The sequence below is a fragment of the Paenibacillus sp. FSL H8-0175 genome (assembly GCF_045040615.1).
Classification (GTDB): Bacteria; Bacillota; Bacilli; order Paenibacillales; family Paenibacillaceae; genus Paenibacillus_AQ; species Paenibacillus_AQ odorifer.
This window is the reverse complement of sequence record NZ_CP150299.1, coordinates 346,030-576,715: the sequence shown is the minus strand read 5'-3', so window position 1 is coordinate 576,715 and position 230,686 is coordinate 346,030. Positions and strand designations below refer to the sequence as shown.

194 protein-coding genes, 1 tRNA gene and 3 riboswitches (2 of these 198 running past the window's edge) are annotated in these 230,686 nt (G+C 45.6%); of the genes, 61 read left to right on the top strand and 134 right to left on the bottom strand.

Features of this window, described 5'->3' with window-relative positions:
* A protein-coding gene (locus MHH46_RS02540) for an ASCH domain-containing protein (protein WP_076179467.1) crosses the window boundary here: on the bottom strand, positions 1-389 show its 5' portion. The gene continues 25 nt to the left of window position 1, outside the view; only the first 389 of its 414 coding nucleotides appear in the window; it begins with the start codon at positions 387-389; its stop codon lies off the left edge, out of view.
* Positions 390-740: 351 nt separating this feature from the next.
* Between MHH46_RS02540 and MHH46_RS02535 the strand changes: the two genes are divergently transcribed.
* From MHH46_RS02535 to MHH46_RS02525, 3 genes are all read left to right on the top strand, one after another.
* The gene (locus tag MHH46_RS02535) at positions 741-1,085 is read left to right on the top strand and encodes a DUF3221 domain-containing protein (protein ID WP_076142087.1); all 345 of its coding nucleotides are present in this window, start codon (positions 741-743) and stop codon (positions 1,083-1,085) included.
* A gap of 879 nt (positions 1,086-1,964) precedes the next feature.
* Positions 1,965-2,294: a hypothetical protein gene (locus MHH46_RS02530; protein WP_076124526.1), complete on the top strand. Its 330-nt coding sequence runs from the start codon at positions 1,965-1,967 to the stop codon at positions 2,292-2,294.
* A 225-nt stretch (positions 2,295-2,519) separates the two neighbouring features.
* Positions 2,520-2,735, top strand: coding sequence for a hypothetical protein (locus MHH46_RS02525; protein ID WP_076124528.1), 216 nt, complete (start codon positions 2,520-2,522; stop codon positions 2,733-2,735).
* A 275-nt stretch (positions 2,736-3,010) separates the two neighbouring features.
* Here the strand turns inward: MHH46_RS02525 and MHH46_RS02520 are convergent, their stop codons facing one another.
* From MHH46_RS02520 to MHH46_RS02505, 4 genes are all read right to left on the bottom strand, one after another.
* Positions 3,011-3,814 (bottom strand): undecaprenyl-diphosphate phosphatase, encoded by an 804-nt coding sequence (locus MHH46_RS02520; protein WP_076192788.1) that lies wholly within the window; start codon positions 3,812-3,814, stop codon positions 3,011-3,013.
* A gap of 816 nt (positions 3,815-4,630) precedes the next feature.
* Complete coding sequence (locus MHH46_RS02515) at positions 4,631-4,798, bottom strand: hypothetical protein (RefSeq protein ID WP_175618960.1); 168 nt, start codon at positions 4,796-4,798, stop codon at positions 4,631-4,633.
* A 233-nt stretch (positions 4,799-5,031) separates the two neighbouring features.
* Positions 5,032-5,103: transfer RNA gene (locus MHH46_RS02510), tRNA-Thr, on the bottom strand.
* Positions 5,104-5,196: 93 nt separating this feature from the next.
* Positions 5,197-5,505: an MTH1187 family thiamine-binding protein gene (locus MHH46_RS02505; protein WP_036682575.1), complete on the bottom strand. Its 309-nt coding sequence runs from the start codon at positions 5,503-5,505 to the stop codon at positions 5,197-5,199.
* Between the two features lie 378 nt (positions 5,506-5,883).
* Positions 5,884-6,119, top strand: a riboswitch (cobalamin riboswitch).
* Between the two features lie 241 nt (positions 6,120-6,360).
* On the opposite strand from MHH46_RS02505, the gene MHH46_RS02500 reads away from it, so the two are divergent.
* The 4 genes from MHH46_RS02500 to MHH46_RS02485 all read left to right on the top strand — a co-directional run bounded on the left by MHH46_RS02500 (position 6,361) and on the right by MHH46_RS02485 (position 12,563).
* Positions 6,361-8,346, top strand: a complete 1,986-nt coding sequence (locus MHH46_RS02500; protein ID WP_076192782.1) for an anaerobic ribonucleoside triphosphate reductase — start codon at positions 6,361-6,363, stop codon at positions 8,344-8,346.
* Positions 8,343-8,858, top strand: a complete 516-nt coding sequence (nrdG, locus tag MHH46_RS02495) for an anaerobic ribonucleoside-triphosphate reductase activating protein (protein WP_076124537.1) — start codon at positions 8,343-8,345, stop codon at positions 8,856-8,858. Before MHH46_RS02500 ends, nrdG begins: the two co-directional genes overlap by 4 nt.
* 55 nt (positions 8,859-8,913) lie before the next feature.
* Positions 8,914-11,247, top strand: coding sequence for a ribonucleoside-diphosphate reductase subunit alpha (locus MHH46_RS02490; protein ID WP_076142084.1), 2,334 nt, complete (start codon positions 8,914-8,916; stop codon positions 11,245-11,247).
* A 284-nt stretch (positions 11,248-11,531) separates the two neighbouring features.
* A complete protein-coding gene (locus tag MHH46_RS02485) occupies positions 11,532-12,563 on the top strand; it encodes a ribonucleotide-diphosphate reductase subunit beta (RefSeq protein WP_036682584.1) in 1,032 nt (343 codons plus the stop codon).
* A 180-nt stretch (positions 12,564-12,743) separates the two neighbouring features.
* Here MHH46_RS02485 and ssuE read toward each other — a convergent pair whose 3' ends face one another.
* The gene (gene ssuE, locus MHH46_RS02480; RefSeq protein ID WP_076192779.1) at positions 12,744-13,292 is read right to left on the bottom strand and encodes an NADPH-dependent FMN reductase; all 549 of its coding nucleotides are present in this window, start codon (positions 13,290-13,292) and stop codon (positions 12,744-12,746) included.
* 401 nt (positions 13,293-13,693) lie between these two features.
* Between ssuE and serS the strand changes: the two genes are divergently transcribed.
* Entirely contained in the window at positions 13,694-14,983 is a 1,290-nt protein-coding gene (gene serS / locus MHH46_RS02475; protein WP_076192777.1) for a serine--tRNA ligase, read from the top strand.
* Between the two features lie 415 nt (positions 14,984-15,398).
* Positions 15,399-21,695, top strand: a complete 6,297-nt coding sequence (locus tag MHH46_RS02470) for a 5'-nucleotidase C-terminal domain-containing protein (RefSeq protein ID WP_076192774.1) — start codon at positions 15,399-15,401, stop codon at positions 21,693-21,695.
* A 106-nt stretch (positions 21,696-21,801) separates the two neighbouring features.
* On the opposite strand, the gene MHH46_RS02465 is transcribed toward MHH46_RS02470, so the two are convergent.
* The 11 genes from MHH46_RS02465 to MHH46_RS02415 form a co-directional block, all read right to left on the bottom strand.
* Entirely contained in the window at positions 21,802-22,440 is a 639-nt protein-coding gene (locus tag MHH46_RS02465) for a histidine phosphatase family protein (RefSeq protein ID WP_076124544.1), read from the bottom strand.
* A gap of 38 nt (positions 22,441-22,478) precedes the next feature.
* Positions 22,479-23,282, bottom strand: coding sequence for an aminoglycoside N(3)-acetyltransferase (locus MHH46_RS02460; RefSeq protein WP_036682594.1), 804 nt, complete (start codon positions 23,280-23,282; stop codon positions 22,479-22,481).
* Between the two features lie 64 nt (positions 23,283-23,346).
* Positions 23,347-24,915: a response regulator gene (locus tag MHH46_RS02455; RefSeq protein ID WP_076192772.1), complete on the bottom strand. Its 1,569-nt coding sequence runs from the start codon at positions 24,913-24,915 to the stop codon at positions 23,347-23,349.
* Positions 24,912-26,696, bottom strand: coding sequence for a sensor histidine kinase (locus tag MHH46_RS02450; RefSeq protein WP_405132557.1), 1,785 nt, complete (start codon positions 26,694-26,696; stop codon positions 24,912-24,914). Before MHH46_RS02450 ends, MHH46_RS02455 begins: the two co-directional genes overlap by 4 nt.
* Positions 26,697-26,940: 244 nt before the next feature.
* Entirely contained in the window at positions 26,941-28,635 is a 1,695-nt protein-coding gene (locus MHH46_RS02445; RefSeq protein ID WP_036682600.1) for an extracellular solute-binding protein, read from the bottom strand.
* 92 nt (positions 28,636-28,727) lie between these two features.
* Positions 28,728-29,618 carry a carbohydrate ABC transporter permease gene (locus MHH46_RS02440; protein ID WP_036682603.1) on the bottom strand — a complete coding sequence of 297 codons (891 nt, stop codon included), beginning with the start codon at positions 29,616-29,618 and terminating at the stop codon, positions 28,728-28,730.
* Between the two features lie 17 nt (positions 29,619-29,635).
* Positions 29,636-30,625 (bottom strand): ABC transporter permease subunit, encoded by a 990-nt coding sequence (locus MHH46_RS02435; RefSeq protein ID WP_081387865.1) that lies wholly within the window; start codon positions 30,623-30,625, stop codon positions 29,636-29,638.
* 173 nt (positions 30,626-30,798) lie between these two features.
* On the bottom strand, positions 30,799-34,026 hold the full coding sequence (locus MHH46_RS02430; RefSeq protein WP_076192770.1) for a cellobiose phosphorylase: 3,228 nt from the start codon (positions 34,024-34,026) through the stop codon (positions 30,799-30,801).
* A 28-nt stretch (positions 34,027-34,054) separates the two neighbouring features.
* Positions 34,055-35,392 carry a glycoside hydrolase family 30 beta sandwich domain-containing protein gene (locus tag MHH46_RS02425; protein WP_076124549.1) on the bottom strand — a complete coding sequence of 446 codons (1,338 nt, stop codon included), beginning with the start codon at positions 35,390-35,392 and terminating at the stop codon, positions 34,055-34,057.
* Between the two features lie 395 nt (positions 35,393-35,787).
* The gene (locus tag MHH46_RS02420) at positions 35,788-36,807 is read right to left on the bottom strand and encodes a LacI family DNA-binding transcriptional regulator (protein WP_076124550.1); all 1,020 of its coding nucleotides are present in this window, start codon (positions 36,805-36,807) and stop codon (positions 35,788-35,790) included.
* 52 nt (positions 36,808-36,859) lie between these two features.
* A complete protein-coding gene (locus MHH46_RS02415; protein ID WP_249267764.1) occupies positions 36,860-37,249 on the bottom strand; it encodes a hypothetical protein in 390 nt (129 codons plus the stop codon).
* 366 nt (positions 37,250-37,615) lie between these two features.
* Between MHH46_RS02415 and MHH46_RS02410 the strand changes: the two genes are divergently transcribed.
* The gene (locus tag MHH46_RS02410; protein ID WP_076124553.1) at positions 37,616-38,332 is read left to right on the top strand and encodes an HNH endonuclease; all 717 of its coding nucleotides are present in this window, start codon (positions 37,616-37,618) and stop codon (positions 38,330-38,332) included.
* A 73-nt stretch (positions 38,333-38,405) separates the two neighbouring features.
* On the opposite strand, the gene MHH46_RS02405 is transcribed toward MHH46_RS02410, so the two are convergent.
* Complete coding sequence (locus tag MHH46_RS02405) at positions 38,406-38,603, bottom strand: YwbE family protein (protein WP_036682616.1); 198 nt, start codon at positions 38,601-38,603, stop codon at positions 38,406-38,408.
* Between the two features lie 62 nt (positions 38,604-38,665).
* On the opposite strand from MHH46_RS02405, the gene MHH46_RS02400 reads away from it, so the two are divergent.
* Positions 38,666-38,968, top strand: coding sequence for a hypothetical protein (locus MHH46_RS02400; protein WP_076124555.1), 303 nt, complete (start codon positions 38,666-38,668; stop codon positions 38,966-38,968).
* A 2-nt stretch (positions 38,969-38,970) separates the two neighbouring features.
* Here MHH46_RS02400 and sdaAA read toward each other — a convergent pair whose 3' ends face one another.
* The 4 genes from sdaAA to MHH46_RS02380 form a co-directional block, all read right to left on the bottom strand.
* A complete protein-coding gene (gene sdaAA / locus MHH46_RS02395) occupies positions 38,971-39,849 on the bottom strand; it encodes an L-serine ammonia-lyase, iron-sulfur-dependent, subunit alpha (protein ID WP_076124557.1) in 879 nt (292 codons plus the stop codon).
* Positions 39,846-40,556 carry an L-serine ammonia-lyase, iron-sulfur-dependent subunit beta gene (sdaAB, locus tag MHH46_RS02390; protein ID WP_076142076.1) on the bottom strand — a complete coding sequence of 237 codons (711 nt, stop codon included), beginning with the start codon at positions 40,554-40,556 and terminating at the stop codon, positions 39,846-39,848. The genes sdaAA and sdaAB overlap by 4 nt, the downstream gene beginning before the upstream one ends.
* Positions 40,557-40,711: 155 nt before the next feature.
* Positions 40,712-41,131, bottom strand: coding sequence for a GNAT family N-acetyltransferase (locus MHH46_RS02385; protein WP_076142075.1), 420 nt, complete (start codon positions 41,129-41,131; stop codon positions 40,712-40,714).
* Positions 41,132-41,133: 2 nt separating this feature from the next.
* Positions 41,134-41,709: a DUF4269 domain-containing protein gene (locus MHH46_RS02380; RefSeq protein ID WP_076192767.1), complete on the bottom strand. Its 576-nt coding sequence runs from the start codon at positions 41,707-41,709 to the stop codon at positions 41,134-41,136.
* Positions 41,710-41,832: 123 nt separating this feature from the next.
* Between MHH46_RS02380 and MHH46_RS02375 the strand changes: the two genes are divergently transcribed.
* Positions 41,833-42,732 carry an SDR family oxidoreductase gene (locus MHH46_RS02375; protein ID WP_076192764.1) on the top strand — a complete coding sequence of 300 codons (900 nt, stop codon included), beginning with the start codon at positions 41,833-41,835 and terminating at the stop codon, positions 42,730-42,732.
* Between the two features lie 31 nt (positions 42,733-42,763).
* The gene (locus tag MHH46_RS02370; protein ID WP_076142073.1) at positions 42,764-43,219 is read left to right on the top strand and encodes a hypothetical protein; all 456 of its coding nucleotides are present in this window, start codon (positions 42,764-42,766) and stop codon (positions 43,217-43,219) included.
* A gap of 16 nt (positions 43,220-43,235) precedes the next feature.
* On the opposite strand, the gene MHH46_RS02365 is transcribed toward MHH46_RS02370, so the two are convergent.
* From MHH46_RS02365 to MHH46_RS02355, 3 genes are all read right to left on the bottom strand, one after another.
* Positions 43,236-44,885 carry a bifunctional ADP-dependent NAD(P)H-hydrate dehydratase/NAD(P)H-hydrate epimerase gene (locus MHH46_RS02365; protein ID WP_076192762.1) on the bottom strand — a complete coding sequence of 550 codons (1,650 nt, stop codon included), beginning with the start codon at positions 44,883-44,885 and terminating at the stop codon, positions 43,236-43,238.
* 90 nt (positions 44,886-44,975) lie between these two features.
* On the bottom strand, positions 44,976-45,608 hold the full coding sequence (locus tag MHH46_RS02360; protein WP_076192760.1) for an NAD(P)-dependent oxidoreductase: 633 nt from the start codon (positions 45,606-45,608) through the stop codon (positions 44,976-44,978).
* Positions 45,609-45,839: 231 nt separating this feature from the next.
* Positions 45,840-46,253: a GNAT family N-acetyltransferase gene (locus MHH46_RS02355; RefSeq protein WP_081387864.1), complete on the bottom strand. Its 414-nt coding sequence runs from the start codon at positions 46,251-46,253 to the stop codon at positions 45,840-45,842.
* A 179-nt stretch (positions 46,254-46,432) separates the two neighbouring features.
* Between MHH46_RS02355 and MHH46_RS02350 the strand changes: the two genes are divergently transcribed.
* A complete protein-coding gene (locus MHH46_RS02350; RefSeq protein ID WP_076134873.1) occupies positions 46,433-46,741 on the top strand; it encodes a hypothetical protein in 309 nt (102 codons plus the stop codon).
* A gap of 870 nt (positions 46,742-47,611) precedes the next feature.
* Here MHH46_RS02350 and MHH46_RS02345 read toward each other — a convergent pair.
* The 4 genes from MHH46_RS02345 to MHH46_RS02330 form a co-directional block, all read right to left on the bottom strand.
* Positions 47,612-47,836: a YezD family protein gene (locus tag MHH46_RS02345; protein ID WP_076101319.1), complete on the bottom strand. Its 225-nt coding sequence runs from the start codon at positions 47,834-47,836 to the stop codon at positions 47,612-47,614.
* Between the two features lie 117 nt (positions 47,837-47,953).
* The gene (cysW, locus tag MHH46_RS02340; protein WP_076101318.1) at positions 47,954-48,817 is read right to left on the bottom strand and encodes a sulfate ABC transporter permease subunit CysW; all 864 of its coding nucleotides are present in this window, start codon (positions 48,815-48,817) and stop codon (positions 47,954-47,956) included.
* A gap of 127 nt (positions 48,818-48,944) precedes the next feature.
* Positions 48,945-49,793, bottom strand: coding sequence for a sulfate ABC transporter permease subunit CysT (gene cysT, locus MHH46_RS02335; RefSeq protein WP_076124574.1), 849 nt, complete (start codon positions 49,791-49,793; stop codon positions 48,945-48,947).
* 93 nt (positions 49,794-49,886) lie between these two features.
* Positions 49,887-51,014, bottom strand: a complete 1,128-nt coding sequence (locus tag MHH46_RS02330; RefSeq protein WP_076192756.1) for a sulfate ABC transporter substrate-binding protein — start codon at positions 51,012-51,014, stop codon at positions 49,887-49,889.
* A 387-nt stretch (positions 51,015-51,401) separates the two neighbouring features.
* Between MHH46_RS02330 and MHH46_RS02325 the strand changes: the two genes are divergently transcribed.
* The gene (locus MHH46_RS02325) at positions 51,402-53,669 is read left to right on the top strand and encodes a chlorophyllase/cutinase-like alpha/beta fold protein (protein ID WP_076192754.1); all 2,268 of its coding nucleotides are present in this window, start codon (positions 51,402-51,404) and stop codon (positions 53,667-53,669) included.
* A 129-nt stretch (positions 53,670-53,798) separates the two neighbouring features.
* Here MHH46_RS02325 and MHH46_RS02320 read toward each other — a convergent pair whose 3' ends face one another.
* On the bottom strand, positions 53,799-54,848 hold the full coding sequence (locus MHH46_RS02320; protein ID WP_076124578.1) for a lactonase family protein: 1,050 nt from the start codon (positions 54,846-54,848) through the stop codon (positions 53,799-53,801).
* Positions 54,849-55,098: 250 nt separating this feature from the next.
* On the opposite strand from MHH46_RS02320, the gene MHH46_RS02315 reads away from it, so the two are divergent.
* The 3 genes from MHH46_RS02315 to MHH46_RS02305 all read left to right on the top strand — a co-directional run bounded on the left by MHH46_RS02315 (position 55,099) and on the right by MHH46_RS02305 (position 57,430).
* Positions 55,099-55,359 (top strand): GlsB/YeaQ/YmgE family stress response membrane protein, encoded by a 261-nt coding sequence (locus MHH46_RS02315; protein WP_036682650.1) that lies wholly within the window; start codon positions 55,099-55,101, stop codon positions 55,357-55,359.
* Positions 55,360-55,566: 207 nt separating this feature from the next.
* Complete coding sequence (locus MHH46_RS02310; protein WP_076185218.1) at positions 55,567-56,067, top strand: CcdC family protein; 501 nt, start codon at positions 55,567-55,569, stop codon at positions 56,065-56,067.
* Between the two features lie 400 nt (positions 56,068-56,467).
* Positions 56,468-57,430: an L-lactate dehydrogenase gene (locus MHH46_RS02305; protein ID WP_076124580.1), complete on the top strand. Its 963-nt coding sequence runs from the start codon at positions 56,468-56,470 to the stop codon at positions 57,428-57,430.
* Positions 57,431-57,530: 100 nt separating this feature from the next.
* On the opposite strand, the gene MHH46_RS02300 is transcribed toward MHH46_RS02305, so the two are convergent.
* Complete coding sequence (locus MHH46_RS02300) at positions 57,531-59,573, bottom strand: methyl-accepting chemotaxis protein (RefSeq protein WP_254848740.1); 2,043 nt, start codon at positions 59,571-59,573, stop codon at positions 57,531-57,533.
* Positions 59,574-59,753: 180 nt separating this feature from the next.
* Positions 59,754-61,997, bottom strand: coding sequence for a heavy metal translocating P-type ATPase (locus tag MHH46_RS02295; RefSeq protein ID WP_076192751.1), 2,244 nt, complete (start codon positions 61,995-61,997; stop codon positions 59,754-59,756).
* Between the two features lie 264 nt (positions 61,998-62,261).
* Here MHH46_RS02295 and MHH46_RS02290 point away from each other — a divergent pair, with 264 nt between their 5' ends.
* A complete protein-coding gene (locus MHH46_RS02290; protein WP_076124584.1) occupies positions 62,262-63,023 on the top strand; it encodes a CPBP family intramembrane glutamic endopeptidase in 762 nt (253 codons plus the stop codon).
* A gap of 473 nt (positions 63,024-63,496) precedes the next feature.
* Here MHH46_RS02290 and MHH46_RS02285 read toward each other — a convergent pair whose 3' ends face one another.
* From MHH46_RS02285 to MHH46_RS02255, 7 genes are all read right to left on the bottom strand, one after another.
* Positions 63,497-63,862 carry a metalloregulator ArsR/SmtB family transcription factor gene (locus tag MHH46_RS02285; RefSeq protein ID WP_036682656.1) on the bottom strand — a complete coding sequence of 122 codons (366 nt, stop codon included), beginning with the start codon at positions 63,860-63,862 and terminating at the stop codon, positions 63,497-63,499.
* A 100-nt stretch (positions 63,863-63,962) separates the two neighbouring features.
* On the bottom strand, positions 63,963-64,697 hold the full coding sequence (locus MHH46_RS02280; protein ID WP_076124586.1) for an ABC transporter permease: 735 nt from the start codon (positions 64,695-64,697) through the stop codon (positions 63,963-63,965).
* A gap of 1 nt (position 64,698) precedes the next feature.
* Positions 64,699-65,415 carry an ABC transporter permease gene (locus MHH46_RS02275; protein WP_076124588.1) on the bottom strand — a complete coding sequence of 239 codons (717 nt, stop codon included), beginning with the start codon at positions 65,413-65,415 and terminating at the stop codon, positions 64,699-64,701.
* Positions 65,412-66,323: an ABC transporter ATP-binding protein gene (locus MHH46_RS02270; RefSeq protein ID WP_038568451.1), complete on the bottom strand. Its 912-nt coding sequence runs from the start codon at positions 66,321-66,323 to the stop codon at positions 65,412-65,414. The genes MHH46_RS02275 and MHH46_RS02270 overlap by 4 nt, the downstream gene beginning before the upstream one ends.
* Positions 66,324-66,393: 70 nt before the next feature.
* Positions 66,394-67,821 (bottom strand): HAMP domain-containing sensor histidine kinase, encoded by a 1,428-nt coding sequence (locus tag MHH46_RS02265; protein WP_076124590.1) that lies wholly within the window; start codon positions 67,819-67,821, stop codon positions 66,394-66,396.
* Entirely contained in the window at positions 67,818-68,492 is a 675-nt protein-coding gene (locus tag MHH46_RS02260; RefSeq protein WP_038568445.1) for a response regulator transcription factor, read from the bottom strand. The genes MHH46_RS02265 and MHH46_RS02260 overlap by 4 nt, the downstream gene beginning before the upstream one ends.
* Positions 68,493-68,611: 119 nt before the next feature.
* Positions 68,612-69,031 (bottom strand): pyridoxamine 5'-phosphate oxidase family protein, encoded by a 420-nt coding sequence (locus tag MHH46_RS02255; RefSeq protein ID WP_036682665.1) that lies wholly within the window; start codon positions 69,029-69,031, stop codon positions 68,612-68,614.
* A gap of 160 nt (positions 69,032-69,191) precedes the next feature.
* Here MHH46_RS02255 and MHH46_RS02250 point away from each other — a divergent pair, with 160 nt between their 5' ends.
* From MHH46_RS02250 to MHH46_RS02220, 7 genes are all read left to right on the top strand, one after another.
* Positions 69,192-70,412: an MFS transporter gene (locus MHH46_RS02250; protein WP_076192749.1), complete on the top strand. Its 1,221-nt coding sequence runs from the start codon at positions 69,192-69,194 to the stop codon at positions 70,410-70,412.
* Between the two features lie 72 nt (positions 70,413-70,484).
* Positions 70,485-71,936: a hypothetical protein gene (locus tag MHH46_RS02245; protein WP_076124594.1), complete on the top strand. Its 1,452-nt coding sequence runs from the start codon at positions 70,485-70,487 to the stop codon at positions 71,934-71,936.
* Between the two features lie 158 nt (positions 71,937-72,094).
* Positions 72,095-72,205: riboswitch (TPP riboswitch) on the top strand.
* 161 nt (positions 72,206-72,366) lie between these two features.
* Positions 72,367-73,416: an ABC transporter substrate-binding protein gene (locus tag MHH46_RS02240; protein WP_076124596.1), complete on the top strand. Its 1,050-nt coding sequence runs from the start codon at positions 72,367-72,369 to the stop codon at positions 73,414-73,416.
* Between the two features lie 78 nt (positions 73,417-73,494).
* Positions 73,495-73,788, top strand: coding sequence for an MTH1187 family thiamine-binding protein (locus MHH46_RS02235; protein WP_036682688.1), 294 nt, complete (start codon positions 73,495-73,497; stop codon positions 73,786-73,788).
* Positions 73,785-74,546: an ABC transporter permease gene (locus MHH46_RS02230; RefSeq protein ID WP_076192747.1), complete on the top strand. Its 762-nt coding sequence runs from the start codon at positions 73,785-73,787 to the stop codon at positions 74,544-74,546. The genes MHH46_RS02235 and MHH46_RS02230 overlap by 4 nt, the downstream gene beginning before the upstream one ends.
* Before the next feature lie 34 nt (positions 74,547-74,580).
* Positions 74,581-75,414, top strand: a complete 834-nt coding sequence (locus tag MHH46_RS02225; RefSeq protein ID WP_051491256.1) for an ABC transporter ATP-binding protein — start codon at positions 74,581-74,583, stop codon at positions 75,412-75,414.
* Between the two features lie 230 nt (positions 75,415-75,644).
* Positions 75,645-76,136, top strand: coding sequence for a hypothetical protein (locus tag MHH46_RS02220; RefSeq protein WP_076192745.1), 492 nt, complete (start codon positions 75,645-75,647; stop codon positions 76,134-76,136).
* Between the two features lie 606 nt (positions 76,137-76,742).
* Here the strand turns inward: MHH46_RS02220 and MHH46_RS02215 are convergent.
* Both MHH46_RS02215 and MHH46_RS02210 read right to left on the bottom strand, forming a co-directional pair.
* Positions 76,743-77,492 (bottom strand): WecB/TagA/CpsF family glycosyltransferase, encoded by a 750-nt coding sequence (locus MHH46_RS02215; RefSeq protein ID WP_076192743.1) that lies wholly within the window; start codon positions 77,490-77,492, stop codon positions 76,743-76,745.
* A gap of 213 nt (positions 77,493-77,705) precedes the next feature.
* Positions 77,706-78,587 carry a nucleotidyltransferase domain-containing protein gene (locus tag MHH46_RS02210; RefSeq protein WP_076192741.1) on the bottom strand — a complete coding sequence of 294 codons (882 nt, stop codon included), beginning with the start codon at positions 78,585-78,587 and terminating at the stop codon, positions 77,706-77,708.
* Positions 78,588-78,773: 186 nt separating this feature from the next.
* On the opposite strand from MHH46_RS02210, the gene MHH46_RS02205 reads away from it, so the two are divergent.
* Positions 78,774-79,820 (top strand): YncE family protein, encoded by a 1,047-nt coding sequence (locus tag MHH46_RS02205; protein ID WP_076192739.1) that lies wholly within the window; start codon positions 78,774-78,776, stop codon positions 79,818-79,820.
* Positions 79,821-79,866: 46 nt separating this feature from the next.
* On the opposite strand, the gene MHH46_RS02200 is transcribed toward MHH46_RS02205, so the two are convergent.
* Entirely contained in the window at positions 79,867-81,390 is a 1,524-nt protein-coding gene (locus MHH46_RS02200; protein WP_076185676.1) for a DHA2 family efflux MFS transporter permease subunit, read from the bottom strand.
* 205 nt (positions 81,391-81,595) lie between these two features.
* Here MHH46_RS02200 and MHH46_RS02195 point away from each other — a divergent pair, with 205 nt between their 5' ends.
* The 5 genes from MHH46_RS02195 to MHH46_RS02175 all read left to right on the top strand — a co-directional run bounded on the left by MHH46_RS02195 (position 81,596) and on the right by MHH46_RS02175 (position 87,058).
* Entirely contained in the window at positions 81,596-82,486 is an 891-nt protein-coding gene (locus MHH46_RS02195; protein ID WP_256717207.1) for a TetR/AcrR family transcriptional regulator, read from the top strand.
* A gap of 77 nt (positions 82,487-82,563) precedes the next feature.
* Entirely contained in the window at positions 82,564-83,253 is a 690-nt protein-coding gene (locus MHH46_RS02190) for a response regulator transcription factor (RefSeq protein WP_076192737.1), read from the top strand.
* On the top strand, positions 83,250-84,254 hold the full coding sequence (locus MHH46_RS02185) for a sensor histidine kinase (RefSeq protein ID WP_076192734.1): 1,005 nt from the start codon (positions 83,250-83,252) through the stop codon (positions 84,252-84,254). The genes MHH46_RS02190 and MHH46_RS02185 overlap by 4 nt, the downstream gene beginning before the upstream one ends.
* A gap of 106 nt (positions 84,255-84,360) precedes the next feature.
* Positions 84,361-85,122 (top strand): ABC transporter ATP-binding protein, encoded by a 762-nt coding sequence (locus tag MHH46_RS02180; RefSeq protein WP_076192732.1) that lies wholly within the window; start codon positions 84,361-84,363, stop codon positions 85,120-85,122.
* Positions 85,112-87,058 (top strand): FtsX-like permease family protein, encoded by a 1,947-nt coding sequence (locus MHH46_RS02175; protein ID WP_076192730.1) that lies wholly within the window; start codon positions 85,112-85,114, stop codon positions 87,056-87,058. The genes MHH46_RS02180 and MHH46_RS02175 overlap by 11 nt, the downstream gene beginning before the upstream one ends.
* Before the next feature lie 214 nt (positions 87,059-87,272).
* On the opposite strand, the gene MHH46_RS02170 is transcribed toward MHH46_RS02175, so the two are convergent.
* Entirely contained in the window at positions 87,273-87,944 is a 672-nt protein-coding gene (locus MHH46_RS02170) for an O-methyltransferase (RefSeq protein WP_076192727.1), read from the bottom strand.
* Between the two features lie 339 nt (positions 87,945-88,283).
* Here MHH46_RS02170 and MHH46_RS02165 point away from each other — a divergent pair, with 339 nt between their 5' ends.
* A complete protein-coding gene (locus MHH46_RS02165) occupies positions 88,284-89,180 on the top strand; it encodes a LysR family transcriptional regulator (RefSeq protein WP_076185668.1) in 897 nt (298 codons plus the stop codon).
* A gap of 66 nt (positions 89,181-89,246) precedes the next feature.
* Here MHH46_RS02165 and MHH46_RS02160 read toward each other — a convergent pair whose 3' ends face one another.
* The 3 genes from MHH46_RS02160 to MHH46_RS02150 form a co-directional block, all read right to left on the bottom strand.
* Positions 89,247-89,729: an NUDIX hydrolase gene (locus MHH46_RS02160; protein ID WP_076101239.1), complete on the bottom strand. Its 483-nt coding sequence runs from the start codon at positions 89,727-89,729 to the stop codon at positions 89,247-89,249.
* A 35-nt stretch (positions 89,730-89,764) separates the two neighbouring features.
* The gene (locus tag MHH46_RS02155; RefSeq protein ID WP_076192725.1) at positions 89,765-91,480 is read right to left on the bottom strand and encodes an ABC transporter ATP-binding protein; all 1,716 of its coding nucleotides are present in this window, start codon (positions 91,478-91,480) and stop codon (positions 89,765-89,767) included.
* Positions 91,481-91,786: 306 nt separating this feature from the next.
* On the bottom strand, positions 91,787-94,039 hold the full coding sequence (locus MHH46_RS02150) for a glycoside hydrolase family 127 protein (protein WP_076192723.1): 2,253 nt from the start codon (positions 94,037-94,039) through the stop codon (positions 91,787-91,789).
* A gap of 145 nt (positions 94,040-94,184) precedes the next feature.
* On the opposite strand from MHH46_RS02150, the gene MHH46_RS02145 reads away from it, so the two are divergent.
* The gene (locus MHH46_RS02145; protein WP_076124617.1) at positions 94,185-95,078 is read left to right on the top strand and encodes an AraC family transcriptional regulator; all 894 of its coding nucleotides are present in this window, start codon (positions 94,185-94,187) and stop codon (positions 95,076-95,078) included.
* A 47-nt stretch (positions 95,079-95,125) separates the two neighbouring features.
* On the opposite strand, the gene MHH46_RS02140 is transcribed toward MHH46_RS02145, so the two are convergent.
* From MHH46_RS02140 to MHH46_RS02120, 5 genes are all read right to left on the bottom strand, one after another.
* Positions 95,126-96,103, bottom strand: a complete 978-nt coding sequence (locus tag MHH46_RS02140; RefSeq protein WP_076192721.1) for a phosphotransferase — start codon at positions 96,101-96,103, stop codon at positions 95,126-95,128.
* A 219-nt stretch (positions 96,104-96,322) separates the two neighbouring features.
* On the bottom strand, positions 96,323-98,596 hold the full coding sequence (locus MHH46_RS02135; RefSeq protein ID WP_256717206.1) for an ABC transporter permease: 2,274 nt from the start codon (positions 98,594-98,596) through the stop codon (positions 96,323-96,325).
* 265 nt (positions 98,597-98,861) lie between these two features.
* Positions 98,862-100,436 (bottom strand): sigma-70 family RNA polymerase sigma factor, encoded by a 1,575-nt coding sequence (locus MHH46_RS02130; RefSeq protein ID WP_076192795.1) that lies wholly within the window; start codon positions 100,434-100,436, stop codon positions 98,862-98,864.
* 84 nt (positions 100,437-100,520) lie between these two features.
* Positions 100,521-100,850 (bottom strand): carboxymuconolactone decarboxylase family protein, encoded by a 330-nt coding sequence (locus tag MHH46_RS02125; RefSeq protein ID WP_076124622.1) that lies wholly within the window; start codon positions 100,848-100,850, stop codon positions 100,521-100,523.
* 1 nt (position 100,851) lies between these two features.
* Complete coding sequence (locus MHH46_RS02120; RefSeq protein WP_076192719.1) at positions 100,852-101,256, bottom strand: tautomerase family protein; 405 nt, start codon at positions 101,254-101,256, stop codon at positions 100,852-100,854.
* A 110-nt stretch (positions 101,257-101,366) separates the two neighbouring features.
* On the opposite strand from MHH46_RS02120, the gene MHH46_RS02115 reads away from it, so the two are divergent.
* The gene (locus tag MHH46_RS02115) at positions 101,367-102,272 is read left to right on the top strand and encodes a LysR family transcriptional regulator (protein WP_076185655.1); all 906 of its coding nucleotides are present in this window, start codon (positions 101,367-101,369) and stop codon (positions 102,270-102,272) included.
* 61 nt (positions 102,273-102,333) lie between these two features.
* A complete protein-coding gene (gene infC, locus MHH46_RS02110) occupies positions 102,334-102,852 on the top strand; it encodes a translation initiation factor IF-3 (RefSeq protein WP_076185653.1) in 519 nt (172 codons plus the stop codon).
* 524 nt (positions 102,853-103,376) lie between these two features.
* On the opposite strand, the gene MHH46_RS02105 is transcribed toward infC, so the two are convergent.
* The 9 genes from MHH46_RS02105 to MHH46_RS02065 all read right to left on the bottom strand — a co-directional run bounded on the left by MHH46_RS02105 (position 103,377) and on the right by MHH46_RS02065 (position 111,657).
* Positions 103,377-104,078, bottom strand: a complete 702-nt coding sequence (locus tag MHH46_RS02105) for a histidine phosphatase family protein (RefSeq protein ID WP_076192717.1) — start codon at positions 104,076-104,078, stop codon at positions 103,377-103,379.
* An 18-nt stretch (positions 104,079-104,096) separates the two neighbouring features.
* Complete coding sequence (locus tag MHH46_RS02100; RefSeq protein ID WP_036682756.1) at positions 104,097-104,699, bottom strand: response regulator transcription factor; 603 nt, start codon at positions 104,697-104,699, stop codon at positions 104,097-104,099.
* On the bottom strand, positions 104,696-105,850 hold the full coding sequence (locus MHH46_RS02095) for a sensor histidine kinase (protein ID WP_076192714.1): 1,155 nt from the start codon (positions 105,848-105,850) through the stop codon (positions 104,696-104,698). The genes MHH46_RS02100 and MHH46_RS02095 overlap by 4 nt, the downstream gene beginning before the upstream one ends.
* Positions 105,851-105,854: 4 nt before the next feature.
* Complete coding sequence (locus MHH46_RS02090) at positions 105,855-106,589, bottom strand: ABC transporter permease (protein ID WP_036682760.1); 735 nt, start codon at positions 106,587-106,589, stop codon at positions 105,855-105,857.
* 2 nt (positions 106,590-106,591) lie between these two features.
* Positions 106,592-107,500: an ABC transporter ATP-binding protein gene (locus MHH46_RS02085; protein ID WP_076124631.1), complete on the bottom strand. Its 909-nt coding sequence runs from the start codon at positions 107,498-107,500 to the stop codon at positions 106,592-106,594.
* 195 nt (positions 107,501-107,695) lie between these two features.
* Positions 107,696-108,448, bottom strand: a complete 753-nt coding sequence (nfsA, locus tag MHH46_RS02080) for an oxygen-insensitive NADPH nitroreductase (protein WP_076101226.1) — start codon at positions 108,446-108,448, stop codon at positions 107,696-107,698.
* A 31-nt stretch (positions 108,449-108,479) separates the two neighbouring features.
* A complete protein-coding gene (locus MHH46_RS02075; protein WP_076192712.1) occupies positions 108,480-110,942 on the bottom strand; it encodes a heavy metal translocating P-type ATPase in 2,463 nt (820 codons plus the stop codon).
* 113 nt (positions 110,943-111,055) lie between these two features.
* Positions 111,056-111,256 (bottom strand): copper ion binding protein, encoded by a 201-nt coding sequence (locus MHH46_RS02070; RefSeq protein ID WP_076124634.1) that lies wholly within the window; start codon positions 111,254-111,256, stop codon positions 111,056-111,058.
* A 53-nt stretch (positions 111,257-111,309) separates the two neighbouring features.
* Positions 111,310-111,657, bottom strand: a complete 348-nt coding sequence (locus MHH46_RS02065) for a metal-sensitive transcriptional regulator (RefSeq protein ID WP_076124636.1) — start codon at positions 111,655-111,657, stop codon at positions 111,310-111,312.
* A gap of 272 nt (positions 111,658-111,929) precedes the next feature.
* On the opposite strand from MHH46_RS02065, the gene MHH46_RS02060 reads away from it, so the two are divergent.
* The 8 genes from MHH46_RS02060 to MHH46_RS02025 all read left to right on the top strand — a co-directional run bounded on the left by MHH46_RS02060 (position 111,930) and on the right by MHH46_RS02025 (position 118,703).
* Positions 111,930-113,450: an MDR family MFS transporter gene (locus MHH46_RS02060; RefSeq protein WP_036682771.1), complete on the top strand. Its 1,521-nt coding sequence runs from the start codon at positions 111,930-111,932 to the stop codon at positions 113,448-113,450.
* Between the two features lie 5 nt (positions 113,451-113,455).
* A complete protein-coding gene (locus tag MHH46_RS02055) occupies positions 113,456-114,022 on the top strand; it encodes a PadR family transcriptional regulator (protein WP_076124638.1) in 567 nt (188 codons plus the stop codon).
* Positions 114,023-114,112: 90 nt separating this feature from the next.
* The gene (locus MHH46_RS02050) at positions 114,113-114,328 is read left to right on the top strand and encodes a hypothetical protein (protein ID WP_076124640.1); all 216 of its coding nucleotides are present in this window, start codon (positions 114,113-114,115) and stop codon (positions 114,326-114,328) included.
* Positions 114,329-114,380: 52 nt separating this feature from the next.
* Entirely contained in the window at positions 114,381-115,358 is a 978-nt protein-coding gene (locus MHH46_RS02045; protein WP_076124641.1) for an aldo/keto reductase family oxidoreductase, read from the top strand.
* A gap of 379 nt (positions 115,359-115,737) precedes the next feature.
* Positions 115,738-116,913 carry a hypothetical protein gene (locus tag MHH46_RS02040; protein WP_076192710.1) on the top strand — a complete coding sequence of 392 codons (1,176 nt, stop codon included), beginning with the start codon at positions 115,738-115,740 and terminating at the stop codon, positions 116,911-116,913.
* A gap of 1 nt (position 116,914) precedes the next feature.
* On the top strand, positions 116,915-117,505 hold the full coding sequence (gene sipW, locus MHH46_RS02035; protein ID WP_076124645.1) for a signal peptidase I SipW: 591 nt from the start codon (positions 116,915-116,917) through the stop codon (positions 117,503-117,505).
* Between the two features lie 90 nt (positions 117,506-117,595).
* On the top strand, positions 117,596-118,204 hold the full coding sequence (locus MHH46_RS02030; RefSeq protein ID WP_036682781.1) for a TasA family protein: 609 nt from the start codon (positions 117,596-117,598) through the stop codon (positions 118,202-118,204).
* A 169-nt stretch (positions 118,205-118,373) separates the two neighbouring features.
* Positions 118,374-118,703, top strand: coding sequence for a helix-turn-helix domain-containing protein (locus MHH46_RS02025; protein ID WP_036682795.1), 330 nt, complete (start codon positions 118,374-118,376; stop codon positions 118,701-118,703).
* A gap of 107 nt (positions 118,704-118,810) precedes the next feature.
* Here MHH46_RS02025 and MHH46_RS02020 read toward each other — a convergent pair whose 3' ends face one another.
* Complete coding sequence (locus MHH46_RS02020) at positions 118,811-118,966, bottom strand: anti-repressor SinI family protein (RefSeq protein ID WP_232061118.1); 156 nt, start codon at positions 118,964-118,966, stop codon at positions 118,811-118,813.
* A 27-nt stretch (positions 118,967-118,993) separates the two neighbouring features.
* Positions 118,994-119,078, bottom strand: a riboswitch (cyclic di-GMP riboswitch).
* Positions 119,079-119,548: 470 nt separating this feature from the next.
* Here MHH46_RS02020 and MHH46_RS02015 point away from each other — a divergent pair.
* Both MHH46_RS02015 and odhB read left to right on the top strand, forming a co-directional pair.
* A complete protein-coding gene (locus tag MHH46_RS02015; RefSeq protein ID WP_076185640.1) occupies positions 119,549-122,416 on the top strand; it encodes a 2-oxoglutarate dehydrogenase E1 component in 2,868 nt (955 codons plus the stop codon).
* Between the two features lie 52 nt (positions 122,417-122,468).
* Positions 122,469-123,755: a 2-oxoglutarate dehydrogenase complex dihydrolipoyllysine-residue succinyltransferase gene (odhB, locus tag MHH46_RS02010; protein WP_076192707.1), complete on the top strand. Its 1,287-nt coding sequence runs from the start codon at positions 122,469-122,471 to the stop codon at positions 123,753-123,755.
* Positions 123,756-124,220: 465 nt separating this feature from the next.
* Here the strand turns inward: odhB and MHH46_RS02005 are convergent, their stop codons facing one another.
* From MHH46_RS02005 to MHH46_RS01925, 17 genes are all read right to left on the bottom strand, one after another.
* Positions 124,221-125,183, bottom strand: a complete 963-nt coding sequence (locus MHH46_RS02005; protein ID WP_076192705.1) for a hypothetical protein — start codon at positions 125,181-125,183, stop codon at positions 124,221-124,223.
* Complete coding sequence (locus MHH46_RS02000) at positions 125,144-125,752, bottom strand: RNA polymerase sigma factor (protein ID WP_076192703.1); 609 nt, start codon at positions 125,750-125,752, stop codon at positions 125,144-125,146. Before MHH46_RS02000 ends, MHH46_RS02005 begins: the two co-directional genes overlap by 40 nt.
* Positions 125,753-126,078: 326 nt before the next feature.
* Complete coding sequence (locus MHH46_RS01995) at positions 126,079-127,827, bottom strand: hypothetical protein (protein ID WP_076192700.1); 1,749 nt, start codon at positions 127,825-127,827, stop codon at positions 126,079-126,081.
* 28 nt (positions 127,828-127,855) lie between these two features.
* On the bottom strand, positions 127,856-128,542 hold the full coding sequence (locus MHH46_RS01990; protein WP_076192698.1) for a hypothetical protein: 687 nt from the start codon (positions 128,540-128,542) through the stop codon (positions 127,856-127,858).
* A complete protein-coding gene (locus tag MHH46_RS01985; RefSeq protein ID WP_076124657.1) occupies positions 128,542-129,492 on the bottom strand; it encodes a sugar phosphate isomerase/epimerase in 951 nt (316 codons plus the stop codon). Before MHH46_RS01985 ends, MHH46_RS01990 begins: the two co-directional genes overlap by 1 nt.
* Positions 129,493-129,526: 34 nt before the next feature.
* Entirely contained in the window at positions 129,527-130,399 is an 873-nt protein-coding gene (locus MHH46_RS01980; RefSeq protein ID WP_038568356.1) for a carbohydrate ABC transporter permease, read from the bottom strand.
* A gap of 25 nt (positions 130,400-130,424) precedes the next feature.
* Complete coding sequence (locus MHH46_RS01975) at positions 130,425-131,327, bottom strand: sugar ABC transporter permease (RefSeq protein ID WP_038568353.1); 903 nt, start codon at positions 131,325-131,327, stop codon at positions 130,425-130,427.
* A gap of 74 nt (positions 131,328-131,401) precedes the next feature.
* On the bottom strand, positions 131,402-133,012 hold the full coding sequence (locus MHH46_RS01970; RefSeq protein ID WP_076124659.1) for an extracellular solute-binding protein: 1,611 nt from the start codon (positions 133,010-133,012) through the stop codon (positions 131,402-131,404).
* A 376-nt stretch (positions 133,013-133,388) separates the two neighbouring features.
* On the bottom strand, positions 133,389-135,638 hold the full coding sequence (locus MHH46_RS01965; RefSeq protein WP_076192696.1) for a helix-turn-helix domain-containing protein: 2,250 nt from the start codon (positions 135,636-135,638) through the stop codon (positions 133,389-133,391).
* Positions 135,639-135,919: 281 nt separating this feature from the next.
* Positions 135,920-136,816, bottom strand: a complete 897-nt coding sequence (iolE, locus tag MHH46_RS01960; RefSeq protein ID WP_076192694.1) for a myo-inosose-2 dehydratase — start codon at positions 136,814-136,816, stop codon at positions 135,920-135,922.
* A 39-nt stretch (positions 136,817-136,855) separates the two neighbouring features.
* Positions 136,856-138,820: a 3D-(3,5/4)-trihydroxycyclohexane-1,2-dione acylhydrolase (decyclizing) gene (gene iolD, locus MHH46_RS01955; protein WP_076124664.1), complete on the bottom strand. Its 1,965-nt coding sequence runs from the start codon at positions 138,818-138,820 to the stop codon at positions 136,856-136,858.
* Between the two features lie 26 nt (positions 138,821-138,846).
* Entirely contained in the window at positions 138,847-140,307 is a 1,461-nt protein-coding gene (locus MHH46_RS01950; protein WP_076124665.1) for a CoA-acylating methylmalonate-semialdehyde dehydrogenase, read from the bottom strand.
* A 120-nt stretch (positions 140,308-140,427) separates the two neighbouring features.
* Positions 140,428-141,438, bottom strand: coding sequence for a 5-dehydro-2-deoxygluconokinase (gene iolC / locus MHH46_RS01945; protein ID WP_076124667.1), 1,011 nt, complete (start codon positions 141,436-141,438; stop codon positions 140,428-140,430).
* A gap of 263 nt (positions 141,439-141,701) precedes the next feature.
* Entirely contained in the window at positions 141,702-142,712 is a 1,011-nt protein-coding gene (locus MHH46_RS01940) for a LacI family DNA-binding transcriptional regulator (protein WP_076124669.1), read from the bottom strand.
* Between the two features lie 181 nt (positions 142,713-142,893).
* Positions 142,894-143,724, bottom strand: coding sequence for a 5-deoxy-glucuronate isomerase (gene iolB, locus MHH46_RS01935; protein WP_076124671.1), 831 nt, complete (start codon positions 143,722-143,724; stop codon positions 142,894-142,896).
* Between the two features lie 42 nt (positions 143,725-143,766).
* Positions 143,767-144,813, bottom strand: coding sequence for an inositol 2-dehydrogenase (gene iolG, locus MHH46_RS01930; RefSeq protein WP_076185618.1), 1,047 nt, complete (start codon positions 144,811-144,813; stop codon positions 143,767-143,769).
* Positions 144,814-144,940: 127 nt separating this feature from the next.
* Positions 144,941-146,056 carry a glycoside hydrolase family 105 protein gene (locus tag MHH46_RS01925; RefSeq protein ID WP_076124674.1) on the bottom strand — a complete coding sequence of 372 codons (1,116 nt, stop codon included), beginning with the start codon at positions 146,054-146,056 and terminating at the stop codon, positions 144,941-144,943.
* A 190-nt stretch (positions 146,057-146,246) separates the two neighbouring features.
* On the opposite strand from MHH46_RS01925, the gene MHH46_RS01920 reads away from it, so the two are divergent.
* Complete coding sequence (locus tag MHH46_RS01920; protein ID WP_076124676.1) at positions 146,247-147,158, top strand: AraC family transcriptional regulator; 912 nt, start codon at positions 146,247-146,249, stop codon at positions 147,156-147,158.
* Between the two features lie 639 nt (positions 147,159-147,797).
* Here the strand turns inward: MHH46_RS01920 and MHH46_RS01915 are convergent.
* The 3 genes from MHH46_RS01915 to MHH46_RS01905 form a co-directional block, all read right to left on the bottom strand.
* Positions 147,798-149,042 carry an OFA family MFS transporter gene (locus MHH46_RS01915; protein WP_076124755.1) on the bottom strand — a complete coding sequence of 415 codons (1,245 nt, stop codon included), beginning with the start codon at positions 149,040-149,042 and terminating at the stop codon, positions 147,798-147,800.
* Between the two features lie 138 nt (positions 149,043-149,180).
* Positions 149,181-149,909, bottom strand: a complete 729-nt coding sequence (locus tag MHH46_RS01910) for a LytTR family DNA-binding domain-containing protein (RefSeq protein WP_076101193.1) — start codon at positions 149,907-149,909, stop codon at positions 149,181-149,183.
* Positions 149,906-151,510: a sensor histidine kinase gene (locus MHH46_RS01905; RefSeq protein WP_280513476.1), complete on the bottom strand. Its 1,605-nt coding sequence runs from the start codon at positions 151,508-151,510 to the stop codon at positions 149,906-149,908. The genes MHH46_RS01910 and MHH46_RS01905 overlap by 4 nt, the downstream gene beginning before the upstream one ends.
* A 261-nt stretch (positions 151,511-151,771) precedes the next feature.
* Here MHH46_RS01905 and MHH46_RS01900 point away from each other — a divergent pair, with 261 nt between their 5' ends.
* Positions 151,772-152,287, top strand: coding sequence for a nucleotidyltransferase family protein (locus tag MHH46_RS01900; RefSeq protein WP_076192790.1), 516 nt, complete (start codon positions 151,772-151,774; stop codon positions 152,285-152,287).
* 75 nt (positions 152,288-152,362) lie between these two features.
* Here MHH46_RS01900 and MHH46_RS01895 read toward each other — a convergent pair whose 3' ends face one another.
* Positions 152,363-153,877: a methyl-accepting chemotaxis protein gene (locus MHH46_RS01895; protein WP_076192691.1), complete on the bottom strand. Its 1,515-nt coding sequence runs from the start codon at positions 153,875-153,877 to the stop codon at positions 152,363-152,365.
* A gap of 234 nt (positions 153,878-154,111) precedes the next feature.
* Between MHH46_RS01895 and MHH46_RS01890 the strand changes: the two genes are divergently transcribed.
* Entirely contained in the window at positions 154,112-155,206 is a 1,095-nt protein-coding gene (locus tag MHH46_RS01890) for a GGDEF domain-containing protein (RefSeq protein WP_076124680.1), read from the top strand.
* A gap of 119 nt (positions 155,207-155,325) precedes the next feature.
* Here MHH46_RS01890 and MHH46_RS01885 read toward each other — a convergent pair whose 3' ends face one another.
* Positions 155,326-158,448: an EAL domain-containing protein gene (locus tag MHH46_RS01885; RefSeq protein WP_076192688.1), complete on the bottom strand. Its 3,123-nt coding sequence runs from the start codon at positions 158,446-158,448 to the stop codon at positions 155,326-155,328.
* A 305-nt stretch (positions 158,449-158,753) separates the two neighbouring features.
* On the opposite strand from MHH46_RS01885, the gene MHH46_RS01880 reads away from it, so the two are divergent.
* Both MHH46_RS01880 and MHH46_RS01875 read left to right on the top strand, forming a co-directional pair.
* Entirely contained in the window at positions 158,754-158,897 is a 144-nt protein-coding gene (locus MHH46_RS01880) for a hypothetical protein (RefSeq protein WP_167348483.1), read from the top strand.
* A gap of 178 nt (positions 158,898-159,075) precedes the next feature.
* Positions 159,076-161,358 carry a TPM domain-containing protein gene (locus MHH46_RS01875; protein ID WP_076192685.1) on the top strand — a complete coding sequence of 761 codons (2,283 nt, stop codon included), beginning with the start codon at positions 159,076-159,078 and terminating at the stop codon, positions 161,356-161,358.
* A 90-nt stretch (positions 161,359-161,448) separates the two neighbouring features.
* Here MHH46_RS01875 and MHH46_RS01870 read toward each other — a convergent pair whose 3' ends face one another.
* From MHH46_RS01870 to MHH46_RS01775, 20 genes are all read right to left on the bottom strand, one after another.
* Complete coding sequence (locus tag MHH46_RS01870) at positions 161,449-163,065, bottom strand: ATP-binding protein (protein WP_076192682.1); 1,617 nt, start codon at positions 163,063-163,065, stop codon at positions 161,449-161,451.
* Between the two features lie 192 nt (positions 163,066-163,257).
* Positions 163,258-164,046 (bottom strand): formate/nitrite transporter family protein, encoded by a 789-nt coding sequence (locus MHH46_RS01865; RefSeq protein WP_076124688.1) that lies wholly within the window; start codon positions 164,044-164,046, stop codon positions 163,258-163,260.
* Between the two features lie 459 nt (positions 164,047-164,505).
* A complete protein-coding gene (locus MHH46_RS01860; protein WP_036687432.1) occupies positions 164,506-165,606 on the bottom strand; it encodes a toxic anion resistance protein in 1,101 nt (366 codons plus the stop codon).
* 11 nt (positions 165,607-165,617) lie between these two features.
* Entirely contained in the window at positions 165,618-166,325 is a 708-nt protein-coding gene (locus tag MHH46_RS01855; RefSeq protein WP_076124759.1) for a hypothetical protein, read from the bottom strand.
* A gap of 34 nt (positions 166,326-166,359) precedes the next feature.
* Positions 166,360-167,415 carry an ATP-grasp domain-containing protein gene (locus tag MHH46_RS01850; RefSeq protein WP_076124690.1) on the bottom strand — a complete coding sequence of 352 codons (1,056 nt, stop codon included), beginning with the start codon at positions 167,413-167,415 and terminating at the stop codon, positions 166,360-166,362.
* A complete protein-coding gene (locus MHH46_RS01845) occupies positions 167,412-168,245 on the bottom strand; it encodes an HAD family hydrolase (RefSeq protein WP_036687429.1) in 834 nt (277 codons plus the stop codon). Before MHH46_RS01845 ends, MHH46_RS01850 begins: the two co-directional genes overlap by 4 nt.
* On the bottom strand, positions 168,242-169,393 hold the full coding sequence (locus MHH46_RS01840; RefSeq protein ID WP_076124692.1) for a cysteine protease StiP family protein: 1,152 nt from the start codon (positions 169,391-169,393) through the stop codon (positions 168,242-168,244). The genes MHH46_RS01845 and MHH46_RS01840 overlap by 4 nt, the downstream gene beginning before the upstream one ends.
* Entirely contained in the window at positions 169,374-170,816 is a 1,443-nt protein-coding gene (locus tag MHH46_RS01835; RefSeq protein ID WP_081387862.1) for a phosphoribosyltransferase family protein, read from the bottom strand. The genes MHH46_RS01840 and MHH46_RS01835 overlap by 20 nt, the downstream gene beginning before the upstream one ends.
* Positions 170,761-171,969 carry an HpcH/HpaI aldolase/citrate lyase family protein gene (locus tag MHH46_RS01830; protein WP_232061116.1) on the bottom strand — a complete coding sequence of 403 codons (1,209 nt, stop codon included), beginning with the start codon at positions 171,967-171,969 and terminating at the stop codon, positions 170,761-170,763. Before MHH46_RS01830 ends, MHH46_RS01835 begins: the two co-directional genes overlap by 56 nt.
* Positions 171,970-172,194: 225 nt before the next feature.
* A complete protein-coding gene (locus MHH46_RS01825; RefSeq protein WP_036687425.1) occupies positions 172,195-172,935 on the bottom strand; it encodes a TerC family protein in 741 nt (246 codons plus the stop codon).
* 27 nt (positions 172,936-172,962) lie between these two features.
* Positions 172,963-174,243 carry a TerD family protein gene (locus tag MHH46_RS01820; RefSeq protein WP_076124694.1) on the bottom strand — a complete coding sequence of 427 codons (1,281 nt, stop codon included), beginning with the start codon at positions 174,241-174,243 and terminating at the stop codon, positions 172,963-172,965.
* A gap of 133 nt (positions 174,244-174,376) precedes the next feature.
* Positions 174,377-174,958, bottom strand: coding sequence for a TerD family protein (locus MHH46_RS01815; protein ID WP_036687422.1), 582 nt, complete (start codon positions 174,956-174,958; stop codon positions 174,377-174,379).
* A 57-nt stretch (positions 174,959-175,015) separates the two neighbouring features.
* Positions 175,016-175,591 carry a TerD family protein gene (locus tag MHH46_RS01810; RefSeq protein WP_036687420.1) on the bottom strand — a complete coding sequence of 192 codons (576 nt, stop codon included), beginning with the start codon at positions 175,589-175,591 and terminating at the stop codon, positions 175,016-175,018.
* 29 nt (positions 175,592-175,620) lie between these two features.
* Positions 175,621-176,217: a TerD family protein gene (locus MHH46_RS01805; RefSeq protein ID WP_076124695.1), complete on the bottom strand. Its 597-nt coding sequence runs from the start codon at positions 176,215-176,217 to the stop codon at positions 175,621-175,623.
* 124 nt (positions 176,218-176,341) lie between these two features.
* Positions 176,342-176,788, bottom strand: coding sequence for a tellurite resistance TerB family protein (locus MHH46_RS01800; RefSeq protein ID WP_076124697.1), 447 nt, complete (start codon positions 176,786-176,788; stop codon positions 176,342-176,344).
* Between the two features lie 155 nt (positions 176,789-176,943).
* A complete protein-coding gene (locus MHH46_RS01795) occupies positions 176,944-177,666 on the bottom strand; it encodes an amino acid ABC transporter ATP-binding protein (RefSeq protein WP_076124765.1) in 723 nt (240 codons plus the stop codon).
* 10 nt (positions 177,667-177,676) lie between these two features.
* Positions 177,677-178,327 (bottom strand): amino acid ABC transporter permease, encoded by a 651-nt coding sequence (locus MHH46_RS01790; protein ID WP_076124698.1) that lies wholly within the window; start codon positions 178,325-178,327, stop codon positions 177,677-177,679.
* A gap of 93 nt (positions 178,328-178,420) precedes the next feature.
* Positions 178,421-179,236 carry a transporter substrate-binding domain-containing protein gene (locus MHH46_RS01785; protein ID WP_076124700.1) on the bottom strand — a complete coding sequence of 272 codons (816 nt, stop codon included), beginning with the start codon at positions 179,234-179,236 and terminating at the stop codon, positions 178,421-178,423.
* 229 nt (positions 179,237-179,465) lie between these two features.
* Positions 179,466-180,341 (bottom strand): N-carbamoylputrescine amidase, encoded by an 876-nt coding sequence (gene aguB, locus MHH46_RS01780; RefSeq protein WP_076124702.1) that lies wholly within the window; start codon positions 180,339-180,341, stop codon positions 179,466-179,468.
* A 55-nt stretch (positions 180,342-180,396) separates the two neighbouring features.
* Complete coding sequence (locus MHH46_RS01775; RefSeq protein ID WP_076124703.1) at positions 180,397-181,425, bottom strand: agmatine/peptidylarginine deiminase; 1,029 nt, start codon at positions 181,423-181,425, stop codon at positions 180,397-180,399.
* 300 nt (positions 181,426-181,725) lie between these two features.
* On the opposite strand from MHH46_RS01775, the gene MHH46_RS01770 reads away from it, so the two are divergent.
* Positions 181,726-182,157 (top strand): Lrp/AsnC family transcriptional regulator, encoded by a 432-nt coding sequence (locus tag MHH46_RS01770; protein WP_076124705.1) that lies wholly within the window; start codon positions 181,726-181,728, stop codon positions 182,155-182,157.
* 19 nt (positions 182,158-182,176) lie between these two features.
* Positions 182,177-182,815 carry a LysE family translocator gene (locus tag MHH46_RS01765; RefSeq protein WP_076124706.1) on the top strand — a complete coding sequence of 213 codons (639 nt, stop codon included), beginning with the start codon at positions 182,177-182,179 and terminating at the stop codon, positions 182,813-182,815.
* A gap of 13 nt (positions 182,816-182,828) precedes the next feature.
* Here the strand turns inward: MHH46_RS01765 and yfcE are convergent, their stop codons facing one another.
* From yfcE to MHH46_RS01740, 5 genes are all read right to left on the bottom strand, one after another.
* Positions 182,829-183,377, bottom strand: a complete 549-nt coding sequence (gene yfcE, locus MHH46_RS01760) for a phosphodiesterase (protein ID WP_076124708.1) — start codon at positions 183,375-183,377, stop codon at positions 182,829-182,831.
* Between the two features lie 125 nt (positions 183,378-183,502).
* Positions 183,503-184,987 (bottom strand): glutamate synthase subunit beta, encoded by a 1,485-nt coding sequence (locus MHH46_RS01755; RefSeq protein WP_076124710.1) that lies wholly within the window; start codon positions 184,985-184,987, stop codon positions 183,503-183,505.
* Positions 184,988-185,238: 251 nt separating this feature from the next.
* Positions 185,239-187,194: a type I pullulanase gene (gene pulA / locus MHH46_RS01750; RefSeq protein ID WP_076124712.1), complete on the bottom strand. Its 1,956-nt coding sequence runs from the start codon at positions 187,192-187,194 to the stop codon at positions 185,239-185,241.
* A 107-nt stretch (positions 187,195-187,301) separates the two neighbouring features.
* A complete protein-coding gene (locus MHH46_RS01745) occupies positions 187,302-187,925 on the bottom strand; it encodes a C39 family peptidase (protein WP_076124714.1) in 624 nt (207 codons plus the stop codon).
* Entirely contained in the window at positions 187,922-190,426 is a 2,505-nt protein-coding gene (locus tag MHH46_RS01740; protein WP_076124716.1) for a PAS domain-containing hybrid sensor histidine kinase/response regulator, read from the bottom strand. Before MHH46_RS01740 ends, MHH46_RS01745 begins: the two co-directional genes overlap by 4 nt.
* 280 nt (positions 190,427-190,706) lie before the next feature.
* Here MHH46_RS01740 and MHH46_RS01735 point away from each other — a divergent pair, with 280 nt between their 5' ends.
* Positions 190,707-191,522: a hypothetical protein gene (locus MHH46_RS01735; RefSeq protein ID WP_076124719.1), complete on the top strand. Its 816-nt coding sequence runs from the start codon at positions 190,707-190,709 to the stop codon at positions 191,520-191,522.
* Here MHH46_RS01735 and MHH46_RS01730 read toward each other — a convergent pair.
* A complete protein-coding gene (locus tag MHH46_RS01730; protein ID WP_232061115.1) occupies positions 191,515-192,291 on the bottom strand; it encodes a YheC/YheD family protein in 777 nt (258 codons plus the stop codon). The genes MHH46_RS01735 and MHH46_RS01730 overlap by 8 nt on opposite strands.
* A 181-nt stretch (positions 192,292-192,472) precedes the next feature.
* Between MHH46_RS01730 and MHH46_RS01725 the strand changes: the two genes are divergently transcribed.
* Complete coding sequence (locus MHH46_RS01725) at positions 192,473-193,612, top strand: glycosyltransferase family 4 protein (RefSeq protein WP_076192679.1); 1,140 nt, start codon at positions 192,473-192,475, stop codon at positions 193,610-193,612.
* 440 nt (positions 193,613-194,052) lie between these two features.
* Here the strand turns inward: MHH46_RS01725 and MHH46_RS01720 are convergent, their stop codons facing one another.
* On the bottom strand, positions 194,053-195,294 hold the full coding sequence (locus MHH46_RS01720) for a DUF445 domain-containing protein (protein ID WP_076124723.1): 1,242 nt from the start codon (positions 195,292-195,294) through the stop codon (positions 194,053-194,055).
* 305 nt (positions 195,295-195,599) lie between these two features.
* On the opposite strand from MHH46_RS01720, the gene MHH46_RS01715 reads away from it, so the two are divergent.
* Positions 195,600-196,472 carry a Cof-type HAD-IIB family hydrolase gene (locus MHH46_RS01715; protein ID WP_076124725.1) on the top strand — a complete coding sequence of 291 codons (873 nt, stop codon included), beginning with the start codon at positions 195,600-195,602 and terminating at the stop codon, positions 196,470-196,472.
* Positions 196,473-196,940: 468 nt separating this feature from the next.
* Here MHH46_RS01715 and MHH46_RS01710 read toward each other — a convergent pair whose 3' ends face one another.
* The 4 genes from MHH46_RS01710 to MHH46_RS01695 form a co-directional block, all read right to left on the bottom strand.
* Entirely contained in the window at positions 196,941-198,320 is a 1,380-nt protein-coding gene (locus MHH46_RS01710) for a sugar phosphate nucleotidyltransferase (protein WP_076124727.1), read from the bottom strand.
* A gap of 2 nt (positions 198,321-198,322) precedes the next feature.
* Complete coding sequence (locus MHH46_RS01705) at positions 198,323-199,159, bottom strand: DUF6492 family protein (protein ID WP_076124729.1); 837 nt, start codon at positions 199,157-199,159, stop codon at positions 198,323-198,325.
* A 131-nt stretch (positions 199,160-199,290) separates the two neighbouring features.
* Positions 199,291-199,737 carry a hypothetical protein gene (locus MHH46_RS01700; RefSeq protein ID WP_405132556.1) on the bottom strand — a complete coding sequence of 149 codons (447 nt, stop codon included), beginning with the start codon at positions 199,735-199,737 and terminating at the stop codon, positions 199,291-199,293.
* A gap of 322 nt (positions 199,738-200,059) precedes the next feature.
* Positions 200,060-200,191, bottom strand: a complete 132-nt coding sequence (locus MHH46_RS01695; protein WP_405132555.1) for a hypothetical protein — start codon at positions 200,189-200,191, stop codon at positions 200,060-200,062.
* Positions 200,192-200,515: 324 nt separating this feature from the next.
* Between MHH46_RS01695 and MHH46_RS01690 the strand changes: the two genes are divergently transcribed.
* Entirely contained in the window at positions 200,516-202,813 is a 2,298-nt protein-coding gene (locus tag MHH46_RS01690; RefSeq protein ID WP_076127058.1) for a UvrD-helicase domain-containing protein, read from the top strand.
* 64 nt (positions 202,814-202,877) lie between these two features.
* On the opposite strand, the gene MHH46_RS01685 is transcribed toward MHH46_RS01690, so the two are convergent.
* The 3 genes from MHH46_RS01685 to MHH46_RS01675 all read right to left on the bottom strand — a co-directional run bounded on the left by MHH46_RS01685 (position 202,878) and on the right by MHH46_RS01675 (position 204,756).
* A complete protein-coding gene (locus MHH46_RS01685) occupies positions 202,878-203,462 on the bottom strand; it encodes a 50S ribosomal protein L25 (RefSeq protein WP_076101172.1) in 585 nt (194 codons plus the stop codon).
* Between the two features lie 87 nt (positions 203,463-203,549).
* Positions 203,550-204,497, bottom strand: coding sequence for a DUF1861 family protein (locus tag MHH46_RS01680; RefSeq protein ID WP_139330081.1), 948 nt, complete (start codon positions 204,495-204,497; stop codon positions 203,550-203,552).
* Positions 204,460-204,756 carry a helix-turn-helix transcriptional regulator gene (locus MHH46_RS01675; protein WP_076127054.1) on the bottom strand — a complete coding sequence of 99 codons (297 nt, stop codon included), beginning with the start codon at positions 204,754-204,756 and terminating at the stop codon, positions 204,460-204,462. Before MHH46_RS01675 ends, MHH46_RS01680 begins: the two co-directional genes overlap by 38 nt.
* A gap of 216 nt (positions 204,757-204,972) precedes the next feature.
* On the opposite strand from MHH46_RS01675, the gene MHH46_RS01670 reads away from it, so the two are divergent.
* The 3 genes from MHH46_RS01670 to MHH46_RS01660 are packed head-to-tail and all read left to right on the top strand — an operon-like array spanning position 204,973 to position 208,332.
* Positions 204,973-206,154 carry a glycosyltransferase family 4 protein gene (locus MHH46_RS01670; RefSeq protein ID WP_076127051.1) on the top strand — a complete coding sequence of 394 codons (1,182 nt, stop codon included), beginning with the start codon at positions 204,973-204,975 and terminating at the stop codon, positions 206,152-206,154.
* Entirely contained in the window at positions 206,154-207,260 is a 1,107-nt protein-coding gene (locus MHH46_RS01665; protein WP_076127049.1) for a glycosyltransferase, read from the top strand. Before MHH46_RS01670 ends, MHH46_RS01665 begins: the two co-directional genes overlap by 1 nt.
* Positions 207,253-208,332 (top strand): mannose-1-phosphate guanylyltransferase, encoded by a 1,080-nt coding sequence (locus MHH46_RS01660; RefSeq protein ID WP_076127047.1) that lies wholly within the window; start codon positions 207,253-207,255, stop codon positions 208,330-208,332. Before MHH46_RS01665 ends, MHH46_RS01660 begins: the two co-directional genes overlap by 8 nt.
* A 103-nt stretch (positions 208,333-208,435) precedes the next feature.
* Here MHH46_RS01660 and MHH46_RS01655 read toward each other — a convergent pair whose 3' ends face one another.
* The 7 genes from MHH46_RS01655 to MHH46_RS01625 form a co-directional block, all read right to left on the bottom strand.
* On the bottom strand, positions 208,436-208,672 hold the full coding sequence (locus tag MHH46_RS01655) for a DUF6953 family protein (RefSeq protein ID WP_036687339.1): 237 nt from the start codon (positions 208,670-208,672) through the stop codon (positions 208,436-208,438).
* A 110-nt stretch (positions 208,673-208,782) separates the two neighbouring features.
* Entirely contained in the window at positions 208,783-209,100 is a 318-nt protein-coding gene (locus MHH46_RS01650; protein WP_036687337.1) for a hypothetical protein, read from the bottom strand.
* 57 nt (positions 209,101-209,157) lie between these two features.
* A complete protein-coding gene (locus tag MHH46_RS01645) occupies positions 209,158-210,033 on the bottom strand; it encodes an alkaline phosphatase family protein (protein ID WP_081387133.1) in 876 nt (291 codons plus the stop codon).
* 4 nt (positions 210,034-210,037) lie between these two features.
* Complete coding sequence (locus MHH46_RS01640) at positions 210,038-211,081, bottom strand: ABC transporter ATP-binding protein (protein WP_076127045.1); 1,044 nt, start codon at positions 211,079-211,081, stop codon at positions 210,038-210,040.
* Entirely contained in the window at positions 211,078-211,881 is an 804-nt protein-coding gene (locus tag MHH46_RS01635) for an ABC transporter permease (RefSeq protein ID WP_076127043.1), read from the bottom strand. Before MHH46_RS01635 ends, MHH46_RS01640 begins: the two co-directional genes overlap by 4 nt.
* Entirely contained in the window at positions 211,878-212,798 is a 921-nt protein-coding gene (locus tag MHH46_RS01630; RefSeq protein WP_076127041.1) for an ABC transporter permease subunit, read from the bottom strand. The genes MHH46_RS01635 and MHH46_RS01630 overlap by 4 nt, the downstream gene beginning before the upstream one ends.
* A 91-nt stretch (positions 212,799-212,889) precedes the next feature.
* Positions 212,890-214,002, bottom strand: a complete 1,113-nt coding sequence (locus tag MHH46_RS01625) for an ABC transporter substrate-binding protein (protein WP_076127039.1) — start codon at positions 214,000-214,002, stop codon at positions 212,890-212,892.
* 279 nt (positions 214,003-214,281) lie between these two features.
* Between MHH46_RS01625 and MHH46_RS01620 the strand changes: the two genes are divergently transcribed.
* On the top strand, positions 214,282-215,049 hold the full coding sequence (locus tag MHH46_RS01620) for a hypothetical protein (protein ID WP_076127037.1): 768 nt from the start codon (positions 214,282-214,284) through the stop codon (positions 215,047-215,049).
* A gap of 45 nt (positions 215,050-215,094) precedes the next feature.
* Here MHH46_RS01620 and MHH46_RS01615 read toward each other — a convergent pair whose 3' ends face one another.
* From MHH46_RS01615 to MHH46_RS01570, 10 genes are all read right to left on the bottom strand, one after another.
* Positions 215,095-215,874, bottom strand: a complete 780-nt coding sequence (locus MHH46_RS01615; RefSeq protein WP_076127036.1) for an ABC transporter permease — start codon at positions 215,872-215,874, stop codon at positions 215,095-215,097.
* Between the two features lie 15 nt (positions 215,875-215,889).
* Positions 215,890-216,666, bottom strand: a complete 777-nt coding sequence (locus MHH46_RS01610) for an ABC transporter ATP-binding protein (protein ID WP_076186160.1) — start codon at positions 216,664-216,666, stop codon at positions 215,890-215,892.
* A gap of 12 nt (positions 216,667-216,678) precedes the next feature.
* Positions 216,679-217,719, bottom strand: coding sequence for an ABC transporter substrate-binding protein (locus MHH46_RS01605; RefSeq protein ID WP_076192516.1), 1,041 nt, complete (start codon positions 217,717-217,719; stop codon positions 216,679-216,681).
* A 22-nt stretch (positions 217,720-217,741) separates the two neighbouring features.
* Entirely contained in the window at positions 217,742-219,196 is a 1,455-nt protein-coding gene (locus MHH46_RS01600; protein ID WP_076192518.1) for an aryl-sulfate sulfotransferase, read from the bottom strand.
* 25 nt (positions 219,197-219,221) lie between these two features.
* On the bottom strand, positions 219,222-219,761 hold the full coding sequence (locus tag MHH46_RS01595) for a MarR family winged helix-turn-helix transcriptional regulator (protein WP_036687318.1): 540 nt from the start codon (positions 219,759-219,761) through the stop codon (positions 219,222-219,224).
* Positions 219,762-220,006: 245 nt separating this feature from the next.
* A complete protein-coding gene (locus MHH46_RS01590) occupies positions 220,007-221,476 on the bottom strand; it encodes a stalk domain-containing protein (protein WP_076127026.1) in 1,470 nt (489 codons plus the stop codon).
* Positions 221,477-221,511: 35 nt separating this feature from the next.
* Positions 221,512-223,224 (bottom strand): FecR domain-containing protein, encoded by a 1,713-nt coding sequence (locus tag MHH46_RS01585; RefSeq protein ID WP_405132554.1) that lies wholly within the window; start codon positions 223,222-223,224, stop codon positions 221,512-221,514.
* Positions 223,221-224,975, bottom strand: coding sequence for a CHASE2 domain-containing protein (locus MHH46_RS01580; protein WP_256715791.1), 1,755 nt, complete (start codon positions 224,973-224,975; stop codon positions 223,221-223,223). Before MHH46_RS01580 ends, MHH46_RS01585 begins: the two co-directional genes overlap by 4 nt.
* A gap of 54 nt (positions 224,976-225,029) precedes the next feature.
* Positions 225,030-225,167 (bottom strand): hypothetical protein, encoded by a 138-nt coding sequence (locus MHH46_RS01575; RefSeq protein WP_179089418.1) that lies wholly within the window; start codon positions 225,165-225,167, stop codon positions 225,030-225,032.
* A gap of 215 nt (positions 225,168-225,382) precedes the next feature.
* Positions 225,383-230,686: the 3' portion of an S-layer homology domain-containing protein gene (locus MHH46_RS01570; RefSeq protein WP_179086296.1), read on the bottom strand. The gene runs 594 nt beyond the window's last position; the window shows 5,304 of its 5,898 coding nt (coding positions 595-5,898); its start codon lies beyond the right edge, outside the window; the stop codon is at positions 225,383-225,385.

Here is a 230,686-nt window from a genome sequence, read left to right as displayed (position 1 = left end):
AAGCTTAGCCGACCTTTAGCTGGAATTGGATGGCTTAATGGATGAACCCCTTCAAGCTTCCAGGCAAACCGTCCTTCACTATAGTCGCCAAAATCATATTCGTTCCCATTGATCCATTCCCTTAAATCCACCTCTGGAGTAACCACATAACATCCCGCGAGCTGACCTGTAGCAATAATAGCTCCTGTCGGCAAATTATTCGCTGTATAGCCATGTTTCGCCAATACTGATTTGTACGGTTCCTGTTCACAAATCTTTTTGTCAATCCTCATTCCGGCATGGATGCCTAACTCGCCGCGGTAGGCTGTTCTCCATGAACGAGTTTCAAACTCTTTTTCACCAAGAGCAATTAAGGTCGCCCAAGGCTGCCGTATTGTTATACACCGCATGATATTTATCCCCTTTGTTTATGTTGGACGTTTGTCACGGATGCCACGGATCTCGATCTCGCGTTGTGTAATCTTGCTCACCTTGACCTGATAAATAATCCCAACCGTTTGGTCGATACTCATTTCCATCATTGATCGCCTCTAAAATAAGAACATTTATTTTTATTATATACAAACAAAAGTTCTTATGAAAATATCAATACTACAGGCATTCACCTGTAACTCCCCAGAATCAATAAAGGTCGTCATAATGGAAAGGCTGCTGTTTATTCTTATATTGGTAATGTACTAAATGCTATGCCTGTGCAACCGATTTTAAACTAATGTCGTAACCACTGGAGGGGAAGGTCCATGATTCAAAAACCACGTACTACTATTAAATGGACTCTTATTTTTGTTTTTTTATTATTCGTCACCGCCTGTAGTAAGAATAATGAAGTTTTGAAAGGAATTGTACACACAATAGATGTAGAAAATAAAAGAATTTTAGTAATTTCTGAATTAAAAGAAGAAGACTTGAACAAGGAATACAAGGAAATTCTCGAATCTAATGAGTACTCTCAAGCCATTTGGGTAAATAAAGTTGCACCTTCTAAATATAAAAAAGGCGATGAGATTAAAGTGTTTTTTGAAGTAAGTGATGATTCATTCCCTGCACAAGTTACCGCCAAAAAGATCACCAAAATCAAGAATTGAGCAAAAAGAATAGAATCTACTATAAAGAAGCGGCGTCTCCAAAGGGACGGCGCTTCTTTGTGTAGATTTAAGGAGAAATCAGAGTATATAATATGGAACATTATATACTCTCAACATCTCTGTTACGGGAATTCCTGAAGCAGAAATACCCTTCCGAACATATACTATGAATAATCTCTTCCGGACGAAACATTTACATAATCTGAATATAATAATTCTGGAACATTCTGTAAACAAAAAAAAGCTCACCTACCGAAGCCAGTGGGCATAATCCCAAGCATTTGGGAATTTACTCTTTGTTGGAATTACTGAAACCTTACCATGTAACAACTATAGGAGCTTATAAAGTCCCTACAGTTGTTGGCAATGTACCTAATAACACGAAGGATCTACTTGAAGATACAGGATCAGCACAAACCCGCGAGACATGCATCGGCGGGTTTCGTATTTTTAAAATTCATCACAATTAATTAGTCCTAGGTCATCTACACCAATAAAACTCTCTTATTATAATATTCGACGTTTATTTATAAAAACTTACAAAACATCTCATTTTTCAAATCGATCTTATAGCTCATATACATCATTAACCATTAAATTTACTATTATCCATGTAAGTAAACACTTCATATGTGAGGATTATCAAAGTATGAAAAAACTAATCGTAGTTTTATCAATCGCTTTATTGACTACCGCAATTGCTCCTTTCGCATCAGCAAATCAATCAAATTCAAGTGTACTATCTCCACAACAAGTAAGCCTTCAACAAGATGCAACAGACAACTATACTCATAATGGTTTCCCAATTAATTCTCCCTGTTCAAAAAGCATCTCAATCTGGTGAAATACTAATAACATTCAGTAGATTGGAGGTTTACCATGACAGAAATTGATGAGAGAAAATGGGGGCAGCAGGATCCTATCAAAGAACCACAAGATCGTTATGAACAGTTTTTAAAAGTTGTATCACTAACCTTTGTGAGTGTCACATTCACTATTATTTTCACTGAGATAAAAATGGGCAACTTTCCCCTTAAGCTCATTTTCTTTGTTATTGGACAATTCCTCATTTATGGATATGTGATGAAGAATCTGTCCAAGACCTCAGAAAAATTCAAAAATTCCTGCAAGAAATTAAAAATAAAGCTACCCATTCTCTACATTTTATATTTCTTGTTTCTCTTCTATATTGGGCAACCATATTTATAAAATTACTCTGTGCAAAAAAGTGACCCCACCAACTTCCGGCAGGGTCTAGATCTATATTATAAGGGGGTTATGTAATTACTATAATCCTCTTAGCTTAAATAAGTATGAAGCCCGTCTAAAGATTTGCTGAATTTTTATTATTTTTATCGAAACCGATCAAACAAGGTAACGTATCAATCTTAATTTCCAAATTACTATATATACAAAATGAAGGTGTGTATAAAGATGAAAATATTCAGTCTATTGCTTGTAGCATTGTCTTCCATTGGAGTAGTTGCCACATTCGGATTTTCAACATTCAGCTTAATCACAGGAATTATAGGAGGGCTTATTGCAGCATTTGCAATTTCAGGCTACTTGCAGTCTGTCAGACGTGATTACCCAAATGAGAGCTATGAGAACAAACATGTTAAGTATCAGTCGAACTATAATACTTGGTAAGCAAAATCCCCACCTTAAACTGGTGGGGATTTTCATATTCCCAAACACTTGTATAATCACTTTGTGATATTAATGGTAGAAGAAACAAACGAGGGATAATGGCTAGCTGTAGAAGTGCTTACACCGAAAATTCATTCCTTAGTTCATAGACTACTTGAGCTTTGTCTTGTTTGGTGATTTCCCCTTGTTTTAACCTCTAGTTAAATCTGTGCAGGATATGATGTATAGCCTTTTTAAAAGCTTCTTTCCCATGATGTTCATATTGACTAATCCAATTACTGTATGACAATTAAATAGAAGAGAGCTGCTAAAACAAACCGGTATAGAGCAAACCACTCCAATCGAAGTCTCTTAATCAGTTTGATGAACGTCACTACTGCAATCATTGCCACAAGAAAGGATGTCGCAAAGCCAATTAACATTAGAAGCAAATCGTCAGAACTCAGCAAATCACGACTATCGTACAAATCCAACAAGCTTGCACCAAACATAACAGGCACAGAAATAAGGAATGTAAAATCTGCAGCGGCTTTTTGGCTAGTGCCAAGCAACAGGCCACCTGAAATCGTCGAACCTGATCTCGAAAATCCCGGCCATAACGCCAAGCATTGAAACAGACCAATTCCGAAAGCCTGTTTATAATTAATCCCATCGATAGTATCAGCGGTTTCAGTCCGCCTATTCCGCGCTGCAATGATCATCAACACGCCACCAACAACTAGACCTATCAAAACAGGGGTTGGGCCAAATAATTGGCTTTTTATTGTGTCCTTGAAGAGAAGATATAGGGTTAATGCTGGTAACATAGCCAAAATCATATGAATGACATTTAATCCTTTGCTTTTGGAAAAATCCATTCTAATCATATTAACCCCAATCTCCAAATACCTTCTCCAATAAAGAATTAAAACTGCCATCACTGCACCCAACTGAATAACAATTTTAAAAGTTATTGCAGCATCTCCCTCAAAGCTAAGCAAATCGCCTGCTAGAATAAGATGTCCAGTAGATGATACTGGTAAAAATTCAGTTAAGCCCTCTATTATGCCAAGTATTATTGCTTTAATTACATCAGTCATCAGTGCATTGTCCCCTTTCGGAAATAAAATCATTTAATTTCCAGTATAAGGGAGACAAGTAAACTTCCCCATCGATTAACCTAACAATATTCAATTCAGAATGACATAATTGTCACATTGCTCATTATTCCAGTCTTAAGTAACTCCTTTATTAAACTATCCTTTCCCGTTAGCATAACAACAGTATCAAACATTAAATTCAACCTGTATCAATAAAAAATCCGTTAACCTTCTGAACTTGCTGCCCGTTATTTGGATAATCAATTTCAGAGCATGCAGCAGATATGAACACCGAAACGTAACTTCCATTTGATCATTCTGCAGCCGCGTGCGTGGAGCCTCAATGACCATCATGATTCCAAAGCGCTGAGAAACCACACAGAACCGCCACCCCGACCAAGAATTGGGGGTCCTTTTTTTGGCAAAACACAAAATATTAAGTATAATGTTATTGTCGAAACGCTAAGGCGTCTGTACAGGATGGCTACCTGGCACTGATGATGGCAGGCCAAGCGCTTTATAAAGTTTTCTTTATGTGTATTTATACTTTAGGAGCGTGGTTATCTATGAAAATTAATATTACCGCACATTTTAACATTGATATTACTTTATCTCTTCATCTGTTAGCCGTAGCCAGTCTTGCTTATGAACTCAGTTCACTGACGAGCTCGTGAAATTCGAGCGAAAAGTATCTGTACTAAGACACCTTGTGGTGTCTTTTTTATTTTTATAGTAATTACCATCTAACCGATCTGCCCCCGCAAGAGAAAAGCAGCTTATGCTGCACCTCCGCCACATCCTTCATTCTGATTGCTGTCAGCTTGCGACACGCCTTCCATCTGCTCGACAGTGACCACTAGTCATACCGTTTTCATTACCGATTTCGCGCCATGTCTTATCTTCCTTGATACGTTTCTCCAGAAGAACAGGGAACAGCAGGGGCTGTCCATCATATTCGACTTCAGGAAAGATTAGGCCATTCATCAATAAATATCACTCTGGATACTTATTCACATGTTCTCCCCAATCTGCAGGAAGCGGTGCCCCGATGTATCGGAGATTCTATTCTAGGAACCCGAAAAGAAGTGGAGAAAATTGACGAGACACCCACTTTAATCGACTAAAGGTTAGAAGAATGTTAGAAGTTGATGCTTGTACAAAAAAAAGGCGCAGTTCCAAAAACCCGGGAACACGCGCCACTATCGACTTTGTAAGGATGCTGGTGAAGGGAATTGAACCCCCGGCCTACGCATTACGAGTGCGTTGCTCTACCCCTGAGCTACACCAGCTTAACGCTGTTTTTCTGTCAAACAAAAAATATTATACAACTTTCAGCCAGAAACGCAAGCCTATTTCTCCCTGTTTTCCGCCCTCCTAAACTGCTAATCCACCTGTAGCTTACGCTCCACAGACTCTAACTTTCCACGGCTAGTAGAGGGTTTATCGCGGCGGTCGTCTATTTTAAGTGAAGTAGAGACACGTTCTGCACCTGCGGCAAAAGGAGACTCATGCAAAGCTTCTACCGCGGCAAAAATGCGTTGCAGAGGCCCTTCGATGATCGTACCCATAGACGTAAGTTCATAAGTAATCCCTTCTACTGTCTTCAGCACCCGCTGCATATCCGCAACATAGCTGCTAAGACTGGTACTGCCTGTTCCAATTGGAATAACTGTAACTTCAGCGATAGGCATGAGAATACCTCCTCGAAATTTTATAGTAGCTGTCTCCTTCCATTGTAACAATTCCACCGCTCTGTCACAAACTAAGCAAGATTATCCTCCCTTATCTCTTCTATTTCTTCTGATTACTCCAAAATATGACTTTGGGCTAAGAGTATTTTCTCATGAGCAAATTCTAGGGTCATCTGCACTATATTTATGGACTCTTTGTGGCATCTTTTCGGACAATTTATGAATCATTTCGCATCTCCCTGTGGATCAATTGTGGATTACTTATAGACAGCCTGTGGATCATTTGTGGAGTACTTTTGAAGAACCCGCTCCCCGCGCGGGTTTTCTAAAAAACTGTTTACAAACACAACATCTTGGGTTATTTTTATCTAACGACAACAAAATATAGTGGAGACAGGCGCTTTGATCCTTAACCGGATTTAGAGCTTAATAGGGAAGCGCGGTGAGAATCCGCTGCGGTCCCGCCACTGTAACCGGATGGCCTTCTTAAGCTTCTGGGAAGCTTGAGAATCCACATCTCCCGGCAAATGCCACTGAGGGTTAGGAACACCCTTGGGAAGGCGCCGAGAGATCCCACGGAAGCCAGGAGACCTACCTGTTTCGACGACACCAACTATTGATGCCTGCGAGGAACAGGGATGGTGTCCGCATGCGGTCATCTACGTAGAGACCTCTGCAAATATCCGTGTGGATATTTACATAACGCATCGGGCATTTTCTGCCATCCTCGGGTAGGGGATGCTTTTTTTATGTAATCTGAACAAATATACGACTGCTTATAGCAGTCCAACTTCTTATGGATATATGGATTTGATGATAGATGTTTTTCTTTTATACTGAGAGGAGAGCTGTACAATGACGTTGTTGGAGAGACAATTTAATGGAGTAGAAAATGCACGGGAAGTTCTTTTAGAAGAGCTCATTGATTTAGGCCGGGATATTATCGACAGTCGGGATATGGACCTATTGCGCGAGAATGCCAATTTGAATGGAGAGAGTTTCTCCGGTAAAATGAGCAAGTTCGGCAGTGAATATTCAAAATGGTACGCCCGCAATTTTACGATGCCGCCACAGCTAGTGCAGGCTATTGATGACAATGTCGTCTATGTGCATGATCTGGATCAATACGCGATTGGAACGACGAACTGTATTTTCATCCCGTTTGATAAACTTCTCCGTGAAGGTTTCAATACCGGCAACGGCAGCGTTCGTCCTCCGAACTCAATAATGACAGCTATGTCTCTGGTAGCGATTATTTTCCAATCCCAGCAAAATGCTCAATATGGTGGTGTATCCGCCAATAAACTCGACTATGATCTGGCACCTTATGTAACCAAATCCTTCGCCAAGCTGTTCCGCAAGGGTCTGGATTATTTTGAAGAAGGACAAGCTGATGAATCTTTGGGCGAGATTACGATGAGCCGGACCGATCTGGCGGAGTTATATCCAAGGGCGTTCCGTTTTGCACTAAAGGAAACCGAAATCGAAACTCTGCAAGCGGCTGAAAGTATGGTACATAATCTGAATACCATGTCCAGCCGATCCGGTGGACAAATACCGTTTACCAGCATCAACTACGGTACTTGTACTTCACCAGAAGGTCAGCTTGTGATCAGTTCTCTGCTAACCGCAACTATGAACGGACTTGGCAGCGGAGAAACACCAGTGTTCCCGATTCAAATCTTCAAATGCAAGCAAGGAATCAATCAACAGCAAGGCGATCCTAACTATGAACTGTTCCTAAAAGCAGCTGAATGTTCTGCGCGCAGACTATATCCAAACTTCGCTAATCTGGACGCTCCGCTCAACTTGCAGTATTATGATTCAAGTGATCCTGATACGGAGTTCGCTACAATGGGCTGCCGAACCCGAGTGCTCGGTGACCGTTTTGGGCGTAATCATTGCTCTGGGAAGGGCAACCTTTCCTTTAATACACTAAATCTGGTTCGGCTAGGTCTGGCACACGGCACAGTAACAGGCAGACGTACCGTCGCAGACGAAGCTGGCTTCTATGAAGATCTAAATCATTATATGGATATTGCGCTGGAAGGACTTCTCCATCGCTTCCACATCCAAACCGCACAAAAAGCTAAAGCTTCCGATTTCATGATGCGAGAAGGCGTTTGGGAAGGCGGCGAACATCTTGCACCCGATGACACTGTAGGCGATCTGCTGAAGCATGGCAGTCTGTCTCTTGGCTTCATCGGTATGGCGGAATGTATGAAAGCTATGTACGGCAAACACCATGGCGAGGATATGGAAGTTCATGCCAAGGCGCTGGCTATCGTGCGTCATATGCGGGACTATTGCGATCGGAAAAGTGAGGAACTGGATCTTAACATCACCCTGTTCGCTACTCCAGCAGAAGGTTTGTCCGGTAAATTCACCAAAGTTGACCGCAAGGTACTGGGTTCCATTCCGGGCGTAACCGACCGTGAATATTATACGAACTCTTTTCACATCCCTGTATACTTCGATCTGGGTGCTGCTCAGAAGATCAGCTTGGAAGCTCCTTTCCATGAATACTGCAATGCCGGGGCTATTTCTTATGTCGAATTAAACGGCAATGCCCGCAACAACCCATCGGCTTTTATCAAAATCATTAAATATGCGCTCGAACAACAGGTCAGTTATTTCAGCATTAACCATCCGATTGACCGCTGCTCCAGCTGTGGATACGAAGGCGTAATTGGGACAAACTGTCCTTCCTGCAACGCAAATGAGAATGACGTGCACATCCGCCGTTTGCGCAGAGTTACAGGTTATTTAACCGGCGACTATCAGACCCGCTTTAATGCCGCCAAACAAGCTGAAGTTCGGGATCGCGTTAAGCATCTATGAATATTTGCGGTTACTATCCGGAGTCGATTAACGAGGGAGAGGGCATGCGGGCCGTCCTCTTTCTCAGCGGCTGCCGCCATCGTTGCCCGGGATGTTTTAATCCCGAGACATGGAACTTTAAATATGGAGAAGTCTTCACCTTAGAACGACAACATGAAATCATCGCAGAAATCGCCGCTAACCCTTTGCTGGATGGTCTGACACTGGCAGGCGGCGATCCTTTTTTCTCAGCAGAAGAGTTGCTGGGGTTCATTCATGAGCTTCGCACTGTACTGCCAGGGTTCTCAATCTGGATTTACAGTGGTTATACGTACGAAGAACTTACAGCCCTTCCCGGTACGCCGGAGTGGAATCTACTTAAACAGTGTCAGGTGTTAATAGATGGAAGATTTGTAGAAGAACTGAAAGATACTACGCTTCTCTACCGGGGAAGCTCCAACCAACGCATTATCGACATTCCGGCCAGCATGAACGGCTCGGAGGTCTTTCTGTGGCAGCCTGCTGCGCTATAATATATCAATTTTTGATATTGAAAATTAATTTGAAATAAGAAGGGATGAACTAACCATGCCGCAATTCGTAGTAAAACCGGATAATCGCCAACTGGCTTTTGATGAGAACCGTCTTTCCGTCTACGCTGACCGTATTCTGGAAGGTCTCGATCAACTAAATAAAGAAACTTTGCTGCGTGGAGTGAATTCCAAACTGCGTCGTGACTCGGTAAGCGGAGAAGAAATCAGCAACGCCTTCACCATGAGCGCTCTAGAGCTTGTAACAAAAGAAGAGCCTAACTGGAAGTTCGCAGCTGCCCGCGCCCTTCTGACTACCCTTTATAAAAAAGCTGCCGTCCATCGCCGCTACAAAGCTTATCCAGAAGAGCCTTACGGTGAATTGTATCCACTAATTACGGATCTCGTGAAAAAAGGAATCTATCGCGAAGAACTTCTAAGTCATTACACCAAAGAACAAATTATCGAACTAGGCGGGTGTATCGATTATACACGCGACCTTTTGTTTGACTATATCGGTCTGCTTACGCTATCCGACCGTTATTTGGCGCATGATTTTGACGGCCGTGTAATGGAGCTTCCACAAGAACGTTATATGATTATTGCTATGTACCTGATGCACCGTGAGCCAGCTGAGAAACGTCTTGAGCTTGTAAAAGAAGCTTATTGGGCTATGAGCAACATCTATATGACTGCTGCTACACCTACAATGTCCAATGCCGGCAAAAAGGTCGCTGGACAACTATCCAGCTGCTTTATTGATACTGTAGACGATTCCCTAGAGGGTATCTTTGACTCCAATACAGACGTAGCACGTCTAAGCAAAATGGGTGGCGGCATCGGCGTTTACCTCGGAAAAGTACGAGCACGTGGTTCGGATATCCGTGGCCACAAGAACACAAGCTCCGGCGTAATCCCTTGGATTCGCCAGTTGAACAATACAGCAGTCAGTGTAGACCAGTTGGGCACACGTAAAGGTGCTGTAGCTGTTTATCTTGATGTATTCCATAAAGATATTCTCGCTTTCCTCGATCTTAAGCTGAACAACGGTGACGAGCGCATGCGTGCACATGACGTGTTCCATGGCGTCTCCCTACCTGACCTGTTCATGGAAGCTGTAGAATCGCGCAGCCATTGGAACCTCTTCTGCCCTCATGAGGTGAAAAAGGTCATGGGCTGGACAGATAAAAATGGCCGTCCACTAGGATTGGAAGATTTCTACGATGAAGAGCTTGGCAAAGGTACTTTCCGTGAAAAATATGCTGAGGCTACAGCGAACCTGGAATTATCCCGGATCACTGTTCCTGCGATCGACATCATGAAACGGATTATGAAATCACAGCTAGAGACGGGTACACCGTACATGTTCTACCGCGATACCGTGAACCGGACCAACCCAAACCGTCATCAAGGTATGGTTTTCTCCTCCAACCTGTGTACAGAAATTATGCAGAATCAGTCTGCAACAGTTATTGAGCAAGAAGAATTAGTAACTAAAGATGGCCAGACCCGGATCGTTATTTCCAAAATCCCTGGCGACTTCGTAGTCTGCAATCTGAATTCGATTCACTTAGCACGGGCGATTCCAGCTGGCGTATTAGAAAGACTTGTTCCGATCCAAGTTCGTATGCTTGATAACGTAATCGACATTAATAATATTGAAGTTCTGCAGGCACAATACACGAACAGCCAGTACCGCGCAGTAGGTCTCGGCACATTCGGCCTGCATCACCTATTGGCACTCAAGGGCATTCGTTGGGAATCCGATGAAGCCGTAGAATATAACAATCATTTATATGAACATATCAACTACCTGTTGGTTCGTTCGAGCATGGAGCTTGCCCGTGAAAAAGGCCGTTATCCGAAATTTGCTGGATCCGATTGGGAGACTGGCGCATACTTCACTTCCCGCGGTTATGTTAGCGGTGAGCAAGAAGGTAAATATGTAACGACTGAGCAATGGCGCGAGCTGCAAGAAGAAGTAGCTAAGGACGGCGTACGTAACGCTTGGATGTTCGCCATTGCGCCGAATGGATCTACATCGATTATTGCCGGCTCCACCGCCAGCATTGATCCACTGTATGAACTGCTTTCCTATGAAGAAAAAACAACTTATAAGATTGCTAACCCAGCACCGGATCTGTCCGACAAAACGATCTGGTACTATAAGACAGCATTTACGATTGACCAAAACTGGTCGATCCGCATGGCTTCTGCTCGCCAGCGTCACGTCGATCAAGGCCAAAGCTTCAACCTGTATGTCCGTCCTGACATCAAGGCTACCGAGTTCCTGGAACTGCATCTGAATGCCTGGAAGGGCGGCTTGAAATCAACTTATTATGTGCGTAGCCGTGCTTTGACTATAGAAGAGTGTGAATCTTGCGCTAGCTAATTATCTTAGTGCCCTAAATAGAAAAACGATGATGAATTTCGTAACTGCGAGGAATGTTTGGGCTTCCGGCCGCTGTTGTCATCAGAGGTCTTGATCTTTACCGCTATTAGCGGATGACATCCGATGACAGCATATGCTTTCGATGCGAGCTTTCCTACGGAAAGCTTTCGGGCGAACGCTGACGCTCCTAAAGCTCCAAACTTCCTCTCCGTTACTCCATCACCGTCTTTCTATGAACAAGACACCAAGAAAGATTACCAGCGCAAAAAATGGAGGGATAAGAAATGCAATTACAAAAGATTTTTAATACTGAAGCACCTAACCAATCCACACGCATTATCGACGGTGAATGCTCAGGTATTCTGAACTGGAACGATATTCGCATGCCTCATATGTACAAGCTGTATAAGGTGCTGCTGCTTAATCACTGGATCGCGGATGAAATTCCAATGTCCAAGGATGCGCAACAATTCCCGATGCTGGATGCCGAGGAACAACGCGTATTTAAGATTAATATCTCCCTACTCGCTGTGCTGGATTCGATGCAGACGATGTTCGTGAGCGACGTGAAGCGTTATTTCACCGATTCCTCTTTGGAAGCTATCTCCGCTATTATCGGGCAGCAAGAAGTGGTGCATAACCAATCCTATTCCTATGTTCTATCCTCTATCGTGTCGGAGAGTGAGCAGAAGGAAATTTTTGAATATTGGAAAAAAGACCCTGTCCTGCTGGAACGCAATCAGTTTATCTCTGATATTTATCAAGAGTTCCGTGATAACCCTACGAGACAGACCTTTTTCCATGCGCTGGTAGCAGATCTCATCTTGGAAGGAATTTTCTTCTACAGCACTTTCGCCTTCTTCTACAATCTGGCCCGTGACCAGAAGATGATGGCAACCAGCCAAATGATCTCTTATATTCAACGTGACGAGAATCAGCACTGCTACTTCTTCGCAGAAGTATTTAAGCAGCTGCTTGTAGACTTCCCTGAGCTGAACACCAAAGAAAACATGGATTACGTATACCGTACCATCGACCGCGCGGTAGAGCTCGAAACCAACTGGGCTTATTACACACTTACTAACGTGCGTGGTATTGATCTTAACGAGCTTAGCGACTACATTAAATATACAGCGAACAAACGTCTGACTTTGATGGGTATGGAAAAAGCTTATCAAGGTGTTGACGTTAACTGTATGCCTTGGATCAAACCTTTCTCCGATGATGCGCTTAATGCTACCAAAACTGACTTCTTCGAAGCTAAGTCCCGCAACTATGGTAAGGTTGGCGACGATAACGGATTCGACGATTTGTAAGACCGGATATATAATAACCCCTATATAAAAAAGAGGCCATTCTCTACTTTCTTAGTGAGATGGCCTTTTTGCTATAGCTTATATAATGCAAAAAGCGCCCCTCTCCCCTGGTATCAGGGATGAAAGAGACGCTTATACGTTTGTTATTAGCACTAAGCACAGAAGGCTTGCTACTTAGTCTTATGCCTTGCGTTCCACACGATGTGTAGTTTCTTCTGCAAGCTCATCTAATGCATCGTTCAGGCGCAGCTTCAGCTCCTCAGCAAGCTCTACCACTCCCTGATCATTACGAACCACTTGAGAATCCACGGCATAGACGCCGCCAAGAATGTAACGCGCGCCCAGTACAGACAACACAGGTTTCAATGCGTAATCAATTGTGAGCAGATGTGCAAGACTGCCGCCCATGAACAGCGGGAGTACAACTTTTCCGGCCAATCCCTTTTGTGGAACCAGATCTAAAAAGGTCTTCAACACGCCTGTATAAGAAGCTTTATAAACCGGGCTAACCACAATTACCGCATCAGCTTCCGCTACAAGGCCATTGGCTTTGACGATAGACTCACTTTCAAACTTAGTGTGAATCAAATCCTCCGCTGGTAGTTCTGCTACGTTAATACGCTCAACCTCGAAGCCCTGATTGGTTAAGCTGGCCTCCGCATATTCTATAGCTGCATTGATACGCGATACCAGGGAAGGCGTTCCGTTAATCACAACAATTTTAGCCACTTTTCCACCTCTTCCATCCCACTTAAGCAGCTCACACTGCTTTATTTATTATCCCGACAAAATTACTTTAAATTAATACTAATCCTAACGTAGAATTGATATTTTTGTCAAACCATAACCACTTGCGCTCCTCCCACTCTTACGTTATACTAAGCAACAATATTAAATCCAACAATCAGGCCAATGATCGGCATCCAACCGTGAGGCGTCTGCGACCGGAGTCTACAACAACTCCCTAAGTTCACCGGGTTTCGCCCGTTATCGCGAAGACCAAAGAGGGTCGGATTGTTCCTGCAGTTAAGGAGATTCGATCAACCTGGGTGGCACCGCGAGCTGACGCTCCTCGTCCCATGGATGAGGGCGTTTTTTGCGTTTTTTTAACCAAAAAGGAGCGAAACGGTATGCTGGATATGAACTGGATCAAAGACAATCAGGAACTTGTAAGAAACATTACGGCTTGGAAAAGAGTCGACTTCCCACTGGATGAACTGCTGGAATGGGATGAGAAACGGCGCGAATTGCGCCAAGATACGGAACAGTTGAGAGCCCAGCGTAACGGGCTGACCAAAGAGGTTGAACGACTTTTACGACAGGGTGACAGCGTGGCAGGAGAAGCAGTTAAAGAACAAGTAAGAGAACTGAACAACCGCCTGAATCTCTATGAGGCAGAACTAACTGAGGCAGACCGCCGCTGTGGAGAACTCATGCTGCTCGCACCAAACCCTGTATCGCAGGATACACCGATTGGCCATGATGATAAAGATAATGTAGAACTGCGACGAACCGGAACGTTGCCGGAATTCGGCTTTAAACCGCGTGATCATGTAGAACTAGGCGAGCTCCACAATATCATCGATATCCCCCGTGGCGTCAAAGCAGGCGGCCCACGCAGCTATGTGCTGAAGGATGCAGGGTTGTTGTTACATCTCGCTGTACAGCGGCTGGCCATTGATGTACTAACTGCCCGCGGGTTCACGGTGATGGATGTTCCCGTGATTGTCCGTCCGGAAGCGCTGGAACGTACGGGCTTCTTCCCCGGCGGGATGGATCAGACCTATGAGCTAAACGGAGACAATCGTTGGCTGGTAGGCACATCGGAGGTGTCGCTTGTCTCGCTGTATAGCGATGAGATTGTCGAACTGGATTCGCCAATGCGACTCGCCGGAATGTCGGCCTGCTTCCGCCGTGAGGTAGGATCGGCGGGACGAGACGTGCGTGGTCTGTACCGTGTTCATCAATTCTCAAAAATTGAACAAGTTATCTTATGTCGGAATGATGAGGGCGTATCAGAGGGCATGCTGCAGGAGATTCTTGCGAATGCAGAGCATATTCTACAGCTCTTGGAACTTCCCTATCGGATCATGTCTGTCTGCACAGGAGATATGTCCCTGAAGACACATAAGCAGTATGACATCGAGACTTGGATGCCAAGCAGAGAGGCATACGGAGAGACACACTCGGCTTCCAACCTGCTCGATTTCCAAGCTCGTCGTTCGGGCATTCGTTACCGGGATGCCGACGGTAAGCTGCAATACTGCCACACCCTAAACAACACCGCAGTGGCTACACCAAGGATCCTAATTCCGCTGCTGGAGAATCATCAACTGGAGGATGGATCCATTTACATTCCGCAGGCACTGCGTAAATATATGGATGGAATTGAACGGCTTGAGCTTCCGTACCAGCAGTGATGTGTTGTCCAAGTAGATTTAAAATTAATAATGCCCTTCCACTTCTCGATAAGAAGCTGGAGGGGCATTATTTTTGTTCCGATACATTCTATATAATTCTAATCTCAATTGTTTTCCCTATGTAAAAATTAATAAAACTCTAGAATAAATTTGTCGTAATCCATAATAAATTCAACAATATATATAACATAAAATTAAAATATCGGTGATCTATTAACCATAAAAATACTAAATTTATAATTAATATTGTATTTATGCACTGTTTTTATACTAAAATCACAACATTTCAATTTTTAGATTTAATTGATGCAAACTTTAATTTATATTCATGAAAGACAACCTTTCATTTTACATTTGAATGCTAAGATTTAATAGGTTGTAAATAAAAGATTCGAGGGGAGAATGACTTATCCAAATGATTATTTCTTCAAGAGTAAGGAAATGGTTCGCTACTGGACTGGCAATGTTAATGGTTGCCGGCAGTGTGTTACCAGCTGTCCAGACCGCCGAGGCAGCACCGGATAATAGCAATATTGTTATCTCGCAGGTCTATGGTGGTGGTGGAAACGGCGGAGCGGAATTTAAAAATGATTTTATTGAATTATACAATCCTACAAATCATCCAGTAGATTTGACTGGATGGAAAGTTCGCTATACCTCAGCTGCCGGAACCTTTAGTAGCGGAACAGACTTAAATGGAACCATCCCGGCAAATGGATACTTCCTTATTGAGGAGGCCGCTGGAACGGGAGGAACTACCGACTTGCCTACTCCTGATGTTAGCAAGGGAATCCTTGCTATGAGTGGTACAAACGGCAAAGTCGACCTCGTTGATAAATCAGGTACAACAATTGATTTAGTTGGCTACGGAACAGCTACAAATGTCGAGGGAAGTGCGACCGCTGCTCTCTCCAATACGACAGCCGCTATCCGTAAAGCTGCGGCTGGTGCACCGGCTGATAGCCGCGGTCTAGATACGGATAACAACTCTACGGATTTTGTTGTCCAAGCACCAAGTCCACGGAACAGCACCTACGGTACGTTACCTGAATTACCGGAAACTGCTAGTTCCGCAGTAGCTTTACCAGCCCCTAATGCCTGGCCGGCTGGTACAGAAATATCTTTGAATTCTCCAACGGTTGGAGCATCCGTCTATGCAGCTGTTTATGGATCAGGTGGTTCAACTAATTTCCAACCTTACACAGGGCCTATTACCTTAACTGAGGACACTACGATTAAAGCGTATGCTTCAGAACCAAATATGCCAGACAGCCCTATATCGACTTTTGATTACACCATTCTGGCCAAAACAGATGTTGCAACAGCACGCCTTGCTAGTAAAGGTCAGAATATTTTAACAGAAGGTATCGTAACTCACATTAATGCAGCAAAAATGTATATTCAGGATGAATCCGGCGGGATCGTACTTTATGGTTTCCCAGAGTTCGCAAACGTTGGAGATCGTGTTGAAGTAAGCGGCACAATGGATATCTACAGCAACCTGCAAGAAATCAAATTCCAAAGTGGACTTCAATACAATGTAGCTGCACAAAATGTTGGGGTGCCTGCACCAAAATTGATTACAGCAACCGACTTGTCTGCCGCGAACGGCGAAAGCCACGAAGCTCAGCTGGTAACTATGAATAATGTGACCATAGACAATGTAAATGGCAGCACGGTGACTGCTAGCCAAGGTGGACAACAATTCACAATTTTTTCAACCCTGCCTAAACTAGTTAAGGGTAAAACCTTTGACAATATCACTGGGGTTATCGAGCAATATAGTACGACTTATCAATTCATTCCACTTAATGAAAATGCTTTGGTGGAAGAAACTTTTTCCGTTATGGCCAGCCCTGGCGCAGGTCGCATCATCAAAGGAAGTTCTGTGACCCTATCCAGCCCTACTCTTGGAGCACAGATTTACTACACGACCAACGGAACTGAACCAACAACAGCAAGTAAGCTTTATTCAGATCCGATTACAGTTAATCAAGATCTTACCATCCATGCAATTGTCGTAGCAGATGGCAAGACAAGTAAGGTTTATACCTTTGCATATAAAGCATCTGAACTCCCTCGTATACATGATATTCAAGGAGAATCTCATACTTCTGAGTATGCAGGTCAGAACGTTTCCGATGTAGAAGGCATCGTTACCCAATATGGGTACACCTTCGCCACTGGCGCTTATAGAGGTTTCTTTATGCAAGACCCTCAGCCAGACGATAATGTAAACACTTCGGAAGGTATTTTTGTATACAGCACTAATTCATCCCTTAAGCCTCAAATTGGAGATTTAGTCCAAGTTAGTGGAGCTGTTTCCGAATACAACGAAGGTAACGCAAGTAATTTAACCTCTACTCAAATTACTATGACTTCAATAAAAGTAGACTCCTCTTCAAGTTATACTGTGCCAGAGCCTGTCGTACTTGGTAAAGGCGGGAGAGCCATTCCGTCTTCCATAATTGACAATGACGGCATGGCTAATTTTGAGCCTAATGAAGATGCAATTGATTTCTACGAATCGTTAGAAGGTATGCTCGTCAAGCTCCCTACCCCTACGATTATCAGTCCTTACTGGACAAGTGGTAGCGGAAATTCCATGCTGTATAACATCCCTACAAGAGTAGAAAATGAAACACCTGATGTCATCACACCAGCTGGTGGATTAGTTCTCAAAGAATACAACCAATACAATCCTCAGCGCCTCATCATTGCTTACGGAAATCCGGGTCAAGAAGTCATCACCGGAGATAAGTTCGCGGGAGATGTAACTGGCGTCATCGGATACAACAACGGTAACTTCAAAGTGATTCCGGAAAACGGTAAGCTTCCAGCCATCACTCCAAGTACCTTTAAGCAAGAAACAACTAATCTTGAAGTCAATGATAGTAAGTTGTTGATCGCATCGTACAACATTGAAAACTTCTACCCGGGTGTCGGAGCAACAAAAATCCAGAAACTAGCCGACTCCATCACAAACAATATGAAAAAACCTGACATTATCGGCGTTGTCGAAATGCAGGACAGCAATGGTGAAGCCAATAATGGTATCACTGAAGCAAGTGCAGCCGAACTGATTAAAGCCATTAAAACCGCTGGCGGTCCTGTATATAAATACACAGACATCGCTCCGGAGAACAATATGGATGGCGGTGCCCCAGGCGGAAACATTCGCGTAGGATTCCTGTACAATCCAGCAAGAGTACAGCTTGCAGACAGTGTGAGCGGACAAAAAGGTACAGCTACACAATCCGTTGGATATAACGCAGCGGCAGATCAATTGACCTACAATCCAGGACGAATTGATCCAACAAACTCTGCCTTTGCAAGTTCACGTAAACCCCTTGCTGCACAGTTCGTATTCGGTGGCGAAACAGTAATTGTGATCGCTAACCATTTCAATTCAAAAGGCGGCGATACCGGTCCTTTCGGAAATGTTCAGCCCCCTGTATTGTCCAGTGAAACACAACGCCATAAAATCGCGGCGGTCGTAAACGGATTTGTCAAAGAGGTTCTGACTGCAAATCCTAAAGCCAACATCGTAGCTCTTGGCGATTTGAATGATTTCCAATTTACTAAAACTGCAACCCTCTTAAAAGGTACAGAACTAGATAATTTGATCGATACATTGCCTTTAAATGAGCAGTATACGTACACCTATGACGGAAACTCTCAAGTGCTAGATCATATTCTTGTCAGTAAAAATCTAACGGCTTCTTCTAAAGTAGATGTCGTTCATCTAAATGCCGACTTCTCACCATCGAACGGTCGGGTATCCGATCATGATGCGGTTTTGGCACAGATTGATTTTAATACTGCTGAAGACTTCCCACTAACCATTCTGCACACCAATGATACACATGCAGGATTAGATACTGTCAGCTCACCAAACAACATCTTGCGCCGTGTAACAGCAATCAAAGATGCCAAGGCGACTACAGAGAATCCTATTCTTGTAGACGCAGGTGATGTGTTCTCCGGAACGCTTTACTTCAATAAGTATCTGGGTCAAGCAGATCTGGCCTTTATGAATCTGGTTAAATATGATGCTATGACTTTCGGTAATCATGAGTTTGATAAAGATTCAGATGTACTGTCCAAATTCATCGGCAACGCAAAGTTCCCATTTGTCTCCTCCAATGTGAACTTCTCAGCGGATGATATTCTTAGTAAAATGTTCACCAATGAAATCGGCCGGTCAGGTAATGCTGGAACCATCTACCCTGCGCTGATCAAAGAAGTAGACGGCCAACAGGTCGGTATCATGGGTCTGACGACAGAAGATACGGCGAACATTGCTTCACCAGGTAAAGTGACCTTTGAGAATGCCTTCGCTAAAGCGGAAGCAACGGTCGCTATGCTTGAAAAAGAGAAAGTTAACAAGATCATTGTTCTCTCTCACCTTGGCTATGAAGAAGATCTCAAGCTAGCCAAAGCCGTTAACGGCATTGATATTATCGTTGGGGGTCACAGCCACACGCAACTGAATCAAGCCGTTGTTGATAACACCGATCCAAAAGCACCGAAGCTAATTGTACAAACTGGTGAAAAAGGTCTTTTCCTTGGCCAACTTGAAGTTAAATTTAACAAAGATGGCGTACTGACCGATTGGAAAGACCAATTAATCTCCATCGATGCTAAAAACGGTACTAACTACGTTATCGCAGAGGATCCTGAAGCTAAAAAGATCCTGGATACCGAGTATAAGCCGGGTATTCAAGAACTAACCAATGAGGTAGTAGGAAATTCAGAGGTTGTTCTAAACGGAGTTCGTGATAATGTGCGCACAAAGGAAACTAATCTTGGTAACCTGATTGCCGATGGCATGCTTTATGCAGCTCAAAAAGCGGGCACTAATGCCGTAATCGCCTTGCAAAACGGCGGCGGTATTCGCGAATCCATCAACGAAGGACCGATCACACAAGGCGAAGTACTCGGTGTACTTCCATTCAACAACGATCTGGTTACGATCACTTTGACTGGACAAGAAATTAAGGATGCTATGGAGAACGGGGTTTCCAAAACGCCGGCAGCAGACGGACGTTTCCCACACGTTGCAGGGTTGAAATTCTATTACGACTCTACGAAACCTGTGAACGAACGTGTATTGCGTATTGAAGTGAAAAACGGGGATAAATACGTTCCTCTAGATCTAAAAGCATCTTATGAAGTAGCTACTAATGCTTTCACAGCTAAGGGTGGAGATTTCTATACTTCACTTGAAAAGGCCTATAAAGAAGGCCGCGTGAATCTGCTGTACCTACCGGACTTTGATGTATTTACGAAGTATCTGCAGAAGGTTGGAACGGTCACTGCGAACACTTCCGCCGTTGAAGGCCGGATTGTTGATCTAAAAGGTGCACCACTGCCGGAGACAAATCCAACTCCGACACCAGACCCAACACCAGTACCAACACCAGATCCAACTTCAGTACCAACTTCAGTACCAACATCAGTACCAACATCGGCTCCAACAGTACCAACAGCTACACCATCACCAACTGTTGCTCCAACTGTGGCTCCAATTGCTTCAGCACAAGTAACAACAATTGATGCTGCTGATCTAACCAAACAACTTGCTGAACTGCCAACGGGTAGCCAAGAGCTGGTTATTCCGGTTAAAGCCACTACAGGCGGCGCTCAAGTAGTGCTTCCAGGCAGTGTGCTTGTAAAACAAGCAGCAGCACAACCTAACACAGTTCTTACCTTTACTACGGATGGTGCTTCTTATTCCTTGCCACTCCGTGTTGTAAACAGCGCAGCACTTGCCGCTCAATTAGGCACCAGCGACTTTACAATTACGGTATCCATTCTAGTAGCGAATTCGGGAACACTAAGCAGCACAAACCAAGCTATAGCCTCACAGCTAGGTAATGCTACTTTAGCTGCTCCAGTAATCGAATTCAGCGTTTCAGCACAAGCCGGAACTAAGAGTGTGCAGTTGAACAATTTCGGCAGCACTTACGTGAAGCGCACGATCAATGTACCTGCCGTCTTAAATTCAAATAACGCAACGGCAGTGGTCTTCGATCCTGCTTCAGGTAAGATCTCCTTCGTGCCTGCTATCTTTGTTCCTAAAGCAGATGGAACAACGGACGTTACGATTAAACGGAACAGCAACAGCTACTACACCGTTGTTAAGTCTTCCAAAACGTTCGCAGATACTAACGGACACTGGGCTAAATCATCCATTGATCTCTTAGCTACCAAACTAATCGTCAGCGGAACAAGCAACGATACGTTCTCTCCTTCACAGTCGATCACACGTGCTGAGTTCGCGGCAATAATTACGCGTTCTCTGGGACTTGCGATAGCTAATGGTGAGACCACATTTAAAGATGTAAACCCAAGTGCTTGGTATGCTGATGCTATTCGCACCGCAGCAGAAGCCGGATTGATTTCCGGTTATACCGATGGTAGCTTTAAGCCGGGTAGCCCAATCACTCGTCAGGAAATGGCCTCGGTATTAGCGAAAGCTATTAAGTACACAGGGAAAACCTTAAATGCCGACCCTGCAGCACTGGCTAAATTCAGTGACGCAGCAAGCATTCCAGCTTGGTCCCAAGCAGCAGTAGCAGAAATCGCTGCTGAGGGAATTATCCAAGGAGCAACAGATGGATCCTTTGCTCCACAGAAGCTGGCAACTCGTGCCGAAGCGGTTACGATGCTGGAGAAGACATTGAAATCTCTCCAGTTTATCAACTAGCAAAAGCTGATCTCCAGCTCTGAAGTCAAAAAGGCGGTTCTTCGAGTGCGTAATGCACCCGAGGAACCGCCTTTTTTTATAAACCCAATCTGATCTGTAGGAAGTGTTATGATTCCATCCCAGCTTCACTCTCTTCGTAATGGCTCGTATCCCCATGCAGCAGGATTTCCGGCACACCATCCGTAAAATCAACCCTGCATAAGCAGGTCGGATAAATGTAAGGCAGATCCCAGAGCTTAGGCAACGCTCTGCCCTCAAAATAGGCCATTAACAGCTTAATCACTACTGTATGTGTGACGATAAGAATGGTCTCACCCTGATGGGCAATGAGAATTTCCTGAAGCTTGCCCAGCGCCCGTGCCTGCACCTCTGCAAAGGTCTCACTACCCTCCACTTTAAACTGCTCAGGGTCTTGCCAGAAATTGCGATGCTGCTCCGAATACTCGCTCTCCAGCTCAGTAGAATCACGGCCTTCCCATACCCCCATGCCAATCTCTTTGAACGCCTCAGAGGTCTTAAGCGGAGTACTCCGCTCTCCTCGAATAATTTCAGCTGTGCGCAGCGCCCTTGGGCTGGGGCTTGCATAGATGACATCCAGCTGTTCAGTGCGCATTCCCCGGCTCAGCCATTCTGCCTGTTGCACACCAAGAGCCGTCAGTTCAGAATCCATATGTCCCTGCATCCGATGCTGCACGTTCCATTCCGTTTGACCATGCCGGGTTAAAAATATCGTTGTTGTACTCATGCCAGCTTCTCCTTCCGTTTCCCCTATCCAATGAGGTTTTACTTCCTGTTCTGTTCCATCCAGTTCACTGCATAATCTACGATTTCCCGTTGCGGAATCAATTGAGCGGTTGCGGAAGCAACCTGTCCATATGTAATAAGTCCCGTCTCTTGTCCAAACTGATCTGCCAGCTGAACGAAATCGTCAGAATCCCAATCCAGCTCCTTAAATTCCACCCACTGCCTAACTCCATCCACCATAATGGGCGCCCCGCCAAGGGTTTCCTTCTTGCCAGCATAAGATGCGCGGCATTCGGCAAGATGCAGAGAAGTATTATTAAGATTGCCAACACCCAGCAACAGTACATGTCCGCCCAAATCGTAAATCCGAGCCAGCGGAGAATCTTCCCCCAGACCCATTTCAAGCGAATGACCATACATAATTTCGTCTCTATGCTTGCCCCAAGCGGCAAACGAATGAATCGGATGGTCACTGCGTTTTACTCCTTTTTGTTTACGGAAGCAGTCCGGAATAACCCCCATTCCTCTAAGCTGGGTCAGGTCTGGATCATAAGCCGGCATCTGCTCGCGGATACTCTGCCACCACGCCTCCGGCACCGGTGGGTTGCTCCAGCCTGCGGGATCAGTCAGGTCACTGGAATGAGTGGGCATTACCAGCGTGCCAGATTCTCCGAGGACCTCCTCCAATGCCAAAATAACAGCGACCGGGCCCCCGGCTACCCATTGGCCTAACGATTTAAAAGAAGAATGCAATAAAATCGTCATGCCCGCCTTAACGCCCAGTCGACGAAAATCCGCTGCTAATGTCTGAACCGTAATCAAATTGCCTTGTATTTCTTCCACCCTTCATTCCTCCAATAAATCTTCTCAAATCCATTATATAGGAGGGCCGCTTCTAAATGCATCTTCAATATCCTCCACACTCTTCGGATACTATTTTCGCTCTATAATCACCTGGGGAAATCCCCTCCAGCTCTTTAAAAACACGGGCAAATTGTTTACTGTTCTCGAAGCCTACTTCTTCTGAGACTGTTGCGAGCTTACTGCAGCCTTTTGCCAATAGCTCTTTAGCATGACGGATGCGGACCTTTTTTAAATAGATAACAAAATTCTCACCGGTATATGCCTTAAAGGCTTCGCTAAAATAAGAATAATTCAAGGATACATGATTGCTGACCATAGCCATATTCAGTGGACGGGCATAGTTGGCTTCAATATAGCTCAGTGCCTCTTCCATATCCGCATGCTCGGTATGCGCAGACCTTACGCCTACAATGTATTCATTCACACTCAAGAGTAAGTTCTCCAGCGCACGATAATATTCGTGGAAATGACGATAGTTGTACATATTGCCTACCGTACGATACAGCTTCAATACCTCTACCGAGGCTTCGCCATGTACCCGAAACACTTCATCCAACACCAGTTCGTTTACATTCTGTCCCACGGACTCCAGATAAGCTAGGTCCAGTTCCTTCAAATGCTCAATTTGAAAAATCACAGATAGAAGATGCTTCATCTCCTTCTCGCGTTCTGTTCCCAGCATATTGAGCAGCTTGCGAAGCTCTTCCTTAGGTAACGGAAAGTTAGACCGTCCCTGTCCAACATCCCCATAATCCAACAAACTCACTTGCGGATATAAAAAAGTATATTGCAGTGCCCGGCATGCTTCCTTATAACAGGAACGGAGGTCCTCAAGACTTCCTCCTTCGCTGCTAATCCCAATCGATAATCCCTTTATTTCCTTAGCTTCAGCTTGTCTGAACAGCTCTATAAAATCCTGTTTTCTGCTCCCGATCAAGACTAATTTGCCATCCCAATCCGTTGTGATTTCCGAGAAAAACTTTTCAAGCGGTCCGATCAATCGTTCCGCCAGTCCTTGAACATCCCCCGACTTCATTCTTGTTCCGTCATTGTAATAGTAATTCAACACACCAACTGTAAAAGGTGCTTGTAGATCACTTAGCCACTCTTGCTGCTCACGCTCCAGCGGAACCTCCTGCTGCATTAGCAGTCCCCGCAAACGACTGGACCGCAGTTCCCTGCGGAAGTGTTCCGTTTCCTGTTCCAGCTGCCTTGCGCTGAGATCCTGTTCTTCCTGTTCCTTATCGATATTCTTCAAAATTTCGAACAACTCATCTCGGCGAATCGGCTTCAGCAAGTAATCCTTCACGCGATAACGAATCGCGCTTTTGGCATATTCGAAATCATCATAACCGCTTAAGATGAGCACTGCTGGGCTTTTCTCACCACTTGTTACCTTAGATATCTGCTCCAACAGTGTAATTCCATCCATCACTGGCATACGTATATCTGTAATAATAATATCTGCACCTTCGGTCTTAAATATCTCGAAACCCTCTGCGCCATTACTCGCCATTGTGATGGTATACACGGACGGAAATTCTCTTTCTATCATAGTCTTGAGACCGTAACGGATATTCTTTTCATCATCAATGATCAGTAGCTTCTTCATAGTTGTTTTTCTCCTGTCAAAAGAACTTTCGGCAAGGTCAGACGTACCATCGTCCAACTCCCTGCTTCACTCTGTACTACAAGCCCATATTCATCACCATAAAAGATTTGCAGTCGCTGATGTACATTTCTCAGTCCAATACCACCTGTTCGGCGGTCAACATCCCTCTGTTCTGAAGCACTCTCACAGCGCTCATCTTTCGCATAAATCGCCTCGTTCAAAGCAACCAAACGCTCTGGAGTTAAGCCGATGCCATTATCACGAAGCTCTATGCAAATATCACCTTCCGTTTCCGAAATATGAATATGAATGTTCGGGTCCAGTAAATTCTCTTTCTCGTCGCACCAAGCATGCTTAACACTGTTCTCTACAATAGGCTGCAGTGACATTTTCAGCACCTCCAGCTCCAAATATCGAGGTTCAATATGAAGCACTAACTTAACCGGATATTCAAAACGAATATTCATCACTTCAATGTAATTTTCAATGTGGCGGACTTCATCCCGCAGCTTCACATACTCTCCGGACCATTTAAAATTATAGCGCATCATCCCACCCAGCGAGGTCAGTGCGTCCGAGATCGTTCGCTGGTTCTCAATTTCAGCCAGCATTTTTATATTTTCCAGCGTATTATACAAAAAATGTGCGTCAATCTGGTTATGCAGCGTACGCAGCTCAGCCTCTTTAGACAACGCCTGCTTGCTCACTGCCTGAGCCACCAACGTATTGATGGTGTTCATCAGCTTGGAGAAATGATGGGCAAGCTCCCCGACTTCCCCTCCACCACGAATCATTATTCCAGTGTACGCTTCACCTCTACGCACTTTTTTCATCGTTTCGGTCAATCTACGCAGATTTTTTAGAATAAAGGCATTTGTCACATAAGCGATCAGCGTTAGTAAAGTAATAAAACCAACATTGGCTCCAATGATTAAGTTGCGCGTGCGGGAGATATCCTTCATCACTCCTTCCATTGACACTACATTTAACAAATAAGCATCAATTCGTTCTAGCGGAGTGTTAATTAACAAAAACGATTTACCATTCTCCGAGTAATTACTGTCCCATTCGCCAGTTTCCCGGAACTGCTTATACCGTTCTGCAATCATATCAGCCATCTCTAGATTATCCTGCAAAAAAGAATTGTCCGGCCTGGTGAAAAGCTGCAGCTCACTATCCACAAGAAACATCTGGGTCTGATTATCCCGTACATCTGTATACGTCTTGGGTGTAAATCGACTAAGCAGCATATCCACCTGCACCATGCCGATATGATTGTCTGCTGGCCGACTCTTCTCACGCAGCAAAGAAACCTTTGGCAGACTCTCCGTCGGTGCTCCCAAGTATCTCTGCATCAAATCCGGATCATTTTTCTGAAAAGACCAGTATTCCTGCCCCTTCAATTGAAGCGCTTTCTGAAACCATGGGGTGGAAGAAACCCGCTCTTCGCGAAAGATAATCGGCCAAATTTCATGCACCTTATTACTTCTCGAATACAGTCTTAAATGCTCAATATTCGGATTATTAAATTGAATACGAGTCATATTCACATAAGCATTTGTATTAAAATCAACCAAATCTACTAGCTGCGGTTCGGTTTCATTCGCTAAGAATTTTTCTACTTCGGCATCAGAATAAGCCATTTGCGCCGCCCGTTCCATCGCTTCGATCTGATTATGAATATGCAGCTTCTCCATTTGCGACAAATAATCATTTTTCTCGACGGCATCGCGGAGATAGGTATTATTAATGGCTTTATAGGAGTAGACAGAAACCAGCATACACGGACCTAAAACAATAAAAACATAAGCTGCAATTAAACGGCTCTGAAGTGATCTTCGCCCCCACCAATAACTAAAAGAATGCCATAATGCTCTGGTTCGATCTCGCCTATTCACTTTATACACTTCTGTCCTGTCCACCTCGCTAAAATAGTGAATATTCAAATACTTAATATCTATTCCTTATTATAATTCGAAAATAACCCAAAAGCCCGCAGTTAGCGGGCATTTTGGGTCATACTTTTTATTTTATGGACAGCTTCACTTTATTCTCTTCATATTTCTTTTGTTGGTAGGCATCAAATACATCTTCGCCTTCCTTCTTTCTCTTCTCTAAATACTCATTCCAAATCTTATCGAATTCCGCATCGGAGGAAGCCATGAGCAATTTCGGCATAGTTTTACCGCGCAGCTGTTTCAGCTTCGAAGCGATGATGCCTTCAGGAGAGTTTCCTGTTGGTTCGATTTGTTGGAACTCGGAGGAGCCTATGGATTTACCTCTAGTCCAATCTTCCAATTGCTTAAATGGTTCTACCGATTTAGGAGCCCATTGGTCTGTGATATTCGTATTTTGCAGCATCCAGAATGTAAAGGAAGATCCGATTTGCTTATCAAACGTCGAACGGTCTTTATTCATCAAATCAAACACTTCTGGTTTAAATTGATCTTTTCCATCAATCGTATCGTAGCTGACACCTTTTTCACCTAAGAACAAGTCTTTGTTGCCTTCTTCACTGTTCAAGTAGCTGAGGAAGCGGATAGCACGTGCTTTATCCTTAACATCTTTGGAGATCAGTGTTACCGTCCAACCGGAGATACCAGGGCCATCAAGGGTTGGTTTATCCAAGTTCGTATTGGAAGGTCCGTCAACAGCGATATACGTTTTGGTTGGATCCTGTTGGTAAATCGTTCCTAGTTGTGCTGCAAAGTCTGTACGTTGATACAGCATTGCGAAATAACGGCCTTGGGCAATTTTTTCTTCCATTTGTGGGCGTTTGTCGATAAAGATATCTTTAGCCAGCAGACCGTCTTGATTCGCTTGACGAAGTGCCTTCATCCAGCGGATATATTCAGGATCGGTTTCACGAGCATATACCTTGCCATCTTTTTCTCTTGGGATTGCCAAGAAGTTCTGCAGGTAACCTTCCAAAGAATCGTTACCGTTCTCGGTAAATTCATGCAAACCAAGTGGAATAAGCGGCTGTCCATTTACGTCAGGGAATTTCTCTTTCGCTAATTTAAGCGCATTCAAGAAACCTTCTGGTGTGCGCATATCTGGACTTCCAATAGCTTCATACATATCCTTGCGGACAGCGAATACTTGGTTGGATACGTAATTTTCTCCATATTTCTCATAGTCGGCAGGAGAGGAAGAAGAGTTAGGATAGCCATACACATTGCCGTCTTCTTGTGTATACCAGCCCAGCTTATCAGCATCGGATACTTTAAAGAAGTACGGATCATATTCATCAGCAAGTTTGTTCAATGGAAGAACAAGTTCACCTTCGACCATTTTCTTAATCGCATCTTCCCAGAAGCCCAAAGTGATGAAATCAGGCAATTTACCGGATGCAATCAGCGTGTTAAGCTTCTCATTCTCGTTACCAGCCGGAACGATGAAATTAATATCAACTCCGGTCTTCTTAGTTACATATTGGGAGGTTGGGTCCACGCCCCATTTATTAGGGAACCATGAGAAGTTCAGGTACCAGTCAAATGTAATGGGTGAAGTATCAATCTTCCATCCCGGTTCATCTGCTGATAATGCAGCAGCAGTCGGTTCAGCACTTGCCTCCGTATTAGTAGCTTTAGCGCTGTTAGCATTACCTTCGGCATTCTTGCCAGCATTATTCCCGCTGGAGCAGCCTGCGGCTGACAATGACATCATTATTGCGAGAAGCAGAACTCCCATTGCTTTTGGCTTACGTTTCATGCCCATGCTTGTTTACCCCTTTTCTATGAATGTTAATTATAAGCTCAACCCCAGTGCCTACAGCTGTAGGCAACCGGAGGAGTTATCACTGCTAGACATCAGCCCTTAATGGAGCCGATCATCATCCCTTTAACGAAATAACGCTGCAGGAACGGATACACGAATACTATCGGCAGTGTGGTCACTACCATCGTCGCCAGCTTAATGGACTGTGACGTTACGCTTCTCGTAACGCTGCTGCCTTGTACAGCGACCATCATTTGACTAGAGCTCGATTGTGCGACGACCCGGAACAAATACGTCTGAATCGGCTGTAGATCAGTATTATTGATATAGATCATACCCGTGAAGTAATCATTCCACTGATACACGCCATGGAACAGCGCAATGGTAGCAATTACAGGCATGGATACTGGAAGTACGATTCTTAGAAAGATGGACCAATCATTAGCACCGTCAATCCGTGCCGCTTCTTCCAGCCCATCGGGAATCTCCCGGAAGAAGGTCATGAAGATAATAAGATCAAAGAAGCTAAACATAACCGGAATAATATAGACTAGGAAATTCTCCAATAGGTGAAGGTCCTTCATCAGCAGGAAGGTAGGAATGAGTCCCCCGCCAAAAAAGAGAGTCACTGTACCCATCAGCATGTAGAACTTACCGCCAATGAGGTTTTTTCTGGAGAATGCATAAGCTACCATCGCTGTGAAAAATACATGCAGTACAGTACCCAAAAGTGTTTTGGCGACAGTAACCCACATCGCCTGCATGATGCCGGGGCTGGCAAACACGGCCTCGAAATTCTCAAAGCTGAACATCCGCGGCCACCAGTAGATTCCTCCCCGCATGGCGTCATTACCGTTATTGAAGGCGTTAACCAATACGTACCAGATCGGGTAAAGCGTTATGAAGCAGATACATAACATGATGAGGTTATTGATGATATCGAACAGGGCCTCGCCCTTGGTTTTACGCTTAAGTGCAAACATATATGGTCCTCCTTATCCTAGAACAACGATGTATCGTTGATTTTTTTAGATACTTGGTTGGCAATCAGCAGCAATATTAGAGCGATAACCGATTTTAACAATCCAACTGCAGTTGAGTAAGAGAAGCGGCCTGAGAGAATCCCTGTATAGTACACATAGTAATCAATTACATTACTTGCACTATCATTCAGTGAGTTGCGCAGGACCAGAATCTGATCAAAGTTGGAGTTCAGCACTCCGCTGACCGCGAGAATGAAGAGAATGCTGATTGTCGATTTAATCGCCGGCAAGGTAACATACCACATCTTCTGAAATCTGCCCGCGCCGTCGATTGTCGCCGCCTCGTACATTTCAGGAGATACACCGGAAATTGCTGCTAAATAGATAATCGCTGACCATCCAAGTTCTTTCCAGATATCAGAGGAGATAATAATTGTCCAGAAGTAACCAGGCTCAGCCAAGTATGTAATTGGCTGATCAATCAGATGAAGCGCTAGCAAAATGTTATTGATAATTCCTACATCAGCAAGCCATGTAGCCAAAATCCCTCCGAGTACCACCCATGAGAGAAAGTGGGGCAAATACGAAATCGTCTGTATGGTCTTCTTGAATTTCATTGAACGAACTTCATTCAGAAATAGAGCAAATATTATTGGCAATGGAAATCCGATAATTAGCTTAAACAAGCTGATGCCGAGCGTATTTTTAATTACATTCGAGAGATTGTCATCATCCATGAACTCTTTGAAATGTGTAAGTCCCACCCATGGGGCTTCTGCAATCGTTTTAACGATGTTGTAATCTTTAAAAGCAATGATAATTCCATACATGGGAATGTAGTTAAAGATTATCATCCACGCAATGCCGAGTAGAGCCATTGTCTGCAAATGACGCTGGGCAATGAACCTCTTCCAAAGCGGGCTCCGATTTACTTTACCGGTTTCGAAATTGCCAGGAATTAACGGCTTCATCGTTGAGCTTACTTCCATGCTTTTTTTGTTCTCCATCCTTTGGACCTCCAGGCTCTATATCTGTATTTAATCTAAAGCGCTTACAATGTTTATGTATCCATTGTATTTGCTTTTGCCTGTCTCCGTAAGGCTTTGAATTTCGGATTATAGGTACCATTTTTCGGATTGAGTGAAAATTTAAGGGCGAGCCGCAGCTCGCCCCTCTATTTTTATGCTAATACTGCTTGAATTTGCACGATTTCTCCACGCCGCAGAGCCTCTGCCTCTGCACCGCGCACGAACGCTCCAGATATTTTAGTCACAGTTCCATTGCGGTATACAAGCATCAAAGATTGAATGCTAACCTTCTTCTCGCCAAAGGTATTTTCACGTTTTGGGTTAGAATAGATTACCTCCGTATTCCCTAGGAAAGTGAAAGACAGTTTGCCCTCTTCATCAAACAGCCATCCTGGCAATACCGGATCGAGAGACAGCGTAAGCGCTCCATCCTCCATTCTGAAAACATGGCTTCCAGCCATCATTGTTCTCCACATGCTTAAGAATTCCGCGGTCGATCCACTAAGTCTCGCTACGAACCCTCTACCATGGTTATTTGGATCAGGATTGCCTCCAGTTGCGATAAATGATGAATTCTCCAGTGTACTGCGTCCATAAACAGCAGGATCAAGGAATGGCACCAGCGACGTCTTCAGCTCGCCGTAGAATTCCTCATACAGCCCGCCCTTCAGCAGCTCAAGCAAATACTTATAGGACATGTGCAGGAAGTTAGACTCCCGTTCTAGCCAGCCTGGTGTGAAGGCTCTCATCCGTCCGATTTCATGCGATTCACCTTCTAGACTAACAGAGGTCTGATACATAGATGTTGCCTGATCATACAGCTCTGTTTGCTTAATCAGATTATAGATTTTTTTTGCCTGCACCGGGTTCTTCATCGTCTTCAACCAGCGGGTAGGTCCTTCAAGGAAATAAGGCAAGGCATAAGCCTTAAACTCCTCTACCACAGCCTTTGGCAATCCGTATCCGCTAATGACTGGCTGACCCTCAGCATCTGTTACCTGATGGAATTTCTCCGCTTCAAAACGGAAATAGGTTGGGGTAAGTCCATTGCCCATTTCTACCGCCTTGTTGATCCCCTCATCAATTTTAACCAGGAACTTGGAAAGGGCTTCGCGGATGTGTTCCAAGGTTACTTCAGTTTCAGCACCAGTAATTCCAAACCAGATACTTGCTCTATAAGCTTCACGGGCTGAAGCTACTGTATCCCAATAGTTAAATTGTTCCACTTCTCCTGCTAGGACAGCAGTTACCGCGTGATATACCGCTTCAAGCAGCTCCGCGATTTCTTCTGGCAGCTTTACAGCTCCCTGTACATTCTCAGCACCGTTCAGCACATCTAGCAAAAAGACTACAGTACGCTTCAGCTCAAAAGTCTCACTCATTCCGGAGCCAAACAATCCCGGCAGACCGTTCATAGCATCGTTCCAGCCCGGTTTGTTGCCTTCCATCTCCACACCCATGCCGTAAGGGTCAAGCGTAGCAAATTTATTCAAAGCAAGAGACAACATCTTCACGAACAGATTGGTGTGGTAAATAGCACCTTGCCCACCTTTGGTACGCAGCCAATGGGTATCTCCAGCTTTCCATTTCAGCTTATGCAGCTTCTCCTCATCCTCAAGGAGGGCGCCATATTGCCGGGCTTTTCCGTCACTAATTACATACTTCTCACTACGGGGCAGCACATATGCTGGGCTGTCATAGAACGCATAAGTACTATCCCCAAATAAAAGCTCCTGCTTCTTGTCAGGGAAAATGTCCAAATAACCTACTACGAGATCCAAATTATATGTCCAGTGATCAGACCAGAAGCCTTCGCCAAAAGCAGCCTCAATGTTTTGCTGTGAAAGAGCCAGCAGACCCGACAGAAACTCCTGCTCACTAACCTTCAGCGTAACGTTTTGATCCGCAATGTAATTGATCAGGCTGCCTGGGGTGAACCGGCTGTTGCATAGCTTAACAAGCTCAGCTTGATGATCCGCAGCCGCTTCTCCGATCCATTCCGCAGCCTTCGCTTTGCTGTCTGGCTTCACTTCAAAGGTTGTTCCTTGAACACTTAGTGGATTGTAGCCATCTGCTTGAATCAAGCTATAGAACATTTTGATGTTGAAGCTGCCCACCTTCGGATTAAAAAACACATCATTCCGGCGGTTCTGATTCATGTCGCGGAAGTTACCGTTCCCCTGTGAATAGTATTCTGGGGCAAGTGAGAAGAAGTTATAGTCGCGCTCCAAATCGCCATGCTTGCGGGAATATAAATGAACTACAAAGCCATCTCCGCCATTGTCAAAAATAAAAGGATAGCCTCCGCGCAGGAAGTTATCGAGATAGGACTGACGGCAATAAGCATCAAATACAGCCGATGAAGTGTGCGTGGCAATGTCTTCTGTTAATTCCTCTGTCAGACCTGCGGCTTCCTTGGATTTGGACAGGATATATTCATCCCGGCATAACTGCTCCGCCTTTTTATTGATTTTGTCGATGTCATTTACATGCCCAACCAAAGTATTCAGGGTCAAGCTGCTGCCGGGTGCCAAACGTCTAGCCACACCACTGAAGCCGCAAGGAACCTTATTGACTGGATATTGTGGAAGCTCACTCAGCTCCGAAAGCGTTAATCCCGCAAAGCGGTCTGGGTAAGTAAGAGAGGTATTGCCGCCGAAAATAAGTTCGAAATCAACGATTGGCGCGACTTTTTCTCCATCTCCAGTAAACGACAGATAGAAATGTCCATTTGTGATTTCGCTAACCTGTGCACTATCATTGGTGCTGGAACGCAGCTTATAGAACGGAATACCGTTCTCCAGATTGTATACGTCCATCCAGCTGCGCAGCAGGTTACCAATCTCCTTGTAGCCGCTGTTTTCTACTCCGTAAGGCAAAATCTCAGGCAGACCATCCATCAGCTCCAGCTCAATCTCTTTGCCACCGATATTCTCAATCTCCACCCGACGTACCAACGCGGCATAATCATCATTAGGCAGATTGAAATAGTGTACAGTCGTCTTCAGCCCATGCCCGGCATGGCTTTCTTCAAGGGTCAGTCCGTTAGGCAAAATGGTCATGATCCGCTTGGCGGCAGAATCTGGACGTGCCGATTGAAATGGCTCATAAATCTCTTGCTCGCCTTTTATTTTAATAAAGGTTCGGAATCCGGTGGTTCCTACGTCTTTATAAGAGATATTTGCTGGAGAGAATTCCATGATTGGCGAGTTCTTGTCGCGTACCCCAAAGCTGCAAATCGCTTGCCCCCGGTTTACATAAAAAGTCCACATTGGAATTCCCTTAAGACCTGCAAGACCTGGCAGGAAACTAGAGAAAGGCTTTCCTGTATCAAACTGCTCCATTACAAAGTTACCTGATTGGAAATAATAATTACTCACGTTAATGTCCTCCTAAACTGTTACTTATTTATGAAATCAGATGCGTTACGATAGAATGAGGGGATAGCTCGCAGTTGGCAATCTCATCGCCAAGCCCCAGGGTTACTGTGCGAACTTCTTCGCTCTCATTCATCAATATGACAGCAATGCTGCCGTCCGGATTACGGAATGCTGTGGATAGGATTCCTTCCGCTTCAGAAGTAAAGCCAATCCGTACCGCACCTGGCGCGATAAATTTACTGAAATGCCCGATATAATAATAAGAGCTGTTATAGTGCAATTCGTCTGTTGTTGTATCTGCAATAATTGGGGCATCACAGAGATTCCCTACATGATTGGGCCCGCCGGTCTCATCCAGTACCAGGTTCCAGTCCAGGTACCCTTCTGTCCATGCATTGAGATCCCCAATCATATTTCTGCCGTAACGTTCACCTGTAAACCATTCGCCAAGCTTGACGCCGCCCTCTTGACAGCCCTCAGTGAACAATAGATGTTTGTCAGGAAATAGATCATGTACCTTCTCTACCTTGTCGAACTCCTCACCACCATACCAGTGGATGCCTGTACCCCACACATATTGTGCAGCTTCAGGATCAGACAACACGACCGAAGCACGTTCGACCATAATATCGCGGTTATGATCCCAGATGACAATGTTCACATCGGAATGGCCTGCCTGCTGCATCACTGGACCGAGATGATTTTTAACAAAATCGCGTTCCTCTTCCGCACTATAAATACAAGAATCCCAGACTTGAACAGCAGCCGGCTCATTTTGCACAGAAACCGCCCAAATAGGTACGCCTTCCTTCCCATAAGCTTCGATAAATTTGGTATAATAGCGTGCCCAAACTTCAGCGTATTCTGGCTTGAGTGATCCTCCATTATTCATTTCACCATTTGTTTTCATCCATGCCGGAGGGCTCCAAGGAGACGCCAACATCGTGAACGGCCCGCCTTTTACCTGCATTGCATCCTTAATCAGCGGAAGCACCCACTTATGATCATGAGAGATATCAAAGGTAGCCAGCTCCGTATCATGATCAGCGACATAAGTATAATTTCCAAGAGCAAAGTCACAGCTATGGATATGAACACGACCCATGTTATAGCCTAATCCCTCTACCGGATGAAAATAGCGGTGAATAACCTCTGCCCGTTTCTCAGGACTGAGCCGTGACAACGTATAGGCCGCAGCTTCTGTGAAAGCGCCGCCAAATCCGATCATCTTTTGGAACTCCTGCTCTGGCCTAAGCTCTACATCGGCAGATCCAGAATCTACTCTTGTGCTAAAAACAATTGCCTCTTTCGGAGTTAAGCGTTCCCCTGTAACTTTTGCAGTTACTACAGTTTGAACTTTTGCCATTTCATCCATCTCCTCTAATTGTTTTGTTACTAACAACAAGCACTGTCTTTACTGGATCACCATCCGATGTTAGGGTTCGGAGCGATGGGCCACTGAAACGTTTGAGAAAATTCAAGGAAACCCTCGGTAAACTTTGATTTCATTCTCAATTCGAAACCTATAATCGAAACCGGTTTCGATTATACCGAAAAAAAATGATCTAACGAGAGCAGGAAAAAAGCGGCATAACAATATGCCCATTATAGCCCTATTCCTCTGAATACGCTGTAGCAAATACCACATAGGAACAATTCAAGCTATGATGTCCTCTACTTTATCAGGACTCTTTTCTCTACGTCAAGATTTATCCTGTGGATAGCAGCCCGCTCTCTGTAGTTATGGAATTTGATACAGCTCTAATTCCTTCTAGCCGGAGGCGCACAGGATTCCCGTTCGATCACTTCTACCGGAACTAAAACCGCTTCCTTATCCAACTGTTTCCCTTCAATCGATGCTAAAAGAATGTCCGCTGCCCGGCTTCCTAAAAGTGCCGTATCCTGACGAATGGTTGTCAATGCAGGTGTAACATACTCAGCTAGATCAATATCATCGTAACCCACAACTGAAAGGTCCCGCGGTACGGAAAGTCCACTATCTTTTGCCGCCATAATAGCCCCTAAAGCTAACATGTCACCCGAAGCAAAAACAGCGGTTGGCCGATCAGGTAGCTTAAGAAGCTCCAGCATCGCGTTATAACCACTTTCACGAGAATAAAAAGCTCCATTCACAACATAGGACGCCGGCACTTCAAGCCCCTGCTGCTTCATAGCGTTCTTATACCCTAACTCCCGAGTTTTACCGGGAAAAGTGTTCATCCCCCCGGAAATATGAGCAATCTTGCGATGACCCAAAGAAATTAAATACTCTATCGCAAGCTGAGCTCCAGCCGTATTATCCGAACATACCGTATGCGACTGGTTAGTCTCAAAATCCAGAATCACAGTAGGAATATCACTCTCTAGCAGCTCACGGAAATAGGGGTCCTCGTAATCAGACAAGAAAACGACAACACCATCTACACCACGGATTCGGCAATTCTCCAAATACCCGCTTTGTTTACCCCCAACATCCTTGGAAATAAACATGAGGGCATACCCCTTATCCACAGCAACCTTCTTAAAGCTCTCAATCACAGCGCTAAAAAAGGGATGGCGAATACCAAATCCCGTATTCTCTACAAATAATACACCGATGGTCCATGATTTCTTAGTAGTCAGTGTACGGGCATGGGAATTCGGCAAATATCCCATTTCTTGGGCAACCCGGAAAATTTCCTGGCGAGTCTTCTCCCGTACATCGGAATAATTATTAAACGCCTTGGATACCGTTGTAGGAGAGTAACCGGTTCTTTTGGCAATATCGTATATAGTTGTCAATCCGGTTCACTCCTTGCCCAGACTAATGAAATACCTTCTGTTCACTGCAATTTTAACGTCTTTCGGTACCGCCGTCCAGCAAAAAGTAACTTTGTACGGAAGGAAGCAGCGTAACAGCTTGGATCAAAAGCCCTAGACTCATATAGACCAGATGTATGATTACCACACTGTCGAGCATATACGTCTGTACCATAATCCAAATAATTAGACCAAAGCCGATATATAGGGACAATGCCCAGAAGCTATATAATTTCTTAAAGGGATTCAAAGTATTCACCCAATGCCATTCTGGTCTCTTGATCAACCCATATAACACGAGCATGGGCAGGATACCAAATACGATGAATAGCAAAATACCCGGAATTAAAAAATCTGAAAATGGCGATCTTTCCAGCATAGATGTGGGTATGTGTATCAGATCACCACTAGGATCTATGACCATTGACCCGCCTCCTGCTAACGCTCCAACCCCCAAAAATATATGAAAAATATAAAGCAATGTTACCGTAAACGGCCTTCTTTTGGTTGGCTTCATTTCAGTACCCCTTCCCATGTTTAAAAAGTAGAGCATTCCTTACAGCTCTTTTCGATTTTACATGTTTTTCCTGAATGTCACCAAGACAGATATCACACAAAAAGCCGTATTTAAGCTTTTTTTGAGTGCGATGTGAACGATTGTATTTTACGCTATACTAAGATTAGAACGAAATGTTAACCCTGCCGACTGAATCTAATAAATAAAATACATTGGATCCTAAAAAACAAGGAGACAGGACGGGCGCTAAGTTGCGCTGAACCTAACATATCTATGAACGATACCCATCTTTTATCCACCAAACAATGTACCTATTGCCAGCAACAGAAGCCGCTCTCTGAATTTCGTAAACGTACCGGCAAACGTTCCAAAGGTCAGTCTCGCCGTGGCGCTTGTCGGGAGTGCCGCAATCAACGACAAAACATAGATCTCACTCTTGCAGCAGGTCCCATTCCAGTACAAACTGATACCATTCAATCCCCTTCTTTGGCTGTCAAGGAACGCTCCAAACAAGGAAAGCCTACGGTTGCTTCTTCACCGCAATCCAACCCAAATCAGCGCATACGGGGCTTGGAACAACGAAGGAAACATTCTCATTCTCAAGGCGCGAAACTGAGTCCCGAAGATCCAACGCAATTGATTCCCTCTGCCAAAGGGAAAATTCTAATGCGTGGCCACAGTGATAAAGGACGGCGCTGGCATCAGGAAATTGACTACGAGCTTGCAGTTACTCTAGTCAGAGAACATGCCGCTATCGTAGTGAATCGCCGAACCATCCGCCGGATTTACAGCAATAAGGATTTCCGTGCTTATATATTGACCAGAGACAACTATACTTGCTACTTCTGTGGCTCCTATGGAGACACTATAGATCACTTGCTCCCCCGTGCTAAAGGTGGCCATACTACTCCGGATAATTGCGTTTGCGCTTGTACGTTATGTAATCAGACCAAAGCCGATCAGTCCGTTGAGGATTTTATGAGCAGATAAAAAAGAAAAGCGCCCCAATCTCTGTTGATTAGGGGCGCTTTTTTATAAAAATCAAAGGTAAAGTTTATTGTTGTTAGTTAGCAACAATATTCTTAACTCGTCCTACCTGTCCACTGGTTAAACGCACCTTGATGCCATGCGGATGTCGAGGTGAGTTCGTGAGAATATCCTTTACCGTTCCATGTGTTAGCTTACCCGTCGGCTGATCCTGCTTAAGCACAATATCCACTTCAAGCCCAGGACGAATATCGGCTCTTACCTGTCCGTTCATGATGTAATCCCCTTTCAATGGGTTATAATGTTGTCAACTATACTACATAAGGAGGAGACGTAATGGCCTTTGGCATCAACAGAGAAGAATTAACCCGCTGGAAAAAGGCTGTCTCCGCAGGAGAGATCGCTTTCTTAACCCATTACTGGCTAGACCCGCGTTTTCCCGGCATGACTACTGTCACCAAGGTCGGCTGTAGTGACCTAACCAGACTAACATATTGGTGTGAGGAAAATGGACTGCCGGCTAAATATATTCATAATCGTTCGCCATTCCCCCACTTTGACCTTTTGGGACCCAAACAAGCAGAAATCCTTCGGAAGGAAGGATTATGGGAACAGTTGGAACGTTTCAAAATGCTCTAAAATCACTTCTTTTTACGTAAATCCTGCATGATCTTGCGGCCGGTAGGTGTCTGTGCTAATCCGCCACCTGCGGTCTCGCGGTGTTTTTCTGGCATAGCTGAGCCTACCTCAAGCATGACCTTGATTACTTCATCTGAAGGAATCACGCTACGTACGCCAGCTAGTGCCATATCGGCGGCGGCGAGCGCGGTCACTGCACCGAATCCGTTTCTAACGATACAAGGAATCTCTACAAGTCCTCCCACCGGATCACAAATCAGTCCTAATGTGTTCTTAAGCGCCAGTCCAACAGCATGCACTGCTTGTGCAGGCGTTCCTCCACGCAGTTCGGTTAAAGCTCCTGCCGCCATCCCGATGGCCGACCCGACCTCCGCCTGACAGCCACCCTCTGCACCAGATACAAACGAATTGTTGGCAATGACATAACCGATCGCTCCTGCAGCGAACAAACCGGTAACCATATAGTCATCATCCCAGCCAAACCGTTCCTGGCAGCTGAGAAATACACCCGGAATAATTCCGCATGAACCTGCGGTAGGTGTAGCAATTATGCGGCCCATTGAGGCATTAACCTCGGACACAGCCAAGGCATAGGCCATTGCTTGACCAGCGGGTCCACCTAGGCATGGTTCATCTGCTGCGTTATAGGCTCCTACACGCTGGGCATCCATTCCCGTAAGACCGCTGCGCGAAGTGGTATCTTCATGCATCCCACGATGAACAGCCTCTTTCATCACCCCATAATATTCACGCATAGTGGCAAATTCCTGTTCACTGGAACGTCCCGATTCCGCGCTTTGCTCTTCAAGCATAAGGGCTCCAATGGTGAGGCCACGTTCCTCACATAATACAGCCAGTTGGCTAAGTGTTTGAAAATTCATGTTAAGCTTTCCTTCCCCTTCTCATCTTGCTTACCCTCGTTTAAATTAACCAATTTCACCGATTTCACCGCAGTGAGCGCTTTAAGCGCTTCAATAAGCTCTGGAGTAGCAGCTTCATCCAGCTCCAGTACCGTTAAGGCTGCACCGCTGCGATTCTTCCGATCCAGAGACATATGCCCTATATTAAATTGTCCGTTACGCATCACTTCTGTAACACTCGCCAGAACACCTAAATAATCCATATGATGAATCAATACCGTCGGATACATTCCCGTAAGCTTTACTCCAAAACCATCCACATCGACGATCTCAATGTTTCCACCACCGATGGATGTCCCCGTTAAAGTCAGCTCACTTCCTGTCTCTTGTCCGATAAGATGCAGTTTAACTGTGTTAGGATGAGGAAACAATCCCGTTCCTTGCTCAAAAGATACTTCCATCCCAGCTTCAGCCGCTAACTCCAGAGAGTCGGGTAACCGATGATCATCGGTAGCGTAATCCAAAAGTCCTCCGACAATAGCCCTGTCTGTGCCATGGCCCTGATAAGTAGCTGCAAAAGAACCAAAAAACGTCACTTCTGCCACACGCGGCACTTCACCCAGCACCTGCCTTGCAGCCCTTCCGATCCGTGCCGCACCGGCTGTATGCGAGCTTGAAGGCCCGACCATGGCCGGACCAATAATTGAAAACACATCTTTGAAACGCATAAAAGACCTCCTGCCTGCAAAATAGGCAATTATCAAACTCATATATAGTATACTGCACTGGCAGTCGGAGTTCACCGTTACATTTGCTGTGATATATCCACTTCTAATCTAATGATATTTTACTTAGATAGTATTTTCATTTCGCATCTTATGTATCACAAGATATCCTGGGAGTATAACATAATTCCACCTCTATACTGCCAGCCTATCCCTTCCCAGAATCCTCTTCCTTGTTCATTGGTTCCAATCACCATCAGATGACATTTTGCGATACCAGCTGCATGTAAATTACCGAGGCAACGCTTTACAAGCTCACGCCCGATGCCCATGCCTCGGCAGTCATTACTAACTGCAACATGATACATATAACCTCTTCGCCCATCATGTCCACACAATGCAGTTCCTACAATCCGGCCGTCTTCATTCTCGCAGATCTGGCTGAAGCCAGCATTACGCTCCAGATAACGCGTAATCTCCAGTCTCGAATCCGCTTCACTAAGTCCCATTCCCTCTGTATTTTCCCATAGCTGGTGGGCAGCTTCATAATCATCCGCAATCATCTCTCGATAATTCATGTCTATCCCCTCGCTTGTATAGAATGACAAAAAGCATAAAGAGCACTCCGCGGAAGCTTTTCCAGCATCAGCAGCGCTTCATAAGGGTCACCTTCCAAGCCCAGCACTTGCGCGAAGGCAGGTTCGGTCTTCCACCCGTTTGTTTTCATTGTAATGATCTGCTGGCGAAAATCATTATCCAGCTGAGCTAGAATTTCCGCTTCAATGATCATATGTAAGTAACCATTCTGCAGAGCTGTGGGTCGCGGCTGCCCAAACAGTTCTATAGGCCAGCCACCGGCCATAAAGTTAATTTTCGTTCGTGGGACCCCATCAACCACACGCGATACACTAGTAAACTCATCCATGGTTCCGAAATATCGACTAACAATGTCCGTAAACTTTACGGAATCATGCACCTCACAAATAATATCCAGATCGCTGCCCTTCACCTGAATTCCAAGCGGCACTGTGCCAACCAGCACCGGGTTATAGTCGGCCAGCAAACTCATAATATTTAATTTTCTTAACAGGGTATAGACCTCTTTTTGGACTGGAGTTCCACGATTCAGATAATCTATGTTTTGCCAATCATTCATCTCTGACAAACGCTCCCTCGACTAGGTATTAACACAGGCAGGACCGGATAACAGCGCACGCTTTTCTAGGCGCATGCATAGAAATATACGGAAGATAGAAGGCAAGGAGGAGTGTATGTAAAAATGAACCCCACCTACCCCTATTATGGGGAACAAACGATATGTATGGAACAGCCTATTGCGTTTCCCCCACAGCACCAAGACCGTCAGCCTGGTCTGGAGAGTCTAATGAATCCTCGCCCCATCAGTGAAAATCCGGAGATCACCGGCAGTGGAAAGCTAAAAGGAAAAATTGCGCTCATCACCGGAGGCGACAGCGGAATTGGTAAAGCGGCGGCCATTGCTTTTGCAAAGGAAGGCGCAGATGTCGCTATAGCTTATTTATACGAAGCTTCAGATGCAGAGGTCACTCAGCGGCGAATTGAAGAATTAGGGCAACGTTGTTTGCGGATCGAAGTTGATTTACGCCATAAGGAAAACTGCTTCAAGGCTGTGGATCATACCCTTCGCACTTTTGGCAAGCTGGACATCCTCGTCAACAATCATGGTGTCCAGTATCCGCAAAAAAGTATTCTGGATATCACGGAAGCACAGCTCTACCAAACGTTTCAGACGAATATATTTCCATTCTTTTACCTGACACAAGCCGCACTTCCACATCTAAAAAAAGGCGCAGCCATCATCAACACTGCTTCCATTACTGCCTATCAAGGAAATAAAGAGCTTATAGATTATTCCTCAACTAAAGGTGCGATCGTCTCCTTTACCCGCTCTTTAGCCTTATCACTCGTAGACTCTGGCATTCGTGTCAATAGCGTAGCTCCCGGACCTGTATGGACACCACTAATTCCCTCCAGCTACTCTGCAGATGAGGTTAGTGTATTTGGGACGGATACACCCTTTAAACGTGCCGCACAGCCATATGAGTTAGCAGGAGCCTATCTTTATTTAGCGGGACCGGATTCTTCGTATGTTACCGGGACATGTATTCATGTCAATGGTGGAGACATGGTCACCAGCTGATGCATTACACCACGAGAGGAATGTATATCAAATGAATAAGATAAATGATTATGATATCTCTTCTGTCCGCCTAAGCAGTGGCATGTACGCATTAACCAAATTAGCCTGCGCAGGGCTAACTTACGTCCTTATTACCTTACTTATGCTTGGATTTCCACAATCCGATGGAATTCCTGAAGGCTGGCCACTATCGATTCCTTATGCCATTTATGCTTATGGATTGCCTGCGGCGTTAGTAGCAGATGTACTGCTGCGTATTCTGCGCTCCAAATCCCCTATCCTGCCCCTTGCTGTATATGTCGTCACAGGTTTTGGTGCAGGTCTATGGCTGGCAGCGGAACAAGGTGCAGAGTATCTGCTATGGGGTCTGGGTGGAGTCCTTGGACTACTCCTTCTCAGAGTGACCCAGCTTGGTGTAGAAAGGTTTCCTCTGTTGCTGCCAGTATTCGCCCTATTTCTGCCACTGCTCTGCTTACTGCTGTCATAAGCCTTATTAGGGATACTCAAAGCGCTTCAATGATATCTCCGGCAATAATAGCCGCCGGATTATTCCGCTGACGGGCTGCTCCCTCTCCTGCTAATCCGTGCAGGTATACCCCAAAAGCTGCTGCCTGCGTAGCATGAAGTCCCTGAGCCAGCAGGCTGGAAATCATGCCCGTTAGCACATCACCAGCTCCACCAGTGCCCATGCCGGGATGGCCTGTGGTATTTACATAAGCTTGCCCTTCAGGAGTTGCTATCACGGTATGTGCTCCTTTTAACACAAGTGTAACCCCATGCTCCTTGGCATAGTCCATAGCCAGACCGATTCGGTCACGTTGGACCTCAGCCGTAGTTAGGTTAGCCAGGCGAGCCATTTCGCCTGGGTGAGGTGTCAGAATTACAGAATGACGGCGCCGCGCCCAACTCTTATAATCGGAGTCAGCCAGAATATTTAAAGCATCCGCATCGATAACCAGCGGGCAATCACTGCCTTCCCAAAGACTGCGAAGCCAATCTGTATCACCCGGGAACCGTCCAAGACCTGGTCCCACAGCGATTACATCTCGCTCTTCGCTTAACTTCAGTAGCTCGGACGCGGTCTCAGCCTTCCAGTTTCCCTCTTCACTGCCACCTACATCAGCCAGCATGAGTTCAGGAACAACACCGATGACGGAAGGTAACAGCTTCTTAGGAAGCGCCCACGTCACCAGTCCGCAGCCCGTGCGCAGCGCAGCACGGGCTGCAAGTAGTCCGGCGCCGCTCATCCGTAAGGTGCCGGCAGCAAGGAGTACATGCCCATAAGTCCCCTTATGGCCTTCAGGCGATCGCCGCCGGGCCAGATCGACACCCAGATGGGCATGCAGCACTTCCGGTGTCAGCAGGTGAACCTGCACACCGCTGTTAAGAGTCAGAGCAGTCGGAATGCCGATGGCCCGTACCTTGACATGCCCCGCTGCGCCTGCACCGGGGTATTGCAGGAGGCCTCGCTTGAGAAACGCGAGGCATACCGTCACTGACGCATGAATGCAAGGCTCATGCGTCTCTCCTGTGTCCGCGTTCAGACCACTGGGGATGTCCGCGGACACAATGACCTTGCCGCTGCTGTTCGCTGCGGCAATCAGCTCCGCATAGGCGCCGCGCGGGGCTCCCGCGCCGCCGGTGCCGAGCAGCGCATCCAGGATGCCGCTGCACTCGGCAAGGTCCAGCCGATGCCTGCCGTATACTACGGCAGGCAGGCCCATGACTGCAGCCGCATCGCGCTGCAGGGCGGCCTCGCCGGAGAGCGACTCCGGCGGCACCGCATAGACGAGCGTGACGGCGATGCCGGTCTCGCGAAGGTACCGTGCGGCGGCGAGGCCATCGCCGCCGTTGTTGCCTTTGCCGACGAGGATGAACCATCGCTCGGCTGCGGCAGAGGCAAGCGTCAGCGCATGATCTGCGCTGACCTTAAATGCCTTGCCTGGGTCACCCAGCGCGGCCTCCTTTAGCCCGGCATCGTTCCCTTCGGCTGCATTCCTGCAGCCTGCCCCGCCTCTCTCCCGGCAAAGCGCGATGATCTCCTCTGCGATAACTCTTCCCGCATTCTCCATCAGCGCAATCGCTGGAATCCCCAGCTGCTGGATCGTTTCGCTGTCCAGCTGCCTCATTTGCTCAGCAGTTACCAGATACATGATTTAGCCCCTTTCCGCTATCTACCGTTCCAAAGCTTCACAGGCAATTCCAAATACAAGTCCGAGCGCAAGTCCGGCGCAAGTCTGATATCAGTAAGCGACAGTAAATCTGGCCCGACTAAAATTCCCTTCCTCCAGCTCGTCCACCATAGCTACAGCGAAATCCTCCACACTAATCTTGCTTTCACCATTCTCATCTAGAATAAGACGGTCCAATCCGATGCGGAAATGACCTGTACGACGACCTGGATGAACTACCGCAGCAGGACTGAGATACGTATAATTCAATTCTGTATTTTTGTAAATCTCATAAGCCTGCGCATGCGCCTCTGCAACTGGTTTAAACTCTTCAGGAAAATCCGGTGTATTCATCAGCAGCTCTCCAGTTTCAGTCTTTAAGCTACCTGCACCTCCAACAACCAACAGCCGATTTAACCCTGCCGTCTGCATACCCTCCACCAACGCTTTTGCCGCCGTAATCAGATCCTGCTCGTGGCCCGCTCCTGGTCCATAAGCACTGATTACCTCTTCATGACCACGGACCGCAGCCGCTACTGAAGCCGGATCAAGAATATCCACCGTTGTTACATGTAAACGCTCGTGTTCGAGAGTTACTGACTCTGGATTGCGTACCGCAGCTGTTACTTCGTGTTTTCTTTTTAATGCCTCCTGTACAATTGCCTTTCCAATCGTTCCTGAAGCGCCCAATATTACAACATCCATCTTGTTGTTCCTCACATTCTACGAGCAAGACCATTATCGTGCAGCCTTCTGCTCAATTATTTTTCTGATGCTCATCTGAATAGCTTTTCCCTTACAGCCTTTAAACATTATTTATCCCCTGAGATCCAATCGAAACCAGATCGCACCTACTACTCCACTTCCAGACCAAAAACCCCTTAACCAATACAAGGGGCACTCTCTACTAAAAAAGCAGCATGAATTCGCCTTAGCTTAGCGACGCAAAAACATTCCCTGAGAACGTGGCATAACCGATTCAAATCCATATTGTGCATAGAGCTTCAAGGCTTCTCCATCTGCAATCAGACTTACATAAGCCTTGTCCGGTACAGTATTAAGGAACTCTCTAATTTCCCGCATGATCAGCTTTCCCAAACCTCGTCCTTGATGTGAAGGCTTGACCGCGATATCCGTGACCTGAAAAAAGCATCCCCCATCGCCAATCACCCGTCCCATCCCGATTAAGTTATTCTCCTCATACAAAGTTACCGCAAAAATAGAACAAGGCAAACCGATCGCTGCACCTTCCACACTCATTTCACTCAGCCCAGCTTCTTTTCTCAGCGCCAAATACTGTTCCACTGAAGGCTGTTCATGGCGTATATCAAGCTTACTTGTTGTTTCCATCCGCACTCCTCCGTTCAGCATTGCTGTTCCCACTATATACGACTGCATGGTTCACAGGCAAGGCTCACTGCTAGGGATGTTTTTGAAACTGAGGGATAAGCATTATATTCTTGAATTCCTTTACTGACTGTGTGGAATAGTATCTGTAACAATATTTATAAAAGGGTGGGTGAAGCATTATGTCTCCTGTAGCCAAGCTGTTCAAATGGGGAACATGCCTTTATGAAGCTTTTCTGGCTCTGCCGTTGATTGGCGGACTCTTTATCATTGCTAATGGTTGGGTCCCTTTGGCCATTGCCTTTTTGCTTCATGCTGTAGCCGTTGTTGTGCTGCAAAGAGAGCATAAACCATTCATGGGTAACGTTCTGGGCATTATCACCTCGATTTTAGCTTTTGTTCCGATCGTTGGTTGGATTATGCACGCCATTACTGCGTTCATCCTGTTGATGGAGGGCGTATCCGCCTCACGCCAAGCCCCTCGTTATTAACAAACGTACTGCGTCATCAAAATATGTAGCTATCCCACGGGCCGAATCATTTGTAAAAGTCGTAAAAAGACAGATCATCCTCTGCGACCTACGAACCCGGATGACATCTTGCTGTGTTCTTATTGGTAGGCAGTCTGCTTCAATAGTCATCATTCCCTGCGACCTACGGACCCAGATGACATATTGCCGTGTTCTTACTCATGGGCGGTTTGCTTCAACACTCATCATTCCTGCGACCTACGGACCCAGATGACATATTGCTGTGTTCTTACTCATGAGCGGTCTGCTTCAACACTCATCATTTCCGGCGACCTACGAACCCGGATGACATCTTGCTGTGTTCTTACTGGTAGGCGGTCTGCTTCAACACTCATCATTCCCGGCGACCTGCGGACCCAGATGACATATTGCTGTGTTCTTACTCATGAGCGGTCTGCTTCAACAATCATCATTCCTGCGACCTACGGACCCAGATGACATATTGCTGTGTTTTTACTCATGAGCGGTCTGCTTCAACAATCATCATTCCTGCGATCTACGGACCCAGATGACGTTATTTGCGCCTTTTCAGCTTTTGGAGCGTGGTTTCGGACTCCAGGGACGTTATTGCTTAGAATCAGGTCCATATGTGGTGTTTTTTATGCCAATAGCAGCTATGCGGTCCGTTAGCGGGGCAAATGTGGCATAATACTGCGTTTAGTGTCAACTGAGTCCGATGGGGTGCGACATATGGTGCGTCATACGTGCCAAATATCAAGCATACGAAGAAAAAGGAGTTGCCCCAGCAGCCATTTTGTGGCTTATGTGACAACTCCATAATCTTTTATCCAAAAAGATGATATATACCTTTATAATTGCCCAGAGATTGAATCAACGTCCCGCCGATTGAGAATCGGCCCGCCGGCTGCCGCTTTCACCAATATAACGTCCATTTGCGTTGCCACTGCTATTCTCAAACCGTTTGCGTTCCGTACGCTCCATCTGAACAATCTGACCTTCATGAACCACAATATGCAATGAGCCAAATTCCATATCATCCAGAAGTCCTGCAATCCGCGTAAGCCATAAATCGTCCACTTTCAGCGGTTTAGCCATTCTCTAGCCTCCCTTTCTCACCAAAGGATTATATCCGCCTAAATTCCTTTTTTCCTCAATTCCGTTATTACCAACCAGTATACTATGAATTAACTTAGCATGGAACTAAAAGTCATGTCAATGGGCATTTTTTCGCGACAACCAGCTTTTAATAATCATCGTTACCAAAGCCAATAACAGGAGCAAAGAAGCTACTGCAAAAGATGCTGAAAATTGATATTCGTTGTACAAAATCTCAACATGCAGCGGCAGCGTATTCGTCTCCCCACGGATATGCCCGGACACCACAGAAACCGCACCAAACTCACCCATGGCCCGCGCATTACACAAAATAATGCCGTATAGTAACCCCCATTTAATATTAGGCAGCGTGACTCTGAAAAAGATTTGCCACCCATGTGCGCCGAGTGTAATTGCCGCTTCTTCCTCCTGTGTACCCTGATCCTCCATCAGCGGGATTAACTCACGCGCTACAAAAGGAAACGTCACAAACAACGTGGCTAGCACGATACCCGGAAGCGCAAATACGATCTTAATATCATGGGCGCTCAGCCAAGGGCCAAACCATCCGTTTGCTCCGAAGACGAGTACAAAGATTAGGCCGCCGATGACTGGCGAGACTGCAAAAGGGAGATCAATCAAGGTGATCAGAAACCCTTTGCCGCGGAAACGGAACTTGGTTACAGCCCACGCCGCTGTTACACCAAAAAAGGTATTCAGAGGCACAGTTATCGCCGCAACAAGCAGCGTCAATCGCAGCGCTGAGCGGGCATCCGGATCAGTCAGGGCAGCAATATATACGTCCCAGCCCTTCTTAAGTGCCTCGGTTAACACAACAACTAATGGCAGAGCAATCAGCCAAAAAAGGACTAGCCCAGCCGCTCCGATCAACACCCATTTTACAATTGGGGTTTCCGTTGTCGCGGACGAGGACGCATTCTTTTGTAGCCGGGGGGTATGGAGAGGGACGGTACCGGCCAAAATTATTCCTCCTTTAAAGGGTTTTACGAAGACAAGATAGCTTGGAAAATTCAGTATCGACGGCAGATATCGAGTGTCTCCGAGTAAGTTTGAACATGTTCGGACGTCTGCTGTCATGGCAATTACCTCAACGAGAAGTCTTACGAACCCAGCGCTGAAGTGTGTTAATAACAAGTAACATTAAGAAAGAGATGAGGAGCAATAGCAGGGCTACGGCGGTAGCTCCGGCATAATCATATTGCTCCAGTTTAGACATAATAAGCAGCGGAGCAATCTCCGTCCTCATCGGCATGTTACCGGAGATGAACACGACGGAGCCGAATTCACCGATGCCCCGAGCAAAAGCTAGAGCAAAACCTGTTAGCAGTGGCGGAAACAGCTCAGGCAGAACTACTGAACGAAAGGTTCTCCAGCGGCCTGCGCCAAGGGTTGCCGAAGCCTCCTCCATATCTCTGTCCAAATCCTCCAGCACCGGCTGCACCGTCCGGACAACGAACGGTATGCCGATGAACATCAAAGCCAAGGTAATCCCGAGCGGAGTGAATGCCACCTTTAATCCCAGCGGCTCAAGCCAAGACCCAATCCAGCCATTGCCTGCATAGAGCGCCGTCAAGGAGACACCAGCTACAGCTGTCGGCAAGGCAAACGGGAGATCGATCAGCGCATCAAATATTCTTTTGCCCGGAAATTCATAACGTACCAGTACCCACGCCAGCAAAAGACCTAGAATTGCATCTACAAAAGCAGCCGCAGCAGCTGTCGACAGGCTCACACGATACGAAGCTAATACCCGCGGGTCCGTAGCTACATCCCAGAATTTCGCCCAGCTCAGACCTGTAGAATTGAACAGTAGCGCCGAAAGTGGCAGTAGAACCACTAGACTCAGGTATAAAACACTGTAGCCCATCGTCAGCCCGAAGCCGGGCAGTATTTTGCGCCGCGTTGCTGCTGGTGCAGCCGTAGTGGTGACATTCATCCCCTATTCATCCTTTCTCGCCTTCGGCCTTTTAGCCGATCAGCCCCTACCGGGACAAATCTCAATGATCATATCCTGCATTTCATTCATCTGTTATTTGGCACCCGGCACATAAATCTTGTCAAAGATCCCGCCATCATTAAAATGCTTCTCTTGCGTTTCTTTCCAGGTTCCGAATTTGTCAGCCAATGTAAACAGCTTGATTTCCGGGAACTTATCTTTGTATTCTTCTTTCACACTATCTAATGTAGGACGGTAATAGTTCTCAGCCGCGATTTTTTGTCCCTCTTCACTATAGAGATACTTCAGGTACGCCTCGGATACCTCACGCGTGTCTCTTTTGTCCACAACCTTCTCTACTATAGCTACTGGCGGTTCAGCCAGAATGCTCTCCGAAGGATTCACGATATCAAATTTGTCTGGTCCCAGCTCTTCCACGGATAAATAGGCTTCATTCTCCCATGCGATCAGCACATCACCAATTCCACGTTCCACAAACGTTGTCGTAGATCCACGCGCGCCGGTATCCAGCACTGGCACATGCTTGAACAGTTCTTTTACAAATTCCTCAGCCTTAGCCTCATCGTTATTGTTCTGGTCTAGTGCATAACCCCAAGCCGCCAAGTAGTTCCAGCGTGCTCCACCTGATGTTTTCGGGTTTGGTGTAATAACCTCTACGCCCTCTTTGAGCAGATCTGGCCAATCCTTGATTCCTTTCGGATTCCCTTTGCGTACAAGGAACACGATAGTCGAGGTGTAAGGCGAGCTGTTATGATCGAATTTACTTTGCCAGCCCTCGTTGATCAGTCCCTTTTCCTGCAAGGCATCAATATCATAACCAAGTGCTAATGTCACAACATCCGCTTCCAGGCCATCAAGCACAGCACGGCTTTGTTTCCCCGATCCACCGTGGGATTGTTTAATGGTGACCTTCTGTCCTGTTTCTTTCTCCCAATAGGCAGCAAAAGCTTTATTATAATTCTCGTACAATTCGCGAGTAGGGTCATAAGATACGTTCAGTAGTTCTACTGGATCTTTAGATGGAGTTTTGGTGGCTTCAGCCGCATTTGTGGCCTCCGCTGAATTGGTTGTTTCTGGTGCGTCTGTTGCCGGACTAGCACTATTGCCGTTATTGTTATTGCTGCCGCAAGCAGCAGTAAGCCCTGCCGTCAGCAACAAGCTAAACCCTACAAGAAGCCCTTTATTCATCTTTTTCTTCATCTTTTCCACTCCCCCATGTTTTTTCGTACCAGACAAACCCTTGGGTAACACAAAAAGAACGGAGGAAAGCCTACGTATGGCAGGTCAAACCGGTCCTAAGACCGTGTCTGCGAGCCTAATGCAGGCGTTCCTCCGTTCGTACGGTAAGAACTTTCTTCAATTATTCCTATCTACTTAGTTGGTTTATATGGATATAATACTGAAACCCTTTAACTGTGTCAAACCTTTTTTTCCAGCCTATGTCAAAGAAAACTCACACACACCACACCATACAAGCTATGGGGTCGGTTCCTGTAAGATCCACTTGTTATTGATGCTATAAAGTAATATTATTGCTACAGCTTATGGGTTAAGAGAAATTACCGCTTTATGTCAGGGGAGAGAGTCATGGGTATGGATTTAGAGTACGTCCCTGCGCCGTTGAAACCGCGGCTCCACAGACGTATGGCTCAAGAAATTGGACGAAGAATTAGGGGAACCTACCGTTACGATACAGCAGTTTGGAGAACAGCTATAGCCGGTCTGTGGATAGTATGCTTTTTAGCCTTTAGTACTGCCGTGTTAGGCATTCCTACTGGATTAGGTAAACCTACCGATATCGCTCTTGCTGCAGGTGCAGGCACTGTCCTGCTGGCGATTTCCGGCAATATCTTGGCTGTTCTGCTAGCGTTGACCGGACTGCGTATCCCAAGATTATTCGCAGGCTGTGTATTGAGTGATTTTGGAGCTATTCTACTAATCTTATATTATGCAGATTTTGAAATTGAGGCTGCGGTTGTCATTGCGGTCGTGCTTGCACTGCTAGGAGCACTAGGCGGATTAGCCATTGGCCTGCTCCGCAGCAAAAGAATAACATTAGGACTTCTGCTAACAGTGGCAGTGACTTTTTCCCCACTTGCGCTGGCAAGCGGAGTGCAAGAACTGCCTATTTCAGAGTCGGTCGACATCAACGATACGGAAGTTGTTCCAATTACAGCCTCCGATCCTGGAAAACCAGGTAATCTAGCTTATCAGACCTTCACCTATGCCAGTGGTACCGATCTACATCGTGCCGAATACGGTAAGGATACAAGCTTGATATCCTCTACGGCCGATGCTTCTGCTTATATTAAGGATTGGTCAAAGCTGCGCACTTTATTCTGGGGTTTCGATTATAAGGCACTTCCCTTGAATGGTCGCGTATGGATGCCAGAAGGCGAAGGTCCATATCCAGTAGTACTGATGGTGCACGGCAATCATATGATGGAAGATTACTCTGATGGCGGGTACGCTTATCTCGGCGAACTATTGGCAAGCCGGGGATTTATCGCGATCTCGCTCGATGAGAATTTCCTGAATTATTCTGCTTGGTCCGGTATTCCGGACAATGATTTTAAAGTACGGACTTGGATCCTACTGAAACATTTAGAGCAGCTAGCAGATTTTTCAGATGATCCGGGCAGTCCTTTTTATCAGAAAATAGATTTCACAAAAACCGCCCTGCTCGGCCATAGCCGCGGAGGACAAGCCGTAGCTATGGCCGCGGATGCCACTCGTTGGTTCAAGGATGATCCGGTGATGGCGGCAGTTAATCGCTTTAATATAACCTCTGTAATCGCGCTTGCACCAACGGACAAAACGATAGATGACCAGCAAGCCCGTCTCAAAGACATCAATTATTTGACCCTCCAGGGAGCCCGCGATGGAGATGTACATGATTTCTATGGTGATCGGCAATATATACGTACCTCCTATTCCCAAGGATCATCTGCTTTCAAAAGCTCGCTGTATATTGCGGACGCCAATCACAGTCAATTCAACAGCGATTGGGGCGGGTATGATCAGACCTTGCCAGCTGGACTCTTTTTAAATCGGGCACAAATCATAGATGCAGACAAACAACGGCAAATCGCTAAGGTCTATGTATCAGCTTTCTTGGAGACCACCTTGCATGAAAAAGAGGAATACCAAAGCTTGTTCCGGGATTATCGCAGCGGGCTGAAGTGGTTACCAGATACCGCCTACTACAATCGATTCCAAAGCGGGGGATATCGTCCTGTAGCCACATTCGACGATGACCGCAACAAAAACACAGTAGAACTGGGAACAGCAGAAGCATCGGGTGTTTCTTGGTCAGAAGAGCTGGCTAAAGACCGGGAGTCAAAAAGCAAAGCCACCTATGGTGTTGTCCTTGAACGCACAGCCAGCAAAAACGAAGAAGCTTATTACAACATTAAGCTTAACGACAGTGTCCGTACTGAAACTGCTCTTTTAGGGGCAGATGGCCTTACGTTCTCTATGGCAAATCTGAATGGTGACATTAGTGAAGAAATGGATGTTCCACTACCTCCAAAGGTTGAGGTGGAGTTAACTGACCATAATGATACCTCAGCCCGCTTGGCGCTGGATGAAGTAATGGACATACTGCCGCTTCCACAAACTCAGTTCACGTTATTCCCATGGCTTGAAGAGCGGATAAACGATGGCAAATACGGTGACCTTTCCGAAGCTGTATTTCAAACCTACGAGATGCCGTTCGAACAATTTCAAGAGGAAGAACCAGAGCTGGATCCTGACAACCTGACGGAAATCACCTTCTATCTTGATGAAGAAGGCGACCGGATCATGCTGGATGACATCGGTTTTTACGATTTAGGTATCCGAAATACATTTTAAAAAATCACTTGCTATTATCCTTAGGTCTTCATTTGCAAAATAGGGCTATTCCCAACCTCCACTCACGAAAAAATGAATGGATACGGGAATAGCCCTTATTTTTACGACATACAATAACCTAGTCTCAGCCTACAACGCTTGCACACAAACAGGTGACTTCATTTCCAATTCATTTCCTGTAGGGATTAATCTGCCACTCTCACTATCGATGGAGAACGAGGTAATATTATCACTATTCTGATTAGCAGCAAGCAGCTTATCCCCAATAATTGCAAAGTTACGCGGAGTACGCCCGCCGGTACCCTGCCAATCCACTGCTTCAAGCAGACCCGTTAATTCATCGATATGGAACAGGGCGATACTGTCTTGTCCCCGATTGGAGACATACAGGAATCTGCCACAAGGGGAGACATGAATATCGGAAGCTGTATCGTCACTACCGGCAGTATAATTATCAGGAAGCGTGCTAAGATGCTGTAAAACATTTAGATTTGCATCCTGTTCATCATTAGCAAATGCCGTTACTGTACAATTCAGTTCATTCGCCAGGTAGATCCATTGTCCAGAGGGATGCACCGCCAGATGACGTGGACCTGAACCAGGTGGCAGATTAAGCTCACGATGTTTTACCAGTTTGCCCTCTTCAGGGCGATAGATCACAATTTGATCTAGTCCCAAATCGCACACCAGCACATGTCTACCACTTGCGTCCGGAATGACAGAGTGCGGATGCGGAGCCTCCTGACGGTCTTCACGAATGCCTGAACCCACATGTTTTACTTGGTCGGACATCTCTTGAAGCGAACCATCTTCATTTACAGGAAAAGCATTAACATTGCCTCCCGAGTAATTGGAGACGAATATGTAATCTTCCTTAGGACTAATGGAGACATAACAAGGAGCGCCACCTTCCGTAGGACGACTTCCAAGTGATTGCAACGCTTTAGTTGCAGGATCAATTGCATATGCGTAAACCTCACCTTGATCCTTCTCACTAACTGCATACAACACGCTGCCTGCTTTATTCACAGCTAAAAACGATGGATTCTCAATTCCCTCGGTACCCTCAAGAATTCTCATTTCCCCCGACAAAAGACTAAGCGCACATAACTGAATCGCCTTCTCGTTCTCAGAGTTATACGTTCCTACATAAAACAATGCCTCATTAGCCCGTTCCATAATAGTGGCTCCTTTATCTTTTATGTATTGTATTACTTCTTACTTACCCTTTACTAATAGGGGTTTACTCATAATTTTATAATATTTTTTCACTATAGCATGTTTATAGTTGTAATACATTATCGAAACTGCATTTAGAGCCTACTTCCTAACCATTCCGGAAGAAGTAAGTTTTTCCATGTGGTTTAAAGATGGTCACAAAGGTTAATAGTAGACATCGCAAACAACAAAACGAAGGAGTTGAAGTAACATGAGTTTTCTATGGATGTTAATCGTTGGTGGGGTTATTGGTTGGTTGGCTGGTCTGATTATGGGCAGAGATATTCCTGGTGGTGTTATCGGTAATATCATCGCTGGTATTATCGGTTCATGGCTGGGTGGCGTGCTTCTGGGAAGCTGGGGACCTAAAGTAAGTGATTTCTACTTCTTCCCTTCTTTGATCGGTGCCGTTGTGCTGATCTTTATCGTGAGCCTTATTCTTCGCTCGACAAGTGGACGCAGCCGTTCGTAAGTCTGAGATGAGATAATAATATTCACATCAATAAATCCTCGTCAGAGTATGCTCTGGCGGGGATTTTTGTATGTATCGTTCCTTTAAGAACAAATTCCTCTGCTGGAATTGTTGCGGGGATGGAGCCAATACACTTCAATGTTTTGCCATCGTTTTTCTGTTATAATGAAGATACAAGTGACTGAAATCATAGAGAGGTCGTGTATCATGGGTAACATAAACCCCTCGCTTCTACATATTGGCTCCACATTAGGGGCTTTGTTCATGGCGCTGATGGTTATTTTCATTCGTCTAAAAGCAAGCGCACGTCCGGTTACTATTCGAAAAATATGGATTCCACCTCTCGGTATGTCGACGGGTTTTGCCATGTTTGTGGCACCTGCGGTCAGATTCCCATTATGGTGGGCGGCAGTCGCCTTTTTGATTGGCTGGTTCATCTTCGCGTATCCTCTTATACGCAGCACCCACTTTGAACAACGTGATGGACAAATTTACGCTCAACGCTCCAAGAGCTTTGCGTTTATCCTGCTCGGACTTCTTCTAGTCCGCACTTTACTCCATGAATTTATTAACCGTTATGTGTCTATTCCACAGTCCGGTGGTTTGTTCTTTATTTTAGCCTTCGGCATGATTGTTCATTGGAGATTTTTTATGTTCAAGCGTTATAAGGCTATGACCTCCTCGGTGAGTCTGCTGCCGCAGCCATGATTATCAATAATAATCCTAAGAAGCCATCTCAGGGTTCTTACCCGATATCCTTGAGATGACTTCTTACCTCTTGTAACTCAAGCTTATGTTCTCCTCTGCTTTTTTCTACTTTTCACCCTTTTCTGACATCAATTAGCCATCCTCTTATTACATCCTCTTTAAGCACTTTACATACACTATAGGGATAGATCTCCTGAAATAACTAACTCATCATGTCACCTATCCAGCATTAAACAGAAAAAATATAATCTTTGCAAGTCCGATGTCAGGTAACTTGCGAAGGGATACGTTAAACTATAAGCATACCTAACGATAAGCTTCCAAAAGACCTTAATGCTGAAATAAATATCATTTGGAAGCCTATACTGCGTATAACTTTTAGAGAGTGAGGACAAGGCAATTGAAAAGTAAATCGAGAAAAGTAGCCATCGTCGGGGCCGGAATGGTGGGTTCAAGCTGTGCTTACTCCATGGTTAATCAGGCCATTTGCGACGAAATTATGATGATCGACCGCACCTATGATCGGGCTATGGCACAAGCACTTGATCTCTCGCACTGTATGGATTTCACAAGCACACGCACAAAGGTGTATGCCGGAACCTATAGCGATTGTGCAAAAATGGATGTCGTTATCTTAACCGCTGGTGCTAATCCAACAGCCGGGCAGACCCGACTTGACGTATTGGAAGCCTCTGCGGTTATTACTCGAGAAATCATTACCAACATCATGGCTGGGGGATTTGATGGAATATTCGTAGTCGCCGCTAATCCGGTCGATATTGTCACTTATATGGTCTGGAAAATATCAGGTCTGCCTCGCCACAGAATTATTGGTACCGGGACCTCCATTGACTCGTCGCGCCTAAAAACCCTGCTCTCCGATGTGTTCTCCATTGACCCGCGCAGTGTTAATGGCTACGCCTTAGGTGAACATGGCGAATCCCAATTTGTAGCTTGGTCCCATGTAACAATTGGCGGCAAGCCTATTCTGCAAATTTTAGATCAGCATCGCGAGCGGTTCCCGCATTTGGATCTGGAGGATATCTCCCGCAAGACAAAAGATGCCGGCTGGGAAATTTTCACCCGTAAAGGCTCCACACATTTCGGGATTGGCAGCGCACTTGCCTACATTACCCGTTCGATCCTGAATGATGAGCACAAAATTATCGCCGTATCGGCCATTCTGGATGGAGAGTACGGACATAGTGGTGTATGCACGGGCGTGCCCGCCATCATAGGCAACACTGGGATTCAAGAGCTGCTGGAGCTTAATTTAAATACAGAGGAAACCCAGAAATTGAACCACTCCTGCAACATTGTACGTGCAGGCATCGAGAGCCTACAGCTGGAAGACAGCGTTTAATTCATAAAAAAAATCGCTACTTTGGGAATTGGTGAGATCACCCGCCAGCTCCCAGAGAGCGATTTTTTGTATTATTAGGAGATGAATCTCAGTTTATCTCCTACTTTTTAAACTTTTCGATTTCTTCTTTCAGCACAGACATCACTTCATTAAGTGATTCCGCTGAGGACACGACATCCTTCATAATCTCTGTCTGCTCCGCTGAAGCTAAGGACACCGCCTGAGCATTCTCAGCAGATTCTTTAGCTATTCCGAGCATATCGGATATAGAAGCCGTTATTTCTTCCGTGCCGGCTGACATCTCTTCATTAATTGCTGACACATCCTGTATTTGCGACGATACTTCACGGATCGAAGAACGGATATGATCAAAGGAAACACCGACGTTTTGCATTTTCCCCATTCCATCGCCAATTTCCTCAATACTCTTCTTCATGGAATCCGCTGCACTTGTTGTTGAAGACTGAATGCCGCCGATTAGCTCCACTATACTAATGATGGAACTGTTCGTCCGCTCTGCTAACTTCTTCACCTCATTCGCAACTACACCGAAGCCACGACCATGTTCTCCAGCTCTGGCAGCCTCAATAGAAGCATTCAAAGATAATAAGCTTGTCTGATTGGATATCTCAGAAATTACATCCACAATTTGTCCGATTTGTTCCGATTGCTCACTTAATTTCCCAATCATCTCGGCAGTCTGATTAGCTGTGGAACTGATAACAGCCATCTGTTGCAGTGTAGATTGAATTTCCAAATAACCACTCTCTACTTCTGAGTTGACTGTCTCAGCCTGATCTGATACCGCTGCAGAGGACTCAGCAATACGTTGCAAACCTACGGCCATCTCTTCCGTTGCTCTTGCGGATTGCTCGGACCCTCTAAATTGCTCTTCCATTCCTTGAGCTACTTCTTGGATAACTGTGGCAACCTCTGCTGAAGTATAGGACGAACGTTGAGCCGATTTCAGCATTCCTTCTGAGGAATAAGTAACCTCCACTACTGTTGTATCAATCTTGTTGACAATACCGGAGAGTGTCTCAATCATATCATTGATATTTTGACTCATCTCGCCGATCTCATCTCCGGACTGCACTTTAACCCTCTCATTCAGATGACCCTCTGCCACCTTTTTCATAGTCGAGGAAATAGCTTTAATGGGTCTAACGATAAGACGAGTAAGGTACAGTGAAACAAAAATTATGACAAGTATAACTGCCAGTAAGATGAACATTGCTGTTCTTTGTGCAGAGGTCACTTTAGCAAAAACCTCTTTCTCCGGCACTGTTACAAGAAGCTTCAGATCAGTATCTGGAATTGTCTTAAAGTATGTAATGACTTTCTTACCATCTTCGCCCTTATAAGTTTCGGACCCCTCTTTGTTGCTCAAAATCTTGTCAACGACCTTCTGAAGAGCCGGCTCTTTAGCGTAATCGGTAATTTTTTTGCCCATACGACTGACGTCTGGATAAGTATAATACATGCCATCATTTGAGATTACATATCCAAATCCGGTATCCGCCATAGTAATTTCATTACTCATTTGGGCAAGAACTTCAGGAGTAATTGAGAAGACAATACCTCCCATAAATTGCTTATCCTTATCCATGACAGGAACTACGATTGGAATGATATATTTATCAAGCTGCTCCAGATAGGACATTTCCCCCAACACAGGCGCATGTGTTTCTTTCGCTTTCAAGAAATAGCTCGCATCTGCTACATTTGCGGTCATGTTCATCATATTGGTTAACTGGCCGTCTTTACTAATGACACTGTAACCTTCTGTCTCACTGTCACTTTCCTCCAGCACTTCTATCACAGGGAAGATACTTGCCGGATTTGTAAAATCGAACTCAGGATGCTGGGACACCAGATCCTTTACGGACGAGGTTTTGTTGGATAGCCACTCATCCATCCGGAATGTGTTCGTATTAATGGTGTCCTGCGCCATTTGCTCACTGTCTGTGCGTGTGACATTGCCGAAATAATCAAGTAAAAATATGGTCGCCACCATGAGCGGCACGATTGCAATAGCTAATATAACAGATGACCACTTAAGTTGAATTGACGTCGCTTTTCTCTTCGTTACATTTTTTCTCATTTTTTTCATCTTGTTTCCTTTCATTTCATTTTCATTCACGATGAAATAGCCTCCTCACTCCATTTGTTATAATATCTCCTGATGTGGATATATCTTCTATATCGGCAAAAATAGACAAATTCTTTGCTGGAGAATAAAAAAAATAAGCCCTAAGACCCCTAAAACCGGAATCCTAAAGCTTACTTTTGTTGAAATCATTTATTTAAACACCAAAGATTCTTAACCCTCGTCTTGCACTTTTAAAGCTCGGATACTGTTCAGTACGGCAAGTACGGTTACCCCTACATCTGAGAATACTGCCTCCCACATCGTGGCAATCCCAAATGCACCGAGCAGAAGGAATATAGCTTTTACACCTAAAGCAAAAATAATATTTTGCCATACGATGGCTCGAGTACGCTTGGCAATTCCGATAGCTACAGCAATCTTCGAAGGCTCATCGGTCATAATTACAATATCTGCTGCTTCAATGGCAGCGTCGGAACCAAGTCCTCCCATAGCGATGCCGACATCGGCTCTAGCCAGTACAGGAGTATCATTAATTCCGTCTCCGACAAAAATAATCTTCTCGCGTGGAGACTTATCACGATCCAGCTTCTCGATGGCCTCTACCTTATGCTGTGGTAAAAGCTCTGCGTGTACCTCATCTACCCCTAACTGCTTCCCTACATCTTCAGCTACGGCGGAAGCATCACCTGTCAGCATCACCGTCTTGCGTATACCCAGCTTTTTGAGGCGCTGAATGGCCTGCAGTGAGTCCTCCTTCACTTCATCAGCGATCACCAGATAACCTTCATATTGATGATCTACTGCAATGTGAACAACGGTACCGCTCTGCTCTGGGACCTCATAAGCAATTCCCTCACGCTCCATCAGACGTGCGTTACCTGCAAATACGGTCTTGCCTTCGATAGTTACTTCGATACCATGACCAGAGATTTCATTGTAATTGGAGATAGCTTCCTTAGAAATCTGTTCACCATAAGCCGTCCGAATCGACTCAGCGATCGGGTGATTGGAATGGCTCTCCGCATAAGCGGCTGTCCGCAGTAATTCATCCTTAGATTTGCCACCCGACGGATAAATCCCCGTAACCTTAAACTGTCCCTTGGTCAACGTTCCTGTTTTATCAAAGACAACTACCTTCACATCATTTAGGGCTTCCAGGTAGTTGCTTCCCTTAATCAGAATACCGCTGCGTGAAGCTGCACCAATCCCTCCGAAGAATCCCAGTGGAATCGAGACCACAAGCGCACAAGGACAAGAGATTACGAGGAATACAAGTGCACGGTAAATCCAATCCGAAAAAGTCGCACCACTGATCAGCAGTGGAGGAACGATGGCCAGCAGAACTGCTGTGATCACTACTACAGGCGTGTAGGCACGTGCAAATTTAGTAATAAAGTTCTCGGTTTTAGCTTTGTTGCTTGATGCATTCTGCACTAGCTCCAGTATTTTGGATACGGCCGATTCTCCAAAGGTCTGAGTAACTTGCACAGTAATTACGCCGTTCCGGTTAATAAAACCACTTAACACCGCACTTCCTGGACCAGCTGATCGTGGTACCGACTCTCCAGTAAGTGCAGATGTGTCCATCATGGCGTTACCTTCAAGTATTGTTCCGTCAAGGGGTACCTTCTCACCGGGTTTAACAACAATCAAATCTCCGATGGCTACTTCCTCAGGTGAGACCTTCTTCAGATCATTTCCAAGCTTGAGATAGGCAAACTCGGGGCGAATATCCATAAGTGCCGTAATAGATCGGCGTGAACGATTCACAGCCAGACCTTGGAACAGTTCTCCAATCTGGTAAAACAGCATTACTGCCACGCCCTCTGGATACTCACCAATCGCAAATGCACCGATAGTTGCCAGAGCCATCAGAAAATTCTCATCAAACACCTGGCCACGGATGATGTTCTTAACCGCCTGCCAGACAACTTCACCACCCACGATAAGATAGGCTGCCAAAAAGATCAGCAATTCAACTACTCCATTCACGGGCAGGAATATCCCAGCTAGAGCCAGAATTCCACCAGCGCCTAACCGCAGCAATATTTTGCGTGTATCACCTTCCCCGTGCTCGTGAGTATGACCATGACCTTCAGCATCCTCATGACCATGATGATGTCCAGCAGCTTGATGGCCGTGCTCATGACCATGCTCGTGATCATGCGTATGTTCATGAGCGCCACTATTGCGCGCCTTGTGATTGCCCCCAACCTTCTCTTTCACATTTACGTGGGGCTCAAGTGCCTTCACCGTCTTCTTCGCTTCTACAATCGCTGACTCCTCATACCCTGCGGCAGTTTCCAACGTCATTGTTTTTGTTACAAAATTAACGGAACAAGACGATACACCTTCAATCTTCTTCACCTTATCTTCAATTTTCATCGCGCAATTGGCGCAATCCAAGCCTTCTAATTCCCACTGACGTTTTAATTTTCCTTGCATTGTATCCATACGGCACATCTCCTCAAATAAAAACCATATATGAGCACTTGTTCATATGTTATCTTAGCCCTATTATATTCCCTTTATATTTCAAGGTCAATACGCGATATACACCATTTTTCTACATTATCTTAAAAATTAAATCAATTGACCTTTACGTGAAAATATGTAAAATCATGTATGACCCAAATTAAGTTTCTTACATACGAATGACCCCATTATCAATGAAGCTCGATGGGCAAATGATTTACACAGAAGGGATGAATTTAGAACATGTCAAAGCTAGCCAAAACGTCTTCTTTTTCACAGAAACACCCTATTTGGAGCGTAGTTATTATCGAGGTGTTATTACTTGTAGCCGTAACTGCCGCCGGGGCTTACGCAACAATTAAGGAACTTGCGTACACCGCCCCTGTACTTATCTCCTTCATCCCAATCGCGCTTGTACTCATCATCTACTTTACAGTTAAGCGCAAATGGAGCACGCTTGGCTTCCGACCTCTAAACACCATATCCTCGGGCAACTGGATCTATTATGCCCCGCTAGTAGTGGTCCTGATTACCATATCCTTTAAGGGATTTCGTGAGATCAGTGCATCTGAGGTACTGTTCTTTATCTTCTTCACCCTGCTGGTCGCTTTTGTGGAGGAAAGTATCTATCGCGGTTTGATTTTTAAGACCTTGCTTCCTAAAGGGGCTAAAACAGCAGTGATCACTTCAAGTATTCTTTTCTCTATTACCCACTTACTTAATGCATTATCCAGCACTGATATCACACAAATTCTTCTACAACTCGTATATGCGCTTCTGATCGGTTTTGCGCTAGCCTTGTTGATGCTAAAAAATAATAATATTCTTCCGCTGATATCCTTTCACTTTATACATAATTTAATTCAGTTTGTGGGCAACGATAATACGAGTGAATACATGGGAATCGATCTATTTATCCTGCTAGTGCTTGCTGTGCAATGTGTCTGGCTAGTGTTGTCCTTTAGAAAACCAAACCTAACGAAGAACCTAAATCAAGCCAGCTAATAAGCTAAATCCTTACTTCGAAATACAAGGCTTCAGTGGATTTAAACGCATTGGTTAACCCCGACGCAGCCTGGTTTAATTGGGATGCTACTTAGTTTAGTTGAGATGTTACTTAGTTAAGCTGAGATGCCACTTAGTTAAGCTGAGATGCCACTTAGCTTCATTAGAGCAATATTTGTCGCAAACCACACAGCTAACGGACCCAATTGACACTAAAAGCAGTATTATCCCCGGTTTAGCATATTATCGGACCCCATAGGCGCTATTGGCATGAAAAAGAGCAAAATAAGACCTCTTTCTAAAGAATAACTGCACTGAGGTCCGCAACTCTGCTCAAAAAGCGATTATTGTGCAAATAACGTCAGCTGGGTCCGTAAGCCGTAGTGGATGGTTGGGACTCGTCGGCATAATAAAAAGAGGGACTCCCAAAAGCCATTCAATGGCTGCTGGAGTCCCTCTTTTTTTGCAACTAGCTATTCGTGTCGGACATGCTCGTGGGTCTGCAAAAAGATCTGCTCCACATGCGCATCGTTCAGCGAATAGAATACCGTTTTCCCCTCTTTACGCCGCTTCACGATCCGTAGATTCCGTAAATAACGGAGCTGATGGGATATCGCAGATTGGCCCATATCAAGGATCACGGACAAATCATGTACACATAATTCTTGCTGTGACAAAGCGTAAATGAGCCGCACTCGTGTTGGATCACCCAACGCTTTGAACATTTCTGCCATTTTATCAGTAATCCCACGGTCTGGCAGGATCAATGCAATGGATTCCGGTTCAAGCTCTGAACCCTTGCATGTATTGTCGCAGTCCTCTAATGCCGTTGGCTCCATGCTCTCGCCCTCCTCCATCTTAGCTAATTATATTCTTTAATTATAAGAAAAACAGCACGGGATGTCCATTGAGGAGGAGTTTATAGCCTCTGATTGTGAATTAGACTGCTTTACGATAAAAGGAGATTAGTCCTGCGGCAAAAAAGACAATCAAGCTTCCTCCCACTATCATCATCAGTGTCTCTAAAGGCAGATTAAAGGCACCAAATCCGTCATCACCATAATGACTCATGGCCAACAACGGCTGTACCCAAGGATAATAGGGGCCGTAGGTTGAAGAATTAGCGATCAGTATATTGGGAATGGTCAGACTCACATTCAGCGCCAGCGGTGCGCCAAAACTGCTCCAGCTTTGCGAGATCGCCAGCTGCAATGCGGCGAGAGGTAGACAGGCTACAAAGCCGCCAAATACTGATTTTAGCAGTTGCGCCCAAGGGATTGGATCTGGAGCCCCTTGGAACAAGCCCATTCCCAGCACCATAACGAGGAACGTTATTTGCACAGCTGCCAGCAATCCGATGATCATCACATATTTTGAGAGATACACCGACAACCGGGTTACAGGCAGAGACAACAATAGCTTCCAACCACCGTCATGATGCTCATAACGACAGATCAGGGCCGCAAAAATGCCTGAAAGCACAGGCAGAAACAGCAAAGCATGCATCATTGACATCACACTTAACAGCAGCTCCCAAGACATCTTCTCACCTTGATTATCCGATAACAATCCGGGAACCAGTGATAAAACCGGACTTCCTATGACTAAAAGCCAAACATATGATTTAGACATTTTTAATCGCTCTGAGGACAATACTCTCCAAAATGACATCATCTTAATCCACATCCTTTCGAGCGAAATGCACTGCACCCGGCAAAAACACCAGCATTCCCAGCAGCAGACCCGCACCGCTGAACAAAAGGCGATTAGAAGAGTCCCACGCCAAATATGGCCATGTTAAAGGCACCCACTCCGAAAGGAACATGGAGAAAAATGACGTCAAAGATAATGTGATCCCCAGGGCAACTGGCAGTGTCTGATTACGATTAGCCAGAGAAAGCCACAGCTGTAGCGCGATGACCGGCAGAGCCGCAATATAGGACATAAAGCCAATCCGCACTACATCCACATAAGGAATAAGATCCGCTTTGAAGCCCAAAATAAGCCCTAAAACAACTATCCCCACTGAGAGCAACAAGCAGGAAACTGCCACTAGCAGCAGACAGAGCATTAACTTAGCCATAAACACTGAGGTACGAGAGATAGGCAGTGCCAAGAGCTGCTTCCATGAACTCATCTGATGTTCGACATTTGCAATCAACGAGCATACTAAAGTGCCTCCCAGAAAAAGAGCTGTGGGCACAAACCCGGACACATTATCCAGAAGTCCTCCCCATAAATCCGCGCTATACTGCTGACGCAGATAATCATAACGAAGGCCAAAGTTAAGGCCCTGCATGGCTACTAGACCAATCGGTCCTAGAAACACTAGAAACCAAATTCCTTTGCCGCGGATTTTAAGCCAATCCGCTGACAACGCCCGCCACATCATGATTCCCCGCCTCCCACAACCTGTAGGAAGAAGTCCTCAAGCGATTGTCTCCGCTCCTCTACACGATAGACAGCGTGCCCATTCTCTACCAAAGCCTTGACTAGCAGCGCTACTCTTGCATCGTTCATTCTTGAAAAAATCAGTTTTTGCTCTTGTAGTGTCCCTTCATACCCCCGGCCTCCAGCGAGACGTAACGCAGACTCTGGTTCCGAAACCGCAAGGCGTATCTCGCCAGCAGCCTGTTGTTGCAGATTAGCTATTGTATCTTGGTATACCATTTGCCCTTGGCGAATAATACCCACGGTATCTGCCATTTGTTCAATTTCACTAAGCAGGTGACTGGATACTACAACCGTAATTCCTTGTTCCTGTGGCAAACGTTTGATAAGCCCACGAATTTCCTGAATCCCTGACGGGTCGAGTCCGTTCGTTGGCTCGTCCAGAATAAGCAGCTCTGGATTCCCTAGCAAGGCAGCTGCGATACCGAGTCTCTGCTTCATCCCGAGGGAGAACCCTTTGACCGGACGTCTCTCTTCCCCGGTTAGAGAAACAATATCTAGCACTTCAGCGATTCGTGACTTCGGAACATCCAGAATGCGGCGGATCGCTTCGAGATTGTCCACAGCACTCAGATGCCCATAATACGAGGGGGATTCGACAAGCGACCCTACCTTCCGTAAAATTTGCAGCTTATTCTTCCGAAGATCCTGGCCGAACACTTCAATTTTTCCAGATGTCGGTGTAATTAGGCCAAGCAGCATACGGATTGTTGTAGTTTTCCCAGCTCCGTTAGGACCCAGAAAACCATAAATCTCTCCCTTACGGATATTTAAATTCAAATTTTCTACCGCAGCCCGGCCACGATATTTTTTCAATAAATCCTTAGTTTTAATCACTGTTTCTTCCATGTTCTTCACCTCGGTATACAGCATAACGTCCCAAGGTTAAGAACAAGGAAGTGCCAAGTTTAAGTTTTGTTTAAATTTCACGACGCGGATCAAAGATTACAATAGAAGTGCCTTTGCCTGTGCTCTCCACAACCCATTCCAGCTCCATATGCTTCATCAAAAGATCGACGATAGACAATCCCAAACCTGCCCCCTTGTAATCGGATGGACTCTGAATGCCTCGACCATGATCCGCAATAATTATGGCACGTTGTTCATTACGTTGCTCCGTTGAGATCCCGACATAATGCCCGCTGCTGGCATGTCGTACAATGTTTTGATACAAATTATCGAGAATACGGCGGAACCAGACCTCATCCACCCTCCAGAATAGCGGTTCGGCTTCCAGGTTAATATCAATATCGAAGCCCTCTTTTTCCCATACGGGGTACCAAGCAGCCGCACTTTCCCGTAACAAGCGTAAAACATCTTTACGTTCCAGCTTTAAGGTTACCCGTCCACTATTGAGCAGATTGTAAGATAAAAGATTCTCGATCAGGACGCTAAGATCCGCAATACGCTCATCCATAAGCTGTAAGGACTGCTTACCTTTTGAGGTCAGATCCTCTTTGGTCATAACATGGATATGGCTGCGAATGACGGTTAGGGGTGTGCGTAAATCGTGAGATAAATTCGAGACTAGACGCTTACGCAACTCTTCCTCTTCTATTTCCCTGCGTCGGCTTTCATCCAGTTTAGTTACCATCGTATTAAAAGCTTCCTCCAAGCGACCGATCTCGTCCAGTTTTCCTGTCACTATAGACTTAGGCATTCTATCCGGGCCTGTGATCGTCATCGCGGTTTGCAGTTGCAGCAGCCGTTTGCGAATTTTTCTAAAGAACATCCATGAAACCAGAGCGAACCCTCCAAAAAGGGTAAATAACACAAAGTTATACCAAGCCCAAGCCCCTAATCCCCCATAAGCCCCTTTGTTCAGCAGCTTGCTTGGAATTTGCATCACCATAAATCCCTTGTCTGCCTCCACTTTGTCCCCCACGAAAGCAACGATGGCTAAAGGATCACGATTCGTACTTTCTTTCATAAATGAAATAGCCTCAGCCGCAGTCCACTGATCAGGAACTTCAGGGTAAATCTTATCCTTATCCCCTTCTTCAGGCGTGAGAATCAACTGGGTTTTTCCCTGCCCGTCTACCCAAAACATAGTAGCCTCAGTGTATTTTCGACTCAATTCATGCAGCCGCTGATTTATGGCTTCCGAAGAGGCACTTTCTAAGTGAAGTGCCTCTTTATGCCACATAGTCTCCAGCGGTGCAATATTCGAATACAGGGATGTATCTACAGGCGAGGCACCTTTGGTCACTTCGTTAAGGATATTGTAGCCAACAAAAGACAACGGAAGGACCACAGGGATAAATAGCAGTGCAGATACGATAATTAGCAAATACCCTGATAACAAAGAGGAATTACGTTTCTTGCGAATGCGCTCTAATCTTCTCATGCTCTTACCCGGTAGCCGATCCCACGGACAGTTTCGATAATTTCCGGATTACCCGGATCAAGCTCCAGCTTTTCACGCAAATAACGAATATGTACCATTAGAGTTTTATCTCCTTCGATATAAGCCTCACCCCACACGGCCTCGTAGATCTGCTCCTTCGTCATAATTTGGTTAAGATGACGCAGCAAATAGGAAAAAATCTGAAATTGCTTACCTGTAAGCATGATTTCTTCCTGAGTCTGAGCATTCATCACGCGGTTATCCCCTTCATATACGACTAGATGTTTAAGTGTGAGTGAATCCTGAACCGATGCCCCATTCCTTCGGAGCAGCACCTCGATTCGAGCGGCCAATTCATCCGGATGAAAGGGCTTGGTCAAATAATCATCTGCGAACTCCAAACCTTGCAGCTTATCATCAATCGAGGTCCGGGCGGAGAGCATCAAAATGGGCAGCTTAGGGTAAGAACGTTTCAAACGTTGCCCGATCGTAAACCCGTCCAGACCTGGTAGCATAACATCGAGAATAGCCAGTTGGCAGGCGCCGGCTTCTTCCATCGCTCCTTCGCCGCTCCGTAACCAGCGGACACTATATCCTCTTTCGCTTAAATCAGCAGACACTACACTGCCAATTTCACGATCATCTTCAATATATAACAGAGTAACGCTCATGTAGCTTTAGCTCCTCCCCGATATGAATACCTAAAAAGTTGAAGTCATTATAACACATCAAACAGCCCTCCTACCCCATATGGGATAGGAGGGCTGTTTGATCAATTCAACGCTAAAGCTTACGGCTGCCATACTCCATGCTCTTTATTGCTGCCTACATACTCAATACGTGTTGGAGTAAGCTCCAGAATTACATAATTAGGATCATCAGGTCCTGTAAACCATGGCTCCAGCTCTTTATTCCATACCTTGGAGCGCAAGCCTTCATCCTTAGAGACGGTAGCAGTTGCTTCAATCTCCAGCACATCTTTGCTTCCGCCTGCCTCATAGCCAAGCAGTACAAAAGCATTCGGATTATCGGATAACTCCTCCACTTTATGAGTTTTGCGATTTGTAGCCAAATAAATCTTCAAACCCTCATGGAAAATGGCCATATAACGTACTTTCGGCTTATTTCCTTCTTCGATCGTACCAAAGGAACCGAACTTGTTGTCATCCAATGCTTTAATAATGAGTTGCTCCAGTTGTTTGTTATCCATTACGTAAATCTCTCCCTTCAAGCATGTAAACAAAAGTTTATATATCCAAGCTCACCGTTTGGATTTATCATAACAATGGTGCTTATTATAATGTACCCTTCAGGTTCACATTGAATCCGACCTTACTTCATAAACTACTTCAAGATAAGGAGCTTACTTCGTGAAAAAACTGATTTGGATCGGCTGTCTTTCCTACTTCGTTATCGGTCTGGCACATGTTGTGCTGGGATCTATTCTGCCCGTTCTACTGCAACATTATGATCAAAATTATAGTGCTGGCGGTGAATTAATCTTTAGTCAATTCGCTGGTTTTTTAGCAGGCGTGTTGGTCTCTCCCCTGCTTAATCGCCGCTTCGGAAAACGTGGAGGCATCCTCATTGCCACCAGTCTTCTACTAGTTGCAGAAATTGCCTACGCCTTTCTACCGCCTTGGGGCTGGATGTATGTTATCGCTGTTGCCGCAGGTTTTGGTTTCGGGATGATCGAAGCGGTTATCGGCACCATTATTATTGGTGCTGTAACCGAAGGAACTGCTATTGCAATGAGCCGGCTTGAAGTGCTATTCGGGATAGGCGCACTCGTGATGCCGCTTATCGCCAGTCCACTCATTGCTGCCGGAGCGTGGAGATTGGCCTTTCTAATCGTCGCTGCCTTCTCCTTAATTTCTCTTATCCTCTGGACAAGAGGGCACTTCGGTAATCTACAACGAATGCTGGATGAACGTGCCTCTGTCCAAGGAGCAGACAATTCGCAATCCTCAAGCTCACGTTCTAACAAAAAATTTCCGTATAAAGGTAAGCAATGGATTCTGTTAGGGATCTTCATCGTTTTCTTTTTTCTTTATGTAGGCACAGAGATGAGTTTAGTCAACTTTATGCCGGCTATCTTTATTGCCAAGCTAGGGATGACGGAGTCTGCCGCAGCACTGACAGTCACTTTCTTTTGGCTGGCGATGTCTACAGGAAGATTGTTTGCGGGTGTAATTGCCGAAAAAATATCTTACCGCGTGTACATTCTCAGCAGCTGTTTACTTACCTTGTTACTGCTGACACTCTTTCCGTTCACTGACAATCGAATGGCTGCTTTCATTGTAATTCTGCTGCTGGGGCTGTTTATGTCCGGTATTTTCTCCATTGCTTTAGTCTTCTCCAGCAAAATGCTGCCTGGCACCGAAGAGTCAACACCCAGCATTATGATTGCTTCCGGAGGTGTTGGCGGTGCTTTGCTACCTCTGTTTATGGGCTGGTCTATGGACCATTTAGAAGTGGCACAAACAGCCGGATTACTCGCCGCTTTTGCCGCCTTCTTGTTTCTGCTAAGCATTGCCGCATGGAGGTTCCAGTCCATGCAAGCGGTGAAAGGAAAGAGTTCCCGTATTTAGAACAGTATCAACGTTATCCTTTTAGGGTAATGTGATCTATAAGCATATTCTGAGCACAAGGATGGACGATGAATGAATGAGTCTTCAACTGAGCCTTTGTTACATACTGCGCTCATGCAGTTTATATTTCCCTTTTCTATAAAAAAGGGCGATTCTAAGCAGCTTATCCAGCAATTACAGAACGACGGCTTCACACGTTTTTTTCTGGATAATAAAGAGCTTGAAGCTGCCTATTACGGAGATGGCTACTGTGTTTCCCATGAACGAATGGAGCGCACCTATTTACCGTTTGCTGCACATGTCCTTTTTCCACGCAGGAAGGATGCCGACTCGTTTCGCCGTTTTTCCAGAGTAAATAATCTCGACTGCATTCTGGAGATTCCGCAGCAATCTATATTTTTCAAAATTCTCTCGACGGATATATTCATATGTCCTTTTCAGCTTGGATTCGTGACGATACGTGTCCAGCTGGAGGGGGATTCAATTCCCTTTAGTATTGCCCTAGAATTCGCGGATCGTTTCCGTGCGCTAGAGAATACCTTCATACAGGATGATTACACTTACATTCATTGCGGGGAACAGACCTATGAGATGGTAGAGGATTTTGTCTTCCGAAATTTGGTGGATGGACTGGAGCCATATCTGGATCAATCGGATATCAATGGGGCTTATTTCGAGACCCTTCCTTTTTTCGTAGATGAAAGAATGCAGGTGCAAGCTTTTTATGGCTTTCAGAATGAAGAAAGCTCTGATGAGATTAGTGTAAATCTGCGCTATCGTGCCTCACAGCTTGATGGAATTGATCTGAACGGAAAGCCCTATGCCAGTGCCAGCGATCCAGCATATATTGCGAACTATTGTCATGAACACTCTTATAATCGCTGGGGTCCAGACACGTATTATATGATGAATGAGCAGACCTTTTGCTGCATGACCCGCGCTGAACAGGAGATTGCTGTTAGTCTAGCCAACCAGATGTACGGGCAATATTATTACGGATTTTTACTCAATATTTTCCACAAAATCGTTCTGCTAAAGCTCGCCAATATGCACTCCCGACTTCGGATTAATCATGATTATGAGGAAATAGACAATCTAATCTACTCCATCAATAAGTTCTCGGCAAAGTTCTACTTCTTGGAGTTGATTTCCCAGTCGCAGGGCCGGGAGATATTTCTTCAGCTGCGTAAAGTATACGGAAACGATGCTTTGTTCGAGGAAGTGAAAGAAACCTTAAATGACCTGTTTCAGTATCAGGATAAGTTTCAGTCCAAGCGACGGGATAATCTGCTGATGATTCTCACTGTATTTACGGTAGTAAGCGGGATTTACGGCATGAATCAGGTCATTGACGATCTGGATGGAAAGATTCAATGGAGTAAAATGATTGGTTATTCTCCCTTTGAATTTCTTGCCCTCTTCGTGATCATGAGCGGGATTCTGATCAGCGTTGTCCTCACGCTAGGGGCGCTGGTTAGTGAGCTTAAACGGCGTCACCGCAAGAAATATAAAGATCTAGACTAGCAAAAAAGAAACTACTGGATTGGAAAAATTCAGGAGTGCACTACTAGACATTCCGAGTACAGCCGTCTATAATACACCGTATGCGAGAAATATAAGATATAAAGTATGGGTACAAAACTTATGCTTACTTATATTGCACATAGAAATACCCGTTAACTTCATAGAACCAGGGGTGCTGGAATTGGCCGGCTGAGATTGTATCCCACAAGATACTGACCCTTATACCTGATCTGGATAATGCCAGCGTAGGAATCGCCAATTGGTTCTGGTCCCTGTGACCTTAACTAACCTTGCGCCAAGCCAGCGTCCCGATCACTCGGGGCGCTTTTTTTGTAAGATCACTAAAAGATGTAGAAAAACGTACATACTACACTTTACGGTTCATGTTGTGAAGACGGGATTCTTGTAACCTTAAAGGAGAGAAGAAGACATGCACCTTAAAAAAGCACTTACGTTGTGCCTCACCTGTGTACTCATTCTTGCCATTGCCGGATGCGGCAGCAACAATGGGAATACAGCCGGAAACAAAGCAAATGCTACTGATCCAACTGCTGCGGCTGGGACGGATGCTCCAAAAGAGCTCACCAAAGTTAAAGTCGCACTCGACTGGACACCGAACACGAATCATACCGGTCTATACGTAGCTAAGGATCTTGGTTACTACGCTGAAGAAGGTCTGGACGTCGAGATCGTTCAGCCAGGCGCAGCGGGTTCTGATACTATGGTTACTTCTGGCGAAGCCGCATTTGGCATCAGCGCCCAAGAAGGATTAACACTAGCCCGTCTACAAGGCGTGCCCCTTGTCTCGATAGCAGCTATTATTCAGCATAATACGTCGGGATTCGCTGCTCCAGTAGATCGCAATATTAAATCACCAAAGGATTTCGAAGGTAAAACCTACGGAGGCTGGGGCTCACCGGCCGAAGAAGCAGCCATGAAAGCTATCATGGATCCTGAAGGTGGCGATGTGAAAAAGGTGAAGCTGATCAGTATCGGTGAAGCTGATTATTTTACCGCCGTCAAACGTGACATTGATTTCGCCTGGATTTTCTACGCTTGGACTGGTGTTGAGGCTGAGTTGCGTGGCGAGCCATTGGATATGCTGTACTTAAAGGATTATGCGCCGCAGCTCGATTATTACACGCCTGTGCTGACGACGAGTGAGAAGCAAATTGCAGATCATCCTGATCTGGTGAAGGCCTTCATGAAAGCCACATCAAAAGGTTATCAATATGCCATAGATCATCCGGAAGAGGCTGCCGGTATGTTATCGAAGGCCGTTCCTGACCTGGACGCCGACCTTGTCCTAGCTAGCCAAAAATGGCTTAGCCCAAAATACAAGGACGATGCTGCCCGCTGGGGCGAGCAAAAAACCGAGGTCTGGCAAAATTACGGCGATTGGATGTATGATCTGAAGTTGCTGGATAAACCGCTGGATGCTGCTAGTGCATTCAGTAATGATTTTTTACCGGCGGAGTAAACAACAATTGTAATGAATTACTTCGTTATCAAAGTTGGCTTTTTGAACTTACCTTATAAAATGAGAGGATTGATTATTGTGGCTAACACCCTACTAAGCATTCAAGTAATTCCAAAAACTCCGAACAATGAGGATTCCATCCCATACGTAGATAAAGCGATTGAGGTCATTCAGAAATCCGGCGTTAAACATCAAGTGAATCCACTGGAAACCACAATGGAAGGTGAGCTTAGCGAGCTGCTGGAGGTTGTGCGTCAGATGCAGGAGGCGTTGATCGAAGCAGGCAGTCCAAGCGTAATTTCGCAGATCAAAATCGCTCATAATCCTAACGGAATCAGCATGGATAAATTGACGGAGAAATATCGGCCGTGAGATCGACCTGGAAGCTAATATGGCCGCCCCTTGTGGCGGTCGTCTTCTTTTTAACCGTATGGCAGCTATCTGTATCTGTATTTCATATTGAATCCTGGATTCTGCCGAGTCCTGCTGATATTGCTCGTGAATCCACCAGTAACGCTTCTGGTCTTTGGGCACATACGATGGCTACGCTGCGGCTCACTTTAATTGGTTTTCCCATTGGTACGGGGGTAGGCCTGATCGTTGCTTTGCTTTTGCATCTTTTGCCTTGGGCTAGACGGGCTTTTTATCCACTTATTATTCTGAGTCAAAATGTTCCCTCCATCGCGCTCGGACCCCTGCTCATTATCTGGTTCGGCTTTGGTCTTTTGCCCAAAATCGTGCTGATTACACTAGTATGTTTCTTCCCGGTAGCTGTCGCTGCGATGGGCGGTCTGGCCCAAAGTGATCAGGTCATGCTGAATTATATGAAAATGGCTGGCGCAAGCAAGTGGCAAATCTTCACCAAGCTGGAGCTGCCCTCTTCTATCCCGGCACTATTTTCCGGCGTAAAAATATCTGCTACTTATGCGGTTATGGGCGCCGTGGTCGCTGAATGGATTGGCGCGGATAAAGGTATTGGCTATTATATGCTTCTGCAGAAATCCGCATATCGTACGGATCGGATGTTTGTTGCTATTGTTATTATTGTACTTTTAAGTCTTGTACTCTTTGCTATTATTGCATTGCTGGAAAAATGGCTGGTTCGCTGGAAGCCGCGCCGTAACTCATAGAAAGGAAGATGCCTGTATGTCTCAAGCGACGCAAATGCAACACAGAACAACAGAAGTCATAAGCTCTCCTGAAGCTCATACCGTGGCACCCGCCCTTGAAGTGAGCGGCATCTCCAAATCTTTTTCCCATCGTCGCCGTGAGACGAACGTTCTGAATAATGTCTCTCTCAAGGTAGAGCAACAAGAGTTCGTTTCGATCGTTGGTCCTTCCGGCTGCGGAAAAAGCACCTTATTCCATATGATTGGCGGCCTTGTGAAACCCGATGCAGGCACGATCCGCATGAACGGTAAGGTCGTTACAGGTCAACGCGGTGAAATTAGTTATATGCCGCAGCAGCCTGCGCTTTTTCCTTGGCGTACGATTGAGGATAATGTGCTGCTTGCTGGGGAGATCAAGGGCGCACTGCGGGATGGAGCCCGCGAGGAAGCGCGCCAGTGGCTTGCCAAGGTTGGGTTAAGCGGTTTCGAACATGCTTATCCGCATATGTTGTCTGGCGGGATGCAGCAGCGTGCAGCTTTTCTCAGAGCATTGCTCGCTCCCCAGGAGCTAATGTTGCTGGATGAACCTTTCAGCGCACTCGATGCACTAACTCGCAGTGAAATGCAGCGCTGGCTGCTTGAGCTGTGGGAAGAGAATCGCCGCTCTGTGCTGTTCATTACTCACAACATCGAAGAAGCGTTGCTGCTCTCTAATCGTATCTATGTATTTTCCGGCCGCCCCGGCTCCATTCTGCATACAGTCGATGTGCCGTTTCCGCGGCCACGCCGTGATGAGATTACGGACTCTCCCGAGTTCATTAAGCTCAAACGCCAGTTGTCACAGTGGATGCGAGAGGAACAAGCTAAAAATAGGCAGCCGCTAGCTTAATCGCTAAGCTCTGTAAACTGATATCGCTGGTATAGCGGTGTCAGTTTTTTATTTTGCAGCGATAAACTCCTACCCTATTTATAATTGACGCGGATGTATCTGCTCAATTAAACAAATTTCACTCATCATAGTAGGGATCACATTAAATGTGTGGCGAAAACCGACTCCCTGTTGGTAATGGATAGTAACCGGGCGGGCTGGGGACATTCTACGGGATTTATACCGTTGATTTGTTTCGTTGGACCGGATTTGGCTCAGTCTACGGGATTTATACCGTTGATTTGCTGCTTCAGGCCGGACTCGGCTCAGTCTACGGGATTTATACCGTTGATTTGCTGCTTCAGGCCGGATTTGGCTCATTCTGCGGGATTTATACCGTTGATTCACTTCGTCGGGCCGGTTTCGGCTCAGTCTACGGGAATTATACCGTTGATTTGTTTCGTCGGGCCGGACTCGGCTCAGTCTACGGGATTTATACCGTTGATTCACTTCGTCGGGCCGGATTTGGCTCATTCTGCGGGATTTATACCGTTGATTTGCTTCGTCGGGCCGGGTTGGGGACATTCTACGGGATTTATACCGTTGATTCACTTCGTCGGGCCGGTTTCGGCTCATTCTACGGGATTTATACCGCTGATTTGCTGCTTCGGGCCGGACTCGGCTCAGTCTACGGGATTTATACCGTTGATTTGCTTCGTCGGGCTGTATTGCACCCGATCTAGGGCATTTTTGCCCTTGTTTTGCCACTTCGGGCTGAAATGCAACGATTCAAGGGCATTTTTGCCTTTCTTTTGCCTCTTCGGGCTGTATTGCACCGATTCTAGGGCATTTTTGCCTTTCTTTTGCCACTTCGGGTTGAATTGCACCCGATCTAGGGCATTTTTGCCTTTCTTTTGCCCCTTAGGGCTGTATTGCGCCCGATCCAGGGCATTTTTGCCTTTCTTTTGCCACTTCGGGTTGTATTGCACCCGATCTAGGGCATTTTTGCCCTTATTGTTCCTCTTTAGCTTTTAGTTTGAATAAATACGAGGCTATGGCATCAACCAGAATCGGTGTTGTTTATTATTATTAATTTGTTTAAAGGTCACAGCTATAGTCGCACTTACATTCTACTCACTACTCTTACACATACTCCCACTACTCACTTTTACTCCTACTCCTTCCTCAATTCCACTACTGACTACTCACTCTTGCTCATACTCCTCACCTTACTCCCACTAATCTCTCTTACTCTTCCCCCTACTCCTTACTCCCAACTCTCACACCTGCCCCCTCCTCCTCTCCCACCAATCGAACCTAAAAAAGGCCCCATAAACGAGGCCTTTTCTTCATTTCCTAATCATAGCTCGGAACACGAATTTGGGCAGCACTGCCTGTCTGCGCCATCGCGACTTTTGTCCCTTCGCAACGGGAGCGAACAAAAGTCGATGCAACCACTCCAGATTGAGTTTTTTCCATAGCGCTGGTGCAGGAGTAACTTTTCCCGCTATTACATCTAAGCTGCCCCCCACGCCAAAAACAACTTTTACCTGCGTAAGCTCCTGTTTGTGCTTATATACCCATTTGTCAGAGTATGGCGCACCCATCGCAACGATCAGGAAATCTGGCTGTGCGCGCTGTATTTCTGCTACAATGGCAGGCTCCTCTTCCTTGGTAAGAAAACCATTATGTCTTCCTGCAATCTTCACATTCGGATATAACTCCGTGATCTTTTCGACCGCTTTACAGCTGGTAAGCTCATCTGTTCCCAAGAAATAAAAACTCCATCCCAAGCTATTTCCTTGCTCCAAAAGCTCAAGAAGCAGCTCATATCCAGTTACCCTCTCAGCAATAGGATCGCCTTTTCTTTTTGATGCCATCACAATGCCAATCCCGTCAGGAGTGATTAGATCCGCTTCTTGAAGTATGGTTCGTAGCAGCTCGTCCGATTGACTTGTTATCGTAATTTCCGGGTTAGCCGTGATCAAATGGAAAAGTTTCGATTCCCCAGATTGAATATGTTTTGTTAGATGAAGTGTTGTCTCATGTAGTGTTAGTTTTGAAAAGGGAACTCCTAATATTGAAACTGTCCCGTCCATATAATCACCTCTCACTAAAATTCCACTTCAATATACCTTACCATAATCAAGAGGAGGAAGGGGAGTCATTTAAGTTACTTAATCACCCCAGCTACTACGCTACCCAAACACTTCAGCCATTCCACCGCTTCAACCATTTCAGCCCACTACAGCCATCCCCAGCACCCCCGCCACCACAGCTACTCTACTCACCCAAACACCCTATAGCTCCACTCACTCCTCCATAAACTTCCACCACTCTACTAACCAAGATTCATCGATCCCCCGCATGCGGAATTCCTCTACAAGTATCTTCCGGAATCGTTTTTCCATTTTGACAAAGTTATTATCCTCTTGGTACATAGGGGCAAAGGATTCATCATCTCTAATAAAACTCCAAAAATCGCCCGCACACTCCATAATCTTTCGGCCGACAGTCGTTTGTTTGGCTACAGGTACCAGCCATTTGTCATAGGGGTAGGGGTGACCTTCAATAGTAATGGCACAGCGTAATGCTTCTTTATAAAGAGAAACCGCTAAAAATAAAATAGGAAAGGCGTCGCCACGCACTACCGGATTATCTAAGCTTTTGGCATAACTTCTTAACTGTATGTATGAATTCTTACGAAATCTCATTAGGACTTCAGGTTGGAGGGGCACATAGGCATCAAAAAGCGACTTTACATCCAATCGGTCATAGTAGATATAAGAAATAGAAGCATTCCACAGCCATTCCATATTTCCGCTCATTAACGCCGCTTTGATTTCTGATATTTTATGCAGTGTGTAATGTCCGGACTTGCCGCTGGGAAGTCGTAAATCCATAAAAAAACTACTTTGCTCCGGGATCAGCCCCGCTTGCTCGAACCGATGATTAATGCTGCTATAATACTCGTCCTGACAAATAATGATTACATCCACATCCGACTGCTCATCCACCACACCAAGTGCGGTCGATCCATCAAGGAGAATACTTACCCGCTGACTCTCCTCTTTCATTAACGGATGATTTAGAATTTCTTGTGTGATATACTGCCCAATTTCCTCTAATAATTCGCTATGAACCTGCGTCTTATCAGGTGTTAATAAAATATCCGACAACACTGATTTCACCATCTCAACCCCAACCTCCAATCAATCTCAATTTCTCAAAAAAATAAAACGCTTACACCTAACCTAATATTTGGATAATGGAGTACCATTCTACACTCCTAATATATATCTTGCAAGGATAAATGAAGTACCCTTTTGCCTAAGCCTAAATATAATGAAGTATCTATTTACTTGGAAAGGGGTAAAAGCATGGCGCAGCCAAAAGTGATTGCTACAGTCCGCTCTGCCGGACCGATCGGAGATATAAAAGTAAATGTCGTCACGAATCGAGTATACTTTGTAAACCCAGACACCGAGGCTGGAACTATCGGGGTATTGGAGGGCAGAACTAATCGCATTATCGCTCGGATCCCTGTAGGAAGACTGCCGTCTCAGCTCGGAATCAACCCCCAAACCAACCGGATTTATGTACCTAACTTCCGTGACGAAAACGTATCTGTCATAAACGGGCGGACAAACCAGGTAATCAAAACTGTCAAAGTAGGCCGATTCCCAGACAATATCGGAGTAAATGTTCGAACCAATCTGATTTATGTAACTAGCGCATTCGGAACCCTATTCGTCATAGACGGGAAAACAAATCAGGTCCGTAAAAAGATTGAAATCGGTGGACGCCCCTCCAGAATTGTTATCAATGAGCTTACCAACCGTGTCTATGTGACCAATACAGTAAATGATAGCGTCACCGTCATTGACGGAACTACACAGGCGATCATTGCGACAATAAAAGTCGGAAGTAACCCCGTGATAGCGCCAGCACTTAATAAAATTACCAATCGTATTTATGTCGCTAATAACTTGAGCCGGTTTCTTTCTGTGATCAATGGCCGAACCAATAAATTGTTGCGTAATGTACAGCTGGGACGTTTGCAAAGTGAGGTCGTTATAAATCCGCTGACGAATCGTATTTATGTCTCAAGTGCACAAGTGGAGGGTAAGGGCAGGCTGTTTGTCATAGATGGGCGCAACAACAAAATTATAACCACAAAGGTGTTGCCTACCTCCTCCAACACGATTATCAACCCGAATACAAATCATTTATTTGTTGGTAATTTTGATAAGAATCATATGTCCGTTTATAACGCCACCACGTTTAAACGGCTCGCAAGATTCTCCTCCGTATCAGGCAGCACTGTGCTAAACCCGCTCACAAATAGAATTTATGTAGGTGGAAACGACTCCATAACGGTCATTCAGGATGGACCAAGACTCACTCAGAGTTCTATTTTTAATTAAGACAAAAAGACGCCCACCATAGGTGAGCGTCTTTCTACATATCAAATTACATCGATCTAGCGGATGAAACTTGTTTAACAGCCACTTTTTCCTCGATTGTTTCTGTATCCTTAGGCTGTATCCCTCTTTTTATGAAGAAAGCTAGGATAAAGGCAATGATGGCTACGCCTACTGACACTAAGAATGCATCGTTAATTCCTTCGATCGTTGCTTTTGCGATGACTTGGTTTTGAATGCCAAGCAATTGCTCTGCAGAAGGCTTAGCCGTTAATTTACTCACAGCTTCAGCTACCATATCTTTGACATGTGATGTGGTACTGTTAGACATAATCGTTACAAGCAGCGCCCCGCCAATCGCCCCGGAGACTTGCTGAATCGTACTGTTCATGGCTGTACCATGCGGTGTATATTTAGCCGGAATGGAGTTCAGACCATTGGTCATCACAGGCATCATAACCATTGAAATCCCGAACATTCTCACAGAATACAAAATCATAAGTGTCGAATATTTCGTTGTCTCAGTTAGATCACTAAAGAAATACGTACTGATCACTACGATAGCCAGACCGATTAACGCTAAGACTTTGCCGCCGAATTTATCGAACAATTTACCTGTGATTGGAGACATAACCCCCATAATCAACGCACCAGGCAACATTAGCAGTCCCGAATCCAAAGGTGAAATGCCTCTAATATTTTGCAGATAAATCGGCATTAACATCATGGCTGAGAACATCGCCATATTCAGTGTAATCGAAATCGCTGAGGATAAAGCGAACATCGGATATTTGTACACTCTGAAGTTAAGCATAGGCTCCTTCATCTTCATCTGGCGCATAATGAATATCACTAAACCAATAACCCCGATAATAAGGGTGGAGTAGACCATTGGATCATCCCATCCTTTATTCCCAGCGGAACTGAAGCCGTATAGAAGACCCCCGAACCCAATCGCTGATAGAACTACGGATAGAATATCAATTTTAATAGCCACATCTTTTTTAGGATCATGCAGTTTGAAGAAGGCAAGAATGAACACCAATACGGCGATCGGTGCAATCATAAAGAACAGCACAGGCCATTCATAATGCTGAATAATCCATCCTGAGAGTGTAGGACCAATGGCTGGTGCAAAAATCATAACCAAACCAAACATCCCCATGGCCGAGCCACGTTTTTCAGGTGGAAATGTGGTGAACAATACATTCATTAATAATGGCATCATAATCGCGGCCCCTGAGGCTTGGACCATTCTCGCAATCAATAATACAGGGAAACTTGGAGCAAAGCCTCCAATGAAGGTCCCTATTGCAAATAATCCAATGGCGATTAGGAATAATCGTCTGGCTGTATACTTTTGAATTAAAAAGGCCGTTGAAGGAATCATGATCCCGTTCACTAACATATAACCCGTCGATAACCACTGTACCGTTGAGGCACTGACATCAAAATCCTTCATAATCGATGGTAAAGCTATATTGAGCAAGGTATTACTCAGTAAAGCAACAAATGCACCAATCATAAGGATTGCCAAAATCCCATAGGACGCTTTACTTTCTTTCGTTTTCATTTTGGAATCCTCCATTCTATAATCATACCGTCGGTTCAATTTTGAACTTATGTTACAATGTAGAATATATTACTCTTATATTTACTGCTTGGCAAGTCAGAATTCATTTAAAAACTAAATTGTATTAAGTGGAAATATAAGCTAGTCTATTCTACGTGAAGTGTTTTTTTTGCACAAAAGAGTCCAGCTTAAAGGGGCACCTAAGATGATAAATAAACGGAAAGAGCAAGTGATTCAAAAAGCACATGAATTATTTATTGAAAAAGGCTACCACGCCACATCCATACAGGACATTCTGAATCACAGCCGGATCTCCAAAGGATCTTTTTATAATTATTTCCCTTCCAAGGGGGATCTCTTTAAAGCTGTATTCACCTCTATTCATGACCAGCTGGAAGAAGGCAGAAATGGCCTGCTTATTGGCCAGGACCCCTCTGACATTGATATATTCGCTAAACAGGTTCAACTGGTTATGAAAATCAATAAGAAAAATAAATTGTTGCAGCTGGTTGAAGATGCCCTGGTCTCCAATGATCCGGATTTAATTACGTTCATCAAAAAAACTAAATTCACCTTATTAACCTGGGTGCATGAACGTTTCCTGCATATATTTTCTGAAGATAAAAAACCCTATCTACTGGATGGAGCCATCATTTTCACAGGCATCTTGCAAGATATGCTGCAAATTAACAGTGCCATGAATGAAGTCATTACCTCTCAACAAATCATTAATTATTGCACTACTCTTATCCAGACGATTGTTGAGGACTTAAGTGAAAAAGGAATGCAGCTTATCTCCCCCGATCATGTAGGGAAACTATTGCCTGTTGCTGAATACACTGATTTTTTTAATAATGATTTATCGTTTGCGACCGTAAGCTTAAAAAAAATTATTGATAAATCATTCGCCGCCGATGATCCTAGCCTGTCCAATGCACTGAAGCTGTTATATTTTATCCAAGAAGAGATCATGAACAACAAGGAACCAAGAGAGTTCTTAATCGAAAGCGCCCTGCTCTCCTTGAAAATGTGCCCTCAGTTTAATGAAACGAAGGAATTTGCGCATTATCAGACAGTGTTATCTGCAATGCTCTAAGCACAATCAAAGTATGGCTTCAATCATTTAAGCGTATTCTAAACGCAAGGCACGAAACTAAAAGTGTGGTGACCGATTTGTTCAAGCTTTTATTAATCGAAGATGATACAACGCTGTTTAATGAGATCAAAGAACGGCTTACGCAGTGGTCTTATGATGTATATGGCATTCAAGATTTCAACAATGTTACGCAGGAATTCACGGAAATCAAACCTGATTTAGTGATAATTGATATCCAATTACCCAAATTCGATGGGTTTCATTGGTGCAGAATGATTCGCTCTCACTCTAATCTGCCGATTATCTTCTTATCCTCTCGGGATCATCCGACAGATATGGTGATGTCCATGCAGCTGGGAGCCGATGATTATATCCAAAAGCCCTTCCATTTCGATGTACTCATTGCCAAGGTGCAAGCCATTCTCCGGCGTGTGTTCAATTACAATACGGATAACATTGAACTCAAAACGTGGTGCGGAGCTACCGTCGATTATGAGCGGAATTCAGTGACCAACGACACGGGAACGATTGAGCTTACCAAAAATGAGATTTTCATATTGAAATTGCTCATTGAGAAAAAGAATAAAATTGTCACCCGCGAGGAATTAATTAATAGCTTATGGGACGATAAGCGCTTTATTAGCGATAACACCCTTACCGTCAACGTAAATCGGCTGCGCAAAAAGCTCGACGAGCTTGAATTAGGGGCGTTTATTGAGACGAAGGTTGGACAAGGGTACGTAGCCATTGAAGAGGATTCTCTATGATTAAAAAGTACCTGCTCGAAAGACTCGGTTGGATTTTGCTTTTTCTCTTTGTACATCTATTTATGCTCTTTATCACCTTTATGGACCCGACCATCCCCCTGTCTTCAGTGCTCTATCTGGTCTCTTTATCGATGATTTTTTTCGTAATTTTTCTAGTCATTCGCTATCCTAAGGAAACCAGATTTTATAAAAGCTTAAATGAGCGGGACGATGATCTCGATCTGACAAGCATCGCTCTTGCCGAAAGTCCTTTTGAGAAAATCATCGAAGAGAGCATCACCAACCAAGTGAAATTGTTAAAGCGGACTGCTTCAGACAATTTAATGAATTTGGAGCAAGAGAAGGATGAGTTGTTATCCTGGATTCATGAAGTAAAGACTCCACTGACCGCAATGCATCTAATGATTGAGCGTATAGAAGATGATGTTATGAAGGGGCACTTGACCTATGAGTGGCTTCGTATTCACCTGCTGCTGGATCAGCAGCTCCATCAAAGACGGATACCATTTATTGAAAACGACCTGTACATGGAGCAAATCGATATAGAAACGCTTATTTTTAGTGAGATTAAGACATTACAATCTTGGTGTATTCAGAAGGGAATCGGCTTTGAGTTGAACTTAGAAGCTGCTGAAGTGCTTAGTGATGCTAAATGGCTGGCTTTTATCCTCAGACAACTCCTAACCAACGCCGTAAAATATAGTGAATCTTCTGATATTACAGTGAATAGCTACCAGCAAGCTGAACATATCGTTCTTGAGGTGAAGGATTGCGGGCGCGGGATAGATCCGAAGGACCTGCCGCGCATCTTCGACAGAGGGTTTACTTCCACTACTGTACATCGCGACAATGCCGCCACAGGCATGGGCTTATATTTAGCTCAGAAAGCAGCTCAATCCTTACTCATCATCATCGGGGTTCAATCCAAGCTCGGAGCGGGATCAACATTTACGCTAACCTTCCCACTCAAAAATGAATTCGTTAAAATCTCAAGCATGTGACAACAATGTCACATGCTTTTATATTTTGTTCGGGCAATCGCAGGATAAGAACAATAAACTTTTTTATAATAAAGCTATACAAGAAGAAACGAAGGAGTGAATCATTATGGCAATTCTAGAAGCTACTAAAATTCATAAAAGCTATGGCAATAAATTAAACAAACAATCCGTGTTAAGCGGACTCGATATTCGTATAGAAGAAGGCGAATTCGTTGGCATCATGGGGCCTTCCGGTTCAGGTAAAACCACCCTACTCAACGTACTCTCGTCGATCGACAAAATCAGTAACGGATCTATTACCATCGAGGGCAATGAAATCTCCAATATGAAAGAGAAGCAGCTTGCTGAATTTCGCAAGAATCATTTAGGTTTTATATTTCAAGAATATAATCTCTTGGACACGCTGACGGTAAAGGAAAACATCCTGCTGCCACTATCCATTACCAATACACCCAAGAAAGCCGCCAATCAGAAATTCGAAAGTCTCGCAAAGGAATTGGGGATTTTGGAATTAAAAAATAAGTACCCCAATGAAATCTCTGGCGGTCAAAAACAACGTACCTCAGCAGCTCGTGCCTTCATTCATGATCCAAGTATTATTTTTGCTGATGAGCCTACCGGGGCGCTGGATTCTAAATCCGCTTCTGATTTATTAAATAAGCTAAGTGAACTCAATCAAAAACGAAGAGCAACCATCGTTATGGTTACACATGATCCAGTGGCTGCCAGTTATTGTAGTAGAGTTATTTTTATAAAAGATGGAAAAATCTATACGCAACTAAATAAAGGAGAACAATCAAGACAAGTTTTCTTCAACGACATTATAAAAACACAGGGTGTATTAGGCGGTGTGCAGAATGAGCATTAATGTATTAATGATTCGAAATCTGCGAAAAAACATCCGAAATTACTACCTATACGTATTTGCGCTAGTTTTTAGTGTGGCCTTATATTTCGCCTTTGTCACCTTGCAATACGATCCCTCGATGGATGAGCTGGAAAGCTCTATCAAAGGGGGCGCAGCCATCACGGCTGCCTCGGTTTTACTAGTCGTAATTGTCTCTATTTTCCTGTTATATGCTAATACGATCTTCATCAAACGACGCGGCAAAGAAATTGGCTTATTTCAGTTAATTGGAATGACCAAAAATAAAATCTTCCGCATTCTTTCGGCAGAGAACTTTATCCTATATTTCGGTTCCTTGGTCCTGGGGATATTAGTAGGCTTTTCTATCTCAAAATTGATCCTCATGATCTTATTTAAAATAATGGGGGTCGATGCTATAGCCTCCCTTCATTTCTCTATCGAAGCTTTGATTCAGACGTTGATCGTATTTTGTGTGATTTATCTTTTGATCATGCTGATGAATTATGGATTTATTAAAAGACAAAGTATCTTATCCTTGTTCCGGGTAACCTCAACAACAGAAGGTACAGTGAAAAAGTTATCCTTCTTTGAAATGATCATAGGGATTGTCGGAATTGGCCTAATCCTACTGGGCTATGTGCTCTCCTCTAAATTACTTACCGAAGACGTAACCTCAATGAATCAATTGGCTATATCCATGATTACTATTTTGGGATCCGTCATTATTGGGACCTATCTATTTTATAAAGGCTCGGTAAGTTTTATTTTTCATATCATTCGTAAGCGGAAAAACGGCTATCTGAACATTAGAGAGGTTCTATCTCTTTCCTCCATTATGTTTCGCATGAAATCCAATGCCGTATTATTAACCATCATTACAACGGTATCGGCACTAGCCCTGGGTTTATTATCCCTTAGCTACATTTCCTTTTACTCTGCTGAGAAAACTTCCAAGCAATATGTCCCAACGGATTTTGTATTCACGAATGCCCAAGAGGCTGAACAATTTACAAAGATCCTAACGGCAAATGATTTAGTATTTACAGAAAGAAGGACCCAAGTCCTTCAGGTCGATGTAGATGTTGAAGAGATTCTTGTTAAAAAACCGGACGGAGACAATATGTTTTCAAATATTATGACCCTGGCGGTCATAAGTGAAAATGCACTTGAAGACGTTGATCTAACTCCAGATAAAGCTTATTTTACGAAATCAAGCAGTGCACTGGATAATTTTGTTACTATGAAAGATAAAGGTGCGATTGAACTCAAAGGGTTACATGAGGTTTTTCCACAGGATTATAAAAGATTAGATATCGAAAGTCCCATTTCAGGGTATTACACAGGAGGTGGCTTACCGGTTGCGGTTGTAGACGAATCGATCTTTAAGCGCTTAAAGAAGGATTTAGATCCTGCCCTTCAAAGAGGATCCTCCCTTAATATCGGGATTGATATGAAAGTCCGGGCCAGCGTTGAACAGGCAAATGAACTTTTTAAGACCTTGAAATTTGATGAGAAAAACAAACAAGACTCTCAATTAGAGTCGATAAAAGGTCAAAAACAAAATATGGGACTCATTATGTTTATCGTTGCTTTTCTGGGGTTAACCTTCTTGATTACCTCCGGATGTATTCTATACTTTAAACAAATGGATGAAAGTGAAAATGAAAAACCTAACTACACCATTCTGAGAAAGCTAGGGTTCACGCAAGGTGATCTGCTCAGAGGTATACAGATGAAACAATTGTTCAACTTCGGTATTCCATTAGTCATAGGTCTGCTTCACAGCTACTTCGCCGTTAAATCCGGCTGGTTCTTATTCGGCACAGAGCTTTGGACACCGATGATTCTGGTGATGCTGTTATACACTGCTTTGTATTCGATCTTTGCAATATTGTCCGTCTTCTATTACAAAAAGGTAATTAAAGAGGCGCTTTAAAATAACAAAGGTGTTCCAAAAGCCATCATGGCTTAGGGACACCTTTGTTTGATTTGATATCATTTACAGGTAGGAGGCACCGGCATCTATCGGACACAGATGAACCTCTTTCTAAGTAATAGCGTCACTGGAGTCCGAAACCCTGCTCTATAGGCTAAAAATTCGCAAATAACGCCAACGGGGTCCGTAACGCTCAGAGGATCTGTCGAATCCCTCAGCTATTCACAATCCCCAATACAAATCCATCATAACCTTTGCTTCCCACCGTCTGAATGGCAGTAGCCGAAATTCTAGGCTCTTCAGCCAACAGATCATAAAATTCCCGTACGCCTACTACACGAGCGTCTTCGCTATTCTCATTAATGACCTCACCTTCACGAATCACATTATCTCCAAGGATCACCGTTCCGGGCTGGGAGAATTGCAGCGCCCACTTTAAATAGTTAGGATTATTCGGTTTATCGGCATCTATAAAAATAAAGTCGAAGGGTTCAACGCCCTCTTGTTTCATCTGAGACAGTTGCTCTAATGCATCCCCTACACGAAGCTCTACCAGATGATCCACCTCGGCAAGCGAAAGATTAGCTTTAGCTACCTGCGCATGAATGGGATCCAGCTCCAAGGTAACTATCTGTCCGTCAGACGGCAGGGCTCTTGCCATCCAAATCGTACTGTACCCGCCCAAGGTGCCAATCTCCAAAATCCGGCGTGCACCTTTCATTTGCACCAGTAGATTGAGGAATTTCCCCTGACTAGGCGAAACATCAAAGGGCGGCAGCCCTGCCTGTTGATTGGTGACCAACACTTCTTCCAACACAGCGTCCTGTGGAATCAGGCGCTCTGTAATATACTGATCGACTTTATCCCAAGTAGTCGTTTGATTCATATTTATCACTTCTCCTTTAGTATTGATTTTGGTTTAGATGAACTTATAAATTCCACATTTAGGGATCGTTCGTAACTACGAGGAGTGTTTGGACTTCCGGTCGCTGTTGTCTCCAGATTTCTTCAATTTAAACACTGTTCATGGTTGAAATCCGGAGACAAAGGCGATCGCTACGCTCCTACAGTTCCAAACCTCCTCTCCATTATTCCTTTCCCTAATCTCATCTTTCCAAGTTCATCTTTATATCTGTATTGTAAATCAGTTATAATCATAAATATAATATATCTTTATATTTAATTTATATATTTAATATATGAATCGAAGAATGGGAGTTTAACCATGAACCTACATGCCTTACGCTTATTCCATGTAATCGCATCGGCAGGCAGTGTGACACGCGCTTCAGAAATTTTAAATATAAGTCAGCCTGCCATCACTGCGCAGATTAAGAAGTTCGAAAAGGAACTGTCCTTTGCCCTATTTAAACCTCAAGGCAGAGGAATTGCTTTAACGGATGCAGGGGAAGAGCTTACTCTACTCGCCAAGCGACTGTTCGCCGTAGAACAACAAATTGAGCAATTCGCTCAAGATTATGTTAACGGCAGTAACGGAAGTATCCGTCTAGCCGCAACGTATTTGCCTGCTCACTTTCTCATTCCTACCTGGATTGCAAAGTTTAAGCAGCAATATGAACAAGTGGAGATGATGATCACCACTACCAACTCAAGTGATGCCCTCAAGCAGCTGTTAAATGTAGATGTGGATATAGCTATTTATGGAGGAATCGCCGAGGCTTATCCAGATACAATCCAGACAGAGGAGTTATTTCAGGACGAGTTATGGTTTGTAGTCGCACCCGATCATCGTTATGCCAATCAGCAAGTTTCTCTATCCGAAATGATGAAGGAACCCTTCGTTATGCGTGAAGAAGGGAGTTCAACGCGGGAGCGATTATTATCTTTATGCCGCACATACAACACACCCGCTCCTATCATCTCTTTGCAATTTAATGGACTACATGAAGCCATCAAAGCCGTTATCGCCGGATATGGTGCAAACTTCGTTTCTTCATTAGTCGTACGCAAATATGTAGAGCGTGGAGAATTGTGCCGAGTATATGTAGAAGGCGTCCATCTGAAAAATACCATTGCGATCTGTACACGTAAAAATGAGCCCTTATCAGCAGCCGCAGTGAATTTAATTGAGATGATTCGACACAATCCTTATACGATATAGCGGAATGATTGCTCATTCCCAACAAAAGAGGCCTTCCCTTTCGGGAAAGCCTCAAAGCTTCTTTTTTTACACCGTCCGATCCAATTTAACTTCAAACGCACCTCCAGTTACATAATCCATGTACCTAGTATTTCCGTCGAAATCCAAATAAGCTTGATAGCGGGTACGAATAGCCGCTGCAGAAATCAGATCCAGCACCTTCTCCTTGGCTACCCACATCACTTCAGATGTTTCCTCCGAAGTACTTAATTCTCCACCCACGGGCTTGCAGATAAAGTCTAACATGACCTTGGTAGGAACATCCGTCTCACCGTCATACCATTTATGCATACCTGTATTCGAATACACGCCAATCAATTGAGAAACAACGACATCTATTCCACTTTCCTCTTTAATCTCGCGAATTAGTGCATCCATTAGGTTTTCTCCAACTTCCACTTGTCCTCCAGGAAATACCCAGCCACCATGATGTGTTTTTACTAAAAGAATATCTCCCTCTTCATTTATTGCAATTCCACCCACCGCTACAATATGTGTTGGCCAAGCCATAGATAGCACCTCTTTTTTTAGAAGAGTCTAGCAATTTATCGATAATCTGTAAACGATATTTTTCTATTCCATAACGCTTTAAAAGCTTCACACTGTTCTATTAAATCATCAAACTTCCCTTCCCCAACAATTGACCCTTGATCCACTACCAGTATCTTATCAACGTCTTTTATAAAATTAAGCCTGTGGGCCACAATGATGATAGTTTTGTCCTTAAATTCATTTAAAATCGTCTCCATAAGACTTTGCTCAGTGATATTATCAAGCGCTGACACAGGCTCATCCAGAATTAGAATATTTCTTTTTTGGGCAATGATTCTGGCAAAGGCTAATCGCTGTCTTTCGCCTCCTGATAATTTGAGACCTTTTTCGCCCACCAAAGTATCTAAGCGATCCGGCAAATGGCTTACTTTTTCCTGCAAATGAACTTTTTCTAGAATCTCATATAGCTCTTCATCCGACAGAGTATCCTCATCAAATACAATATTATCCCTTATCGTAGCATCAAAAATCGGCGTATCTTGGGATAGATAGGAAATATGATCATAGTAGCTATTCAAACGAATCTCATCGATATCCTTACCGTCCAGTAAGAGTTCACCTTCGCCCTTTTTTAATAACCCCACAATCAATTTAATCAGCGTAGATTTCCCGCCTCCACTTAATCCGACAATAGCAACGGAAGCTCCTCGCGTAAGCGAAAATGACAGGTTATTCAGAATCTGCACATTCCCATAAGTAAAGGACACCTCCCTAAACTCAATATTGCCTTGGAGCTCAGTGATGGCTTCTCCGGATTCCAAGTTCTTATCTTCTGGGGCAGCAATAAATTCCTCGAATCTTCTGTAGGTCACTTTATTCAGTCTGTAATCTACAAATAAAACATTAAAGATGGCAATTGGGGTATAAATTTTATCGATGAACATAAACAATGCGACCACAATACCTAGTGAGGTCTCGCCTGCGACAATGCTTTTCACACCATAAATCAGGACAACAACTTTAATGATCGTGACAAATAACTCGAATATAGCAAAAAAAGCTTCATGGATCATTTTTAGCTGAGCATTTTTATGAATGATAGTGCGTGCAGTCTGGCTTAATTTACCGATCTCTTTCTCATATCTCTTGTTGGTTCTAAAGACGACCAATTCCATAAACCCGCGGATAGAGAATCTGGACATCTTTTCTTGCTCTTGGAGAATGGCAGCCTTCATGGCATACAGAAATTTCAACAACAGATTTGTTATCAGAAAGACAACCACGTAGCCAGCTGCAATCACTAACATGATCCTTAGATCATAGAAGCTGATAAAGACTAGACTGAATAGAAGAGTAGGAAACAACTCATGTAGTGTTTTGAGAAAAAAAGAAAAAATAATGCTGTTTCCAGCCGCTGCCCCGTTCTCGATCACCTTAATCATCTGCCCTGTTCCCATATCCTGATACGCTTGATAATCCATTTTTGATATTTTGGACAGTGCAAGAATCTTTAACTGCTCCGTGATGCTGTTCGATAAAAACACACTCGGGTATTCGTCTATATAATTCAGGATCGCCACCCCAGCTAGCAGAAACCCATACACCATAATTAATGTGGATATTTCACCAAAACTGTTGATTACCGTGGCCTTATCTAATATTTTTTGAAAGACAACAACCCCTAAACTACTTAACAGCTGAATGGCAAAACCCAATAAAATATAACCACATACCCACCACTTTAGATGAGCTAGACTCTTTTTTAACATATCATTTATCCCCTCTTTTAATTGAATGCAAAAAAGCCAGGCGCCCCTATCCCACTGTAAAAAACCATCCACAAATAAACGGTTCTCTAAGTTAAATAGGTTAAGTGCCTGGCTCTACAAAAATAGCTGCCTATGGCACCGTTCAAAGCTCTAGTTAGTTGTAATCAAAAGGGTAGACTCCCCCCTTGATAGCTGGTACGCGTTTCACCCAGCCCGATAACTAGTTCCTTGTAACGGTACGGAAAGACATCCATTTCACCTCAATTAAAAGAATTGACCCTATTATAATTCTGTAAGCCTTTTTATTCAAGAATTACGTTTAACGATACGTAGTCCGGCCACTTGGCCAACCTTATGTCCTTCATGAGAAGCAAACTTGATCGTAACTGCTGATTTGCCGCTCGTGATCGGCTGCGGGAGTTCATAGCGAATCGTCTCCAGCTTATTCATCTCCTCAGACTCAAGAGTGCCTACACCAAGTTGCTCCCCATCCGCCAAAATATCAAATGCCAGCGAAGTATCGTTCGACTTCAGATACGTGACCACCAAATCCACTTGCTTATCCGGCAAAACTTCCATCGTGAAGGAGAACCAGCCATTGATCCAGCTGTCCCGATACTTGCGATTGTGGATTTTACCTAAGCCTACAAATTCACCTGTGAAATTATGATCGCGTTCAGGCTGCATTTCAGCAGGTTGTACCGAATCGACAGTTAACTGCTCAAGCAGCAAGTTATTCTCCACAGCTTCGCGATATTCAGCCTCTGCCAGCTTCCACTCTTCCGGTGTAAATAAATCCCAATACACGGAATAACGATGATCATGCATAGGGTAGAACGGACGAAGCTCATGATCCCCTGTATACCCTAAACCTTTCATCCGGAACACATTTTTGCTCACATTAGATTGGATGAGGTTGTCCGTCAGTGTGTCCCGATCTCCGATTAATACGGAAGCAAGGGCGCGATCGCTATTGGTCTCTGCATTTATAGGCCCAAAATCACCTGCGAGCACAAGTGGCCCGTAAAGGAATGCAACTCGGTTCGGATTATCCGGCATCGTCTCGATTCTCACCGACATCGGAATATCGTATTCGACAACGTCTCCATCCTGCCATTCTCTATCCAAAGTAAAGTAGTTAGATTTGCCTACATTTACTTGAACATCTTCACCATTTACGCTAACACTCATCCCTTGCTCAGCCCAGTAAGGATATCTTAGCTTTAATGTGAATTTCGTTGACTGTGCTGCACTGATCCGCAGTACACCTTGTCCCTCTGCCGGGAACTTGGTCTCTTGCTGCAAGCTAATGCCTTGCTCTTTCCAAGCCACTGTAGAAGGTACGTACTGATTGACATAAAGCTCATCTGCACTATGGAAGTATATCGCCGAGCCATACATAGAATGGCTTTCCATTCCCGAACCTACACAACACGTAAAGCTTTCGAACTGCGAATTAAACGATTTATGTCCACCCATCTCGAGAGATACGAAGTAACATACCCGGCCATCTACCGGCTCCTGAGAGGCTAAGATGTGATTATACATCGCACGTTCGTAGTAATCCGCATACGCTGCATACGCATCCCATTGGAACATATGCTTAGTCAGCTTCAGCATGTTGTACGTGTTGCATGTCTCACAGGAACCTTCACCCAATCGATCATTTAACTTATCCGGTTCACCAAAATGCTCATTATAGCTGTTGCCGCCGATCACATAAGAATGATGATTCACGACCCGATCCCAGAAGAAGCGGGAAATACCTGCATAATGCTCCTGCCCAGTTACCTCATATTGTCTAGCAGCTCCGATGATTTTTGGAATCTGTGTATTAGCATGTCTTCCAGCTAGGGTATCTTTTTCTACGGCCAGATCATTAAGCACTTCCCCATGATAAAAGCTTTCCGCTAACGCGAGGAAACGATCTTCTCCGGAATCCTCTGCCAAATCCGTCAGCGCTTCATTCATGCCGCCAAACTCACAACGCAGCACCTCTTGGATCTGATCTTTACTCAGCCCTGCAAAAATATCCTCAAGCCACAGCCCCAGCTTCGTTTCAATAACGAGCGCCTTCTGATTGCCGGCCAATCGATAAGCATCGCGAAGACCTGCAAACAGCTTATGCATCGTGTAAAGCGGCACCCAACCTCCGTTGAGGTCAAAGCCCTGTGAGCGAATGTCGCCTGCCTTCACTTCCTCAAATAACTCCTTGCCACGAGGAATGCCGGAAATAAAGCCATTGCCATGCGCATCCTGACATTGCTCTAATTCATCTACTACATAATTCACGCGTTGTAGCAGCTCTTCATTTCCCGTAGAGGCATACATTAACGCACATCCAGAAATAAAATGGCCTAACGTATGGCCGCTAATACCCTGAGATTCCCAGCCCTCGTAGTGAGCAGCCTTAGGCTCTAAGCCAGCATATTCGCGAAAACGCGACAGAAGCCGATCTGCCTCAAGCTTAAGTAAATAATCAGTATTTAACTCCATCGCATGGAGAAGTGGACCTGAATCAATTCGTACGTTCTGTAGATCAAAAGCTTGCGTCTTCAATGAAATCGCTCCCTCGCAATCTTGTCAGGGTTAGATGACAAGTGTATATTTGTATCCATAAGATAACACCGGAACGTTGATTTGTCGGTAGATCAGTCGTACAAATAGTGGACAAACCCGACTTATTGATTGCTAGGAGGACCGCATGACCTACTTAAAAATAAATGCAGATGTACCTGTTCATTTTACAGCGGCAGGTGAATTTATCTCAGAAACACCATGGAAGCATGTGGAGCGTGTTATGGGGAACTACGAACTAATCATTGGCGTGAACGAAACGGTATATTTGAGTGAGGAGAACAAACAATTTGAAGTAGGTCCTGACGAAGCTTTTCTGCTCATGCCTAATCGCACACATGTCGGCTATAGAGAGTCACGACCCGGGGTTAAGTTTTATTGGTTTCATTTCGAACTGACAACCGAGGGGTTATTACTGAGTGAGGAGGAAATGAAGCCTGAGGCAGAAGAAATCTTTTCGCGCACACAGCGCTTATGGTCCGTACATGATCTATATCTGCCCCAAATCATAAAAATCGAACATAGTGACCGGATTCATATTCTGGCGAATCAAATCCTTCATGTGGCCAACTCGGGGTATTTAACCTATTCCAGCGTTAATTATTTGCTGACCTCGCTTTTAATTGAGCTGTCTGAGCATGCACTTCAGCCGTTCGCCAGTAAGCTGATCCGCGCACAGCAAGATGTCACCTTCGTCAAAATAGCTGAGTGGACAAGGATACATGCAAGCGAACCGCTTACCGTGGCCATCATCGCGGATAAATTCAATTACAACAAGGACTATCTAGCTCGGCTATTTAAACAGCATACCTCCATGGGGCCATTAGAATATATCCATTCAGTACGTGTGACTAAAGCGAAGGAGCTACTAACCAGAACCGCATTAAGCGTGAGGGACATCGCGACAGAGACGGGGTTCACCGACGATAAATATTTCATGCGCCTCTTCCGAAAATACGAAAACATGACGCCCACCCAATATCGTAACGCTTATCATAAGACGTTTATGAATAATGACTGAAGTAAAGCCACCCCTAAATATGGAGTGGCTTCTTGTTTGGGTATTGTCTATTGGATAGAATGAACTTCACACCAATTACGTAGGAATTGCAGATTAGTATTGAAGTAATGATCGTTTTGCCACCCGCAACTCCAAACCTGTGCGTTCCCTGTGTGCAGACCCATCAACCATATCTCCCGGATAGCAACAAATATAGGGATTGCCTTTAAATCGTTCTCAGATAATACTTTATGCTTTTGGTATGAGTTCAGGAAAACAGTCCATTGTTCATTGTCAAAATGCTCTCGTTCTTTCCCTCTAACCCTTGACCACAGAAACACGGAAACATCATAGGCCCTCCAGCCAAAACCTCCGCAATCAAAGTCGAAATGAGTCAGGGTATCCTCGTAGAAATGTACGTTCGCTCCATGAAGATCACCATGACATGCCCCCCAATCCAGCGCTGATGAGATTTCAGCTATGCTATTTGCCAATACTTCCGACAAAGATTCTAGATAATCGATATCCTCTTGCCTGTGGGATAAAGGCTTGCGAATCGATTGAAGCGGTTCTTGAAGCAGATGATCCAGATTAAGCGTAAATCTTTGCTGCCCACATTCGAAATCATCCATAGCCAGATGCATCTTAGCCACTTGTTCACCGTATAATTCACAGCTAGCTTTTTCATCGGAATAATTGCCTTTTGCAAAAGTAAACAGAACTGCGTAACGTGTTCCTTCAGGAGCCTCCAGCTCAATTAGGTAACCACCATCCCTGCTGATTACCGGAGCCGATACCGGGATATTCTTCTTATTTAAGTGATTCAATAACTCCACTTCAAAATCAATCTCATGTTTATTTCGCCAATGAGCTTTATAGATCCTAAGAATGTATTTATCAATAGAGGTCTTTAGTAAATAGGTATCATTAAGTCCGTTCTCATAAAAACTACACTCCAAAACATCCCCGATTTCATAAAGATCATTAATTACGGGTACTATGGCATGGGAAGAAATTACGGAATGATACACCGGCAGTTTCAGCATATAAATCACCCTTCAACGTTAATTACTACTCACTATTTATTTTCACGTTTGGCCCGTATAAAGGCGAGGGATTTATTAAATATAGCTAAACTTTCCGCATCGTTAATTTAATTGCTCTATAATGCTCTGCTTCGATATTGATCGTCTAACAAACTGAACCATACCAGTCTGGACAAGTAAAATAACCAAGAAATACAGGAAAATAGCACTCCAAGGGAATTAGTATTGAATGTAGGAAAGCCCCCCCATATTCCCTGCACTCTTACTTATCATGTATCCCATTAGATTGCCCGTAAAAAGAGCCATCGTAAAGCTTCCAACCACTAAAAATCCTGTTTCATAGGTTAACATAGCCATTAATTGTTTTCGGCTCATTCCTATGGCTTGCATAAGGCCTAGCTCCCCTTTTCTTGCAGAAATAGTGGTGATTATGGTGTTCAAGAGATTGATCATACTGAATACTGCTATAAAAACCATAAAACTATACACTGAAATAGTGATAGTTCTAAAAGCAATTCTATTGGATTCCACAACTTCGGAAAAAGACAATAATTTGAGTGTATCCTCATTGAGAATCACACCCTCTAACTCACTCTTTATTGACTCTTCATTCGATTTATCCATAGTAATAACTTCGTAGCTCTTATTGCTATTAAAAGGGGCTACAGTTTGCATTACTTTGGGTGGAAGATAAAATGAAGTTCCTGAATTCTTATCCGTAATATCTCCAATGATCTCAAAATCATGTTTGGCCTTCTCCTGATCATTAGCAATTATGAATGAAATATGATCACCGACAGCGTAATGAGCCCCGTAATAATCTAAGTCACTACTGGCGCTGTTAAGGAGTATGTAGGATGCATCCGACGAATCAACATCTGGGATCTTCCCCTCAGCCAAATGACTACTCCATCTTTCGTTGTTTAACGTAGGGATATTCTCAATACTGACTATCGCGGCCCCGTCATCCGTTTTTATTCCTTCGATAGCAGCTTCAATATACTGATGTTCGATTACGTCCTCAACTTCATTTATAGCTAGGATTTTATTTTTTAAAGAAGTAGATAGTTGCCCTTCCGTCTGAAGATCACTTAATGAGGTTGTTTCAGAATACAACTCATTATTAATTTGAATATCAAACCGACCATGATTCGGAAAATATTTCTCTGCTTTTGAGATTGGATCGACCGAGTTTAATAATGTCCCCAAGGAAACAAATAGCGTTCCGCTTAAAAAAAGAGACAGCAAAGTTAACACCGTCTTTTTCCTGCTTCTTGATAAGTTCAATGCAGCTAAAGAAAATGGTGTGAGTCTTTTCGAGTTTCTTTTCTCCTTTTTTGTATTAACATCGGCATCTACATGTCTAATCGCCGTTATAGGAGAGATTCTTGATGCGAATTTAGATGGTGCGTTTAATGAAGCTCTAACTGTTACTTTGGTGAGCAAACCGGCTAAAAAGGCAAGTGAAAAACTTGGAACTGCATTCCAGTGAAAGCCACTTAAAATCCAGCTCATTAAACATCCTAAGATAACTCCAATAGGGATATATTTTCTTGAAAGATTTTTCCCTTCATATAGAACTAGCTGTTTTATCTGCTTTTTTGTTGCACCGATTGCTCTAAGTTGTCCGTATTGTTTAATTCGCTTAGTAATTGAAATATAAAAGATATTGTAGATAACTAGCCAACAAGCCAGTGCGATGATCAGCATGATAGACAAGATGGATATCACAGTGCTTCCTGACAGATTATTACTGTCCACATTCACATTATTGATCTGAATATTTCTCTCAGAGATACCCATTCGCTGCCCTATTTCTTTGATTTTTGACTTCAGTTCCTCGTTGGAATAACTGCTGCTGTTGTTGATGCTAATTGCCGCGGAGTAATCCTCTTTGGAAAGAAACGGATCTGCCTCAACGAACGCGCTTGATACCAGAGCATTGTAGCCGATTCGATTCTCGTTACCTGATGCGGTTGTTTGCAGAATTCCAGAAATCACAAATTGGCTGGTTTGAAATTCTTTGCTGGCATTGTTTCTAAATTGCAAAGAAATAGAATCGCCAAGCCCCAGGCTTCGATCATCGGATAACTGAAAGTCTTTTTCTATTGCAATTTCATTTTCTTTTGTAGGGAACTTCCCCAGAACGATATTGGCATTTGATAAATCCATCATGGCTTGATCCGTGTAGAGAATGGACAATAAGCGTTCTTCTTTTTTCTCTCTGCCTATTTCCTTATAGAGTCCGATTTTATTAATTCCCTCTATTTCTTTCAATCGTGAGATTTCATTGTTATTGAGATTATAGAATAAAGCCTGGAAATTCGACTCATGTTGTAGGTTAGTAAAAGAATTATAACCAAAGGTCATTACAACAGTTAATAAAAACGCAGCTAAAGCTATCACACTGCCTACAAAGTAATTTTTGGTTTTTTCCGCTTTTAAATTTGCTTTTGCAATTCTTATCATTGCTGTTTTATTCTGTATGGACATTGATACATCATCCTCCTATCGTATAACGAATATTCCTCCCTTTGCATCATCAAGTGAATACTTTCACTATTTATTCTATAGATAATATTCTCCAACAAAGATCAATCACCCTTTAAATAGATGATATATACTATATTTACTATTCATATAATATATGGATACAACAAAAAAGACTTCCCCCTCTGGAGCGTTTGAGTATCTCCAAATTAGCGGAAGTCTTTTTATGCTCAATATGCCTTGTGTAGCAAACATTTAGATTAATAAATTACGCCTCGGCACTTCTCTCCTGAAGCGCACCGACCAACGGATTCCACCGCCAGCGCGGAGTCAATCCTTGCAGATGTACACCTCCAAACCACTCATCGCTGCCATTCTTCTGCACCCAGTCTTCGTTTCCAGCTATTACACTCTTACCTAGCTCTGTTAATACAAGCTCACAGTCTTTAAATTGCATTACTGAATCGTTATAAACAGGGAACTCATTGCATCCATGGGTTTGTAGCAAAGGGTACGTGCCTTGTACCATCTTTCTTAGGATATGCCAATATTGCAAGTCGCCCATTCCCAAGATATGAAGCTTATCACCCACATTTTTGAACAGCTCATAGGGTGATTTTATTCCCTCATGGATCATCTCCAGCGTGATTTGTTCTACGATGCCAAGTCCGTTTGTAGTAGAAGGAAAGCGCGATAAATGCGCCCGGAAGGCGTCATGTGCAAAGGGTAAAGCCGATGTATCTGTAGTTAATCGTTGTTGCAGCAATTCTGGATTCGGTGATACATAGGCTTCCCAGAGTGCTTGACCTGCTTCTAATTCTTTGGCTCCGATTAGCTTCCATGTGCCTGATAATGTTTCCATCTGCTCTATAGAAAGTTGTCCAAGTCCTCGAAATAACTTTATTCCCGGATACTCTCCAATGCATAGTAAGCTTAGCTTGGTGGTTAACATTTTCTGCTTCGAGAACCAATGGAGTAAATAACTGAGCATCGTCTGATCGAAAAGGTCATGCTCGAACCATAACACCACTTCTTCATATTTATGGAAATCAGCTAAAATCTTCTCTTGCCTCTCACTATTGGCGATAAATTCCCTCTGCGGAATCCCCATCGTTTGTTCCAAATATTGCGCTCGAACAGCGCGGTTATCTCCATCGGCAGGATCCAAAAATACCGGCCCATGCGAATATACCTCTCTCCACACTAGTACATCACCTTTCACGATTCCTTGCCGCAGCTTCTCTCCCACTACATCTCCATTTACAATGTGAAGCACAGCTTTTCCCCCTTCGTACAAATGGTTGAATACGGAAAGAACATCTGCCACAGGCAATGCACCTTTCAGCTTGCGGCGGGCATCAAAAAGTCGCTTCTTCAATACCGAAACCGAAGTCCCCAGAAAGTCAGCAATCTCTTGTAGTGAGTAGCCTTGAAAATAATATAATTGAACGGCAATCCGCATATTGGACGTTAATGCAGCTATAGACTCGTGAACCAGCCGTTGGGTTTCCTTTTTCTCAATAATATCTGCTATAGAAAATGAAGATTCTGTCGCTTGCGCAGCTTCATCGTAGGGTAATGCAGGATGCTGCTTTCTTCGCAAGATGCGATAACATTGCCGCACCACAATAGCTTTAAACCAGCCCGGGAATGCCTCTACTGCTCGTAATTTATTCAAATGCAAAAAGGCTTCTGTGAAAGCTTCCTGCACAGCATCTTCCGCTAATTGATAGTCACGCAGCTTTTCGAACGCAACTGCATTGGCCATCGGTGTAAAGTGCTTAACAATCTGTTCAAAAGCTTGTCGGTCTCCTTGTTTAGCCTCTTCGATATACTGAAGCATCTGTCCTCCGCTCCCTTCTTCCGTATTATATACAAGTGCCAATGAAGTTCCTAAAGGTTACGGATGGGATTGAAAAGTCAGACGTTATTTATTTTTTCCTATTACATCCTTTGCAACCTCTAGAGCTGAAGAGGCTCGCGGCCAACCTACATAAAAAGAAAGGTGGGTGATGGCCTCCACGATTTCTTCAAGTTGTAAGCCGTTCTCTAAAGCCAAGTGCAGATGATAGGGGAGTTGTTCCGTCATGCCCCCCATCACCAAGGCAGAAATCGTAATCATGCTACGATCCCGAAGTGATAATTGCTCACGTCTCCATAAGTCCCCAAATAACACATTTTCCGAGTAGTCGACGAATGCCGGAGCGAACTCCCCTAACGATTCCCGTACATTTGTGACGATTTTCTGATGCGCCATATTACACCTCCCTAACCGGAGGTTGTAGCATTTGAGCAACACCGTTACCAAACGACCAATCTTCGAATTCCGTATCGACGAGCACAATGAATATATCTTCTTTTCTGATGTTTAGCGTCATCGATAATTCCTCGGCTAGCCTCGCGTAAAAGCTTTTCTTCTGTTCCGTTGATCTTCCGGATTTTAGCATAACTTGGATATATATCAGTCCGTCGCTTCGTTCAATATTTAAATAATCTTTACTATAAAAAAATTCCCCCGCTTTATGCGCATGAAAAACCTGAAACATATCATCCTCCGGTACATGGAAATGCTGAATTAACGCGCTCATAATCGCTCTGCATATTCCTTCTAGCTGATGAATGTCGTATTGTTGCTCCAGATAACTGACTCTAATGAATGGCATTTTAATTCACTCCTTCTTTGGAATTCTTTTATTGTACTCTCAGTATTTTGATTTATATAATTGAATAAGATAATAATCTTAATCAATTATACCGATAGAGGTGACAATCGATGGATCTAAAAGAACTGATGGCTTTTAAGACCATTCTTCAAGAAGGCACTTTCTCACGCGCTGCAGAGAAGTTGAATTATGCACAGTCTACTATTACCAACCAAATTCAACGACTTGAAAAAGAACTGGGCATACAACTCTTTCACAGAGGCTGGGAAGTAGAACTGACAAGTGCTGGGCAAGTTTTTGCAGGGGAAATCGATAACCTTATTCAACATTGGAACTATGTAACAGAACTCACCAAAGCTTTACAGCATGACGAAATTGGTACACTTCATATCGGAAGCATTGAATCCATGATGGAATCCGTCCTACCGAACGCCTTGCGAAAGTTTCAGGAGCAAAAAACAAAGATGGCATGTAACTTCATTCAGGGTAACACTGATTCCCTCTCACAACTTGTTCTACAAAGAGAACTGGATTTCGCCATCTGCGGTGAGCCGTCCGACCTGTCTTTCTTTTATTTCGAACCGCTTTATCACGAGAAAATCGCTTTTATAGTAGATGAAAATCATCCTTTAAACGGACGAGACGAGATTTCATTTCGAGAAATTCTTGAATATCCAATTATAGCTGGAGGACGCACTTGCTTATATTACCTTCGGTTAGCTAAGCAATTTTCGAGATTCGAATCAAAGCCCACTTTATCCACCATAAGCCAAATTTCTGCTATTCCTCATTTTGTAAGAAAGAACCCTGGGGTGGGGGTAGTGCTTGATTCGACAGCTTTAATGACAGATATCGTAAAAATAGATGTTGAACTAAGCGAGCCGTTCATTCAAGTGGGTATATTACAGCAGCGCAACCGAGAATATCTAGCAACATCATCTAAAAAACTAATCCTACAAATCATAAAAAAAGAAATTGAGAGGATTAGTAACGCTAATCCTACGCTCCACATTTGAACCTCAAGCTAGTTCCATATATGATAGCTTTATCATCGTTATCAGGGGAGGATTCATAGCAGTGGCAGTATTAATCAATGAACAAATCAGAGCATCCGAAGTAGTCCTTACAGGACTTAGGGGTGAGAAGCTGGGGATCGTCTCCCGGGAAGAAGCGCTGGCCATGGCCAGATCAGCAGGTGCTGATCTGGTATGCACCTCGCTAATGAGCAGCCCACCGCCCTGCAGCCTAACTGCAAAGGGCAAAGCAAAAGCGGCCGCGCAGAAGGAGGCAGCCTCAGCACGCAAGGCCAGTGGGGGCTCAGCTGCAAAGGGCGGCAGCAAGGAGAAGGTCAAAGAGCTCCGCTTCACTGCTCATATTGAAGAGCATGACTACGATACTAAGCTCCGTCAGGCTGAGAAGCATCTCCGCTCCGGCAAGCCGGTGCAATTAGTTGTCAAAGCTTCCGGTGCGAAGGAAGCTGCTGCCGCAAAGACGGTACTAGAACGCCTCGTAGCTGACCTCAAGGAAGTCGGAGTCAAAGATACCGGCATCCAGACAGGCGGCAAAGGTTCACAGGTGAAATTAAATCCACGGTGAGAGTGGATTTAATTTCAGATAATTTAGGCTCAAAACCAAAATTAGTGGACCATTTCATGAAAATGCTGCTGCTATCTGCAAATGTAGCTTTATTGCGAGCAGAATTCAGAATTGCGTTCGGACACCACAGCCCTTATTCGTAACTATTTCGCTGTTCTGGGATGCTAACGGACTTCAGAGACTTTATATCACTAAAATAGCACGATATTCCCTCCATTTATGGAAAATAAGATCTCTCGAGTCCGCAACTTCCTCCAAAAGGCTTAAAATGTACAAATAGCTGCATCTAAGTCCGTTAGCACAATAGCAAGTGGAAATCAGGAACTGGGCAAGGGGCATGATTCTTATATGCAAGCAAAAGCGCCTTCGGTGTCCCTAAAGAACGGTAAGCGCTTATGCGAGAAATAGAAGGATAATGTATCGTGCCAAACTTATACTTTCTTGTATTATTAAAAAAGGCCATCCTCTACAGGATGGCCTTTCACTTCATAGACAATGTCCTTGCTCGCTCTTAATCAGTCACCTTAAACATGATTACCCATTAATCCCCTTGGGCGAAAGTTCATACCCCCAGCATAGAGGTGGGAGACATCTCCCAATCCAATACATCTGGGAACTGCATAGTGCTCGCTGCGCTCTTCAAACAAGATCGTCGTTACCGAGCTTGGAGCAAGCCAAAATACGGACCAAGCCAAGGCTAAAGGAATCTGCAATAAATGGGCTAGCCATGCAAGGCCAAAGCCACCATGACACACAACTCCAATCTTCTTGGTAGAAGGCTCGAGGATACGATATAGGCCATCCTCTCTTTTATAGTGGTGGCGAAGCAAGAATTGATCTGAAGCCGCTTGTAGTTCGCTAAACCGCAATTTGTATTCCTCTTGTTTTAACCAATGATCTGTTTGATCAGACCATTCTCTTTTTCCACTCGATAGTTCACTAATATGTTCTCCGGGGCTATCCCATATAGGTGCCAGTTGTCCATCCAACATAATCCCTGTCCAATCCAATTCACAAGTCCAAGGTTCTGTCTGAATTACAAGTCCCGTCTCTTTGGCCACATAACTTGCTGTTGTCTGTGCTCTACCCAATGGTGAAGCATATAATTCATCCAGTCCGATAGATCCCATGCGTTTTCCCAATGCCGCTGCTTCCTGATGCCCGAATTCCGTTAGATCATCTATAGAATAGTCCGGATCACCATGACGAATCAGAAATATTTGCATAACAATGCCCTCCTCCCCTCAAATCCAGCCTTTTTCTTCCGCCAGCCGTACCGCCTCAATCCGGCTTTTCACTTCCAGCTTATTGAGTATTTCAGAGATGTAATTGCGGACAGTGCCATAAGATAGATGCAGCGAAAAGGCTATCTCGCTCGCGGTTTGCCCTTCTCCAGCCAGTTTTAAAATCTCGCGCTCCCGTGCTGTTAATGGATTCTCCTCCCGCAGACTGCCGAAGACTAACTCAGGAGATACCTCCCGATGTCCAGCCATGACACGACGAATAGATTCAGCTAGCTTATCTACAGGCTCGTCCTTCAACAAATACCCTTGAATACCAGCCTTTACTCCACGCTCAAAATACCCTGGACGGGCAAAGGTAGTCAAAATAATAATTCGGGTCGGACAACCCTTACTCCGCAATATTTCTGCAACCTCCAGCCCGCTCTTGAACGGCATTTCAATGTCCATGAGACAGACATCCGGCTGAAGCTTGTCGATTAAAGCTAACGCCTCCGCCCCATCACAAGCTTCTCCGACTACTTCGATATCGTCTTCAAGATCCAGCAAAGAAGCCATCGCTCCCCGAAGCAGGCGTTGATCCTCCGCTATAACAATGCTTATCATGCAGTCTCACCCCCTTGTGCATCTTTTACGATTAGCGGGATGGTAACGATCAGCGTAGCTCCCTGACCCTCAGCTGAGCTTAGCGACAGGGAGCCATCAATCAGGGATAGACGCTCTGCCATTCCCTTCATGCCATTTCCATCGCTAAGCCCACCATTCCCTCTCTCCCCATGCTGTAGACCAATGCCGTTATCCTTAACGGTAATTCGCACTTCTCCAGCCAGCTTTGCCACTCCTATGAAGCATTTGTCCGCTCTACTATGCTTTACGATATTAGTCACTGCTTCTTTGATACAGAGGCTAAGGATATTTTGCGTCAGGTCGGATACCCCCTCCAGAGAGATATCCCCTTCCACTTCTAAGGCGATCTCTGCCGTTCGCAGCATCTCTCCAGCCTCAGCCAGTTCCTCTGCTACTGAGACCGCTCGCATTTCCGACACTAGCTCACGCACTTGACGGAGCGCAGCCCGTGAAGTGCGCTGAATTTCTCGTGCTTCCTCTTGAGCTCGCTCCGTATTTTTCGTCACCAGCTTCTCTACGAGTTGGCTCTTTAACGTAATCAGGGACAAGGTATGGCCAAGGGTATCATGCAGGTCACGGGCGATTCGCATTCGTTCCTCACGCTTCACCAGCTCTTTAATCACCTCATTCGCTTGATCCAGCTCTTTCTCCAGCTTCTGATTCCGATTCATGGACCTCACTCCGAACGGACTAATCAACATAATAATAATAAACGGAGCTAAAAACATCACGCTTCCCCACTCCATCTCACGACCCACTAAGACCAGCACCGAAAGGATCATGATCACAAAAGAAGCAAATGCAATTTTGAACCCTTTATTCTCCGTATAATATGCGATAAAATTTGCGGTGAAAAAGCCCATGTACAGATTATAGGGGGTATAGAACAAACTAAGCACCACGATGATTAACATTTGAATAAATAACCAAACATTAAACACTCCACCCCGCACCCAATACAGCTGGCGATAGCTGAGGGCAAACACCGCTATCATAATCCCGCCCAGGATGAGCTTCATTCCAGTCTCCCCGCGCAAATTCAGGATGGGCAAAACCAGATAAACAGCCCATACAAAAGGGAAAAAACCCTGTTTTTGTGGAAATAACCGGAACTTCGCACGCTCAGCCATTCATTCACACCGCTTCCTGTTTTTTTCGAATATAGACCGATAGTAACATAAAAACTACCAAATATCCGAGTAAAATCAAGACATTACTCCACGTCGGAGCTGATCCACGAACGATCTCCCAGGCTCCATTCCCATAGTTATAGGAAGGCAACCAATGACCAATCCGCTGCATTAATCGTGGCAGTATCTCAATCGGCATCCACATGCCTCCTGCTACAGCAAGAGCCATATAAATCACGTTGCTGACTCCACTGGCTGTATCCACCCGTTTCATAGCACCTACAAGCGTACCAATCGCTAAAAATGGTAGAGAACCGATCAGGATCCACAGCCCGCTAAGCACCCATTGACCTGCGGATAAAGAGACGCCATTGATTAAATAGCCTGCGATAAAAATACAAATGACCGAAAACAGATGCATCATCGTCTGTCCGAACATTTTTCCGAAAAAATAGATCGATCCCGGCAGCGGTGTAATCCGAATAAAGGTGGTCCAGCCTTGTGTTCGTTCTTGCACCAACCGGATGCCAAGCGTCATAATGGCTGAGCCCATTACACTGAAGGTCGCCATAGACATTAAATAATGAGCACGCCACGTTAGGTCATCGCTACCTGTATTGACCACCCGGGTGAAGATGAAATAGAACATGATGGGCATGAGCAAAGACCAGAACACATAATAGGGATTACGGATGATCCGCAGCATTTCCGCTTTACACTGTACAGTAATTAGTCTCATGGTTAGACAGCCTCCTCTTGGTTCATGGTCAATTGTTCAAAAGCCTCATCCAAACGTCCCTGATCAATTCGAACATCCTTCACAGGAAGTCCAGCCACAAAAATCGCTTTAAGCGCCTCATCTGTATCCTCTGTGGTCACGTGAATGCGGCCATCTTTTTCATAACAATCCTCTATAGCAGCTAGGTCTAGCAGGTTTCTGCGCAATTGCGAGCGATCACCCACAGGCAGGAAGGACACGGAACGCTTCACAATCCGCGATTTAATCTCATCTGGACTTCCGTCCGCAACTAAGTGTCCTTTACTGAATAATAGAATACGATCCGCGATATCTTCTGCTTCCTGCAAATAATGGGTCGTGAACACAATCGTTTTTCCTTGCTCCGCAAGTCCACGAACCGTTTCCCAGAACCGCCGCCGGGAAGTAATATCAAGTCCGACTGTAGGTTCATCGAAAAAGATCAGCTCCGGATTACCCGCGAGGGCTAGCGCAAAGCCCAAACTACGCTTTTGACCGCCCGAGAGCTTCTCGGCGTATCTATTCAAATCGGCTGGCGCAAGTCCAGTAGCCTTAATTAGAAACTCCATATCCATAGGCTTTGGATAATAGCTGCGGATCAGATCAATGATCTCCCGCACCTTTAGCCGATCCATTACACTTACCTCCTGCAGCATCGCTCCAGTCTTTTCACGTACTGCTTTATCCTTCGGATGATGACCGAACAACTCCACTGTACCCTCGGTAGGCTCTATTAGCCCCAGCAGCATGCCTAATGCCGTTGTTTTACCCGCTCCGTTCGGTCCCAGAATAGCTGTAATCGAACCTTTAGCAATGTTAAAGCTGATATTATCTACGGCCTTTTTATCCTTATATATTTTGCTGACCCCGTGCATTTCTATAATATTATCCATAACGTAATCCCTCCGCTTCCGAATGCGTTTGATCTATTTCAATCATATGGAAAAAGAAGACATGACATTAGTATGGACTGTCATTTCTTTAAGATGACAACTGTCACCTTCCTGGCTTCGAATAAAAAAAAGAGGCTGCCCTATCAGTAGAATGAACTACTAATAAGGCAGCCTCTTTAGGTGAAGAGAGTTTAGTTATCTCCGGAGGAATCCTTTTTCCAGCAGGAACTCCTTCATATGCAGCCGTGCTGGCTGTGCCAATCGCTCCGCCATAATGGCCGACCAAGGGGTGTCTTTGGCGCCGTGGGTCCGCTCACGCATATAGTCTGAGGAGACTTTATCGTAAGTTTTGACCTGCTCCACAGTGGTTTCCGCATTGTAGCGATTACGATGCAGAACAGCCTCTAGTGGAAGCCGCGGACGCAGGCCCGAAGCTCCGTCAGGATAACCTACACACATCCCGAATATCGGATAGACCAATTCAGGCAGTCCCAGCAATTCCGATACCTCCGCGATCCGGTTACGGATTCCACCGATATATACAATTCCAAGTCCTAGTGATTCCGCAGCCACTGCAGCATTCTGTGCAGCAAGCGCAACATCAACGGTAGCTACAATCAGGTTCTCAGCAGAATCTTCATAAGAAGTCTCTCCCTGCAAATGAGGTTTCGTCACCTCGCGCAGCCGATACAGATCAGCGCACCAGACCAAAAACACTGGGCATTGTTCTATATAAGCCTGATTGCCCGCTAGTCCCGCAAGCTCCGTCTTTAGTGCCGGGTCAGTAACTGCAATAACACTATAAGCCTGAACATTGCTTGAGGTTGAAGCCATCTGAGCTGCTCCAATAATAGCGCTAAGCTGATCTTCACTTACTGGCTTATCCTGAAACTTGCGGACAGATGCATGTTTCATTAACAGAGAAATTGTATCGTTATTTACTTGCACTGTGGCCACTCCCTAAATAGTGATAGTGATATTACAGCTTTACCCGCTGTAGCCGAAGTGCATTCAAGACAACAGACACGGAGCTAAATGCCATCGCAGCTCCTGCCAGCCATGGGGCTAGAAACCCAAGTGCAGCAATCGGTATTCCTATTGTATTGTAAGCAAGCGCCCAGAACAAATTTTGTTTAATATTTCTCATCGTTTTGCGGCTCATCATGATCGCATCAGGAATACTCTTCAGATCCCCGCGCATCAGCGTAATATCAGCTGCTTCCATAGCTATATCCGTTCCTGTCCCAATCGCCATACCCGTATCGGCAGTAGCCAGTGCCGGAGCATCGTTGATCCCATCCCCAACCATGGCAACCTTAGTCCCATTCTGTTGGAGCTTGCGAACCTCTTCGGCTTTGCCCTCTGGCAGAACCTCTGCTAACACTTTTTCGATCCCTGCCTGCTTCGCAATAGCCTCAGCTGTAATTTTATTGTCACCAGTGATCATTACGACTTCAATACCCATATCATGGAGCGCGGCTACAGCCGCTTTTGAGGTCGGTTTAATCGTATCAGCAACGGCCACAATCCCAGCGATTTCACTCTCTACCGCTACTAGCATAGCTGTCTTTCCCGACTCCTCCAGCTTCTTCATAATTGGAGTCCATTCTGTGATATCAAGCTGATGATCTTCCATCATCCGCCGCGTGCCTACCATAACCTGCTGATCGGAGACAACGGCCATAATTCCACGTCCGGGCACATTATCAAACTGCTCAGCAGTAGGCAAAGCCAAGCCTCTATCAGCAGCGCCAGCAACAATAGCTTCCGCAAGTGGATGCTCAGATAGCTTTTCAGCAGCTGCAGTTAAAGCTAACAAACGGTTTTCCGCGTTTTCTTTTCCATAAGCTGCAATTCCAGTAGTAGTCACAACATCGGTAAGCACGGGTTTACCATTCGTCACTGTACCTGTTTTATCTAGCACAACGGTCTGAATCCCTTGCGCTCCCTCTAAATGCTCCCCGCCCTTGAAGAGGATTCCAAGCTCTGCTGCCCGGCCCGATCCTGCCATAATGGAGGTTGGCGTTGCCAGACCTAGCGCACATGGACAAGCGATTACGAGCACTGCAATGGCTTTTTCGAGGGCATCAGCGAACTGGCCAGGGGCTGCCCAGAAATACCAGATCAGAAAAGTTATTACGGCAATACCCACAACAATCGGCACAAAAATTCCTGAGATTACATCGGCAATCCGCTGAATCGGAGCTTTGGAGCCTTGAGCTTCCTCCACTACTCGGATAATTTGAGCCAGCGCAGTGTCGCGACCCACTTTATTGGCTTTGATTCTCAAGATACCATTCTTATTCATAGTGGCACCGATCACGGTATCCCCTGGTTTTTTCTCCACAGGAATACTCTCTCCGGTCAACATAGACTCATCCACAGAAGAAGATCCCTCGACTACCTCACCATCCACAGGTACCTTTGTTCCGGGTTTCACCAGTACAATATCGCCAGGAATGACTTCATCTGTCGGGATATTCATTTCTTGCCCATCCCGAATTACGAGGGCGGTTTTTGCCTGAAGCCCCATTAAGCTTTTGATTGCGTCAGAGGAACGGCCTTTCGCCAGCGCCTCAAACCATTTACCGACAAGGATAAGTGTAATGAGTACAGCACTCGTCTCATAATACATTTCTACAGTATGATTCATTCCCTTCATGCTTAAGGAATCAATAGTCAGATAAAGACTGTAGAAATAAGCTGCCGACGTCCCTAATACGACTAACACATCCATATTGGCACTCCGGTTACGAAGGGCTTTATAAGCACCGACGTAGAACTGCCAACCGATGATAAATTGCACAGGGGTAGCCAGCACAAGCTGGAACCAAGGATTCATAAATATATCCGGTGTTGGAATCCAGCCGGTGAAGGAGAAATGACCCGCCATCGCCCATAACAATGGGAACGAAAGAATTGCAGAAATGATCCATTTCCACTTTTTATGCTGAATTTCTTTTCCACGACGATCCACATGATCCTTGCGGTCTTCTTTAAGAGAAGCTTTATAGCCGATACTGCTTACCTTCTCCATGATCTCCCTTGGACTGATATTACCGGGTGTATATTCTACATGTGCTGTTTCCAGCGCCAAATTCACATTAACTGCTGCTATGCCCGGTGTACGGCTCAACACTTTTTCAATCCGTGAGGAACAAGCAGCACAGGTCATCCCCGATATATCAAAATCCGCAGATTCTTTAATAGTGTCATAACCAAGAGAACGGATTTTATCTTCAATTTGTGGCAACCCTGATACTGTCGGATCAAATCCAACAGTAGCCTGTTCCAAGGCTAGATTCACATTCGCACGAGATACGCCGTCCATCCGGGACAAACCCTTCTCAATTCGGGTTGCACAAGCGGAACAGGTCATACCTGTAATCTGTACAGTTGCCTGCTGTTCGTTTGGTGAAGCTGTTGTTTTGGTTTTATCCATGATTTCCACGCCTCCACATACCCCTATAGGGTATGATAATTTCTAAAAGAAAAGGCATTGGAGCTTTGGGCAGCTTCCCCATATCACTCCAAGCCTTATTACTGTGCTTCAAATTAAACTACGTCATACCCTTGATCTACAATTGCTTCTTTAATCGCACCAAGGCTTACTTTGTTCTCATCATACTCGACGGAAACTTTCTTAGCAGCAAGATCAACTTTAGCTGTGGCTCCAAGATTGCCTACGGCTTTCTCTACAGAGTTAACACAGTGACCACAAGACATTCCTTCAACGTTTAATGTAGCGTTTGACATTAATATAACCTCCAATAAATGTTGTGAAGCTATGCTCTAGAAGCATTAGCTTATTATTTCATTAATTTGTTAACCGTAATTAGGAGCTCGTCGATAACCTCATGTTCGCCAGCTTCGATTCGCTCAACAATGCAACTTTTCATATGTCCTTCTAACAGCATCTTACCGACACCATTTAACGCCGCCTGTACCGCCGCGAGCTGGTTGAGTACATCATCACAATAGGTATCCCGCTCAATCATACCCTTTACCCCGCGGATCTGGCCTTCAATCCGGTTGAGGCGCGTATTCAAGTTATTCTTGAATTCTGCCGAATGATGACTTTTTCGTTCTCCTGATGATGAAGAATGACAATTTATGTCGCAGGATTCTGCAGCTTGCTCTTTCTTGGCAGTAGACATAAGAATCAGCCTCCTTGGTTATAATATAATATACCCCCGTAGGGTATGTCAAGAGGCATTCCTAATTCATCCACAGATGATCTCCACGGGTAGTTTGTCCCTATATTACCGCCGTATTCTTCTACGGTTGGCTATACATCTCTATTTTTTCAAAAAAACTATTGCCTCCCTATTCAAATTTGAATATAATAAATTTTGCTTCTAATTATGAACATTTTTCGAACAGAACTATCACTATCACTATCACTATTAAGAAAAAGGAGCTGCGAAGCATGCATACTAAAGAAAGTAATCTTAAACTCGTAGTGGTTGGCCTGCTGCTTGGGATTCTTATGTCCGCAATGGACAATACCATTGTAGCTTCAGCTATGGGAACGATAGTCTCAGATCTTGGCGGTCTGGATAAAATCGTATGGGTCACCTCCGCTTACATGGTAATGGTAATGGCCGGAACCCCTATCTTCGGCAAGCTCTCTGATATGTATGGACGTAAACGTTTCTTCATTTTCGGATTGATTGTATTCCTGATTGGCTCGGCTCTGTGCGGTACTGCCACCAGTATCACACAGCTCAGTATTTACCGTGCCATTCAAGGGATCGGCGGCGGTGCACTAATGCCAATCGCCTTCACCATCGTTTTCGACATTTACCCGCCTGAAAAAAGAGGGAAATTGACCGGTCTCTTTGGAGCCGTCTTCGGAATCTCCAGTGTACTTGGACCTTTACTCGGTGCCTATATTACCGACTATGTTGGTTGGCAGTGGGTATTCTACATTAACCTGCCGCTAGGAATTATTGCACTGTTCCTGATTGCAACTTCTTATAAGGAGTCGATCTCCCACGCTAAACAGCGCATTGACTGGGGCGGAGCCTTCACTCTGGTTGGTGCGATTATCTGCCTAATGTTCGCTCTGGAACTTGGTGGTAATCAATATGCTTGGGATTCCAGTGCCATCCTTGGCTTATTCGTAGGTTTTGCTGTTCTCTTGCTGGCGTTTATCCTTATTGAGAGAGTAGCTGCTGAACCTGTGATCTCGTTCGCTATGTTCCGCAAACGGTTGTTTGCAACAAGCAGCGTGACCAGCCTATTTTATGGCTCTGCTTTTATCGTAGCTACTATTTACATTCCTATCTTTGTGCAGGGTGTATTTGGCGGCTCAGCTACGAACTCAGGGCTGATCCTTATGCCGATGATGATCGGTACGGTCGTTGGCAGTCAGACCGGGGGGCTGCTTACAACAAAAACCAGCTTCCGCAACATTATGATCCTATCCGCAGTCTGCTTTGTCGCAGGGGTCTACAGCCTAAGCACTTTATCACCAGATACCTCCCGTCTCATGCTTAATGTATTTATGGCTCTGACTGGGTTCGGCGTAGGCTTTTCCTTCTCCGTGCTGAGTATGGCAGCTATCCATAATTTCGATATGCGCCAACGGGGGTCGGCAACATCGACCAGTACCTTCATGCGCTCCCTTGGAATGACGCTGGGAATTACGATCTTCGGGATTATTCAGCGGAATAGCTTTACTAACAGTCTAAGCGATGCTTTTGGCGGTAGTGAACAGTCAGCAGCTTTCGGAGATCCACGCGCTGCGTTAACACCTGAAGCAAGAGCGAAGATCCCTGCTGAAATATTAGAAAAAATATCAAGTGCGTTATCCACCTCTATTGCCCAAACCTTTATGTGGGCCTTGATTCCTGCAGTGCTCGGTCTAGTCTTTGTACTGCTCATGCCAAAAGACCGTCTTACCATTCCTGCTAAAGCTGTTCAGGCGTCTGAGGGCAAAAGGTAACCATTATGTCCATGAAATTAGCCATTTTAGGTTTACTGCTGGAGCGGAACATGCATCCCTATGAAATCACATTAGTGATGAAGGAACGTTCCATGGACCGGATCACCAAGCTGCAGATGGGATCACTCTATTATGCTGTGGATAAGCTTGCACAAGATGGTTATATAGAAGCTTTAGAGATCATCCGCAGCAGTGATCGGCCGGACAAAACAATCTATGCCATAACGGAGCAAGGTAAAGCTTTATTCGAACAGCTTATCCTGCAACAAATTAAGAAAAACGAACCCTTCTATCATCCGATGTATATGGCCCTGGCTATGTCCCGTCATATCGATCAGAGCAAGGTTGAGAAGCTGCTCGAGGAACGCCTCCGGGAAACAGAACATCAGGTTAATCTGGCTTATCAGGTATACGAGGAGCATATCTCCATCGTGCCTCGTTCTGCCCTGCATCTAATGTACGGTACATATGAGCACACCCTGACTGAGCTGAAATGGCTGCAGCGCCTATACGATGATGTTGTAGCACGCAAGCTAAAAGACGTAGGGACACCGTTGAATTTAGAGGCCTAATGGCCTCTTTTTTCTGTTTAAGGGAGTCAAAATACGTTTATTAACGAGCACAATATCCATTAAATCTCAAAGGAAGGCGAGGCGGTAAAAATGACCCGAGAAAAACATCAGCTGAATAGTGGCAAACGGGATCACCCGGAACAATATCCAACAGAGAAAGAAAGTCTATTTGATCTTCATGAAAGTGAGCAGAATGTAGACCCGATTCCGATGGAAGATTTAACGCTGGAAAAGCAAGAGGAAAAGAACAAAGAGGAGACCAAACACCGCTCTTCCAGCGACAAAAAATACCATACGGGCTTCTGAGAGTGTACAATATCTACAAGTACGCAATCATAATTTCCAAGGAGGAATCACATTGTTGAAAGCGTTACCTTTAAACAAGCGCGGGATTCCCGCAAGCCGCATTGCTTTAGGCTGCATGGGGCTAGGCGGTGACTGGGACCATGAGCCGATTACTGCGGAGAATGTTAAACAGGGACATGAAGCGGTTGATGCCGCCCTTTCCATCGGCATCAACATGTTTGATCATGCAGATATCTATACTCGTGGGAAGGCGGAGAAGGTATTCGGTCAGATTTTTAAGGATCGTCCAAGACTACGTGAAGAAATCATAATTCAATCTAAATGTGGAATTAAGCTAATGGAACCTGGAGACAGCACTAATACGTTTGATTTCTCTGGCCAACATATTCTGAACAGTGTAGATGGAATATTGTCACGACTTGGGACCGAATACATTGATATTCTTCTACTGCATAGACCTGATCCCTTAATGGATCCCGAGGAAGTAGCCTCCGCATTACATCAACTGAAGGCCGCTGGTAAGGTTCGTCATTTCGGGGTTTCCAATATGAGCGCCGCTCAGATCAAGCTGCTGCAGACTTATTGCGATGAACCTTTTATCGTAAACCAGCTGCATATGAGCTTGGCTAAGATCAGCTGGGTGGATGCTGGAATCAGTGTAAATCGTGAACCCTGGAAGGATATTATCTTCCCTGAGGGAACCCTTGAACATTGTCGGATGGAGAACATTCAGCTTCAAGCCTGGGGGCCACTCGCCCAAGGTCTATTTAGCGGGCGTTCATTAGAGGATCAACCGGAGAATATCGTCCAAACAGCAGCTATGGTCCAACAGCTCGCAGATGAAAAAGGAACAACACCCGAAGCCATTGTACTGGCTTGGCTAATGACACATCCAGCTGCCATTCAGCCTGTTATTGGAACTGTGAATCCGAAGCGTATTACTGCCTGTGCCGATGCGGACAAGCTGGAGCTTAGCCGTAAAGAATGGTATGACCTGTATGTTAGTTCACGCGGTTCAAAACTTCCGTAACATATACATTTATATTCTCAACTTCATTACTCCGCTTATGCCCGGCTCGCGTTACTACTGCGAGCCGGGTATTTTTTTGCGAATCACCCTAACTTATCGTTCTTTATTGCGAATATATTTAGTAATCGAGCGATAAATGGAGTTATTCAGAGATAAATTATCATTTTTGTTCTTTATAGAGTACAAATGCGCGTTATTGGCAGTTTTCTTTTTGATTTATTCCATGTATGATTCATTACAGAAGTTGTTCTTAATAAAGAACGATAATAACGAACCAAAGAAACAGACATTGAGGGGAGGTATTCCTCTGAGACCCAGATCAGCAAGGAGAAGACCTAGAAGAAACAGGAAAATCGGATTACGTATACTGCAATCAGGAATGGCTGTCTCCGTCTTATTTCTATATACCTCGCAGCAAGTTGGTGGTACCTATGGAGGCTTTGGAGCCGCTACGCAAACCACTAGCACGATTAGCTTTTGCGAAGTATTTCCGAATTCGATCAAGGCACTGCTTACAGAGTTCAAAGAGCATGTTAATCGAGCGCTCACTTTAAAAGAATCACTACAGCCCTTTTCCACATCAGCTAACTACTCGGACGTTTCGGGAATAGAAGGGATGTCGCTGGAAGAGCTTGATGTCGCTGCAGAAGAGATTTCTTCGCAAATAGCGGCGCTTCAATCCCAAATAGATAGCGTTAACGAGCAACTGGCGGCTAACAGCCAAATTTGGAACCAAATCCACAATGAGCTAAGTGCAGCAGCAGCCTTACTCTTCCAGATAGGAGGATATATGACTTCTCTAGATTCCAACTGTCTAGAAATCAAGGATGAGCAATTTTTCAGAGATTTACAAAGCAGCCTGAATCAAAGCGGTGTGATCTCGGAATCCTTGAATGCTTCCTTAAATGGAGTTATTAGTTACCTAACCTCCATACACGATGTCGGTCTTCCATTCGCATCGGTAGTTACCAGTGATGTTTATGGACAACTTGAATTACGCGAAGGAGAGTTCCCACAGCCACTGCCATTCCTGATTACCTTCACTCAACCAGACGGCGTGATCTCTAGCGACCTCACCTCATCTTATGAAGCTCTAAATACCGAATTGACTAACCATAAAGAATCGGCAACCTCAGGTATCACTACCCTTCAAGATAAACTCCAATTGATCAGTCAGACTCGCGAGCAAAAACTAGAAGAGCTTGAAAAAGCTCGGCTAGAAGAAGAGCAAGCAAAGAAAGAAGAAGAAGCGAAAAAAGAAGAAGAACGTTTGGCTGAGGAGAAAAAGCAACAAGAAGCCGAGGATAAAGCGAAAGCTGAGGCACCCCCTCCAACATCAGGCGAAGCTGCTCCGGAAGCCCCAAATAAAGAACAACCTGAAGCCCCAGCCACTGATCCGGTTAAGCCGGAAATTGACGAAGAGCTCACAATTCCAAAAGATGTCCCTCAGCAAGAGGCTCCACAAGAGACGCCAAAGGCGGAAGACAGTACGACTACCCCGCCGGTAGCAACCCAAGCTCCTTCGGACCCTCAACCTGAGAAAGGTGGAGAATAAGATGCGAATTAAAAAAATTATCAATAATACCCTATCGAGCTTAATGCTTGTGATCTTTATTCTGCTGGTGGCAGCCGTAGTGTTATCCAAGGCCTCCGGCGGTGAACCTGCTTTCTTCGGATATGAGATCAAAACCGTACTCTCAGGATCGATGGAACCAGGAATTCAGACAGGCTCAATTGTCGCATTAAAACCCGGAGGGGATATGAATCGTTTCAAACCAGGCGATGTCATCACCTTTAGGAATGAAGATAATCTGCTCATTACTCACCGGATTGTAGAAGCGACCGTCAATAACGCTACTGGTGAAGCTGTTTATCGCACTAAAGGCGATAACAACGACGCGCCCGACATGAACCCTACCAGTTCTGTGAATGTTGTAGCTCAGTATACCGGGGTCACTGTACCCTATGTCGGTTACGCTATGAATTTCGCGGTTTCCAAAGCTGGAAGTGTAGTCCTCATGATCGTGCCTGGCTTGATGCTTCTGCTCTATGCTCTGTATACCTCTTGGAAGGCTGTAGCTGCATTAGAAAAGAAAAATGCTGCCCTACTGCCAGCCTCACCGCCCCCAACAGAAACACAGCCCTAAGTTGATTGTCCACTTCCGCTTACGAACCGGAAGATACAATATATAAATTTTATAAAAAATTCAAACACAAATTTGAGGAGGAATTTTATTATGGGTATCAAGAAAACATTGGGTCTTGGCGTAGCATCTGCAGCACTGGGTTTATCATTAATCGGCGGAGGAACCTTCGCATACTTTAGCGACACTGCGCAAAGCACAGCTACATTCGCAGCGGGCACGCTCGATCTGAACTCCGACCCTTCTGTCATCGTTAATATTCCTAACCTGAAACCAGGTGATACGGTAACTAAATCCTTCAAATTGAAAAACGATGGTTCGCTCGATATCGGATCTATTATTCTGAATACATCGACTCAAATCACGGATGCTAAAGGAGATAACTACCTGGATTTAGCCGAGTTCATTAAAGTTAAATTCCTTAGAAATAATGATAAAGGAGTACCTATCGTCTCTCCTGAAAATGTAGTTTATGAGACTACACTTGCTGCTTTAAAAAGTCAGCATCCGGATCTCGTAAAAAATACAGGTTGGGATCAACTCTTTACCGAAGCATCCGGTATTAAAGCCGGTACCAACGACAGCTTCTCCGTCCAATTCGAATTTGTGGAAAATAACCAAGATCAAAATATTTTCCAAGGCGATAGCTTAACACTGACTTGGGATTTCGTAGCTAAACAAGGTGCGAAAAAAGACTACTAAGATCAATAAAGTAATTTAATAAAATACTCGATGAGCAGCAGATCCTGAATCCGGCCACGGATAAGCAGATTGCTGCTCTTCTCTTTACAATAAACTTTGTCCGATTTATTGATATTTGCTATACTAATAACAAAAATTACGGAGGGGCGTCAGCATAGTGCCACAGAATATGGGCCAACGTATCCAGCAGCTCCGCCTAGACAAGGGTTTCTCCCTATCTGAGCTTGCGGACAGAGCAGATGTGGCTAAGTCGTATCTTAGCAACGTGGAGAGAAACATCCAATCCAATCCATCCATCCAGTTTATCGAAAAAATCGCTGACGCGCTTCAGGTATCCATTCATGCCCTACTCTATGGAGAACCCAATGATGCAGAGGAATCACATTTAGATTCGGAATGGTTCCGATTGGTGCAGGAAGCTATGGACTCAGGCATTAGCAAACGCGAATTCAAAGAATTTCTGGACTATCAGAAATGGAAGCTCGATCAAAAGGATTAATACTTCCTACTAATCTGGTACGATCCTCTCTTCTACTAAATCATATCGAAAAAGGGCACAGCGAAGAACCGCTGTGCCCTTTTTCGATATGTAACCCCTCTAATGTATTACTGCACGATCTGCACAGTTTTCTCATGAAAGAACTGGCGGATTTCATCTGCCTTAATGCCAGCCTTCTTAGCTGCTAATAATAAATGTACCCACTCTTGATCCAGATCAATAAACTGCTGTTCTCTGTTGCTACCCTGGTTGGACTTTTCCAAAAAATCTCCCCCTAAGATTTTACGTCCCCAGGCAATCCGGCTGTCATAGTATCTCTACCTTAGACCCGCGACTTTGTGCCCCTGCCTTTCGGCAAGTTTACCTTTTACTGGACCCTTTTCACGAAAGGATCTGCTTAAAAAACTATAAAATTACTATCTGCAATAACATTATACAAAAAGAAAGCGGAAAAGTGTGTCGATTCCTGGTTACTTTCTATTTTAAAAACGAAAAATAAAAGATTTTTTTTCAAAGATCTTGTCCGATTATCACGATACTCGTCCGTTACATAAAATAAATTGTACTAGCAAAATAAATATTTACTGACCTAATAGTTAAAAATAAGGATAATAGAATCATTTTAATAGGCCTTTAGAATGGGTAATGAGAAGAAATACCCTTCTTTTCATTAGAACAAGCTAACCCATACCATTTTGCGAACGTATTGGACGAAAGAATGAATTGATTACAGTGGCCGAAAGTAGCACAATAAGATGAGAAATGAAACCGCAATCATCACAGCTCCAGTAAGCGTTGACACAAAATGTCACGTATGGAGTTCATCCGTTAAGGAGGATGTATTCATGGCAGCCAAAGAGCCCTATAACGAATCCATTTGGAGTAAGTATTACGGACCCAATTTAGGCTACATTCAAGAAAGATATGAACAGTTTGTGAAAGATCCCTCCACCGTAGAAAATAATTATCGCGAGCTTTTTACAAATTCGGGACCTCCTCCCCTAACTCCGGATAGCGAACCGGCTCCTCAGCCGCGCATCTCGGGAGACACCGAATGGCTTAGAAAAGCAGTAAGAGCTTCCAAGCTAATCGCCAATATTCGTATATATGGCCATATGGCCGCTGAAATTGATCCGCTGGTACGCGATCAGAATCCCATGGCAAAATATCTTGAGCTTGAAACCTATGGGCTGACCCGCGAAGACCTGATCGCACTGCCTGCCACGCTTATATGGGAAAATGCGCCGAATGATGTGCATACCGGATGGGATGCCGTGCAACGTATGCGTCAGGCATACACCAAGACTATCGCCTATGAATTCGGGCATGTGCATGAAGAAAAAGAACTGCAATGGCTAAATAGACAGGCAGAATCCACCAGCTCACCAGCACCCCTAAATAATACAGAACGCAAAGAGCTCCTGAACCGCCTGATTCAGGTAGAGCAATTTGAAACCTTCCTCCACAAGACTTTTGTAGGTCAGAAGCGTTTCAGTCTTGAAGGCAATGATGCTCTTGTGCCGATGTTAGATGAAATCGTACGTGCTGCTGCACATGACGGTGCGGAGCATATTTTGATGGGCATGGCGCATCGCGGCCGCCTCAACGTTCTTGCACATATTTTGGGCAAACCTTATGATATCATATTTTCAGAGTTTCATCATTCTCCGAACAAGGAGCTTTTCCCTTCCGAAGGCTCCACAGGCATTAACTATGGTTGGACAGGTGATGTGAAATACCATCTCGGTGCAGACCGTGCTGTCCGTGAAGGAGAAACCGTACGCACAAGAATAACACTAGCGAATAACCCAAGTCACTTGGAATTCGTCAATCCTGTCGTGGAAGGTTTCACTCGTGCCGCACAAGAAGATCGGAGCACTGCAGGACTGCCGAAGATTGATACCAGTAAAGCTATGGCGGTGCTGATGCATGGCGATGCTGCTTTTCCAGGTGAAGGAATTGTTGCAGAAACGCTTAATATCGGCAAACTTCAAGGTTATCAAAATGGTGGGACGATCCATATCATTGTTAATAACCGAATTGGTTTTACGACTGAAAGTGAAGATTCCCGTTCTACGCATTATGCGAGTGACATCGCCAAAGGGTATGAAATCCCAATAGTCCATGTCAACGCTGATGACCCAGAGGCCTGCGTAGCAGCTGTACGTTTAGCTAGCGCATACCGCCATCAATTCAAAAAAGATTTCGTAATTGATCTCATCGGCTACCGCCGTCATGGTCACAACGAAATGGATGATCCTGAAACCACACAACCTATTGTCTACGGCAAGGTTCGCAATCATCCAACCGTCTACAAGGTTTATGCAGAGAGACTGAAAAACGAAAAGGTTCTTACCGCCGAAGACGTACAAAAGATGAATGCTGAAGCAGAAAGCGTATTGCAGCGTGCGTACGATACTATGAAGGAAGGCAATCATAAGAAAAAAGAACCCAAAGCCTTCATTCCTCTACAAACGGACCGCGCAGCGGCAAACACTACAGCGGTATCCATCTCCAGCCTGCAGGAGATCAATCGTGAACTGTTGACGGTTCCTGCTGGATTCCAGGTTTATCCGAAGCTGGAGCGCATTTTACAACGTCGTAAAGATGCACTGAATGAGGGTGAAAAGGTCGACTGGGCACTAGCTGAAACATTAGCCTTCGCTACCATTCTGAAAAATGGAACGCCCATCCGACTGAGCGGTCAAGATGCCCAGCGCGGAACCTTCGCACATCGCCATCTGGTGCTGCACGACAGTAAAACAGGAGATTTATTCTCTCCGCTGCATCAGCTAAGCGATTCCCGTGCCTCCTTTGGCGTATACAACAGTCCATTGTCAGAGGCATCAGTATTAGGCTTTGAATATGGTTATAATGTGTTTGCACCGGAAACCTTCGTAATCTGGGAAGCACAGTATGGTGATTTCGCCAATGCGGGTCAGGTTATTTTTGACCAGTTCATTGCCGCTGGACGCGCCAAATGGACACAGCGCAGCAATCTCGTCATCATGCTGCCGCATGGCTACGAAGGACAGGGACCTGAGCACTCCAGCGGTAGGCTGGAACGGTTCTTGCAGCTATCCGCTGAGGAGAACTGGACGGTCGCTAACCTGACTACCGCTTCGCAATATTTCCATCTGCTGCGGCGCCAAGCAGCGTTATGCGGGCAGGAAGATGCTAGACCGCTAGTCATTATGACGCCGAAAAGTCTCATTCGGAATACGCGCAGCACTTCTGCCGGAACCGAGCTGGCTTCAGGACAATTCAAGCCTGTATTAGCTGAATCTTTGCTTGGCCAGAAACCAAGTGAAGTTAAACGGCTCGTAGTCTGCAGCGGTAAAGTCGCTATCGACATCCAAACAGAACTGGAAGCAGCACCGGATAAGGATTGGTCATGGCTGCATGTTCTTCGCCTAGAGCAGCTTTATCCGTTCCCGGAACAGGAGCTAAGCGAACATTTAAACTCCTTCAGCTCCCTTCAGGAAATTGTCTGGGTGCAAGAAGAGCCGAAAAATATGGGCGGCTGGAGCTATAGTGAGCCTCGGTTACGCGCCATCGCACCGAAAAATGCCGGCGTAAGATATATCGGCCGTCCGGAACGTTCCAGCCCGGCCAGTGGTTATGCAGATGTGCATAGCTTCGAACAACGTAGAATTGTAACAGAAGCCCTAAAATCAAATTCGAACGTACAAGCGGCTGTACCGTCCTCTTAAGAGGACGGTATCACAATAGCGTAAACCATTATGTTTGGGGAGGAAACGGCCTGTGTCAGAAATCTTAGTACCCGATCTGGGAGAATCCATATCCGAAGGAACCATCTACAAATGGCTGGTTAAAGAAGGCGACACGGTAGGTCAAGGCGATGTGCTTGCTGAGCTGGAAACGGATAAAGTCAATCTGGAAATTAGTGCAGAGGTGGAGGGTGTCATCTCCACCATCCTGCGTCAAGCGGGCGAGAACGTAGCCGTTGGCGAAGCCATCGGCATCATTGGAGCCGCAAGCGGCAGTACGCCGCGGGGTGCTGAAAGCGAAGCCGAAGCGCCTAAAGCGGCTCCGGCAGGCGGCAACGCAGTAGCAGCCGCCGCGCCTGTAGCTGCGCCCGAAGTGCCTGCAGCAGGTGGCGACAGCCATGCTGCATTGGCATCGCCGGGCGCACGCAAGCTGGCACGGGAGCGCGGCATCGACCTCGGCGAGGTTAGCGCCCGTGATCCTATCGGCCGGATTGGTCAGGCCGATGTGTCCGGTCATGGTGCAGCAGCGCCGCAGGCCGCTGCACCGGTAGCTCCGGCGCCGCAAGGCAAGCCGGAACCAGCGAAGCCGGCAGCGGGCAAAGCCACGCCGGACGAGGGCAAAAACGTGGAGCGCAAGCGCATGTCGCGCAGACGGCTCACGATTGCCAGCCGCTTGGTCGAAGCGCAGCAGACCGCGGCCATGCTTACCACCTTCAACGAGGTGGACATGACAGCGATCCTCGACATCCGCAAGCGCCGCAAGGATGCATTTAAAGAAAAACATGAAGTTGGACTAGGCTTCATGTCCTTCTTCACCAAAGCCGTGATCGGTGCGCTTAAAACCTATCCACTGCTGAACGCCGAAATCGACGGTGAAGATCTGGTCGTTAAGAAATTCTACGACATCGGTATTGCTGTTGCAGCGAAAGAAGGACTTGTAGTTCCCGTAGTCCGTGATGCGGATCGGCTCAGCTTCCCGGAAATCGAGCGCCAGATTGGCGAGCTCGCTTCCAAAGCACGTGCCAATACGCTCAGCCTCTCCGAGCTGCAAGGCGGAACATTCACCATCACCAACGGTGGCGTATTCGGCTCCTTGTTATCGACACCGATTCTGAATACACCACAGGTGGGTATTCTAGGGATGCATAAGATCCAATTGCGTCCGATCGCGCTGGACGAAGAAAGAACCGTAAACCGTCCAATGATGTACATCGCCCTTTCCTATGATCACCGGATCGTTGACGGCTCTGAAGCGGTAAGCTTTCTTGTCAAAGTGAAGGAATTGCTGGAAGATCCGGAAGCACTACTGCTAGAAGGCTAACGCTCTTCGAATTTTCGAAGATATAAGAATATTAAGAAGGTATCCCTACGCTCTCGCTTTGGGGATACCTTCTTTTATATCTGGATCCAATTGCTGCCTTCCCTGCATACGATTTAACTGTATTTTATACACTTATTTATTTCTGATCCGCTCATAGCCTCTTCTCTAATTGCATTCTCTACAACTAAAATCCGTAAAAACGTCTATTTCCACTAATCTAACCAGTAATAGCTGCATCAAGTACAACTAAAGGGCCTATATACAGCTATTGGTGAACTTTAATTGCACATAATACAACTAACTTAGCGCATGCACCTTCAAACTACACACTACATACTACGCACTACGCACTACGCACTACTAACTACTAACTACTAACTACGAACTACGAACTACGAACTACGAACTACGAACTACGAACTACTAACTTCAAACTTCAAACTTCAAACTTCAAACTTCAAAACTCTACTTCAATAGCTCCTCAGCCAGCTGTAAAAATTGCTCCTGGGTCAAAATCGTATCTCCATAGCTGGTGAGTGTATAATACGCATCCTGCTTCTCGTTATACCAGTTCAGATAATCATAGCTGACCTCTTCCCTTACTACCTTGTTATAGATAACTTCTGTCCCTGCAACTGTGAGCTTATTAGCTTGATTCTCAGGCGTTTGTTCCACGAAAACCTTGCCGCCATGCATGAGCGTTGCTGAGATCCCTATAAAAGCATTGTTCTTCGAATATGTTACACTTAGCCCCCCTGGCTCGGACCACGGTATAGCCTTCATAAACAAATTGCGGGTCCCCTTGTCCTTATTTGCCTGAGCGGTAAGATCATTTAATGTTTCCTTATACAAAGTACCTAGCTTAGCTGTATCCGTAGTCGGAGAATTAGGATGGATTACACCATATTTAAAAGCGTACCCCGCTGCCGTTTCGGGAAGCATTGGCGCCCCTGTTCTTTTGATTTCTTTTAAAAAATCAGAATACGCATCTATCCGCTGCTCTTTATACTTAAACTGCAATTCTGTCGCCAAGCCTGCTGCACCTGCTTTATTTTTCACAAGATAAGCGATCAATTCACCCGGTTTAGCGAACTCTTCTGCTTGCTGCGCATATTTATCATAAGAAGCCCTTTCTGCAGATTCAGTCGGCGCAACATGTTGGACCTTCACTACTCCTTCACTATTGCGGATTTGGATATATTCAGACGCAGCATACGCAGTCACAGAAATCAGCAGAAACAGCGTTAACATACTGGCCACTGCCGTTGTTTTATTCATCACCCTCAGCGAGAACGATCGCTTTCGACCTGTTATGCCAGTAATACGCCCCATGACCTTATCTTCTACATCTACCTCATCCAAAAGTTCATTGCCCACCGAGGCATAAATTATATCTTGGTATTCATTGCTGATTTTGTTTCTTTCCATGTGATCTCCTCCTCTGACTTCATAGCTTCCTGAACCTTTAGCTTGATCCGATTCATTCTTTTAGTTAGCGCATTGGGACTGACCCCTAGAATCTCACTTATCTCTGCATAAGTTTGTTCTTCAAACACCCGCAGAATAAGCATGTTTCTCTCCTCAAGCGACAATCCCGCTAAAGCCGCAGACAATGAAGGACTATACAACCGAGCATCCAGCTCCTGTTCAGGACTTGCAGACAGTACTTCCGGACGAAAAATACGCATGACTTGCTTATGCAGACGACGCCTGCGCAGCAGATTTAAGCAATGATGATATGCGATACGATAGAGCCATGCCGAGAAATGCATTTGCGATTTGTATTGCCGGATAGATTGATAACCCTTTACCAAAATATCCTGAACCGCGTCCTCCGCATCCTGCTTGTTTTCTAACAAACGATAGCAATATCGATAGATCGGCTTTTGGAATGACCTGACAATTAAAGCATACTGCTCGGAATCTCCCTTTTGAATCCTAACGATTAGCTCTTCCAACTCTGTCGAGTCTAGCGAATCCTGTGGCGATGTAAGCACCTCCTTAACCCTTATATCTCTATAACACTTGACCACCGAAAAAAGTGCCTATGTAAACCAAACTAAAGGAAATTTTATAAAAGCTGACAGTCACGGCTTCGGAGAATGTTTGAATCACTGACGGCTGGTGTCCCCGGATTTCTTACTTATACCATTATGCACGGTTAAAATCTGGTGAGTCTATGCTTAGCAGATGCATAACAAAACCTCCCATTAGACCTGATAACTCCAGGTTTGCTTCTAATGGAAGGTTTTTTAATAAGGCTTATTATTCTAAGACTGAGGTGTAATGTCAACGTCTGCTAAATTGTAAATTGTTGCAAAGGTTACTCTCTTATCATGGAAGGAGATAGAGTGATCGTAATCGTCTTATCGAACGGAGTCATAAAATTGACCAACACCGCCTTGCAGTTATCCTGTAGCTTCGCCTCACGCACCGTAGCCGCCAGATGTCCAAGCTCGCCCCCTGACAGTTCAATCCAGTCCTCTTCACAACTATAGCGGAGGTTACCGCCGTTCCAGAGATAATGGTCCTCTCCGACAGCCTGCAATTCACCCGATGTGAAACATCCTTCCCGTCCAAAAATAAAAGACAGCTGAGTCATAACCTCTGTAGGTTCCTCAGCATGCAACCGGAGGGTCCACCCTCTGTCCGTGCGTTGAACCTCCGTCTCCACGCGGAATGTCTGTTCATGCGTAAGTGCGCGGCTCTGATGCGGTAGCAGATACCAAGGGCTTACTGGCTCCCCAGATGTTTGCGGAAGCAGTTCACCTTCTACAGGACCGTAATAACCCTTCTTTTGTTCTCCTGACAGGTGGTATCCGTCAGGTAGTTTGATCATTTTCTGCATCGGGACATAGCCCGGATTAAAGTAAGAAGCCAGCTGCACTGCAAGCAGCCTGACGGCACCGTGACGGAGTGCAAAAAAAGACGGCGTCTCCGTGATTAAGGTCACGCTAGTGTTCCCGTCCCTGTAGCGCGCAACCGGTGCTCCGAAATCAGTATGCAGCCGGCTGTGGTAAATTCGCCCTTGATGGCCGGACTTCTCCATATCCTGCAGATAGCCGTGTCGCGGAAAATCGCCGTTCAGTATTTTCTCATATTTTACAGGCAGAGCTGCCGAATCTTCAAAAGGTTGCTGAAGCTCCGGCTCCAGCAGCATACGTACAAGTACGTTGACAGAGCAGACCCCCGGATTTTCCAGTGCTCTGCCTGCCCATTCGGCCATCCCCGCAAACAATGGCTCCTTATCGGAACGGGCCAGAATAGCGTACGGTAAATAATATGGAGACAGGTCGTGAAAGCTCCCCAGATCCTGGCGCCCAGAATAATCGGTCACAACTTCGCCCTTAGGATGCACCAAATAGACCATCATGTGTAAATTCAGACGAACTGGCTCCAGCAACTGCGGCCGATCCAGCAGACGAGCGGCATGAATCAGCATGATGTCGCTGACCGCACTATAAATACCGTTGCTGCGCTCCGTCCATTCTCCATCAGGTGTAATATCCATCCCTTCCGCCAACCACTGTTCCGCCCGTTGGACAGCCTCCTCCAGTCCGAACAGTTCATGCAGAAATCCCAGTGCTGCACACAATACCCAACGATGATTCGGCGTGTGACAGCCCCCTGTAAGCATGACGGGAATAGTTCGCTTAAGAAACAAGAGCATATTATCAAGCACCTGTTGCAGTGGCGCCCAATCCTGCGACGCCAACAGTTGGTATAGCTGAGCATAGCCGACGATGACAAAGGCTGTATCCGGGGGAGAATGATAGTTCGTCCAGCCCGGAGAGATCGAGCCATCCTCATGTTGTGCACGCAGCACGAACTCCGTCGCCAGCAGCAGGCGGGCCAGCAGCAGCTCATCACGGTAGAATGCGGAATCCGGGTTAACCAGAGCCGCTCCCCAATAACACATATCGGTTGGTGTGCCGGTCGTATGATTAACCCAGGCAACGCCAGTACCCGGATCTATTGTCCCTCCATAATAGCGGCTCGTCGGATCAAGCACCTGCCGGGATAATCCCTCCACTGCCGCTCTATCATTACTGGCTACCAGTTGCTTGTACATTATACTTCCCTCCATGTTAACAATCTGCTCAATGTCTGGGTGGTAACAGGAGCTGAAGCCGCGCCAGCTCTTGTCGGATACGTTCAGGAATTTCCGTGAACAGTTGATTCCAAGAAACGAACAATTCCTCCCGGTCCGCATATTCCCAGCACGAATAGGACAGGGAAGGCGTGAACCGGCAGGTTTGCAGATAACGGTGGACAAGACGGTCAGTTTCTCCATCGGACGCCAGAATGCCGTGAAAAAAGTCGCCATAAATCAGACCCTCCGCACCTGCTCCATCCTGTGTACTGGATGCGAATCCCGGTAACAGCTCAAAGACTTCAGGGAACGGGGCAAGAGCATGCTTGCCGGGTTGGACATATAGATCTACCCGTGTCCCGCTTAGATTGCTGCCCCCGCGCAGCAGCGCTTTAAGGAATTTCCCGTGAAAGCTCGCTTCGGCATCCACCACTTCCCCGTCTCTACCGATATAAACCCACACATGCTCCAGATCATATAAATGCTGAATATCATAATCGTAATAAATCGCGTATTCTACAACGGCCAACACATCCGGATGGTTCACAGCTAGACGGCGCCGGAAGGAAGGAGACTCTTCCTCCTGCCGCAACACCGTTATACCGAGACCTACCGGAAAAAATGGCTCGTTCTGATCGAATAATAAGCGCGGAGCATACTTCATAGCTAACCTACGGTCTTCATCGTTCAACATCAGACCTGCCCTCTACGCGCCAACTTGGCCATAAGCAGCCGATGACTTTCAGCAATTTCTTCCGGCTGGCAAGCTGCCTTCAGCTCATACACCTTGACCCGCGCCCGTTCAATCATCGGCAGATAAGCATCATAGAATTCCATATTCCCGCTGTTTACATAAGGGCACCAGTGATCAGACAGACCGATGGTCTCATGAATGTGAACACCTACAATATCATCCATCAGACCTTCCATTTCCCCCACACTGTCGTACAAACCCAAACGGTCCATCATAATGGCATGCCCGGTGTCATACCATATGCCCACAGGCGCTCCTTTTAGCGCCTTAATAATCGTTTTGGCTTCCGCAAGCGTCGGAATCTGCTGCGGTTTGGAACGTGTTTCGATACCAAAGCGTACGTTTAGCCCCTCAGAAACTGCCCGGTTACATACTTCATCTAGGCTTTCAATAATTTTCTGCACATAGCCGGCGCTATAGGCTTCCCGCCGCTCCATCAGTTCCGCCCATTTGCTGCGATAAGCGTTAGAATCTCTACCCTCTCCGTTATAAATCTGCTCCAGCTCTTTGCTGATATCATTTGGAAAGGGTACCTCACCGGGATGCACAACAACAGCCTCTCCTCCGTAACGCTGAGCGTACTTAGCCGAGCCAATCAGCAGCTCAATCGCCCGCTGCCGCTTCTCCTCATCCTCAAAACCTAGCAGCACGGAATCTGTGCCATAATCGGAGTCCTGCACATGCGGGAAGGTGTTGTGGACACTGGAGATCCCCATCTCCCCCCGCTCAAGCATCGGCTCGATCGTTTCCAGCATTTCCTTAGTCACATTATAGTTCAGCTCCACTCGCTGAAAGCCCAGATCGCGGATTTCCCGCAGCATTTCACTGCCGATGGAATGACGCTTAATGTTCCAGCAAGTTGAGAACGAAAATATGCCTTTGTCCTCCATAATTATGTTCTCCTCCCTTGTTACAGCTTACGGTTCAACCTTTTACGGCACCAAGCATTACACCGCTGACAAAATATTTCTGCAGCCATGGATATACGGCAAGGATCGGTACTGTTGCAAAGATAACGGTGGCCGCTTTTAGGCTCTCTGGTGTCAGTGGGGTCCGGTTGGCACCTTCCATTTGTGTCAGTTCGGATACCATGTTGTTCTGCACCATCTGGAACAGCTTGAGCTGGAGCGGATACAAATCCGGATTATTGATATACATCAAAGAATCCTGAAAGCCGTTCCACCTTCCCACTGCGTAGAAAAGCGCCAATGTGGCCATAACCGGCATGGATAGCGGCAATATAATACTCATCAGGGTACGAAGATGGGAACTGCCATCGATTTCGGCCGATTCCTCCAGGCTGGCAGGGATGTTATTGAAAAAGGAGATCAGGATAATCAGGTTAAAGGGGCTGACCAGACCTGGCAGGATAAGCGACCAGACCGAATTAATCAAATGCAAATCACGGATCAACAAATATTCAGGAATAATACCGCCGCTGAAAAACATAGTGATAACGATCAGATACATAAAAAATTTACGGCCCTTCAATTTTCTTTTGGTCAGCGGATAAGCTGCTGCGACAGTGAAAAGCATACACAGCACCGTTGTGGCAAACGTCAGAATAACCGTAAAGACAAGAGAGCGGATCATCGCATTATTGGAAAAAACATTAATGTATGCATTCCAGTTCAATTCAATGGGGAAAATCGTTACTTCTCCAGAAGTAATTGCCCGGTTGGAACTAAGCGACACGGCAATCACATGCAAAAACGGAGCCAAGCAGAACAAAACGAACAAGGCAACAAACGTTATATTGACGATATCGAATATCCGGTTTGAGGTACGTTCACTCATAGCACTCCGCCTCCTTCTTTCTTTATCATAAAATACCGTCTCCGGTCACTTTTTTCGAAATATAGTTGGAGCCAAAAATAAACACCAGTCCCACCACGGCCTGGAACAATCCGACTACAGTAGCCAACGTATATTGTCCGGATTCTAGACCCACCCGGTACACAAAGGTACTGAGCACATCAGAATACTCACGCACAGCAGTGTTACCGATAATGTAAGGGCGGTCAAAGCCGATGCTGACCATCTTTCCCAGATTGAGGATAAGCAGCGTCACGATGGTTGGTTTTATGCTAGGAAGCGTAATGTAGCGGATTTTCTTCAGCCTTGTCGCTCCATCCACTTCAGCAGCTTCAAACAGCTCTCGGTTGACACCGGTTAACGCCGCCAGATAAAGGATAGTCCCCCAACCGGCACTTTGCCAGACGCCTGTGAATAAATAAGTGATCAGCCACGGATTTTTTTCAGTCAGAAACGGGATGGGAGTAAGGCCTAAGCTCTCCAGCACACCGTTCACCATACCGGACTGGTTGCCGAACAATTGATATACGATCCCCCCGATGATCACCCAGGAAATAAAGTGGGGGATATACAAAATCGTCTGCGATATTTTCTTGAACCACACCGAACGAATTTCGAACAGCATAATCGCCAGGATAATCGGAGCCGGAAAAGAGACAAGTAAATCCAGAAAATTCAGCATAAAGGTATTGCGCAAGGTGGTGTAGAACTCTCTCATTCCAAAAACCTCGCGGAACGCATCAAAGCCAATCCACTCGCTGCCTCCAATCCCCTGAAACAAATTGAAATCCTTAAAAGCAATCTGCACACCATACATCGGACCATAGCGGAAGATCAGGAAATAAATAATAGGCAGCGAAAGCAGCGCGTACAATTGCCAATACCGTCTAAAGTATGTCGCTTTGCTCAAGTCGTTTTCCTCCTAAGGAGAAAAACCGGGTGGAGCGCAGCACCATCTCCCCCCGGTTTTCACTATATATTTGTTTATTGAGCCGAAAGTTCCTTAAACGACTTCTCCAGTTCCTCTTTCAGCTTGGTTCCGCCCAAAGTCATGTAATCTTTCATTTCCTGCTCGTAAACCGCTTCAAACTGCTCTGGTTTGGCCATTGCCGTCTTTACAATAATTACGTTGAGCTTATCTTTGAGCGTTGTGCCATATTGCGATTCCGCTTCTATCGGCTTGCCGAAGACGAGCGGCCCCACCGTGTCAGCGTTGGCGATAGCGATAGATTGAGTCAGCATCTCCCGGTTACGTTCCGGAAAGCCCAGCGCCCATGCTTTTTCATTAGTGGCCTGATCACCGATGTTTTTGCCGTTGGAGATAATGGCCATGTCGCCAGCATTAAATAGACGATCGGCGAACTCCTGGGAAACATCTGTTTTGGCCACTGGAATACCGTCTACCAGGTCGTAGTTTTCACCTTCAACGCCATTTTGGATATCAATCAGATTATTATCCGAAGCCATCCAATCAAGATACTTAACGGCTTCCACGGCGCGTTTACTACTCTTCGGAATCATGATGTACATGCCGTTGGAGGCATACCGGGATTTAATGTGCTTGTTATCAACGTTGGCGTTGGTTAAGACGTCTACCGGCAGCACCTTGCTTCCCTCTACATTTTTGTAGAGATTATCCAGGGTACCATCGGCATAGAATAAGACATCCACATCCTCCGACCAGTAGCCTACATTGCCGTTCTGGATATCCTTGGCCAACTGTGTTTTATCCTCGTCCAGACTGAAGTCCTTACTGATCATCCCTTCATTGTAGAGCTTATTAAGAAATTGCAGGGCATCCTTAAAGCCCTCATGCAGCGGCAGCTCATAACGTTGGCTGTAGGTCAGATCGCCGCTGATCGGCTTCATGAAAGAGAAAATCAACGTCTCGAATTGGGCTGGTGCCAGTGCCATGCCCATCGGGATGTTTTTGCTGCCGAGATTGCCCGGATCCTTTTCTTTAAACGCTTTCAAAGTAGTGTACAGCTCATCGGTCGTCGTTGGCACAGGCAATCCTAATTTATCTAACCAATCCTGACGGATGTAGGAGCTATAACGGCCTGTGATCGCCCGTTTACCAGGGATCGCATACTGCTGGCCTTCAAGCTGGCCGAACGCCAGCGTATCCTCGCCAATAAACTTTTTCAGATTCGGGCCATATTCGTCGAGAATTTCTCCGACATCAGTCAAGCCACCTTGCTGGGCATACCGATAAAACACACTGGAATCATACGTAAATACGATATCGGGCACATCCGTATTGCTCGCCATCAAAACATTCAGCTTGGTAACTTCCTCAGAACGCTGGATAGGTACAAATTCTACATCAATGTTATTCGGATCTCCGAACTTTTCCTGCACTAGTTTAGTTAAGTAGTTATTGGTAATGGTATGAGGGGCTGGGCTGTTGCCGCGGTCAAACACTTCCACCTTTAATGTAACGCGCTTGGCACTTTCGCCGGCTGGGGCACCCTCGGATGCTGTGTTGTTTTTAGAATCATTGGAACAGCCTGCTAGCAGAGAAACGCCCATTATTGCGGTTAATCCGATCCCGATTGCTTTCTTCAGAACTCCTTGATGTACGTTCACTGTCATTTTTCCATCCCCTTCGCCCTTGCAGGCTTTAATGGTGTATTTATGATCCCCTAGCCTTAACTCTATCCATCCCCAGCGGAATCCATATCACGTGATGCTTTTTACTGCCGTGCTACTGGGTCGCTTGTTGTTCTGGATGCCCACAGTATTTCATGAATTCCGGCAGTCTGACAATAAACCTCTTTCGGATGCTCATATCCCAGCAAAATCGGACTTCCGGTTTATCCATACAACCATTTTCGTAGAATAAACCGCTTTCAAAAGTGTGAAAATAAAGACCGCATCGGTGTTCGCGCCCTCATCATAGAGGTTGGCGTGCACAGATGCGGTTATAAAAACTATTGTTCACGTGCTATTGGATTAATAAAGTCGGCAGCTATAGTCTGGAGGTCCCGCGCCCGCGCTTTAAAGAACGGTAGTCACCCGGCGTGATTCCTAATACTCGTTTGAATACCCTGCCGAATGTAATTGCATTCGCATACCCCACCTGAAGTGCGATATCCTGCAGCGAACATTCCGTTTCCACTAAAAGCTTTTCGGCTTCCTTCATGCGTAGCTCTGTAAGAAAATCAACAAATTTCATTTTAAATTCTGTTTTAAATAGATAGCTGGCATATTTGCCGGATACCTGAAACCGGTCGCTCAAATGCTTTAGGGAAAGATCGGGATTTGTAAAATTCTCTTCAATATAATTCTTCATCTCGGTTACCATCGCCCGGTAGCTTTTAGTTTCACTGACAGAAACATAAGTGCGGAATAAATCAGTCAAATACTCAAACAAAATCCCCTTCATTTCATCTATGGATTCTGCCTCTTCCAGCCGCTTCAGCTGCTTCTCCGCATTTTCTGCTGACAGCTCATCCTGCAGCTGCTCAGACATGACAGCCACTTCCCGGCTCAGCATCTGTAACATGGCCTGAATTAGAGAGCGAATATCATCATCTTGTAAATAATCCTGTTTAAAACCATCAAAAACACCTTCCAGCAGTTCCCGCCATTGGCCGCTCGACATCCGGAACTGCTTAACAAACTCGGCAATCATTTGTAGATACTTGAATGTCTCAAGAAGCGGCTGGCGCGTTTCTCCAAATTCCGTTAAAGCGATGTCTTCGTGCATTAAAAGCTTGTGCTGCATCACATTCTCCGCTGCCGCATAGGAATCCCGGATCTCCCCTGGCCCAGCCGCCACTGGCCCGATAGCGAAGCTTAAGGAGAGGCGTAAGTTCTGCTCCACCCAGGTGCGGCAGTCCTCAGCGAACACACGGATTTTCTCTGCCATCTCTTCATCACTTCCTGTGGTCAGGAAGAGAATTGCCGCCCGGTCAGTCCCAATCCACTCCGCCCAAGCTTGCAATTCCGCACTCCGCGCCAATTCTTGAAAGACATTCATCAGGGCAAATTTAAGCGTGTTCTGATCGCCCCTTGTATAACGATCTTGAAAAACCTTGTCGTAGCGGTTGATTTCGCTTAGCACAACCATAAAGCGGGATGTGGAATGAGCTCCGGAGAGCGGCGACAGCTCTTCCATCCGCTGGACGACATTGTCCAACCGCTCGCTTTGCAAGAGATCGTTGAAAAGCTTGCTGCGCTGTAACAGCAAATTCTCTCTGCTTTTCTTATCATAATCCGTCATATGGTTGATTAGATCTTCCAGCACCCCGTCAATAAGCATCATTTCGTCCGGTCTGTCGTTGGATTGGTCCAGCTTGCGAATTTGATGACCTTCAATCCGGTTCATAATCACCTGAATTGGCTTATAGTTCCGCCGCGTAACATAGATCAGGTAAAAAATCGCGCACACAACCGTACCTAAGGCAATAGCTACCCAAAGGTAAGAAATCACTGACACCCAGCTGAATAGACTACCCGTTTTGATCCCGCTGGTAAACGTCCAGCCAAGCCTTTCCATATATAAAGTGTTCAACTGCTTCCCATTCTTGGCACCTTCACTGTCCGAATGCGCCTGATAGACCACCTGTCCATCTGCGCCAAATATGGTCAGAAAGGACAACTGTTCGTTGACCATACCGTCGACGATCTGTTCCATTCCGCTCATTTTGAGATTGATTACGAGCACTCCCTCCGAGCCGAAGGGCAGCGGCATACCTTTATTTATGGTAAGCACACGTATAGACGTACGCTGAAATTCATCTTTGTATTCCCTAACAGGCTGCCAGCCTTCCGATAAAGAGCCGGAGGTGATGCGGCCAATCCAATCCTCGTCTACAAATCCTGAAAGGTCCTTTAATCCAGTTTCTGTTAAAACGCTTTCATTTCTCTTGTCATAAAGATAGATGGACTGAATATAGGGCGATTCACGCGTCAGGTTGCGTAGATTCTGGGCAACAGCGTAGACGGTCGCCATATCAATCTGGCCTTGATTGTTAAAATAACGTTTATAAGCATCGCTGCGTTCAGCAGCCTCCAGCACTGACAGTTCAGCTTCCTTGATCGTTCGGTCCACATTATCCATAAGATAACTGGCGGTGATACGGTCCGCTTTTTTAGTTTCCATTCGTGAAATATCATTAATAAATACAAAAGAGGCAAAAATCAGTATCGTCACAGTAAGCAAAAAAATAGGAAAGTAGGACAGCAGCAATCGGCGATACCAGGAACGGAACAATAGATAACCCCCTCTGTACAACCGTTAGGATACCCGGCCACGGTTCAGCCGTTAATGCACGAGTAGTTCATAGATATTTGGCTGCACCATCATGGAAATGGAAACTCTTCCGCCTAATTTGCTGCCATTATAACACATACAACATGAACCCGACCAACGAAGCCATTCGTATTTTATACCTGCTCATTAAAAAGGCGAGGTGCGCACAGCCATAGCCGTGAACCCCCGCATATAAATCTGTCCGAGCAGCCGCCAAGCACCAAGTGGTAGCCCTCCTCGGCCTATAAACCACTCAGATCTCTGATATAACGGCGCGCCTTGATCGCATATTCCAGAGGATCGGCAAGTGCCGGATCCTGCTCCGCTTCCACTACAAACCATCCCGTATAAGAGTAACTTGCCAATTCGCTGAAAATCTCCGCAAAGGATATACATCCATCGCCAGGTACGGTGAATGCGCCCGTTTTTACAGCCTGGAGAAAACTGAGCTGATCCCGCAGCACACGCTGAACAACCTCCGGACGTATATCCTTCAAATGGACATGTTTAATCCGAGGTAAATGGATGCGCAGTACCTCTAAGGGATTCTCACCCGCAAAGGCTAGATGCCCGGTATCGAACAGCAGAGACACCTCTTCCGGTTCCGTGAGCTCCATTAGCTTAGCAATTTCGGCCCCAGTCTGCACCCCTGTCCCCATATGATGATGGTATACAAGCGCCATACCTTTTTCAGCAGCCAGCCGGCCAAGCCCACCCAGTCCATCGGCAAGTGCGGCCCACTCCGCTTCTGTGAATACAGGTTTATTAGCAAACAGCGGCGTATCCATTTGTCCCTGAATACTCCGTCCTTGCTCTGAGACGACAATCACCTTCGCACCCATCTCATATAAAAAATCACGATGCGCGCAAAAAGCCTCCACTGTCTCCTCATATGGCCGCATAGTCAGATACGCGCTGAACCAAGCGCTGGCAATCTCAAGTCCACGAAGCTCAAGTGCCCGGCGCAGCCGTTCCGGAGAGCGTGGATACTTGTTGCCCACCTCGCTTCCCTGAAACCCGGCAAGCGCCATTTCGCTAATGCACTGTTCAAAGGTATTGTCTTTTCCCAGTTCAGGCATATCATCATTAGTCCAAGCGATAGGAGCAATCGCCAGCTTGACCGCATGTTCTTTGAACATCCTCGATTCTACCCCTTCCGTTTCACAGTATTACTAATACTAATAACTGCGGGCCTTTCCAAGCTGTTCAAGCTTCTGCTCGTAGGCAGCCCGAACGGCTTCACTGCCGGACACTTCTGGAACACCAACATTCCACCAGGCTCCGTAACCATGTGTCATTGTCTTGGGCAGCACCTTAATGTCAATTAGGGTGGAACGATCCTGCAGCAGAGCCTCCCTCAAAGCGTCACGCAGCTGCTCAGCCGTTGACGCACGGAAGGTCTTCACTCCATATCCCGCGGCACTTGCTGCATAATCTATGCTTATCAGTTCGCCGCTCAGCTGACCTTCCGGGCCCCGGTAGCGGAATTCAGTCGCCATGCTATCCAGTCCTTGCTCCATCTGCAGGTTGTTGATGCAGCCGAACCCCATGTTATCCAGCAGAATGACGTTGATCTTCTTGTTCTCCTGAAGGCTCGTCACTAGTTCCGAATGCAGCATTTGATAGCTGCCATCGCCCACCAATGCATATACCTCCCGGTCCGGCTCCGCCAATTTCACACCGAGTGCACCGGAGATTTCATACCCCATACACGAAAAGCCATATTCCATATGGTAAGTATCCGGCACAGTGGAATTCCACATCCGCTGCATGTCGCCCGGTAAGCTGCCTGCGGCCCCTATCACAATGGCGTCTTTCGGAAGATATTCATTGAGGATCCCGAGTACCTGTGTTTGCGCCAGCGAAGTGTTCAACTTCGTCGCATATTCAGATAGCTTCTCGTCAAGATGTCCGGCAACTTCCGGCACGAAGGAAACTGAAGAACGATCTGGACGATCTGCCTCCTGATTCACCGTATACTCCACGTCAGATAGACGCTTTCTTTCCACTTCCCATGCCTTTTTTGCCACTACAATTTCATCTGTATAAGCGGTGCGGTAACCGCGCTCCTCCAACGTAGCAGACAGCGCAATAAGACCTTCGGCAGCATCACAGACCACAGCCAGTGCATCCAGCTTGGAGGCATGGTAAAGGGAAGCGTTAATTGTCAGGAACTCCACCTCGGGATGGGCGAACAAACTCTTCGAACCTGTCGTGAAGTCCGTAAACCGGGTACCCACACCGATCACCAGATCCGCTTCTGCGGCCAACGTATTAGCACAGCCATTCCCGGTAACTCCTATGCCACCGAGATTGTAGGCACAGTCGCTTGCCACGGCACTTTTTCCGGCTTGTGTCTCACCGAATGGGATGGCGAACTTCTCCGCAAACGCACGTAATTCCGTCCCTGCATCCGCATATCGGACTCCACCCCCACAGACCAGCAGAGGTCGCTGTTTGCTAGCAATAAGATCAGCTGCTGCAGCAAGCTCATCCGGATGCGGAGTACGGGAAACGATCCGATGGATGCGCTTGCGGAAGAACTCAAGTGGATAGTCCCAGGCCTCCCCTTGCACATCCTGCGGCAGCGCAATCGTGACTGCCCCGGTATCTGCCTGATCAGTCAGCACACGCATCGCGTTCAGCAATGCTGTCATCAGCTGCTCTGGCCGATAAATCCGGTCCCAATATTTGCTCACCGCTTTGAAGGCATCGTTGACCGTTATCGACAGATTGTAGGTATGCTCCATTTGCTGAAGTACCGGATCCGGTTGACGGGTGGCAAAGGTATCGCCGGGGAGCAGCAGCACGGGAATCTGATTCGCCGTCGCAGTGGCAGCGGCTGTCAGCATATTAGCTGAACCCGGTCCTACCGAAGCGGTGCAGGCCATGATTCGCCGTCTGCGGCTCTGCTTGGTAAAGGCAGTCGCCGCATGCACCATTCCTTGCTCATTCCTCCCCTGATAGACCGTCATCTCACCCGGCGCTTCCTGAAGTGCCTGCCCCAGTCCAAGTACATTGCCATGGCCGAAAACGGTGAATATACCGTGTACAAAACGCTCCGGTCCATTGCCAAAGTTCACATATTGCTGGTTCAGAAATTTCACCAGCGCCTGCGCCGTCGTTAATCTAATCGTATCCACGTGAAACCTCCCTTTCGCCGTTTTTGTTACTGCCAGCGGGCAGTGACGACTTTTTTGCGTGTATAAAATTCAACCCCGTCGCTTCCATTCGCATGCAGATCGCCATAGAAGGAATCCTTCCAGCCGGAGAAAGGGAAAAAGGCCATCGGGGCTGGCACTCCGACATTGACACCCAACATGCCTGACTCGATATTTTCCCGGAAATAGCGCACTTTCCCGCCGTCATTCGTAAAAATACAAGCCCCGTTGGCAAAACGAGAGGTATTGGCAATTTCAATCGCCTCTTCTACATCCTTGACACGGATCACTGCCAGGACAGGCGCGAAAATTTCCTCCTGCCAGATTTTCATTTCCCGGGTCACTCTATCAAACAACGTTGGGCCGATAAAATAACCCTGTCCCTGCACCGCAGCATCCGCCCGGCCGTCTCTTAGCAACTTAGCGCCCTCGGCCATGCCTTGTTCAATATAAGCGACCGTTTTGTCTTTATGACTTTGGCGGATAACCGGCCCAAGAAACGTGTCGTCGTCCAAACCATTGCCGATGGTCATCTGCTCACATTCACGCAGGAGGATGGAGATCAGCTCATCAGCAACCTCTTCCTGCACCGTTACCACGGAGCAAGCCATACAGCGCTCTCCCGCAGAGCCGAAGGCTGCGTTGACAATCTGTGTTGCTGAAGCCTCAAGGTTCGCGTCTGCCAACACAATAGAATGATTTTTCGCCCCTGCCAACGCCTGAACCCGCTTCAAACACGCCGTTCCCTTCTTGTAGACATATTCGGCCACCGGCTGTGAGCCAACGAAGGAAATCGCCTTCACATCAGGATGCTCCAGCAGGCCGTTTACCACCTCATGTGCACCGTTAACCAGATTGAGCACACCTTTCGGAAGCCCGGCTTCCTCTAGCAATTCGACCAAACGCGCTGCCAGCAGCGGTGTGCGTTCGGAGGGCTTCAGCACAAAGGTATTCCCACAGGCGATGGCCAACGGGAACATCCAGCAAGGCACCATCATCGGAAAATTAAACGGTGTAATCCCGCCGACTACACCGATGGGATAGCGATACATTCCAGACTCGATGCCTGTCGCGATGTCGGGCAGCTGCCGGCCCATCATCAGCGTCGGCGCACCTGCCGCAAATTCCACACACTCAATGCCGCGCTGTACCTCTCCGTAGGCCTCTTTGAAGCTTTTTCCATTCTCCAGCGTGATCGTCTTCGCCAGTTCATCCCAATGGTCCACCAGCAGCTGCTGATATTTGAACAAGATCCGCGCTCTGCGCGGCACCGGTGTCTTGGACCAGCTTGCAAAAGCCGCCTTTGCCGCCGCCACTGCCCGATCAACATCGACTCTGCTGGACAGCGGAACCCTTGCCATCTCCTCACCAGACGCTGGATTGTATACCGTTTCTGTCTTCTCCGCAGCCGCCTCAACCCACTGCCCGTCAATATAGTTGTTCAGCACTTGCACGGTTTGCTGTGCCATTCTACTCACTCCTTCATCTCTATTAATGCGATCCCGCGGATGTAATCTAATCTAATCTAATCTTGCATAGCTATTCGATCTGGGGTTGTTTGAGTTGTGTCCTCTCCAACCTCTGCCTACTTACTCTGCACCTGAAGTGATTTCCTCGTTAGACAATAAAAACGCTTCCAATTCGTCCAAGGTTGGCATGGCATCCGAACAGCTGTGGCGGGAGATGACAATGGATGCCGACGCGCTGCCGCGGCGCATGGCCTCACCGACGCTTTCTCCCCGCATTAGACTGTGAATGAAGGCTGAGGCGTAAGAATCTCCGGCTCCAAATGTCTTCAATACTTTAGCGGGAAAAATACCGCTCCGATGCTTCTGCCCATCCGCCGTGTAGGAGATTGAACCACTCCCGCCATGCTTGATAACGACCAGCTTTGCTTGGTGCGAGAACCAGCGGTTAACTGTTGCTTCGTCATCTGCATCTGTCACATTGTACAGGCTCTCCATCATATTAAATTCCTCACGGGTACCGATGATACAATCGCATTTCTCAGCTGCCAGATTATAATAGACCGCTGTTTCTGCGGCTGACTTCCAAGTATAGGGGCGATAATCCAGATCAAAAAATACAGTGACATTGTGCTTGCGGGCGAACTCCAAAGCGACAAACACAGCCTCACGGGACGGACTTTGTGCCAGTGCAGTACCTGAGATCAGCAGTGCCTTGGACTTCCGAATATACTCTTCCGAGATCTCCTCCGTACTCAGCAGCAAATCAGCCACATGATCCCGGTACATCAGAATGCTGCACTCCTGAGGACTCTTTATTTCAGTAAAAGCAAGCCCAGTCACTGCACCGGTCTGGTCAACGCGCACCTGGCTATCGTCAATGCCATTCCTTTGCAGATAAGTTCGGATAAAACGGCCCATCTGATCATCGGAAATCTTACCGATAAAGCCAGTGCGCATCCCTAGCCGTGCTGCTCCAATTACGATATTGGCGGGAGAGCCGCCGACATATTTGGTAAACGTCAGTGTCTCTTCCATTGGTCTTCCGGTTTCATTAGCGTTTAAGTCAATACAGAGCCGACCGACAGCAATTAAATCCAGCGGTCGTGCAGGATCGAACTGTAAACCGTTCATTATGACGCCTCCTTGAGAAAACTTCAGTAAAATGGATTAATGAGATACAACAATCATCGGGGGATGGGTTAAGCGCTTAACCTAATTTCCATTAGTATAGTTTAGAAATTGGAGTTTGGCAATCCTGAACTTAAACGAAGTTGGGAACTGAACCCATGTACCAGAAAAAAACAAAGAAAAGACCTGTCCCTCGCCGCTAAGCGAGGTACAGGTCTTCAGATAGGAGTCGGCGTTCTTACTCCGTTTGTAGAGTTTGTGTCTTCCTAATGCGGTGCCGGTCCGGTGGAATGGCGGACTATCAGTTCCGGCATCAGCATGATCTTGCGCTTAGGACTATCGGGATTGTCGATAGATTCGTTCAGCAGAATCATCGCCTGTTCCGTCATCTCACGCAGAGGCTGAGCAATGCTGGTCAAGGTGGGATGGCAAATTTCAGCCAGCATTGTATTGTCAAAACCCACCACGGACAGATCACGGGGTATTGACAAGCCTGCGCTGCGCGCCTCCTTCAATATCCCAATCGCGAGCAGATCGTTGCAGGCGAATATGGCGGTCGGCCGGTCTTCCTGCGCCTGAGCCAGCATCGCGGCAGCCGCTTTGCGGCCGTTCTCCAGCGTGGCTGAAGTATGCGTGAGATTAGCGGGATTGTCAAAGCCAACACCCGCTGCCTTGAGCGCATCCATAAAGCCTTCCACGCGCAGCTTACTCCCCGGTAAATTGTCAGAGATAATGCCGAGCCTGCGATGGCCCAGGGACAACAGATATTCTGTCGCCTGATAGCCTCCCTTATAGTCATCCACCGTGACGCTGTTGCTCTCCATCCTCCGGATATCAGCCGAAAATAACACAAGCGGTACGTGATCAGCCAGCAGGCGGCGGACCATATCTGGATTCCCTGTATGAGAAGCAATGATTATACCGTCCACCCGTTTACGCAGGAGCAGTGAGATATACCGGGCCGCCTTCTCATCATCCCGGTCAGTACTGCATACAATCAAGTCGCTTCCCTGCTCCTGGGCATAATCCTCAATACCTCGGGCCGCCTCAGCAAAAAAAGGGTTGGAAATATCGGGAATCATCAGCCCGATCGTTCCCGTTCGGCGACTCGTCAGCGCAGAGGCCACCAGACTCGGCTGGTAATTCAGCTCCTCCATGATCCGATGAACCTTCTCCCGTGTCTTATCGCTAATTCTCCCGTTCTTGTTCAACACCTTGGACACCGTAGCGATGGAGACTCCCGCTTCCCGTGCCACATCATATATCGTAGGTTTCATCGTTAGTGAGCCCGCCTTTACGTTCGTACAATCCTATACCTAGATTATAAGGAACTCTTCTGACAGTGTCTATTCAGCGGTGCAAGAGACTCTGTTACTGTGGCGATCATTTGGTCAATACATCGACACAAAGAAGGAGCCTCCGCCTTGCGGAAGCCCCCTTTTCGTGCGTGCTGCTACACTATTTCTTCTTATCCTTCTGGTGTTGCTGCATCTCGAACAGCCATTCATGTTCCGGATCATTATGAAAAACCCATGTGCGGACCGGACCTGCCATCACATTGAGATAATAAGAATCATAACCCGGCGGAGCCGATACAGGATGATAGCCCTCCGGAACCAATACAATACTGCGGTCAGACACGGCCATCGTCTCATCAAGGCTGCGATCGTCATTATACACCCGCTGCACTACAAAACCATGAGCCGGGTTAACCCGGTGGTAGTATGTCTCTTCCAGGTAAGACTCAGCAGGTAGATTGTCACAGTCATGCTTGTGCGGAGGATAGCTGGACCAATTGCCGCCACCCGTACGTACTTCCACGACCAGCAGGCTCTCGGCTTCACTCTGCTCAGGCAAAATGTTGACCACTCGCCGTGACATACTGCCAGAACCGCGGGCTTCGGCCACAGTATCGCACGAAGCGATCAAACGCGGCGCATATTTACCCGTTCCTGGTGCAAGGCAAACCGCAAGTTCCAGCTCCGTCAAGGCCGTAACTTCATAATGCCCTCCCGCCGGAATATACACCGCATACGGCGGCAAATCCTCAAATACAGACATACGTTCACCGATCCCGGCGAACAACTGGGCGCCTGCTCTCACATCCGCCTTGCCCGCCAGCAGCACCAGACAGATTTCATTCCCTTCCGCGCTGCGGCTCAGCGTATCCCCAACCTGCAGCTGGTACACTTCAAAACCTACATACTCCCATCCAGCGCTCTCCTTGCTAACTGCCGCTACAAGTCCATCTTTGCCGGGTGCTCCGGCTTTTATGATTAGATTGGACATCTTCACAGACCTCCCCCATCTTCCTTCAGCATCTGCATCCGCTTACAAAGCTTGTGTTGCCGATATTCCCTCTCCGGCACAAGAAGACAACTTGACCGGAAGCCCGGTAAGATAGGATTCCTTAGCGGCTTCGGCAATCCGTTCCGCCTGTTGCCCGTCAAGCCCGCTGCAAATGATAGGCTCCTGCAGGCGGATTGCCCGGGCAAACGCGGCAACCTCTTCTACGAAAGCCTGGTTATACCGCTCGAGAAAGAAATGAAGCGGCTGATCGCGTGTGACCGAAGCAGCGGTTGAAACCTCTACAGTTGTTGGACGGCAGTTGTCGGCGGTGGCTGAGCCGCAGGAACCGAACACCTCCACGCGTTGATCATAACCATATACAGCCTTACGGCTGTTATCAATGACGCAGATTGCGCCACTGGCAAAGGTCAGCGTGATGACAGCTGTATCCACATCATCGCAGCGCCCAAACATCGGATCAACGAGATTGGCACCTCGGGTATAAACTTCTGTTACTTCCTCACCCATCAGATAACGGGCCATATCAAAATCGTGAATCGTCATATCCATAAACATCCCGCCGGAAGACCGCACATAAGCCTCACCCGGAGGCTGCGGATCACGTGATGTGATCTTCACAATATGTGGACTGCCTAGCTCTCCTGATTGAACCAGTTGCTTAAGTTTGCGGAAGCTAGGGTCCATTCGCCGGTTGAAGCCGACCTGTAGCAATACACCCTCATCCTCCACTATCTTCAGTGCCTGGTGGGTAAACTCTGACGACAGGCTGATCGGCTTTTCACAGAAAATATGTTTTCCAGCCCGGGCTGCTAGCTCAATCCAAGAGGCGTGGGTATCCGTAGGTGTGCAGATAAACACAGCCTCGATTTCAGGGTCATTCAGAATGTCTTGCCCATTCACAAATGCAGAGCCAAGATTCCGGCTCTCTGCCCAGACCAGCAATTCCTCACTTACCACAGCCTCCGCAATGGATTTCAACTTAAACGACGGCATCACACGCAGATTATCTGCATGAAGCCGGCCAATTCTGCCTGCCCCAATAATGCCAACTACGATCGGATTTACCATGTTTGCTTATCCTCCTTTGAGGTAAGCGCTTAACCATCCCGAAAATAGTATACTCCAAGCACAAGTGAAGTTACAAGCAAATATTTCTCCAGCTTTTTTAACTCTCTCCTTAGCTATCTACTCCTCCTCAACAGTAATGTAACGCTTCACCTAGTGCGACTAAAACCATGGCCTGTCCGTAGGCCATAGGGGCAATAATGATTTCCTTATAATCTTCTTTTGCAGCACCAATCGGAGTGCCGCCGGATACACCAAGCACCGTGCCTTCATCGTCAATTCTGTCCAGCACCGCCCGGATCGCTTTCAGGGCATGATTTGCATACGATTCCGGCAACAACCCCCTGCGTACGCTATGCAAAATACCCGCTGCGATAGCTGCTGAGCCTGACGTTTCAGTATAACTGCTAGAGTCGTCCAGCAGCGTATGCCATAATCCGTCTCCGCTCTGGCAGGCTAATAAAGCTGTTGCCTGTGCGTTCAGGATCTGTTGAAGATATTCAAACACTCCACTGTCCAGATACGGCCCCATCAACTCCAGGTATTCTGGCAGACCGAGTGTAAACCAGCTATTGCCCCGGCACCAGAAGGCTCCACTGAAATTATGCCGGCCGCCAAAATGCCAGCCATGAAAAAACAGCCCCGTCTTTTTATCATACAGGTATTTGATATGCAGCAACAGTTGGTAAAGCGACGCTTGCCGCCATGCGGAATTATCGTATTTCACACCCATTTTTGCCGTGAACAAAATAGCCATAAATAACGTATCAATCCAGATTTCATTATCATTGAGCGTAACTTCATCCTTGCTCGCTCCTGTTGTGACATGCTGATAACCAGACTCCTCCGTCCGCGGCAGGTCATGCATCAACCACTGCACCCATTCCAGGCTTAATTCCTCCGCTTCCTTCAGTTCCATTAATGACAGCAACGGCGCTGTTGTATTGATATTCCGGCTCGGCAGTCCCTTGCCCAGTTGCTTGCTCATCCAAAGCTTGGCATATTCTTGATAACGCTCATCCTTGAAATGCTGCTCAAGCTTTTGAAGTCCGTAAAGCCCCACTCCCTGCGGCCAATCCCATTCCTCCATGCCAAAATCACGAGCAAAATACCCCCGTCGTCCCGCATTCTCCCCTAAATTTTGCAGTTCGGCTTCGTTTTCCGGCCGCTCCAGCTTCAGCAGCTTATCCGTCACGCGGTTCAGCTTTTCAATGATCTCAACTTTACTAATCCGGCTGTTGTTCATCTGTTTCCCGCCCCTTCGCCTGCTATTTTGGGTCTTCCCTCATGTTGGGTAGTTCCATTCACCCGTAATATATCAAACCATTCCATACAAAAACTACTTTATATTTGCTGTAATAACCCTCATATATTGCAAATCTTGCTTTTCTGAACCTATAATAAGTGCATATTACAGAATAAGGCGGTGAGAGCATTTGCTTGAAAGCGACTTACTGTACGAACAAGGGTATAGCGTACGTATCAACACGCCCGTTGACCCCCTTTTTTATTATTTTGATTATGACCAGCGTTCTCATGATATCAATATGGAGTTTCAGCATTTTCATGATTTTTACGAGATTCATATCTTAATGGATTCCCGAGCCACTCATATTATCGATGGTAATGTCTGCGCCCTCCAGCAGTATGACATCGTGCTTCTGCGTCCTTATCGGTTGCATAAGACACAATATCCGGAAGGGCCGCCGTTTAAGCGGCTGATCATAAACTTCGCCATGCCCAAGGATATACCCGGTTTAGAGAACGCTTACAAAAGTATGTTTCTCTCATTTTGGGAAGAAATACCGATCTACCGTTTGCCAAAAGAGTTGCGCAAAGCCGTATTTGATCCTCTTAACGCTATCTTCACCTTATCACACAGCACTTCACCGTTAAATCCAGTACTGATTCACAGCCTTTTCCAACAGTTCCTCTGTGCTTTATACCAGCGTAGAGACCAGAACAGCTATGTCCCAGAGGAGATCGGAAATGCCATTATGCAAAAAATCTACTCGATCACCGCATACATCCATAGCCATTACAACAGCGAGTTGTCCCTTGATTTCCTCGCTAAAGAGTTCTTTATCAGCTCCTATTACTTATCACACCAATTTAAGTTAATTACCGGCTCCACGCTGACAGAATATATTCAGATGACCCGGGTCCGTAATGCCCAGCAATTGCTGATCTACACCCGCCTGAAGATTTCCGAGATCGCCGGGCAATGCGGATTCAACAGCTTCTCCCAGTTCAACCGCATATTCAATAAACTTAGCGGGATGTCCCCATCCGAGTTCCGCAAGAATCAGGTCATATCCAACACTGCTTCGACCACATTTTCCTATTGATGTACTTGCTTACCTAGTTACAAAAAATCCGCTGTACGTCCGACAAATCTATCTACCCTCTAAGTAACTATATTGAGCAGTAACAGAGGCAATGTTTAGACGCAAAAGAGAGCCGAAGGGAAAGGGATAGCAAAAGCGATGGTGCAGGCACACACATGTTGGTATAGATGCAGGTACTGGTGTAGGTGCTCGTAGTGATGTAGGTGCTGGTGATGTAGGTACTGATGTTGGTGCTGGTGCTGGTGCTGGTGCTGGTGCTGGTGCTGGTGCTGGTGCTGGTGCTGGGGCTGGGGTAGTCACGTTTAACTGTATTTAATACAACTATTTTTTCACGCATCACGCCACCATTAGATATAGCTGTATTTGGTGCAACTATTTCCTTGGTTTTTTCGCCTCTAAGCAACATCTCGAGTTTTTAGTTGTACAGAATACAGCTAAAATCCGAAGATTCACTATTTCATACGGAATAGTTGCACAGAATGCAGTTACTTCTCAGATCCCATCAAAACTCCTTCTCCCAATTGAAGATAATCCGCCCAAACAAGTCACAGCTCAGCAAGCCACCACAAATCAAAAAAACCAGGCAGCGATTCTCCACTAACGGGAGAATCGCTGCCTGGTTCTAGCTTCAATTACATCTTAAGCCGTACGTTCCGTTGCTTTGAGACGCAGCGCTTTTTTCTCTTTCGACTTCGCCACTGGCGGTTTCAGAGAAATCGCGATGATGCAGGCCAGCAGGCACAAGAGGCCAAAGATAACAAAGGTTGGTTTAAATCCGCCTAGGAAGACGGCGATAAACGAACCGGAAAGGGCACCAATACCAAAACCTTGGTAAACAATTCCGTAGTTCTTACTGTGATTTTTCAGTCCGAAGAAGTCGCTGACAATGGCGGGGAACACCGTGATATTCCCGCCAAAGCAGAACGCAATGGCTGCTACACAAGTGAAGAAAAGTCCGAAATTCAGGGTCGCGTAGCTGAGGGTCAGCATAGCCGCCGCAGTTACAGCAAGCGATGCGCCTACCAGCTTCAAGCGACTCATTTTGTCAGATAAAGCACCCAGAATTAAACGTCCCGCTGTATTAAAGATCGCAATCATAGCCACCGCACTAGCTGCTGTCTGTACATCAAGTCCAGCCAGCTGCACGCCGATATCTTTTACAATACCGATCAAATACAGACCACACATACAAGCGGTGAAAAAGATGATAAATAGCAGATAAGCTTCTTTTGTCCGCAGCATTTCTTTGACCGTATAGTCTTTCGGTGAACTCATTACTGTAGCTGTCGTTGAACCCGCTGGTGCTGGGGCCGCTTGAACCGGAGCTTCTCTTACGAGCAAGGAACCGATTACAATCATGCCCATAACAATCAAACCCCAATACATAAATGTATTAGACACACCCACTGAGTCAATCAACCCGCCGTTAATATATTTAAAGATCAAACTCCCCGTTCCATAAGCACCAACGGACACGCCGGAGATTAAACCTTTATTATTCGGAAACCATTTAATTAAATTAGATAATGAAGTGATATAAGCTGTCCCATCCGCAAAACCAACGATCACCCCAACCAATAAATAGAACATGAAGAGTGAATTGGCTTGAGAGCTAAGAATCAATCCTAGTCCGAGCACAATCCCAGCAGTAGCAGTCAAACGGCGAAGCCCGAAACGATCCTGCAGCTTCCCTGCGAACAAAGTCGCGAAAGCGAGTGCAAAGCTCGTTATAGAAAAAGTAATCGAAACGGAGTTAAGCTCCCAGCCAAATTTTGTTACCAGATGCGCATTAAATAAACTCCATGTATAGATGGTACCTAGGCCCATTTGCATAATTACTGTACCTAATACGATTAGCCACCGTTTGGTGCTTTTGCTGTCCATTGTCGTAGTCATGGTCTTTTCCTTCTTTCTCTCTCGTTGTCTGCTACAAGAGCTTCTATCGCCTCTTTATTGTAGCTAAACCAGCCGATGTTGAGAGAAATCCGGCATGAGATGACGGAAATGAAGAATGAATTGCATTTATAAGCGCATAATCTGCCTGAATTCTTTTACCTTACTACGACTTACCGGCACTTCAAAATCTAAATCATGCAGGCGCAGCAAATACGTGTTGTTGAACCACGGGATGATTTCCTTGATCTTGGACAGGTTAACAATATAGGAACGATGGCAGCGAAAAAAACGATCCTGCGGCAGCCGCTGAAAGAAATCGCTAATACTAAGTGCCATGCTGTATTCCTCACCTTTAGTCATCACACTTGTACTTTTTTCCTGCGCGGAGGCGTAATAAATATCGTCGGCATTCACTACGATAATCTTTTCATTTTTCCACAGATTAACCTTGTCACTGACCGGATTACGCTCTTCTTCCCCCTGTCGTCCACGGCTGGCAAATGCATTTTCCAGCTTGTGCAGCATGGCTTTGATGCGTACCTCGCTATAAGGCTTAAGAATATAGTCAAAAGCTTCAATCTCAAACGCCTCAGCGGCATGCTCCTTATACGCAGTGATGAACACTATGTAGGGTTTTACCGAGAATCTACTGATATTTTGTGCCAACAGCACCCCATCGATGGAAGGAATATTAATATCCAGAAAAATCACATCTACCGTATCACTCTGCAAAAATTTAAGCGCGTCCAGCCCATCTTCAAACTGTGCCGTTATATCGATCCCGCTGTGCGTCTCTATTAAATAAGCCAGCTCCTGTCTTGCCAGCTCTTCATCCTCTACAATGATCGCTCTCATTGGTCCTCCTTTTTAACATCAAAAAAGATGTTCGTCCCTTTATCCAATCTCTGAATGGTAAGTCCAGTCCCATAGATCAGCTTTACCCGTTGGTGTACATTAAACAGCCCGATTTTATTCTCCGGCATATCGCCAGTATAGACCTTCTCTATCGTTTCCTCGCTGATGCCAGCTCCGGTATCGCGAATGCCCACCCGTACGGTATCCCCGTGGTCTTTTACAGAAATCGTTACTGTTCCTGTCCCTCTTACCTTCAGTATGCCATGTATAATCGCATTTTCTACAAGCGGCTGAATGATCAGACTCGGAATTCGAACCTGAACCTCATCAATATCATAAAGCACGTTAAGCCGGCTTCCAAAACGCGCCTTTTCGATCTCTACGTATTGCTGGACCTGCTGTAGCTCTCGTTTGATATCAATGAATTCATCGGTAAGCTCCAGATTGTATCTCATATAACCGGACAGATTCACAATCAGCTCGCGTGCCTTATCCGGATTAATTCGAATCGAGGACGCAATCGCATTCAGTGCATTGAACAAAAAATGCGGGTTAATGCTGGTCTGCAGTGCCTTCAGCTCCGCTTTGTTCGCCATTTCCTTAATGCCTTCCACCCGCGACACTTCCATCAAGGTAGAGATCATTTGTGACAGACCCACGGCCATAGCTTGAAGCGAATAGGTAATCTTGTGGGCTTTGGTGTAATAGATTTTGAGCGCTCCCGTCACCTCACCCTTTTCCTTCAAAGGAATAATGATCAGCGACTTGATCTGCGGATTCACGTAATCACTATCATCGTTACGGATGGTAATTTCACCACTGGACAACGTTACTTTAGTTTCCTCACTGATAATATCGTTAGTTGTCTCATAATCCTCCTCACCCACGCCAACATAGGCACGAATAAACCGAGTATCTGTAATCGCTACAGCGTCTGCACCGATATCCTCTTTGATGATCTGGCAGATGGTGTGCAGCGACTCCTGATTAATATTGCGAAAATACGGCAAGGTCTTATTGGCAATATCAAGCGCCAGCTTGGACTGCTTAGCCGCGATCCGTTCCTTCTCACCTTCCACGCTCTGCACTAGCACAACAATCAGGCCGACACTAATCTGGCTCATAATCATCGGAAAAGCGATCTTGGACACGATATCCACACCCAGCGACATCGGCTGAGCCATCGCTAGAATGAGCAGCATCGTCAGTGCCTCACAGGCCATTCCCGCCAAAATCCCTGCTATCCAGCGACGTTCACCAGAGGTGCGGCGATAGATTATCCCAGACACTATGCCTGCGGTGATACTCGTAATCAGACAAGGAAGAGAGGTTACCCCTCCAATATCAATCAGAAAACGGTGAACCCCTGAGATGATGCCTGTTATAAGTCCAACCCATGGTCCGAACAAAATCCCGCCAGATACGATGGCGATAATTCGCACATTCACAAGCGAACCTTCCACATTAATCCCGCTATAAGTGCCGAAAATGGCAAATAAGCTGAAGATCATCGTCGCAATAGCAAGCTCTTGCGGAGCGTAACTCCCTTTTTGAAAAACCTCTTTAAACCGCGGCAGACGAGTCAATACAAACAGACACATCAGCAATAACGCAGCTCTTTCCAACAATTGCAGTAATATAGTAAACGTATATTGCACGGTCACCGCCTCCAAAGGTCTCGATGTCGATTCATTATAAAGATAGTTCATGCCTCTGTCCATTCAGCCTGTCCCTTTATACCTCTATTGAAACTCTTGTTGTATGATATTAACAGATTGGAAGCATGAATATTCGGAGGTGGCAGTTTGCACAAGATAGAACACGAGGCAGATATCATTCAGCTTGTACATAATGATCCCTGGATGATGGATATTTTAGAAAATGCCAGATCGCTACAGTTACTTGACTGGTGGGTTTGTGCTGGGTTTGTACGTTCAAAAATCTGGGATTCCTTACATGGCTTTGAAGAGCGGACCCCTTTGCCAGATATTGATGTTATTTATTATGACGGCAGCAATCTTCATGAGGAAGTGGAAAAGCAATGGGAGGCAAAACTAAGAAATTTAAATCCCCATGTGCCATGGTCCGTTAAGAATGAAGCAAGAATGCATACCATTAACAACCTTGCGCCCTATACGTCATCTGTAGATGCCATCTCCAAGTTTCCGGAAACAGCTACAGCGCTTGGGCTTTCCTTAGATGAATACGGTAAGGTTATCCTAACCGCTCCGCATGGGATTGCAGATGTTATTAATGTAGTGTTACGGGCTACCCCTCATTTCAACAATAATCCGAACTTACTCCCTATTTATGAAAAACGAATTGCAAAAAAAAACTGGCAGGCAACGTGGAAGCAATTGCAGGTCAGCGCTACCTAAAGCTAAGTTGTGTTAGCATCGGAATAAAAAAGACAGCAAGCCTCTGCTACAGAAGGGCTTGCTGCTGTTGTTTTATTACACCGCTAAATCAATACCAACCACGCCTACTACATCTCCCTGACGATTCCGGATTGCTCTAGATAATGTAATACAAGAACGTTTCGTAATCGCGGATACATAAGGTTTAGAGACATATTCACCTTCATTCATGGCCCCATTCCACCAATCACGCCGCTTAGCATTCAACAGGCCAGCCGCTGGCTCGGAGTAGATAAAGGTTCCATCCGTCCGATTGGACCAAATGGCTTGTACATCTGGAATTTTCTTAATGTAAGCGTTCAAAACACCTTGATGAACTTCAGTATCTGGAGCGTAAAGTTCTTCCTTGGCGGAAATTGTCTCCAAGAGACTCTGCATTTCCTGAAGCCGGGCTGCATATTGGCTCATCTCAATTTCCGCTCTGCCCGCAATGCTAGTAACCGATTGCTGTAAGGATTGCGACTCCGCTAACAGATTGGCGCTGACTTCGTTCAGCTGCCCAATTTGATCCCGCTGCCGTGTCACCTGCTCCAGCGTAAGGTCTACATTGGCAATCGTCTCATTCACGATAGCCACCGCACCGCTCAGCTCCGTTGTCACTTCTACAATCAGCTTGCCCTGCTTCGCGGCAGCATCGATTGTTTCCGTCACGGCGCTGCCTACTTCATCTACTCTCGACGCGATATCATCGAGTCGAAGCTTAACCGTGCCGACCTCGTTCACCCCACGCTCCACTGAGACTTGCTCTTTCGTAACGGATTCCAGCACCTTCTGTACTCCATTATTAATGTCAAGCAAGATGCCTGAGGAGCGGTCTACCGAGCTCTTACTTTGATCAGCCAGCTGCCGAATCCGGCTGGCCACTACTGCAAATCCGCGGCCCTGTTCACCGGCCCGGGCCGCTTCAATAGAAGCATTCAGCGCGAGCAACGAGGTCTCATTCACAATGGAGTTAATCAATGTATTGATCTCCTCTACCATCGCAATATGATTACTCAGGGTAGTAAACTTAGCTAACATGTCCCCACTCTGTGTTTGCAGATCCTTCATCACCACATCTGCAATGCTCAGGGAATCTACCATTGCTGTCATTCCTTGCCGAGCATATTGCATATTCGAGCCTAGTTTTTCCGTCAATTCTTCGATATGTGCTGTAACTGAGGCTACACCGCCCATCGTCTGATAGGCCCCTTCAATATTGGCTTTAGCTTCATTGCTGCGAATCCTTAAATCCGTTTCATACGCGTGTGAATAATCTGCTGTCTGCTGCAGCTGCTCTGTATGGCGGCTGATTTCTTCAAGCGCACCATGCAGCCGATCCGAGGTAACTACAATCTCATTGCCAAGAAGCTCCACTTTGTTCTGTGACTCCTTCAGCAGCGCTTCTTTGCGATAACCGTAGCGGGATGTATTCAGCGAGAACCATCCTAGAGAACCCATAAGCAGAATAATCACCAGCTTATGCATCCAGAGCATATCAATCAATAAGCTGTACACACTGACAAGAAGCAACAGGACGACTACGAAAATCTGGTTTCGACGGATCTGCATCTTTACTTCCACTCCACTCGATTGATGTTATGTATTCTAACATTATATCAGCAGAGTTAATTAAAGGAAATACTTTCTATAGTATTCCTTTTCGATCAATCATTCCCCGGGCCAGGCAATCTCCCCTTATAAAGATGCTTGTTGATCTCCCGCTTCCAAGAAAGCCATCAAGAGGAAACCTGAGCTTATTGTCGAATATATAAGCATATTGCCACTGGAAAAGAGGATCACATTATGCGCGCCACACCTCAAACTCCTCGTCAGACCTATTGGAATCGTGTGCTTCTCAATTCATTCTGGATCATCCTGATTGTGTATTTAAGTATTCAGTTCATTGTTTCTCTATCCTTATGGAGCCAGCGTCCGGAAACCCCAACCAGGAACGATTATATTGAGCACTCGTTGATTTCTGATTCCATCATAGTGAGTTTGATCATTATTCTAGAAGTAATCTATAGATGGAGGCCTCTGTGGGCCCAACTCGCCATTACGGTTGCAAGCCATCTATTTGCGGTTTTGATTATCGTCAATCTCAGCGATGAGTTGCATGTTAAATCATTAATTATGCTGTTCCCGCTACTAGTCTCGATGATCTATCTGAAGAGCAGTTATATGATAGCCACTTCTGCTATTTCTCTACTGTACACGATCATTTTATTCACCAAGACATCCATTCACGAGTACTTCCCAATCACCCAAACAATCATTATCGCTCTTATTTTTGCAGGCACTGCTTTGGCAGGTTTTGCAGTAATCGTTCGTGGACGTGATTTGATGCAATCCCTGCAGAACTCCGTCAAGTCAGAACAGGAATTACGCATTCAGAATATAATCATGGATCGTCTATCTAAGATAGATCCCCTGACTGATCTGTATAATCACAAGACTTTTCACGAATATTTGGGTTGGCTAATCGAGCATCAGCAGAGTAATCCATTCTCCATGCAGCTTGCCGTTATGGATATCGATAATTTCAAAAAAGTAAATGATTGCTATGGACACTCTGTTGGAGATATCGTATTACAAAAAGTCGCAGCGATCCTGCTCGAGTATATCGGTCCTGATGATTTCGCCGCGCGGTACGGGGGCGAGGAATTCATTGTCATTCTGACAACCAAAACCTTTGAACAATCCTATGAAATCATGCAACAAATTCTAGCCAAAGTCGCCGATACCCCTTTTGCCGAAATGGAAGGGAAAAGCATAACCGTCAGTATCGGGATGCATGATTACACAGGTGCAGACTCCAAAAATTCTACTTTTCAGCAGGCTGATGATGCACTTTACGAAGCTAAAAACACCGGGAAGAACAAAATTGTCATCAGCTAGTGACAAGCTCCACAGACACTGTTTATCTGTCGGAGCTTGTTTTCTTTTGCAAAGCCTTAATTTCAGAAGCATTTCATACCAAAAACCCCCACCTTGTGATGAGGGCTGTGTATCCACTGCTATATTCCGTAACGCTTCTGCGGTTCCAAAAGCTCCACCACTTCCTGCTTCGGAACAGGTCTGCTAACCAGATATCCCTGTACCTTATCGCAGCCCGATTTTCTGAGGAAATCCAGCTGGCTGATCTCTTCCACTCCCTCCGCAACGACCTCCAGCCCCATATTGTGGCCCAGCTGTATAATGGTCTGCACAAAAGACTGGCTGTAAGCTTTTTCCGAAAGCGAATCGATAAAGGTTTTATCCATTTTAAGCGTAGAAATCGGCAATTGCTGCAAATAACTAAGAGATGAGTATCCCGTTCCGAAATCATCCAGCGCAATACGAATGCCTTGGGATTTGAGGAATTGAAGCTTATTCACGATACTCTCAAACGATTCCATAAAAATAGACTCGGTGATTTCCAGTTCAAGACAACTAGGCTTTAGCCCACTTTCAGCCAGACTTTCCTGCACCATCTCGACGAAATCATCCTGCAATAGTTGAATAATGGAAATGTTAACTGATATCTTGTAAGGAATGCCCATACGATCTTGAATGCCCTTCATAAAGATGCACGATTCCCTAAGCACCCATTCTCCAATATAAATAATCAGCCTGGAATCCTCGGCGATTTTGATAAAGGAAAGTGGAGATACAAAGCCCAGCGTTGGACTATTCCAGCGTATTAAAGCCTCAAAACCAGAGATTAATCCAGACTGGATATCCACCTGCGGTTGATAATATAACTCAAACTCATTATTATTCATGGCACTGCGCAAATGTTTCTCTATATTCATCCGTTCATTAAACGCAGTATGCATAGATTTGTCATATACTACATAAGTCCCCTTACCATCCTCTTTTGCCCGGTACATAGCGACATCCGCATTTTTTAAGATTTGCTCGGTGGTCTCACCATCTTCCGGATAAAAGGAAATTCCAATGCTTACGGAAACGTACAAATAACTCTCTCCGATTAAAAAGGACTGCCTGAACGCTCTCATGATCCGCTCCGCCAGGTCTAGCACATCCTCGTGGTTTTCTATATCCTTAATAAAAATCACGAATTCATCCCCGCCGAGCCGAGAGAGCATATCTCCTTCCCGCACCACCGACTGCAGCCTTTTGCTAGCCTTCTGAATAAGAACATCACCGGATTTATGCCCTAAGGTATCATTGATGTATTTAAAATTATCGGTATCTACGAACAACAGCGCCGCCTTGCCTCCTGAACATTGCAGATATTTCTCCATAGATTCCAGTAGACATACACGGTTGGGTAGATTACTAAGCTCATCCACATAAGCTAGACGATGCATGTGTTTTTGATTCTCCACCAGCATATCGTATTGCTCTACAAGCTCCTGCTGTGTGGCTGTAAGCTGTTCATAGGTTGCCTCAAGCTCCTGATAACTGTTGCTCAGCTTTAGCTCTACCTGCTTCCGCTTACTAATATCAATCAGCGAACCGATAAATAACACAACTTCATTCTTTGGATCAACGATAGCTTTACCACTTACCTCAAACCAGACGAACTGATTATCTTTGGTCCGCATGCGGTATTCCGTCTCGTAGATAGGTGTTAAACCTGCCAGATGATCATGTCTTGCCTTTTGGGATGATGGCTGGTCATCGGGATGAATAATACTAAGCACCCCATCTTCGAAAGAATTGATTTCATCCTCCGTATAGCCCATGAGCTTGTACCAGCGATCCGATAGATTATACAGTCCTGTCTCCCAATCAAGCTCCCACATGTATGCACCAGAACCCTCTGTCGCGAGACTGAACCGTCGTTCACCTACTTGCAGCTTAGCAAATTGCTCCTGTAGCTCGACCTCTGTTGCTGACAGCTCTTCGTAAGTAGCTTCCAGTTCCTCATAACTTTGCTGAAGCCTTAGCTCATTTTGTTTGCGTTCATCGATATCCACTCCTACAAGCACAAAAATATCAGCTGCCTGCTTATCCAATCCTTTCAACAAGGTGGTCCGAAATGAAAAATACTGCGCTGCTGGCGAATTGTCCGGAAGTTTATGCTCGATATTATCAACATAGTCAAGCTGTACGGCCCTTTCCAGCAGATTCCGAATAGCCGCCGTACTGCCTGTCAGCCCCTCTATATCCTCAATGTTTTTGCCCACTACTTCATTCTCGCATAGGCCCGTCATTCGCTCAGCGTAATTGTTAAACCGAACTACCTTTTTATCCGCCTGCACAGCCCAAACCACCATACCGCTATGCTCTATTACATCCTCAAAAAATTGCTGTTCCGAATAAACCGCCCGCCGTAAGTGATTAATATACATTTTTAGCAAAACCGCACTAATGATCAGAAGGCCAAGCAGAATAATGGCTCCCACAATAAATCTATTGCGCATCATAACTTTATAATAATCCGAATGAACGAAAAAATAGTGCTGATACAGCTCTTCAAAAGCACCTGAACGATGCAGGCGATCCAATCTCTCGTTAACATAAGTCACTAGCTCCGGAGAGGATTTACTTATTGCAAAAGCGACATCCCTAGGGTAGAGATTGCTCATTTTTTTGATAATACTCCCCTTCAATTTCTGCTCTGCAATCAGATAATCAATCACTTCCTGATTCTCAAATAGAAGGTCGATTTCCCCATTTTCTAAAGCCTTCAAAGCTTCAGGAGTCGTTGCATATTCTATGTAATTTGTAATCCCCACCTTGCTGTTCAGCACGGTTGCAGAATACTGTCCATTCCCTAACCCAATCTTATAACTTCCCAACGTCTTTAAATCGATCTCATCCTCAAGCTCTCGCCTTGCATAGATGGAAATATAATTCTTAATAACTGGATCTGAAAATAACACCTCTTGGTTACGCGACTCCGTAATTGCCATAAGACCTGCTATCTCAATATCTCCTTGAATCAGCCGACTGTATACTTCATCCCATTGCCCAGTACTGTAGTGAATAAGGTAATCCTGCTTCTCAAAAATCATCGTGCTCAAATTAATATCAAACCCGGTCAAATACCCGTTTTCTACATATTTATAAGGTGGATATTCCAGTTCTACTTGGTACCTTATATCCTCTCTTTCGGCGTGAGCGGCTGTAGGAGGTACGAGCAAAAGCAGAAAAATAATCAGAAGCAACATTGTGCACCGCTTCATTGCCCAATTCCCCTTTTTGCTAAAATTTAGAATTTAAAGCATTATTCTAAAAAGTATTCGACAAAATATGGTAAGATTCCTGCTAATTCTTTCCTAAAACCACACATTATACGCAAATCCCCATCTTTCGATGGACTCTTTTATTTGTAAATGATAAAAGTTACGAAGTCTTGATTTTTATATTGCTTTTTACATAGAAAATGTGGATAATAGCAATAACGATAAACGTTGATAATGATTATCATTATTATAAGCGTTAATAATTTCAATTTACTATATTTAAGTTAAAAGGAGACTGATCACCCATGAACGTTACCTCTACCCGAACAACATTACAGGTTGACGATTATCTGGATCTGCTCAATCTTGCCGTTAAAGTTGGAGATTTGAAATGGCAAAAAGAAATTAAATCCAGATTGCAATACATTCTCTGTCTGCCGACAAGATAATACTTCCGAGTATACGCCGTGTTCCCTTATTTTTTGGGGGCATGGCTTTTTTTGTTGGTATGCAGACATAACTATATAATAATTGGAGTATCTCCAGGTCACCTGATGGTTAATGATATAGTATAATTATCAGCATAATATATTGAATAAAAAGTCCTTCAGATCGGAGCGTGTCAGCTTGAAAAAGTATATAGCTTTATTCTTAATGCTCAGCCTGTTATGGGTACCTGGTGCATACGCCGCTGGAATTCCTGCACAGCAGGGATTTGTTACCGATAACGCTGAAATGTTCAGTTCCGCAGAAGCCGCGTCTATTTCTGCTACCGCTACTGGAGAACTCATGACCATCCATGTACTCACTGTAGATTCCACAGACGGTACTCCAGCTGATAAGTATGCAGACAAGGTTTACGACTCGTGGAAACTGTCCACGCGGGATCTTCTACTGCTGATCTCCGCTGGTGACCAGTCCATTGAGCTAAATTTCTTAAATCCAGACTTTCAAAGCTCGTTAAATACTTGGTCTAAGAATCAGGGAGGGTCCTCGGGAAGTTCAGCCATCCAAAAACTGCTCGACACCTATTTCATTCCTTATGCCAAAAAAGGGGACTTCGCTGGCGGGACAAAGGCTTTGATTAATGCCATCCATTCCATCGGAGATCGTGCCGGCAATACTGGAGGAACCGCAGGAAGCGGGAGCGCAGCCGGGGTCGGGAATGATGTAAACCGCTCCAGCAGCTCCATGTTTATGATTGCAGCGATTCTTATCGGAGCCCTTCTAATCCTCCTTCTACTCTTTGTAATGGTTACAGGTCTGCGTCGACGCAAGCAACTTAGCGAGCAACAGAAACAGTTATCTAATTTAATGGTCCAGGCAAATCGGGCACTGGAATCGCTAAACCCTTTTCAAGGGATCGTTCAAGGGAAGACGGGAGAACTAGTCGAAGGTATTTCCAAGCGGCTGTCCGCCAAGCTCGTTGAAATCTCCGCACTACAAAGCGAAGGTCAAGGCGTTCAGCCAGCATTTTATCGCTTGGCTGCCCTCAAGACAGCCGTGAAACAATTGCAGCAGACCGAAGCTGCCTTCCGCACAGCGCTTGAAGAGGAAGAGAAACACATAGCTGTCATTAGCGAAGCTGACCGCAATGTCAAACAGCGTATTACAGAGCTGAAAGAGGATACGCCAGAGCTTGAAGAACAGCTGCAAGGTGCAGTTAAAGAAACCGGGTATGAGCTTCAAGAAATTGTAGAGGAACTTAAAGAGCTTGCGGAGGAAACTGCTAAGGCAGACCAATTGGAGCTTTTTGATCCCATTGCTGCACAAGAGGTTACCGAGGATGCACAGGAACGTCAGGAAAAAATCGAACAGGATCTGAAGGATGTTGATCTCTATGATGATAAGCTAAACAAATTTCCTACGGTATTAGCTGCGGCACGTGCCAAAATCACCGGGATCATTGAACAGAATTCACTGCACAATATGAAGGTTAAGCCATATGACCACCTAGAGCAAGCCCGCGTAGAATCGTTGACTCTTGAAGCGCCGCTGCGTATAGGAGATATGGATGAGGTGCGCAGAATCGGCGCCAGTCTAGATCTGCTTCTGGATGAAGCTGTTGCTATGACAGAGCAGCAAGCACTGCTGCGGCAGAATAACCGCAGAGATCTAGAGACATTCCGCACCACATGGAGCCACTTGAAGCAGCGGCGAGACGAGCTGCAGGCCCGAATTACAGAAGCACGTGTACATTTCGAAGAACAGCATATAGTTAGCGTAGAGAACATTCTGACGGAGTGGAGCACACGTCTTCGGGAAGGCGCAGGTGAAGTGGCGCAAATTGAGAACTGGACCAGTGATGAACGGGGCGAATATGACAAGGCCCACGATGCGCTGGAGCGCTTGCTGTCCTTGCAGGATGAAGCTGGCCGGCAATATGACGGCGTCTCTGAAAGTCTAAATGCATTAAATGAAAGACTGGATAAAGTACAACGTCTCTTCTCCGAAGGACAAAGCCGGGTAGAGACGACCCAGCGAATGCTGCACAGCAGAGGCTTGTCTTCCAGAATCCGCTTTGAGTTATCCTTACTGCCGGAATATAGCCAGTTGGAGCAACGGTTGTCATCCCGGCCTTACAACCTGGAGGAACTAGAATCGATTGGCCACGCTTATGGCGCTCAGATCACTTCCTTTGTGAATGAAGCGAACCGAATCGTTCGCCAAAAAGAAGAGGAAGAACGGCTTGCCCAGCTAGCCATGATGAGAGAGCAACAGCGGCGTGCGCAAGCCCGTAAACGGATGTCCTCTGGTCCTCCTTCTTCAGGCGGATTCGGTGGGGGACGTTCCTCCGGCGGCTCTTCCTGGGGTGGTGGCGGCAGTGGCGGCAAATCCTCCGGTGGTTCTTCCTGGGGCGGTGGCGGCGGCAAATCCGGTGGAAATTCATCGGGTGGCTCTAAGTGGTAATTCCTCACCATTAGATGCAAATGGATATACAAAAAGACTCTTTCGCTTATATGGGCGGAAGAGTCTTTTTAATTATGAATTATTGCTGTTTCATTTGTGGTATGAATGTGCCATCGGAAGATAAATTGTAACGGCCGTGCCTACTCCCTCTTCACTAGCTATTGCCACATATCCTCTGTGGGCAGTCACGATTTTTTTGACAATCATGAAGCCAAGTCCATTCCCATCGCCTCTAGTCGTGTGAAAAGGCTCTCCTAATTTCTCCAGAACTTCCTTGTTCATACCCTCTCCATTATCGGTGAAGGTAATCACCTGAAATTCATCCTTCACATCAAGAGTCACTGTAATGCTCCCGCCAAAAGGCAAAGCTTCCATTGAATTTCTTAGGATATTGAGGAAAATCTGCTTAATCTGATTGCGGTCACATTCGATCTCAGCATCATAATGGATCTTTGTATTTAACGCTATATTATTCATCTCCACCTGAATCGCGAAGATATTCAATACTTCCAGCAGGATCGTACTACATTGTTCAGTCATATAATGCGCAGCCTGCGGTTTACCCAGAATAAGAAACTCGCTCACAATAAGATTCATTCTTTCCACTTCTGACATAATGAGATCATAATGCAGCAGTCGTGAATCTTTATTAGCCAGTTGAAGCATCCCTTTCACCGTAGTCAGGGGATTGCGGATCTCATGTGCAATGCTCATAGCCAGTTGTCCTGCGACCACTAGCTTTTCTGTATTGCGCAGCACTTCTTCCGTTCTTTTCATCTCCGTGATGTTGCGTAAACTTCCAATCACACGCGCTAAGTAACCATTCGCATCGTAAACGGGTAGTACATCTAACATATAATGCTCGAACAACCCGTTTTTCTCCTGAATCACTTCTAACCCGGCACATGCGACATGATGTATGATGACATGTTGAAAGTATGCGCCCACATTCCTAATTTCAAAGACACTAGTTCCAACAACAGACTCTTGATGCTCACCACCCAAATGAAGCATAGCTAAACCGTTCTCATTTATATTCACGACTGTTCCGAATTGATCTGTTATGATTACCCCTAAGTAATTGGTCTCTAGCAAAATCCGATTTAATAATTGCAGCTGAGAATTCCCTCTCCGCAACAAAATCTCACGTTCAATCGAGTCAGCCATCGTACAGAGCAGAGGCAGCAAATGGGGATGGGCTACATCTATATCTGCCATAAATGAAATTGTACCTAAAATTTCTTGTCCATTTTCTTTATAAAATGGAGCTGTACAGCATACTAAATGATGCAAAATATGATGGAAATGGTCTCGTCCTGTCAGCTGGAATGGCCTCTGATATTCAAGGGTTAAAGCGATTGAATTGGTACCCACCTCTTTATTCATCTGCACGCCTTCTTTGATGCCTACCTGTCCTACGAGATCAATAATCGTCGCATCTCCTTGGAACGCCAATAGATAACCTGCATCATCCGAAATCGTAACTAGGATCGGGTTCCCTTTGACTGAGGAAAGAAATTTTTTGACAAAAAATTCGATAACCTCAATCACTTCACTATATGCGCTAAGCTGTGCCCCCAATTCATCAGTAGAATATCCCTTTGCAAAGACAGGCGGTTGCTCAGGATCAATTCCTTGGTCAATACAATGCTGATTGGAAGCCTTAATAATGGTCTCATCCGTCAGTATCCCTGTTGTCTCATCCAAAGCCCTTACCCCATTCTGTATGAATCTTCAATTTTGCATTGCATAATTATGTATTCTACCTCTCTCCCTCTAATCCTTTTCAATCCTTAAAAATCAAATAATCCCAATGTTAAAAAATAACTTTCTGCACAAAAAAACTCCACCCCTATACAAGAGCGAAGTTTTGGAGGATTATTATTTTCTATTTTTCTGTTAATGCTTAGTATCATCCAAAAAAGGTTTATTCACATAATAATACATTACCCCCATCAGTACGCCACCGCCAATTAAATTGCCGATCGTAACGGGGACAAGGTTATGCACCACGCCATACCACGATACCGTTCCGGGATGATCAAGTACTAGCGCAATCGCAAAGGTACACATATTGGCAATACTATGTTCATAGCCGGAGATGAAAAAACAGAATACGAATAAGACCATTGCGAACATTTTGGCCCCATCGCCTTTCATATTCATCGGTATAAAAAAAGCCATACAAACGAGCCAGTTACAAAGAATAGCCCGAAAGAAAAGCTGACCTGCCGGGGCTTCCATCTTATGCTCCACTACATATAGCAAAAAACCGTTTACATCTGAGCTATAGAACAGTCCTGTCAAAAAAATCAGCAAGGCAAAAACGGCAGCCCCAAGAATATTACCGATATAACTCATGATCCACATGCGGACAACCTCAGACCATTTCATTTTCCGTCTTAGTGCCGTGTATGTGTAATAAAAAGTATCTCCGGTGAATAAATCGCCACCACCAAAAGAAATTAGAATAATAGCCGCTCCGAAAGTAATCGCAGCCATTGGATATGCAAAGGGGGATTGCTCCATAAAGAAATAGTTGCCTGTCTTAAATGCTACAATTACACCGAATCCGATAAACATACTGGCCAGCATGGCTCTGGCAATATAGCGCATTACGCTTTGCCGGAATATCTTCTGTTTCTTAAGTGCTAATTGTTCAACCTGAAGCAGTGCCTCGTTCTCCATGTGACCTCCTTAGGGATTTTGGTATTTCCAGCTGATTATGGGCTAATCGACAGCCTTGCGTTATTATACCCAATAACCCGCTGGAAATTACTTGAACCAACTCGCGGCAAAAAATCCCTGAATACTTACGGGGAAGCGAAGCTACCTCTTGCTAATTGTCTTCATTCATTTTAGCAATGGCTTCTGCTTTTTCACTGCTGGCGACGATGATAAGCACGAGTATCAAACAGCCTAAAACCATAGCCTATCCCCACTTCCTCCACATGTAGTCTTGTGACAACTTATGTATTTGAATAGGGCTTTATGTTTGGCTACAGTAAACTTCATTTGATTAGATCACGTTTACGCCTATGTAGTTGAAGTAAGCTACTTCATATCCAAAAAAAAGCAGAGCAGCGAACCCCCAGAAATGAAGACTCACTGCTCTGCTATATTTTTATGAACTTTTTTTAAAAACAATTAGTTCAAGAAGCTGCTCAGTTGGCTCTCTGCTTCACCTTGTTTCAGCGCCTCAGGCTTGTCCGCTTCATTGAGTCCTAGACGATTGCCCAGTTGGGTATTGATCGTCGTCATTTTGGATGTATAATCCTGGCAGCTTTCGATAATACGACGGTTTGACTGTTCCGAAGTATCCAATGCGCTAAGCAGATCGCCGATCGCTTGATTCACGGCTTCCATAGACATGGAAGGTTTGGATAGAAGCTCGGTCGTTTTTTCTGTAGTCGTACGCAGCAAGCGTGCATTTTCTTTAAACTGATCTTCAATCGTCTTATTTGTTGCTTCTACAGCGTTGATAACATTCTCCTGATCGGCCAGCGACATCGCAATCATTGCCGACACTGTAATCAGATTAGAAGTTTTATCAATCGCATTATTTACGGAATCGATCAGTTTATCATTATTGTCATTGATGATATCTGTAGCAGCAATCGCTTGATTGTAGAGCAGAATCATCTCTGTCATGGACTGAATACGAACCATCACTTTACGCAGACCACGCTCCAGATAAGCTTTACGGAACTCATTCTCAGGCTTCGCAATCTCCACCTCGAACAGCTCTTTTAGCTTATTGCCGAAGGCAATTTTGGTTTGAAGGTTATAGATCTCCTCCATAGAGGTACGTTTCAGCTGGCGCATATTTACAATACTCTCTTCGAGGGTATCTCTGCCGTCGCGTAGACCAGTAACAATCGCATCAATATTTGTGCGGACAGACTGATATTTGTACACATAGTTCTTCATCGGACTCTTCCGCAGCATTTTGCCGAAAAAGCTAACATTCTTACTCTGTTGCAGATTTTCACACTCATTCCGCAGCTTCATAATCATGTTAGGCACTTCAACACGCTTACCGGACATCAGGTCATTTACCGGACGATCCAGCAGCTTGAGCGTTTGGCCTGCTTTTTCCTGCGTCTTCACCCCAAGCTTCCCGATATCATCCATTAAAGAATCCAACGTGACTGTATCTGTCTGGGATACCTTCTCGATCAATTGTGCGGCTTCTTCGACTACCTTTTGTTCATCTTCTTTTTTTAATTGGATCAACTGCGTGGACATGGGTTTCCCTCCTATAATTCGGAACTGCTATACCGCTGATGAATCAGTTCCGCCTTCGTCTGAAGTTCCATCAGGTCTTTATGTTCGATCGTCGAAGCAATATCCGATATTTTGGAATCAACATCTCTTAGACCGTTCAGCAGCGTTCTCCGATTCTTCGTCTTCGCTTCACCACTTAGGCGCAAAAATGGGTTAATCACACCATTTAAATCCTTCAGAATCAATCTGCGGACCGTATGATTAATATCGCCATTATTGAGCTCCTGCAGCAGCGGAATTACACGTTGAAGTCTCGCAAAAAGCGCCAGTGATTTCTCGACAATTTCATTGTCCAGTGTATCCTTCTGCCCCTCGGAGATAATCATATCTTCCAGAATGCTAAGGTACTCAACTACCGGAGCAAATTCCGGTCCAATCTTCGTTGGTTCGGCCTCAGTTCTACCACTATTACCCGGATTACCTGGTGCAGCATTATTTGCCGCACTAGGTAATTGCGGAGCATTTGCAGAGGGAGCTGGGGCAATAGGTACCGTCTCTGGACCTGCTGGCAGCACCTCAGCCGGAAGGTTGGTTCTTGGACTTCTCGTTGCAAGAACCCCTACCGCTGCACCCGCTACAGGCAACAGCAAGGAGAGTAACTCAGGCAAAAAAGAACTCGTTAATACAGCGACAACATAGCCAATACCGGCATACAGCAACACTTTCGATTTAAATTTAATTTTTCTCACCTCTTGTGAGCGAGATTGCGAACGCTCAATTCACGGGATCCGGAATTACGGATTCGCCGTTTATTTTCATAATTAGCGGCTGCTCTACATGGCTGGCAAGCACATTATCGCCGAACTCCGCAGGCTGGACCTCTCCGCCGAGTGCACTTTTGACAGCCAGGTATGGAAAGTTAATTCCAGACAGACAAGAAATATGAAGACCTCCAGACATCCGGGGGTTAATCTCCAGCAGTTTAGGAATTCCACCACTATACTTCATTTGAATATTGAAATTGAAAGGTATTTTATATACTTCTGCTACCCGGGAAGCGATCTCCTCCAGCTCCGGAATATGCTCCATCAGCCGCAGACGACCGCCAGCTTTACGACGGGGTACAGCCGCTAACAGCCTGCCATTCTCATCTGACAAGCAATCTATACTGTATTCATAACCTTCCAGCAGTTCCATCACCATAAGTTCAGGGAATGTAGATTCACTTCCCAGAATACGATAGGCCTCTTCGAAGGATATCAGCGGAGTTACATGACCAAACAGCTCCTGTAAAGGACTACGTGTGTTATCAATGATACGGAAGCCAAGGCCTCCCTCTGTCTCCGTGGGTTTAAAGCATACGCGATGTCCTTTGGCTACAAGATCATGATAAGCCTCTTTGAACTGCTCTGCTGTACTCACCACATGATAATCAGGAATTGTCATAATCCCTGTTTCCTTAACACTTTCGTAGAACTTCCCCTTATCCATGATGGTCTCCAATAAGTCTAAATCTCTACAGACCAGAACCTTGGTGCCAATCGCATCAAACATAGCAGCATGCAAAGCTATATCCAGCATATGTAACCGTGGAATGAAGATATCGATCTCATTACGGCGACAGAAATCCACGCAGAATTGAACATATTCTATTCCAGTCAGTGCTGGTTCAGTCCCAGCAACATCAGCACCTTGAAGGGACATATGGTGAATATCAGGATGCGTGGCGAAGATTTGTACAGGAACGCCATCCTCATTATTGCGGATGAGATTCATATAATGGTAAGCGACGGAAAACCAGCGATTGAAATAAATGTTTACCTTTTTCATAGTGGCCCAACTCCCAATACGGTTAAGTTATTATAGATCATGTTTACATACTGTAGAATTTCATCACCAGCAAAAACACCCGCTTGCTTCGTAAAGGGATACCTTGATTTTACAAGACCACTCTGCTGCTCTGCAAATATTTCTCCATGACAAGGAGCAATCGCATAGTCCGCACTTTCTAGTAAACTCTTATCCAACAAGGAATCTCCCGATGCTACCATCGGTTCTGAACGAACCGTCCGGCGCACATGAACAATCGCATCACTTTTATTCACAGCGGCAGGGACGACATATAGCTTGCGTCCTTGTAAGGATACCCGCCAGCCCAAATCGTATAATCGCTCTGCCAGATTCGTGATCTCATCCATAGGTAATAAATCACGCACTACCACAAAAGTATAAAATAAATCATCACAATACCGCTCACTAATGATCCATTCCTCGTGCACTACAGACCTAACGTGCATTCTAACTTCTTCTGCCGCAGCCGATTCATTTTGAACAAGCCTGCCCACCGAAGCTCTCCAGCTCTTATCTACTTCGCCACCAATCAGAATATTCCCGCCATTACTAGTAATCGCGTAGTCTGGAATAATCGTGTCTTGAAACAGATTAATACGCTTATACTGCGCTATTGTACGTGTTGTAACGGGCATAAAGATAATACGGGAAGTAAGCTCCATCAGATCAGCCAATGCTTTTTGCGAAATGTATGAAACCGTCTTGCCATCCACAACCTCCGCAGGAACCAGGCCCGGAGTATTCTCCGGAACACCGATTGCATTTAAGGAATAGATTAACGTTCGGTCCAAATCACTGGCATAGATCATTCCGTCTCACCTCTCAGCGGCTTAATAATCCCGCAACAGGAGTAGGTGAGTCCAGGGAATACTTCTACTGGAACCCCTCTATCCTCTGCTAAGAGAATAATATGACGAAGATTTGGATTATCCATAGTATCGACAAGAATCTTCCATGGTACTCTGCGCAGCAGCACTCGGGTTGTTTCTCCGACTCCGGGCTTGACCAAATTGATGTTATCTATGCCGAACACTTCTTGAATACTCTGAATATCACGCAGGCCCTGCCATGTAATTTCTGGCGGGGATTGCTGCATCTGTTCAGCAATCGCTTGTGCTTCTTCCGCAACGGAGGAGAAATACGGGCAGATCGCCGCAATGAATACATTGGATACATCCGTATCGAGCCATTCCTTGTAGAATTTAGCCCCATGGAATTCTTCCGGACCAATTAAATCATCGCGCAGCACTGTCCGGCTCATCAATCCTGACACCGTAGAATTGAGGCATGCACTAGGAATAAGATAATCCTCTCTAGTCCCGAACGTGCCTGAACAGTTCCCGGGATCAGCCAATACGGCCAGGTCATCATTTAGCCGAATGCCATATTTCTCATATAGGCTGTTGCACGCCTCAATCAATACCTGGCGAATAGCCCCTTTCCCCGTCCATCCGTCGACAAACTGCAAATCAGCGTCAAGCCCATGCTTTTGCAGAATATAGAGGATTGCGTTCTCATCAATCCCCTTGCCCCGAATGATAGAGATACTATAATGCGGCAGATCAGCATCATATCGCTCTTGGATATAACGCTTAATCAGTACACCAATTGGTGTTCCCGCTCTTGCCAAAGAGACTAACACCGTATCAAGTCCCCGTTGAGCGACAATCATCTCAGAGACTACCGCTACTGCTAGAGCGACCTTCTCCGCAGATTGCTCCAGCGTCTCGTGAAATAACTCAATATACTGCTCAGTAGGCTGATATTCCACGGGCAGCATCTCAGAGTAGTGTACACCTGATTGAATGGCGGCCTCTCTTTCGTCAGTCGCCCGCTCCAGTGAAACATCGCTCAGATCCTTAAGCAAAAATATAACATCTGACGGAGAATAGCTGCCTAGCAGAACCGGTTCGGCTATACTTCTGTTTAGAATTTCTTCAGTTACTGTTCCCTTCATAGGTAGGGCCTCCACTTCTTCTTTCCGAGGTCAGTACAATAAGATGCACTTTATGGCGGGCCAGTTTCTTCAGTATATCAAGCATAGGTTTCATACGCTCATGCGGTACATCACGCTCAATCAGCACAAATATATCATCGTATTGACCAGGAGCTATATTATAAATAAAGTTTGTGATTTCCGGATCACCAGCTGAAGGATACGCAGCAGCACTATGTACCCCATAATCCGGCCGACGCTCAGGGTGGATTGGACTTCTAGTGGAAGACTGGTAAGCAATCCCTTCCCCCATTTCCGCCGCCACTCTCATCGGAAGATACATAAATTCTCCTACACCCATTACCAAGGCTTTCGGTCCTCTACGCAATTGCCGCAGCTGCTCAGCTATTCGTTTCACACCCTGATCAAGCTCCAGATTATCCTGTGACTCCATTCCGAACCGTCCACTATATTTCATATACGGCGCTGTGTTGATCTCACCATAGGAATCGATAGAGGATACCTCCAGTCGTTCCATTCCATCTTGAGCATAAGTAGTTACAACCTCACACTCAAAAATGGCCTCTCTATCCAGCTGCTCAGTATCCTTATTAAACACCGGTGAACCTATCACTTCAATATTCCCTTGCAGCAGACATAACGACCTAATGCGAATCCCCAGCTCCTGCTCAAGCTCACTATAGTGTTGAAGATTGCTGCCGCTTCTCCAGTCCAGAAGAGAGACTACCACATATTCCTCCCGCGGGAATTTTGACTGAATATCTCGAATTGTATTGATCGCGGTTTTCCCGGTCGTAATCTCGTCATCTACCAATATAATGGGCTCTGTCCCAGATAAGAGTTCGGTATCCAAGGCATAACATAGATGATCAACTGCATGGGAATGCTCTTCTACAAAACTTACAACAGACTCCAAATCAGGAATATGCTCACGCGTAGTATGAATATAGGATGCCTGCTCAGCAAAGATGTTGTACACACTGTGACCCAGTGCAGTTGCCGTTTCTGCGAATCCAATAAAAACCACAGGCTTGGGCAAAACCAGCCGGGCCGCTAGTAAATGTTGATAGGCTTCCTTAGCAAATTCAGGATGAATCAGCCCATGAACCGCCATATCCAATAGCTTTGTCATACGATCACTATCCACGGAATCGCCGTTCATCTCCTGATATAACAGCAGCGCCAACGCTGCTCCGCTTAGAAGTGAAGTATACGGATCGACGGGGATATGCTTGCCAAGCACCTTACTGACAAACAGAAAAGTTCGTTTTTTATTAATTCGCGCCGCCATAGAAAATAAAGAATCCAGAGGCATATGAAAGGGGTTAAAGGTTTCGGTTACATTCACTTGCAGGTTCTCGACTATGTTATACGTGCGTAAATTCGTTTTCGGGTAATAATCCGACAAAATGCTGTTGTTCATGTAACACCCCGTATATTTGAGATCGTAGTAAAATTCGTCTTGCCCAATTCAGATGGGGCTTAATTTCGTTCATTTTATTAAAATATTGACTCTTAAACACGCCCAGACTGCCATCATTACTTTCTACAATGCTTAAAGCGTCGACGTATTCCTCATGCATCACCGTATACATCGCCTGAACAGGTCTGAGGTGAGAAGGATGAATAATCGTCTTACCCACAATTCCATTCTCTTTATCCAAAATAACCTCACGAATTAGCCCGTCTACACTGCTCGAGATATAGCTATTCCGCATATCACGGCCGTTTTTGCCGTAAGTATCCTCAAATGGCGTCTGCCGCAGCTGCGGCCGGAGAACTCGATGACCTTTATTCGCAAAATACTCCCAGACAGGTCCTGAGATCACATATCCCTCTTCAACCCGCCCAAACACATTGATAATGTCCGAGATACAGTCACGGATAGGAGTAAGATCATAAATACTAACATCAGGACTGCGACGCAGTCCGAACAGGCTGGAGAAATCCGTTGCCCCAATTCTGACGTTTAGGACAAGTTCACGGTAATTACGGAGTAAATCACGGATAGATAGCAGACTGTCCACTCGACTTTCCCGATAAATAATAGGTGCAGTTTCCAAGATTGGCATCCCGTAAAGCACAGGATCATTATAACCACGCGTATTGTTGTACTCAGCTAACGTTTCAAAATATTGAATTCCATTGTCCACAGAGAACTTAGGAAATACAAACCCTGTTAACATCGTTACCAAGGATCCCAAGCGGAAAATCATTTGCCGGAGTTGGTCCGGGTTACGTACTCGTATAAAAAGAAGCGGGAGGCTGTTCGATGAATCCAGCTCATTTTCTGCGTAAGCAGCTAGGTAAATAAGATGCTGGATAATAGACTCCTCTGCATTGTCAACCTGGTCATCTCCGATTGCGTCCTCCAGATCTATAATAACCGTCACTAGACCTGCATTCTTGAGCTTAATGATGTCTTCTGCAACACTTGCACGGGTAGCCGGCATATAGAGGGCAGCGCCGACAGCGTAGGCTAGCAGTTCCTTGTTCGTGGTATGATCAAATGAGATAGGCGGAGTGTAAAACAAAGAGATTTCTTGTTCTTTCGTCAGGTAATCGAAGTATCTCAAATCGGTTCCCCCTTATAGTTTTGCGAAGCCAAGCAAAACAAGCGTAGACCTCTCCTCATAGAGAGTGTCAGAACCGGCAATACTCTCCCTTGGGGATGGCATCTTGGCTCTCTCAAATATAAGTGAAGGCCTACGCTATAACATATACGATTACCTGAAAGAAGCAGGCGTTTCTATTCTTGCATGATCGGCTCCGACTTCTCTATGGTGCAATTACTTTTTTAATCATGCACTTTTATGGGCATCTTTTTTCTTACGTCTAGCACTATAGAGGATCGTACCCACGAATACCGCTATAAGGATTGTAAAGAATACGACATGCGGCAATTCAAAACCAAAAGCACCCGCTAGCATCTTACCCGCAATAATGGCGATAAGCAGGAACGCTGCCTGTTCCAATTCAGGGAATTTATCAATAAGCTTCAAGAATACCTGCGCCACTCCGCGCATCATCAGAACCCCTAAGATACCACCCATAAAGAGAACCCAAACCTGATCGCTAAGTCCAAATGCTGCAATAACACTGTCAATACTGAAAGCAATATCCATTAATTCAACAAGGAGAACCGTCTTCCAAAAAGAAGTGCCTTTATTCTCCGTATGCTCTTCGCCACTGCCCTTAAATAAACCTTTATATGCGATATAAAAGAGATACAGTGCACCAAGAACCTTAACCAAAGTAAACTTAATAAGAAATGTCCCTAGTCCAATGGCCAGGAATCTGAACAAATAAGCCCCTAAGATACCGTAGAAAAGCGCCTTTTTCTGCTGCTCCTTAGGTAGATGCTTAACCATAACGGCAAGCACAAGCGCATTATCTGCAGAGAGCAAACCTTCTAGTAGAATTAAGCTCCCGATAATCCCCCAGCTCACAGGATCAGAGAGCGTGCCTACTACATCACTCCATGAGAAAAAATGCCCGTAATTCTCACTAATATTTCTAAAAAAATCTGCGAACCAATCCATTACACTTTGCGCCTCCGGTAAAATCGATTATTTGCTGCCCGCAACCCAGCGCAGCCCCCAGCCATAGGCTTCATCCATCTCACGATGACCACTGTAATATTGCACCAGCCGTTCAACACTAAATGTTTCATTGCTTACATTCCGGAATAACGCAATGGCACACATCCCTTTTCGGTTGTTATGCTCGTCCAAATTTACAATGATATCAGGTCCTCCGCCTTGTTTGATGGTGACAACCCCATCGGCCTCCGACCAGTTGGTTACCCCTTTATAAATAAAGGAAAACACTAGAATGCGTTCAATCTCGGAAATTTTGATACCATTTATACGCAAATTCTCACCAGTAGTTACGGAGCCTGTCCGATCATCCCCATCAAGCATGACATAAGGAGGTTGATTCAATGAGCCAAAGGCATTGCCCAACGCTTGTACCACTCCTTTACTGCCATTCTTCAGTTCATACAGACAAGCAAGATCTAGATCTACGCCATTTTTACGACTAAAGAGTCCGCCCTGCTTCTGGTTCCAGTTGAGATTAATCAACACTTCCCCTAAATCACCACTGGCTGATTTTTTCAAATTGATGGAATCGCCTTTTTTCTTCAGCTCGATTTTCTTCAAGTTGAGATTCATTGGCGAAGGCGGGGGTGTGGCTGGAGAGCTCTCTTCACGTTTCACTGGCTGCGCAGGCGGCGTTGCGAAGATTTGTGGTGGAATCTGCGGCTTAACCTCCGGCTGTGGAGCAGCAGGAGCAGGCTCCTCATTCGCTTCAATACCGAAGTTGCTGCATATCTCTTTCAAACCTCCGGCAAACCCCGCTGCAATGGCACTGAACTTCCATTCACTGTTATATCTATATAATTCCCCTACCACAATGGCCGTTTCCACGGAGAAAAGATTGTCGAGATCACATCGGAGCAGTTCCGCACCTGTCACTTGATTGAGAATCCGAAAATAAGCCTGACTAACTTGCCCAAAACTTTGACCCCTTTTCTCCCCATCATAAATGGTAAGTGTAAAGGCAATCTTCATCACATCGGAAGGAATCTTATCCAATTGAACTTCGAATTGCTTGCGGTCATTGAATCCTGGCACATCCTTATACCTAATATAAGATGTGGCTGGATTATTATAAAATATTAAATCCTCGTCTTTACTTACTTTACCCTCTGATCCAAGCAGGAAAGCAGAGCTATCAATCTCCAGAGCAGCCGGAGCATGCCAGCCGATCTCTACGATTATAGAATGAAGTCCAGCATTGCCTTTGGTCAGATCAGCTTTTTGCCCTTTGACTACGTTAACACTCATTCTTACGCCACCTTTATAAATGGAGTAAACCAACTAATAATTTTGTAAAAAAGAACCCCACAAAGTGGAGTCTGTACTGCTCTAAATATTTATAAAAAGGGCAGGATCGGTAATGACCCCGCCCACTTGGATGTTATTGCGCGTCCAGTCCATAGTTTCTGCATAAAGCGCTTAGACCGCCGGCAAAGCCACTTCCAATCGCCTGGAACTTCCAATCCGCACCATTGCGGTAGAACTCACAGAATACAACAGCTGTTTCAGTTGAAAAGTCTTCACCTAAATCGAAGCGAAGCACTTCACGATCATTAGAAGCATCTACTACACGTACAAAAGCATTGGAAACCTGTCCAAAGTTTTGTGCCCGAGTTTCATAATCATAGATCGTTACCGTTATTCCGATGCGCTGAATATGAGCAGGGATTTTGCTGAAATCAACAACAATCTGCTCGTCATCTCCGTCACCCTCACCTGTACGGTTATCCCCCGTATGAGTCAAGGAACCTGCGCCACCCGAAGGATTGTTGTAGAATACAAAATCATCGGAGCCCTTGGCCTTACCATCTTCATGCAGTAAAAAGGCTGAGGCATCAAGGTCAAAATCTTGGCCGCCGCTATACTTATTAGTATCCCAGCCCAATCCTACTACTACCTTCGTCAAACCCGGATTAGTCTTGGTAAGATCAATCCGTTGTCCTTTAGAGAGACTGATCGTCACTGACAAAACCTTCTTTCATTTATGAATTCAATTCATCTTTAGCATGCAGAATGAAATTTATTGCAGGCCGTAGTCGCGAGTCAAACCGCTCAAGCCGTCTTTGTAGCCACTGCCGATAGCATTGAACTTCCATTCTGCACCGTTACGATACAATTCGCCTACAACAACACCAGTTTCAATAGAGAAATCCTCACCTAGGTCGAAACGAATCAATTCTTCATTGTTCAGATCGTTTACGATACGTACGTAGGAACGGGAGACTTGTCCAAAGTTTTGGCTTCTTGCTTCAGCATCATAAATTGTAATAGTAAAAGCTACTTTGTCTACATCAGCAGGGATGTTCTGAAGATCCACTTGAACCTGCTCATCATCACCATCGCCTTCACCTGTACGGTTATCTCCGGTATGAACAACAGAAGCATTCTCATTTTGCTTGTTATTGAAGAAAATGAAGTTGGTTTCTTTATCAACTTTACCACTAGCATTGGTCAAAAAGACGGATACATCCAAATCGAAATCTTTTCCGCCGTCATATTTATTAGTGTCCCAACCAAGACCTACTGTGATTTTGGATAGACCTGGGTTTGTTTTCGTTAAATCGATTTTTTGACCTTTGGATAGATTAATTGCCATGATTACATACCTCTTTTCTTATATTTGGATTATACGTAGCGTTCTGCAAGTTGATTGATATGAGCGGCGTGGCTGCCTTCACCAATTGCAGCGAACTTCCATTCTCCACCTTGGCGGTAAAGCTCTCCACAAATAAGTGCCGTAAAACCTGTGTAGTTGTCAGACAAGTTGAATTTAATCAACTCACTATTCCCGGCAGCATTTATTACCCGAATATACGCTGATTTGATCATTCCAAAATCCTGTTTGCGATTCACCGCATCGTAAATGTTAACGACAACCAGAACCTTGTGAACATCGGCAGGAATGGCTTTCAAATTAACCATGATTTGCTCGTCATCTCCGTCGCCTTCACCCGTCAGATTATCTCCGGAATGAATGACCGAGTTGCAAGGACTTTGCTTGTTGTGGAAGCAGATCAGGTTACCCTTCTTAGTTAGCTTACCATCCTCATTTAACAGCAGTGCTGAGGCATCACAGTCGACATTCGCCTGTTTCTTGACTCCAAAGAATCCCCGCGAGGCTTCAATTGGATCCCAGCCTAAGCCCACAATTACATTGGACAAGCCCGCATTACCTTTAGTCAAATCAATCTTTTGACCTTTTACCAGATTAATTCCAGCCAAATCAACGTACCTCCGTTTCCGATAAAAATCATTATCTGTTAGTCTAGCTTTTAGGTGTTATATCAGTGATACGATAAAGAATAAATTACGTTTCAACGAACTTTTATCTATGACTTCACCTAATTTATAAACTGAATTCGCTAGGGTTTAATCCTAAGACGCCACAAATATTCCGCACAACTGCTTTTTCGTAATCATCAAAATCACCATCAGCTGATCCAATTGCCGAGCATACACCCACGATCAGACGGCCCGCTTCTGGTTTGCCGCTAAACTTAGCGATCGCTTTCAAAGCTTCTTGTTTTCCTATTTCTGGTGAAAATTCGAAGTTACTTACGTAATAGTTGAATTGAGCAATGACATCTCTCATGTCAAATACCTTCAATTCATTACTCATATTCATATAGCCGGCCATTTTGTTTTTCTCTGCTTCTTCTATTTTACCGTCCGCCGCAGCGACCAAAGCGCAGCCTGCAACTACCGCATTCATGAAATCTTTATTTTTGAATTTCTTCACTTGATCTGTAAGTCCGCTTTTGGCTGTATTCAACCAGTTTTTAAATGTGCTCATCGTATTCTCCCTCTATCACTGCTAGATTATGATAACAAAAGATATCCCAAGAGCCTCCTCTCCACGTTCCGACAGATTTTGCATATAAATCCCTGAAATAACCGTTACTCTTCTAATATACCTGATAAAATAACAAGATTCTACTTTCCACTAAATTACAGCACCTTTGATAGAAAGGATCGTGTCCGTTCTTGCATAGGATTTCCGAACAGCTGCTCCGGACTTCCTTCTTCCACAATCTCACCTTGTTCCATGAACAGCACCCGATCCCCCACCTCACGCGCAAAGCCCATTTCATGTGTCACCACGACCATCGTCATCCCCTCACGGGCCAGTTCCTTCATCACCGCCAGCACTTCCCCCACCATCTCCGGGTCAAGCGCTGAGGTTGGTTCGTCAAAGAGCATAATTTGGGGCTCCATAGCCAGCGCCCTTGCAATCGCTACCCGCTGAGCCTGACCCCCAGACAATGAGGCTGGATACATCTCTGCTTTTTCACTTAGACCTACTTTTTGCAGCAGCTCAAGCGCTTTTTGCCGCGCTTTATCCGGAGACCATTTACGCACCTGAACCGGTGCCAGCATAATGTTTTCTATAACCTTCATATGAGGAAATAGATTAAACTGCTGAAACACCATCCCAAGCTCTGTACGGATATCGTTAATCTTCGTACTCGCCGCCATCAAAGAAGTGCCTTCAATTACAATCTCGCCGGCCTGCGGCTGCTCCAGTAAATTAAGGCAACGCAAAAAGGTGGATTTACCCGATCCGGACGGCCCAATAACCACCACTACCTCCTGACTGAAAATATCGATACTTATGTCGGCCAGCACCGTATTTGTTCCAAATGATTTATGTAAGTTCCGTACTGAAATCATAGGCTCCATCCTATTTCAGCCTCCGTTCAACGTAATTCAGCAGCTTGCTAAGAGAATAGGTAAGAATGAAATAAATAAGTGCCGCTGTCAAATAAGGCTCCCATATCCGCAAATATTGCCCTTTCATCGTGTTAGTCCAATACATTATTTCCGGTGCAGCCACCAAAGCCAGAAGAGAGGAGTCTTTCACAAGCACAATAAACTCGTTACCAAAAGCCGGAACCATCCGTTTGATCGCTTGCGGTAAAATAATAAATCTCATCGCTTGCCGACTAGTCATCCCCAATGAAATAGCCGCTTCCCGTTGCCCACGATCAACCGACTGAATGCCTGCCCGAAAAATCTCAGCCGAATAAGCAGCCGAATTAAGCGACAGAGCAACAAACGCAGTAATTAGAGCATTGGTTTTGCCGTAAAGCGGGGGAATCACTCCAAAGTGAACAATCAGAATCTGCACATACAGTGGTGTTCCTCGAAAAAAATTGATATATGAATGAAAAGGCCAGCGCAAATACCATTTTGGGGCCATTTTGCCAAATCCGATCCCCAGTCCCAAAATAGAGCCAAATAAAATAGAAACTACAGAAATACCGATAGTCAGCAGTGTCCCTTTTAAAAGGACGGGCAAATAATGAATGATAATGTCCATTCTAAAATCCATAGGACTCTCCCCTTCTCTTCTTTATGTCATCTCTCTTTAAAAAAATAAGCATGCGCAATAGCTATCATTACGCATGCTTATTAGGTTTTTTCCTTATTTTGCGTTCAATAAGCTATCCAGGTTAGGTTCTTCGCCGAACCAAGTTTTGTAGATTTCCGCGTACTTTCCGTTTTCCAATACCTTCTTAATAGCCGGATCCAGTTTCGCTTTTAACTCACTGCCCTTAGGGTAAAGAATGCCGTAATATTCCGCTCCGAAATTCTCCGTGTCTACAATCCCCACCAGCTTCTGCTTAGGATTGTTTTTCATGTACTCACGTACAATGGCAATATCCGCTACAACCGCATCGGCTCCGCCGCCATTCAGTTCCATCAATGCCACCGCATTGCTGTCAAAACGTTTCAAGTTAGGGTTGTCGACACCCATTATTCCGCTCATCAGGTCATCTGCAGTTGTGGCCCCTTGTATTGCAACTACTTTATCTTTAAGATCAAGTGCGTTTTTGATGTCGCTGCCTTCTTTAACCATAATCATATTGGTAGATTCGAAATAAGGGATGGAATAGTCATAGGTTTCTTTACGTTCATCCGTAATCGATACTGAAGATAGCCCTGCTTGATACTCCGTTCCCTGCTTCACACTTTGCAGCATCGTTTCCCAGCCTGTGTTCGTTACGTCATAGTCTATTCCCGCTTCTTCCATAACTGCCTTAATGAAATCGATGTCGAATCCTTTGATTTTATCCGTGTCCATATACTCCATAGGAGCGTAGCTGGCATCACTGGCAAACTTAATTTTCTCCGCTGAGGATTCGTTACCAGCTTTACTGTTATTTGCTCCACAACCTACCAATGCAACCACCACAAATGATATAAAAACTGACATTAAAACACGACCTTTTATTTTCATATCCCCATTCCCCCTATTTTCGGAAATAACTTAAAGAGATTTTAACAGATTAAAGGATTCATGACAATTAACTTTTCTAAATAATGTAAGGTTATATAACACAATATTATTATTTTATACATTTTATGCGTACATCACTCTCAAAAAAAATACCATCAAACAGAAAAAGGCACTGCCAGAGATTCTATTCTCTCTAGCAATGCCTTTAGCATATTTAACTTTAAACCTATTAAAGTGTGATATCTCCATCATAAGAACCGATCAATTTATACAGATCCGGCCGGCGGTCACGGAAGATTCCCCACTCGATCCGGCCAACTTCCAAAGCATCCAGATCGAATTCGCTTACCAGCACGGTTTGCTCCTCACGTCCAGCCTCAACGATTTTATTGCCCTGAGGACCTGCAATGAACGATGAACCGTAGAAATTAATGCTCGAATCCTCATCAATTTCCTCACCAATACGGTTGGAAGCCACGACTGGAATAAGATTCGCAGCTGCATGTCCAAGCATACAGGTCTGCCAATGATCCTTGGAATCGATCGATCCATCCTGCGGTTCAGACCCAATAGCCGTTGGATAGAACAGAATTTCTGCTCCCATCAGGCTCATTACTCTAGCCGCTTCTGGATACCATTGATCCCAGCAGATGCCTACACCAATCTTGGCATAACGAGTGTTCCATACCTTAAAGCCAGTATCTCCCGGATTAAAGTAGAACTTCTCTTCATAACCTGGGCCATCTGGAATATGACTCTTGCGGTATTTGCCCAGCACCGTTCCATCAGCATCAATTACAGCAAGTGAGTTGTAACGCGCGTAATTCTTTTTCTCATAAAAACTAATCGGCAGTACCACTTGCAGCTCCTTGGCTACTGCTTTGAAATGATTAATCGCCTTGTTATGCTCAAGCTCTGTTGCGTATGCGTAATAATCAGCTTTCTCTTTTTGACAGAAATACGGAGTCTCAAACAGCTCCTGCAGCAAAATAATTTGCGCACCCTGTGCTGCCGCTTCTCTGACCAATGTCTCGGCTTTGCTGATATTCTCCTCAATATTGCTGGAACAACTCATTTGTGTCGCAGCTACTTTTACATTTCTCAAGTATCTGTCCTCCTTGTATATAAATGTCCCTTTGGACGTTTAGTTTTCCTTCAAATTATTGCTGTGCAGGCATTTGCTGCGTAGTGCAGTGGACATTTCCGCCTTCGGTGATAACGGCCATTCCGTTAACTGTACGAATCTTGCGATCCGGGAACAAACCAGCCAGCACTTTCTCAGCAAGTGTATCCGTTTCTGTCGCGGTGCCGCCAAACACAGGCAATATAATTCCGCCGTTCACGAAATAAAAGTTCAAATAACTGAGCGTCAGACGACTGCCGTCATGATCGACCCGTGGTGGCTGCTGAATCTTGATAATCTCCAGCTTACGCCCTTTGGCATCTGTAGCGTTCTCCAGAATACGCAGATTCTCTTGCGTAATCTCATAGTTCTCATCCTGCGGGTCCTCAGAGACCTGGATAATAACTTTGCCTGGTGCAGCAAAACAAGCAATATTATCAACATGACCATCGGTTTCATCGCCACTAAGGCCACGTCTCAGCCAGATAATAGCTTCTGTACCTGTATAGTTCCGCACGTACTCTTCGATCTCTTCGCGCTTCAGCTCCGGGTTGCGGTTTAGGTTAAGCAGACACTCTTCTGTAGTAAGCAAAGTGCCTTCTCCATCCGTATGAATCGAGCCACCCTCCATCACAAGCGGTGCATCAAAACGGGTGATCTGCGCATGCTCCAGAATCTGCGGAGCCACTTCGTCATCCAAATCCCAAGGTGAATATTTACCGCCCCAAGCATTAAACTTCCAGTTCACGCCTGCCATTTGTCCTTCTTTATTAACAATAAAGGTAGGTCCGTTATCACGCAGCCAAGCATCGCTATGCGCAATAGGCAGCAGCGTTACATTCGGTCCGCCGACCAAATGTTCTACCCGCTCCACATCCTCCGGGTTCACAATAACCGTGATCGGTTCAAACTCGGCGATGGCTGTGATAATGTCAGCATAACCTTGGCACACTGACTCGTGGTTGTCCGGGAAACACATAGATTCCTGCACCGGCCAGGAGATAAAAGTACGTTCATGCTTGCCCCATTCCGGTGGCATTGTATAGTTCAAATCTTTAGGATTCATGTGTTAACTACCTTTACTAATATATTTGGAGCCAGTTCTACCCCTAAAACTCCTTCCTCATCATACAATAATATGTTCTAGTGCTCAATTCCCTGGGACATTAATAATGTTGGAAGGAATTTTTTTTGTGCGCAGCCCCCATTTTGCAGTTAAAAAATTTAAGTTTCATCCGTTACAACGAAGCTAAATTTAATTATTTTAATATAAATCAGGATATCATTTAATAATTTTACTTATTTTAGTGATTCTATTTTCATTTCTAATGGATTTTATATAATTAGCTTAAAGGAGTGGGTTGCAATGGATGACATCGATCTTCAAATCTTGGAATTACTGAAAAGCAACGGCCGCATGACCAGTTCCGAAATTAGTAAAATCGTTCATTTATCCGTGCCTTCCATCACTGAAAGAATTCGTAAACTGGAGAATAACGGAGTGATTGATCAATTCACGGTCAAGTTAAACCGTAAGGCAATAGGACAAACCCTATTGGTATATATTTTCGTGCAGCTGCACGGCTCAGTTGAAACCCAACACTTCCGCACAACCATTATTCAATCGCCGCTAGTACTGGAATGTCATCATATCTCGGGGGAATACGACTATCTCTTGAAGGTGGGTCTACCGGATTTATCCGAATTGGAGGGTTTTATAACGCATACACTCAAGGCCAATCATGACATTGTAAGATCAAATACCGTATTTATTTTGTCCACGTTAAAAGAAGAATAGATAAAAGGAGTGAAGCCTTATGCCTTGGGAGTGGATGGCAAAAGGAATGCTGCTGGGGCTTTCTATTGCGGCTCCTTTAGGTCCTATCAGCATCTTATGCATCAAGAAAACCTTAAGCTCAGGTTTCAAAACTGGCCTATGCTGCGGCTTGGGAGCGGCCACAGCTGACGCAGTTTATGGTAGTATCGCCGGATTCGGCTTATCCGCCCTCACCGCTTTTTTGGTTGATTATAAAACGGTACTGCAAGCCTTGGGCGGGTTGTTTATTTGTTATCTTGGCATGAAGTCGCTGTTAGAACCCCCAGACACAGACAGCACAGCACCCAATTCCCCAAAAAGCTCACTGAATTCATACATAGTAACGCTGTTGCTGACGCTGTCCAATCCCATGACGATTATTTTTTTCCTTGGCATATTCAGCGCATCTGGCGTCCTTCTGTCTCATAGCAGCTCCAATATGCCGTTTCTAGTTAGTGGCGTCTTTCTGGGTTCCGCATTATGGTGGATGGGTTTGACAGGGAGCACTGCTTTGTTCAGAACCAACATAATGTTAGGACGGTCGAAACAGCTCATGTTCAACAAACTGTCCGGATTGGTAATGTCGTCCTTTGGCATTGTCTCCCTTATTCAATCTCTCAATCTTCAGGAGTTCCTTTAAACGATCCCTCTCACTATACGGTAATCTTTTTTACCACATTGCCTTCAAAATCCTTAACGATAAATTCCCCGCCCTCTAGAACAGCATAGGAATTCGGATTATTCTCTTTAGGCAGCGATATGGAGCCGGGATTCAGCACATACACTCCCTCTTTTACATCGGCAACTGGTATATGGGTATGTCCCTGAATAAAAATATCCTTCTCGGAAAGCGCCGGCAAATGCTCAATGCTAAAGCCATGACCATGTGTAGCGTAAATCCGTCTGCCTTCGTGCAAAAGCATTATATAATCGCCCATCATCGGGAATTCCAGCAGCATTTGGTCTACCTCGGCGTCACAGTTTCCACGTACTGCGGTTATCGGCTTGTTTTTGTTATATGCATTAAGCTTATTAGCAACCTCTTGTGGGTTATATTCCTTCGGCAGCGGATTTCTTGGACCATGATATAAAAAGTCTCCTAGAATAATAAGACTGTCCGGCTGCTCTTCTTCTACCTTTTCCAAAGCCCGTTCCAGCCAAAATAAAGATCCGTGAATGTCGGAAATAAAAATTAACTTCATCATGTATTCTCCTTTTCAACTTAACTTAAGTAAATATGCGCTTAGACAATAATCTTAACCTTGAACATACCACAACGCAAAGCGGACGTTCCCAAAGGAACGCCCTGCCCGCTATATCTTAACACTCACGGCAAATTCGAGGATCCCATCAAAAAGCGGTCTACTTCGCGCGCAGTCTGGCGCCCTTCGTCAATAGCCCAGACTACAAGGCTTTGCCCGCGCCGCATATCGCCTGCTGTGAACACACCTTCTACATTGGTTACTTGTGCTCCGAACTCTGCTTTGGCGTTCCCCCGCTCATCGCGTTCCACCCCAAGCTCGCCCAGTATAGTTTCTTCGGGTCCTGTGAATCCCAAAGCCAGTAATACCAGCTGCGCTTGCAGGGTCTCCTCACTGCCCGGCACTTCGACCGGTACCATTCGTCCCTGTTCATTATGAGTCCATTCAATGCGCACTGTACGCAGCTCCTGCACTTGCCCGCCCTCATCGCCGACAAACCGTTTCGTCGAAACCAGATAACGGCGCGGATCTTCTTGATACAGTGAAGCGGCCTCCTGCTGACCATAGTCCACTTTAAGCACCTTTGGCCATTCCGGCCAAGGATTGTTAGACTGACGTGTCAGCGGCGCCTGTGGCATAATCTCAAGCTGAGTCACACTGCGGCAGCCGTGACGGATCGAAGTGGCTACACAGTCTGTTCCAGTATCCCCACCGCCGATTACAACTACATCCTTACCTGCTGCTGATAAATATTCCCCATCGGCAAGCCCTGAATCCAGTAGGCTCTTTGTATTCAGCGTTAAAAACTCCATAGCTTGATGAATCCCACGCAGATCGCGTCCTTCTATCGGCAGATCACGTGCCTGTGTAGATCCACCACACAGTACTACAGCATCATGCTCTGCCTTGAGCTGTGATGCTGGGAGATCTCGGCCGATCTCTGTTCGAGTTACGAAGGTAATGCCCTCAGCTGCAAGCAGATCCACCCGGCGCTGTACAGTCTTTTTATCCAGCTTCATGTTGGGAATACCATAGGTAAGCAGACCGCCAATCCGGTCCGCCCGTTCATACACAGTCACCGTATGTCCTGCCTTATTAAGCTGTGCCGCACAGGCAAGCCCCGCCGGACCTGAACCCACTACAGCTACCTTTTTACCCGTGCGATGAAGCGGCGGCTCAGGCACAATCCAGCCTTCTGCAAAACCTCTATCTACAATCGACTTCTCAATAGATTTAATGGTGACAGGTTTGCCATTCATCCCTACCGTACAAGAGCCTTCGCAAGGAGCTGGACAGACACGGCCTGTAAATTCAGGAAAGTTGTTAGTCTTATGCAGACGTTTCAGCGCTATCTCCCAATTTCCACGATAGACCATATCGTTCCATTCAGGAATCAAGTTGTGCAAAGGGCAGCCGGAAGCCATACCAGACAACAGGCGTCCTACATGACAAAATGGCGTACCGCAATCCATACAACGCGCCCCTTGCTCGCGCAGCTTTTCTTCATCCATAGGTATCGAGAATTCATTCCAATTCTTAATTCGCTCCAATGCCTCACACTCGGAGGGTGTCTGTCGTTCAAACTCTAAAAATCCGGTTGCTTTCCCCATCTCTTTCATCCTCTCTACCAAAGAAAAGTACTCTCTGTCACTTTCTGCTGTTATGCCACTCTAAAGCGCCAAAGTAAATGCCTTAATATTAGCACCCCATATCTTTAACGAAAATGAGTAATGTCACCTTTTTATGTAAAATAAGAGCATCCATTCAAAAGAAAGTTCCACGCAAAAAAAGCACACAGCGCACTGTACTCATTGAGCACAATACTCCGCATGCTTTTGAAGAATTATCTGTAAAAAAACATCTAGTCCGCCGTCAGCACTACCATTCCAATCCCGCTTACAGTTAGCTTATTACCCGTCAGATTCTGCACAAGATCGGCTCCAAAAATTGTTTTCCATGCACCAAGCTGTGGCAGAACCAAAGCCGTCTGTTCTACATTAGCATTAAAAAGCACATAGATATGCTTCGCCGCATCGCCTCCAGCATGGCCACGCAATGTATACGCTACCGAACTTACCGGTGCTTTTTCAAATACTAGATGATTCCGAATGTCATCTGCCGTTCGCATACGGAAAGCCGGATGTGCTTTACGCAAGGCAATTAGCTGCTTCAGATAAACCACATCATCTTGATGAGCAGCGCACAGTTCCCAATCCAATTGGTTGATCTTCACCGAGGATTTATAGCTGTTCTCTACCCCGTTTTTCGTGCGCATAAATTCCTGACCCGCATGGACAAAGGGGATTCCCTGACTCATGAACACTATCGCAGAAGCTAACCTATGCATAGATTGGCGCTGTTTGTCCGTCTTCCCTTGTGTGGACAGTAATATTTTATCCCATAACGTATGATTATCATGACATTCCACATAATTGACGGTTTGCTGAGGCTCCACGGCAAATTGTCCAATGCCTGGGGCATAAGCAATGCCTCCCGCGACCCCTGCCTTTATCGCAAGCTCCAATCCCATCATTCCGCTGATGAAGCCCGGTTGATCATGCAGAAAAATATTCCCTTTAATGGCATCCCGGAAATCATCATTAAAATGTCCGATTCCCGGCAGAAGCGCAGCATTCTTCTGATGAGCGAGCCGCTCCATCGGCAACTCTGTCCCCATCATCCAACCTTCACCAATCGTCATGATGGACGGGTCAATCCCATCCAGACGACGCCGGATTTCCTCCATCGTGTCGAGGTCAATCAAGCCCATCAGGTCAAAACGAAAACCATCGATATGGTATTCTTTGGCCCAATAAACTACGGATTCCACGATGAAGCTGGACATCATCAAGCGTTCTGAAGCCACGTCATTCCCGCAGCCAGAGCCATCCGACAGGCTTCCGTCTTGCTTGTAACGCAAATAATAGCCGGGAACCAGCTTGGTGAAATTCACGCGATAGCCATCGTACACATGGTTGTAAACCACATCCATAATGACGCGGAGACCGCGATCATGAAGTGCTTGAATCATTGTTTTTAGTTCCCGGATACGCAGTCCAGGCACATATGGATCTGTAGCATAGGAGCCTTCTGGCACATTATAATTCTTCGGATCATAACCCCAGTTATAATGCGGTTCATCCAGCCTCGTCTCATCTACACTCTCTGTAGAATAATCATAGACAGGCAATAGCTGCACATGGGTTACACCGAGGTTCGCGATATGATCGAGTCCAGTGAGAATACCCTCCGGTCCGCGGGTTCCTTCTTCCGCCAAAGCAAGATATTGTCCTTTATGGGTCATACCGCTTGCTGGATGAATGGATAAGTCTCGCAAATGAAGCTCATAAATGATGGCATCCACAGGATCATCCAAGGGTGGCTTATCTTCCGTCCACCGTTCCGGATCTGTTTTGCGTAAATCTAAAATAGCTCCCCTATCACCGTTCACTCCTACAGCACGTGCATAAGGATCAACCGCCTCATTCCACTGTTCTCCAAGACGTACTCGGTAGGTATAGAACTTGCCATCTAAATCACCGTCAACTGTAATTCTCCACGTTCCCCGGACATCACGGATCATAGAATACTTACACTCTGCTGCTCCCTGCCATGAATTATAGAGTACCAGCTCCGCTTCTTGAGCGGTGGGCGCCCATAAACAAAAAGCTGAACTCCCCGGTGAGTACGTTAGGCCAAGATCGTCCCCATCATAGCTGAATAACTGATCAAACTCCTGAGCAAACACGGAAATCCCTCTAGTAGCCGCAGGATCCCCATAATAAATGGGTTCCTTCATTTCCCTTTGTACGGACAAAGCACCTATCCCCTTTTCCAGTTATTAACTGGATTATAGTATGATCGTCTAAGTAGTGCAAACGTTTGGACTCAAATTTTTCAAGCTATTTTGTCAGGACAATCCCTCTACCTCGATGCAGCTGCAATATCTAGCCCGACCATCGTAATAATGTCTTTATTCGCAAAATACGGAATACGCCGTTCTTTCCCTAGAGTGACTCTACCGTCCTTGTACCGCACACCATTATCGTGGACAATCAGGGTAGCACGCTCTCCGTCCTCAAATCCCTCATATCCTATACCTAGTACCCAATGGTAATCGTAAGTAAACTCACCTCTCCACCGCAGACGAAACCACTTATCTAATTTAACAGCCACAGGCCGGCCGGCATCAATTTCTGTTTTATATACTTCAAAATCATTAAACGTAGTAATAAGTAACTTTTGCTGATCCTTAGGTAAAATCACTGAATGGATATAGTTCTTCAGTCCTTTGGTAAAACGGCGCACACTCATCCCCCAAGGTCTTCCACCGTGATGGCTGTATATGTAATTAATATGAGCGGCTTTGGAAGGAAAATGACCTTTGCCCCGAATAAAGTCCGCTCCTAAATGGGTGTTCCAATACTCCGCTAACGCTGCCATCGTAGCTGGGCCACATGCAGAGGACGGGGATTCGACCCCAACCTCCCACTGTGTATATGGCTCCGCAGGCAGTTTCTTGCTAATCCGAGGCTGTCCATGCTTCATTCGGATAGATCCCCTCTTAAAGGGCTAGACTTAGGAGTACAATGTGGAGTTGCCTCCGGAAGTAGAATTACATTTGCACCGGCATCCAATTCTCCTTCTGCAGCTGCTGCCCCTTCCATTGTTGTCTCCCGTTCTTCTGTTTGCACTGTATCTTCCACATTTATCTCAGATTTACTACTATCAGGATTAATCTGCAGCGTGAAATAGAAATTAGAGCCCTCTCCTTCACTGCTCTCTACAGCGATAGCTCCGCCCATCAGCTCAACGAGCTTTTTACAAATCGCCAGCCCCAATCCGGTCCCGCCATATTTGCGATTAAACGAGGAATGCAGCTGATAAAAGGACTGAAACAGCCGATGCTGCTTCTCTAGAGGAATGCCAATCCCCGTATCCCTAACATTAAATTTCAAAGTTAATTTCTTTTGATCTGCGGACAGCTTCTGCTCTACGTAAATACTGATACTGCCCCGATCTGTAAACTTGATTGCATTGCTGACCAGATTGACCAATATCTGACGCAACCGCCCGGCATCGCCCATAATCAGTGGCGGGACTCCAGGTGCCATGCTGCATGATAACTGAATATTTTTCTCCGAAGCCTTAGCTGTAAATAGATCGATTACGCTGTCCAATACGGCTTGAAGCTGCACGGGCTCATTTACAATCATCATTTTTCCGGCTTCAATTTTGCTGTAATCCAGTATTTCATTCAAAATAGATAGGAGCGAGCTGCTGCTCTCCTTAATAATGTCAGTATATCCAAGCTGTTCTTCATCAAGCTCCGTCTCCGCCAGGAGATCCGTCATCCCTACAATTCCGTTCATCGGCGTACGGATTTCATGGCTCATAATAGCTAAGAACTCAGACTTAGCCTGGTCTGCTTTTTCTGCGGATTCCTTCGCCCGAATGATTTCCTTCTCATCCGTGATGTCCCGGAACACTACAACAACACCCTTCGGCTCCCCTTTATCAAATAGAGGGGTTACCTGGTACTCCGCAAGAAAGCTAGAACCGTCCTTACGCCACAAGACCGCATCTTTACTCTGATAAGATACACCTGACTTAATAGCCTTCATCAGTGGAGATTCCTGCGGCCGATAATGGCTCCCATCAAGCGCTATTTGCTGAATATGATCCAAATAAGGATGGCCCATAATTTCATCATGTTCATAGTCCAGCATTTGCAAACCTGCAGGGTTAATGAACGTCACCTTCTCCTCCATATCGAGTCCAAAGATGCCTTCTGAAACCGCATTTAAAATAAGGGTATACTCATTGCTAAGCTTCTCAATTTGTTCTGTATAACGGATGCGCTCTGTAATATCACGGGAAATCCCATACACACCCACTACTTGGTCATCTACAATGATCGGAATATTGGTAGTATTAATTTCTACAAAGTGTCCGTCTTTATGAATAAGCGTTAGATCATAGCTTTGAGGATAACCCTGAGCGGCTAAGTTAAAATGATACAACGTCTTCTCTATGTCCTTCTCATGCACAATGGGGCCAAAGTACATTCCGATCAGTTCCTCCAGCGAATACCCGGTCAACTTCTCCAAATTCGCATTGGCAGTCAAATAGTCTCCATGCAAATTCATAGAGTACACAGCAGATGGATTGTATTCAAATAATGATTTATACCGTTGCTCGCTCTCCTTAAGCTTGAACTCGAACTGCTTGCGCTCCGTAATTTCCCGCCCAATCGCTATAATCTCCAAGACATTTCCCTCATCATCATAGGTATAACGACTGCTCGACTCGAACCAGACATAGGTGCCATTCTTATGGCGGTAGCGGTAAGCTACAGCCGGAATAACGCCAGAGCTGCGGCTCTGCTCCATTAAACCTTGCATCATAACTAGATCATCGGGGTGAAGATAATTATAGGCGCTTGTCCCAACCATCTCTTCAGGTTCATAACCAAGCAGGGTACGGCTAGCCGAAGAACAATATAAGAAAACACTGTCTTTGACCGCATGACGCGAGATTAAATCCAGCGAATTCTCAGACATCAATCTATAATTGCGTTCACTTTGACGAATTTGTTCTTCCATTTGCTGCTGCTGATCCCGATGATCCACCGTTTCCTGAGCTGCGATCTTTAGTTCCGTAATATCCTCGGCGTATACTATAATATACGAAGGGGCTTGTCCTTCTTCTGCTCCTAATCCAGAGAACATGAGAGACAGGCAAACGGGTTGACCTTCTTTGTTTAAAAAACAATGTTCCTTCTTCCAGCTGCCCGCTGGCGATTTCAGAAGCTCGTCCATTACTAATCTATAGGAGAGCTCTTTTGAATGTGCCTCTCTATTTTCCGATTCTGTAAAAAGAGCCCCGGCAAGAAACTCGGCCTCCGTAAAGCCAAGTAGATTGCAAAAAGCCGGATTGACTTTTATCCAGTTGAAATCGCCGTTATTCGAAAACAGTACGGCCATTCCTTCTGGAGACCTCATAAATGCATGATCCAGAATTGCGTTAAATTCTACCGAGCTGCCCATTTAAGCCAGACCTCCTTTGTTGCTAGTGCTAAAGCTCTCATACCTTCTTATGTCAGTATACGATAAGAGAACTGGGGAAAGAAATGTCTAGCGCATTATTTTAAATTGGAAATATTTAAATTTAAATTATTGACGCTAGCAAATAAACAACTTATATTTAAGAATAAATATATCGTTCGTGACCTATTACGATGGAAGCACCCGTAATAAAGGCTTTTGCCTTTGCTACGGGTGCTTTTTTGTTGTCTTCAGGGATACGGACAAAAGGAGGAGCGAATTAATGAACGCACTAAAGTCATTCCCCTTACTACTACTGGTGATCCTGCTATCGTTAAGCACATCAACGGAAGCTTTTGCTGCAGCAACGACTGAATTAACACCCTCTATTCAAGCGGCTTTTGATCTAACAGCTGCGACTTCCGACGGTCCTACAAGGATAAAGATGACTAATCTGTACAATGATTTATCTACTTTAAAGATGCAATACTATAATCGTGAGGAGCAGATCCGAACCCTTCACTATAATAATGAGCAAACACTGATTGCAGTACGTAAGCAAATTAAAGAGATTGATTTAGAAACCGTAGCTCAACTGGAGGCTACCGTTAAGAGCTGCAAACAGCACTATCAGCCCTTATTCGACCAGTACAATGCGCTTAATAAGCGTATCAAGATCGCCAAGGGTCTTAAAAACAAGACGTTGAATACCGTATTACAAGCCCAAGGTGATGCTATGAAGATCCTGGTTCAGTTGGCACGCAAAGAAATTAGCGACAGACAGAATCAGTTGAATGCAGCGAAACAGACACGTACCCGAAAGATAACCTATGCCCGCAAAACCTTGTCTGGCATTGATAGTCCACAGGTCTCAATTAAATCAAACAAAAGCGTAGTCACCTCATTGAATAAACGGATTTCCGCGGATTGGAGTGACTTCAAAGCAGCGATTCGCAAGCAAAACCTTACATTAACCACTCAGTCTCTGTCCTCACTCGTCTCCGGTTACCGCCAAATCGCAACACACAAGCAAAAAATCATAGAATTAGAACAAAAGATTTCTGCTGTCATTGCAAATACGAGGAAACAGATCATTTAACGGACTTTTTCTTCTCATTCGCTCTGCGGTAAGCCATTACTTTGCGGTACATGCTTTTATCAGAAAGATGTTTAAAAATATACGGGTCCGGACTAGTATTCACTTCAATAATCCAAGGCGTCATGGATCTATCCAATCCTACATCGACACCAATCTGTCTAAACCCAGGATATTTCTTATGGTAGAAACGTCCGGTATCTTCTCCTAGCTTTCTCAGGATCTTAAGCATTTGCGCTTGCTGAGCTTCGTTCAGATAAGGAGACAGCAGCTTTTCCATAGCAGTTAGTTTGCCGCCGCTATGATAGTTGGTAACAATCTTACCTTTCTCAGCTACCCGACCGATCAGACCGGTAGTTTCCCATTTGCCCTGCGGGCTGAGCTGGACCATCACACGGATATCAAAGCGGTGTTTCCCGTGCTTTAGCAAAACTATTCCTCTCTGGATCAGGTAACTACGTCCACGCGTTGCTTTCTTTAAAGATAAATGGAAGGCGTCGAAGGTTCTAAAGGTTTTGAGTCTTGTTCCACTTTGGTACTTATATTCTGTTCCATGAGCCTCTCTACTCTGCTCAACCTTCATCACACCATTGCCATAGGTACCGTATTCCGGTTTAACATAAACCATTCCATATTTCAGCAGCATAGCTTTCAGATTGACTTTACTGAATTTTATCGTTTCGGGAATCAACGGTGAAATTTCAGCGCTTCGCATGAGCACCTTGGTTTTAATCCATTTGCTGGTCAATGCAGACTTTAACTTCTTTCCCAACTGTCCTCTCCCCTGTCCCTCAAAAAATAATCACGGCCTTAGTAAGCCTTAGTATTTTATGCTGCAACTGTACAAATGGCATGAGTGAAACGCCCTCTCCGCTTTCGGATGTATCTACTGTTTACTGTGTTGCATATGGTGGAAGAGGATATCCATTAGCGGATAAAAGGAGGCGTGAACCATGCACATTTGTATCATTGCACCGGAGCAGTTCCCAGTTCCGGGAGACGGTTCTGTAGAAATCTGCATTTGGGCCATTGCCAGAAGACTGGCGGAGAGACATAAGGTAACCATTGTTAGTCGGAAGGTACCTGGACTACCTGCTGCCATTATATTGGAGCAGGTCAGAATTATCCGATTGCCTGCAAGCACCCCAGCCCATTATCTTACTTCGGTATTAGAATACATTCAGAAAGAATCCTTTGACATCATTCAGGTTGATAATCGCCCCCATCTTATGTCTGCTGTAAAGAAGCAGCTTCCTCATATCCCGGTATTTCTGTTCCTGCACTCGCTTACCTTCACACCGGGTACAGATAAAGTGGCCAATGCCTTGGCAAAAGCGGATCTGATCATTGCCAACAGCCACTCCTTACAGCGAAGATTGGATCGCCGCTTCCCGCAACTGACCACAGGGATTCATATTGTCTTATTGGGAGCTGATCTTGACCGGTTTACCCCTGTGCAGTTATCTGAAAAACAACAGCTTCGTAGTTTCTACAAACTCCCGCAGACCTTCACAGTTTTGTTCGTGGGTCGGGTTATACCCCGCAAAGGAGTGCCTATATTAATCCGTGCTATGTCGCATTTAAACAAACACCTCCCCGCTCATCTGGTCATCGCCGGCAAAGGCAAACCGTCGTACATACGGCAGTTGAAGCTCCTTGCACGGCGGCTGAGAGTGTCTGTTACTTTTCTAGGAAATGTGGCTCATGAGAATATTCACACCCTTTATCAGGCGGCAGACTGCTTTGTATGCCCTTCCCAGAACCATGAATCCTTCGGTCTTGTTAATGTAGAAGCTATGGCCTCCGGTCTACCTGTTATCGCTTCGAATAATGGGGGCATCCGAGAGATAGTCGCCTCTGGCCATAACGGTTATCTGGTAGAACGATATCGCGAGGCTTTACCCTTTGCCCGGTATTTGCTGCGGATAGCCCGCCATCCACAATTGGCAGTTACCATCGGATCACAAGGGAGAGCCGACGCGCTTGAGGCCTTCAATTGGCAGCGTACAGCAAACCATTTAGAACAGCTGTATCAAGCTTCTGCAACACCACAGCAAGGGTACAGAACTCTTGCAGATGGAATGCAATTGTAGACTCACCAAAAGTAGGGGCCTCCTAAGCTATTAACTGGCTGCTGGGTCCCTTTCTTTTTGGAGCTTGCTTGAGCTAAGCACCAATCTCCGAATGAATTAGGTAACATATGCGCATACAAGGTAGCTATCGGACACAGCTGACCCCAAACGCAGCTTTATCCCTCATTTGCAATGCTAAAGAACCCTATAACCACTATTGGCATGAAAAATGTCCCATATGAACGTCATCCATAGGAATAACGCCAGTGGAGTCCGCAAACATGTTCCAAGGGTCAAAAACTAACAAACAACGTCATATGGGTCCTTAAGCCTCAGAGGAGGATTATTACTCCACGATGCAGACAGGCCATGAGCAACAACAAAAAGCAGCGATCCTCCCTCACGGGAGAATCGCTGCTCTGCTTTGTTTCCGGATTTTACAATAAATAGGTAAGTTTCATTCAAATCAATTGAATAACTGTAAGCACAAGCCCTACGACAAACCCGCATAAAGCTCCGTTCACACGAATCCATTGCAGATCTTTACCCACTTTATCTTCCAGCATATTCACTAGACTAGCGTCATCCATGCTGTCCAGATTCTCTTTTACCAAAAGACCTATTCTGTAGTGGTTAGCCTCTACAAAGGCAATTAGCGAAGCGCGAATCCGCTCTTCCCAGCTACTGATCCATTCTAGTTCCTTGCCAATACGACGTACAAGCAGGGTATATAACGTGAACAGCTTGCGTCCGCCAGCCGCCCGATCTTCCTCCAACAGGGAAATTGCTTTGCTGCGAATGTTCTCCAATTGCGCATGCAGGAATTCGGTTGCTGCTTCGCCTTCAAGCTCATTCAGTGCCCATTCTTTTAATGAAGCCAGTCTAGCCTCGTCATTAACAATCTGGAACAGGGCCACTCGAATCTCGCGGATAATCTCTTCACGGTATGGGCTATCCTCTTCCCGAAAATCGCGGATACCGGACTGCAACATACCTTGCAGCATTTCACCAAGCATATCTGCATCCATAAACCCGACAAAAGCCTGAAAAGCCATACCTTTAAGTCCGCCAAGCTTCACTTCAGCCAATTTCTCGCTGGCAATCTTGCCCAGCATAGCCTTCGTTTCAGGACGTCCGCTCCAAGTAGACACCCCTTCCAGCGCATAGTCTAGAGCAGCTACATCTTTACCGTCATTCATTAACTTAGTAACTATTTTATCAGCCGCAACGCCAAGCTCAGCTTCACGAACATATTCGGAGGCTGCCTTTTGCAGAAACGGTACTGCCTTCTCTACCGGAAGACGAGACACGAATTCGCCAAGCTGCTCCAATATTTGTACTCTTGCCTTCTTTTTACTAAAGAACTTTGTCAGTAGCTTGGAGCCCATTGATATAAAGCCAAACTTACGCAGCTTGTTCTCAATGCTTTCCTTGTTAAGAAGCTCAGTCTCCATCGCGGTGATTAGTGATTGGATGATCTTATCGCGATTCTTGAGCAGTAGTGAGGTGTGTGGAATACGTAGCCCCATCGGATGGCGGAACAGCGCCGTTACCGCGAACCAGTCGGCAATCCCCCCTACCAAACCGGCTTCGAAACCACCTCTCAGTAGAATCACGGCTAGGTTTTCAGGTAGAAACAGTGTAAGCAGAAACCCACATGCCATAAAGGCGAGTGACATGGTGGCTAAGTTTTTGGATCTCATAAATAGTCCCCTTTACATAAGCAGCTGCCGATGTCCTTACACAGGAAAAATACCGTCGGTCACGTTCCACGAACATAAGCTGACGATAGATTCGGCTAGTCGGTTAGTTTGATAACTATTGTACCACGACTGAACTATTATCTAAAAATATACTGTAAAAACCTCTTATCTCTTGTTGGACGTTCATTATTGTACAGTTGCATGAAAATGGTTTTTGGTTTTCAGAATATTAATGATAAGATACAAGTAACGTTTCAATACCCCTTAAAAAGTACCACTTTACCTGGAAAAGGAGCTCATACAATATGCTGATTGCTTTAGATATGGATGGAACATTACTGAACGAAGAAGGAAACATCAGTCCAAAAAACCGCGAAGCTATTATAAAAGCTCAGAAACTAGGTCACATTGTTATCATTGCCACAGGCCGCTCTTTTATGGATGCAGAACGTCAGCTTCGGCTAGCGGATCTGGAATGTCCTGTAGTCAGTCTAAATGGCGCAGTCGTCACATTATCTGATCGCACCCTCGCGGCAAGCACGCCGCTGAATAAAGCAGACATCATTCCCGCTCTGCGCTGGATGAACGAAATTCCGGACTTGTATTACGAGGTATACACTGAGGATAACGTTTATGTAGAGCTGAACAAACGTGTACGGTTAGAGAAATTATCTGCACTAAGCGATGAAGAAGTTCCTGAAGAAGTCAGCTGGCTGCTGAAAGCAATGATCGATCAACAGTTTCAACAAGCAGCGGTTACCTATGTGGAGAGTATGGAAGAGGTGTGGAGCAAGGAGGAAAATGTTATTTATAAAACATTGGCTTTTTCTCTAAACCGAGAGCTGCTCAAGGAAGCTTCCACCCGCTTCGCAGCTATTCCGGGCTTAATTATTACCGCCTCCCATGTAAATAATATCGAGATTAACCATGAAGAGGCCAACAAAGGCTCCGGTGTAACCATGCTTGCTGACCATTATGGTATCCCGCTAGCGGATGTAGCTGTCATGGGCGACAGTTATAACGATCAGCCGATGTTCGAGAAGGCCGGCTACCGGATTGCTATGGCTAACGCAGCGCCAATTCTTAAGGAAATGGCGGAATTCATCACCACCAGTAATGAGGAAGACGGAGTCGCGGCAGGAATTGAGCATCTTTTGAAAAGAAATTCTAAAGAATAATTTCTGTATAAAACAGTGAATGCACAAATAGCACCGTGGGCAGTTCTGCTCACGGTGCTATTTGTGGGTTTATTTTTGCTAGGTAGGGGGCTTCCATCACACTTTAGGTTTAGATTTAGCTTGTGGTTTAGCTTGTGGCTTACCTATAGCTTACTTATCGCTTTCCTGTAGCTTACTGTGGCTTGCCTATTGCATCCCCCGTCCCTCTCAAGAATTAGTTGTACTTCGTACAGTTAAATGCCCTCTTTTAGGCGCTAATTCGGATTTAATTGCACTCTGTACACTTATATTCAGCAAATCTATTCAAAACGTAAAAATTCGCGATTTTTAACTGTACAAACTACATCTAAATCGCAAGGGATTCGCTACTCCACGAAATAGTTGCACTGAATACATCTATTTCACTTCAGCCGGTCAATCTCCCCATGTCTACAACTGCCTCCGGGTTAAAGCGAACTACCTTTCCATTCATCCCAAATCATCAAGGAAGCTCCCCTCCCCCTCCCATTCAGCAGACACTCGTACGTAGTCATCCACCTCAGGAAATTCCAACAGTTCAATAATAATCAATTCGAGCGCTGTAATGGCCCGCAGTCCATGCTTCGTACCAGCAGGTACCGTGACCGTGTCCCCGGCGGCAACCGCATGAAGATGGCCATTCATCCGGTATTCTCCATTTCCAGAAAGAAAAGACCAAACTTCCTTAGTATGCCGATGAAAATGGTAGCTGGTGTGCTCGCCTGCCAAAATAGTTATTTTAGAGGTCGTAACCTCAATACCTGCCGCCGTACGAGAGAAGTCCAAAATGCGTGAGGTGCCCCAGCGTTTTTCTTCAATCATCGGCTTCGCTGCAGGGCCCGCCAGCTTCTGCTTAATTCGTTTTGCCTGCTCTATCCCAGCAACCAAAATACCATCTGGCCCCGACGCCACGATTAAACCAGGAGCGCCGATGATATGCACAGGACAAGAGAGTTCGTTGATCAAATGGGTACCTTTTGAATCCTCAGAAATACTCCCACTGCCAATTACTCTTCCTTGCAAATGGGGAACAAGTGCATCCCAGCTGCCAATATCCGCCCACACCCCAATATAGGGGATGACAACCGCTCGCCGCGTGTGTTCTAGCACCTCATAGTCAAAGCTTCGTTCTGGCAATTGATCATAATGCTCCATAAACTCCAAGTAATCTACTGGAAGATCCCGTTCCACCATACTTGAGAGCAGGTACCCTAATGAGCAGGAAAACACGCCGCAATTCCACAGTCCTCCCTGAGAAATAAACTCGGCGGCTGTCGATTCGTTCGGTTTCTCCGCAAACTGCTTAACATTTAAAAAAGACGTCCCCCCTACCCCAGACCCTTCACCCGGCAGAATATAACCGAACTGTGTAGAAGGAAATTCAGGTAAAACACCAATTAAAGCAATGTCCGCTTGTGATTCGGCAAGCACACTTGGAAATTGATGAAGCTGTTTAAAAAAAGAAGTCTCCACATACGAATCCACCGGAATGACCACTACGATCTCTTTTGAGTCCATACCCTTCACAGAATGCAGATAACTTGCCGCCAGAGCTACTGCAGTAAAAGTCCCCCGTTTCTGCGGCTCCGCTAATAAAGGGACTTGAGCACCAACGGATTTGCGAGTAATCTCCACCTGACTGCGATGAGTCACTATGCAACTTGAATCCAACAAACCTACCTCTTCCAGCCCTCTGCATACCCGCTCGATCATCGACTCCATACCGCCAGCTTCTGTTGGAAGCAGCCTTAAAAAAGCTTTTGACCTGATCTCATTTGATAGCGGCCACAACCGCTTCCCCGATCCCCCTGAAAGGAGTACGATCTGCAACCCTATCGCCCCCCTGCGCTAGATTTAGCCCCCGGTGTTCTCACATACCCCTTTCGTTTATGAAAAGACAATGATCTATACTTCTCAGCCAGCTGATTCACTTTCTGCTTGGATAGCTGTCCTGCATTCATATGGAGACCTTTATTACGCGCTTTTTGAATCTTCATTCCCTCGCGATTCTTCGAATACAGGTAATTGGCATAGGTTTCGAATTCGGAAAAGGCAAATTGCTTGGAGCGGTTCATACTGTGTAAAATAGCTCGATACCAGGGCATTTGGTGTTTTGCTTCTATCTCTCTTTTCATTTGAGCCAATTGACTGCGTTCAAACAGCATATAATGGGTCACAAATGACGATTTTGCGGTCACCTTGCGGCCCATGAGTTTCTTATAGGTTACAAAATACTGTGGTTGGCTCCAGTTCCGGCTGTAAAAGAGTGTCTTGCCATTTGCCCGAAAATGGTGGGGGGTGATCAGAACGGTATCCGCATCAATGACCAAAAAATAATCCGCCGTGCAGAGCTTGTCGCCATTCAGCTTCAGCAGCTGTTGGAATAGCCAGCCGGAACGTTCCCAGGTGCGTGAGCGGTAATGAATGTCTTTTTTCGTAATCGGCAGCACCGTATTCTCGTCAATAAAGGTACAGCCTTTTGTGCGGCAGAACTCAATCATCCGTTTCTTTTTGGGAGCAACAATTAATATCCGGCCGATGGGATGCTTAACCTGCTTTCTAACAGCGTCAATCACATGGGGAAGGGTCTGTAAATCTTTTTCAATCGCGGGAATCAGTACATCTATAGTAACGGCATGTCTGATGCGGGCCTTACTGGGCGAGGGCATAGGGTCATCTCCATATCATGTTTTTGCTTTAGGATATGAGCATGATAGGAAAAGGGAATGGGCATCACAGAATTGTTCAGGAGAGTGGCAAATGTGCGCTGGACAAGCCTGCGATGCGCGGGCAGAAATTTTTATATTATAAAAATAGAAGCAGACCTGCACCCGGCGCCCTTTACTGGGGCAAATATGCCTCTCTTTCCGCTTATGGAGGCGGATTTGCCCTTATTTAGGGCATTTTTGCCTCTCTTCCACGTCGCTGCTCCTCTTCTGCTCATTTCTAGGGCATATATGCCTCTCTTTTCGCTTACGGAGGCGGATTTGCCCTTATTTAGGGCATTTTTGCCTCTCTTCCACGTCGCTGCTCCTCTTCTGCTCATTTCTAGGGCATATATGCCTCTCTTTTTGCTTATGGAGGCGGATTTGCCCTTATTTAGGGCATTTTTGCCTCTCTTCCATGTCCCAGCTCCTCTTCTGCTTCTTTCTAGGGCATATATGCCTCTCTTTTCGCTTACGGTGGCGGATTTGCCCTTTTCTAGGGCGTTTTTGCCCCTCATTCCGCCCACGCAGCCACGATCCATCCAATCTACGGGATTTATACCGTACATTCCGCCCACGCAGCCACATTCCAGCTAATCTACGGGATTTATACCGTACATTCAGTCCACGTAGCCACTTTCCAGCTAATCTACGGGATTTATACCGTACATTCAGTCCACGCAGCCACTTTCCATCCAATCTACGGGATTTATACCGTACATTCCGCCCACGCAGCCACATTCCAGCTAATCTACGGGATTTATACCGTACATTCCGTCCACGTAGCCACATTCCAGCCTATCTACGGGATTTTTACCGTACATTCCGCCCACGCAGCCACATTCCAGCTAATCTACGGGATTTTTACCGCACATTCCGCTCACGCAGCCACAATCCAGCTAATCTGCGGGATTTATACCGTACATTCCGCCCACGCAGCCACAATCCATCCAATCTACGGGATTTATACCGTACATTCCGCCAACCCAGCCACATTCCAGCTAATCTACGGGATTTTTACCGTACATTCCGTCCACGCAGCCACTTTCCAGCTAATCTACGGGATTTTTACCGTACATTCCGCCCACGCAGTCACATTCCAGCCTATCTACGGGATTTATACCACCGTTGTGTCCCACTCCCACACCAATCCCCAGATTTTTACTGGCTCAATATCCAACACTTTTCCTGTGCAGTAAAAAGCCTGGGATGGTATATTGTAGATTGGCTAAATTTTCGGCACATTTTAAGATGAACTCAAACATCATAGAACTAGATTTGTTGAGATCACTCTATACAGAAATAATGAAGGTGAATCTATTGAATAAGCTTTTATTTCATAATATCCCACTGGGAGCTACTGGTGAGCGGATCCCGCAAGCGGCTGTGGCCTCAGCGCAGACAAGCCAAGAGCTGGTGAAGCGGGAGGATGAGGACTCCGCTTTTTTTCGCAGGCTGGAAGAAGGCGGCATCTTACTCAATCGTCCGCAGATTTCTGCGGTACGGCATCATAAAGGGCCGCTTCTAACACTGGCCGGCGCAGGCTCCGGCAAAACCTCGGTTCTGATCTGCCGAACCGGTTATTTGTTGTCCGTGCGCGGTGTCTCGCCAAGTCAGCTGCTATTGCTGACTTTTTCGAGTAAAGCTGCGGCGGAAATGCGCGAACGGATCGCCCTATTACCGGGAGTAGGCCCAGCGGACGTCGCGCGGCTGCAGGCCCGCACGTTTCATTCCTTTTTCTTATTTTTCTTGCGCAGACAAGGATTGCAGCAAGAGATTTTCAGTGAGACGCGGCGCCAGCACATCCTGTTGAAACAAATCATGCGTGAGCTAGGGCTACCTAAAGATGCCTATCCACCGGAAACGCTACTCTCCCTGCTCTCTTCCTGCAAGATGAACATGGGTACCGTAGAAGGCTTGCCTGAAGGAACCACCGCTGAAAAAGAAATGAAATCCATTCTGGAAATCTACGAACAATGGAAACTAGACAATTTTAAAATCGACTTCGACGATGTCCTCTTAATCGCCTATCGGATGCTAAAGGAGCGTCCTACGCTTTTACAGGAATTGCAGATGAGATATCTATACGTGATGGTGGATGAGTTTCAGGATACCAATGCCCTGCAATACGAATTAGTCAAAATGATTGCTCACCCACAGCATAATCTGATGGTCGTTGGCGACGATGACCAGACGATTTATTCCTTCAACGGGGCACGCAGTGAATTCATTCTGGAATTCGAGAAGCTGTACCCGGGAGCAAGGGTTATTACACTTGATATTAATTACCGTTCTGGTCCAGCTATAGTCGGACTCGGCAACGGTATTATCCGGCACAATACGCGCCGGCGTTCCAAAACCCTGCAAGCTGCCAAAGGCAGCGGGAGTCAGCCCCGGTATATGCGTCCCCAGACAGCAGACGAGGAAGCCGAGCAGATGGTTGAGCATATTTTAAACGAGGTTTCGAGCGGCAAAAGAGAATATAGCGACTTCGCCATGTTATATAGAGCGTCCAGCAGCAACCGGGCCGTTCTGGAATTACTTCTTTTACGCGATATTCCCTATATTGATTATGGAGAAGGGCAATTACTGTACGAACACTGGCTAATTTCCCCGGTCGTGGATCATATGCGTCTCTCCGTGAATCGGCGGAATTTTGCGGCTATGGAGAACATCCTGCCTACTCTTTATATGAACCGTGAAAAAGGTATGAATCACATCCGGCAGATGGAAGCCAGACAACCAAAGCAAGGCCCACTAATCCATCTGTTGTCCATGCCCGGCATGGAGGATTTCAAGGGCACTAAGCTTAGAGAGCGGCTGGATCTAATTCGCAATATGCGCGAGTTAACCCCAGTCCAAGCGATTCGCCAGATCCGCACGCAATTCTATGATTATTTCATCGAAGCGAATGAGCGGCATCAAGCAACCTTGCATCGCGAAACGTTAAAAGAAATGCTAGATGAACTAGAATCGTCTGCAGAGCGATTTGATAGTATTCCTGCCTTTCTGGATTTCATAGATAATGTTACGGAACGTAATGAACATAATCGTCAGCCAAGCACCAAAGAACAAGGGAATCGGATCGCGCTTATGACCATTCACAAATCCAAAGGATTAGAGTTTCCTGTGGTCTTTTTGATTGGAGCCTCTGAAGGAATTCTCCCGCATAGCTCCGCCCTGGAGGGCGACCGGCTCAAGGACCGCAAGCTGGCCGCTGCAAATAGTGGAAGTTCAAGCTTGGCTGCCCTGGAAGAGGAGCGAAGACTCGCTTACGTAGCTGTTACTAGAGCGCGGGAAGAGCTATTTATCAGTTCACCTGCGAGGCATCGGGGCAAAAAAGCAGAGGTCTCCCGCTTCATGTTATCAGCCTTCCGCTCTTCCGTTTCTTCCACAGCAACGACTACGGTGAGCAGAACAGTGACAACAAGATCCTTACCTACCAGCCGGACAACTGCGACAAGAACCCATGTCGTTGCGGTATGGAATTGTACCAGCAGTACCTGTCCTGGCTGGACACGCATGAAAGCGGGCGGAGCTGAGGATCATTTAACCTCAAAGCCCTGCCCGTTATGTAGTTCCCCTATGGCAAAGGACCAACGAGAAGTTCCTGTATGATTCAACGCAAAAAAAGCAAGTTTCCTCTTCCCTGGAAACTTGCCTTTTTTATAAAAATATAGGTTTAAGCTGGAGTTACTACCGCTTCTTCTTCCTCTTCTTCATGCACGGTCTTGATCTGGATCATTACGGTTGACGGTTCGGTCAACACTTCAATACCGTCCTTGAAGATCAGATCAGAGACGAGCAACTGGTCGCCAATATCCAGTCCGCTGATATCCACTTCCATGGAGGTAGGAAGATCTTCAGGCATACAGCGAACTTCCACTTCATAAATTTCAACCTGAAGCGTACCGCCTGCTTTAATCCCTACGGCTTCACCTGCAAAATGAATAGTCACCTTGCTGTCCATGCTCTTTTTCATATTTACATGTTGGAAATCAATATGCAGAATTTTGCCGGACAGGGTATCCTTCTGAATGTTCTGAACCACGACCGGAACCTCTAGCTCTTCCGATACCTTACCTTGCAGAATTGCGCGCGGATTCTTTTTGAGAATGTCCAGAAGTTCTTTTTCATTCACTTCCAACGTCAGAGTCTCTTTACCAATACCATATAATACAGCCGGAATACGTCCTTGCTTACGCGCCTGATTGATGTTGGACTTGGTGTCAGTCTTACGTGTGTTGAATTGAATAAACTTATTCATTGGGTTTCCCGCTCTCTTTGACCATAAATTCTTGTCACACTAAGTGTAACATGACCATATAATCTAGTCAAACCAACTGGAAGAATGCTAGGATTCGTATTCGTCAAAAGGGTCCGCGATCTCAATCTCATATGCTTCAGCATCACTCACCCCTACAGATAATACCGCCCGGCCTCCTCCAAGACGTTTCAAGCCACCGCTAAAGATGACATCCTCCAGTTCTTTGCGCTTGCCCGGGCCCGCCGGAAAATCACTGCGGACTGCAATTATTTTGACCGGAGTTGCTTTATAAGTCTCAGGATTCAGCGAAAAAGCCATGGCATAATAGTGTTTGTTTCCGGCGCTATCGAAGCAGGCAATGTGGCCCAATACGCCCACCATTCCACCCCGCAGCAGATGAGCTTCATTGGCTCCCCCCCACTCTTCGGGCACGAATTGATCCTGAAGCACCTCGGCATCAATAAAGGTCTGCTCATTCAGTTCGTCCAGCGAAGGAATCACTGTGAACCCAATCTGTCCTCGCCCACCCCGTTCGCCCTGTGGCCGGGTAAATACGCCTACACTGCCATTATCAAGCTCGATAAGCCGGATATCCTTCATCGTGCCGGGACCTGAAGAAAAGTGGGTTAAAGAATCGATGTGATACCCCCTGTAGAATTGGGTCACCCAGGAGGTAATCCGGTGCGGATCATCCGCTGCCGTAATCACTTCCACCCCGCCCACAATAAGTTCCCCCCTGATCCGGGTCCAGCACGGGTCCTGTAAATTGTACGTATGCGTATGCGCACGAGGCCTCCAGACTCCATCATGGCATGTAAAAAAGAAGACTTGAGAGAACTCACTGTCCCGTTCCTCAACTCTTCCCATTAGTACTTCCTCCCCGTTATACATAAACGGGGCGGTTATATTATAGACATCCCGGTGCCCGACACCGGTGAACGTCAGTTTGTTTACTATGGTTGTACCGCGTCCGGCATGATATGTATCCAGAAGCTGCTTACAGGTGGCTGTCCGTGCCGGGTTCCTTGTCATCATCGTCCTCCTCATAATCATTTGAACGATCGATTACCCAATCGTTGTCTTCCGCATCCATGGCGATCAGCTCGCCGGGCTGGACATTAAAGTATACACATAATTTTAGCAGCAGATCCCTTGGATACTGCACCATCTCATTCTTGTACATTCGGCGTACTGAATCAAAGTGGTAATTGATCTCTTTGGCAAGCTTACGGATCGATAATTTCGGATCATGCCTCAGCATGACCTCGCTCAGTTTACTGCGTATGACTGGCATTCATCCACCTCCTCCCATAATATATCCGCACTCACCCAAGGAGTCAATTAAATTGACAAGATTAAATGGTCATGTTACAGTGGGATTAGGAAATAATTTGCAACATTTCTAATTTCAGAAAAAACAAATACCTTTCCCTATTCAGAAAATAAAGTCTTCTTTATTTTCTTTTTTTGTATCCAGACCAATCGCAAGACCATTAGGGAGGCTCTTTGAATGAAAAATACAGTCCGTAATCACAACATCGTGTTCCTGGGAACCAGTCTGCCGCGAGAGTGCGGTATCGCCACGTTCACACAGGATCTGCTAGATGAACTTATCCACCTTCCCGGCTTCAACCCGCCCCGGATTATTGCCATAAACAACAATGAAACCTACGCTTACGATCAGCAGGTAATACGGCAGATCGACCAGCATAATTACGCAGATTATATAGATACGGCCGATTTCCTCAACAATTCTGATGCCGATTTGTTGGTCATCCAACATGAATTTGGCATCTACGGCGGAGAAAGCGGTGAATACCTGCTGCCCTTTGTCGAACGTTTGAACATTCCGTATGTTGTTGTTTTTCACACAGTGTTGACCAAGCCCTCCCCTAAGCAGCATCAGATCATCCGATGTCTGGCCGAGCGTAGCGTGCAGGTCGTGACGATGGCGGAATCAACCCTTACTGATTTATCTACTATTTATGAGATCCCAGTTTCCAAAATCACATTCATCCATCACGGTGTCCCTCAAGTGAGCACAGCTTCACGCTCCAGCCTCAAAGCACAATACGGTTATCCAGACCGCAAAATCCTCTCCACCTTCGGCTTCCTCAGTCCCGGCAAAGGGATTGAATACAGCATCGAAGCCATGCGCGGCGTGGTCAAGCGACATCCCGAAGCACTTTACATTGTCTGGGGCAAGACCCATCCGGTCGTCAAGCTGGAATCCGGCGAAGTTTACCGCCAGAAACTGACGGACCTCGTAGAAATGTTTGACCTGCAGAACAATGTCCAATTCGTCGATAAGTTGTTGACCCAAGAAGAAGTAATAGAGTCCTTGGTCATGTCAGATATCTATGTGACTCCTTATCTGGGTAAGGATCAGGCCGTCAGCGGCACCCTGGCCTACGGAGTCGGTTATGGCCGGGTCATCGTGTCGACCCCTTACCGCTACGCCCAGGAAATGTTGGCAGAAGGCCGCGGTCTACTGGCTGATTTTCATGATTCTGCTTCCTTGGAAGCCTGCATTTTGCGCTTGCTGAATAGCCCCGCCCTGGTGCAAACGATGGAAGACCGTACGTTGAAGCTCGGGCTCACTATGCGCTGGAACGAAATCGCCAAAATCTATGCCGCCTTGTTCCACAGCCATATCCAGAGCTCGGCGTCAGCTGATCGGAGCGTGATTTAATGGAAACCTCCACCACAGTACAGGCTAAACCAGGCTATCTCCGCAGAATCACGGACGATACAGGAATCTTTCAGCATACCAAGTTTGGGGTTCCGGACCGTTCCAAGGGCTACACTACCGATGATAACGCCCGCGCCCTGATTGCTGCGGTCTTAATGTACGAGAATTCCCGGGATGCCGTGGCACTCGATCTCATTCATACGTATATCTCTTTTATCTATCATTCCCAGACAGCGGACGGCAATTTTCGCAATTTCATGGATTATAACCGCTCCTTTATAGAGGATAAAGGTTCTGAAGATTGCCAGGGACGTACCTTGTGGGCACTCGGGTTCGCCCTGTCGCATGCTGCTTCCCTGCCCGATAACCTGATGAATACCTGCCGGTATTTGATCAATCAGGCACTGCCGCATCTGGAAGCCTTGGGCTCACCTCGGGCTGGAGCCTATGCCATCATCGGCCTAAGTTATCTTACCGAAGCACCGGGCTCATTAGGTTATGCTTTTCCATACCCGCATACTGAAAAAACGACCGAAGAAGCCGCCTTTCTGCCAAGGGCAACCATTGAGAGTCTGATCGAAAATATTGCGGTTCGGCTGCATAATCAATATACCCGCTATAAGGGGCACGGCTGGAATTGGTTCGAGAACAGCATCACTTATGGCAATTCCATGCTGCCCTGGGCTCTGCTTCGGGCCTTCCTGATCTCCGGGAATAAAGACCTGCGGGAGACCGCCAAGGAAAGCCTGGATTTCCTAGCTTCCACCACCTTCTCCAGCAAAGGTTACTATAAACCGATCGGCAGCCATGGCTGGCTGCTGCGTGATGGGCTGGCTGCACCCTATGATGAACAGCCCATTGAAGCCTGCGAGATGCTGCTGGCCTGCCGGGAAGCAGCTGTTGTTCTTGAGGACCCCGCCTATCTTACGCAAGCAGAATTATGCTACAACTGGTATCTAGGGCATAATTCCTTGGGAATCCCTCTGATCGATCCGCAGACTGGTGCTTGTTATGACGGCATCCATGCCGCGGGGCTCAACCTGAACCAAGGCTCGGAGAGCATTATATCCTTCACAATTGCCCGGTTGGTGATGCATCATGAATAAATATGCTACGATCCTAGCCGGCGGGGGCGGAACACGGTTTTGGCCCCTGTCCAGACAAGAAATCCCAAAGCAGCTGCTGAATATTAGTGGCAACGACATTATGCTAAACGATACGATTGAACGCTTCAAAGGGATTATTCCTCAGGAGAATACAGTTATCGTTACTAATCGTACCCAAGCAGTATTGTTGGAGAGTATTATGCACAGCAGCGTTCTCAAAGCTAATATTCTAATTGAACCTGTGGCGCGAAATACAGCCGCTAGCATTCTTTTTGCAGCATTATCTATAGAGAAATCTCATGGCAATTCTTTGATGGTCGTCCTGCCTTCCGATCACTATATAACGGATGAGGAACAATTCCGTCTTACACTAGACGAAGCCTGTACTGTTGCCATGGAGTCAGACAAAATAGTAACCATCGGAATCAAGCCTACTTTCCCATCTACTGGCTACGGCTATATTGCCTTTGATAAGACGCCGATTGCGACAAGCCCAGTGGCTGTATATGATGTAGATGAATTTGTAGAGAAACCAAACTTTCAGAATGCACAGAGTTATCTGGCATCCGGTAATTATCTATGGAATAGTGGGATTTTTATTTGGCAGACCTCTGTCATTATTGATAATTTCAAACGTTATCTACCTCGACTCTACAAAACCATGCTGCCCATCAGTGATTATTTGGGTACAGATCAGGAAGAGGAAGTTATTAACGCCATCTATCCAACGCTTCAGAATATTTCGATTGATTACGGCATTTTAGAACGCTCTGATGAAGTTGTCGTGCTTTCCGGGCAGTTTGGCTGGAATGATATCGGCAGCTGGGATGCACTGGGTTCAATCTTCCCTCCGGATGATGCAGGCAACATTATAAAAGCAAATCATGTGGGGATAGATACCCATAATTCAATCATCTATGGAAATGGCAGACTGATCACGACCATTGGTGTAGACGGGTTCATCATTGCGGATACTGGGGATGCACTATTAATCTGTCCCAAGGATAAAGCGCAGTCAGTCAAAGATATCGTGGAGCTTCTAAAGGAACAGGGAATGACAGAATATATCTAACAAAAAGGAATGCAAAAAGACGGGCCATTGCAATACATGCATGGTCCGTTTTTTATCTCATTATATAAGTTGAACAGTTTATAAATTTTTTTAAGCGCCAAACCTAGGTCCAAGCCCACAAGAACCCGTCTCGATCCCAAGCAATTCTCCCGCCATGGAGTTTCCGGAAAGCTTTCTTCACTTCTTTGGAGAGTGAGGCATTGCCGTTCTCATTCACAAATACAAATTGTTCTCCAAAATTCTCTTTCACATATTCAATCGCCGCCGTCTGATGCAAGGTACCCGTAAAACGAATCTCCTTCACCATCCATTCTGCTACTTCTTGTGCGGTTATTTCCATATGGATGCGCCTCCTCTCTGTGCTTACTGCTAAAATGTGCCCTCATTATAACATGAATACAGCCCAACCGGACAAACGTCCGAATTGGGCTGTATTGAAGTCATTTTACATCATTGTGGATAGATATGGTTCGACGGATAACGGGACTTCTGTCCTCCACTCACCATCAACAGAATCCCAGTAATTAAGTGCAAGAACCAGCCCACAAAAGGAATCCATGCCAATAAAGAAGTTATAATTCCTAGCACTGAACCGTAGATAGACTCACGGTCTCTTGAAGATAAAATCAATGTAATCACATGTAGGATAAACATCAACCCCAGAACGGAATACCCCGTGCCAATAACAATAGCAGCACCCAGAATTGGAATTGCCAAAATAATTTCACAGGAACCCGTAATCCATTTCATAGCTTTAGAAGCGCTCAATAGACAACCTCCTAATTGGGTAAAATATATGATTTTTCTCGTGCTAATTATTTTATTTCATACCAACGGCAAAGGTTCTTCCACTTTGTCATGAGATTGCTTCTGCACAAGTGGAGGCAAGCCCTCCTTACTCATTGCTGCTGAAGGGGCCAGCCCCAAACAGTGGCACATTAAAGGAGCCATTCGCAGCTGTGGCAGCATTTCTTCCTCTTTTTCTGAAGATAATACATCTACCCCAAACGTATATAATGGCACATTTCGCTCGGAAGGGGTTATCCCGCCGTGGTACCCATTTGCGTTCATTCCGTGATCTGCCGTAATCATAATCTTATAGCCCTGTTCCATCCAAATAGGCAAAACAGTGGCCAGCAGACCGTCGGCATTACGCACTGAAAGCTCATATTCTTTACTCTCGCCGCCATAACGATGCCCGGCGTCATCTATATTCATGGAGTGAATGTATAGGAAATGCGGATCATAGGCACTCCGTAAATACACAGCGTCGGCAAACACATGACTGTCGGGATAGTGATCCTCGAAATAAAAGCTGCCATGCTGAATGGGCTTCATCACATTGTGCTGATGGCGATCAGCCAGCGGATCAAAAGGGGCCGAATTATAAAGCTCACTGACCCAATGATAGGCGACAGCAGCTGTGCGCAAATTAGCGGCCACTGCCAGATGGAATACACTCTCTTCATGGCTTGGTCTCACAATATGGTTAGCCGTAATTCCATTTTTGGTCACAGGTGTCCCCGTCAAAAGCACTTCATAAAGCGGGCGTGACAGACTAGGCAATTCCGACTTCACTCGGTGACATGATATTTTCCCCTGCTCCACCAAATGCTCCATATACCCCATATATTCACGTGCGGCCTCATATCTAAGTCCGTCCAACACTACCACAATAAGTTTATTGTTCATTTCAGTCATCTTATTACGCTCCCTCTCGTTCCAGATGCAGCAGCTCAGAAGGGTTCAGAGCCAAGGTGACGTTAGCCCCTTCCACCAGCCTCAGCCAGCGTCCGTCATTTAAAAGATCAACCGTTAAGCAAATGTCTTCCACCTCTACCGTACACCTAATAATATTGCCCAACACGGAGACAGATTTAATGATGCCATCCACCAGTTGCACTCCGGCAGCAACCTCGTGAAGTCCCGCGCCCTCATGCAGCAGCGTAACCGCCTCAGGCCGAATAGCAAAGCGGTCCTGCGTGCTATCTATCCCCCGAAACAACGTCATCACTTCTGATCGGGTCAATACATTGTAACTGCCCATAAACCGGGCAACGAACTCTGTTCGTGGTGCGGAGTACAACCCCTCAGGTGTGCCATCCTGCACAATCCGGCCACCGTTCATAATACAGATGCGGTCAGAAAGAATCAGCGCTTCCTCCTGATCATGTGTCACGAATAGTGTCGTCATGTTAAACCTTTTTTGGATATCACGAATTTCTGCACGTAAATTCTTGCGTATCTTAGCATCTAGTGCGCTTAAGGGTTCATCCAGCAGCAATACTTTGGGCTGCACCGCTAGAGAACGAGCCAGCGCTACCCGCTGCTGCTGTCCACCGGAGAGGGACTGCGGATATACATCCCGTTTATCCTCCAGATCGACCAATGCCAGCAATTCCGCGCAGCGATGATGGCGGGCTGATTTCGATAATCCCCGCATTTTCATTCCATACTCGATATTTTGGCTCACCGTCAGATTGGGGAACAAGGCATAAGACTGAAACACCATTCCTACCTCGCGCTTACGGGGCGGCAAACTTCCCAGATCTTTATTTTCCAAAAGAATTCTGCCGCCATCCAGCTCTGAAAGACCGGCTATGCAGCGTAGCAATGTGCTTTTTCCACAACCGGAGGGGCCTAGCAGTGTCACAAGTTCACCTTCACGGATCTCCAAATCAACATTGTCTAACACACAGGTATTCCCAAACATTTTGCGTACACCCTGCAGCTTTAGATAATCATTCATCCCTTAACGCCCCCTCCCATCTTTTTACCGAGCTTCATGAGTACCATCGAAAGAATTAGAATAAACAGAAAATAAGAGATCGCAATCGCGCTGGCTAAATGTCCACTTTCACCAACCCTTTGATATAGATATACCTGAATCGTCTGAATATGTCCGCCAACTAACATGTTCGTAAGGACAAATTCGCCGAATAGAACTGAAAATGATAACAGTGTAGAGACGATAACCCCAGGCCATATATTAGGCAAAATCACATTCACGAAGGCCGTTCTTCGGCGGGCACCAAGCAGCTCCGCAGCATGCAGCAGTTCAACGGCATTAACCGTTAACAGACTATTGCGAATACCCTGATACATATAGGGAAGGCTGACCACAAAATATGCCCCCACTAATAAATACGCTGTTCCAGCGATATCAAAAGGACCAGAGGAATAGGTACGAATAAGACCTACCGCAGCCACAACACCAGGCACCGCATAAGGCAAAACAACAATACCTTTCATAAAGCTCTCCCAACGCGGAAAATAGAGGGTGATGACAAAAACAGCTGGCAGCATCACGGCCAGACTCAGCACCACGCTGATCAGGCATAAATAAAGCGAGGTCCAAAGCGCCTCCAGAAAGCGAATATCCTCGAACATTTCCCCAAACCAATTCAGCGTCCAAGCTCGGGGCAGCAAGGTATTCTGCCAATCTTGTGCAAAAGCATAAATGCCCGTTGCCAAAAGAGGAAGCAGCAAATACACCATGAGCAGCAGCATGAAGGTGCGTGGAGCAAAGCCTGCTTTACGTATATTCATTGCCCTGCCTCCTCACGAGCTGTCCATAAACGCCGGGAAGCTTTGATTTTCACATCCGGTTTACTGAGTGCTTTCGTTCCGAACCTCTCCGCACGCCGCACCATTAAATGGTTCAGATAAACCGCCAAAATCGTAGTCAGACCAAGCAGAACAGCAAGCGTACTCCCCATTTGTGGCTGTGTAACCACATCTCCGGCAATCAGTGAACCGATACGTACCGCCAACAGATTGTAATTTCCGCCAACCAATGCGTAAGCCGTGGCATAAGCCCCCATTGCATTAGCAAAAAGAATTCCAAGTGTGCCGAAGATCGCCGGAGTTAGAATAGGCAGGCCAATCGTCTTCCAGAACTGCCAAGGCCCAGCCCCCAGTAAGGACGCTGCCTCTCTCCACTGCTCACGAATTCCGTAAAAGGACGGGTACAAAAGCAGGAAGGCTAACGGAACCTGAAAGTATACATACACCAGTATTAGACCTGACCAGCTATATAGATCAAAATCGGCAAAAACACTCCAGCCCCACTGTTTAAATAAGAGTGTAAACACCCCATTATTTCCGAGTAAAATGATATAAGCAAAAGCCAGCGGAACACCTGCGAAGTTAGAGGTCATATTCGACAGCATCAGAAGTCTATCGCGTACTCTCGGGGTAAACCGGGTAATGCAATAAGCACAAAAAAGTCCGACAATGATCCCTATCAGACTTGAGGTTATGGAGATTAGCAGACTGTTCTTAATCGCCTGCATGTAATAGGCACTTTGCAACGCATGCAGATAATTGCCTAACGTAAATCCCGTTCCGTCCGCTGTGCGAAAGCTTCCCGTCAGCATGGATAGTATAGGTACCAGTTGAAAGGCTAACACCATTAGTGCAAATGGAATAAGTGCCAGGATCACACCGCGGCTTCTTTGTTTCATCTTACTCGCTCCTTGTCGCGGGAATAGAACAAAGGCGCCTTACGGCATCATGACGAAGGCGCCCTGCTTCTTTTTTGGGGAGAAATGAATACTAATTCAAATGTACAAGCACACGTTCCTGCCACAATTGAGGAATGGTTTTTGCCGTCTCTTCCCATACCTTGTAATCACCAACAGGCTTAGCGTTGACATATTCTTCTTTTGGCAGCAGCTTAGCTGCAACATCATCCGGCAACGTTACACTGTCACGGATCGGACGAGCGTAACCTTTGGCAAGATTAATCTGTCCTTCATCGCTAAGAATGTATTGGCGGGTAAGCTTCGCCGCATTAGGATGCGGCGCATATTTGTTGATGATCGTTGCATACCCGCTCACGACACTGCCTTCCTTCGGAATGGCTACCGCGAAGCCATCTTTGTTGATCTGGTCTCTATAGTTCAAAGCGTTGAAATCCCACAGCAGGGTAACTTCTACTTCCCCTTTTTCGATGTTGGCAAGGGAAGCTTCTGCATTGGAGAGACGTCCTTTTTTAGCTAAATCCTCGAAAAAAGCAATCCCCGGTTCAATGTTCGACTCGTCGCCACCAAAGGCAATTGCTGCGGCCAATACAGCCATCTGTGCTTGAGCAGCCTTGGTTACATCACCAACGATGATTTTGTAGTTACCGTTCTTCAGATCTTCCCAGCTCTTCGGTGGATTCGCCACGAGCTTAGTGTTAGTCAGAAAAGAAATGGTGCCTTGATAGCCGACGATCCAATTCCCGTCCTTATCCTTAGCCCAATCGGGGATTTCATCCCAGTAGGATGTTTTATAAGGCTGGGTTACCCCTTTATCCACGGCAACCGATCCAAACGCAATCCCCACATCTCCGATGTCGGCCGTTGGTTTGTCTTTTTCCGCATCAAACTTGGCAATTTCCTCCGCGCTCGACATATCGGTATCCGAATGTGTAAGACCATACTTACTGTTCATATCACTCCATGTATCTTTCCAGTTCGCCCAGGAATCCGGCATTCCTACACTGATGATACTGCCCTCTTCTTTAGCTTTACTCTCGATCTCAGTCAGACTTAATTCTTTGGTGCCAGCCTTTCCATTCGTTGTTTCTTCAGCCTTGGCCGAATTTCCACAAGCAGCAAGCAACAGGACGAGCAAGGATAACATTAGACCCATCGATAATTGATTGTTGATCCCTTTTTTCATGATTTCCCCTTCACTCCTATTTCTTATTTGCGGGCTCTTTATGCTCCAACTGTTAGGCACCCAATTGCAGTATAGGCGTGTACTATTTTCGCGGCATTAAGGAGAATAGGAATATTTGTAAATAAAAAGAAACGACCTGTCGTCTTTTTTAGATGACCGCCGTTTCCCTTAGAAATGTTTTTATGAAAATAATTACATTAATTACACTAAAATAGAACTTTACTGATGTATAGTAGTATTTATTCATAATAAGAAATGACCCTCAGAGGAGCTTGAAAAATGCTGTTTACAAAAATTCAGATGGTAACAGGTTTATTTCTATGTACTTTGCTTATCTCAGCTTGCAACAATGCAGCTACTCCTCCTAAAAATAACACGCCAGATACAAGTAATAAAATCATTCAAATAAACAGTGATCTTTACACCCTCCCATTACGTGATCAGAATACAGAACAATACAACTACGCTGTCAAAACCTCTGCCGGTATCGTATGGTTGCCAGCCCCAAAAATGAACATTGCCCCTGGAACAGAAGCAAATCCATTTTATTTTCCAACAGAGCCATTCACTTTCTATTTAAGTTCTCCTAATGAAAAATCACTAGCTGTAGAAAAGTCCAAGAAGCTATTGACGTTACCTTTAAATGATGGCGATGCTGTTCTGGTGGTTAGCGGCGTTTTTGGATTAGATGATTATATCCTCTATCATACCTTTTCCATTTTCACTGATGGAGCTCAGCCGATACGAGAACAAGCTTGGGTGATGAAGGTAGACGATCCAACATCTAATAAAGAAATTGCTCAATTCCATTCATCTGGAGGTAAATTTTATAGTTATGCAGTTGATGAAAAAGAAAAACTTTATCTATCGGTTTCCATACTTCCTGGAAATGCAGATGGTAGCTATAGTTACGAAGTTTATATTTATAATCTTCTGACTGGCAACAAAGAAAAAATAAATGATTATTCTCTTAATCCCTCATCACTGGATTCCATCCAATTTAATTACAATGACAAAAAATATTCGTATAAACTTCAGTCCAAGTAAAAAACTGCCCGACATTTCCAGGCAGTTTTACATGTATGAATATAACTACCGTCTACGCGCTGCCACACTGACAACACCGTATCTGTAAAGCACCTTCTTACCGAACCAGCCAAAAAGACGATCCGTAAAGAAGCCCATAAAGCCAAGGCAGAACAACCCGACAAAGATCCAATCCGTACGGAAAAACAACCGGGAATTCCAGATCAGATAACCTACACCTTCGTTCGAAGCAATCATTTCCGCGCCGATAATCGCCATATATGAGGTGCCCATCGCTAACCGGATACCCGTAAAAATATAAGGGATCGTCGCCGGAACAACCACATGAATCAGAATTTGCCACTCACTGGCGCCCATACTGCGGGCTGAGCGGATTTTGTCCTCTTCCACGGACATCACACCGGTTAAAGTATTCAGCACCACGATAAAAAAGGTGGCGTACATAATTAACGCAATCTTCGACTGCTCCCCAATACCAAACCATACTAAGAACAATGTAATGAATGCAATCGGCGGGATAAAACGGATAAAGTTCAGGAAAGGCTCCGCAAAAATACGGATCAAGTTCACCTTCCCAATGATTAGCCCTACGGGAATCGCCAGTAAACTACCGAGTACCCAACCAATGAGCACCCGGTAAAAGCTAATCCCGATATATTGCAGCAAGGTTCCGTCTTCCAGCAGCTCCCGTCCGCCCTTAAGTGTACTCCATGGTCCGGGGATCACATCGGGGCCATAGATTACAGCTCCAAGCTGCCAGACGCAGAACGTGGTAATCCATAGAAGGGTTACGGAAACCCACTTCTTCTCCACCCATTTTCTCATCTGTCTCACCCTATCCTATTCTTCGAAATGACCTTGAATTTGATTGTATAACGAGTAGAATTCCGGTGAGGTTACGTCCCGCGGATACGGCAGTGTATTATCATAAATATCCGTAATATTAGAAGACGGTCCTACGGACATAATGCCAATTCGTTCCCCCAGCAATAACGCCTCCTGAATATCATGAGTTACAAAAATCACCGTCTTATGTGTCTGGCGCCAAATATTGACCAATTCCTTCTGCATCGTTCGGCGCGTCATCGCATCCAGTGCACCAAATGGCTCATCCATCAGCAGAATCGCTGGATCATTCGCCAGCACCCGAGCCAGCTGAACACGCTGCTTCATACCCCCAGACAGCTCCTTCGGGAACTTCTCCTCATGCCCGTTCAGCCCAACAAGCCCGATGAACCTATCCGATATTGTATGCCGTTCCACCTTTGCGATTTTCTTCATCCGCAATCCGAACTCCACATTCTGACGAACGGTTAACCAAGGGAATAATGAGGAATCAGCCTGCTGGAACACAACCGCCCGATCTCTGCCGGGCTTATTCACCTCTACATTATCCACCCGTAGATGCCCACCGGATTTGGAGACAAAGCCGGCGATCATATTCAGCAGTGTTGATTTCCCGCAACCACTCGGCCCGAGCAGAACGAAGAATTCGCCACCTTTAATTACGAGATCTACATCTTTTATAATGTAGTGAACGTCCCCAGCAGTCGGTTCACTGTAGCTTTTACGGAGCTGCTCAATATGAATGGTATGCTGCTTAGCAGATAATGACATGCTGAACTCCCCCTATTTCTTGTACGTAACCTCTTCTGGCAATGCCTTCGCCAGCGGCTCGAGATTCAGTTTGCTATCCAGATCAAAATCCTTCTCAATGATTCCGTTGTCGACCATATATTTCTTTTGCTTGGTCAAACTGTCATACGCTGCTTGAGTAAATCCTAGTGCCCACGGATTATTCGGCAGATCTTTTATCGTTGATTCCTTAGGCTGCTTCACTTCCTTATACATCAGATCAGCAACCTCATCTGGGTGAGCCTGAGCATAGGCTCCGGCTTCATTCACCGCTGCTAGGAAATTCGCTATACCTTGCGGATTCTTAGTCGCAAAATCATTTCCCGTTACAATCCCCATCCCCAATCGAACCGTGGTTTTAGACATATCTGTCAGTTCATGAACACCTTTAAGCGCGTAGAGCTTATCATTCAGAACCGAACCATAAAACCATGCTCCATCCACAGCACCTTGCTTCAAAGCGATATAAGCTTCATCAAAGGCACCCTGTCCTATCAACTCCACATCACTGAGAGCAGCATTATGCTCTTTCAAATATTCATCCCAAAGGTACGGAATGAAAGTACCGCGTATGAAACTCAGCTTCTTCCCCTTCAAGTCTTCAGCCTTCTGAATATCGTCCTGTACGAACAATTTCCATTCAGTGGACGCTTCATCAGTCGCTAATCCCGCCGAGGCGATAATAGCATAATCGCCCTTCGCCACTGCGTTCAGCAAGGGGAAGTCTGCCCCAAAAGCCACATCCACCTGTTTAATAAAAAGGGCATTTACACCTTCCGCAGGGGAACCAAAGTTGACCAGTTCAGCGTCAATCCCGTGTTTGGCAAAGATGCCTTTATCTAGTGCCACCCGAAAAGTGGGATTCGTATTGATGTCAGCAATTTTTATCTTTAATGTCTCTGCTTTGCTGTTCGCCGCTCCCTCTTTAGCGGCATTAGAGGCAGCCGCGTCGCCCTTGGAGCTGCAGCCCGATAAAAGGATAACCACTGATAAAGATAAGAGCAGAAAGCTTGAGCTGATCCATGATTTTTTCAACCGACACATCTCCTCAAATTTGTTAATTTACCTTGCGGCTGCTGCCTTCATCCGTCGTCGCCACACAAGCAGCTCCTTCAACAAAGGGCAGGGTTGTCGCCACACTTACCACAGAATCCGATCCTTTAGGTGCAGACCCCGGGACTCTGAACTGCGTTACGTCTATTGGCTCAATCGCTTGTTCAACTGGCGTTTCCAGCTGTGGTACCCATGCATAAGGCACACGGTAGGAACGATAGACCATGTTGGTATTTCTGGAGTCCGTAAATGGCGAAATATATTCCCATACCAGTTCATGTTCTGGCGTAACCTCAAAGAGTCTGCCGTTAGAACCTTCTGTAATTAAGGTGTTGCCATTCAAAAGCCGTTGAGCTGAGCTGATATATGGACTGTAGAATTTATAAGAATCGGTTGGGACAGAGAAACCTGCTTCTGCCGCTGTATATTGCCACTCAATCTCAAGGGTTACGGGATTAATCTCCAGAATTCGCGAGTGGTCGCGGAGTGCATTTTTTTGCCCAAAAGGAGAAGATGGATTTGGAAGACCATAACCGCCCCAGCCCCCGTTATCGAATACAAGTAAGTTGCCTTCTCCCGGCAAACCTTTCGGAATGATGTGCGCATGATGCTGGCCAATGATCCAGTCGATATGCTTCACTTCTGGCAGCGAGTAATCCGGACCGATTCTCCAAACGATGGCTCCGGTACGCTTATCCGTGATCGCAATAATATTTGCTTCACGCGCATCCCAGATCACGTTATCCGGATGGAAACGCTCATCCCCTGCATCGTAAAACTTATTGGGTCCTACATAAGAAGCCGAATTGATATGCAGCCAGTCTCCAACACCACCACCTAGATTTCCGAAAGAGCGTGAGTTAGGATCACGAAATAGTACATTTTTGGCCGCTTCATCAAAGCCTAGCTCATCAAAATGTTCATTTGGAGCCCACTCCCAGACGATATTCCCCTCCCAGTCCACCTCAAGGATCGTGTCATCAAGCAATTGTTTGTCGGAGATTTGAGGATTGTAGATGTTTTTATGAGCAAGAATTAGCGTTTTTCCACTGTCTACCTTGGGTTCAAGCCCCGGTGCAAAATATCCGACCGGATTGCCTTCGCGCTGATAGTCATGATGTTGGCGGGCATACCAGAGGGGTTCATAACCCGGATCTTCTATATGTTCATAGCTGTTATATTTCCACACGATGTTCCCATCCCAGTCCACCTGTACCAGATCTACATTATCCTGTATTCCGAATTTAGGATCTCTTCTTCCTGTGCTGCCCAGCACATAACCACCCGGGAAGATTTTAGCCGGAAATCCAAGCAGCCCCTTCCACAAATGCACCTCTTTACCGTTCATATCAATCAGTACAACACCTTCTTCACCAGCTTGAAATACGGTATAGCCACTCCAGGCTTTGTTAGGGTTATATACGGTTGCTCCAGTTGGATAAATGGTTGAATGTCCCATCGTTCATCTCTCCTACGTTCAATTTTTAGTAGCTAAGATAATTACTTTTTTTGGTGGTTGTTCGTGGCTTCTGTTCAAGGGTTGGAGAGGTCTCTGCATTCTCCTTGGCGAGCTTCAGCAGGATATCCGAGAATCCTTCCAAATTGCTAATGATCCGCTGATAAAAGTCATTTTGCTGCGCCAATTCCTCCTCCGTAAACCCCTCAAACAAAAGCGAAATACATCGTTCTCCGATGTTGCTGTTCTGCTCCGCCAGCTTGCGGCCTTTATCCGTAATATCCAGCATTACCGTTCTACGGTCGCCTTCTTTACGTCTGCGCACGGTATATCCACCCGCCTCAAGCTTATCGCTCAATGCGGTAATCGCACCTGAGGTGAAGTCTAGTTCATCCGCTAAGTCTCCTAGCCTTTGTTCACCATCACGAATGATTTTGTGCAGAATCAGCATGCCTGGTAAGGAGATGCCTGCTACGGCGACCTTATCCCGCTCTTTCACGAATCTGCGAACCGCCTTGCGAAATGCCCAATCTGTCTCCTCCAGCTGTCTCCAATATTGTTCGCTCATGGCTTACTTACCTCTGCTTTCTCCCAATCAGCCCATAAAAAAAGACTCCCAGCACCTACCCCTGACAAGGGAAAAGTACGGGAGCCTTTGGTGGTCCAATCAGCTCAGTTGAATTATTTCACTGTTCATTTAATTACTGTTTAAGTATTGGTGATATCATATACCCCTTTATTCCTACCTGTCAAGTAAGTATTTTATATATTCAAAAAAAGAGCACCCTCAAAGGTGCCCTCCAACTTGGAAGCTTATAGACCACTTTCCAGCACAATTGCGTGACTGTCCTCATCGTATACCTGCATAAAAGATGAAATGGTGGGCAGATAATCGGCTGCCACGTATAAAGTACCTTTTAGGATCTGTACCTTCTGACTTGCGTCAGGCTTAAGGGAAAGTGTCCAATCCCCCTTGCTAATCACGGTTTCCTTGTTGACCGCGTTCCAGCTAATGTCCGCTCCCCATGAGCTAAATAACGCTCTAACTGGTAAATATATTTTACCCGACTCCTGAAGTGGCAGATTAGAGGTATTTAATTTCACTTGCACTCCGTCCAACCATACTTGCATGTTTTTACCTGCTGGCAGCAGCGGAACGGCATCAAGCAGATCAGCTTCACTACGCAGTGGCTTAAGGGCCTGTACATCGAGATCTAATACCTTCAATTTGTTATTTAACGTGTCCGTCACATACAGCTTCCCGGACACAAGAGCGATACCGGAAGGTTGATTAAACATTACATCGTCCAAAGCCCCGACCCGATCTCCCGCGGTACTTTGTCCTGCGACTGTAATGACCTTGCCGTCCTTCTGAATAGCCCGAACCCGATGATTCAGACTATCAGCAATCAGCAGTACTCCATCAGCATAAGCCAGTCCCCGTGGACGATTGAATAGAGCAGACAGTCGGTCTCCATTCTGGAATCCTCCAGCCATATAGCCAGTCACAGGGTCAACTGTGGTTGATTTGCCTGCAAAGGTCTCAACCTTACTGCCTTTAATCAACCGTATCATCTGGTTTCCGCTGTCAGCTACATAGAGATTACCGGACTCATCAAACGTAAGACCCACTGGCTCATTGAATTTTGCCGAAGCTACCGCTCCATCCAGATAAGCACCATCATTCCCCTGCTGACCCGCAAATGTAGTAACGACCCCATCTGGAGTAACTTTACGAATCACATGATTAAGTGTGTCCGCTACATATAAGTTATTATTGCTGTCTATGGCTAGGCCACCCGGAGAGCTGAACTGCGCCGCGTTTGGTTGTCCATCCTTGTACCCGGCGACTCCCGTTCCTGCAAGGGTGTAGACTGTGCCTCCCTCTATTTTGCGAATCACATGGTTGTCGGTATCACTGATATAGATATTACCTTTACTGTCAGCGGCGGTGTACGTCGGATGATTAAACAAGGCCTCTGCCGACTGCCCATCACTATACCCAGTGTTACCTTTTCCCGCTATCGTCTGTAGGGTTCCGTTACTCCACTTGCTAATTGTGCCGCTTGCTGACTGCACAATAATGAGGTCATTGCTGCCAGGCACTGTTGCTACTCCCAATGGCTGCTTAAGAGAGAGTCCAACATTAGACGAAACATTCTGGACTATACTCCCTTGAATGTCACCACTTATGGGCTGCAATACCTCTGCGGCTACGATATTAGGTAGGGCTGCGCTTATAAGCATAATTCCGCAAGCGATGGAGATGAGTTCTTTTTTCATAACGTTATTTTCTCCTCCCGAAGGTTATTGCGCCTTTAAAATAACAAAGATAAGCTGATCTTAAGCGTGTCTACTATTACCTGTACAGGGCCGTCTTCAGTATCTTCAATCCTCACCAGAGGAATGATAACGTTATAAGGTTCGGGAGTTAGTCTATTCAAAAATTCTGGAGTAAGTTTAAGCACAAAGGTATTCTCATCATTCCGATCCAGTACATAATCCGTATCTTCTAGTGGTAATGGATCTCCAAGATCATATTCATAACGATATCTAATCTCCCCTACATCATAACCTAGCGAATGGATGATAAATTCCGGCGCTTCATCTTCACCTATAGGACCCGTATGATTAAAATAACTCGGAGTGATCTCTCCTTCAAAGTAAAACCCGCCGTCTGCTATCTGTTGATCCTCTTCCTGTACCTGCCCCCCGGTAAGGGCATTCTTTAACAAACCACCGTTAACCTTGATTTGAACGAATGACTTATAAGGAAGTGATTCCCGCAGTTGAATGATAAGCTCATTCTCTCGAATGTATACCTCTCCTAAATCGAGCTTGTCCGCACTCTGATTCAAAGTAACACTCACCCCATCCCTCGCAGCATTAGGATTAGAGTCATCTGCGATATTAAAGGCTAAAGGTGCCGTAAACGGCAAAGCAATCTCATTATTACGGACGAGATAGTCATAGATATGTTCTCTAAATTCCTGCTGGTTCAGCTCAGGCGCGTCAAGCGGATTGGGCGTCGGCGTTGCTGTCGGCTCCGGCGTCGGCGTTGCTGTCGGTTCCGGCGTTGGTGTTGCTGTTGATTCCGGTGTTGGCGTTGCTGTTGGTTCCGGTGTTGGCGTCGGTTTCGGCGTTGGTTCCGGTGTTGGCGTCGGTTTCGGCGTTGGCGTCGGCATCGGTGGTGTTGGTTTCGTTATATCTAAGGGAGCCCGACTAGATAGATCATAGTTAATCTTAGGTGGAATTGATGGTATAGGTGGGTGGACAGGCATAGTAGCTTTTATTTGCTCAAATAGTCGATCGAACTGATCTTTTATTGCTTCGGTTAATTTCCCTTCTTCGTTCAGATATTCCAAATGCTGCTCTAACGCAAATTGCGGCAATACATTCAGGGACAACTGCCCCTGTATCCATTGTTGATTCTCTATAATAAGCTGTTGGGAGGCTCCTATTAATTGAGAAAGAGTAGCATCTACAGGCGAAACTACATGAACTGTTCCTTCCAGAACTCCCAAATAATCGCCGTTAATTCCTGCCCCACCATTAAGGACTACATTTCCTTGGCTATTAACGCTAACAAAAAACTCTGTGCCCATAACGCCCATAATAGCCGTCGGGGTCTCAATCTCAAACCGGGAGTCACCCTCCAGCTTCTTTTTCACCTTGATCAGGACCTGCCCATTTTGAAGCTTCAGACTTGTCTTACCGCCCAGCGCTTTGGCACTTTCGACTAGTTGGCTGATGGTAAGCGTAGTGTTTGCTCCGATCGTAACTTCTTTGTTGGCATCAAGGTCGAGGCTGATTTGTCCGTCCGAGCCTGTTATAATCGTATCGCCTTGCGTAATCGCCATCCCTTTGAAAGCATTAAATTTCTTGGTTCCTCCGCTTTTCTTCACCTCTGACTTGCCTGAGACCGCAGTTATTTTCCCCACTTTGACGCTATCCTTCGCCTCTGTGACAACCGCTGGCCAAAGAATACTGAACAAAAGAATAAATGCCAGTGTAAGCTTTAACGACTTCATCTCAATCCCTCCAATTCATAGACACTGATTCCCTGCTCCTTGCCCTTTACCTTGATCTCTCCTAATGAAACAGCTGATACTCTATCTTTTACAAAAGCGTAGGTAGCTTCACTAATGAGGATTTGTCCAGGCTTCGCATTGCTTTCCAGACGGGCCGCCGTGTTGACGGTGTCTCCAATCGCTGTATAATCCATCCGTGTCTTTGAGCCAATATTCCCGAATACAGCTGGGCCAGTGTGCACCCCAATGCCGAATTTCACGACTAAGCCAAAACGCTCGAACAGCTTTTGTTCCACTGCAGCCGAGCCTTCCTTCATCGCCCACGCCGCCTTCACCGCTTGCATCGGATGATCCTCCAGCAGCAATGGAGCATTAAAAATCGCCATCGTGGCATCCCCGATAAACTTGTCCAATGTGCCATCATACTTAAAAATACAACCTGCGGTGAGATCCAGATACTCATTCAAAATCTCCACAATCTCCTCAGGTTCAGCAGCCTCCGACAACGGAGTAAACCCGCGAATATCCACGAACAACAAGGTTAGCTCTCTGCGGCTCCCCCCCAGCTTCAATCCTTCTTGACCCTTCTTAAGAATTTGATCCACAACTTGCGGGGCAACATATCGGCCAAAGATATCCGTAATCCTACGTTTCTCCATCAGTTCTTCTAAATATTGAAACCCTATCACGACAATGCAGCTAATAATTAGAAACGGAATCACATAACCTAGTGAAATCACCATTCCCTGATCATAGAAATAACGACCTGCAAAAATAAGGAGTGCAATAATGACCGCAATGACAGCGTAGGAATATAGCATCTTCACTTTACGGAATAGTAGATATGCCAGGAGTGCAGCTAGTAACAAAACTACTTCGTTCCACTTCCAATCCAGCACGCGTTTATAATTATTGTCCAGCAGCGATTGAATAATATTCGCATGTATTTCCACGCCATATAAAGTGTTTTTACCGCTGATCGGGGTTAGAAAGTCATCCTTAAACCCTGTAGCATACGGCCCGATAAGCACAATTCTATTCTCAAAATAGGATGGAGAAACCTCCCCGTTAAGCACCGCCGTATAGGGAATCTCTTCAAAATCACCCTTGCCGCCTGAATAGGGGATATAGAAGCGCCCAAACTTATCTAAAGGTAGCTTCTGCGGATCCGCAGTCCCCCCCATCGCCTCTCGATATTTCTGATAGAGTGTCCATGACAAGCTGTTAATAGGTTTACCTTCATAGTCAAAAGAAAAAAGAGCTTTACGCACCACATGGTCCATGTCGGTAATGGTATTGATATGGGCGGTCGCAGCCGCTGCCTCTCTTAAAGCCTCAAACGGCTGGGATAACTCCAACGCTTCGATCTTCCCCTGCTCAGTATTTGGGGCAAACGTGCCATATACAGGCAGGACTACATTCCCCGCTCGTGCGACAGCCGCAGCGAATTCGGCATCTGCCTCCGGATCCTCCGAGCCCACTGGGAATGTGAGGTCAAAGCCGATCACTGCAGGATGGCCCTCGGAGAGTGTATCCAAGAGCTGGGCATGAACATTTCTGCTCCATGGCCAGCTACCGAAGTCCTCCAAGCTCTGATCGTCAATCCCGATGATAGCAATCGTAGTATCCACATCTCTCTCGTGCTGCATCACACGATCTTGTAACTGCTGATCGATAGAATCAAGGCTTCCCCGATACAGAAGGAACGCAAAAACCGCAGTAAGCAAAAGGAGGATATGTGCTAACTTCATTCTCAAAGTCGGTATCTCCAATCTATGTATTATGGAATGAGTCCAAGCCAGCGGTCAGTATGTTGGATATTGATACGTAAAGAAGAAGGGGTCGGTGAATAACAGGATGAGGAGTACAAGCACCCATAAATGAATGCCAAGCCCTGCGCCAAGCGGAAGAAGTGCCGTAAAGAGCTGAATAACTGCTAACAAAAACGGTACTAGAGAAGAGACAATGCCAGCTTCCCTTGCAATTTATCTTTTATTTTGAAAGATTCTGAAAATTAAAAATTAATTCAAAAATATTATATATGAAAAATCATATGAATAGTGGAAATTTCCTTTTTACATAGAAGAAAAAGGAGACTACACGCAAAAAAGACAAAAAGCAGGCCAGAGTCACCTCTGCCTGCCTTTGCCAACCTATCTTATAATTTGATTATTCCATATAACAGTTTTGCGATTTCAGCACGGGTCACTTTGCCACGAGGATCAAAGTTATTGTCGCCCTTGCCGTCAAGGATTCCCTTTGCTTGCAAATCAATTACCGCTTGCTTCGCCCACTCAGATACACTATTCATATCCTTAAAGCTTGCAGCAGCAGCAACGGAAGCTTGCAATCCTGCTTTATACTGCATCAGTTTCTGCAGGACAACTGCCGCCTCCTCACGAGTAATCGCATCTTTAGGTCGGAACTTGCCATCACTGCCTTGGATCAATCCAAGCTGGACAGCTTTGTCTATCGACTGTGCATAATAAGCATCTTTAGATACATCTGCAAAAGCACTCTGTACGATAGCCCCATTTGCTTCATCCAATCCGAGAGAACGAACGGCCAGTGTAACAAAATCTGCACGGGTTACATTCGCCTGTGGTCCATAATGCGTATCGTCGATCCCTTTAATCACATGCTTAGCCGTCAGCTTGGAAATATACGACTCTGCCCAGTGACCAGCAGTATCCCTAAATTGCTTATGGTATTCCAGTACCGCAAAGGAGGAAAAGTGATTTGTTGTGAAGGTAACGGTATTATCCTTAAACACTCCACCCAAATATTCCAACGTGCTGCCATTTACATAATAGACACCCGCAAAATCTGTATCAAGCTTAGCAAGCTGTTCCTTAGTCAGCGTCAAGGTAATCGTAACAGCACCTTTAAGCTGGTGGATAGCCGTTTCTTTGCCTCCTGCAGATGTACTGAGGTTCAGCGTAACGTTAGCTCTGAATGGACTCATTCCAGCGTCATTGGCCTGTACAGATATCATACTCGTATCAATGCTTAGTAGCAGCATATCACTGCCTGCCGGAATGGCTGGTAAGGAACTTGTTGGTACGCTCAAGGTAACGTTAGATGAAACAATATTCAAATTCAACTTCTTATCGACAGCCTGTTGAACAGCGGCTGCATCAAGAGCAATTCTAATCTGATCTTGAGCCGAGGTTGCTCCGCCTGCGCTAATCTTTAGGCTTCCCCCTGTAGCAGCTTCCTCTATCAGTTTCTTCAAGGCTGACGGATCAGCTGTATACGTCCCATTACTTCCTAATGCCAGTTCAATGTTTCCCTTTCCCGCTCCAGGTGTGGCTGTAGGCGTCGGAGTCACTGTTGGCACTGGTAAAACTACCGGAGGTGCCGTTGTCACCTCTGGTGCTGGTGTCGGCGTCACTTCTGGCGATGGCGATACCTCTGGTGTCGGCGTTACCTCTGGTGTCGGTGTTGGTGTTGGTGTCACCTCTGGTGTCGGCATCACATCCTCTTTTCCAGTGTAAAAGCCCCAGATATCTGAAAGCACACTACCGGAGTGATCATCCTCAACCTTTGTATACCATTGGTAGTAGCTATCCGGATTCAGCTTACTCCAAGTGACCTGAGTCTCCGCGCCACTCTCTACTTGTGGATTGGCCGCAATTTCCTGGTCGCTGTAAACCTTGACTCCGATATAGTCGGTAGCCACACGTTTAGTCACAGGCTGTAAATCCAGATCCAGAACGAACTCATCTTTGCCTGGATATTCGTCTTCATCATAGTAGTTATAATCATCCAAATAAGGCGAATAAGTCTTCACGCGAAGTTTGTTATTAGCAACATCGAACTGAAGCAGACGGATATAGCCGAGTCCCCCTTCTTCAGCGCCTTGGTAATCTGCCAGCATTTGATAGACACTGCGGTCTGGAATACCGTCACCGTTATCATCCAGCTCGTCTACCTTAAGCTCAGCATCATGATAATGGCCGGACAGTGCTGCGATTACGTTTTTGTTAGGTTTCACAACCATCTCAAAAATCTTATCCGCAATAGGTGCACGGTTATTAGAAACCAGCAAGTATTCATGGAGACAAAGAATCGCTTTACGCTCTGGATAACGGGCAACGATCTCATTCATCCATTCGATTTCTTCCTCAGCCAATCCCCAGCCCATGTATACAATAACAAAATCATTTCCGTTCGCAGACACTAAATCGTAATGGCCCCTGTTGTTGTCATAAGAGCCACCGAAGGTCGGCATATTCTTGAATCTCCACTCTCCAAAATACTCCCAGAATTTCGTGTAATCCCCGGTTTGATGGCCTACGTCATGATTACCCGCAAGAACACCATAAGGAATGTTAGCTTCCTCCAGAACCTTCATGTCCCGGTCAGCTTCCTTCCACTCATACTCCTGATAGGATTTATCCACGATATCTCCTGTATGAATAACATACTTCAGGTTCAAGCTCTCTTTGTTGTCAGCTATCCATTCTACATTTTTACGGTAAATGTAAGGGTAGCTCTGTGAATAATATTGTGTATCAGACATCCATACAAAAGAAAAGTCATACGTATCTTGTGTTACTGTTGGTGCTGTCTTAGCCACCGAAGCAATTTCGTCCTGAACCATTACTGCAATGCTATTTCCATTAGCATATTCTCCAGCTGTAACCGTGGATTTCAGCTCAAAATCCTCTGTTCCAGCGATTAAATGATCCAGCTGTACCCATTTTTGTTGAGTTGGACTCCATGCGTAGAGACTTACTTTACGTCCCGGCAACGAATTCCCTTTCCATTCAATATCTACACGATCTGACGCCTTAACCGACTCATCCAGCTTAATTTCATAACGCTGATAAGGGAATTGATCGACAGCATCATTAATTAAATATTGTCCGTCCACCGCACTTATTTTACTGTAGTCATCACTGCTAAGCGCTTGTTCGCCCGCAGGTACGGATTGTTTCGGCGGCTCTGTATCGGATGCATTTATAAACCCAGCAAAGCCTTGCTCCGGATGGTTAGCATCGTACTTAAATCCTCTAAAGAAGGTAACGTTTATCTTATCCTGATTAGGATCTTCAACCTTAACCTTTAAAGTCGGATTAGTACCTACAGCGGTCTCCCAGTTTGTAGGAGAAATAAGCAGTGGCGCAAATGGATTCTCATTCGGTACATGGAATGTAATGACCTTTTCTGCCTGATTGCCAATCCTATCTAAGGCTGTGATAGAAAGCGTATGATCCCCAGCCGACAACTTCCCGGATGAAGTAGCATAGGGCAGTTCAATAACATTACCATCCAGCTTCACGCTGACCTTATCTACACCCGCATAAGTATCCTTAACTTCAGCAGCAATTTCAAAATTGCCACGGTAAGTTTGTCCCTCTTCTATTGATGCTTTGATGGATGGTGGCGTGTTGTCGACAATTACGTTTGATGATACTTTCGCTTCACCTTCGGTAAGCGTTACTTTATGTTCTCCGTCAGTTGCTTCCTTAGTATTCCAGTTGTACGCCTTTGAACGGAACAAATCCGCTTTTAGATCAAACTGGAAGCCGAGGGATTCATGCTTACCTGCGCTGTCCCCCATCTTGATTTCCTTATCACGTTCTGCATAAGCCGGATCCCAAATTTCGGTACCATCTGCCAGCAGGAGACGAACATTTTTCACTTCAAAATCATCCTTATTCTCCTCAGGACGAGGATCAAATGGAGATGATTTAGAGCCCGCCCGAATGTAAATCACATTATCCGTACCCTTTTTTAAAGCGGCAGAAGAAATAGGAAAAGTCAATGTAGTATACGTAGTAATCGGGTCCATAAAGGTATACAGAATACTGGCATCTCCTAGTTCTTCCGGTCCCATCGTGATCGCATTTTTAAAATAATAGTCCACATTTTTAGCTTCAAATACAAAGTAGGCATCATTCTCCAGTGCATTATATGCCTCGTTATTGCCCAGTAACTTACTGTCAATGCTCAAGCCTAAGACATCAGCCTTAGCGGTGGCAGAGGTTCCCTTTACGGTCACGGAGCCATTGATCAACTGCCCTTCCTTCACATTCAAACGAAGGGGTGATTGATCCTGTCCTCCTGTAACTTTTACTTTCATTACTGGAGATTGTGTTTCATTCGTTCCATCAGAAACAACAAAGTAATACTGGATCTCATTTCTGCCAATCAAATCCGCAGAGGTCAAATTAAAGTGATACAAGCTGTCGTTGAAGTCTTGGGATAGATTGTGGCTAACAGCTTCCGGCTGCTTGTCCGAAGACACTCTAACTTCCACAGAAGTAACAGCTTTATTGTCATCAGCAAAAGCCTTCAAATCGAGACCCAGCGACTGATCAATCTCCGTTACGCCGGTCAGATCTTCTACTGTTGGTTTCTCTGTATCCGGCTCCACATGGATCGGTGTGTTTGGAAGTTGTGTTACATCCGTCTGGCCTGGTGACGGAACGGCTGACCCCGTACTGATCTTGAGCATTTTGCTCAGCCCATTCACAGGATACTTATATAGAAGGGCTTTATTCTCTTTGGTGTCATCACCTTTAGCTCCACCATCGTAGGTGAGGTCAGCATCATAATACGCAGAGGAAATCTCCTTCTCCGTATTGCTCTTGATTACGACTGCCCGGCGGCCAGAGTTCGCCATACCATCGCTTTTGATCAAAAAGAGATTGGTGCCTTCAATTAAGTTTGTGTTGAATTCTGTATTGAAATCATTAGCAGTGTAAGTACTATTGGCACTATTAATAACCCAGAACACCACGGACTGCTGTGCAGGAATCAGAAAGTTCTCTGGCGTCGAAGGCCACTTCACATCGGAAGCGTTACCTTTATCAGGATAACGATAATAGACCTTGTAGTCCTTGAAATTAACAGGTGCATCAGTATTGTTATAGATCTCAATGAATTCAAAAGCGTCGCTGCTCGTTCCTTTTACATTCGTCGAATTCGGCAGCAGCTCTGTGATTAACAACGGCGGCACATTATTCGAATCGAACGCCGGCAGGTTCACATGAACAGAATAACTCTCTGTCACATTATTAACGCGGATGCTGTAATGCAGCTCCGGCTCTTCCAGCGCAGCTGCAGGAATCATTGCCGCATATTCATCCCCACCTTTTGAAGTCATGGTGATTACCGTATCTTTCGCCTGAGAAGGAGAGCCATACTGTAGCTTCACTACAGGCAGTGATCCATCTGCCCCGCTTTCCAGATTAGTAATCTTCGCACTGATAGGGAGATCGGCTGGATCGACACTACTCTGTGCAATATGTTCAATCACTGGCTGCTTGTTCCCAGGAACTAGCTCAGGCACTTGTTCTGCCTCTACGGTTCCAGGCGTAGCCACAACCGTTCCCGAATTCACCATGAGGTTCATAACGGAGCTATCTGCTTGCAAGTATTGATAGAAGATCCCGTTATTCTCCTTCACCTGTTCTTTTCCATAGGAAGCAGAAACAATTAGCGTATCTCC

What these genes read in the sequence shown, in the direction of transcription:
- MHH46_RS02535 (WP_076142087.1), top strand. Translation starts at nt 741, where the DNA reads ATGATTCAAAAACCACGTACTACTATTAAATGGACTCTTATTTTTGTT.
- MHH46_RS02530 (WP_076124526.1), top strand. Translation starts at nt 1,965, where the DNA reads ATGACAGAAATTGATGAGAGAAAATGGGGGCAGCAGGATCCTATCAAA.
- MHH46_RS02525 (WP_076124528.1), top strand. Translation starts at nt 2,520, where the DNA reads ATGAAAATATTCAGTCTATTGCTTGTAGCATTGTCTTCCATTGGAGTA.
- MHH46_RS02520 (WP_076192788.1), bottom strand. Translation starts at nt 3,814, where the DNA reads ATGACTGATGTAATTAAAGCAATAATACTTGGCATAATAGAGGGCTTA.
- MHH46_RS02515 (WP_175618960.1), bottom strand. Translation starts at nt 4,798, where the DNA reads ATGAATGGCCTAATCTTTCCTGAAGTCGAATATGATGGACAGCCCCTG.
- MHH46_RS02505 (WP_036682575.1), bottom strand. Translation starts at nt 5,505, where the DNA reads ATGCCTATCGCTGAAGTTACAGTTATTCCAATTGGAACAGGCAGTACC.
- MHH46_RS02500 (WP_076192782.1), top strand. Translation starts at nt 6,361, where the DNA reads ATGACGTTGTTGGAGAGACAATTTAATGGAGTAGAAAATGCACGGGAA.
- nrdG (WP_076124537.1), top strand. Translation starts at nt 8,343, where the DNA reads ATGAATATTTGCGGTTACTATCCGGAGTCGATTAACGAGGGAGAGGGC.
- MHH46_RS02490 (WP_076142084.1), top strand. Translation starts at nt 8,914, where the DNA reads ATGCCGCAATTCGTAGTAAAACCGGATAATCGCCAACTGGCTTTTGAT.
- MHH46_RS02485 (WP_036682584.1), top strand. Translation starts at nt 11,532, where the DNA reads ATGCAATTACAAAAGATTTTTAATACTGAAGCACCTAACCAATCCACA.
- serS (WP_076192777.1), top strand. Translation starts at nt 13,694, where the DNA reads ATGCTGGATATGAACTGGATCAAAGACAATCAGGAACTTGTAAGAAAC.
- MHH46_RS02470 (WP_076192774.1), top strand. Translation starts at nt 15,399, where the DNA reads ATGATTATTTCTTCAAGAGTAAGGAAATGGTTCGCTACTGGACTGGCA.
- MHH46_RS02465 (WP_076124544.1), bottom strand. Translation starts at nt 22,440, where the DNA reads ATGAGTACAACAACGATATTTTTAACCCGGCATGGTCAAACGGAATGG.
- MHH46_RS02455 (WP_076192772.1), bottom strand. Translation starts at nt 24,915, where the DNA reads ATGAAGAAGCTACTGATCATTGATGATGAAAAGAATATCCGTTACGGT.
- MHH46_RS02450 (WP_405132557.1), bottom strand. Translation starts at nt 26,696, where the DNA reads ATGCTGGTTTCTGTCTACTCCTATAAAGCCATTAATAATACCTATCTC.
- MHH46_RS02445 (WP_036682600.1), bottom strand. Translation starts at nt 28,635, where the DNA reads ATGGGCATGAAACGTAAGCCAAAAGCAATGGGAGTTCTGCTTCTCGCA.
- MHH46_RS02440 (WP_036682603.1), bottom strand. Translation starts at nt 29,618, where the DNA reads ATGTTTGCACTTAAGCGTAAAACCAAGGGCGAGGCCCTGTTCGATATC.
- MHH46_RS02435 (WP_081387865.1), bottom strand. Translation starts at nt 30,625, where the DNA reads ATGGAGAACAAAAAAAGCATGGAAGTAAGCTCAACGATGAAGCCGTTA.
- MHH46_RS02425 (WP_076124549.1), bottom strand. Translation starts at nt 35,392, where the DNA reads ATGGCAAAAGTTCAAACTGTAGTAACTGCAAAAGTTACAGGGGAACGC.
- MHH46_RS02415 (WP_249267764.1), bottom strand. Translation starts at nt 37,249, where the DNA reads ATGGTCATAGATCCTAGTGGTGATCTGATACACATACCCACATCTATG.
- MHH46_RS02410 (WP_076124553.1), top strand. Translation starts at nt 37,616, where the DNA reads ATGAACGATACCCATCTTTTATCCACCAAACAATGTACCTATTGCCAG.
- MHH46_RS02405 (WP_036682616.1), bottom strand. Translation starts at nt 38,603, where the DNA reads ATGAACGGACAGGTAAGAGCCGATATTCGTCCTGGGCTTGAAGTGGAT.
- MHH46_RS02400 (WP_076124555.1), top strand. Translation starts at nt 38,666, where the DNA reads ATGGCCTTTGGCATCAACAGAGAAGAATTAACCCGCTGGAAAAAGGCT.
- sdaAA (WP_076124557.1), bottom strand. Translation starts at nt 39,849, where the DNA reads ATGAATTTTCAAACACTTAGCCAACTGGCTGTATTATGTGAGGAACGT.
- sdaAB (WP_076142076.1), bottom strand. Translation starts at nt 40,556, where the DNA reads ATGCGTTTCAAAGATGTGTTTTCAATTATTGGTCCGGCCATGGTCGGG.
- MHH46_RS02385 (WP_076142075.1), bottom strand. Translation starts at nt 41,131, where the DNA reads ATGAATTATCGAGAGATGATTGCGGATGATTATGAAGCTGCCCACCAG.
- MHH46_RS02380 (WP_076192767.1), bottom strand. Translation starts at nt 41,709, where the DNA reads ATGAATGATTGGCAAAACATAGATTATCTGAATCGTGGAACTCCAGTC.
- MHH46_RS02375 (WP_076192764.1), top strand. Translation starts at nt 41,833, where the DNA reads ATGAACCCCACCTACCCCTATTATGGGGAACAAACGATATGTATGGAA.
- MHH46_RS02370 (WP_076142073.1), top strand. Translation starts at nt 42,764, where the DNA reads ATGAATAAGATAAATGATTATGATATCTCTTCTGTCCGCCTAAGCAGT.
- MHH46_RS02365 (WP_076192762.1), bottom strand. Translation starts at nt 44,885, where the DNA reads ATGTATCTGGTAACTGCTGAGCAAATGAGGCAGCTGGACAGCGAAACG.
- MHH46_RS02360 (WP_076192760.1), bottom strand. Translation starts at nt 45,608, where the DNA reads ATGGATGTTGTAATATTGGGCGCTTCAGGAACGATTGGAAAGGCAATT.
- MHH46_RS02355 (WP_081387864.1), bottom strand. Translation starts at nt 46,253, where the DNA reads ATGGAAACAACAAGTAAGCTTGATATACGCCATGAACAGCCTTCAGTG.
- MHH46_RS02350 (WP_076134873.1), top strand. Translation starts at nt 46,433, where the DNA reads ATGTCTCCTGTAGCCAAGCTGTTCAAATGGGGAACATGCCTTTATGAA.
- MHH46_RS02345 (WP_076101319.1), bottom strand. Translation starts at nt 47,836, where the DNA reads ATGGCTAAACCGCTGAAAGTGGACGATTTATGGCTTACGCGGATTGCA.
- cysT (WP_076124574.1), bottom strand. Translation starts at nt 49,793, where the DNA reads ATGAATGTCACCACTACGGCTGCACCAGCAGCAACGCGGCGCAAAATA.
- MHH46_RS02330 (WP_076192756.1), bottom strand. Translation starts at nt 51,014, where the DNA reads ATGAAGAAAAAGATGAATAAAGGGCTTCTTGTAGGGTTTAGCTTGTTG.
- MHH46_RS02325 (WP_076192754.1), top strand. Translation starts at nt 51,402, where the DNA reads ATGGGTATGGATTTAGAGTACGTCCCTGCGCCGTTGAAACCGCGGCTC.
- MHH46_RS02320 (WP_076124578.1), bottom strand. Translation starts at nt 54,848, where the DNA reads ATGGAACGGGCTAATGAGGCATTGTTTTATGTAGGAACGTATAACTCT.
- MHH46_RS02315 (WP_036682650.1), top strand. Translation starts at nt 55,099, where the DNA reads ATGAGTTTTCTATGGATGTTAATCGTTGGTGGGGTTATTGGTTGGTTG.
- MHH46_RS02310 (WP_076185218.1), top strand. Translation starts at nt 55,567, where the DNA reads ATGGGTAACATAAACCCCTCGCTTCTACATATTGGCTCCACATTAGGG.
- MHH46_RS02295 (WP_076192751.1), bottom strand. Translation starts at nt 61,997, where the DNA reads ATGGATACAATGCAAGGAAAATTAAAACGTCAGTGGGAATTAGAAGGC.
- MHH46_RS02290 (WP_076124584.1), top strand. Translation starts at nt 62,262, where the DNA reads ATGTCAAAGCTAGCCAAAACGTCTTCTTTTTCACAGAAACACCCTATT.
- MHH46_RS02285 (WP_036682656.1), bottom strand. Translation starts at nt 63,862, where the DNA reads ATGGAGCCAACGGCATTAGAGGACTGCGACAATACATGCAAGGGTTCA.
- MHH46_RS02280 (WP_076124586.1), bottom strand. Translation starts at nt 64,697, where the DNA reads ATGATGTCATTTTGGAGAGTATTGTCCTCAGAGCGATTAAAAATGTCT.
- MHH46_RS02275 (WP_076124588.1), bottom strand. Translation starts at nt 65,415, where the DNA reads ATGATGTGGCGGGCGTTGTCAGCGGATTGGCTTAAAATCCGCGGCAAA.
- MHH46_RS02270 (WP_038568451.1), bottom strand. Translation starts at nt 66,323, where the DNA reads ATGGAAGAAACAGTGATTAAAACTAAGGATTTATTGAAAAAATATCGT.
- MHH46_RS02265 (WP_076124590.1), bottom strand. Translation starts at nt 67,821, where the DNA reads ATGAGAAGATTAGAGCGCATTCGCAAGAAACGTAATTCCTCTTTGTTA.
- MHH46_RS02260 (WP_038568445.1), bottom strand. Translation starts at nt 68,492, where the DNA reads ATGAGCGTTACTCTGTTATATATTGAAGATGATCGTGAAATTGGCAGT.
- MHH46_RS02255 (WP_036682665.1), bottom strand. Translation starts at nt 69,031, where the DNA reads ATGGATAACAAACAACTGGAGCAACTCATTATTAAAGCATTGGATGAC.
- MHH46_RS02245 (WP_076124594.1), top strand. Translation starts at nt 70,485, where the DNA reads ATGAATGAGTCTTCAACTGAGCCTTTGTTACATACTGCGCTCATGCAG.
- MHH46_RS02240 (WP_076124596.1), top strand. Translation starts at nt 72,367, where the DNA reads ATGCACCTTAAAAAAGCACTTACGTTGTGCCTCACCTGTGTACTCATT.
- MHH46_RS02225 (WP_051491256.1), top strand. Translation starts at nt 74,581, where the DNA reads ATGCAACACAGAACAACAGAAGTCATAAGCTCTCCTGAAGCTCATACC.
- MHH46_RS02215 (WP_076192743.1), bottom strand. Translation starts at nt 77,492, where the DNA reads ATGGACGGGACAGTTTCAATATTAGGAGTTCCCTTTTCAAAACTAACA.
- MHH46_RS02210 (WP_076192741.1), bottom strand. Translation starts at nt 78,587, where the DNA reads ATGGTGAAATCAGTGTTGTCGGATATTTTATTAACACCTGATAAGACG.
- MHH46_RS02205 (WP_076192739.1), top strand. Translation starts at nt 78,774, where the DNA reads ATGGCGCAGCCAAAAGTGATTGCTACAGTCCGCTCTGCCGGACCGATC.
- MHH46_RS02200 (WP_076185676.1), bottom strand. Translation starts at nt 81,390, where the DNA reads ATGAAAACGAAAGAAAGTAAAGCGTCCTATGGGATTTTGGCAATCCTT.
- MHH46_RS02195 (WP_256717207.1), top strand. Translation starts at nt 81,596, where the DNA reads ATGATAAATAAACGGAAAGAGCAAGTGATTCAAAAAGCACATGAATTA.
- MHH46_RS02185 (WP_076192734.1), top strand. Translation starts at nt 83,250, where the DNA reads ATGATTAAAAAGTACCTGCTCGAAAGACTCGGTTGGATTTTGCTTTTT.
- MHH46_RS02180 (WP_076192732.1), top strand. Translation starts at nt 84,361, where the DNA reads ATGGCAATTCTAGAAGCTACTAAAATTCATAAAAGCTATGGCAATAAA.
- MHH46_RS02175 (WP_076192730.1), top strand. Translation starts at nt 85,112, where the DNA reads ATGAGCATTAATGTATTAATGATTCGAAATCTGCGAAAAAACATCCGA.
- MHH46_RS02170 (WP_076192727.1), bottom strand. Translation starts at nt 87,944, where the DNA reads ATGAATCAAACGACTACTTGGGATAAAGTCGATCAGTATATTACAGAG.
- MHH46_RS02165 (WP_076185668.1), top strand. Translation starts at nt 88,284, where the DNA reads ATGAACCTACATGCCTTACGCTTATTCCATGTAATCGCATCGGCAGGC.
- MHH46_RS02160 (WP_076101239.1), bottom strand. Translation starts at nt 89,729, where the DNA reads ATGGCTTGGCCAACACATATTGTAGCGGTGGGTGGAATTGCAATAAAT.
- MHH46_RS02155 (WP_076192725.1), bottom strand. Translation starts at nt 91,480, where the DNA reads ATGTTAAAAAAGAGTCTAGCTCATCTAAAGTGGTGGGTATGTGGTTAT.
- MHH46_RS02145 (WP_076124617.1), top strand. Translation starts at nt 94,185, where the DNA reads ATGACCTACTTAAAAATAAATGCAGATGTACCTGTTCATTTTACAGCG.
- MHH46_RS02140 (WP_076192721.1), bottom strand. Translation starts at nt 96,103, where the DNA reads ATGCTGAAACTGCCGGTGTATCATTCCGTAATTTCTTCCCATGCCATA.
- MHH46_RS02135 (WP_256717206.1), bottom strand. Translation starts at nt 98,596, where the DNA reads ATGTCCATACAGAATAAAACAGCAATGATAAGAATTGCAAAAGCAAAT.
- MHH46_RS02130 (WP_076192795.1), bottom strand. Translation starts at nt 100,436, where the DNA reads ATGCTTCAGTATATCGAAGAGGCTAAACAAGGAGACCGACAAGCTTTT.
- MHH46_RS02125 (WP_076124622.1), bottom strand. Translation starts at nt 100,850, where the DNA reads ATGGCGCATCAGAAAATCGTCACAAATGTACGGGAATCGTTAGGGGAG.
- MHH46_RS02120 (WP_076192719.1), bottom strand. Translation starts at nt 101,256, where the DNA reads ATGCCATTCATTAGAGTCAGTTATCTGGAGCAACAATACGACATTCAT.
- MHH46_RS02115 (WP_076185655.1), top strand. Translation starts at nt 101,367, where the DNA reads ATGGATCTAAAAGAACTGATGGCTTTTAAGACCATTCTTCAAGAAGGC.
- MHH46_RS02105 (WP_076192717.1), bottom strand. Translation starts at nt 104,078, where the DNA reads ATGCAAATATTTCTGATTCGTCATGGTGATCCGGACTATTCTATAGAT.
- MHH46_RS02100 (WP_036682756.1), bottom strand. Translation starts at nt 104,699, where the DNA reads ATGATAAGCATTGTTATAGCGGAGGATCAACGCCTGCTTCGGGGAGCG.
- MHH46_RS02095 (WP_076192714.1), bottom strand. Translation starts at nt 105,850, where the DNA reads ATGGCTGAGCGTGCGAAGTTCCGGTTATTTCCACAAAAACAGGGTTTT.
- MHH46_RS02090 (WP_036682760.1), bottom strand. Translation starts at nt 106,589, where the DNA reads ATGAGACTAATTACTGTACAGTGTAAAGCGGAAATGCTGCGGATCATC.
- MHH46_RS02085 (WP_076124631.1), bottom strand. Translation starts at nt 107,500, where the DNA reads ATGGATAATATTATAGAAATGCACGGGGTCAGCAAAATATATAAGGAT.
- MHH46_RS02075 (WP_076192712.1), bottom strand. Translation starts at nt 110,942, where the DNA reads ATGGATAAAACCAAAACAACAGCTTCACCAAACGAACAGCAGGCAACT.
- MHH46_RS02070 (WP_076124634.1), bottom strand. Translation starts at nt 111,256, where the DNA reads ATGTCAAACGCTACATTAAACGTTGAAGGAATGTCTTGTGGTCACTGT.
- MHH46_RS02065 (WP_076124636.1), bottom strand. Translation starts at nt 111,657, where the DNA reads ATGTCTACTGCCAAGAAAGAGCAAGCTGCAGAATCCTGCGACATAAAT.
- MHH46_RS02060 (WP_036682771.1), top strand. Translation starts at nt 111,930, where the DNA reads ATGCATACTAAAGAAAGTAATCTTAAACTCGTAGTGGTTGGCCTGCTG.
- MHH46_RS02055 (WP_076124638.1), top strand. Translation starts at nt 113,456, where the DNA reads ATGTCCATGAAATTAGCCATTTTAGGTTTACTGCTGGAGCGGAACATG.
- MHH46_RS02050 (WP_076124640.1), top strand. Translation starts at nt 114,113, where the DNA reads ATGACCCGAGAAAAACATCAGCTGAATAGTGGCAAACGGGATCACCCG.
- MHH46_RS02040 (WP_076192710.1), top strand. Translation starts at nt 115,738, where the DNA reads ATGGCTGTCTCCGTCTTATTTCTATATACCTCGCAGCAAGTTGGTGGT.
- sipW (WP_076124645.1), top strand. Translation starts at nt 116,915, where the DNA reads ATGCGAATTAAAAAAATTATCAATAATACCCTATCGAGCTTAATGCTT.
- MHH46_RS02030 (WP_036682781.1), top strand. Translation starts at nt 117,596, where the DNA reads ATGGGTATCAAGAAAACATTGGGTCTTGGCGTAGCATCTGCAGCACTG.
- MHH46_RS02025 (WP_036682795.1), top strand. Translation starts at nt 118,374, where the DNA reads ATGGGCCAACGTATCCAGCAGCTCCGCCTAGACAAGGGTTTCTCCCTA.
- MHH46_RS02015 (WP_076185640.1), top strand. Translation starts at nt 119,549, where the DNA reads ATGGCAGCCAAAGAGCCCTATAACGAATCCATTTGGAGTAAGTATTAC.
- MHH46_RS02005 (WP_076192705.1), bottom strand. Translation starts at nt 125,183, where the DNA reads ATGGAAAGAAACAAAATCAGCAATGAATACCAAGATATAATTTATGCC.
- MHH46_RS01995 (WP_076192700.1), bottom strand. Translation starts at nt 127,827, where the DNA reads ATGTACAAGCAACTGGTAGCCAGTAATGATAGAGCGGCAGTGGAGGGA.
- MHH46_RS01990 (WP_076192698.1), bottom strand. Translation starts at nt 128,542, where the DNA reads ATGTTGAACGATGAAGACCGTAGGTTAGCTATGAAGTATGCTCCGCGC.
- MHH46_RS01985 (WP_076124657.1), bottom strand. Translation starts at nt 129,492, where the DNA reads ATGGAGGACAAAGGCATATTTTCGTTCTCAACTTGCTGGAACATTAAG.
- MHH46_RS01980 (WP_038568356.1), bottom strand. Translation starts at nt 130,399, where the DNA reads ATGAGTGAACGTACCTCAAACCGGATATTCGATATCGTCAATATAACG.
- MHH46_RS01970 (WP_076124659.1), bottom strand. Translation starts at nt 133,012, where the DNA reads ATGACAGTGAACGTACATCAAGGAGTTCTGAAGAAAGCAATCGGGATC.
- iolE (WP_076192694.1), bottom strand. Translation starts at nt 136,816, where the DNA reads ATGTTCAAAGAACATGCGGTCAAGCTGGCGATTGCTCCTATCGCTTGG.
- MHH46_RS01950 (WP_076124665.1), bottom strand. Translation starts at nt 140,307, where the DNA reads ATGGCACAGCAAACCGTGCAAGTGCTGAACAACTATATTGACGGGCAG.
- iolC (WP_076124667.1), bottom strand. Translation starts at nt 141,438, where the DNA reads ATGAACGGTTTACAGTTCGATCCTGCACGACCGCTGGATTTAATTGCT.
- MHH46_RS01940 (WP_076124669.1), bottom strand. Translation starts at nt 142,712, where the DNA reads ATGAAACCTACGATATATGATGTGGCACGGGAAGCGGGAGTCTCCATC.
- iolB (WP_076124671.1), bottom strand. Translation starts at nt 143,724, where the DNA reads ATGTCCAATCTAATCATAAAAGCCGGAGCACCCGGCAAAGATGGACTT.
- iolG (WP_076185618.1), bottom strand. Translation starts at nt 144,813, where the DNA reads ATGGTAAATCCGATCGTAGTTGGCATTATTGGGGCAGGCAGAATTGGC.
- MHH46_RS01925 (WP_076124674.1), bottom strand. Translation starts at nt 146,056, where the DNA reads ATGAACAACAGCCGGATTAGTAAAGTTGAGATCATTGAAAAGCTGAAC.
- MHH46_RS01915 (WP_076124755.1), bottom strand. Translation starts at nt 149,042, where the DNA reads ATGGACAGCAAAAGCACCAAACGGTGGCTAATCGTATTAGGTACAGTA.
- MHH46_RS01910 (WP_076101193.1), bottom strand. Translation starts at nt 149,909, where the DNA reads ATGAGAGCGATCATTGTAGAGGATGAAGAGCTGGCAAGACAGGAGCTG.
- MHH46_RS01905 (WP_280513476.1), bottom strand. Translation starts at nt 151,510, where the DNA reads ATGTGTCTGTTTGTATTGACTCGTCTGCCGCGGTTTAAAGAGGTTTTT.
- MHH46_RS01900 (WP_076192790.1), top strand. Translation starts at nt 151,772, where the DNA reads ATGATGGATATTTTAGAAAATGCCAGATCGCTACAGTTACTTGACTGG.
- MHH46_RS01895 (WP_076192691.1), bottom strand. Translation starts at nt 153,877, where the DNA reads ATGCAGATCCGTCGAAACCAGATTTTCGTAGTCGTCCTGTTGCTTCTT.
- MHH46_RS01890 (WP_076124680.1), top strand. Translation starts at nt 154,112, where the DNA reads ATGCGCGCCACACCTCAAACTCCTCGTCAGACCTATTGGAATCGTGTG.
- MHH46_RS01885 (WP_076192688.1), bottom strand. Translation starts at nt 158,448, where the DNA reads ATGAAGCGGTGCACAATGTTGCTTCTGATTATTTTTCTGCTTTTGCTC.
- MHH46_RS01880 (WP_167348483.1), top strand. Translation starts at nt 158,754, where the DNA reads ATGAACGTTACCTCTACCCGAACAACATTACAGGTTGACGATTATCTG.
- MHH46_RS01865 (WP_076124688.1), bottom strand. Translation starts at nt 164,046, where the DNA reads ATGGAGAACGAGGCACTGCTTCAGGTTGAACAATTAGCACTTAAGAAA.
- MHH46_RS01860 (WP_036687432.1), bottom strand. Translation starts at nt 165,606, where the DNA reads ATGTCCACGCAGTTGATCCAATTAAAAAAAGAAGATGAACAAAAGGTA.
- MHH46_RS01850 (WP_076124690.1), bottom strand. Translation starts at nt 167,415, where the DNA reads ATGAAAAAGGTAAACATTTATTTCAATCGCTGGTTTTCCGTCGCTTAC.
- MHH46_RS01845 (WP_036687429.1), bottom strand. Translation starts at nt 168,245, where the DNA reads ATGATCTATGCCAGTGATTTGGACCGAACGTTAATCTATTCCTTAAAT.
- MHH46_RS01840 (WP_076124692.1), bottom strand. Translation starts at nt 169,393, where the DNA reads ATGAAGGGAACAGTAACTGAAGAAATTCTAAACAGAAGTATAGCCGAA.
- MHH46_RS01835 (WP_081387862.1), bottom strand. Translation starts at nt 170,816, where the DNA reads ATGAACAACAGCATTTTGTCGGATTATTACCCGAAAACGAATTTACGC.
- MHH46_RS01825 (WP_036687425.1), bottom strand. Translation starts at nt 172,935, where the DNA reads ATGGATTGGTTCGCAGATTTTTTTAGAAATATTAGTGAGAATTACGGG.
- MHH46_RS01820 (WP_076124694.1), bottom strand. Translation starts at nt 174,243, where the DNA reads ATGAGTGTTAACGTAGTCAAAGGGCAAAAAGCTGATCTGACCAAAGGC.
- MHH46_RS01810 (WP_036687420.1), bottom strand. Translation starts at nt 175,591, where the DNA reads ATGGCAATTAATCTATCCAAAGGTCAAAAAATCGATTTAACGAAAACA.
- MHH46_RS01800 (WP_076124697.1), bottom strand. Translation starts at nt 176,788, where the DNA reads ATGAGCACATTTAAAAACTGGTTGAATACAGCCAAAAGCGGACTTACA.
- MHH46_RS01795 (WP_076124765.1), bottom strand. Translation starts at nt 177,666, where the DNA reads ATGATTTCAGTACGGAACTTACATAAATCATTTGGAACAAATACGGTG.
- MHH46_RS01790 (WP_076124698.1), bottom strand. Translation starts at nt 178,327, where the DNA reads ATGGATTTTAGAATGGACATTATCATTCATTATTTGCCCGTCCTTTTA.
- MHH46_RS01785 (WP_076124700.1), bottom strand. Translation starts at nt 179,236, where the DNA reads ATGAAAATAAAAGGTCGTGTTTTAATGTCAGTTTTTATATCATTTGTG.
- MHH46_RS01775 (WP_076124703.1), bottom strand. Translation starts at nt 181,425, where the DNA reads ATGAATCCTAAAGATTTGAACTATACAATGCCACCGGAATGGGGCAAG.
- MHH46_RS01770 (WP_076124705.1), top strand. Translation starts at nt 181,726, where the DNA reads ATGGATGACATCGATCTTCAAATCTTGGAATTACTGAAAAGCAACGGC.
- MHH46_RS01765 (WP_076124706.1), top strand. Translation starts at nt 182,177, where the DNA reads ATGCCTTGGGAGTGGATGGCAAAAGGAATGCTGCTGGGGCTTTCTATT.
- yfcE (WP_076124708.1), bottom strand. Translation starts at nt 183,377, where the DNA reads ATGAAGTTAATTTTTATTTCCGACATTCACGGATCTTTATTTTGGCTG.
- MHH46_RS01755 (WP_076124710.1), bottom strand. Translation starts at nt 184,987, where the DNA reads ATGGGGAAAGCAACCGGATTTTTAGAGTTTGAACGACAGACACCCTCC.
- MHH46_RS01745 (WP_076124714.1), bottom strand. Translation starts at nt 187,925, where the DNA reads ATGAAGCATGGACAGCCTCGGATTAGCAAGAAACTGCCTGCGGAGCCA.
- MHH46_RS01740 (WP_076124716.1), bottom strand. Translation starts at nt 190,426, where the DNA reads ATGGGCAGCTCGGTAGAATTTAACGCAATTCTGGATCATGCATTTATG.
- MHH46_RS01735 (WP_076124719.1), top strand. Translation starts at nt 190,707, where the DNA reads ATGAACGCACTAAAGTCATTCCCCTTACTACTACTGGTGATCCTGCTA.
- MHH46_RS01725 (WP_076192679.1), top strand. Translation starts at nt 192,473, where the DNA reads ATGCACATTTGTATCATTGCACCGGAGCAGTTCCCAGTTCCGGGAGAC.
- MHH46_RS01720 (WP_076124723.1), bottom strand. Translation starts at nt 195,294, where the DNA reads ATGAGATCCAAAAACTTAGCCACCATGTCACTCGCCTTTATGGCATGT.
- MHH46_RS01715 (WP_076124725.1), top strand. Translation starts at nt 195,600, where the DNA reads ATGCTGATTGCTTTAGATATGGATGGAACATTACTGAACGAAGAAGGA.
- MHH46_RS01705 (WP_076124729.1), bottom strand. Translation starts at nt 199,159, where the DNA reads ATGCCCTCGCCCAGTAAGGCCCGCATCAGACATGCCGTTACTATAGAT.
- MHH46_RS01700 (WP_405132556.1), bottom strand. Translation starts at nt 199,737, where the DNA reads ATGGATCGTGGCTGCGTGGGCGGAATGAGGGGCAAAAACGCCCTAGAA.
- MHH46_RS01695 (WP_405132555.1), bottom strand. Translation starts at nt 200,191, where the DNA reads ATGTGGCTGGGTTGGCGGAATGTACGGTATAAATCCCGTAGATTGGAT.
- MHH46_RS01685 (WP_076101172.1), bottom strand. Translation starts at nt 203,462, where the DNA reads ATGAATAAGTTTATTCAATTCAACACACGTAAGACTGACACCAAGTCC.
- MHH46_RS01680 (WP_139330081.1), bottom strand. Translation starts at nt 204,497, where the DNA reads ATGATGACAAGGAACCCGGCACGGACAGCCACCTGTAAGCAGCTTCTG.
- MHH46_RS01675 (WP_076127054.1), bottom strand. Translation starts at nt 204,756, where the DNA reads ATGCCAGTCATACGCAGTAAACTGAGCGAGGTCATGCTGAGGCATGAT.
- MHH46_RS01670 (WP_076127051.1), top strand. Translation starts at nt 204,973, where the DNA reads ATGAAAAATACAGTCCGTAATCACAACATCGTGTTCCTGGGAACCAGT.
- MHH46_RS01665 (WP_076127049.1), top strand. Translation starts at nt 206,154, where the DNA reads ATGGAAACCTCCACCACAGTACAGGCTAAACCAGGCTATCTCCGCAGA.
- MHH46_RS01660 (WP_076127047.1), top strand. Translation starts at nt 207,253, where the DNA reads ATGAATAAATATGCTACGATCCTAGCCGGCGGGGGCGGAACACGGTTT.
- MHH46_RS01655 (WP_036687339.1), bottom strand. Translation starts at nt 208,672, where the DNA reads ATGGAAATAACCGCACAAGAAGTAGCAGAATGGATGGTGAAGGAGATT.
- MHH46_RS01645 (WP_081387133.1), bottom strand. Translation starts at nt 210,033, where the DNA reads ATGACTGAAATGAACAATAAACTTATTGTGGTAGTGTTGGACGGACTT.
- MHH46_RS01640 (WP_076127045.1), bottom strand. Translation starts at nt 211,081, where the DNA reads ATGAATGATTATCTAAAGCTGCAGGGTGTACGCAAAATGTTTGGGAAT.
- MHH46_RS01635 (WP_076127043.1), bottom strand. Translation starts at nt 211,881, where the DNA reads ATGAATATACGTAAAGCAGGCTTTGCTCCACGCACCTTCATGCTGCTG.
- MHH46_RS01630 (WP_076127041.1), bottom strand. Translation starts at nt 212,798, where the DNA reads ATGAAACAAAGAAGCCGCGGTGTGATCCTGGCACTTATTCCATTTGCA.
- MHH46_RS01625 (WP_076127039.1), bottom strand. Translation starts at nt 214,002, where the DNA reads ATGAAAAAAGGGATCAACAATCAATTATCGATGGGTCTAATGTTATCC.
- MHH46_RS01620 (WP_076127037.1), top strand. Translation starts at nt 214,282, where the DNA reads ATGCTGTTTACAAAAATTCAGATGGTAACAGGTTTATTTCTATGTACT.
- MHH46_RS01615 (WP_076127036.1), bottom strand. Translation starts at nt 215,874, where the DNA reads ATGAGAAAATGGGTGGAGAAGAAGTGGGTTTCCGTAACCCTTCTATGG.
- MHH46_RS01610 (WP_076186160.1), bottom strand. Translation starts at nt 216,666, where the DNA reads ATGTCATTATCTGCTAAGCAGCATACCATTCATATTGAGCAGCTCCGT.
- MHH46_RS01600 (WP_076192518.1), bottom strand. Translation starts at nt 219,196, where the DNA reads ATGGGACATTCAACCATTTATCCAACTGGAGCAACCGTATATAACCCT.
- MHH46_RS01595 (WP_036687318.1), bottom strand. Translation starts at nt 219,761, where the DNA reads ATGAGCGAACAATATTGGAGACAGCTGGAGGAGACAGATTGGGCATTT.
- MHH46_RS01590 (WP_076127026.1), bottom strand. Translation starts at nt 221,476, where the DNA reads ATGAAAAAAGAACTCATCTCCATCGCTTGCGGAATTATGCTTATAAGC.
- MHH46_RS01585 (WP_405132554.1), bottom strand. Translation starts at nt 223,224, where the DNA reads ATGAAGTCGTTAAAGCTTACACTGGCATTTATTCTTTTGTTCAGTATT.
- MHH46_RS01580 (WP_256715791.1), bottom strand. Translation starts at nt 224,975, where the DNA reads ATGAAGTTAGCACATATCCTCCTTTTGCTTACTGCGGTTTTTGCGTTC.